181 protein-coding genes, 2 tRNA genes and 1 pseudogene (1 of these 184 cut by a window edge) are annotated in these 230,686 nt (G+C 71.4%); 134 read left to right on the top strand and 50 right to left on the bottom strand.

Translation table 11 applies throughout. The features are described from left to right. Both B1759_RS06420 and B1759_RS06415 read right to left on the bottom strand, forming a co-directional pair. Positions 1-778, bottom strand: partial view of a TonB-dependent receptor gene (locus B1759_RS06420; RefSeq protein WP_095514191.1) — the 5' end (the start) only. It extends 1,649 nt beyond the left edge of the window; 778 of the gene's 2,427 nt are visible here — the first part of the coding sequence; the start codon lies at positions 776-778; the stop codon falls past the left edge of the window. A gap of 55 nt (positions 779-833) precedes the next feature. Further along, on the bottom strand, positions 834-1,322 hold the full coding sequence (locus B1759_RS06415; protein WP_095514190.1) for a GbsR/MarR family transcriptional regulator: 489 nt from the start codon (positions 1,320-1,322) through the stop codon (positions 834-836). 273 nt (positions 1,323-1,595) lie between these two features. Between B1759_RS06415 and B1759_RS06410 the strand changes: the two genes are divergently transcribed. The 7 genes from B1759_RS06410 (at position 1,596) to B1759_RS06380 (ending at position 9,502) form a co-directional block, all read left to right on the top strand. Beyond that, positions 1,596-2,699: an NAD(P)-dependent oxidoreductase gene (locus B1759_RS06410; RefSeq protein ID WP_095514189.1), complete on the top strand. Its 1,104-nt coding sequence runs from the start codon at positions 1,596-1,598 to the stop codon at positions 2,697-2,699. Between the two features lie 56 nt (positions 2,700-2,755). Next, positions 2,756-3,340, top strand: a complete 585-nt coding sequence (locus B1759_RS20170; RefSeq protein ID WP_095514188.1) for a DapH/DapD/GlmU-related protein — start codon at positions 2,756-2,758, stop codon at positions 3,338-3,340. Next, positions 3,337-4,488 (top strand): glycosyltransferase family 2 protein, encoded by a 1,152-nt coding sequence (locus B1759_RS06400; RefSeq protein WP_095514187.1) that lies wholly within the window; start codon positions 3,337-3,339, stop codon positions 4,486-4,488. The genes B1759_RS20170 and B1759_RS06400 overlap by 4 nt, the downstream gene beginning before the upstream one ends. A gap of 109 nt (positions 4,489-4,597) precedes the next feature. Next, positions 4,598-5,842, top strand: coding sequence for a site-2 protease family protein (locus tag B1759_RS06395; RefSeq protein WP_095514186.1), 1,245 nt, complete (start codon positions 4,598-4,600; stop codon positions 5,840-5,842). A gap of 206 nt (positions 5,843-6,048) precedes the next feature. After that, positions 6,049-6,804 carry a hypothetical protein gene (locus B1759_RS06390; protein WP_143537279.1) on the top strand — a complete coding sequence of 252 codons (756 nt, stop codon included), beginning with the start codon at positions 6,049-6,051 and terminating at the stop codon, positions 6,802-6,804. Next, entirely contained in the window at positions 6,801-8,420 is a 1,620-nt protein-coding gene (locus B1759_RS06385) for a FlgD immunoglobulin-like domain containing protein (RefSeq protein ID WP_095514184.1), read from the top strand. The genes B1759_RS06390 and B1759_RS06385 overlap by 4 nt, the downstream gene beginning before the upstream one ends. A 35-nt stretch (positions 8,421-8,455) precedes the next feature. Then, complete coding sequence (locus B1759_RS06380; protein ID WP_095514183.1) at positions 8,456-9,502, top strand: hypothetical protein; 1,047 nt, start codon at positions 8,456-8,458, stop codon at positions 9,500-9,502. 10 nt (positions 9,503-9,512) lie between these two features. Here the strand turns inward: B1759_RS06380 and B1759_RS06375 are convergent, their stop codons facing one another. Together B1759_RS06375 and B1759_RS06370 are read right to left on the bottom strand one after the other, a co-directional pair. Continuing rightward, positions 9,513-9,983 carry a hypothetical protein gene (locus B1759_RS06375; RefSeq protein ID WP_095514182.1) on the bottom strand — a complete coding sequence of 157 codons (471 nt, stop codon included), beginning with the start codon at positions 9,981-9,983 and terminating at the stop codon, positions 9,513-9,515. Positions 9,984-10,034: 51 nt separating this feature from the next. Beyond that, positions 10,035-10,832 (bottom strand): CPBP family intramembrane glutamic endopeptidase, encoded by a 798-nt coding sequence (locus B1759_RS06370; protein ID WP_095514181.1) that lies wholly within the window; start codon positions 10,830-10,832, stop codon positions 10,035-10,037. Positions 10,833-10,915: 83 nt separating this feature from the next. Here B1759_RS06370 and B1759_RS06365 point away from each other — a divergent pair, with 83 nt between their 5' ends. Further along, positions 10,916-12,679, top strand: a complete 1,764-nt coding sequence (locus B1759_RS06365; protein WP_095514180.1) for a glycoside hydrolase family 3 protein — start codon at positions 10,916-10,918, stop codon at positions 12,677-12,679. Positions 12,680-12,685: 6 nt separating this feature from the next. Here B1759_RS06365 and B1759_RS06360 read toward each other — a convergent pair whose 3' ends face one another. Both B1759_RS06360 and B1759_RS06355 read right to left on the bottom strand, forming a co-directional pair. Next, on the bottom strand, positions 12,686-13,822 hold the full coding sequence (locus B1759_RS06360; RefSeq protein WP_198948773.1) for a quinone-dependent dihydroorotate dehydrogenase: 1,137 nt from the start codon (positions 13,820-13,822) through the stop codon (positions 12,686-12,688). A gap of 71 nt (positions 13,823-13,893) precedes the next feature. Further along, positions 13,894-17,157, bottom strand: coding sequence for a BamA/TamA family outer membrane protein (locus B1759_RS06355; RefSeq protein WP_095514179.1), 3,264 nt, complete (start codon positions 17,155-17,157; stop codon positions 13,894-13,896). Between the two features lie 310 nt (positions 17,158-17,467). On the opposite strand from B1759_RS06355, the gene mrdA reads away from it, so the two are divergent. The 9 genes from mrdA (at position 17,468) to B1759_RS06310 (ending at position 29,044) form a co-directional block, all read left to right on the top strand. After that, complete coding sequence (mrdA, locus tag B1759_RS06350) at positions 17,468-19,357, top strand: penicillin-binding protein 2 (protein WP_095514178.1); 1,890 nt, start codon at positions 17,468-17,470, stop codon at positions 19,355-19,357. A 76-nt stretch (positions 19,358-19,433) separates the two neighbouring features. Continuing rightward, on the top strand, positions 19,434-20,711 hold the full coding sequence (locus B1759_RS06345; protein ID WP_095514177.1) for an FtsW/RodA/SpoVE family cell cycle protein: 1,278 nt from the start codon (positions 19,434-19,436) through the stop codon (positions 20,709-20,711). A gap of 202 nt (positions 20,712-20,913) precedes the next feature. Continuing rightward, a complete protein-coding gene (cysD, locus tag B1759_RS06340; protein WP_095514176.1) occupies positions 20,914-21,828 on the top strand; it encodes a sulfate adenylyltransferase subunit CysD in 915 nt (304 codons plus the stop codon). A gap of 156 nt (positions 21,829-21,984) precedes the next feature. Beyond that, entirely contained in the window at positions 21,985-23,913 is a 1,929-nt protein-coding gene (cysN, locus tag B1759_RS06335; RefSeq protein ID WP_095515073.1) for a sulfate adenylyltransferase subunit CysN, read from the top strand. A gap of 33 nt (positions 23,914-23,946) precedes the next feature. After that, the gene (rfbC, locus tag B1759_RS06330; RefSeq protein WP_095514175.1) at positions 23,947-24,510 is read left to right on the top strand and encodes a dTDP-4-dehydrorhamnose 3,5-epimerase; all 564 of its coding nucleotides are present in this window, start codon (positions 23,947-23,949) and stop codon (positions 24,508-24,510) included. Continuing rightward, on the top strand, positions 24,507-25,394 hold the full coding sequence (rfbD, locus tag B1759_RS06325) for a dTDP-4-dehydrorhamnose reductase (RefSeq protein ID WP_158225149.1): 888 nt from the start codon (positions 24,507-24,509) through the stop codon (positions 25,392-25,394). Before rfbC ends, rfbD begins: the two co-directional genes overlap by 4 nt. Positions 25,395-25,523: 129 nt before the next feature. Next, positions 25,524-26,714: an MraY family glycosyltransferase gene (locus tag B1759_RS06320; protein ID WP_095514173.1), complete on the top strand. Its 1,191-nt coding sequence runs from the start codon at positions 25,524-25,526 to the stop codon at positions 26,712-26,714. 196 nt (positions 26,715-26,910) lie between these two features. Beyond that, entirely contained in the window at positions 26,911-28,083 is a 1,173-nt protein-coding gene (locus tag B1759_RS06315; protein WP_095514172.1) for a thiolase family protein, read from the top strand. 109 nt (positions 28,084-28,192) lie between these two features. Continuing rightward, entirely contained in the window at positions 28,193-29,044 is an 852-nt protein-coding gene (locus B1759_RS06310) for a 3-hydroxybutyryl-CoA dehydrogenase (protein ID WP_095514171.1), read from the top strand. 44 nt (positions 29,045-29,088) lie between these two features. Here B1759_RS06310 and B1759_RS06305 read toward each other — a convergent pair whose 3' ends face one another. Both B1759_RS06305 and B1759_RS06300 read right to left on the bottom strand, forming a co-directional pair. After that, positions 29,089-29,685: a hypothetical protein gene (locus B1759_RS06305; protein WP_095514170.1), complete on the bottom strand. Its 597-nt coding sequence runs from the start codon at positions 29,683-29,685 to the stop codon at positions 29,089-29,091. A gap of 275 nt (positions 29,686-29,960) precedes the next feature. Further along, a complete protein-coding gene (locus tag B1759_RS06300) occupies positions 29,961-30,470 on the bottom strand; it encodes a hypothetical protein (protein ID WP_095514169.1) in 510 nt (169 codons plus the stop codon). Positions 30,471-30,790: 320 nt separating this feature from the next. On the opposite strand from B1759_RS06300, the gene B1759_RS06295 reads away from it, so the two are divergent. After that, positions 30,791-31,570: an SDR family NAD(P)-dependent oxidoreductase gene (locus B1759_RS06295; RefSeq protein ID WP_198948771.1), complete on the top strand. Its 780-nt coding sequence runs from the start codon at positions 30,791-30,793 to the stop codon at positions 31,568-31,570. A gap of 109 nt (positions 31,571-31,679) precedes the next feature. Here B1759_RS06295 and B1759_RS06290 read toward each other — a convergent pair whose 3' ends face one another. Continuing rightward, positions 31,680-32,120 (bottom strand): hypothetical protein, encoded by a 441-nt coding sequence (locus B1759_RS06290; protein ID WP_095514167.1) that lies wholly within the window; start codon positions 32,118-32,120, stop codon positions 31,680-31,682. Positions 32,121-32,348: 228 nt separating this feature from the next. Here B1759_RS06290 and B1759_RS06285 point away from each other — a divergent pair, with 228 nt between their 5' ends. Both B1759_RS06285 and B1759_RS06280 read left to right on the top strand, forming a co-directional pair. Continuing rightward, positions 32,349-33,377: a hypothetical protein gene (locus tag B1759_RS06285; protein WP_095514166.1), complete on the top strand. Its 1,029-nt coding sequence runs from the start codon at positions 32,349-32,351 to the stop codon at positions 33,375-33,377. Positions 33,378-33,414: 37 nt separating this feature from the next. Next, entirely contained in the window at positions 33,415-34,047 is a 633-nt protein-coding gene (locus tag B1759_RS06280; protein WP_095514165.1) for a CoA pyrophosphatase, read from the top strand. On the opposite strand, the gene B1759_RS06275 is transcribed toward B1759_RS06280, so the two are convergent. From B1759_RS06275 to B1759_RS06265, 3 genes are all read right to left on the bottom strand, one after another. After that, complete coding sequence (locus tag B1759_RS06275) at positions 34,044-34,490, bottom strand: hypothetical protein (protein ID WP_095514164.1); 447 nt, start codon at positions 34,488-34,490, stop codon at positions 34,044-34,046. The genes B1759_RS06280 and B1759_RS06275 overlap by 4 nt on opposite strands. 65 nt (positions 34,491-34,555) lie before the next feature. Continuing rightward, positions 34,556-35,347: an MBL fold metallo-hydrolase gene (locus B1759_RS06270; protein WP_158225148.1), complete on the bottom strand. Its 792-nt coding sequence runs from the start codon at positions 35,345-35,347 to the stop codon at positions 34,556-34,558. 90 nt (positions 35,348-35,437) lie between these two features. Beyond that, positions 35,438-36,346, bottom strand: coding sequence for a PhoH family protein (locus tag B1759_RS06265; protein ID WP_095515072.1), 909 nt, complete (start codon positions 36,344-36,346; stop codon positions 35,438-35,440). 241 nt (positions 36,347-36,587) lie between these two features. Between B1759_RS06265 and dapF the strand changes: the two genes are divergently transcribed. Further along, positions 36,588-37,451, top strand: coding sequence for a diaminopimelate epimerase (dapF, locus tag B1759_RS06260; protein WP_095514162.1), 864 nt, complete (start codon positions 36,588-36,590; stop codon positions 37,449-37,451). Positions 37,452-37,515: 64 nt separating this feature from the next. Then, complete coding sequence (locus B1759_RS06255; protein WP_095514161.1) at positions 37,516-38,157, top strand: hypothetical protein; 642 nt, start codon at positions 37,516-37,518, stop codon at positions 38,155-38,157. Between the two features lie 21 nt (positions 38,158-38,178). On the opposite strand, the gene ubiE is transcribed toward B1759_RS06255, so the two are convergent. Then, positions 38,179-38,907 (bottom strand): bifunctional demethylmenaquinone methyltransferase/2-methoxy-6-polyprenyl-1,4-benzoquinol methylase UbiE, encoded by a 729-nt coding sequence (ubiE, locus tag B1759_RS06250; protein ID WP_198948769.1) that lies wholly within the window; start codon positions 38,905-38,907, stop codon positions 38,179-38,181. A gap of 149 nt (positions 38,908-39,056) precedes the next feature. Here ubiE and B1759_RS06245 point away from each other — a divergent pair, with 149 nt between their 5' ends. The 5 genes from B1759_RS06245 to B1759_RS06225 all read left to right on the top strand — a co-directional run bounded on the left by B1759_RS06245 (position 39,057) and on the right by B1759_RS06225 (position 45,608). Then, a complete protein-coding gene (locus B1759_RS06245) occupies positions 39,057-40,430 on the top strand; it encodes an isochorismate synthase MenF (protein WP_095514160.1) in 1,374 nt (457 codons plus the stop codon). A gap of 4 nt (positions 40,431-40,434) precedes the next feature. Further along, positions 40,435-41,976 carry an NAD(P)/FAD-dependent oxidoreductase gene (locus B1759_RS06240; protein ID WP_095514159.1) on the top strand — a complete coding sequence of 514 codons (1,542 nt, stop codon included), beginning with the start codon at positions 40,435-40,437 and terminating at the stop codon, positions 41,974-41,976. Next, positions 41,973-42,785: a fatty acid desaturase gene (locus B1759_RS06235; RefSeq protein WP_095514158.1), complete on the top strand. Its 813-nt coding sequence runs from the start codon at positions 41,973-41,975 to the stop codon at positions 42,783-42,785. The genes B1759_RS06240 and B1759_RS06235 overlap by 4 nt, the downstream gene beginning before the upstream one ends. 54 nt (positions 42,786-42,839) lie before the next feature. Then, a complete protein-coding gene (gene menD, locus B1759_RS06230; protein WP_095514157.1) occupies positions 42,840-44,609 on the top strand; it encodes a 2-succinyl-5-enolpyruvyl-6-hydroxy-3-cyclohexene-1-carboxylic-acid synthase in 1,770 nt (589 codons plus the stop codon). Between the two features lie 258 nt (positions 44,610-44,867). Further along, complete coding sequence (locus B1759_RS06225) at positions 44,868-45,608, top strand: alpha/beta fold hydrolase (protein ID WP_158225147.1); 741 nt, start codon at positions 44,868-44,870, stop codon at positions 45,606-45,608. On the opposite strand, the gene B1759_RS06220 is transcribed toward B1759_RS06225, so the two are convergent. Next, entirely contained in the window at positions 45,605-45,907 is a 303-nt protein-coding gene (locus B1759_RS06220; RefSeq protein ID WP_095514155.1) for a helix-turn-helix transcriptional regulator, read from the bottom strand. The two genes, B1759_RS06225 and B1759_RS06220, sit on opposite strands and share 4 nt — an antisense overlap. A gap of 159 nt (positions 45,908-46,066) precedes the next feature. On the opposite strand from B1759_RS06220, the gene B1759_RS06215 reads away from it, so the two are divergent. The 10 genes and pseudogenes from B1759_RS06215 (at position 46,067) to B1759_RS06175 (ending at position 52,624) form a co-directional block, all read left to right on the top strand. Beyond that, positions 46,067-46,639, top strand: a complete 573-nt coding sequence (locus tag B1759_RS06215) for a YeeE/YedE family protein (RefSeq protein ID WP_095514154.1) — start codon at positions 46,067-46,069, stop codon at positions 46,637-46,639. A 3-nt stretch (positions 46,640-46,642) separates the two neighbouring features. Continuing rightward, a complete protein-coding gene (locus B1759_RS06210; RefSeq protein WP_143537278.1) occupies positions 46,643-47,245 on the top strand; it encodes a YeeE/YedE thiosulfate transporter family protein in 603 nt (200 codons plus the stop codon). 113 nt (positions 47,246-47,358) lie between these two features. After that, the gene (locus B1759_RS06205) at positions 47,359-48,822 is read left to right on the top strand and encodes a rhodanese-like domain-containing protein (protein ID WP_095514153.1); all 1,464 of its coding nucleotides are present in this window, start codon (positions 47,359-47,361) and stop codon (positions 48,820-48,822) included. Positions 48,823-48,871: 49 nt separating this feature from the next. After that, a complete protein-coding gene (locus tag B1759_RS06200; RefSeq protein WP_095514152.1) occupies positions 48,872-49,090 on the top strand; it encodes a DUF2892 domain-containing protein in 219 nt (72 codons plus the stop codon). Positions 49,091-49,095: 5 nt separating this feature from the next. Then, positions 49,096-49,860: pseudogene (locus B1759_RS20525) on the top strand (sulfite exporter TauE/SafE family protein); the annotation flags it as partial. 27 nt (positions 49,861-49,887) lie between these two features. Beyond that, positions 49,888-50,277: a rhodanese-like domain-containing protein gene (locus B1759_RS20520; RefSeq protein ID WP_369811368.1), complete on the top strand. Its 390-nt coding sequence runs from the start codon at positions 49,888-49,890 to the stop codon at positions 50,275-50,277. A 207-nt stretch (positions 50,278-50,484) separates the two neighbouring features. Then, on the top strand, positions 50,485-50,835 hold the full coding sequence (locus B1759_RS06190) for a rhodanese-like domain-containing protein (protein WP_198948767.1): 351 nt from the start codon (positions 50,485-50,487) through the stop codon (positions 50,833-50,835). Positions 50,836-50,838: 3 nt separating this feature from the next. Next, positions 50,839-51,651, top strand: a complete 813-nt coding sequence (locus B1759_RS06185) for a sterol desaturase family protein (RefSeq protein WP_095514150.1) — start codon at positions 50,839-50,841, stop codon at positions 51,649-51,651. Then, on the top strand, positions 51,648-52,220 hold the full coding sequence (locus B1759_RS06180; protein ID WP_095514149.1) for a TlpA disulfide reductase family protein: 573 nt from the start codon (positions 51,648-51,650) through the stop codon (positions 52,218-52,220). Before B1759_RS06185 ends, B1759_RS06180 begins: the two co-directional genes overlap by 4 nt. A 200-nt stretch (positions 52,221-52,420) precedes the next feature. Continuing rightward, positions 52,421-52,624: a DUF2892 domain-containing protein gene (locus tag B1759_RS06175; RefSeq protein WP_095514148.1), complete on the top strand. Its 204-nt coding sequence runs from the start codon at positions 52,421-52,423 to the stop codon at positions 52,622-52,624. Here B1759_RS06175 and B1759_RS06170 read toward each other — a convergent pair. The 3 genes from B1759_RS06170 to B1759_RS06160 are packed head-to-tail and all read right to left on the bottom strand — an operon-like array spanning position 52,621 to position 54,915. Continuing rightward, on the bottom strand, positions 52,621-53,229 hold the full coding sequence (locus B1759_RS06170; RefSeq protein WP_095514147.1) for a cyclopropane-fatty-acyl-phospholipid synthase family protein: 609 nt from the start codon (positions 53,227-53,229) through the stop codon (positions 52,621-52,623). The genes B1759_RS06175 and B1759_RS06170 overlap by 4 nt on opposite strands. Next, positions 53,222-54,115: a hypothetical protein gene (locus tag B1759_RS06165; protein WP_095514146.1), complete on the bottom strand. Its 894-nt coding sequence runs from the start codon at positions 54,113-54,115 to the stop codon at positions 53,222-53,224. Before B1759_RS06165 ends, B1759_RS06170 begins: the two co-directional genes overlap by 8 nt. Then, a complete protein-coding gene (locus B1759_RS06160; RefSeq protein WP_198948766.1) occupies positions 54,115-54,915 on the bottom strand; it encodes a GntR family transcriptional regulator in 801 nt (266 codons plus the stop codon). Before B1759_RS06160 ends, B1759_RS06165 begins: the two co-directional genes overlap by 1 nt. 206 nt (positions 54,916-55,121) lie before the next feature. Between B1759_RS06160 and menB the strand changes: the two genes are divergently transcribed. From menB to B1759_RS06135, 5 genes are all read left to right on the top strand, one after another. Next, a complete protein-coding gene (gene menB / locus B1759_RS06155; protein WP_095514145.1) occupies positions 55,122-56,018 on the top strand; it encodes a 1,4-dihydroxy-2-naphthoyl-CoA synthase in 897 nt (298 codons plus the stop codon). Positions 56,019-56,108: 90 nt separating this feature from the next. After that, entirely contained in the window at positions 56,109-56,453 is a 345-nt protein-coding gene (locus B1759_RS06150) for a hypothetical protein (RefSeq protein ID WP_095514144.1), read from the top strand. Further along, a complete protein-coding gene (locus B1759_RS06145; protein ID WP_095514143.1) occupies positions 56,441-57,394 on the top strand; it encodes a 1,4-dihydroxy-2-naphthoate polyprenyltransferase in 954 nt (317 codons plus the stop codon). Before B1759_RS06150 ends, B1759_RS06145 begins: the two co-directional genes overlap by 13 nt. After that, positions 57,391-58,512 carry an o-succinylbenzoate synthase gene (menC, locus tag B1759_RS06140; protein ID WP_158225146.1) on the top strand — a complete coding sequence of 374 codons (1,122 nt, stop codon included), beginning with the start codon at positions 57,391-57,393 and terminating at the stop codon, positions 58,510-58,512. Before B1759_RS06145 ends, menC begins: the two co-directional genes overlap by 4 nt. After that, positions 58,509-59,888, top strand: coding sequence for an AMP-binding protein (locus B1759_RS06135; protein WP_158225145.1), 1,380 nt, complete (start codon positions 58,509-58,511; stop codon positions 59,886-59,888). The genes menC and B1759_RS06135 overlap by 4 nt, the downstream gene beginning before the upstream one ends. 38 nt (positions 59,889-59,926) lie before the next feature. Here B1759_RS06135 and B1759_RS19655 read toward each other — a convergent pair whose 3' ends face one another. Both B1759_RS19655 and B1759_RS06125 read right to left on the bottom strand, forming a co-directional pair. After that, positions 59,927-61,996: a peptidyl-prolyl cis-trans isomerase gene (locus tag B1759_RS19655; RefSeq protein WP_158225144.1), complete on the bottom strand. Its 2,070-nt coding sequence runs from the start codon at positions 61,994-61,996 to the stop codon at positions 59,927-59,929. Positions 61,997-62,240: 244 nt separating this feature from the next. Then, a complete protein-coding gene (locus tag B1759_RS06125; protein ID WP_095514139.1) occupies positions 62,241-62,819 on the bottom strand; it encodes a 5-formyltetrahydrofolate cyclo-ligase in 579 nt (192 codons plus the stop codon). On the opposite strand from B1759_RS06125, the gene B1759_RS06120 reads away from it, so the two are divergent. Next, complete coding sequence (locus B1759_RS06120; RefSeq protein WP_095514138.1) at positions 62,818-63,183, top strand: carboxymuconolactone decarboxylase family protein; 366 nt, start codon at positions 62,818-62,820, stop codon at positions 63,181-63,183. The two genes, B1759_RS06125 and B1759_RS06120, sit on opposite strands and share 2 nt — an antisense overlap. 9 nt (positions 63,184-63,192) lie before the next feature. Here the strand turns inward: B1759_RS06120 and B1759_RS06115 are convergent, their stop codons facing one another. From B1759_RS06115 to B1759_RS06105, 3 genes are read right to left on the bottom strand one after another with little or no spacing between them, the layout of a single operon-like run. Further along, the gene (locus tag B1759_RS06115) at positions 63,193-64,050 is read right to left on the bottom strand and encodes a prolyl oligopeptidase family serine peptidase (protein WP_095514137.1); all 858 of its coding nucleotides are present in this window, start codon (positions 64,048-64,050) and stop codon (positions 63,193-63,195) included. Beyond that, positions 64,050-65,309: a hypothetical protein gene (locus tag B1759_RS06110; RefSeq protein WP_095514136.1), complete on the bottom strand. Its 1,260-nt coding sequence runs from the start codon at positions 65,307-65,309 to the stop codon at positions 64,050-64,052. The genes B1759_RS06115 and B1759_RS06110 overlap by 1 nt, the downstream gene beginning before the upstream one ends. A gap of 46 nt (positions 65,310-65,355) precedes the next feature. Further along, complete coding sequence (locus tag B1759_RS06105) at positions 65,356-65,826, bottom strand: hypothetical protein (RefSeq protein ID WP_095514135.1); 471 nt, start codon at positions 65,824-65,826, stop codon at positions 65,356-65,358. A gap of 265 nt (positions 65,827-66,091) precedes the next feature. Between B1759_RS06105 and ffh the strand changes: the two genes are divergently transcribed. The 9 genes from ffh to B1759_RS06060 all read left to right on the top strand — a co-directional run bounded on the left by ffh (position 66,092) and on the right by B1759_RS06060 (position 75,847). Beyond that, positions 66,092-67,444, top strand: coding sequence for a signal recognition particle protein (ffh, locus tag B1759_RS06100; RefSeq protein ID WP_095514134.1), 1,353 nt, complete (start codon positions 66,092-66,094; stop codon positions 67,442-67,444). 96 nt (positions 67,445-67,540) lie between these two features. Then, complete coding sequence (gene rpsP / locus B1759_RS06095) at positions 67,541-68,647, top strand: 30S ribosomal protein S16 (RefSeq protein WP_095514133.1); 1,107 nt, start codon at positions 67,541-67,543, stop codon at positions 68,645-68,647. 31 nt (positions 68,648-68,678) lie between these two features. After that, on the top strand, positions 68,679-69,278 hold the full coding sequence (gene rimM, locus B1759_RS06090) for a ribosome maturation factor RimM (RefSeq protein ID WP_198948765.1): 600 nt from the start codon (positions 68,679-68,681) through the stop codon (positions 69,276-69,278). Between the two features lie 75 nt (positions 69,279-69,353). Continuing rightward, on the top strand, positions 69,354-70,064 hold the full coding sequence (gene trmD, locus B1759_RS06085; protein WP_198948764.1) for a tRNA (guanosine(37)-N1)-methyltransferase TrmD: 711 nt from the start codon (positions 69,354-69,356) through the stop codon (positions 70,062-70,064). A gap of 97 nt (positions 70,065-70,161) precedes the next feature. Then, positions 70,162-70,515 carry a 50S ribosomal protein L19 gene (gene rplS / locus B1759_RS06080; protein ID WP_095515065.1) on the top strand — a complete coding sequence of 118 codons (354 nt, stop codon included), beginning with the start codon at positions 70,162-70,164 and terminating at the stop codon, positions 70,513-70,515. Between the two features lie 81 nt (positions 70,516-70,596). Then, positions 70,597-71,361, top strand: a complete 765-nt coding sequence (locus B1759_RS06075) for an MqnA/MqnD/SBP family protein (protein WP_095514132.1) — start codon at positions 70,597-70,599, stop codon at positions 71,359-71,361. 108 nt (positions 71,362-71,469) lie between these two features. Further along, positions 71,470-71,925 carry an SsrA-binding protein SmpB gene (smpB, locus tag B1759_RS06070; protein ID WP_095514131.1) on the top strand — a complete coding sequence of 152 codons (456 nt, stop codon included), beginning with the start codon at positions 71,470-71,472 and terminating at the stop codon, positions 71,923-71,925. Positions 71,926-72,044: 119 nt separating this feature from the next. Then, a complete protein-coding gene (locus B1759_RS06065) occupies positions 72,045-74,447 on the top strand; it encodes a GWxTD domain-containing protein (RefSeq protein ID WP_095514130.1) in 2,403 nt (800 codons plus the stop codon). Positions 74,448-74,542: 95 nt separating this feature from the next. Further along, on the top strand, positions 74,543-75,847 hold the full coding sequence (locus B1759_RS06060) for a T9SS type A sorting domain-containing protein (RefSeq protein WP_095514129.1): 1,305 nt from the start codon (positions 74,543-74,545) through the stop codon (positions 75,845-75,847). Here B1759_RS06060 and purE read toward each other — a convergent pair. Continuing rightward, on the bottom strand, positions 75,844-76,359 hold the full coding sequence (gene purE / locus B1759_RS06055) for a 5-(carboxyamino)imidazole ribonucleotide mutase (protein WP_095514128.1): 516 nt from the start codon (positions 76,357-76,359) through the stop codon (positions 75,844-75,846). The genes B1759_RS06060 and purE overlap by 4 nt on opposite strands. A 208-nt stretch (positions 76,360-76,567) precedes the next feature. On the opposite strand from purE, the gene purM reads away from it, so the two are divergent. The 7 genes from purM to B1759_RS06020 all read left to right on the top strand — a co-directional run bounded on the left by purM (position 76,568) and on the right by B1759_RS06020 (position 85,195). After that, positions 76,568-77,569 (top strand): phosphoribosylformylglycinamidine cyclo-ligase, encoded by a 1,002-nt coding sequence (gene purM / locus B1759_RS06050; protein ID WP_095514127.1) that lies wholly within the window; start codon positions 76,568-76,570, stop codon positions 77,567-77,569. A gap of 51 nt (positions 77,570-77,620) precedes the next feature. Then, positions 77,621-78,664, top strand: a complete 1,044-nt coding sequence (locus B1759_RS06045; protein WP_095514126.1) for an NAD(P)H-dependent glycerol-3-phosphate dehydrogenase — start codon at positions 77,621-77,623, stop codon at positions 78,662-78,664. A gap of 63 nt (positions 78,665-78,727) precedes the next feature. Beyond that, positions 78,728-79,396 carry a helix-turn-helix domain-containing protein gene (locus B1759_RS06040; protein WP_095514125.1) on the top strand — a complete coding sequence of 223 codons (669 nt, stop codon included), beginning with the start codon at positions 78,728-78,730 and terminating at the stop codon, positions 79,394-79,396. A gap of 81 nt (positions 79,397-79,477) precedes the next feature. After that, positions 79,478-79,966, top strand: a complete 489-nt coding sequence (locus B1759_RS06035; protein WP_095514124.1) for a hypothetical protein — start codon at positions 79,478-79,480, stop codon at positions 79,964-79,966. A gap of 100 nt (positions 79,967-80,066) precedes the next feature. Then, positions 80,067-82,415 carry a DNA topoisomerase (ATP-hydrolyzing) subunit A gene (locus tag B1759_RS06030; RefSeq protein WP_095514123.1) on the top strand — a complete coding sequence of 783 codons (2,349 nt, stop codon included), beginning with the start codon at positions 80,067-80,069 and terminating at the stop codon, positions 82,413-82,415. 3 nt (positions 82,416-82,418) lie between these two features. Continuing rightward, positions 82,419-83,738 (top strand): M28 family metallopeptidase, encoded by a 1,320-nt coding sequence (locus B1759_RS06025; protein WP_095514122.1) that lies wholly within the window; start codon positions 82,419-82,421, stop codon positions 83,736-83,738. A 128-nt stretch (positions 83,739-83,866) separates the two neighbouring features. Beyond that, positions 83,867-85,195: a sensor histidine kinase gene (locus B1759_RS06020; RefSeq protein WP_095514121.1), complete on the top strand. Its 1,329-nt coding sequence runs from the start codon at positions 83,867-83,869 to the stop codon at positions 85,193-85,195. On the opposite strand, the gene B1759_RS06015 is transcribed toward B1759_RS06020, so the two are convergent. Together B1759_RS06015 and B1759_RS06010 are read right to left on the bottom strand one after the other, a co-directional pair. Beyond that, the gene (locus B1759_RS06015; RefSeq protein ID WP_095515064.1) at positions 85,183-85,614 is read right to left on the bottom strand and encodes an SgcJ/EcaC family oxidoreductase; all 432 of its coding nucleotides are present in this window, start codon (positions 85,612-85,614) and stop codon (positions 85,183-85,185) included. The genes B1759_RS06020 and B1759_RS06015 overlap by 13 nt on opposite strands. A 35-nt stretch (positions 85,615-85,649) precedes the next feature. Next, entirely contained in the window at positions 85,650-87,644 is a 1,995-nt protein-coding gene (locus B1759_RS06010) for a hypothetical protein (RefSeq protein WP_095514120.1), read from the bottom strand. 161 nt (positions 87,645-87,805) lie between these two features. Here B1759_RS06010 and B1759_RS06005 point away from each other — a divergent pair, with 161 nt between their 5' ends. From B1759_RS06005 to B1759_RS05995, 3 genes are all read left to right on the top strand, one after another. Then, entirely contained in the window at positions 87,806-88,597 is a 792-nt protein-coding gene (locus B1759_RS06005) for a hypothetical protein (protein ID WP_095514119.1), read from the top strand. Positions 88,598-88,668: 71 nt separating this feature from the next. Continuing rightward, entirely contained in the window at positions 88,669-90,606 is a 1,938-nt protein-coding gene (locus B1759_RS06000; RefSeq protein WP_095514118.1) for a type IIA DNA topoisomerase subunit B, read from the top strand. A 52-nt stretch (positions 90,607-90,658) separates the two neighbouring features. Then, positions 90,659-90,856, top strand: a complete 198-nt coding sequence (locus tag B1759_RS05995; protein WP_095514117.1) for a hypothetical protein — start codon at positions 90,659-90,661, stop codon at positions 90,854-90,856. Between the two features lie 52 nt (positions 90,857-90,908). Here the strand turns inward: B1759_RS05995 and B1759_RS05990 are convergent, their stop codons facing one another. From B1759_RS05990 to B1759_RS05980, 3 genes are all read right to left on the bottom strand, one after another. Further along, entirely contained in the window at positions 90,909-91,625 is a 717-nt protein-coding gene (locus B1759_RS05990) for a hypothetical protein (RefSeq protein WP_095514116.1), read from the bottom strand. 73 nt (positions 91,626-91,698) lie between these two features. Further along, on the bottom strand, positions 91,699-92,334 hold the full coding sequence (locus tag B1759_RS19650) for a response regulator transcription factor (protein WP_158225143.1): 636 nt from the start codon (positions 92,332-92,334) through the stop codon (positions 91,699-91,701). A 47-nt stretch (positions 92,335-92,381) separates the two neighbouring features. After that, complete coding sequence (locus B1759_RS05980) at positions 92,382-95,351, bottom strand: two-component regulator propeller domain-containing protein (RefSeq protein WP_095514115.1); 2,970 nt, start codon at positions 95,349-95,351, stop codon at positions 92,382-92,384. Between the two features lie 225 nt (positions 95,352-95,576). Here B1759_RS05980 and B1759_RS19645 point away from each other — a divergent pair, with 225 nt between their 5' ends. The 7 genes from B1759_RS19645 (at position 95,577) to B1759_RS05950 (ending at position 101,996) form a co-directional block, all read left to right on the top strand. Then, the gene (locus B1759_RS19645; protein WP_158225142.1) at positions 95,577-95,717 is read left to right on the top strand and encodes a hypothetical protein; all 141 of its coding nucleotides are present in this window, start codon (positions 95,577-95,579) and stop codon (positions 95,715-95,717) included. Positions 95,718-95,758: 41 nt separating this feature from the next. Beyond that, entirely contained in the window at positions 95,759-96,397 is a 639-nt protein-coding gene (locus B1759_RS05975; RefSeq protein WP_095514114.1) for a histidine phosphatase family protein, read from the top strand. 96 nt (positions 96,398-96,493) lie between these two features. After that, positions 96,494-98,323, top strand: coding sequence for a translation elongation factor 4 (gene lepA / locus B1759_RS05970; RefSeq protein WP_255380491.1), 1,830 nt, complete (start codon positions 96,494-96,496; stop codon positions 98,321-98,323). 80 nt (positions 98,324-98,403) lie between these two features. Continuing rightward, positions 98,404-99,210 carry a hypothetical protein gene (locus tag B1759_RS05965; protein ID WP_095514113.1) on the top strand — a complete coding sequence of 269 codons (807 nt, stop codon included), beginning with the start codon at positions 98,404-98,406 and terminating at the stop codon, positions 99,208-99,210. Between the two features lie 121 nt (positions 99,211-99,331). Continuing rightward, positions 99,332-100,426 (top strand): signal peptidase I, encoded by a 1,095-nt coding sequence (gene lepB, locus B1759_RS05960; RefSeq protein ID WP_095514112.1) that lies wholly within the window; start codon positions 99,332-99,334, stop codon positions 100,424-100,426. A 2-nt stretch (positions 100,427-100,428) separates the two neighbouring features. After that, complete coding sequence (lepB, locus tag B1759_RS05955) at positions 100,429-101,520, top strand: signal peptidase I (protein WP_095514111.1); 1,092 nt, start codon at positions 100,429-100,431, stop codon at positions 101,518-101,520. Positions 101,521-101,657: 137 nt separating this feature from the next. Continuing rightward, positions 101,658-101,996, top strand: a complete 339-nt coding sequence (locus B1759_RS05950; RefSeq protein ID WP_095514110.1) for a hypothetical protein — start codon at positions 101,658-101,660, stop codon at positions 101,994-101,996. Positions 101,997-102,035: 39 nt separating this feature from the next. Here the strand turns inward: B1759_RS05950 and B1759_RS05945 are convergent, their stop codons facing one another. Both B1759_RS05945 and B1759_RS05940 read right to left on the bottom strand, forming a co-directional pair. After that, the gene (locus B1759_RS05945; protein WP_095514109.1) at positions 102,036-104,177 is read right to left on the bottom strand and encodes a hypothetical protein; all 2,142 of its coding nucleotides are present in this window, start codon (positions 104,175-104,177) and stop codon (positions 102,036-102,038) included. 175 nt (positions 104,178-104,352) lie between these two features. Further along, positions 104,353-105,120 (bottom strand): cytidine deaminase, encoded by a 768-nt coding sequence (locus B1759_RS05940; protein WP_095514108.1) that lies wholly within the window; start codon positions 105,118-105,120, stop codon positions 104,353-104,355. 59 nt (positions 105,121-105,179) lie between these two features. Here B1759_RS05940 and B1759_RS05935 point away from each other — a divergent pair. Next, positions 105,180-105,262, top strand: a tRNA-Leu gene (locus tag B1759_RS05935). A 12-nt stretch (positions 105,263-105,274) separates the two neighbouring features. Here B1759_RS05935 and B1759_RS05930 read toward each other — a convergent pair. From B1759_RS05930 to ytxJ, 4 genes are all read right to left on the bottom strand, one after another. Further along, positions 105,275-105,730: a hypothetical protein gene (locus B1759_RS05930; protein ID WP_095514107.1), complete on the bottom strand. Its 456-nt coding sequence runs from the start codon at positions 105,728-105,730 to the stop codon at positions 105,275-105,277. A 124-nt stretch (positions 105,731-105,854) separates the two neighbouring features. Next, entirely contained in the window at positions 105,855-106,202 is a 348-nt protein-coding gene (locus B1759_RS05925; protein ID WP_095514106.1) for a DUF2489 domain-containing protein, read from the bottom strand. Positions 106,203-106,223: 21 nt separating this feature from the next. Continuing rightward, positions 106,224-106,985 (bottom strand): redoxin domain-containing protein, encoded by a 762-nt coding sequence (locus B1759_RS05920; protein WP_095514105.1) that lies wholly within the window; start codon positions 106,983-106,985, stop codon positions 106,224-106,226. A 4-nt stretch (positions 106,986-106,989) separates the two neighbouring features. Beyond that, complete coding sequence (gene ytxJ, locus B1759_RS05915; RefSeq protein ID WP_158225141.1) at positions 106,990-107,334, bottom strand: bacillithiol system redox-active protein YtxJ; 345 nt, start codon at positions 107,332-107,334, stop codon at positions 106,990-106,992. Positions 107,335-107,470: 136 nt separating this feature from the next. Here ytxJ and B1759_RS05910 point away from each other — a divergent pair, with 136 nt between their 5' ends. The 4 genes from B1759_RS05910 (at position 107,471) to B1759_RS05895 (ending at position 113,551) form a co-directional block, all read left to right on the top strand. Further along, complete coding sequence (locus B1759_RS05910; protein ID WP_095514103.1) at positions 107,471-109,258, top strand: M3 family oligoendopeptidase; 1,788 nt, start codon at positions 107,471-107,473, stop codon at positions 109,256-109,258. 167 nt (positions 109,259-109,425) lie between these two features. Continuing rightward, positions 109,426-111,609 carry a CYTH domain-containing protein gene (locus tag B1759_RS05905; protein WP_095514102.1) on the top strand — a complete coding sequence of 728 codons (2,184 nt, stop codon included), beginning with the start codon at positions 109,426-109,428 and terminating at the stop codon, positions 111,607-111,609. A gap of 186 nt (positions 111,610-111,795) precedes the next feature. Beyond that, a complete protein-coding gene (gene hemH, locus B1759_RS05900; protein WP_095514101.1) occupies positions 111,796-113,073 on the top strand; it encodes a ferrochelatase in 1,278 nt (425 codons plus the stop codon). A gap of 7 nt (positions 113,074-113,080) precedes the next feature. Further along, positions 113,081-113,551 carry a bifunctional 2-polyprenyl-6-hydroxyphenol methylase/3-demethylubiquinol 3-O-methyltransferase UbiG gene (locus B1759_RS05895; protein ID WP_158225140.1) on the top strand — a complete coding sequence of 157 codons (471 nt, stop codon included), beginning with the start codon at positions 113,081-113,083 and terminating at the stop codon, positions 113,549-113,551. Here the strand turns inward: B1759_RS05895 and B1759_RS05890 are convergent. The 3 genes from B1759_RS05890 to rnr all read right to left on the bottom strand — a co-directional run bounded on the left by B1759_RS05890 (position 113,548) and on the right by rnr (position 117,511). Beyond that, on the bottom strand, positions 113,548-114,423 hold the full coding sequence (locus B1759_RS05890) for a DUF4349 domain-containing protein (protein WP_095514099.1): 876 nt from the start codon (positions 114,421-114,423) through the stop codon (positions 113,548-113,550). The genes B1759_RS05895 and B1759_RS05890 overlap by 4 nt on opposite strands. 83 nt (positions 114,424-114,506) lie before the next feature. Further along, entirely contained in the window at positions 114,507-115,148 is a 642-nt protein-coding gene (locus tag B1759_RS05885; RefSeq protein WP_095514098.1) for a hypothetical protein, read from the bottom strand. Positions 115,149-115,297: 149 nt separating this feature from the next. Continuing rightward, entirely contained in the window at positions 115,298-117,511 is a 2,214-nt protein-coding gene (gene rnr / locus B1759_RS05880) for a ribonuclease R (RefSeq protein WP_158225139.1), read from the bottom strand. Between the two features lie 127 nt (positions 117,512-117,638). Between rnr and B1759_RS05875 the strand changes: the two genes are divergently transcribed. Next, entirely contained in the window at positions 117,639-119,675 is a 2,037-nt protein-coding gene (locus tag B1759_RS05875) for a protein-disulfide reductase DsbD (protein WP_095514096.1), read from the top strand. An 11-nt stretch (positions 119,676-119,686) separates the two neighbouring features. Then, positions 119,687-120,349, top strand: a complete 663-nt coding sequence (locus B1759_RS05870) for a thioredoxin family protein (protein WP_095514095.1) — start codon at positions 119,687-119,689, stop codon at positions 120,347-120,349. 85 nt (positions 120,350-120,434) lie between these two features. Here the strand turns inward: B1759_RS05870 and B1759_RS05865 are convergent, their stop codons facing one another. After that, a complete protein-coding gene (locus B1759_RS05865) occupies positions 120,435-120,788 on the bottom strand; it encodes a hypothetical protein (protein ID WP_095514094.1) in 354 nt (117 codons plus the stop codon). 215 nt (positions 120,789-121,003) lie between these two features. Continuing rightward, complete coding sequence (locus B1759_RS05860) at positions 121,004-122,266, bottom strand: dienelactone hydrolase family protein (protein ID WP_095514093.1); 1,263 nt, start codon at positions 122,264-122,266, stop codon at positions 121,004-121,006. Between the two features lie 167 nt (positions 122,267-122,433). On the opposite strand from B1759_RS05860, the gene B1759_RS05855 reads away from it, so the two are divergent. The 21 genes from B1759_RS05855 (at position 122,434) to B1759_RS05755 (ending at position 153,955) form a co-directional block, all read left to right on the top strand. After that, positions 122,434-123,930 carry a UxaA family hydrolase gene (locus B1759_RS05855; protein ID WP_095514092.1) on the top strand — a complete coding sequence of 499 codons (1,497 nt, stop codon included), beginning with the start codon at positions 122,434-122,436 and terminating at the stop codon, positions 123,928-123,930. Between the two features lie 3 nt (positions 123,931-123,933). Continuing rightward, complete coding sequence (locus B1759_RS05850) at positions 123,934-125,010, top strand: TRAP transporter substrate-binding protein (protein ID WP_095514091.1); 1,077 nt, start codon at positions 123,934-123,936, stop codon at positions 125,008-125,010. Further along, on the top strand, positions 125,003-125,641 hold the full coding sequence (locus B1759_RS05845; protein WP_198948763.1) for a TRAP transporter small permease: 639 nt from the start codon (positions 125,003-125,005) through the stop codon (positions 125,639-125,641). Before B1759_RS05850 ends, B1759_RS05845 begins: the two co-directional genes overlap by 8 nt. After that, positions 125,641-126,936, top strand: coding sequence for a TRAP transporter large permease (locus B1759_RS05840; protein WP_095514090.1), 1,296 nt, complete (start codon positions 125,641-125,643; stop codon positions 126,934-126,936). Before B1759_RS05845 ends, B1759_RS05840 begins: the two co-directional genes overlap by 1 nt. A 132-nt stretch (positions 126,937-127,068) precedes the next feature. Next, positions 127,069-128,088, top strand: coding sequence for a LacI family DNA-binding transcriptional regulator (locus tag B1759_RS05835; RefSeq protein WP_095514089.1), 1,020 nt, complete (start codon positions 127,069-127,071; stop codon positions 128,086-128,088). Positions 128,089-128,218: 130 nt separating this feature from the next. Beyond that, on the top strand, positions 128,219-129,652 hold the full coding sequence (locus B1759_RS05830) for a tagaturonate reductase (protein WP_095514088.1): 1,434 nt from the start codon (positions 128,219-128,221) through the stop codon (positions 129,650-129,652). Between the two features lie 52 nt (positions 129,653-129,704). Next, positions 129,705-130,355, top strand: coding sequence for a bifunctional 4-hydroxy-2-oxoglutarate aldolase/2-dehydro-3-deoxy-phosphogluconate aldolase (locus B1759_RS05825; RefSeq protein WP_095514087.1), 651 nt, complete (start codon positions 129,705-129,707; stop codon positions 130,353-130,355). Between the two features lie 21 nt (positions 130,356-130,376). Then, positions 130,377-131,405, top strand: coding sequence for a sugar kinase (locus B1759_RS05820; RefSeq protein ID WP_095514086.1), 1,029 nt, complete (start codon positions 130,377-130,379; stop codon positions 131,403-131,405). A 50-nt stretch (positions 131,406-131,455) separates the two neighbouring features. After that, the gene (locus B1759_RS05815) at positions 131,456-134,413 is read left to right on the top strand and encodes a pectinesterase family protein (RefSeq protein WP_143537277.1); all 2,958 of its coding nucleotides are present in this window, start codon (positions 131,456-131,458) and stop codon (positions 134,411-134,413) included. 65 nt (positions 134,414-134,478) lie between these two features. After that, positions 134,479-136,536, top strand: coding sequence for a T9SS type A sorting domain-containing protein (locus tag B1759_RS05810; protein ID WP_095514084.1), 2,058 nt, complete (start codon positions 134,479-134,481; stop codon positions 136,534-136,536). Between the two features lie 4 nt (positions 136,537-136,540). Then, positions 136,541-137,992 (top strand): glycoside hydrolase family 28 protein, encoded by a 1,452-nt coding sequence (locus B1759_RS05805; RefSeq protein ID WP_095514083.1) that lies wholly within the window; start codon positions 136,541-136,543, stop codon positions 137,990-137,992. Between the two features lie 18 nt (positions 137,993-138,010). Next, positions 138,011-139,525, top strand: a complete 1,515-nt coding sequence (locus B1759_RS05800; protein ID WP_095514082.1) for a right-handed parallel beta-helix repeat-containing protein — start codon at positions 138,011-138,013, stop codon at positions 139,523-139,525. Continuing rightward, positions 139,522-140,283, top strand: a complete 762-nt coding sequence (gene kduD, locus B1759_RS05795) for a 2-dehydro-3-deoxy-D-gluconate 5-dehydrogenase KduD (RefSeq protein ID WP_095514081.1) — start codon at positions 139,522-139,524, stop codon at positions 140,281-140,283. The genes B1759_RS05800 and kduD overlap by 4 nt, the downstream gene beginning before the upstream one ends. Positions 140,284-140,339: 56 nt before the next feature. After that, the gene (kduI, locus tag B1759_RS05790; protein WP_095514080.1) at positions 140,340-141,170 is read left to right on the top strand and encodes a 5-dehydro-4-deoxy-D-glucuronate isomerase; all 831 of its coding nucleotides are present in this window, start codon (positions 140,340-140,342) and stop codon (positions 141,168-141,170) included. A gap of 129 nt (positions 141,171-141,299) precedes the next feature. Next, positions 141,300-144,323, top strand: coding sequence for a TonB-dependent receptor (locus B1759_RS05785; protein WP_095514079.1), 3,024 nt, complete (start codon positions 141,300-141,302; stop codon positions 144,321-144,323). 60 nt (positions 144,324-144,383) lie between these two features. Then, the gene (locus tag B1759_RS05780) at positions 144,384-146,078 is read left to right on the top strand and encodes a T9SS type A sorting domain-containing protein (protein WP_158225138.1); all 1,695 of its coding nucleotides are present in this window, start codon (positions 144,384-144,386) and stop codon (positions 146,076-146,078) included. 89 nt (positions 146,079-146,167) lie between these two features. Continuing rightward, positions 146,168-147,646: a glucuronate isomerase gene (gene uxaC / locus B1759_RS05775; protein WP_095514077.1), complete on the top strand. Its 1,479-nt coding sequence runs from the start codon at positions 146,168-146,170 to the stop codon at positions 147,644-147,646. Then, positions 147,646-149,697, top strand: coding sequence for a chitobiase/beta-hexosaminidase C-terminal domain-containing protein (locus tag B1759_RS05770; RefSeq protein ID WP_095514076.1), 2,052 nt, complete (start codon positions 147,646-147,648; stop codon positions 149,695-149,697). The genes uxaC and B1759_RS05770 overlap by 1 nt, the downstream gene beginning before the upstream one ends. 7 nt (positions 149,698-149,704) lie before the next feature. Then, entirely contained in the window at positions 149,705-150,919 is a 1,215-nt protein-coding gene (locus tag B1759_RS05765; protein WP_095514075.1) for a glycoside hydrolase family 105 protein, read from the top strand. 4 nt (positions 150,920-150,923) lie between these two features. Further along, on the top strand, positions 150,924-152,084 hold the full coding sequence (locus B1759_RS05760; protein WP_095514074.1) for a DUF4861 family protein: 1,161 nt from the start codon (positions 150,924-150,926) through the stop codon (positions 152,082-152,084). A gap of 47 nt (positions 152,085-152,131) precedes the next feature. Beyond that, positions 152,132-153,955 carry a pectinesterase family protein gene (locus B1759_RS05755; RefSeq protein WP_095514073.1) on the top strand — a complete coding sequence of 608 codons (1,824 nt, stop codon included), beginning with the start codon at positions 152,132-152,134 and terminating at the stop codon, positions 153,953-153,955. Between the two features lie 46 nt (positions 153,956-154,001). Here the strand turns inward: B1759_RS05755 and B1759_RS05750 are convergent, their stop codons facing one another. Genes B1759_RS05750 through B1759_RS05730 form a run of 5 tightly spaced genes read right to left on the bottom strand, consistent with a single transcriptional unit; the run spans position 154,002 to position 163,059 of the window. After that, on the bottom strand, positions 154,002-157,106 hold the full coding sequence (locus B1759_RS05750; RefSeq protein WP_095514072.1) for a sialate O-acetylesterase: 3,105 nt from the start codon (positions 157,104-157,106) through the stop codon (positions 154,002-154,004). Between the two features lie 43 nt (positions 157,107-157,149). Next, positions 157,150-158,151: a glycoside hydrolase family 5 protein gene (locus B1759_RS05745; protein WP_095514071.1), complete on the bottom strand. Its 1,002-nt coding sequence runs from the start codon at positions 158,149-158,151 to the stop codon at positions 157,150-157,152. Positions 158,152-158,186: 35 nt separating this feature from the next. Next, on the bottom strand, positions 158,187-159,080 hold the full coding sequence (locus B1759_RS05740; protein WP_095514070.1) for a DUF1080 domain-containing protein: 894 nt from the start codon (positions 159,078-159,080) through the stop codon (positions 158,187-158,189). Positions 159,081-159,118: 38 nt separating this feature from the next. Continuing rightward, a complete protein-coding gene (locus B1759_RS05735) occupies positions 159,119-161,563 on the bottom strand; it encodes a glycoside hydrolase family 9 protein (protein ID WP_095514069.1) in 2,445 nt (814 codons plus the stop codon). Beyond that, on the bottom strand, positions 161,560-163,059 hold the full coding sequence (locus tag B1759_RS05730; protein ID WP_095514068.1) for a TolB family protein: 1,500 nt from the start codon (positions 163,057-163,059) through the stop codon (positions 161,560-161,562). The genes B1759_RS05735 and B1759_RS05730 overlap by 4 nt, the downstream gene beginning before the upstream one ends. Positions 163,060-163,130: 71 nt before the next feature. Between B1759_RS05730 and B1759_RS05725 the strand changes: the two genes are divergently transcribed. From B1759_RS05725 to B1759_RS05710, 4 genes are read left to right on the top strand one after another with little or no spacing between them, the layout of a single operon-like run. Beyond that, complete coding sequence (locus B1759_RS05725; protein WP_198948762.1) at positions 163,131-164,315, top strand: glycoside hydrolase family 5 protein; 1,185 nt, start codon at positions 163,131-163,133, stop codon at positions 164,313-164,315. Between the two features lie 41 nt (positions 164,316-164,356). Beyond that, positions 164,357-166,066 (top strand): glycosyl hydrolase, encoded by a 1,710-nt coding sequence (locus B1759_RS05720; RefSeq protein WP_095514067.1) that lies wholly within the window; start codon positions 164,357-164,359, stop codon positions 166,064-166,066. 5 nt (positions 166,067-166,071) lie between these two features. Then, positions 166,072-167,409, top strand: coding sequence for an AGE family epimerase/isomerase (locus B1759_RS05715; protein ID WP_158225137.1), 1,338 nt, complete (start codon positions 166,072-166,074; stop codon positions 167,407-167,409). A 19-nt stretch (positions 167,410-167,428) separates the two neighbouring features. Then, positions 167,429-168,544 (top strand): SGNH/GDSL hydrolase family protein, encoded by a 1,116-nt coding sequence (locus B1759_RS05710; protein ID WP_095514065.1) that lies wholly within the window; start codon positions 167,429-167,431, stop codon positions 168,542-168,544. A gap of 6 nt (positions 168,545-168,550) precedes the next feature. Here the strand turns inward: B1759_RS05710 and B1759_RS05705 are convergent, their stop codons facing one another. Beyond that, complete coding sequence (locus B1759_RS05705; RefSeq protein WP_095514064.1) at positions 168,551-169,807, bottom strand: ROK family transcriptional regulator; 1,257 nt, start codon at positions 169,805-169,807, stop codon at positions 168,551-168,553. Between the two features lie 127 nt (positions 169,808-169,934). Between B1759_RS05705 and B1759_RS05700 the strand changes: the two genes are divergently transcribed. The 17 genes from B1759_RS05700 (at position 169,935) to B1759_RS05620 (ending at position 197,918) form a co-directional block, all read left to right on the top strand. Continuing rightward, positions 169,935-171,860 carry a sodium:solute symporter family protein gene (locus B1759_RS05700; protein ID WP_095514063.1) on the top strand — a complete coding sequence of 642 codons (1,926 nt, stop codon included), beginning with the start codon at positions 169,935-169,937 and terminating at the stop codon, positions 171,858-171,860. 2 nt (positions 171,861-171,862) lie between these two features. Further along, positions 171,863-173,317, top strand: a complete 1,455-nt coding sequence (locus tag B1759_RS05695) for a GH1 family beta-glucosidase (protein ID WP_095514062.1) — start codon at positions 171,863-171,865, stop codon at positions 173,315-173,317. 7 nt (positions 173,318-173,324) lie between these two features. Beyond that, entirely contained in the window at positions 173,325-174,563 is a 1,239-nt protein-coding gene (locus B1759_RS05690; protein ID WP_095514061.1) for a glycosidase, read from the top strand. Next, entirely contained in the window at positions 174,563-175,768 is a 1,206-nt protein-coding gene (locus B1759_RS05685) for an AGE family epimerase/isomerase (RefSeq protein WP_095514060.1), read from the top strand. The genes B1759_RS05690 and B1759_RS05685 overlap by 1 nt, the downstream gene beginning before the upstream one ends. Positions 175,769-175,773: 5 nt before the next feature. Beyond that, on the top strand, positions 175,774-177,081 hold the full coding sequence (locus B1759_RS05680) for a cellulase family glycosylhydrolase (protein WP_143537276.1): 1,308 nt from the start codon (positions 175,774-175,776) through the stop codon (positions 177,079-177,081). 21 nt (positions 177,082-177,102) lie between these two features. Next, positions 177,103-178,113: a sugar phosphate isomerase/epimerase gene (locus B1759_RS05675; RefSeq protein ID WP_095514059.1), complete on the top strand. Its 1,011-nt coding sequence runs from the start codon at positions 177,103-177,105 to the stop codon at positions 178,111-178,113. Between the two features lie 250 nt (positions 178,114-178,363). Continuing rightward, positions 178,364-181,369: a TonB-dependent receptor gene (locus B1759_RS05670; RefSeq protein WP_095514058.1), complete on the top strand. Its 3,006-nt coding sequence runs from the start codon at positions 178,364-178,366 to the stop codon at positions 181,367-181,369. Positions 181,370-181,440: 71 nt separating this feature from the next. After that, entirely contained in the window at positions 181,441-184,062 is a 2,622-nt protein-coding gene (locus tag B1759_RS19930; protein WP_095514057.1) for a T9SS type A sorting domain-containing protein, read from the top strand. A gap of 135 nt (positions 184,063-184,197) precedes the next feature. Next, complete coding sequence (locus tag B1759_RS05660) at positions 184,198-185,358, top strand: glycoside hydrolase family 26 protein (protein WP_095514056.1); 1,161 nt, start codon at positions 184,198-184,200, stop codon at positions 185,356-185,358. A gap of 4 nt (positions 185,359-185,362) precedes the next feature. Continuing rightward, complete coding sequence (locus B1759_RS05655) at positions 185,363-186,511, top strand: glycoside hydrolase family 26 protein (RefSeq protein WP_095514055.1); 1,149 nt, start codon at positions 185,363-185,365, stop codon at positions 186,509-186,511. 12 nt (positions 186,512-186,523) lie between these two features. Continuing rightward, positions 186,524-189,301, top strand: a complete 2,778-nt coding sequence (locus tag B1759_RS05650) for a CBM35 domain-containing protein (RefSeq protein ID WP_095514054.1) — start codon at positions 186,524-186,526, stop codon at positions 189,299-189,301. Continuing rightward, on the top strand, positions 189,298-190,659 hold the full coding sequence (locus B1759_RS05645) for a sugar MFS transporter (RefSeq protein ID WP_095514053.1): 1,362 nt from the start codon (positions 189,298-189,300) through the stop codon (positions 190,657-190,659). Before B1759_RS05650 ends, B1759_RS05645 begins: the two co-directional genes overlap by 4 nt. A gap of 2 nt (positions 190,660-190,661) precedes the next feature. Continuing rightward, positions 190,662-192,692: a glycoside hydrolase family 9 protein gene (locus tag B1759_RS05640; protein WP_095514052.1), complete on the top strand. Its 2,031-nt coding sequence runs from the start codon at positions 190,662-190,664 to the stop codon at positions 192,690-192,692. A gap of 5 nt (positions 192,693-192,697) precedes the next feature. Further along, positions 192,698-193,693, top strand: coding sequence for a sugar phosphate nucleotidyltransferase (locus B1759_RS05635; RefSeq protein WP_095514051.1), 996 nt, complete (start codon positions 192,698-192,700; stop codon positions 193,691-193,693). Further along, complete coding sequence (gene galK / locus B1759_RS05630) at positions 193,686-194,843, top strand: galactokinase (RefSeq protein ID WP_095514050.1); 1,158 nt, start codon at positions 193,686-193,688, stop codon at positions 194,841-194,843. Before B1759_RS05635 ends, galK begins: the two co-directional genes overlap by 8 nt. Positions 194,844-194,859: 16 nt before the next feature. Then, positions 194,860-196,086, top strand: coding sequence for a glycoside hydrolase family 27 protein (locus tag B1759_RS05625; protein ID WP_095514049.1), 1,227 nt, complete (start codon positions 194,860-194,862; stop codon positions 196,084-196,086). After that, the gene (locus B1759_RS05620) at positions 196,053-197,918 is read left to right on the top strand and encodes an FG-GAP-like repeat-containing protein (RefSeq protein ID WP_095514048.1); all 1,866 of its coding nucleotides are present in this window, start codon (positions 196,053-196,055) and stop codon (positions 197,916-197,918) included. The genes B1759_RS05625 and B1759_RS05620 overlap by 34 nt, the downstream gene beginning before the upstream one ends. Before the next feature lie 70 nt (positions 197,919-197,988). On the opposite strand, the gene B1759_RS05615 is transcribed toward B1759_RS05620, so the two are convergent. Next, positions 197,989-198,064 (bottom strand) — tRNA-Gly (locus tag B1759_RS05615). 138 nt (positions 198,065-198,202) lie between these two features. Between B1759_RS05615 and B1759_RS05610 the strand changes: the two genes are divergently transcribed. The 16 genes from B1759_RS05610 (at position 198,203) to B1759_RS05535 (ending at position 226,920) form a co-directional block, all read left to right on the top strand. Then, positions 198,203-199,132 carry an NUDIX hydrolase gene (locus tag B1759_RS05610; protein WP_095514047.1) on the top strand — a complete coding sequence of 310 codons (930 nt, stop codon included), beginning with the start codon at positions 198,203-198,205 and terminating at the stop codon, positions 199,130-199,132. A 219-nt stretch (positions 199,133-199,351) separates the two neighbouring features. After that, positions 199,352-200,143 (top strand): rhomboid family intramembrane serine protease, encoded by a 792-nt coding sequence (locus B1759_RS05605; protein ID WP_095514046.1) that lies wholly within the window; start codon positions 199,352-199,354, stop codon positions 200,141-200,143. Between the two features lie 97 nt (positions 200,144-200,240). Beyond that, positions 200,241-200,645 carry a T9SS type A sorting domain-containing protein gene (locus B1759_RS05600; RefSeq protein WP_095514045.1) on the top strand — a complete coding sequence of 135 codons (405 nt, stop codon included), beginning with the start codon at positions 200,241-200,243 and terminating at the stop codon, positions 200,643-200,645. 365 nt (positions 200,646-201,010) lie between these two features. Then, the gene (locus B1759_RS05595) at positions 201,011-202,048 is read left to right on the top strand and encodes a LacI family DNA-binding transcriptional regulator (RefSeq protein ID WP_158225135.1); all 1,038 of its coding nucleotides are present in this window, start codon (positions 201,011-201,013) and stop codon (positions 202,046-202,048) included. 17 nt (positions 202,049-202,065) lie between these two features. Then, positions 202,066-203,754 carry a peptidylprolyl isomerase gene (locus tag B1759_RS05590; RefSeq protein WP_095514043.1) on the top strand — a complete coding sequence of 563 codons (1,689 nt, stop codon included), beginning with the start codon at positions 202,066-202,068 and terminating at the stop codon, positions 203,752-203,754. An 11-nt stretch (positions 203,755-203,765) separates the two neighbouring features. Then, positions 203,766-206,603, top strand: a complete 2,838-nt coding sequence (locus B1759_RS05585; protein ID WP_095514042.1) for a TonB-dependent receptor — start codon at positions 203,766-203,768, stop codon at positions 206,601-206,603. A gap of 96 nt (positions 206,604-206,699) precedes the next feature. Next, on the top strand, positions 206,700-210,650 hold the full coding sequence (locus tag B1759_RS05580; RefSeq protein WP_095514041.1) for a hypothetical protein: 3,951 nt from the start codon (positions 206,700-206,702) through the stop codon (positions 210,648-210,650). A gap of 4 nt (positions 210,651-210,654) precedes the next feature. Further along, positions 210,655-211,689 (top strand): PorV/PorQ family protein, encoded by a 1,035-nt coding sequence (locus B1759_RS05575; RefSeq protein WP_095514040.1) that lies wholly within the window; start codon positions 210,655-210,657, stop codon positions 211,687-211,689. 115 nt (positions 211,690-211,804) lie between these two features. Further along, positions 211,805-213,991 carry a T9SS type A sorting domain-containing protein gene (locus B1759_RS05570; RefSeq protein ID WP_095514039.1) on the top strand — a complete coding sequence of 729 codons (2,187 nt, stop codon included), beginning with the start codon at positions 211,805-211,807 and terminating at the stop codon, positions 213,989-213,991. A gap of 119 nt (positions 213,992-214,110) precedes the next feature. Continuing rightward, complete coding sequence (locus tag B1759_RS05565; RefSeq protein ID WP_095514038.1) at positions 214,111-217,023, top strand: alpha-amylase family glycosyl hydrolase; 2,913 nt, start codon at positions 214,111-214,113, stop codon at positions 217,021-217,023. A 118-nt stretch (positions 217,024-217,141) separates the two neighbouring features. Further along, positions 217,142-219,010, top strand: a complete 1,869-nt coding sequence (locus tag B1759_RS05560) for a glycoside hydrolase family 13 protein (RefSeq protein WP_095514037.1) — start codon at positions 217,142-217,144, stop codon at positions 219,008-219,010. A 53-nt stretch (positions 219,011-219,063) separates the two neighbouring features. Next, entirely contained in the window at positions 219,064-220,386 is a 1,323-nt protein-coding gene (locus B1759_RS05555) for a hypothetical protein (RefSeq protein WP_095514036.1), read from the top strand. 105 nt (positions 220,387-220,491) lie between these two features. Beyond that, a complete protein-coding gene (locus tag B1759_RS05550) occupies positions 220,492-221,736 on the top strand; it encodes an extracellular solute-binding protein (RefSeq protein WP_095514035.1) in 1,245 nt (414 codons plus the stop codon). Positions 221,737-221,801: 65 nt separating this feature from the next. Next, positions 221,802-222,764, top strand: a complete 963-nt coding sequence (locus B1759_RS05545) for a carbohydrate ABC transporter permease (RefSeq protein ID WP_198948761.1) — start codon at positions 221,802-221,804, stop codon at positions 222,762-222,764. A 204-nt stretch (positions 222,765-222,968) separates the two neighbouring features. Continuing rightward, the gene (locus B1759_RS05540) at positions 222,969-226,076 is read left to right on the top strand and encodes an amylo-alpha-1,6-glucosidase (RefSeq protein WP_143537275.1); all 3,108 of its coding nucleotides are present in this window, start codon (positions 222,969-222,971) and stop codon (positions 226,074-226,076) included. 19 nt (positions 226,077-226,095) lie between these two features. Continuing rightward, a complete protein-coding gene (locus B1759_RS05535) occupies positions 226,096-226,920 on the top strand; it encodes a sugar ABC transporter permease (RefSeq protein ID WP_095514032.1) in 825 nt (274 codons plus the stop codon). On the opposite strand, the gene B1759_RS05530 is transcribed toward B1759_RS05535, so the two are convergent. The 4 genes from B1759_RS05530 to B1759_RS05515 all read right to left on the bottom strand — a co-directional run. Next, the gene (locus tag B1759_RS05530; protein WP_198948760.1) at positions 226,910-228,133 is read right to left on the bottom strand and encodes a TIGR03862 family flavoprotein; all 1,224 of its coding nucleotides are present in this window, start codon (positions 228,131-228,133) and stop codon (positions 226,910-226,912) included. The genes B1759_RS05535 and B1759_RS05530 overlap by 11 nt on opposite strands. A 306-nt stretch (positions 228,134-228,439) precedes the next feature. Continuing rightward, the gene (locus tag B1759_RS05525) at positions 228,440-228,919 is read right to left on the bottom strand and encodes a hypothetical protein (RefSeq protein WP_143537274.1); all 480 of its coding nucleotides are present in this window, start codon (positions 228,917-228,919) and stop codon (positions 228,440-228,442) included. 147 nt (positions 228,920-229,066) lie between these two features. Continuing rightward, positions 229,067-229,621: a hypothetical protein gene (locus tag B1759_RS05520; RefSeq protein ID WP_095514029.1), complete on the bottom strand. Its 555-nt coding sequence runs from the start codon at positions 229,619-229,621 to the stop codon at positions 229,067-229,069. A gap of 139 nt (positions 229,622-229,760) precedes the next feature. Continuing rightward, on the bottom strand, positions 229,761-230,686 hold a 926-nt coding region (locus B1759_RS05515), incomplete at its 5' end, for an HNH endonuclease (RefSeq protein WP_198948759.1).

Genomic DNA, 230,686 nt, shown 5'->3' with positions numbered 1-230,686 from the left:
AGTACACCGAGCTCTCGGCGCCGCCGGCCCCGCCCGACGCCACCACCGTCAGGCCCTGGCTGTTGCGTGGGTCGCGCGTGACCACGTTGACGATGCCGTTGTGCGCGTTGGCGCCGTAGAGCGCCGAACTGGGCCCGAGGATGACCTCGACGCGCTCAATGTCCTCCTTGATGACCGGGTTCATGGCCGCGAAGGGCAGGCCCGCGCCGGGCAGCATCTGGCGGCGCCCGTCGGTGAGGAGCAGCATCTTGGTGTTGAACGCGCTGTTGAAGCCGCGCGCGTTGATCCCGATGCCCGTCACGCCGGAGCGGACGAAGTCGACGCCCTTGACGGTCGCGAGCGCCTGCTCGTACGAGACGCCAGGGAAGGCCTGGAGGTCGGCGCCGGAGAGGACCGAGACCGTCGCGGGGCTGTCGGTCAGCCGCTCCGCGGTCCGGCTCGCGCCCGTCACGATGACCTCGCCCGCCTGGGCCGCGGCCTCTGCGAGGACGAAGTCCTCGACGACGGTCTGGCCCCGTGCGGCGGTGACCTCGCGTCGCTCGGCCTGGTACCCGATGAACGACGCCCCCAGGGTGTACGTCCCAGCCGGGGCAGAGAAGGCGTAGCGGCCGTCGGCGTCGGTCGCGTCGCCGTAGACGCTGCCGTCGATGAGGACGGTGGCGCCGACGAGGGGGGCGCCGCCGTCGGTGGTGACGCGGCCTTCGAAGCGGGCGTCCTGGGCAAGCACGCCAGAGGCGAGGCCGATGGCGAGGAGGAGGCTCGCGAACAAACGGTACATGAGGGCGGGGACTGAGCGTCCCCTCACATCGCCAGCGGACTGATCTCCGGCAGGGCTAGGCGCGGCCGTCGAGGCGTGCGGGCTCGGCCTCCCAGCGCTCGGCGAAGTCCTCGTAGAAGGACTCCATGAGCGTGTAGAAGGCCCGCATCTGCTCCAGGTTGCGGACGGCCTCGGCGTGCTGCTCGTCTCCACCCATCTCCTCCAAGAACTGCTCGGCGGTCCGGCGGTTTTTCCGGACGATCGCCATGTTGTGCTTGAAGTTGTTCAGGAAGAGATCCGGGTGGGCGGCGTAGTAGTCGCGTCGGCGGTTGGGTCCGTCCACCTTGCGGAGGAGGCCCGTCGAGGAGAGGTCCCGGACGGCCGTCGAGATGGGGCCTTTGCTGCGGGCGAGCATCTCGGCCATGTCGTCGAGCGAGAGGGGCTCCGGCTGGACCAACAGCAGCCCCACGATGAGGCCCTTGAGGCGCTGGAACCCGTACTGCTCGTAGATCGACCCGAACTCGGTGACGAGGTCGTGCTGGGCGGGGGTGAGGGGGGTGGGCATGGAAGGAACGGGGAGGACGTCTGCTAATCGTTTGAAACGTTGCAAACGTTCGGAGAGATGATAGGAAGCGCTTCCGTGATTGTCAAGGAGTCGTCAAGGTCGCGCCCGGTCGGCCTGCGGCACACGGCGCAAACCCGGACTCGTCGGGACCAGTTGCGGGTTCGTCGAACGAGGGCGGCGCTTCGTCGAAGAGCGAGCCAGAAACGAGGCCTGGGGGCGGATTCTGGAGCATCCGCACAAGGCGCCATGCCCCTTCTTCAGCCCACCGCTTCCATGACCGCTCCCGTTTCCCTCGTCACCGGCGTCGCCGGCTTCATCGGGTCCCACGTCGCCGACGAACTGCTCGCGATGGGCCACACCGTCGTCGGCCTCGACGACCTCTCGGGCGGCTACGCCCACAACGTGCCGGTGGGCGTCGACTTCCATCAGGGCTCCATCGCCGATCCGGTGCTCGTGTCGCGCCTGTTCGAGCAGTACCGGTTCGACTACGTGTATCACCTCGCGGCCTACGCCGCCGAGGGCCTGAGCCCATTCATCCGCCGGTTCAACTACACCAACAACCTGCTCGGCACGGCCACGCTGGTCAACGCGGCCGTCAACGTCGGCACGGTGAAATGCTTCGTGTTCACGTCGTCGATGGCCGTCTACGGGTCCAACCAGGTGCCCATGCGCGAGGACATGACGCCGATGCCCGAGGACCCGTATGGGGTCGCCAAGTTCGCGGCCGAGATGGACGTGAGGCAGGCCAAGGAGATGTTCGGGATGGACTTCGTCATCTTCCGCCCGCACAACGTCTACGGCGAGCGCCAGAACCTGGGCGACCGCTACCGGAACGTGATCGGCATCTTCCTCAACAAGATGCTGGAGGGCGAGCCGATGACCGTCTACGGCGACGGCCTCCAGACGCGCGCGTTCAGCTACATCACCGACGTCGCGCCGATCATCGCGCACAGCGTCGAGCGGCCGGAGGTCTACGGCCAGACGGTCAACGTCGGCGCGGACCAGCCCTACACGATCCTGGAGATGGCCGAGGCGGTGTCGCGGGCCATGGGCAAGACACCCGACATCATCCACCTGGAGGCGCGCAAGGAGGTCAAGCACGCCTGGACCGACCACGCCGTGCTGAACCGCTACTTCGGCGACCTGCGCCAGGGCGTGACGCTGGAGGAGGGCCTGGACAAGATGGTCCGCTGGGCGCGCTCGGCGGGTCCGTTCCAGCGGAGCCTGTTCGAGGGCATCGAGATCAGCCGGGGGCTCTACTCCTTCTGGCAGGACGCCATCCGTACGCCCGAGGCCGACGCGCTGACGGCCGGCGCGCCCGCGCCCGACCGCGCGCCCGTGCCGACGCCCCGTCCGCGACCGATCGTCGCCGCCTAGTCTCCGCTGACCCGGAGGCGGGGCCCCGGCGCCCGGCCTCCACCGCTCGCACCGCCATGGATGTCACCCTCGATCGCACCCTGACCCTGCCCACCTCGGCCCCGAGGCGGAGGGACCTGGGCCGCCTGGTACGGGGCGGACTCCGGTGGCTGAACGCCCAGGTCCGCCTGCGGCGCTGCCGGTTGGGTCGCAGGGTGACCGTGTGGGGCAACCCGCACGTGACGGCGACCGGTGAGATCGCGCTGGGCGACCGCGTGACGGTCCACTCGTTCCTGTCGCGCGTGCAACTCTCGGCCGGTCCCGGCGCCCGGCTGACGGTCGGCGACGACACCTACATCAACAACGGGTCGGTGCTCTCGGCGCGGCGGTCGGTGACGGTCGGCGCGCGGTGCCAGGTCGCGACCGGCGTGATCCTGATGGACGCCGACTTCCACGCCGTCGGCGACCTGGACGCGCCGGGCAAGGCTGCGCCCATCGTGATCGAGGACGACGTATGGCTCGCTACGCGCGCCGTCGTGCTGAAGGGCGTGACGGTCGGCCGCGGCGCGGTCGTGGCGGCCGGCGCCGTGGTGACGAAGGACGTGCCGCCCTACACCCTGGTCGCGGGCGTCCCCGCGCGCCCCATCCGCTCCCTCCGATGACCGAGATCCTGTTCTGGGCCGCCGCGGCCGTCCTGTTCTACACCTACGTCGGCTACGGGCTGCTGGCGGCGCTGCTCGTCCGGCTCCGAGGCGACCGCCCGGCACCCGCGCCGTTCGCCGAGGCCGACCTGCCCGCCATTACGGTCGTCGTGGCCGCCTACAACGAGGCGGCGTGGATCGAGGAGAAGGTGCGGACGACGCTCGCGCTGGACTACCCGGCCGACAAGCTCCGCCTCCTCGTTGTCGCCGACGGGTCGACCGATGACACGGCCGAAATCGCCCGCCAGGCCGGTGCCGAGGTGCTGTTCGAGCCCGCGCGGAACGGCAAGGTGGCCGCCATGAACCGGGCGATGGCGCACGTCACGACCCCGCTCGTCGCCTTCACCGACGCCAACGCCCGGCTCGCGCCCGACGCCCTGCAGCATCTCGTCGCCCCGTTCGCGGAGGCCGAAGTGGGTGCGGTGGCCGGCGAGAAGCGCGTCGACACGTCGGCCTCGGGGACGGCGGGGGAGGGGCTGTACTGGCGCTACGAGTCGGCGCTGAAGCGGCTCGACCACCGGCTGGGCTCGGTCGTCGGCGCCGCCGGCGAGCTGTTCGCGCTGCGCACCGAACTGGTCGAGCCGCTCGAACCGGACACGCTGCTGGACGACTTCGTGCTGTCGCTCCGCGTCGCCCAGGCGGGGTACCGCGTCGCCTACGCGCCCGAGGCCGCGGCCATCGAGGGACCGTCGGCGACGCTGGAGGACGAGTGGACGCGCAAGGTGCGCATCTGCGCGGGCGGCTGGCAGTCGATGGTCCGTCTGCGCGGGTTGCTCAACCCGGTCCGCCACGGCCTGCTGACGTGGCAGTACATCTCGCACCGCGTCCTGCGGTGGACGCTCGCGCCCGTCCTGCTGCCGCTGGCCTTGGTGCTCAACGTCGTGCTCGCGGTCGGCTCGCCGCTCTACGGCGTCCTGCTAGGGCTGCAACTCGCCTTCTACGCGGTCGCCGCGTCCGGGTGGGTCCTGCGCGACGCCGATGTGGCCGTGCCCGGCTTCCGGCTGCCGCTCTACGTCGTGTTCATGCACGCCGCCGTCTTCCCCGGTCTCGTGCGCGTGCTGCGGGGCCGCCAGTCGGTCAACTGGGCGCGGGCGGCGCGGGCGGCGTAGCGCGGTCTCGGCAGAAGCGGGGCGCTCGCCCGGGCGCGGCCTTCCGCCGATCGCCCCGCGCGAACCCCCCCGGAGGCCCCGCGTACGCCGCGGCCCCCGACCCCGACCCGTGGAGACCCGCCCCCCCGATTCGCCCAGCGTCCTCACGGACTACGAGCCGCCGACCCCGGACGGCGACCGCGTCTGGCTCCACGTGCTGCTGTTCGTCGCCACGTTCGCCTCGATGGTGTGGTGTGGCGGGATCCTGGTCGCGCGGATGGCGCTCTGGCCGGAGGTTGCCGAGGGCACCTCGGATACGGTCGCGATGCTGTCGCTGCTCGGCAGCCGGGCCTTCCTCACCGACGGCTTCCTGTATGCGGTCCCATTCCTGGGCTTTCTGACGGTCCACGAGTTCGGCCACTACTTGGCCGCGCGCTGGCGGCGGACGCGCGTGTCGCTGCCGTACTACCTCCCGATCCCGATCCCCGGCACCCTGGGTACGTTCGGCGCGGTGATCCGCATCAAGGAGCCCCTTCGGCGCACCCAGCAGTTGTTCGACATCGGCGCGGCGGGGCCGCTGGCGGGCTTCGTGGTGGCCGTGGGGGTGCTGATCGCGGCCGTGCTCACGCTCCCCGGCCCCGAGTACCTCCGCGGCGTCGGCGGGCACGAGGACCTGATCACCTACCTCAACTCGTTCGGCCACTTCCCGGCCTTCGACCGCTCGCACGTCGCGCCGGGGACGACGGCCCTGGTCCTGGGCGACACGCCGCTGTTCCACCTGATCGGCAGTCTCGGCTGGGCGCGCGTCTCGCCCGACGAGATCATCCACTACCCGGTGCTGGTGGCGGGCTGGTTCGGTCTCTTCTTTACCGCCCTCAACCTGCTGCCGGTCGGCCAGTTGGACGGAGGGCACGTGGTGTATGCGCTATTCGGCCCGGCCGTCCACCGCGTTGTGGCGCGGGTGACGACGCTGCTCCTGCTGCTCTCCGGCGGCATCGGGTTCGTACTGGACCTGGGCGATCCGGTGGGCATGTCGCTTCCCCCGGAGGCGCTCTGGCCGGCTCTCGCGCTGATCTACGCGGCGGCCGTGGCGCGGCTGTTCGGCGACGAGTGGCTGCTCGTCGGGTCGACGGTGGCGTTCCTGACCGCGGCGACGGCCTTCCTGGTGGTCCTCCTGCCCGGCCTCGCGCTGTCGGTCGGGTGGGCGGGGTGGTTGTTCTGGGTGGGGATGATCCTGCTCGTGATCCGGGTGGACCACCCGCCGGTGCTGATCGAGGAGCCCCTGACGCCCACGCGCAAGGCCCTGGGGATCTTGTGCATCGTGATCTTCCTGCTCTGCTTCTCGATCCAGCCGCTCCAGTTCATCACGGGGTGAGGCGCGTCGTGGAAGCGGCCCGGCCGGCCTCTCCCGCCTCGGCGCCGAGGCAGGGCGCGCTGGCGTCCAGTCCCGGGTGGGGGAAATCCGAGGGCCCGGCGCCGTCCTACGCGGTGAGCCTGCCGACTGTCGGTAGCTTTGCCCTCCGCCCGCCCACCAGCCCGCTCGCGACCCGCCGGACCGCTACGCCGTCTTTCTTCCCTTCGATGCCCGTAGCCCTTCGGTCCGTCGTGGCCCTGGTCGCGCTCACCCTCGCCGGGTGTGACGCCGCGCCCGGGTTCGCCGACGAGGTCTCCCGCCCGATTCTCGCGGAGGTCGCCATCACGCCCGCCGCGTTCTCGCTCGACGGGGACGCGCCCACGGCGACGGTCCCGCTGGCCGTCAGCGGCACGCTGGACGCCGAGGGCGCCGTGGAAGTCCGCGTGCTGGTCCGCTACGCCGAGACCGACTCGCTGGTCACCGAGGCGAGCGCCGAGGTGGCCGGGGGCGCGTTCCGCGTCGAGGCCCCGGTCACGATCCCGCGAGGCGCGACCGGCGAGTACAGCGTCCGCGTGACCACCGAGGGGGCCGACGGCCGCGCGGGCGACCAGGCCGCGGCCGTCTTCCGCTTCGACGCCGCCAACCTCGGGCCGCCCGTGGTGACGGCCAACACGCCGTCCGCCGTGACGCGTCCGACCGGGACGCGCACGGTCACCGTCCCGCTCGTCGCCACGGTCACCGACCCCGACGGACGGGCCAACGTGCTCGTCGTCGTCGCCCAGGTGCCCGACGGCGGCGGCGTCATCGGCCGCCTCTTCGACGACGGCGAGAACCAGGACCAGGCGGCCGACGACGGTCGCTACTCGGCGGGCATCGTCGTGGACGCGTCGTTCGAGCCGGGCACGTACGCGCTGGAGATCGTCGCCATCGACCGCGCGGGCGCCGAGAGCGCCCCGGCGCCCTACACCTTCACGGTCCAATGAGGCGCCTTCTCCTCCTCGGCCTCGCGCTGAGCGTCGCCGTCCAGGCCCAGACCGTCGAGACCGGCGCGGGCGTCGCGACGCTCCTGCCACAGGGCGCCCGCAACGGCGTCGCCGTGCTGGACGCCGACGCGACGGGCACGCTCCGCGCCGGACCCATCCTGGTCCAGGTCGGCCCGGACGGCGCGGTCTCGATTCCCGGCACCGCCGCCGCCTTCGACCCGGCCACGGCCATCGACGCCCGCGTGTTCGCCGTCGAGGCCCGCGGCGGGACGGTGGCCGTCGGGCTCGCCTACAACGACGTCACGGCCGACGCCGACCAGCCGCCCGTCACCGCGGCGGGCTTCGCCGTCTCGACCGACGGCGGGCAGAGCTACACGTACCGCTTCCCGTCGCTCGACCAGAGCCGCGACACGACGGTCACCTACGGCGTCTCGACGCTCCCCGCCATCCCGACCGTCCTCGCGCAGGGCTCGGCGCCCCTCGACCTCGCGCTGACGGCGGACGCCGACACGATCTACGCGGCGGCGCTGCTGGCGGGCCTGCGCCGCAGCACCGACGCCGGGGCCACGTGGCAGCGCGTCGTCCTCCCGCCGGACTCGCTCTTCGTGCTCGACCCCCGCGAGCCGTACGACTTCCTCTACAACCCGGACGTCCGCCAGCCGCTCGGCTTCGTCGACGGCGACCCCGAGCGGCCCTTCTTCGCCCAGTTCTCCGAGAACTACATCGCGTTCTCGGTGGTCGTGGACGAGGCCGGGACGGTGTGGGTGGGCACCAACGGCGGCCTCAACCGGTCGGTCCGCCTGCCCGAGGCGGACGACCTCGCGTGGATCCGCTACACCGACGCGCTGCTCGGCGGCGCGCTGCCCGGAAACCAGGTGTTCGCCCTGGAGACGCGCCCCCTGGCGGACGCCCGCGACGAGGTCTGGGCCCTCTGCCGCAACTCCGGCAACCCCTTCTCGACCGAGGAGGAGGAGAACGGCGTCGCCGTGTGGCGGGGAGACGACGAGGGCGGCTTCGCCCGCTTCGAAACGGTCCTCCTCGGGGTCGTCGCCGAGGACATCGCTTTCGACGAGACGCGCATCTACGTCACCAGCGGCGACGGCCTCTACATCTCCGACGACGACGGCGCGAACTGGCGCATCGTCCGCACGTTCCGACAGGCCGACGGGCGCCCGCTGGCCCTCTCCGGCCCGACGACCCGCGCGGTCGCCACGACGCCCGGCACCGTCTGGGTGGGCACGCCGGACGGGCTGTTGAAGAGCACCGACGGCGCCCAGACGTGGAGCCTGTTCCGCGCCGACGTGCGCCCGCAGACCGACGCGGAGGAGGGCCGGGCGGTCGACGTGTACGCCTACCCGAACCCCTTCAACCCGCGCAACGGCGACCTGCGGGTCCGCCTCGACCTGGCTTCGGCGGCCGACGTGACGATCCGCATCTTCGATGTGGCCATGAACCTCGTCCGCACGCTGGAGGCGCCGGGGCGGCCCGCCGGGCCCAACGAGGTCGCCTGGGACGGCCAGTCCGACGACGGCCTGCGCCTCGCCAACGGGGCCTACATCTACACCGTCGACGCCGGGGGCCAGCGGTTCTCGGGACGCATCCTGGTGATCCAATGAGCGGCTCGACGGTACGGACATACGGAGCGCGGGGCATGAGCGGCCGACTCGCCCTGCTGGCTGCGCTGATCGTCGCGGCGGCGGGGACCGTCTCGGCCCAGGGCGCTGGGGCGTTCGCGCGGATGGGCATGGGCGCGCGGTCGCTCGCGATGCCGTCGCAGGTGGCGGACCGCTCGGGCTACGCGAGCCCCTACCTGAACCCGGCCCTGGCGCCGTTCGCCCCCGCGCAGGGGGTCGAGCTGACGGCGGGGCGGCTGGCCTACGACCGGTCATGGAACGCCGTCCAGGTGTCGGCCCCGCTCCGGCCCCGCTCCGGCTTCGCGGGCGGCGTCGTGCATGGCGGCGTCGACAACATCGACGGGCGCGACGCGAGCGGCTACCCGACCGACGGACAGAACGAGGACGGCACGTTGCGCGCCGACGAGTACGCCTTCTTCGCCGCCTTCGGCACCCAGTTCTCCGAGCGCGTCTCGGCGGGCGTCGGCCTGCGGCTCTACCGCAACGAGCTGTTCGAGGGCACGCGGGCGCCGACGGCCATCGGCATCGCGATCGGGACGACCGTCCAGGCCAGCGACCGCCTCGCCATCGGGCTGTCCGTGGACGACCTGTTCGCGCGCTACGAGTGGAGCTCGACCGGCTCCGTGACCGCCTCCGCGACCGACTACTTCCCGACGCGCATCCGCGGCGGCGCGGCCTACACGGTCGGCGACCGCGGCGAGGGGCGTCCGCGCGTCACCGTCGCCGCCGAGGCCGAACTGGTCGTGCAGCCCCTGGAGACGCGCCGCCCCGACGGTGTCGAGGTCATCGGCACGTCCGCCTCGGAGACCTCCACCACGCTCGACGTGACGTTGGCCGACGTGCTCGGCCGGGCCGGGGCGGAAGTCTGGATCACCGACGGGTTCGCGGCTCGGCTCGGCATCGACCGGGTGGGCGCGGGCGAGGCCGGCGAACTGCGGCCGTCGGCCGGGTTCGGCGTCGAGCAACGCGTCGGCGAGCTCGACCTGCGGGTCGATTACACGGCCGTCGTGGAGCCGTTCGGCTCGGCACTGATGCACATGGCGACGGTCCGCCTCGGGCTGTAGGCGAGCGTCGCTAGAACGTGGCCTGCAGCGCGAGCCCCGTCACCCCGCCCGCCTCGGTCGCGAGGCGGACCGGGGCGACCTCCAGGGCGACGAGCCCTCGGCGTCGGTTGGCACGGGTCGCGGCACCCGGTGCGTCGACGATGCCGTAGAGCCAGAGTGCGCCTGCCACGCCGACGCCGATGAGCAGCGGCGTCGGCTCGAACTCCCAGCACGGAGCCGGGCAGCCATACCGGTCATCGTGCTGGCTGGCGGCGTAGCTCGCAGTCGTCCCCGCCGTCAGCGCGGCGCCGACGCCGACGAGGATCAGCCCGCCCTTGACCGTTTCGCCGGCGTAGATCTGGCCACCGCCCGGGACGACGACGGAGAGCACGGTTGCGGTGACCGGACGCACCGGCCGGGCGTCCGGGCTGGGCTGGGCGCGGAGCGTCGGCGCGGCTGCGAGGAGAAGGGTGAGGAGAGACAGGTGAGAGAGCGTCGGCATCGCGAGGAGTGGGGGTTCACCCTCACACGCCCGGTTGCCTCCCGAAAGCGATCACCCGAGTCCGCGGAGGGCCTCCATCAGCGCGTCGAGGCCGATGCCCGTGGCGCCTGTCCGCGCGCGGAGGGTAGCGAACAGGTCCAGCGCCAGCATCTGCGCGGCGTGGATCGGGACCGCGATCCAGAAGCTCCGGCAGCGCCACACGAGCGCGCCGAGCGCGAGCCCTCCGAGCACCGACAGGTAGGCCTCGGCGGCGGGCTTCTGCGCGTGCAGGATGGCGAACGGCACCGTCTGCACCACGATGGCCAGCGGCGCGCCCAGCGCGGGCGCCGTCCCGAACAGCACGAAGCCGCGCCACAGGTACTCCCACCCGATCCAGTAGAACAGGAACAGCGCCTCGTAGGCCAGGAAGATGGTCCAGCTCTCCTTGGCGCCGTAGAAGTGCGGATACTGCATCTGGAAGGCCGCGCCGTCGGACAGCACCCACGTGCCGACGATCACCAGGGGGAGGTAGGCCAGCGCGATCCCGGTCGCCAGCTTCCAGTCGCCAAGGCCGAGACCTGCCTGGCGAGGCGTCCACCGGAAGCCGACCACCAGGATGAGTGCGGGGACGACGAAGCCCAGCACGCCCTGCATCCCGAACCACCACGCCCACGAGCCGAACGCCGGGTCCTCGAAGCCCAGGACGTTGTCGAGCGTGCCCGTGTAGAACCGCCGCCCGCCCACCTGGAGGTGGAACAGGACGAGGACCGTCGCGGCGAGGAGCACGACCGCGGCGCGGCGCGCGTTGGGGGAGAGGCCGGCGACGGCGGCGCGGAATCCTTGCCACTCGCCTCGGAGACGGTCTATCATCGGGCGTCCAGAACGGGAACGGGGCACCGGGCCCGGTCGGCGACGCCGACCTGCCGTCAAGATACCCGGCCTCCCACCACGCCATGCGCCTCGCTCTCGCCCTCCTGCTTGCCCTCGCCGCCGGCCTGGTAGGCGCCGTCGGCTGGACCTCTGGACCCGCCGAGGAGTCGGCCGTGCCGTCCGCTGCGGCCTTCATCGACGACGACTCGCTGCGCGCCGCGCAGGAGCGCGCCCAGGTGGATTCCCTGCTGGCGCCCTACGCGGGTTTCGAGGCGCCGGCCGGCCTGTCCGAAGCCGCCGCCGCTGCCTGGGCCGACGCCACGCTGGCCGGGATGTCGCTGGAGCAACGCGTCGCGCAGCTGTTCATCGTCGAACTCGGTGCCGTGCGCGACCCCGACGGGCTGGCGCGGATGGGCATCGGCGGGTTCCACGTCAACCGGCGGACGCTGCCGCAGGAGGTGCGCGCCGTCGTCGCCCGCCTCGGGCGCCGCGCGGAGGTGCCGCTCTTCGTCACGGCCGACTACGAGTGGGGCGTGGGCACGGCGCGGTCCAACTTCACCGAACTGCCCGGCGCGATGGCCTACGGCGCGGCCGACTCCGAAGCGCTCGCCGAGGTGGGCGGGGCCGTCACGGCGCTGGAGGCGCGGGCGACTGGCGTGAACGTGCTCTTCGCGCCCGTCGCCGACGTCAACAACAACCCGGCGAACCCGATCATCAACACGCGCTCGTTCGGGGAGGACCCGCAGCGCGTCGGCGAACTGGCGGCGGCCTACGTGCGCGGCGCGCAGGCGCACGGCGTCCTGGCGACGCTGAAGCACTTCCCCGGCCACGGCAACACGGACACCGACACGCACGTCGCGTTCGCGGCCGTCCCTGGCACCTGGGCGCAGCTGGCGGCCACCGAACTGGTCCCGTTCCGCGTCGCGCTGGACGCCGAGCCCGGCTTCGTGATGTCGACGCACCTGTGGGCGCAGGCGCTCGACCGGACCGCCACGCCCGCCACCTTCAGCCGCCGTGCGCTGACCGACGTGCTGCGCGACAGCCTCGGCTATGAGGGCCTCATCACGACCGACGCGATGAACATGGGCGCGGTCCGCGACCGCTACACCGCGCGCGACCGGGCCGTGCTGCCGCTGGTGGCCGGGGCCGACATCGTGCTCAACGAGACCTCGCCGCGCCGGGCCATGCAGTACGTGGTGCAGGCCGTCGAGCGGGGCGACCTGCCGCGCGCGCGGGTCGACGCCTCCGCCCGGCGCATCCTGCTCGCGAAGGCGCGGTTGGGCCTTCACACGGCGCCGACGCCCGACCGGAGCCGCCTCGCCCAGATGCTCACCGAGGTGCGCGGAGCTCGCTTCGCAGACGCCCTGACGCGGGCTGCCGTCACGGTCGTCCGCCCCGGTCCGCTGCCGGTTCGCCCCGGCCAGCGCGTCGCCCTCGTTCAACTGGCCAACTTCGACGCGAGCCGCTCGATGACGCGGCTGGAGCGCGACCTCGAGCCCGACGCCCGCGCCCGCGTGTCGACCGGCGGCGGGGGGCGGAATGCCGCCGTCGCCGCCGCCCGCGGGGCCGACGTGGCGGTGGTCGCGATGCACCTCCGTGTGAAGCAGGGGCGTCCGCCCAGCCTGACGCCTGCCCAGCGTCGCGCCATCGACGCCATCGAGGCGACGGGCACACCGGTCGTGCTGGTGGTGCTCGGCAACCCGTATTCGATCGCCCTCGTGCCGGACGCCGCGGGCGTGGTGGTGGCCTACGACGAGACGCTCCGCACGGCGACGGCCGTCGCCGATGTGGTCACCGGCCGTGCCCGCGCCACGGGCCGCCTGCCGGTCTCGGTGCCGGGACTGTAGGGCGCTTCAGCGAGCCGCTGCTCCCACCGCATCCGCGAGCGTGCCGAGGCCGTCGCGGTCGAGGAGGCGCACGAGGCCGCGGTGGATGCGCGAGACCAGCCCCGGCCCCTCGTAGACCAGTCCGGTGTAGACCTGCAGCAGCGTCGCTCCGGCGCGGACGCGCGCATAGGCCGCCTCGGCCGAGTCGATGCCGCCGACGCCGATGATGGGCACTGCGCCGTCGGTCGTCCGGTAGAGGTGGCGCGTGAGAGCGAGGGCGCGGTCGGCGAGCGGGCGTCCGCTCAGCCCGCCCCGCCCGATGGCCTCCAGCCGCCCCGCCTCGGTGGTGAGTCCAGACCGGTCGGATGCCGTGTTGGTCGCGATGAATCCGTCCACGCCGTGCCCGAGGCAGATCTGGACCAGTTCGTTCACCATCCCCGCGTCGATGTCGGTGGTCGCCGGAGGGGAGAGCTTGACGAGCAGGGGAGGCGTTCCCACGGACCCGCTGCCCCCGGCCCGCGGCTCTCTGTCCAGTTCCTCCACGACGGCGGACAGCAGCGCGTCCAGCGCGTCGGGGGTCTCGAACGTCTTGCCCTCGGCCGTGTTGGGGCACGAGACGTTGAGCGCGAGGTAGTCGGCCTGGGGCGCCAGCGCGCGGACCGACTGGCGGAAGTCCTCAATGCCCGCATCGCCCAGGAGGGTCGGGTCGTGCGTCTTGGCCACGTTGACGCCGAGCACGAAGCCGGGCGGACGCGGGGTGCTCGCCAGCCGCGCGGCGACGGCCGCCGCACCCTCGTTGTTGAGGCCCATCCGGTTGACGAGCGCGCGGTCGGCGGGGAGGCGGAAGGCGCGTGGCGTCGGGTTGCCCACGCTCGGCCGGGCGGTCACCGAGCCCACCTCGGCGAAGCCGAGCCCGAGGCTCGCCCAGAAAGGCACCAGCGCCGCGTTCTTGTCGAACCCGGCCGCCAGCCCCACCGGCGAGGCGAACGCCAGGCCCCACGCCGACTGCGCCAGCCGCGCATCGGCCGCGGGAAAGAGAGTGCGGACGACGCCGGGCACGCGCTGGCCCAGCTGGGCAGCCCGCATCCCCGCGCCGTGCGCGGCCTCGGCATCGAGGCGGAAGAGGAGCGGGCGGAGGAGGGAATACAGGGAGGGACGAGGCACGGAGAACGAGGAACGGGCAGAGGCTCAGACTACAGCCTCTGCCCGTTCCCATTTTCCTTTTCCCCGTTCTCCTACCAGCCCGGCGACAGGTTGAACCCGAACACGCCACGGCCCTTGTTGAGGTCGCCGTCGGCGCCCCAGCGCGAGAACGGGAGCGCGTAGTAGGGCTCGATGATGAGTGCGCCCAGCAGGTTGATGCGCGTCGAGACGCCCGCCGAGAACACCGGCTCCTGATTCTCGAACGACCGCCCGTACGTGTAGACGGTGCTCTGCCCCGTCTGCTCGTTGAAGCCGACGAAGTACGGCGACTCGCCCCACGCGAAGCCCGCGTCGGCGAAGAAGACGAGCTCCGTGGGCAGATACGGGAACGTGATCAGGCCGAGCTGGGGCACGCCCAGGAGCGGCAGCCGCGCTTCGACCGAGGCAACCCCGATCTTGGTGCCGAAGAGCGACGACAGGTAGTCGTCGAACTGAGCCGTGGACTGGATGTCGAACGACCGCGAGCCGTAGCCGCGGACCAGCTGCGGGTTGCCGATGAACAGCGGGTTCAGACGTCCCGTCGAGGCGTCGCCGCCGTAGCGGCCGAAGTGGAGCGCGCGGGCGGCGAACGTCACTGGGACGCGGCGCGGGAGGCCGGGCAGGCGCGCGAAGACGTACTTCCGGGCGTCGGCTGTGACGGTAGCGAACGTCAGTGAGCCCGAGACGAGGTCCGCCCCGAGGCGGTACCGCGAGCCGCGGATGGGCGACGTGAAGCCGAACAGCGACGTGTCGCCCACGTAGGCGACGCCACCCTGCCCGAGGTGCAGCGGGTCGGGCGAGAAGCCCTCCACCGGGCGCCGCTCCTGGATCAGGTTGCCACTCTCCGTCTGAACGAAGGCGTCGTACTCCAGGTCATAGCCGAGGCGGCGGTACCCGAGCTCCGCCTCGAAGCGCTGGCTCTGGTTGAGCGGGTACGAGGACAGGCCGGAGACCTGCGTCACGTACGTCCGGTAGTAGTAGCGCGTGATCCCGAAGAGGTCCACCTCATCGGGGTTCGACAGCGGCGGGCGGTCGTAGAAGACCTGCAGGTACGGGATGTGGCCTGCGAGCGCGCCATACGTCAGGCGTCCCCCACGGTTGTAGTAGAGCGCCTGCCCGCCGACGTCCTTGAGCGTGCCCTGCGCCGCGACGGCCACGCCGAGCACGTTGTCGCTCAGCTGGTCCGAGAACAGGAACGAGATGCCGCCCGAGATGCCGAAGCCCGAGTTGTAGTACGGGTCCGTGCCGACCCCCACCTGGGGCTGGCTGACGTAGTCGAGCGACAGCTTTGGGCTGTAGCCGCGTGTCGGGAAGGTGGTCGCCTCGGGGAGGCCGCCGGTGGCGTCGGCGATGTAGTTCTGGACGATGGAGCGGCTGTAGGCGTCCGCCGGGGGCAGCACGTCGGCCGTGGCGAGGGCCTCGCCGGTGACCAGCGTGCCGACGGCGTCGGCCGCGTCGGTGCGGTAGACCGAGTAGCGCTGGCCCTCGAACACCGAGTAGGCGAGGTTTCCCGTCTCGTGGGCCACCGAGAGCGCCGGCGAGAGATCCGCGATGCCGGCGACGCCGGTCGCGAGGTTCGTCACCTGGTAGGCGTCGCCCGTCGCCACGTCGAGGCGGTAGACGTCGTTGAAGCCGCCGCGGTCGGAGAGGAAGTAGAGGCTCGTGCCGTCCGGGCTCCAGGCCGGGTTGATGTGCTTGACGTCGTCGAACACGGCCAGCGTCTCGATGCCGCCCGTCGCCACGTCGTACAGGGCGAGCTGCATCGGCGAGTAGGTCAGGCGGACGAAGTCCGTGCCCGGTCCGCGGTCGGTCGAGAAGGCGATCTGCGTGCCGTCGGGGCTCCAGGCGGGCTGGAGGTCCGCGAAGCGGTCGTTGGTCAGCTGCTGCACCTCGCCGGTGGCGAGCGTGACCACGTACAGGTCGGTGATGCCGCCCCGCACGCCCGCGAACGCGATTCGGGTGCCGTCCGGGCTCCACGCCGGGTCCTTGATGGCGCCGATGCCCTCGACGGTCAGGCGCCGGGTCACGTCGCGGCGGTCTACGTCGAGGATCGCGATCTCGTTGTCGCCGCCCGCGAACACGACGTAGGCGAACTGGCGCCCGTCGGGGCTCCAGGTCCCGGCGCTCTCGATGAAGCGGAGCGCGTCCAGGTGCGGGTCCGTCGTGGCAGACTCCAGCTTGGCGACCACCTCGCCCGTCTCGGCGTCGGCGAGGAAGAGGTCGATGCCGAACAGGTCGAGCTCACTCAGGTAGGCCACGTAGCGACCGTTGGGAGAGAGCTGCGGGGCGATGTTGATGGTCCCCGTCTCGCGCTCGCGGGCAAGCAGGCGAGTCGCGGTGAGGGCCGGGAGCGAGTCGGGGTAGGCGAGGAGGCGCGGGCGGCGCGGGCGCTCGCCCTCGGCGATGCGCTCGGCGCGGTCGCGGCGCTGCTCGGCGATGGCCTCCAGCTCGTCGGCCGAGCGCTCGGGGCCGGGCACCGAGCGGCCGGCGGCCGGGGGGAGGAGCTGCTCCCGAAGGGCGGCCTCCCAGCGCTCCGAGAGGGCCTCCTGCGGCAGGCCGGTCACGGCCACGATGGCCGAGTCGAGCGGCATCTCCAGGGCCGACCGGAAGAGCTGCACGCCCGCCTGGTCGCCGTAGGTGCCCGCGACGAAAGCCCAGAAGGGCTGGCCGTACTGGTACTCGTTGTAGGAGCCGGTCCGCTGCAACTCGCCGATGGTCGGGAAGTCGTCGCGGAGGCAGGCGTCGCGCATCCACATGGACGTGAGAGCGTCCTCGCGGCCGACGGAGTAGTACTCGGCCATGCCCTCGATCACGAACAGCGGCAGGCGCACGAACTGCGCGAAGCGCCCGGCCCGCTGCGAGAGGTCGTACTGGAACTGGTGGACGAGCTCGTGGCCGAGCACGTGGTCGGTCTCGGCGTAGGTCCCGGCCATCGGCAGCACGACGCGCTGGCGGGCGCCCTCCGTGACGCCCTGCGTGCCCTCGCCGATGTTGGCGATGTTGGTCTGCCGGAAGTCCGCGTCGTCGGCGTAGAGGATGATCGACTTGCGCTCGTCGAACTCGTGCTCCAGGATGGTCGAGAGGCGGTCGTACCAGCGCTCGGCCATCCGCGCCACGTCGCGCGAGGCCTGGTCCATGCCCTCGTAGTAGTAAATGTCGAAGTGCTCGGTCTCGAGGATCCGGAAGTCGAAGTCGTCGTAGCGGACCTTGTTGCGGCCGAAGTACTGGGCCTGGGCAGCGGGCGTCAGGGCGGCGAGCAGGGCGGCCACCAGGAGGGCTTGGAGGAACCGGCCGGCGGGTGACAGGAGCGTGCGCATGGGAGAGCGGGGCGGGAAAGGGTGGCCGGGCCAGGACCGGTCGACGTCACGGAGGGCATGGGGGATGGCCCCTCCGACGGGTCGCCCACGTGGACGAGCTTCCGAGAGGGGCATACCCGGTGCAGACGGCTCTGTTCTTCAGGCTAGCCCTGAGCAGGCCCTGGGGCAGGGTGCCAGCTGGCGAACGGTCCCAGGGGGCACGCGAAGAACCCGTCTGCCGACACGAACCGGGAGGAGGCAGCGTTCGTACCCTCCGCCTGCCCAGGGCTCTCCGAATCGCCCCGTCCGGTCTCGCTCCCACTGGTCCCGTATGCCCTCCGTCCTCTCCCAGACCGCCCGCGACGACGCGCGCACTCGCTTCCACGTCTTCACCGGGCTCGTCATCGGGCTCGTCGTGTTCCTGGGGGGGCGGCTCGTGCAGATGCAGATCATCGACAAGGAGCAGTACCAGACCGAGGCGGCGGGCAACGCCATCGAGACCAAGATCGTCCGCCCGGCGCGGGGCTACATCTTCGACCGCAACGGCCTCTTGCTGGTCGACAACGAGACGACGATGAGCGTGACGGTCGCGCCGCGCTACTTCGACACCGCGGACCTGCCGCTGATCGCGGAGCTGGCGGGCCTGCCGCTGGAGGAGGTGCAGGCCAGGTACGACAAGATCGTCGAGCGGTCGGCTTACCAGGAGGACGTGCTCCTCGAGAACGTGCCGTTCTGGACGTTCGCCCGTCTCCAGGAAAACCAGTACCAGCTGCGGGGGGTCAACTTCCGGGAGGACCAGCAGCGCCGCTACCACGGCGACGCGCGACTGACGCATGCGCTCGGCTTCGTCAACGAGATCGGCGAGGAGGAGCTGGACGAGATGCGCGAGCAGGGCTACATGCTCGGCGACCGGATCGGCAAGTCGGGCATCGAGGCCGAGTACGAGCCCGTGCTGCGCGGGCGCGTCGGGCGGGCGTTCGTGTTGCGGAACGTCCACGGCATGGAGGTCGAGCGCTACGAGGGCGGCGAGCAGGACGTGGCGCCGGAGTCCGGCTTCGCGCTCACGCTGGCCGTCGACGCGACGGTACAGGCGCTCGCCGAGAGCCTGTTCGTCAATAAGCGCGGCGGGGCGGTGATGATGGACGCCAAGACGGGCGGCATCATCTCGATGGTGTCGGCGCCCGACTTCGACCTGTCGATCTACCGCGACGGCTTCACGCAGGCCGAGGTGGACTTCCTCTACCGCAACCCGGAGCAGCCGGACTTCAACCGGGCCACCCAGACGGCGCTGCCGCCGGGGTCGACGTGGAAGCCGTTCATGGGCGTCATCGCACTCCAGGAGGGCATGATCGACGAGAACACGACGCTGTTCTGCGGAGGCGGCTACGTGCTCGGGCGGCTCTACCGCTGCCACGGCGGCTCGCACGGCAACATCGCGCTGCGCGACGCCATCCGGGTGTCCTGCAACACGTTCTTCTTCCGGCTGATGAACGACACGTTCGTCAACGAACTCCACCCGAACGGCATTCGGATGGACCTCGACCGCTGGGGCGACTGGGCGCACCGGTTCGGCTTCGGCCAGCTGGCGCCGCTGGACATCCCGAACCAGAACACGGGCCTCATCCCGGACTCGTCCTACTACGACCGCGTCTTCCCGGCGGGCTGGGGGCCGGGCTACACCGTCAACCTCGGCATCGGGCAGGGCAACATGGGCACGAGCCCGCTGCAGCTGGCGCGCTACACGGCGGCCATCGGCAACGGAGGGACGCTGGTGACGCCGCACCTCGTGATGGCGCAGACCGACCCCGAGACCGGCATCACGACCACGCCCTCGCGGCGGCGTCCGCAGCAGATCCCGATCGAGCCCCGCAACTTCCAGGTGGTCCGCGAGGGCATGGAGGCGGTGGTGGCCGCAGGCACCGCGAGGCGGGCGCAGATCCCGGCCTACGGCGACTTCGCCGAGATCCTGGTGGCCGGCAAGACGGGCACGGCCGAGAACCCGCGCGGCAAGGACCACGCGGTGTTCATCGCCTACGCGCCTGTGGACGACCCGCAGGTGGCGGTCGGCGTGATCGTCGAGAACGCGGGCTTCGGCTCGACGACGGCGGCGCCCATCGCCAGCCTGATGATCGAACAGTACTTCCGGGGCCAGATCGCCTCTCCGCAGCGCAACGCCCTCATCCCGTTCGTCCGCGCCCAGCGCTCGGTCGGCCGCATCTAAGCGACGGTTCGAGGTCCAGGGTGCGTCCTCGCGCCTGGCACCTCGCCGCACCTCCCACCTCGTCCTCCCGTCCTCAATGCGTCCCTGGTACAAGAACCTCGACTGGGTGAGCCTGCTGCTGTGGGTGGCACTCGTCAGCATCGGGCTGACGGCCATCTACAGCGCGACCCACGGGCCGGCGCGGGAGTTCTTGCTGGAGTCGGTGCAGCAGAACTTCAACCGGCAGCTCGTGCTGTTCGGCATCTCGGCGGTGGCGCTCGGGATCATCCTGCTGCTGCCGGCGCGGTTCATCGTCAAGCTGGCGCCGCTGGCGTACGTGTTCTGCCTCGGGTTGCTCGTGGCCGCGCTCGCCTTCGGGCGCGAGATCAACGGCGCCAAGAGCTGGCTCTACATCGGCGGGTTCGGGTTGCAGGTGGCCGAGATCGCGAAGGTGGGCACGGTGCTCGCGGCGACGGCCTTCCTGTCGCGCAAGGAGGTGCGGGCGACGCAGTTCGGCTGGAACTGGGCCTTCTTCCGGACGCTGCTGGTCTTCGTCGTCATCGTGGCCATCCCGATGGTGCTCGTGGTGGCGCAGAACGACACGGGCACCGGGCTCGTGTTTGCCGCCCTCGTGCCGGTGATGCTGTTCTGGAGCGGCCTGGTGCCGCTGCCGTGGATGGCGTTGCTGTTCGGCGGCCCGGCGGTGGTGTCCTACCTCGCCATCGTGAACCCGTGGTGGGCGGCGATCTTCGTCGTCGGCGCGACCGTCGGCATGGTGGTCTGGACGCGGACGCGCTGGATGGGCGTGCTGATGTTCGTCGGTGTGGGGCTGATCGGGGTCACGGTGTGGTTCGGGCTCAACAAGGTCCTGGAGCCGCACCAGGTGGACCGCCTCGTGGCCTTCGACGACCCGGAGGCGTTCCGCTACGGGGCGGGCTTTCACGTCATCCAGGCGAAGGCGGCCATCGGCTCGGGCGGCGTCTTCGGGAAGGGCTTCACGAACGGCACCCAGACGCAGGGCGCCTACATCCCCGAGAACTCGACCGACTTCATCTTCTGCGTCATCGGCGAGGAGTTCGGCTTCCTCGGCACAATGACGGTGTTGCTGCTGTTCGCCTTCCTCATTCTGAGGCTGGCGGGGCTCGGCGTGCAGGCGGGCTTCGCGCTGCCGCGGCTGTTCATCGCCGGGGTGACGGGCATCTTCCTGGTCCACATCTTGATCAACGTGGGCATGACCATCGGGCTGATGCCGGTGATCGGCATCCCGCTGCCGTTCATCTCGTACGGCGGCTCGGCGATCCTGGCCAACACGGCCATGCTGGCCATCGCGCTCAACCTGCACGCCCGGCGCGACGAGTTCGCGGTGTACTCGTAGCGGCTGCGCCGCGACGGGCGCGCGGGCGACGGAATCGAGGAGCCGGCACCGCCGTCCGTGCTCCCGACCCTGCCCGCCTCGGCACCGAGGCGGAGCGGGGCGTCAGGGGCGTCCCGTGCCGCCGCGTCAAGTCTCGGGGAAGGTCCGTAGGGTCTCAGGGCGTCCACTAGTTTGACCGTCCCCCGATTCTGGCACCCTGACTATGGCTACGGAACGCGCCTACCGCACGTCCCACCTCCGGACCCTCGAAGCTGAGGCGATCTACGTGATGCGCGAGGTCGCCGCTCAGTTCGAGCGACCCGTGCTTCTGTTCTCCGGCGGCAAGGACTCGATCCTGATGGTCCACCTCGCCCGCAAGGCGTTCCATCCGGGTCCGATCCCGTTCCCGCTGCTCCACGTGGACACCGGGCACAACTTCCCCGAGACGATCGCCTTCCGCGACAAGCTGGTCGCCGAGTTGGGCGTCCGGCTGGAGGTCGCGTCCGTGCAGGACGCCATCGACAGCGGGCGCGTGGTGGAGGAGACCGGTCCGGAGGCGAGCCGCAATGGCCTCCAGATCGTTCCGCTGCTGGACGCCCTCAACGAGCACCGCTACGACGCCGCGTTCGGCGGCGGGCGCCGCGACGAGGAGAAGGCCCGCGCCAAGGAGCGCTTCTTCTCCCACCGCGACCGCTTCGGGCAGTGGGACCCGAAGAACCAGCGCCCCGAGCTCTGGAACCTCTACAACGGCCACAAGAACGTCGGCGAGACGTTCCGGGTGTTCCCGCTCTCCAACTGGACGGAGATGGACGTCTGGCAGTACATCGCGCTGGAGAACGTCGACATCCCAGACCTCTACTTCGCCCACGAGCGCGAGGTGTTCGACCGCCGCGGCACGCTGCTCGCCGTGACCGACTTCGTGATCCCGCAGGCGCACGAGGTGGTCCAGCGCCAGACGATCCGCTTCCGGACCATCGGCGACGCGACCTGCACGGGCGCCGTCGAGAGCGACGCGGCGACGCTCCCCGAGATCATCCAGGAGGTTGCGGCGGCGCGCAACACCGAGCGCGGCGGGCGCCACGACGACAAGCGCTCCGAGGCCGCCATGGAGGACCGCAAGAAGCAGGGCTACTTCTAGGAGGACGTGGGGCGTCGTGCGAGGGCATGGCCCGGCTGCGACGCTCACTTCCGAGACCCACGTTCCACGACCCACGCACGACGACAGATGCAGACCAACGGCACCACGCCTGACGCGACGACCGACGACGCCTTCGGCTCCGACGCCTACCTCGACATGGACCTGCTGCGGTTCACCACCGCGGGCTCCGTCGACGACGGCAAGAGCACCCTCATCGGGCGTCTCCTCTACGACTCGAAGTCCATCTTCGAGGACCAGATGGAGGCCGTCGCCGAGGCGTCCAAGGACCGCGGCATGGACGACGACGGGGTCCCGAACCTCGCGCTCCTGACCGACGGCCTCCGCGCCGAGCGCGAGCAGGGCATCACGATCGATGTGGCCTACCGCTACTTCGCGACGCCCCGGCGCAAGTTCATCATCGCCGACACGCCGGGCCACGTCCAGTACACCCGCAACATGGTCACCGGCGCGAGCACGGCCGACCTCGCGGTGATCCTGGTCGATGCCAAGCGCGGCGTGCAGACGCAGTCCAAGCGCCACGCCTTCATCGCGTCGCTGCTGGGCATCCCGCACGTGGTCGTGGCCGTCAACAAGATGGACCTCGTCGACTACTCCGAGGAGGTGTTCGACGCCATCGTGGACGAGTTCTCGGCCTTCGCGGGCAAGCTCGATCTGCGCGACATCGATTTCATTCCGGTCTCCGCACTCAAGGGCGACAACGTGGTCGACCGGAGCGAGAACATGGACTGGTACGAGGGCTCGACGATGCTCCACCACCTGGAGCACGTCTCGCTGACCGGCGACAAGAACCTGCGCGACTTCCGCTTCCCGGTCCAGACGGTGATCCGGCCCGACCAGACGTTCCGCGGCTTCGCGGGCACGGTCGCCTCGGGCGCCATCCGGCCGGGCGAGGAGATCCTGGCGCTGCCCGCCGGCACGCGCTCAACGGTCGAGTCGATCACCACGCTCAACGGCGACCTCGACGAGGCCCGCGCGGGTGAGGCGGTCGTGCTCACGCTCACCGACGAGATCGACGTGAGCCGCGGCGACATGCTCGTCCGCCCCCAGAACGTGCCCGAGGTGGAGACGGGCATCGAGGCGATGATGTGCTGGATGGCCGAGGAGCCGCTCCAGTCCAACCGCCACTACATCCTGCGCCACACGACGCGCGAGGTCAAGGCCTTCGTGGACGAGATCGTCTACCGCGTCGACGTGAACACGCTGCACCGCGAGGACAGCGACACGCTGCAGCTCAACGAGATCGGCCGCGTCCGCGTGACGACCGCGGCGCCGCTCTTCTTCGACCCCTACCGGCAGGCCAAGGCGACGGGCGCGTTCGTGCTCATCGACCCGTACTCCAACGCGACGGTGGCGGCGGGCATGATCCGCGGCGCGGCGCAGAGCCCGGACGAGATCGCGGGCCGCGCGGCTCGCTTGGAGCGCTCGGCGGACGCCGCGGCGGCCAGCGAGGCCCGCCAGGTGTCGCCGAACGTCGTCTGGGAGGGGCTCAACATCCCGCGCGAGGAGCGCGAGGCCGCGCAGGGCCACCAGGCGGCCGTCCTCTGGTTCACCGGCCTCTCGGGCTCGGGCAAGACGACGGTCGCGCGCGAGGTGGAGCGCCGCCTGTTCGATGCGGGCATCAAGACGATGCTGCTCGACGGGGACCAGGTGCGCCACGGTCTCAACGGCGACCTCGGCTTCTCGGCGGGCGACCGCCGCGAGAACGTCCGTCGGATCGGCGAGGTGGCGCGGCTCTTCTTCGAGAGCGGTGCCGTGACGCTGTGCACGTTCGTGTCGCCGTACCGCACCGACCGCGACCGCGTCCGCGCGCTCGTGCCGGAGGGCCGGTTCATCGAGATCCACGTGGACGTGGACGTGGCGACGGCGCAGGAGCGCGACCCGAAGGGGATCTACGCCAAGGCCCAGGCGGGTGAGATCACCAACCTGACCGGCATCGACGCGCCCTACGAGGCGCCCGAGGCTCCGGAGCTGACGCTCAAGACGGCCGACCAGTCGGTCCAGGACGCCGTCGAGGCGGTGCTGGCCGCGCTCGCCGAGGCGGGGATCGTCGAGCGTGGGGCGTAGAGCGTAGCGTAGGGACTCCCCACATCCCGCGCTGTGACCGTCCGCGAAACCTCCGTCCCCGGCCTGCTCGTGATCGAGCCGCGCGTGTTCGAGGACGCGCGCGGCTTCTTTCTGGAGCGCTACCATGCCGGGCGCTACGCCGAGGCGGGCATCCCGGGGCCGTTCGTGCAGGACAACCACAGCCGGTCGGTCCAGGGCACGCTGCGGGGGCTCCACTTTCAGCGGCGTCACCCACAGGGCAAACTGGTCGAGTGCGTCCGCGGGCGGATCTGGGACGTGGCGGTCGACCTGCGGGCGGGCTCGCCGACGTTCGGCGCGTGGGAGGGCGTGGAACTGGACGAGGCCTCGCACCGGCAGCTGTGGGTGCCGCCGGGCTTCGCGCATGGCTTCGGTGTCCTTTCGGACACCGCCGACGTGCTCTACAAGTGTACGGAGGTCTACCACCCGGGCGATGAGGGCGGGGTAGCCTGGGACGACCCCGACCTCGGCATCCCCTGGCCCGTCGACACGCCCCTGCTCTCCGACAAGGACGCCGCATGGCCCCGGCTCGCGGCGCTCGGCGCCGACGCGCTTCCAGTCGCGTCGTTCTCGTCGTGAGGGTGCTCGTCACCGGCGCGGGCGGGCAGGTCGGGCAGGCCCTGGTCCGCCTCGGGACTGCTGGCGAGGCCGACGTGGTGGGCGTCGACCGCGCCGCGCTCGACATCACGGACGCGGCGGCGGTGCGGCGCGTGATGGCCGAGGTCCGCCCGGACGCGCTGGTCAATGCCGCGGCCTACACGGCCGTTGACCGGGCCGAGTCCGAGCCGGACCTCGCATTCCGCATCAACCGCGACGGGGCACGGACGGTCGCCCAGGAGGCTGCCGCCGCGGGCGTCGCGCTCGTCCACCTCTCGACGGACTACGTGTTCGACGGCACGAAGGGGGCACCATACCTCCCGGACGACCCGGTGTCGCCGCTCAGCGTGTATGGGGCGAGTAAGGCCGCAGGCGAAGCCGAGGTCCTGGCGGCGGGCGGCCGTGCGGTCGTTCTGCGGACCGCCTGGGTGTTCTCCGGGTACGCCCCGAACTTCGTGCGCACGATTCTCCGGCTCGCCGCGGATCGTCCCCGGCTCTCCGTCGTCGCTGACCAGTGGGGCCACCCGACCGCCGCGGTCGACGTCGCGCGGGGGGCACTCGCCGCCGCCCGCTTCGCCCGGACCGGGGGGAGGGGAGTCCTTCACCTCGGCGGGTCGCCTGTGACGACGTGGCATGCACTGGCCGAGGCGGTCGTGGCCCTTGCCAGCGAGACGACGGGAGAGGCGCCCACCCCCGTCGATCCGATCCCGAGTTCCGCCTACCCGACGGCGGCGAGGCGGCCCACGCGGGTCGAGCTCGACCTTGCGTCGTCGCTCCCGTTGCTCGGCCTCGCGGAGGCCCCCGACTGGCACTCCGCTCTGCGCGGCGCTGTGCGGGAGGCGGCCCGAAAAGACAAGGGGATATGATTCCCCAACAAGACCTTTTCCGTAAGGAAGGGTGGGGGGCTTGTGGCTCCACTGCCCCCGCGGTATCTAAGCCCCAGCGTTGACGCCCTTCTCTGATCTGCGCCGGCCCCACCACACGCCTTCTTTTTCATGCCTGTGATTGCCTTGGCTGCCGGGTTCCTCGTGAGCCTGCTCGCTGCGCTGCTGTTCGTACCAGCAGTCCGGCGGATCGCTGAACGTGTGGGGTGGATCGATGCCCCCGATGGAGACCGAAAAGTACACGACCGCGCCGTCCCCAACGTTGGCGGGATCGCCATCGTCGCCGCCGCCTGCGTCGGGATCGCGGTGATGACGCTCGCGCGTCTCGAACTGCCGCGCTCCATCTCGGGCATCCTGACCGTGCCGGACAAACTCGTCGTCCTCGGCGCCCTCGTGATCGCGCTGGTCGGGTTCTGGGACGACCTCAAGGAGATCTCCCACCGGACCAAGTTCGCGGCCCAGCTCATCGTGACCGCGCTGGCCTTCCTGGGCGGCGCCCGCGTGATGGTGTTCGACGGCCCGCTCGGCGACGGGGCCCTCGCGCTGGCCGTCTCGGCCGTGCTGACGGTCGTCTGGATGGTGGGCATGATGAACGCCGTCAACCTGATCGACGGGATGGACGGCCTCGCGGCAGGCGTCGTGACGGTGGCGTTCCTGGGGCTGGCGGGCGTCCACGCGCTCGGCGGCGACCTCGGGGCGCTGGTGCTGGTGGCCGCCGTCTGCGGCGCGCTGATCGGCTTCCTGCGGTACAACTTCGCGCCCGCCTCCATCTTCATGGGCGACAGCGGGAGCCTGTTCCTGGGCTACGTCCTCGCCGCGTACGCGCTCCGGGGGACCTCCCACCCGCACCCGGTGCTGGCGCTCGTGATCCCGGCCGTGGTGATGGGCATCCCGGTGCTCGACACGGGCGTGTCCATCCTGCGCCGGAAGATGACGGGCAAGCCGCTCTTCTTCCCGGACCGCGACCACATCCACCACCGGCTCCAGGCGCAGATGTCGACCCGCCGGGCGGCGGTGACGCTGTACCTCTTCGGCGCCTTCCTGGCCCTGGGCGCGCTGGCGATGACGCAGATGGACTGGAAGGGCGCCTCGCTGACGTTCCTGGGTGGCACCGCGGTGGTGTACGCCTTTCTCTGCTACGTCCACTACCTGCCGACCCCGTCCGGGATCGCGCAGTTTCTGGGGCGCCGTCGGCGGCTGCAGCGCCTCATGGACGACCGCAGCGAGCTTCGCAACGAGGCCCCGCGCGCCGGGCGGATCGCGCACGAGCGCTTCGAGCCTGTAGCGGGTCCCGAGCGGTAGGCCACGACGCGGACGTAGGGGCAGGCGCTCGGCTGTCCCCACCTACCCCGCCTCGGTGCCGAGGCGGGCCGGAGCGCCCCCGTCGCGGTGTGGCCTGCCAACTCCGTGCTCTCCTTTTCACCGCCGGTCAACGCCGTAGCGAGTGGGGTCGGATAGCTTGGTCGGAATCGCTTCCAGACCCTCGCTCCCTCCGCCCATGGCCTCCGTCATCCTCTCCGCCGCCCGCACCCCCGTCGGGTCCTTCGGCGGCGCGCTCTCGACCGTCCCCGCGCCTTCGCTCGGCGCCACTGCCATCACCGGCGCCCTCGACCGCGCAGGCGTGGCGACAGATCAGGTGGACGAGGTGATCCTGGGCAACGTGGTCACGGCGGGGGAGGGACAGGCCCCGGCCCGTCAGGCGGCCCTCGGCGCCGGGCTCCCCCAGAGCGTGGCCTGCATGACCATCAACAAGGTCTGCGGCAGTGGCATGAAGGCGGTGATGCTGGCCGACCAGGCGATCCGCGCGGGCGACGCTGAGGTGGTCGTGGCCGGTGGCATGGAGAACATGTCGATGGCGCCGTTCTACCTCCCGAAGGCGCGCTACGGCTACGGCTACGGCAACGGCGAACTGGTGGACGGCCTCTTCCACGACGGCCTCCGCGACGCCTACGACGGTGTGGCGATGGGCGTCGCGGCGGACCAGTGCGGCGTGACGTGCAACGTCCCGCGCGAGCGGCAGGACGCGTTCTCGATCGAGAGCTACACGCGCGCCCAGGCATCGGTCGAGAACGGGGCCTTCGCCCAGGAGATCGTGCCGGTCACCATCTCGGGCCGCAAGGGCGACACGGTGGTCGACACCGACGAGGAGCCCGCCAAGACCAACTTCGACAAGATCCCCCAGCTCCGGGCCGTCTTCACCAAGGACGGCACGGTGACGGCGGCCAACGCGAGCACGATCAACGACGGCGCCGCCGCGCTGGTGGTGGCCTCGGAGGAGTGGGCGGAGGCGAATGGCAAGACGCCGATGGCGCGCATCGTGGCGTCGGCGCAGCACAGCCAGGCGCCGATGGAGTTCACGACGGCGCCCATCGAGGCGGTCAACAAGGTGCTCGGGAAGGCGAACCTTACCCTCGACGACATCGACCTGTTCGAGGTCAACGAGGCGTTCGCGGTCGTCGCGCTGGCGGCGCAGGACGCGCTCGGCATCCCGTCCGAGAAGCTCAACGTGCGCGGCGGCTCGGTCGCCGTCGGCCACCCCATCGGCGCCTCCGGCGCCCGCATCTTGACGACGCTCCTGCACGCGATGGTGGAGCGCGGCGCCCGCTACGGGCTCGCGGCCATCTGCATCGGCGGCGGCGAGGCGACTGCGATCGTGTTGGAGAGGAACTGAGGGAAGGGGAGGCATGGCGGGAACGGCTGATCCTCTCCGTGCCTTCCGCCCCGTTCGTGAGCCGACTGCTCATCCCTCCAGCCCTCATTCCTCTTTCATCCCTCTCGCAATGAACGTCACCGTCATCGGCGCCGGCACCATGGGCAACGGCATCGCCCACGTGTTCGCCCAGTCCGGCCACGCCGTCACCCTCGTCGACCTCGACCAGTCCCGCCTCGACGCCGCGCTCGGCACCATCGACAAGAACCTCGGCCGGCAGGTCGCCAAGGAGCGGATCACCGCCGACGACCAGGCGGCCACGCTCGGCCGCATCGCCACCCAGACCGATCTCGCCCGAGGCGTCGCCCAAGCGGACTTGGTGGTGGAGGCGGCCACGGAGGACGCCACGCTCAAGGCCAAGATCTTCGAGCAGATCGACGACCACGCGCCGGACAGCGCCATCCTGGCGTCCAACACGTCGTCCATCTCGATCACCCAGATCGCCGGGGCGACCGAGCGCCCGGAGCAGGTCATCGGGATGCACTTCTTCAACCCGGTCCCGGTGATGAAGCTCGTCGAGGTCGTCCGCGGGCTGGCGACGAGCGACGCGACCTACGAGACCGTCCGCGAGCTGTCGGAGGGGTTGGGCAAGGTGCCCGTCGAGGTCAACGACGCGGCCGGGTTCGTCTCGAACCGCGTGCTGATGCCGATGATCAACGAGGCCATCTTCTGCGTCCACGAGGGCGTGGCGACCCCGGAGGCCGTCGACACGGTGATGAAGCTGGGCATGGCGCACCCGATGGGCCCGCTCACCCTCGCCGACTTCATCGGCCTGGACGTGTGCCTCGCCATCATGGAGGTGCTCCACCGCGAGTTGGGCGAGGACAAGTACCGTCCGTGCCCGCTGCTCCGCAAGATGGTCGCCGCCGGTCGCCTGGGTCGGAAGTCCGGCCAGGGGTTCTACGACTACGCGGCGGGCTGACCCGCTTCGCGGTGCGGGCCCACCCTCGGGCCCGCACCGTGAGGTTAGATCTTGAACGAGACCTGCTGCTGACCGGGACGCTCTCCCTCCCACGGATCGGGGTCGGAGCACTCGCAGGTCCACGGGTTGATGATCTCCATGCACATGTTGGTGCAGCCGCCGCCGTCATCGCCGTCGTCGTCGTCGTCACCGCCTCCATCATCCCCGTCGCCGGTGCCAGGGTCTTCCTTGTCGTCGCCGGTGTCCTCGTCGTCGTCGCCGTAGGTGGAGGGCGACTGCCAGACGTGGCTGCCACCGGTGTTGGTGCGCACGCCGAAGGCTCGGATCGCTGCGAAGGGAGGGAGCTGGGCCTCGATCTGGTAAACGCCGTCTCGCGCCGCGCCTGCGCGGAACACTTGCCAGCCGGACTGGCGGCCCGTGTAAAAGGCGATCTGGACGATCTCGCCACGCCACGCCGGCCGCGTGCGTGTCTCGGGCCGGATTCGAACGATGGCGCGGCGGAGGTCTCCACGCCCCTCGGCGTAGGTGATCTCGACGGTGTGGGTGGCGGAGCGCGGGGCGTCCGGGGTGGGCGTTGCAGCGACGAGGCCCGCGAGGGCGACCAGGCTGGCGACCACGAGCGTGGCCGGACGGTACATCATGGGTCAGGGGGGATGTCGTGCCCCTCCCTTCGTGAGGCCCGCGTGCGCAGGGTCACGCAGGCGGGGAGCCGGAGAGGCTGCCGTTCTCTTCGTCCGCCACGACCCTGACTGTCTCCCTCACCGATGTCTCCGGCGTGGCGTTCGCCTACCCAGGCGGCCCGGTGACTCTCAGCGGCCTGCCCCAGGGCAGGCACGAAATGGACGCAGCCTTCCAAACGCACGGCGCCCGGCCGACAACTCGACCGGGCGCTTGTAAGCAGAGGGGGGACTCTGGCCTACGGGTGGTGCCAGGACTGCTGGAAGCTGGCAGAGCTGCTTGCGTAGCGCGCCGGGGAGTACGACACCGCCCCGTTGGGACAGGTCCGCTTCACCCGCAGGTAGCCCCCGTTGGATGGGTACGGAGACCCATACTGCGTGACGGTCTTGACGTAGTAGATCGGGTTGGTGGGGTGGAGCGTGTTGAACTCGCCCCAGAGGGTTGTGTACGACCCCGATCCGTAGGCATCGTGCTGGAGCCGATAGGAGTTGCCGGCGCTCTTGTCGAGGGTGCGGTTGTCGAGGTAGGCGTTGAGCGCCTTGTTGCTGCCGACGTACGACCAGTCGTGGTAGGGGCGCGGCGGCGCCGGACACGAAGCCGGGGGCTCCTCGCAACCGAATGGACCGCAGTCTTCAGCGTTGGCCGTGACAGGGGCGTCCGAGGTGGACGACAGTCCGGGCGAGTCGATGACTGAATCACAGCCGACGAGTCCGAGGATAAGTGCGAGAGAGAAGAGAAGACGTCTCATGAGAGGGGTGGAGAGGAGGTGGTCTGGGGTGATCCCTGAGGGTGTGTAGGGGTGTTTGGTGTCGTTGTAAAGGAGGGGGTGACGGTTAGATGATATCTGCGGGTAAGGGTCTCGATATAGTCCGCGGATACCGATGTCGAGGAAGGCATGCACTGGAGGTCCCGGTCGGAATGGACATGGCTCAGTGCGCCATAGCGCTTCCTGGCAACCGAGGGCAGGTCTCCCGGGGACAGGCGCGTCTCTCCCACTGTCGGGACGGGGCCACGGGATCGAAGAACGCGGGGCGACGGTACATGCGGCCCCTCTCCGGTACTCTGCTCGTGTCTCTGACCGTCTTTATCACCGGCGCCTCGACGGGCATCGGCGCCGCGTGTGCCCGCGCCTTCGCCGCCCAGGGCGACCGCGTGATCCTCGCCGCTCGCTCCGCCGACGCCCTCCGCATCCTCACCGACGACCTGAACGGATCGCTCGGGGCGGGCACGGCCCTCGCCGTCCCACTCGACGTCACCGACGCGCAGGCCCACCTCGCCGCACTCGCCGACCTGCCCGCCGACTGGGCCGAGGTGGACGTGGCCGTCCTCAACGCAGGGCTTTCGAAGGGCCTCGACCCGGTCTGGAAGGCCTCCGTCGAAGACGTGGACCTGCAGGTGGACGTCAACGTGAAGGGCGTCGTGAACGGATTCCGGGCGGTCGTGCCGGGGATGCTGGCGCGAGGGCGCGGGCACGTCATCACGCTCGGCTCCACGGCCGCGCACACCGTCTATCCCGGCGGCGTGGTGTACTGCGCCACGAAGGCCGCCGTGCTGGCACTCACCAACGGCCTCAAGGTCGACCTCCACGGGACGCCCGTCCGCGCCACGACGGTGTCGCCCGGCATCGTCGAGACGGACTTCTCGCTCGTCCGATTCGACGGTGATCAGGAACGGGCCGACGCCGTCTACGCCGACACGAACGCGCTCACGGCCGAGGACGTGGCTGACGCGGTCGTCTACTGCGCCCATGCACCGGAGCATGTCAACGTCCAGGAGCTGCTGCTGACGCCGCGCGTCCAGTCGGGCTACACGATGATCGCGCGCGGGGAGGCGGCGGAGGGGCTCTAGGTCGCGCCGCCTCGGGCGACATCAAGGGCGCGCCGCCCCTCGGGTCTGGACCGAGAGGCGACGCGTCAGGAAAGGCCGAAGGCCGCGTCAGGGACGTGGCCGCCGTGGTTCAGGCGCCACCACCCGGGCCCGACGAGTCGTAGGCGACGTTCGTCTTCGTGCCCACGGGCGAGATGTTGACGTGGCCCTCGCAGATCGAGTAGGCCCCGAACGTCCGGAAGGAGCGGGTCCCGGTGCCGGTCCAGGCCTTGAACGACGTCGTCCAACTCGCCGACGTGCCCGAGACGGACTTGAAGCTCTGGTCGAACAGGGAGCCCGTGCTGGCCCCGTCCGAGAAGACCTGCAGCGACGCGATGCTGGGACCGGTGGCCGTCACGACGATGTAGCCGCTGCCGTTGACGCTGGTGGTGACGGTCGGGGCCGTCGTGCAGCCGCTCGGGTTGGCGGAGGCCATCACGGCGACGTCGGCAGAATCGGGAGCCGAGTCGCAGGCGCCGAGAGAGAGGAAGCACGCCGCAGCGGCCAGAAGGGAGAGAGGGAGACGAGTCATGAGGCGTGGAAGAAGTGAGCCGCCAACATGGCCAGACATCATGCGCGGCGAAAGAGAGTCGTTCATCCTTCGAAGGGATGCTGGGTACTCCGTCGACTGGTTCATTCCTCCCCCCCGAGCCGCCGGCACGACGCAGCACGGAGGGGCCTCCGATGGTGCAGACGCTCGGTGACCCCCGCGCGGCGATCGCTGCGAAGGGAATGACGACCTCCCTTCCCACCGTCCGCCATGCGCTCCCTGCTCCGCCTCGCTCTTCTCACCGTCGTCCTCGTCGCCTCCGCGCCTGAGGCCGACGCGCAACTGGGCGGCCTCGTCGATCGCGCCCGCCGCGCCGTGACCGGACAGGGAGGCGAGTCCGCCCCTCGTCCGTCGGACGGTCCCGCGCCTGCCTTCGACTTCGGTACGCTCCTCGACACCCAGTTTTGGCCTGAGCAGGGGTCCTTCCACTTCGGCTCCCCCGCGGACTACTTCCTGCTTTTCCCGCCTTCGGACTACGACCAGTACGAGACAGATGGGCGCTATGTCGTTCGGAACGAGGCCGGCCGGGTCGTCGGGACCTCAGAGATGCGCGGGGCCGGGCCGACCGGGACGCCCAACATCGTGGAGGTCGACACCCAGAGCCCGCCGTTTTCCTTCGAGGGGGCCGGTGCGTACACGCTGGATGTGGAGTTTGAGGGCCAGACCATCGCCCGGTTGCCCTTCACCGCGACCGTCGACGGCGGCGACGACCCGTTCGACACGCGGACGGCGATGCGGCTCGACGGACCCTGGCGGACCCATGCCTACTTCCAGCATGAGATCGAGCGGCCCGAGTACATCATGACCTTTAACGCCTGGATGCGCCGAGACGAGCCGGGCGGGGACGAGGGCACCGTGGTGTCGATCCGTCGCGATGGTCAGGAGGTCGCCTACGGGACCGGCTACCCGAACGGGTCAGGCCAGAGCTGGGTGCGGGTCGAGTATCGCCTGCGCTCGGCGGAAGGCCGCGATGGCACATTCCGGGGCATCCGGGTCAACACGCCGAACTGGACGGCACAGGATGTCACGCCGGGTGCTTATGAGATCGTCATCCTGACCGAGGGGGACGGGGTGGTCCGCACCTTTACGGCGCAGGGAGCCGAGAACGGGTTCGTGCCCCACGACCGGAGCGACGTCGCCATCGAGTCGCGGCCGCTTTTCCTGACGCCCCGGCGCATGACGGGCCAGAACCTCCGCACGGCCACGCAGCTGTACTGGATCGCGCCCGAGACGCTGTAGCGGGGGAGCCCCGACCGGGCGGGCGCGTTCCGGCGGCATGCCTCACCTCGACGCGCTCGTCGCCACCCTCACCGACCGCCTTCGCCACCCGCTGCCCGGCCACGCGGCGCACGCCGAGATGGCGCCGTTCCCGGCGCGGGCGACCGAGGAGACCCTGTCTATCGAGCGCAACGAGGGGCGCCCGGCGGCCACCCTCATCCTCCTCTATCCCGACACGGACGCCGAGGCCCACTTCGTGCTGACGGTCCGCCATGCCGGCCTCCGCGACCACGCCGGGCAGGTGTCGCTGCCGGGGGGGCGGCTGGAGGCGGAGGAGAGCCCCGAGGAGGCCGCCCGCCGGGAAGCGTTCGAGGAAGTCGGCGTCGCGCCCGAGGCGGTCTCGCTCATCGGAAGACTGACACCGATCTACATCCCCCCGTCGCGGTTCTCGGTCTGGCCCATCGTCGCCAGCACGCCCGAGCGGCCGCCGTTCGTGGCGCAGGAGACGGAAGTGGCGGCGGTCCTCGACGTGCCCGTGGCCGACGTGCTGGACCCCGCCCGGCGCGGGCGCTCCATGCGCGAGGCGCCGCTCGGTCGCTTCGACGTGCCGTACTTCGACCTCGCCGGACGCGAGGTCTGGGGCGCGACTGCTATGATGCTGGCCGAGTTCGCTGCCCTCGCCCGCAGCTAGAGCGGCGCGGGCACCTCCACCGGGGCCACGGTGATCGAAGCGCTCACGGTCGCTTCCTCCCCCGACGAACTGGTGGAGGCCGTCTCCGTGGCCGACCGCACCTCCACGTCGGTGTCCACGCGCGTCGCGGTGATGCTGGCGGTGAGGCTGCCCGCGTTGACGATGCCCGTCCCCGAAAGCGAGAAGGTGCCCGACGTGCCCGGCGGCAGGAGCACCTCCTGGGTGTAGGTCTGCTGGCGGCTGAAGTCGGTCACGTCCGTCACGGTGTCGCCTTCTTCGTCGGTGTAGGTGATGCCGACGCTGAAGGAGCTGCCGACGAGCGTCAGCCGGTAGGTGACCAGCACGCCGACGTACTCGGGGTCCGGGTCGGGCTGACCTCCGGTCGGGGTGGAGTCGCAGCCAGCGACAGCGAGAAGGAGGGCGGCGACGAGGAGCGTGCGCATGGTGAGGCCGAAGGAGAGGCGGAAAGGTAGGGACCCCGTTCGTCGACGGAGAGGCCCTTCGGCGTCTACAACGCGACGGGCTCCACCTCGCGTACCCCGCGCCCGTTGACGGCGACGAACGCGGCGGGCTGGGCAGTCGAGTGGTAGAACAGCAGCAAGTGGCCCGCCTCGGCGGCCTCGGCCACGAGGCGGTCGCGCCAGGCCTGCGACGCCGCGCCGTCGATGTCGTACTTGGCCTGGTAGCGTCGCGTGACCGCACCCGGCGTGCCCAGCACGTCCCCCGCGAAGACGGCCTGGAGGTCGCCCGAGTGGATCCGCAGGAGCTGGTGCGCTCCCGTGTGGCCGCCCGTCACCTCCAGCCCGACCCGCCCCACCTCGGTGTCGCCGTCGACCAGCACCAGCTGGCCCTCGCGGTCCAGCGTCTCGGCCACGAGGTCGCGTGCCCGCGCCGACTCGCCCGCGTAGCCGTCCGCCGTCAGCTCGGCGCGCTGGACGACGTAATCGGCCGCGGGGAAGGTCGGCTGCCAGGCGTCCGGCCCGACGGGCGTGATCGCGCCGCCGGAGTGGTCGAAGTGCAGGTGCGACAGGAGCACCCGGTCGACGCCCTCCGGCGCGACGCCGAGGCGGGCGAGGCCCTCCAGCAGGAACTCCGTCCCGCGCCCCTCCGCCCACGACCCGAGCCCGGTGTCGATCAGGAGCGTCGCCTCGGGCGTGCGTACGAGAAACGGGGTCACGGAGATGAACAGCGTCCCCGGCCGCGCCGGGTCGCCCTCGGCGTGCGGCACGAAACGCTTGTCCAGCCCGACCGTGAAGCGCCCTTCGGGCAGCGCGTGGATGTCGAGGTCGCCGTAGGTCAACGGGTCAGGGGTGAGGAGTGGAGAGTGAAGGACCTGGAGGGGGGCGAAGGTCCCGCGACACCGAGCCCAGCCCCCGTACCCCGTCACTCTTCACTCGTCCCCGGCCCGCTCGTAGGCCGCGATGATGTCCTTGACCAGCTTGTGGCGCACCACGTCTTCCTTGCCGAAGTCGATGAACGAGATGCCGTCGACGCCGTCGAGGATCTCTCGCGCGCGGACGAGGCCGGACTGCGTCCGCGACGGCAGGTCGGTCTGTGACGCGTCGCCGGTGACGATGGCGCGAGAGCCCGCGCCGAGGCGCGTCAGGAACATCTTCATCTGGCCCGTGGTGGCGTTCTGGGCCTCGTCGAGGATGACGAACGACGTGTTGAGCGTCCGCCCGCGCATGTAGGCCAGCGGCACGATCTCGATGATGTTGCGCTCGAGGTAGCTGGGCAGCTTGTCGCGCTCGATCATGTCGTCGAGCGCGTCGTAGAGCGGGCGCAGGTACGGGTCCACCTTGTCGCGGAGGCCGCCGGGCAGGAAGCCGAGGCTCTCGCCCGCCTCGACGGCAGGCCGGGCCAGGACGATCTTCTTGACCTGCCGGCTCTTGAGCGCGCTCACGGCCAGCGCGACGGCCGTGTAAGTCTTGCCCGTGCCCGCCGGGCCGACCGCGAACACGATGTCGGACTGGCGCGCGGCCTCCACGAGGCGGGCTTGGCCGGGCGTCTTGGCCTGGATGGTGCCGCCGAAGGGGGTGAACAGGATCGCGTCCTGCCCGCCCGAGCGCTGGAGGCCCGTCCCCACCCGCGCGAGGTCGAGCACCGTGTCGACGTCGTTCTCGGTCAGGTTGCCATTCCGGTTCAGGATCACGATCAGCTCGCCGATCACGCGCTCGATGCGGGCGATCTGGTCGGCCGGGCCGCGGAGCTTGAGCTGGTCGCCGCGGGCGACGATGCGGGTGTCCGTGAACGCCGACTCGATGCGGCGCAGGTAGACGTCGTTGAAGCCGAACAGCATGAGCGGCTCGGCACCGCTGACGGTCAGGGTGTGGTCGATGGGGGCGGAGATCTCAGCCAAGCGGTCGGAGGGCGTGGAGGAGCGCAAGCTACCCGGCGTCCGGGCAGCGTCATGTCATGGGCGGCTACGCGCTGCCGCGATCCGGGGTCCGACGGGGGAGAGAGCCCGTGTGCGAAGTTCAGGGCGAGGGCTCCATCCTCCGCCTGTGCCCCCATCTTTCAGCGGTCTGACTTCCGACCCCATGCTCGACCGCCCCGCCCTCGTGGTCCCGTTCACCAAGATGAACGGCGCCGGCAACGACTTCCTCGTCCTCGACAACCGCTTCCTCCGGTTCACGGTCGGCGAGCTGGAGACGCTCGCGCGCACCTTCTGCCCCCGCCGCACCGGCATCGGGGCGGACGGACTGCTGGCACTCGACGAGCCCGACGCCGACGGTGCGGCCTTCCGCATGCGCTACCGCAACGCCGACGGTTCGCTCGGCACGATGTGCGGCAACGGCGCCCGCTGCCTCGCCCGCTTCGCCGCCCGGGCCGGCCTCGGCACCGAGGCCGACGGGGTCGTGGACCTCGTGTTCGACACCGACGGCGGACGGTACCGCGCCCGTGTCGAGGGCCGCGCCGGGTCCGGGCCGGTCGAACTGGACGTGCCGCCGCCACGCGACTTCGGCCCCGCCGACACCCGAGGTGGGGAGGCCGTCCTCCGCATCTGGACCGGCACCGAGCACGCCGTCGTGTTCGCCGCCGACGTGGACGCGGCCGACGTGGCGGGCGTCGGACCGCGCCTCCGTCACGACCCGGCGTTCGCCCCCACCGGCACCAACGTCGACTTCGTCGAGGTCGTCGGGCCTGACCGCGTTCGCGTGCGGACGTTCGAGAAGGGCGTCGAGGCGGAGACGCTGGCGTGCGGCACGGGCGCGGTCGCGTCGGCGCTGGTCGCCCACCTCGACGGCCGGCTGGGCGAGGGCAGCGAGCGGTCGGTGGCCGTCGAGATGCCCGGCGGGACGCTGACGGTCGGCTTCCGCGCCGAGGGCGAGGCCGTGGCCGGGCTGACGCTCGCCGGCCCCGCCGAGACGGTCTACGAGGGCACGCTCGAATGGCGGGGGTGACGCGACAGGGGATTGGCGCGGCGGAGTCGTCGTGTTTTCTTCCCCTCACTCGGCCTCCGTCCTCATGCGTCTTCTCGTCCTGCTCCTCGCCGCCGTCGCCCTACCCGCCGCCGCCCAGGTGGTGCCGGACGAGCTCCCGGACCCCACCGAGCCGTTCGCCGACCGCGCGAACCGCGAGTTGATTGAGCGGCACCGGCCCTTCTTGTCGGGTCTGTTCGCGTCCAGCACGGTCGCCGTCGGCCCCGAGGTGGGGGCACCGGAGTTGATCGGCGCGGTCGGCGCCGAGGGCGGCTACCGCTTCGAGAGCGGCCATGCCCTCGCCCTGTCGACGAGCGTCCGCGGACCGCTGGAGCGCAACCCGCTGACCGGCGACCGGGGCGAGGGGCTGACGGCCACGGTGGGGGGGGAGATGATCCTGTCGCTCGGCCGCGGCGCAGCCCGGCGGTCGATCCTGCGCGGCGCCGAGGTGGGCGTCGGGCTCGGCGTGGACCTGTTCGAGGATGCCTCCGGAACGGGCAGCACGGCCGCCATCCCGTCGGTATCGCTGAGCCCCCGCATCGCGATCCCCGTCACCCCGACGCTGGCCGTGCCCGTCGGCCTCCGCGTCACCCAGGAGGTCGGGGCGGACGCGCGGCCCGCGTTCGTCGGCCTCAGCCTGGGCGTCCGGCGGATCTGGGCCGACGCCGCGCGCATGGTGCTGGAGTAGGCGGCGCAGGGAACGCTCGCCCTACGCCAGGCCGCGGTAGAGACTCGCGACGCCGAACGTCTGCGGCTGGTCGATGCAGTCGGTGAAGCCCGCCGCGCGCATCTCGCGCAGGAACGCCTCCCCGTAGGGAAACTCGCGGGCCGACTCCGGGAGGTACTCGTAGGCCTCCGCGTTGCCGCTGATCGCCTTGCCCACTTTCGGCATGATGTGGCGCGCGTAGACCTGGTAGCCCTGCTTGAACGGAAAGGCCGTCGGCTGGCTGGTCTCCAGAATCACGAGCGGCGCGCCCGGCCGGAGGACGCGCCGGATGCCGACCAGCCCCGCCTGGAGATCCTCGAAGTTGCGGACGCCGAACGCCACGAAGGCGCCGTCGAATGCACCGTCCTCGAACGGCAGGTCGGCGGCGTCGCCCTGGACGAGCGTCACGCGGCCGTCCAGTCCCTGTTTGCGGACCTTCACGCGCCCGCCCTCCAGCATCCCGTCCGAGATGTCGACCCCGACCACCTCGTCGGGGGCGAGGGAGAGGGCCTCGATGGCGAGGTCGCCGGTCCCGGTCGCCACGTCGAGCAGGCGCTCCGGGCGACCCGCGATGGCGTCCGACAGGAGCGCCACGGCGCGCTTGCGCCAGCGGATGTCGATGCCGAACGAGAGGACGCGGTTGAGCGCGTCGTAGCGGGGGGCAATGGCGTCGAACATGGCCTCGACGTGCTGGCGCTTGCCGGGAGCCTGGCCGATGGGCGGTTTGGTCACGAGATCGAGAGTCGGGGAGGGCGTACGGTACCCCGCCGGGCCCGCCGGGGTGCCCGGAGTTGGTGAAGGGGCCAAGCTTTCACTATTTTCTGAAACCAACCGGGCGGGGACCCTGTACCGCCTTCCTCTAGCGTCGTCCCCCACCGCTCGTGGCCCTCACTCCGCTCGCCCCGGCCGCCTCGGCCCCCGCCCTCCTCGGCCAGGAGCTCGACCGGGCGGTCCGCCGCTGGCGGGGGGACCGTGTCCTCCGCGTGGCCACGCCCGTCGAGCCGGTGGATCCGCTCCTCTGGGCCGCCGCTCAGACCGCCTCCCCGACCCACTACTGGCGCGGCCGGTCGGAGGCCGAGGCCTGGGCGGGCGTCGGCGTCGCCACGGGGCTGGACGGGCCATCGCTGGACGACCTCGCCCGCCTCGGCGACGTGATGGCGTCGCTCCCCCCGGACGCGCGCCTCGCGACCACGGCCCGCTTCGACAGCGCGGCCGAGGTAGGGGAGGAGTGGACCGCGTTCGGCGCCGTCCGCCTGGTGCTGCCGCGCGTCGAGCTTCGGTCGGACGGGAAGGCCGCGACGCTGGCCGTCCACCTGATGCCCGGCGAGTCGCCGCGCGTGGCGCGCGAGGCGCTGGCGGCCATTCGCCCTGCCCGTGCCGACGTCTCGGGCGCGCTGCCGCTGCCCTACATGCGCCGCGATGACCCCGCTCGCGCCGAGTGGGATCGGATGCTGCGGTGGGCCCTCGGCGCCTTCGCGACCGGCGACCTCGGCAAGGTGGTGCTGGCCCGGCGGGCGCGCTTCCTGTTCGAGGAGCCCGTCGACGCGGTCGCGCTGCTGCGTCGGCTGGAGGCGGCGACGCCGCGCTGCTACCACGCGCTGGTGGCGCCGGGCGCCGGGCCGTCGTTCCTGACCGCGACCCCCGAACGCCTCCTCCGCCTCGACGGACGGACGCTCCAGACCGAGGCTGTCGCGGGCACGCGACCGCGCTCCGAGACCGACGCCGCCGACGACCGCCTCCGCGCCGAACTCCTCGACAGCGAGAAAGACCGCCGCGAGCACGCCTTCGTCCGCGACGCCATCGTGGGGGCGCTCGCGCCGCTCTCCAGCCGCGTCGAGGCCGACGGCGAGGCCGCCGCGCTGACGCTCGCGCGAGGCCGCCACCTCCGTACCGGCATCCAGGCGACGCTCGCCGAGGGCGTCGGCGTGGCCGAGGTGCTGCGCGCGCTCCATCCGACACCCGCCGTCGGGGGGACGCCCACGGCCGCCGCGCTGGACGCCATCGACCGCCAGGAGCCGTTCGACCGCGGCCTCTACGCCGGGCCCATCGGCTGGATCGGCCGCGCCGCCGACGGCACCGAGGCGGCCGACCTCGCCGTCGGCATCCGCTCCGGGCTCGTCGACGGCCGCTCGCTGTCGCTCTACTCCGGCGCGGGCATCGTCGCGGGGTCCGACCCGGCCTCCGAGTGGGCCGAGATCGAACTCAAGATCGGCGACTTCGCGCGCGTCCTCGGCCTGACCCCGGTACCCGACTGATCCGATGACGCCGCGCCTCGCTTCGCCTCCGGCAGGTCGCCCGCCTCGGGCCGCGCGGGGTGGGGCGGCCGATGTGATCGTCGTCGGCGCGGGCATCTCGGGGATGGCGACCGCCGCCCGCCTCCGCGCGCGGGGCGTGGATGTGCTGGTGCTGGAAGCGCATGGCCAGGTTGGAGGATGTGCGGGCTTCTACCGGCGGCGCGGCTTCACCTTCGACGTGGGCGCGACGACGCTCGTCGACTTCGAGCCGGGCGGCGTCGGCGGGCGGTTCTACGACGCCATCGGCATGGCCGCTCCACCGGGCGAACGCCTGCCGGGGTACGTCGCGTGGCTGCCCGACCGCACGGTCACCCTCCACCGCGACCCGGCCCGGTGGCACGCCGAGCGGCTGCGGGCCTTCGGCGACACGTCCGCGCACATCCGGTTCTGGGCGCTCCTGGACCGACTCGCGGACGTGTTCTGGGCGGCGTCCCGGGAGGGCGTCCGGCTTCCTCTGCGGTCCCTCGCCGACGTGCGGCGGGCGCTCGGCGTGCTGGCCGTCCGCGACTGGCCGCTCGCGCGGACGCTGGGGTGGACGATGGCCGACGCGCTCCGCCGGTCCGGCCTCGCCGACGACCGCCCGCTGCGGATGCTGCTCGGCATGCTGTTGCAGGACACCGTCCACGGGACGGTGGAGGAGGCGCCGCTCGTCAACGGCGCGCTCGGCGTCACGATCCGCGGCGCCGGGCTGACGCGAGCGACCGGTGGGATGCGTGGGTTCTGGGACGCGCTCGTGGCCCACTACCGCGCCGCAGGCGGGCGCCTCCGCGTGGGGACCGCCGTCGAGCGCATCGAGCGGACCGCGAGCGGCTACGCCGTCCACACCCGCCGCGGCGTGTTCCGGTCGGCCCAGGTGGTCTGCACGCTGCCCGCGCCCGACGCCGCCCGCATCGCCCCGCCGTCCGTCGGCGACGCGCTGCGGCCGTTCCTCTGGCGCGATGCGTCCGCCTACGGGGGGGCGCTGGTGCTGTGCCTCGGCGTCCCCGAGGACGAGGTCGCCGGGCAGGCGTTCACCCACCATCAGGTGCTGGAGCGCTACGACCGGCCGCTGGGCGACGGCAACAACCTGTTCGTCTCCGTCTCCGCGCCCGGCGACACGGCCAGCGCGCCTGCCGGATCGCGCGCCGTGATGGTCTCGACCCACTGCGACCTGGCCGACTGGGAGCGGCTTTCCGACGCCGAGTACGTCGTCCGCCGGCGGGAGGCGACGGCGCGGCTGCTCGCGGTCGCGCGGCGCGTCTATCCCCGCCTCGGCGAGCGTGCCGAGGTGGCCGAGCTGGGCACGCCGCGGACGTACGAGCGCTTCACGCGGCGGTCTCGGGGCGCCGTCGGCGGCGTCCGCCAGACGCTCGCCAACACGAACCAGCACGCAATCCCCCACGACCTCGGCGTCCCCGGCTTCTGGCTCGCGGGCGACACCACGTGGCCCGGCCTGGGCACCGTCGCCGGGGTCCTCGCCAGCGAGCACGTCGCCGACGACGTGACTCGGTTCGCCCGAGCCCGATGAGCGCCCGCCACTACGTCCCCGACGACCTGCCGACGCTGGAGGCGCTGGGCTACGACCTCCTGACCACCACGACCGCGCAGCGGGTCCGGAGCCTCGTCCGCCCCTTCGCGTGGGCCCTGGCGTACGCCGTGTTCGCCGGTCTGGGGTGGTGGATCCCGGCCGTCCTCTCCATCGCCGGCCTGTTCCTCGGCGTCGTCGCCACGACGCACGACCTCGTCCACCGCACGCTGGGCCTGCCGCGATGGCTGAGCGAGGTCGCGATGGCGCTGGTCGGGATGCTGGTCCTCGAAAGCGCCCACGCCTACCGCGCGACGCACCTCCAGCACCACCGCACGTTCCCCGACGACGACGACCCCGAAGGCGACCCCGCGCACGGCTCATGGTGGCGCGCGCTCCTCGCCGGCCCGACGTTCCTCTACCGGCTCTGGGGCTGGGCGTGGCGGCGCGTCCCCGAGGAGCGGGGCTGGCTGCTCCTCGAAGCGGGCTGGTTCCTCGGCGTCGTGGCGCTGGCGGTGGCGCTCTGGCCCGCCGTCCCCGCGCTGGGCGTCTACGTGGCGCTGGTGATCGTGGGGAGCTGGACGTACCCGCTGACGACCGTCTACCTTCCCCACGACGCGACGGCTGCGGACGCCCTCCGGCAGACGAAGACGCTTCGGGGCCGCTTCGCGCCCCGCCTGCTGCTGGAGCTGTCGTACCACCTGGAGCACCACCTCTACCCGGCCGTGCCGTCCCACCACTACGCCGAGCTGTCGCGGCGGCTGGAGCCGTACCTGGAGGCGCATGGCGTGGAGCCGGTCCGTTTCTGGTAGCGTGGGCTCCGCGCCGCTCCCCCTGCGTACCGTCCCGGACTCCTCCCTCCGCCCGTGCCGCCCCACCTCGACCGCCCCAATCTCAACCACCTCTGGGCCGCGCTGCTCGTCGAGGAGGTGGTCCGCCAGGGGACGACCTTCTTCGCGGTCTGCCCGGGCAGCCGGAGCACGCCGCTGGCCGTCGCGGCGGCGCTGAACCCCCGCGCCGAGGTGCTCGTGCATTGGGACGAACGCGCCGCCGCGTTCGCCGCCCTGGGGTGGGGGAAGGCCACGGGCCGCCCGGCGGCCGTCATCACGACCAGCGGGACGGCCGTCGCCAACCTGCTGCCCGCCGCCGTCGAGGCCCGGCAGGCAGGCGTGCCGCTGCTGCTGCTCACCGCCGACCGGCCGCCGGAGCTGCGAGAGACCGGCGCCAACCAGGCCGTCCGCCAGCCCGGCCTGTTTTCGACCGTCGCCCGCTGGGAGGCCGATCTCGGGACGCCCTCGGCCGACGTGGACCCGGCGTTCGTGCTGACGACCGTCGCCGAGGCCGTGGCGCGGGCACTGGACGGCGGGCCGGTGCACCTCAACGGCCCGTTCCGCGAGCCCCTCGCCCCGACGCCCGACGGCGTCGACACGAGCGCCCTCCTCGCCCGCCTCGGCGACTGGGAGGAGGGCCGCGATCCCTACACACGCCGCCTCCATCCCGCGAGCCGCCCCGAGGTGGGCGACCTCGCGCACCGCCTCGACACGGTCGCGCGCGGTCTCGTCGTCCTCGGGCCGCTCGACGTGACCGACACCGACACGGCGCCCGCCGCCGCCGAGATCGCCGAGCGCCTCGGGTGGCCGCTCGTGGCGGATCTGCTCTCGGGCGCCCGTCTCGGCCGCGACGGCACCGCGGCCGACCTCGCGCTCCTCAGCGACCGCCTGCGCGCCGAGCCGCCCGAGGCCGTCCTTCAGTTCGGCGGGCGGCCGACCTCCAAGCGCCTCGCCCGCTGGATCGCCGACGCCCGGCCCGCGCTGTACGTCCACGTCCACCCGCGCGCCGAGCGGATCGACCCGGACCACCGTGTGACGCACCGCCTCGTGGCGCCCACCGGTCCGGTGGCCCTCGCCCTGGCGGACGCGCTGCACGCGCAGGTCGACCGAGGGCCGTCGCCGGAGGCGTGGCGGGCGCGATGGGCGGCGGCCTGCGGCGCGGCGCGGGCGGCAGCGAACGCGGCCCTCGACGATTCCGGGTTGTCCGAGCCCCAGGTCGCGCGCACGCTGGCGCGGTCGCTGCCCAAGGGTGCCGGGCTCGTGGTCGCGGCGTCCATGCCTGTCCGCGACCTCGACGCGTTCGCCGAGGCGGACGGGCGCGGGGTGACCGTGGCCGCCAACCGCGGCGCGAGCGGCATCGACGGGACGGTCGCCACGGCGGCGGGGTTCGCCCGCGGGCGCGGCCTGCCGACGGCGCTCCTGATCGGTGACCTGGCGCTGCTCCACGACCAGACCAGCCTCGCGCTCCTCCGCGACGGGCCGCCGGTCGTGGTCGTCGCGATCAACAACGACGGGGGCGGCATCTTCCACCAGTTGCCGGTCGCCCGGCCGGGCGCGCTCGATGCCGACACCTTCGAGCGCCTCTTCGGGACGCCCCACGGCCTCGGGTTCGCCGACGCCGCCCGGCAGGTCAGCCTCGCCTACCACCAGCCGACAACGCTCCCGGCCTTCGAGACCGCCCTCGCCGAGGCCGTCGCCTCGGGCCGCTCAGCGCTGATCGAGGTGCGGACGGACCGGGTCGAGCAGGCGACGCTCCGCCGGGACCTTGCCCGCGCGGTCGCCGAGGCGGTCGACGACGCCGTCTGACGCGAGTGCCTGAACGCAGACAGCCTGCACACCTGGCTCGCGCCTGCATCGGCCGCTCGTCGGTGCGGACGTTCGAACCCCGGCCCGGACGATGAAACCAGTGGATCCCAGCTCCGAGGCAGGACGCCCGAGAGGCCCCAGGGCGTAGTATGGAGAGACGGCTGCCGAGAGGTAGAACGGCTACCGGCCGCTCCGGCTCGACTCGCACTCGAACGCGCTGGGGGCTCGATGCCGACATCGCCGCCCCGCCGTTTCTGGATGTCCTCGCCCCTCCTTCTGCTCCACGGGTTCCTCGGACGCGGCGCCGACTGGGATGTCGTCCGGGCGCACCTGCCGCCCCACTGGGCCGTGGACGCGCCCGACCTGCCGGGACACGGAACGGCGGTCGGTCTCGGTGAGGACGCCTACTCGATGGACGGCGCCGCGGCGCGGCTCCGCGCCCGCCTCGGCGAACCCGCGGACGTGGTAGGCTACTCGATGGGGGGGCGGCTGGCGCTGCACCTGGCCGTGACCCACCCCGAGGCAGTCCGACGGCTGGTGCTGGTCTCGGCCTCGCCAGGCCTCCGCACCGAGGCCGAGCGGGAGGCGCGCCGTGCGCTCGACGCGGCTCGCGCCGCCGACCTCGCCGCCGACCCGGCGGGCTTCCTCGATCGCTGGTACCGGATGCCGCTGTTCGACCTGCCCGACTCGCTCCGTCAGCGGCTCACGGCCGACCGGATCGCGCATGTCGATCCTGCCGAGGCCGGTCGCTCGCTGGCCGGGATGGGAACGGGCGCGCAGCCGAGCCACTGGGACGCACTCCACTCCCTGGCCGCGCCGACCTGGGCCGTGGTCGGGGAACGGGATGCCAAGTTCGTCGGGCTCGCGCGCGCGATGGCCGAGGCGGGGGCCGTCCGGGAGGTCGTCCTGCCGGACGTGGCGCACGGGCTCCTCGCCGAGCGACCGGAGGCCCTGGCAGCGGTTCTGCGGCAGGGGCTGGGCGGAGACGGCTCGGGCTAGGAGCGGTCGCGCAGGGCCCCACACACGAGCAGGCACAGCCCCGGGATGCTCGCGTCCGTCACCCGGTAGAAGGCATGCATCCCCTCGCGCCGGCACCCCACGAGGCCGCCGTCGGCCAGCTTGCGGAGGTGCTTCGAGGTGTTCTGGTGGCTCTGGCCGGTCGCGGTGGCGAGGTCCTGAACGGCCGCCTCGCCGCACTCCAGGAGCACGTTGAGCAGGTGCAAGCGGACCGGGTCGCCGAGCAGTCGGAACCGCTCGGCCGCGTCCGCGAGAAGGTCAGGGGGTACAGGGGCGTCCATGCACGCAGTATACCTCGCTGGGGCGTACGCCTGTCCGGTTGTGTGGGGTGGTCCGTCTTGGATGCTTCAGATCTCGATTCACACGCCCTTTGTCGATGTCAGTCGGAACCGGGCAACTGCCGGGTTGTATCGTGGTCATCGAAACACGTCATGACAACCATGCCTCCTGTCCAAGATCCCTGGCCCTGGTACGTGGCCGGCCCGCTCATCGGGCTGCTCGTCCCCGCCCTGCTCGTCTTCGGCGGCAAGGTGTTCGGCCTCTCGGCCAACCTCCGCCACGCCTGCGCTGCGCTCCCGGTGCCGGCCTCGTCGAAGCCGCGCTTCTTTCAGTATGACTGGCGCTCGGCGGGCACCTGGAATCTCGTCTTCGCCGCGGGGATCGCCGTCGGCGGGCTGATCGGGATCCGGGTTCTCTCGGACCCGTCGGCGCCGATGGCGCTCTCCGCCTCGACCGTGGCCGCGCTGGCCGACCTCGGCGTGACGGACGTGTCGGGCTTCGTCCCGACCCAACTCATCTCGTGGGCCGCGCTGGCGACCCCCATCGGCGCGCTGATGGTGATCGGCGGCGGCTTCCTGGTCGGGTTCGGCGCACGCTGGGCGGGCGGCTGCACGTCCGGCCACGCCATCTCCGGTCTCGCCGACTTGCAGGTCCCCTCGCTCGTCGCCGTCGTCGGCTTCTTCGTCGGGGGGCTCCTCGTGACCCACCTCCTCCTCCCGCTCCTCCTCGCCTGACCCATGAGTACGCACGCTCCCCGACCGACCGAGGCGGACCGTTCCGCCGCGCCACCTCCGCTGTCGGACTACGTCATCACCGCGCCGCCGCACGTCGACCTTCCGGACGAGTGCGTCGACGTGGAGCAGGTCCCGGCCGGCCTTCGAGACCGCGCGCTCGCCGAGGGCAACGCGCCGCTCGCGCTTGTGATCTACGGGCTGATGGGCGCCGGCCTCGGGCTCGTGTTCACCAAGAGCCAGGTGATCTCGTGGTTTCGCATCTACGAGATGTTCCGCTTCGAGTCGTTCCACATGTTCGGCATCATCGGCTCGGCGGTGGCCACGGCGGCGCTGTCGCTCTGGGTGATCCGGCGCCTCGGCCTGACGACGGTCCACGGCGAGCCGATCGAACTGTCCCCAAAGCAGTGGGGCACGTCCCGGGTGCCCGGCGCGCGCTACTGGATGGGCGGCATCACCTTCGGGCTCGGCTGGGCCCTCCTGGGTGCGTGCCCGGGGCCGCTCGTGGCGCTGCTCGGCGGCGGGATCTCGGTGATGGCTGCGGCGCTCGTGGCCGCCCTCGGTGGCACGTGGACCTACGCCCTCCTCCGCGACCACCTTCCGCACTGACGCCCCCGCACGCCTGACGGGGATCGCCCTGCAGACGTCGCCGCCCGTCGGAATCAGCTTGTCATAACACTGTATACTCGGTCGTCGTCCGACGGCCTCAGCCTCTCCTCCCCATGCTGTTTCGCCAGTACACCGACCCCAAGCTCGCCCAGTACGCCTACCTCGTCGGCTGCCAGAAGACGGGCGAGGCCCTGATCATCGACCCGCTCCGCGACATCGACCAGTACCTCGCCGCCGCGGCGCGCGAGGGGCTCACCATCACGGCGGTCGCCGAGACGCACATCCACGCTGACTTCCTGTCGGGCGCCCGCGAGTTCGCCGACCGGCACGGCGTGCATCTGTACCTCTCCGCTGAGGGCGACGAGGCCGGCTGGCCGTCCGCCTGGGCCCAGGGGGGAGACTACGACGTGACGTTCCTGCGCGACGGCGACACGTTCGCGGTCGGCAACATCGACGTGACCGCGGTCCACACGCCGGGCCACACGCCCGAGCACCTGAGCTATGTCGTCGTGGACCGCGGATCGGGCGCGATCACGCCCATCGGCGTCGCGACGGGCGACTTCGTGTTCGTCGGCGACCTCGGCCGCCCGGACCTGCTGGAGCAGGCCGCCGGGATGCATGGCGTCCAGGAGGACGCCGCGCGGACGCTCTTCCACTCGCTGCCCACCTTCCGCGCGCTGCCGGACTACGTCCAGGTGTGGCCTGCGCACGGCGCCGGCTCGGCGTGCGGCAAGGCGCTCGGCGCCGTCCCGACGACGACCGTCGGCTACGAGAAGCTCTACAACGCCTCGCTCGCCGCCGCGGATGGAGGAGAGGACGCCTTCGTCGAGGCCATCCTGGACGGCCAGCCGGAGCCCCAGATGTACTTCGCGCGGATGAAGCGCGACAACCGGGACGGCGTCCCGCTCCTCGGCGCTCTGCCGACGCCGCAGGCGCTCACTGCCCGCGGGCTGGCCGAGGCGGCCGAGGACGCGAAGACCCTGATCGTGGACACCCGCCTCGACCGCTCGGCCTTCATGGCGACGCACGTCCCCGGGGCGCTCTACGCGCCGATGAACAAGAGCTTCAGCGCCGTCGTGGGCTCGCTCATGACGGACGAGACGACCCCGATCGTGCTCCTCACGGAGGCGGCCGATGTCGAGACGGCCGTCCGCGACCTCGTCCGCATCGGCTACGACAACGTCGTCGGCTACGCGACCCCGGACACGCTGGAGCGCTACGTCGAAGACGGCGGCCCGACGGCGTCCATCCCCGAGATCACGTTCGAGGACGTGGCGCGACGGAAGGACGAGAGCGGCGTGGTGGTGGTGGACGTGCGCTACGCGAGTGAGGCCGCCTCGGGGCACGTGCCGGGAGCCGTCAACGCGTCGTACACGCGCCTGCCGGCGTACCTGGCCGAGCGGATCCCGGAGGGCAAGACGTTGCTGGTCCACTGCGCCTCGGGCGCGCGGGCGGCCGCCGCGAGTGCCTTCCTCGTCCGCGAAGGCTACGACGTGCGCTACGTCAACGGGGCGTTCGGTGCCTACGCGGAGGCGCACGCCGTCGAGACCGGCACCGCCGTTTCGGCCGCGGCGTGACCGCCTGGGCCTCCGCCTCGCGTAGGCAGGGCACCTCTTCCTGCTCGTCATGATCGATGCCTTCCTCCGCTTCATCGGCTCCGACATGGGCCGCCTCGCCCGGGTCGCCGTCGGGGCGAGCCTCCTCACCTGGGGCCTCATGTCCTTCGGGACCTGGCCGGGCCGCGTGGGTGCGGTGCTCGCGCTGGCCCCTCTCCTGACCGGATTCAGCAACCGCTGCATTCTCCCGCCCCCCTCCGACGCCCGCGCGCCGCGCGAGCCGTCCTGACCTCCATGCTCTACGCCCTCCTCGGCGCCGTCGCCATCGGCCTCGTCCTCGGCCTCCTCGGCTCCGGCGGCTCCATCCTCACCGTTCCGGTGCTCGTGTACCTCGCGGGGCAGCCCGACAAGGTGGCCATCGCCGAGAGCCTCGCCATCGTCGGCGCCATCGCCGCCGTCGGCGCCGTGCCGTATGCGCGCCAGAAGCTGGTCGACTGGCACTCGGTGCTCTACTTCGGCGTGCCCGGCATCGTCGGGACCTACGGCGGGGCCGCGCTCGCGAAGTGGATCCCCGGCGCAGTCCAACTCGCGCTCTTCGCCGTCGTGATGATCCTGGCCGCCGGGCTCATGTTCCGCGGCCGGAAGGAGGTGCCGGAGGGTGAGGAGCGGGAGCGCCAGCCGCTCTGGCTGATCGGCATCGAGGGCCTCCTCGTCGGCGTTCTCACCGGCCTCGTGGGCGTCGGCGGCGGCTTCCTGATCGTGCCTGCGCTCGTGCTCCTGGGCGGGCTGTCGATGCGGCTGGCGGTGGGCACGAGCCTGCTCATCATCGCGGCCAAGAGCGCGGCGGGCTTCTTCAAGTACACCGACGTGCTCGCCGAGACGGGCCAGCACGTGGACTGGCAGCTCATCGGCCTCTTCGCAGCCATCGGCATCGCGGGGTCGTTCGTGGGCAACGCGCTCAGCCAGCGGGTGCCGCAGGGGCAGCTCAAGCGCGGCTTCGCGGTCTTCCTCGTGGTCATGGGCGTGTTCATCCTCGGCAAGGAGGGCCCGGCGGCGCTCGGGATCGAGGACGCGCAGGCGGCCCCCATGTCCGCTGGGGCCGTCGTCGCGGCACCGGGCGCCATCGCGAGCGACACCGTGGAGGTGCGGCGCCTGTCGCCTGCCGAGACGGCCGCCTACCTCGACGCGACGCCCGAGGCGGTGGTGGTGGACGTGCGCACGCCCGCCGAGGTCGCCGCCTCCGGGCGCCTCGCAGGGGCGCTCGTGCTGGACGTGAACGCGCCCGACTTCGAGGCACGGGCACAGGCGGCGCTCGACGTCGACCGGCCGATGGTCCTCTACTGCCGCTCGGGCGCTCGTGCCGGGCAGGCTGCCCAGCGCCTCGCCCGTCTCGGGTTCTCCCGCCTCTTCAACGCCGGTGGCTTCGACGCCCTCGCCGCCGTCGGGCTCGCCACCGAGCCTCCCTCCCACGACTGACCCTCTGGCCCTCACGCCAGAGGACGACGCGCTCCACCCGCCGGTGACGACCTGAGGCCTCGGCCTGGCAGGCGATCTTCGGGTCGCCGACCGGCACCCCGCGCGCGCCCTGCTCGACCTCCTGAAGTCCCCGGCCGAGCCGGTCGCTCTCTCCGCGCGCCCTGTCCGCTCTTCTTCTCCGTCTCTCACTCGCTGTCTGCTGCCCCCATGTCGTTCCTCTCCCGCCTCCTCAATCCGACCCCCGACGGCACCTCGATGTCCGCCGCCGACTTCGTCGCTCAGGGCGACTCCGAAGCCCCAGTGCTCGACGTCCGCACGCCGGGCGAGTTCGCGTCCGGCCACCTCGCAGGCGCCGTCAACGTGGACGTGATGTCGCCGACGTTCCAGAGTCAGGTCGCGGCCCTCGACCTGCCCGCCGACGGACCGGTGTACCTCTACTGTCGGTCCGGCAACCGGTCCGGCCAGGCCACCAAGGCGCTCCGCCAGATGGGACACGCGGGCGCCGTCAACATCGGCGGCATCGGCGGGCTGGTGTCGGCCGGAGCCAAGACGGCATAGCCCATGCCCGCGCTGCTCGATCTGCTTCAGGCCACCCAGGCGAGCGCGGCGCTCGTGGGGCTGGTGGTGTTGCTGCTGCTCGAAGGCGCCCACCCGTTCTTCCGGGAGCGGACGGAGCGGGGGCGTCACCTGCTGCGCAACCTCGTCCTGGGCGCGGTCAACAGCGTGCTCGTGGCCGTCGTGTTCGCAAGTCTGTGGGTGGCCGCGGCGTCCTACGCCGAGGCGCGCGGGCTCGGCCTGCTCCGCCTCGGCGACCTCCAGGGCTGGGCGCATGCCGGGCTGGCGGTGCTCCTGCTGGACGCGTGGACGTACGCGTGGCACCGGATGAACCACCGCGTGCCGTTCCTGTGGCGCTTCCACCGCGTCCATCACTCCGACGCCCAGATGGACGTGACGACGGCGAGCCGCTTCCACACGGGCGAGATCGTGCTGTCGTCGCTCCTCCGGATCCCGCTCATCGTGGTGCTCGGGGTGACGGCGTGGGAACTGGTGCTGTACGAAACGCTGATGTTCGCCGTCGTCCAGTTCCACCATGCCAACATCGCGCTGCCGTCGCGCCTCGAGGCGATCGTCAGCAAGGTCATCGTGACGCCCGCGATGCACAAGGTCCACCACAGCCGGTGGCAGCCGGAGACAGACTCGAACTACTCGGCGATGCTCTCGGTGTGGGACCGCCTGTTCGGCTCGTTCCGGCGCCGCGAGGCGCTGCACGAGGTGGAACTCGGGCTCACCGGATTCGACGGCCCCGCCCATCAGTCGGTCGCGGGGATGCTGCGCACGCCGTTCGAGGCGGGCGTATCCCGGGACAGCCCATGAGCCCCCCTGCCGATCGCTGGCGCACCCGCTGGGCGTCCCCTGGGGGGCAACGCTGGCGCTCCATCGCCTACTGGGTGGCCCTGGCGGCGCTGATCGGCGTGGTCGTGTGGCGCTACACGCCGGACTATCGGCTGCCCGACCTCGGCCCGGCGCCCGCCCTCGTGGCCGACGACCTCGATGGCCGGACCGTCCGCCTCGGTGACTTCGCCGGGCAGGTCGTGGTGGTGAACGTGTGGGCGACCTGGTGCCCGCCGTGCGTGGTCGAGACGCCGGGCTTCGTCGACCTCGCGTCCGAGTTCGCGGGCGACGTCCAGTTCCTCGGCGTCTCCGTGGACGAGGACCCGGGCGCCGTCGCCCCGTTCGCGGCGCGCTACGGCGTGACGTACCCGCTGCTCCTGGCTGCGACCGTCCGCGGGGAACAGATCGACGCGCCCGTGCTGCCGACGACGCTGGTGATCGACCGCGCCGGGCGAGTCCGGATGCGGCACGAGGGGTTGCTGCTGGAGCCGGCATTGCGGCCCGTTCTGAAGCGGCTGGCGCGGGAGCGCGGTGGACTCCCACTCCGGTAGCTCTGCCTCCGGCTGGACGGGAGCGGCCAGGGGGCGGGCAGGCGCGAGCCGACACGGGCGCCTCCCGGCAGCCGAGCGCCCGCCTCGGCGAGACGACCGAGGGGGAGGGTGTAGAGGATTCCCCGTCGGCGCGACGCTCCGATGCCGCCGGGCGCGCGAGAGGCTGCGGCGTATGCTGCCGTCCACCCACCCCGTCTGTCATGGTCAAGAACATGGGCTCCCTGGACCGCGGCCTCCGCGTCGCCGTCGCCGTCCTGATCGCCATCCTCTACGTCACCGGCGTGCTGAGTGGCACCGTCGCCCTCGTCCTCGGCGTGCTCGCGGTCATCTTCATCGCGACGAGCTTCATCGGGACCTGCCCGCTGTACCTGCCGTTCGGGCTCTCGACCCGACGCTCGCGCTAGCTCGCCTCTGGCCGCTTCCAGATCAGCCGGACCACCGCGCCCGGTCCCTGGTGCCCCGACCCCTCGTCGAGGTCCACATCTGCCTCCTCCAGCATCGAGATGCCGGTCTCTGGGAACGCGTCGGCCAGCTCGGCGCGGGTCGGCATCCAGGCGGCGTCGGGCGGGCCGCCGTGCCAGCCGCGGGCGCGCTGCTCGGGACGGTACCACTCGGCGAGGACGAGGCCGCCGGGGCGGACGCTCTGCTGGAGGCAACGGTACAGCGCCGGGCGGTCGGCGGGAGCGAGGTGGAGGAACGTCGTGACGGCGGCGTCCCAGACGCGGCCGGGCGCCCACGTCGTCACGTCGGCCACGACCGTCTCGACGGCGTCGCCGCCGGGCAGGCGGGCGATCTTGGCGAGGCCTTCCGCGGACGCGTCCACCGCCGTCACGGTGTAGCCCCGATGCGACAGGAAGGCTGCGTTCCGCCCCTCGCCCGCGCCCACCTCGACGACGGCCGCGCCAGCCTCGATCCGGTCGGCGTGCGCGGCCACGAACGCGTTCGGGGCCTCCCCGTAGACCCAGCCCGGCGCAGCGTAGCGAGCGTTCCAGAAGTCGGCGTCAGGCATGGTCCGGGGGGAGAAGGGGCGTCCGGGCGTAGATCCAAGCCAGGGCGAGGACGAACGCGGTCGCGCCGACACCCAGCAGCACGCCGGGCAGGGTCGGCGCGACGAGTGCGAGGCGCAGCACGACCGTCGCCAGCGCGAAGCCCGCGTTGCGGAAGACGACCGCGTAGGTGGACGTGTAGCGGAGCGACACGAGCACCAGCAGCACGTCGGCGAAGATGAGGGCCGTGAAGACGGAGTCGAAGAAGGGGTACGGGTCGGAGCCGCCGAGGTAGCGCCAAGCGTCGTCCAGGCCCGCGACGGCGAGGGCGGCGAGGAGCGCCAGCGCGACGGCCTTTTTGGCGGCCACGAAACGCGCCTGCTCGGCCTCGTCGCTCGTGATGCGGCGGTGCCGCTGGAGGCGGTCGTAGAGGACCACGCCCGCGAACACCGCCAGCGCGCCCGCGCCGTCGGTCAGCGCCTTCAGGATCGATTCCTGGGCGGTGGCCCACACCACGGGCTCGCCGAGGTGGCCGAGCGCCTTGAACGCGTCGCGCAGCAGGATCAGCGAGAACAGCTCGAACTGCTTGCCGACGGACCCCGCCACGGAGTCGGCCAGGGCGAGCACGAGGGCGACCGTCTCGACCAGCAGCAGCGCCGTGAACACGGTCCCCAGCGCGGCGAAGTGGCTCGTCGAGACGTGCTCGGCCAGCCCCTCGGGCAGCCACCCGCGCCGCCGCAGCTCGACGGCCACCAGGGCGCCGACGAAGAGCACCACCAGCAGGTCGGCCGTCCGCCGCCGCGTCCAGGCCGATTCCCACGCGTGCTCGACGCGGTCGAACGCGCGCTCCGCCAGCCCCAGCAGCGGGCCGACGAGATGCCCGACACGGGGCCGACGTCCAGGCTCCATCACTCCGTGGTCTTGAAGACGGGCTCGAACTCGCGGAGCGGCATGCCCTCCTCGCCATCGCCGCCGGGCGCGTCGGTCCGCGCCAACTCCAAGTCAAAGGCCACCCGGTCGGCGCGGTAGTAGCGGCGCTGCGTGTAGACGGCCCGCTCGCCCGCCGTGTAGCTCGTCCGCTCGACGACGAGCAGGGGGGCGCCCTCGGGGATGCCCAGCGGCTCGGCCTCGGCCGCCCCGGCCAGGCCCGCCTCGATGCGGTAGTGGCCGCGGAGGACGGGGATCTGGAAGTCGCGCTCCAGAACCCGGTAGATGGTCTCTGCGGTCAGGTCGTGGCCTTCCAGAAACTGGGCGTAAAACGGCGGCAGCCACGTCCGGTCCAGTGCCACAGGCGCGCCGTCGCCGAGGCGGAGGCGGTCGAGGCGGACCGTCGGCGCTCCGACCTCGATGCCGAGTGCCTCGGCGACCGCGGGCGCCGCCGCCTCGGGCGCCTGGTGGAGCACCCGGCTCGACGCCGTCAGCCCGGCCCGCTCCATGTCCTGCGCGAAGTCGGTCAGCCGGACGAGCCCCTGGGGCAGCGGCGGCGGCGCGACGAACGAGCCCAGCCCCTGGCGGCGGTAGATGCGGCCTTCGTTCTCCAGCGTCGCCAGCGCCCGGCGCACCGTGATGCGGCTCACGCCGGAGAGCTCGCCGAGCTCGGCCTCGCTCGGGAGCTGATCGTGTACCGCCATCTGGCCCGCGCGGATGCGGTCGCGGAGCCAGTCCGAGAGTTGCTCGTGGCGGGGAGCGCCGGGGCGGAACGTGAGCACGGAGGAAAACGGCGGGGGGGAGTGAAGGTAGGTCGCCCCGGGCCCCGCATGCCCGCATCGGAGCGGGTCGGTGAGACAGGCCGAGGCGTACCGCAGAGGCCAGGACGTCGCGGATCCGGCGAAGGCCCGCACGGCGCGACCGCCGCCGGGAGCAATGGCCGGGGCGCCGCGTTGGCTCCGCAAGACTCCCCCGCCCTCTGCGCTCCATGCCGACCCGTCCGCATCACACGACCGACCGCCCCACCGTCACCGGCCCCTTCGAGTGGGTGTCCGTCGGCGACTTTGAGGACATCGTCTACGAGAAGGGGGCGCCCGGGACCGAGACGGCCGGGATCGCCCGCGTCACCATCAACCGCCCGGAGGTCCGCAACGCGTTCCGCCCGACGACGGTGACCGAGATGATCGCCGCCATCGACGACGCCCGCGACGACCCGTCGGTGGGCGTGTTCGTGCTCACTGGGGCGGGCGACAAGGCGTTCTGCTCCGGCGGCGACCAGCGCATCCGCGGCGACCACGGCTACCGCGAGATCACCGACGGCAAGGAGACCGGCACGCAGCGCCTCAACGTGCTCGACTTCCAGACGCGGATCCGCAAGATGCCGAAGCCGGTCATCGCGGCCGTCAACGGCTGGGCGGTCGGCGGCGGGCACGTGCTGCACGTCGTCTGCGACCTCACCATCGCCTCCGACAACGCGCAGTTCATGCAGACCGGCCCCAAGGTGGGGTCGTTCGACGCGGGCTACGGCACGAGCCACCTCGCGCGGATGGTCGGCCAGAAGAAGGCGCGCGAGATCTGGTTCCTGTGCCGCCCGTACTCGGCGCAGGAGGCGCTCGACATGGGCCTCGTCAACACGGTCGTCCCGCTGGCGGAGCTGGAGCGCGAGACGGTCCAGTGGAGCCGCGAGATCCTGGCCAACTCCAACATCGCCATCCGCATGATCAAGGCCGCCGCGAACGCGGACGAGGACGGTGGCGCGGGCCTCCAGGAACTGGCGGGGCACGCGACGATGTTGTTCTACATGACCGAGGAGGGTCAGGAGGGCAAGAACGCTTACCTCGACCGCCGTCCCCCGAACTTCGACGCCGACGGCTATCGGCCGTAGCGCCCTCTGGGCGGGTACGAGGCACACGGTGCGCGGTACGGGTGTCGCCCTGCCGGTGTCGGTGTACCCTGTACCACGTACCCCGTACCCATGCTGAGCATCCCGTTCTCGACCGGCGACGTCCACGGCGGCTTTTCCGAAGGCCGCGGCGCGATCCACGTGGACGGTGACGAACTCGTGATCGAGGTCCAGGTCAAGGTGTTCGGCATGTTCGACCGCGGCGCCCAGACGTTCCGGTTCGAGCTGACCGACCTGGAGGAGGTCCGCCACAAGCGCAACCCATTCCGCGACAAGGTGACCATCCGCACGCGGCCGATGGGGCTCATCGCCGACGTGCCCGGGGCCACCGAGGGCGCGCTGCCGCTCCTGTTCAAGCGCCGCCACCGCGCCCAGGTGGACGCCCTCCTCGACCGCCTCGACTTGTGGCTGACCTGACGCCGACGCCAGCGGGCGCCTCCGCCTCGGTGACCTCGCCGCCCGAGCCGCCGAGGCGGGCGGGGCTGTGGCTGTGGCTGGACGCCGCCCGTCCGAAGACGCTGCCCGCCGCCATCGCGCCGGTGCTGGTCGGCGTGGCGCTGGCCGTCGAGCAAGGCGGGTTCCACGCGCTCGCGGCGGCGTGCGCGCTGCTCGGCGCCGTGCTCATCCAGATCGGGACCAACTTCTCCAACGACGCCGAGGACTTCGTCCGCGGGGCGGACACCGAGGCGCGCAAGGGGCCGCTCCGGGCGACGGCGGCGGGCCTCGTCACGCCCGGCCAGATGCGGACGGCGGCGGCGGTCGCCTTCGGGCTGGCGTTCGCGTCGGGCATCTACCTCATCGTCCGCGGCGGGTGGCCGATCCTGGCGCTCGGGCTGGCGGCCATCGCGAGCGGCTACGCGTACACGAAGGGCCGCTACGCGCTCGCCTACACCGGCCTCGCGGATCTCTTCGTGCTCGTCTTCTTCGGCCCGGTCGCGGTGGCGGGCACGTTCTACGTGCAGGCGCTGGCACTCCCGCTGTGGGTCCCCATCGCAGGCCTGGGGCCGGGCTTCCTCGCGACGGCCATTCTGCTCGCCAACAACGTCCGCGACGTGGAGGAGGATCGGGTGGCGGACAAGCGGACGTTGGTCGTGCGCTTCGGGCGGCCAGCCGGCGTCCGGCTCTACAACGCCTGCATCTCGGGCGCGGTCGTGGTCCCGGCGTCGCTCTACCTCGTCGCCCGCGACCACCCCGGCATCCTCGCCGCGTCGGTGCTGGCGGCGCTTCTCGGCCGTCGGCTGACACGGACGCTCGCGACGGCCACCGCCCCGGCCGTCCTCAACCCGCTGCTGGGCAAGACGGCCGGGCTGCTGTTCCTCTACTCGGTCGTGTTCGCGCTCGGATGGGTGCTCACGTGAGCGGCGTCCCCCTCGTCGGGGCGGACGCGTTTCGGTACCGGCTCCCGCTCGTCGCGCCCCTCGTGCTGCCGTCGGGCACCCACACCGAGCGCGAGGGCATCCTGCTGCGGGTGACGGCGGCCGACGGGACAGAGGGCTGGGGCGAGGCCGCGCCGCTTCCCGGCTACTCGGACGACACGCTCGACGATGTCCTGGCTGAGCTCCCGACCGAGCTTCGCATCTTCCGCGAGCGCGATGCCCGCCTGGACGGCCTGACGCTCTCGTACGAGGGGGGTGTACGCCGTCCGGCCGGACGCGGAGCGCTGCCGCGTCCGCCGTCTCTTCTGTGGGCCGTCACGCAGGCGGTCAGGGACCTCTCCGCCCAGCACCTCGGGTGGTCGCTCGCTCGGGTCTACGGGTGGACCATGCGTCCGGCCGCGACGCGGCACATGTCGACGCTGCCGCTGGTTTCCCTGAATGCGCTGCTTTCGGGGGATGACCCTCTCCCGGCCGCCGGGCGGATCGCGGCCGAGGGCTGGCCCGCCGCCAAGCTCAAGGTCGGCCGACGAGCGCCCGAAGCGGACGCGGCCCTCGTGCGCCAGGTGGCAGGCGTGCTCGGCCCCACCCGGCTTCGCCTCGACGCGAACCGGGCGTGGTCGATGGAGGAGGCCGTCGCCTTCGCCCGTGCTCTGGGCGAGGTCCCGGTCGCGTACGTCGAGGAGCCGCTGGCCGACTGGCGCCGCCTGCCCGACCTCGCCCGCCGCACCGGGCTTCCGTTCGCCCTCGACGAGTCGCTCCGAGAGCTGTCCACCCGTCGGTCGCGGCTCCTCACCGAGGCGGCGGCGTTCGTCGTCAAGCCCACCGTGGTGCTCGCCGATCCGGTCTTCCTTCGGTTCCGTGCAGGGCGGGAGACGCCGGCGGTGGTGAGCAGCACGTTCGAGAGCGGCGTCGGGATGCGCCACCTCGTCGCGCTGGCGGCGGCGCTGGGCGACACGCCCGCCGGGCTCGACACGTACCGCTGGCTCGCCGACGACGTGCTGGAGCGCCCGCTGTCCCTCGCCGGGCCGACGGTCAACGTGGCCGACGTGCTCGCTCCGAACCCCGTCCGCCTCGACCGCCTCACCCGCATCGACCTGTGACGCTCCCCGACCCCGTCCGCCAACACGCCGAGACGCGGCCCGACGCGCCCGCGCTCGTGACGGGCGCCGAGACGTGGACGTGGGCCGACCTCGACACCCGCGTGGGCAGAGCCGCCGCCCGATTGGCGGACGGGCCGGGGCGTGTCGCCGTCCGCGCTGAGACCTCGCCCGACCTCGTCGTGCTCGTGCTGGCCGCCCTCCGCGCCGGGCGCCTCCTCGTCCCGCTCTCCACCCGCTGGACCGACACCGCGGTCGCCGACGCGCTCGGCCGCCTCGGCCTCGACACGGTCCGCGCCGATGCCAAGGTGGCGGGCGTCGAGACGCGTCCGCTGGCGGAGGGGCGCGCGGGCTCCCAGGCACGCGCGCCCGGCCTCCCAGCCATCGCCCTCGACCGGTGGCTTACGGTCGTCCACACGTCCGGGTCGACGGGCACGCCGAAGGCCATCGTCCACTCGGTCGGCAACCACGTGTGGAGCGCGCGAGGCGTGATCGAGGCGCTGGAGGTGACGGACCGAAGCCGGTGGCTGCTGGACCTGCCGCTCTACCACGTCGGCGGGCTGGGCGTGGTGATGCGGTGCGCGCTCGCGGGCGCGACGCTGGCCGCGCCGCCGCGGGCGATGCCGCTCGCCGACCGCGTCGCGACGCTCCGCCCGACCCACGCTTCGTTCGTCGCCACCCAGCTTCGTCGCCTGCTGGACGCGGGGGCCGATCTGTCGTCGCTCCAGGCGGTTCTCCTCGGCGGCAGCGCGATCCCGGCCGACCTCCTCGACCGTGCCACCGAGGCCGGCGTGCCCGTCGTCACGTCGTACGGCATGACGGAGATGACCTCCACCATCACGGCCACGACGCCCCGCACCGGCCGCGCGACGCTGTCCACTTCGGGCCGGGTGCTGCCCTACCGCGCCCTCCGCATCACCGACGCGGGCGAGATCGAGGTCTCCGGCCCCACGCGGTTCGTCGGGAGGCTCGACCCGGACGCGTTCCGGCCCGCGCCCGAGTGGCACCCCACCGGCGACCTCGGCCACCTCGACGCCGAGGGGCGGCTGGTGGTCACGGGCCGACGCGATCTCCAGTTCGTCTCCGGCGGCGAGAACGTGCGTCCCGAAGCCATCGAGGCGGCGTTGCTGGCGCTCGACGCCGTCGCCGAGGCGGTCGTGGTGCCGGTGCCCGACGCCGAGTTCGGTGCCCGCCCGGCCGCGTTCGTCCGCACCACCCGAGGGGACGCCCCCGACCCGGCGGAACTGGCCGAGGCGCTTCGGCAGACGCTCCCCGGCTTTATGGTGCCCGTCGCCTTCCATGCGTGGGGCGGGGCGGAGGGGATGAAACCGAATCGCCCGGCCCTCACGCGCGATGCGGAGAGCCGGGCGACGGAGTAGAGGGACCCTGACCGTTCGGGTCGTCAGGGGCCTGAGCCTTAGAGGAGGTCGTTGCGGAAGTCTTCCACGTCGGCGTCCTCGCGGAGGCCTTCGAGCCACGCCTGCAGCACGCGCGAGCGCTTGCGCTGGAGGAGCTGCTCGGCGAGCTGCTCGCGGGCGATGTCGGTGAACTCGGCGTCGGTGCCGCCGACCAGCGCGGTCGTGCGGACGACGAAGGCGGCCTGGTCGCCCTCGATGACGCCGCTCTGCTGGCCCGGCCGGAGGCCGAACACGGCGCCCACGGCGCGCGGCTCGACGCCGTAGCCCGGGATCACGCCTGCCGCCATCGACAGGTTGTCGGCGGAGGTCACCTCCGCGCCCGCCGCCGAGGCGATGGCCGTGAGCGACGACGCGCCTGCGACGGCCTCCCGGAGCGCGGCCATCTGGACGGCCTTCTTCTTCTCCGTGATGACGGCCGCCTCGACTTGGCCCTGGACGTCCTCGAACGGCGCCGGGCCCGCCTCGCGGCGCTCGACGAGGCGCGCAATCACGAAGCTGGTGCCCGCGTCGAACGGCTCCGAGACCTGCCCGATGTCGGCGCGGCGGAGGTAGCGGAAGAAGTCGCGGCCGAGCTCCAGGCCCGGGACCTGCGCCTGGCCCTCCTGGATCTCGACCGGCGTCGGCGCGATGCCGCGCTCCTGGGCCTCCTCGGCGAAGTCGCGGTCCTCAAGCACGAGGAACGCCGCGAAGTCCTCGGCCTCGCCGAGCACGCGGGCGTAGTCCGCCTCGACGGGCCGTGCGATCTGGACGAGCTGGACCTCCTGGCTGGCCCGTGCCTCGACGAGGATCAGGTGGAGGCCGAACGACGTCGTGATGGGACCGGTCACGCGGCCGGTCGGCGCGGCGAAGGCGGCCTGCTCGAACTCGGGCACCATGCGGCCCTCGCCGAACCAGCCGAGGTCGCCGCCCTGGTTCTTGTTGCTCTGGTCGGTCGAGTACTGGCGCGCAGCGTCGGCGAAGGAGATCTCGCCGCTCTCGATGCGGGCCTGCACCTCGCGGGCCTGCGCCTCGGCGCCGGCCGGGAACAGGATGTGGCGGGCGCGGACCGACGTGGCGTCGCCGGGCTGGACGCCCACGATGCGGGCGAGGTAGGCCTGGTCGCCGGCCACCACCGGCCCGACCACGCGGCCCTCGGTGAGGTCGCTGTAGACGGCCGTCGCCAGCTCGGCGGGCAGGTCGCCCGCGCCGATGAACTCGGGCTCGGCGGCAGCGCCGAACGAGTTGCGTCGAGCGAACGCCAGCGGGTCGGCCGCGGTGCGGAAGCCGTCCACCATCGTGTCGAGCTCGTCGGTGGCGCGCGCCGAGTCGGCGGCGGTGGGGTCCTTGGCGAAGCCGACGTACTCGATCGAGTAGGACGCCTCGCGCTCGTAGTCCTCGATGTTGTCGCGGTAGTAGCTCCGGTAGTCGCTGTCGGAGACCTCGATCTGGTCGTCCGGGACGGCGGCGTAGCGGAGGCCGACCAGCTCGGCGGAGGCCTGGCGGTTCTGGCGGATGAACTCGTCGCGCACCTCGCCCGGCGTCACGCGCGTGGAGGCCGTGATGAGGGCCGAGAGCTTGGCCTGGCGCCGGTTCCGGCGGACCTGCTCCTCGATGGCCTGGAGCTGGTCGGTGAACTCGCCGTTCGGGTCTTCCACCACCTGCTGGAGCGCCGCGCGGTCGACGCCGCCGTTGCCGTCAGGGAAGACCTGCGCGATGAGCGGGTCGGGGGTGTCGCCCGTGATGAGGGCGAAGACCTCCTCGTCGGTCACCTGGACGCCGAGGCGGTCCATCTCGCGCTCGACGAGCGCGTTGTCGACGAAGCTGTCGAAGACGCGGTCCTCGATCTGGCGCTGCTGCGAGCCGGTCACCTCGAGGCCCTGGGCCTGGTACGCGTCGAGCTGCTGCTCGACGGCGCGGTTGTAGAGCTCGCCCTCGATGGCGATGCCGTCCACCTCACCGATGGTGCGCCCGTCCGGGCCCATGCCGACGGCGTCGAAGGCGCCCGAGTCCTGGAGCGCCCAGAGGCCGCCGAAGGCGATCACCAGAACGCCGACGAGGAAGCCGCCTGCGCGCTCCCGAATGCTGTTCATCACTCCCATGTCGCTCCGCCTCCGCGGGTGCTGTCTCTGGAATCAGTCGGCGCCGCTCCAAAATCGGAGGCGCCCGAACCACAACGAGCCGACGCAGACGGCCGGCTCGAAGGGGCAGGGAAGATACAGGAGACCGGTCGGGCCCCCGAGGGGAAAAATCGGAGGAGTCCAGAAGGCATGGGTGCCGCGCGGGAACGGGGCGCCAGGACATGACCGACTCGGGCGAGACGTCGCTCCCTGCGCCTCACACCCTCACCACGTCCCCCTCGGTGACGACGGTGTCGAGGCAGGCGTCGTGGGGGAGGGTAGGGACGGTCGCCACCAGCGCCGACTGGAGGCCCACGCCGACGCGGAGGGCCGTCGTCTCCGCGAGGAAGGTGTCGTAGAACCCGCCGCCATAGCCGAGGCGGCTGCCGTCGCGGCCGAAGGCAAGGCCGGGCACGAGGACCACGTCCAGGTCGCGAGGATGGCACGAGCGCGCGTCCGGGGCCGGCTCCTTCAGACCCCATGGTCCATCCGTCAGCCTCTCGTCGCCCTCGAACACGCGCTGGGCGAGGGCACGCGGGCCGACGACGGCGGGCAGCACGACGGTGCGGCCCTCGGCGCGAAGTGACCGGGCCAGCGGGCGGAGGTCGACCTCGCCAGGCAGCGGCCAGAACAGGTGGACTGTCCGCGCGGTCGCCACCTCGGGGAGTGCCCGGAGGCGCGCGACGATCTGCGCGGAGGCGTCGGCCAGGGGGCCGGGCGGGGTCTCCGCGCGAAGCGCACGGAACCGACGCCGCCACGCCGCTTTCTCCGCCGCTACATCGTTCGCTCCGCTCATGGACACCTCAGAAACCCGCCTCGACCGCTTCGACGCCTACCGGTCGCGCATGAACGCGCGCATCCTGGACGAGGGCTCGCACCTCGGCGTCAAGCGCTTCTTCAACCTCGACACGGCCGCCTACCGCGACGGCGCGCTCGACGGCCGTACCAAGGAACTGCTCGGGCTGGTCGCCAGCGCCGTGCTCCGTTGCAACGACTGCATCGACTACCACCTCGAACAGTGCGCCGAGGCGGGGTTCTCCGACGACGAGATGATGGACGCCATGAACGTGGCGCTGGTCGTCGGCGGCAGCATCGTGATCCCGCACCTCCGCCACGCCGTCGAGACGATCGACCTGATCCGCGAGCGCGAGGGGCGGTAGGCGCACGGCTCAGCGCCGGTGCGCGAACAGCCACTCCATCAACTCCGTCCCGGCCAGCAGGCGCGGCGGGACCGCGTGCCAGAGCCCGTCGACCGGCCAGAAGCGGACCTCCGCCTTGGGGCGTCGGCGGAGGAGGCCGACCATCGTGCGGTCCGGCACGATGCGGTTGGCCGTGTCGGCCGTCCCGTGGACGACCCAGACGGGCGTCTGCGCCACGACATCGGCCTGGGCCGGGTTGGGGACGCCCGCGATGGGGACGGCCGCCGCGAACAGGTCTGGCCGGAGGGCGAGCGCGTTCCAGGTCGTCGAACTGCCCATCGAAAAGCCAACGGCGTAGACGCGGGTGGTGTCGACGGGCAGGCGCGCGATCAGGTAATCGAGCAGCTCCAGCGCGGTCGCGAGCGGCGGGCCGGGGCGGGAGAACCGGCCGGGCGTCTCGGCAGGGCCGCTGTAGAGCGCCGACCGCTCGGGCATCTGCGGCGCGACGACGAAGGCTGGAAACCGCTCTCGGATCTCGGGCCGCGCCCAGGTCTTCGGGAAGCGGTCCATCTGCCGGAGGTTGTCGGTCCCGATCTCGCCCGCGCCGTGGAAGACGACCACCAGCGGCACCCGCTCGCCCGACGCCACGGCCGGGGGCGACAGCAGGCGATACGGGAGAGCCGTCCCGTCGCTCCCCGTAAACGTCGCCGCCTCGAAGAGGTCGGCAGGGAGCGCCTCTACCTCGGCGATCGTCGCCGCGGCTTCGGCGCTGTCGGCAGGCGGCAGCATCGGCACGAGCGGGTCGGGCTGGCTCGGCGCCGAGGCGGGGGGCGCCGTGGTGCAGCCCGCCGCAAGGGCGAGCGCGAGGAAGGCGAGCGAGAGGCGCATCACAGTTCGAGATCCTGCCAGGCGGCGAGCGCGGGGAAGAGGGGCAGCAGGTAGCGCTGGCTCGTGACGAGGTACGGCATCCCGCCGCCGCCCGTGCCCGAGTCGTCGGCGACGTGGCGGCGGACGGTGCGGCGGTGGACCGTCAGGAAGGTGCCGTCGGAGGGCGCGTGGAGTGCGTCGTCGGTGGCGACGACGCGGGCGAGGATGTGGGCGAGGGCGCTTTTCGGTGCGCGGGCCTGCAGGTAGTAGGCGCCCTGCCGGGCCGTCGTCATCTCGTCGCGCCGCGCGTTCTCGGCGGACGCCGCGGCGTCCAGGTCGGAGCGGAACGCCTCGACGGCCTGCGCGGCGTGGGCGCGGTCGGGCGCGGTGTCGGCCGCCAGGCCGAGCGTGGCGCGGAAGCGGTCCACGGCGCGGTCCACGTCGTCGGCGTGGATGCGGCGGACCGAGGGCGGCGGCGGCAGGTCGGCGCCGAGGCGGGGGAGGCTGGCGAGCAGCGCGTGCGCGGCGCCGTCCAGACGCGCGGCCTGATGCTCCGGCGACGACGGAGAGGGGGAGGCCGACTCGGCCCCGCCCCGCAGGACCACCGGGTCGGCCAGCGCCACGTGGCCGCACGGCGAGCCCGTGTAGTGGCGGCTGAACGTGTCGCCGGGGAAGACGCGCAGGTCGAGCACAGGCCCCTTGCCCAGCGCCCGCTGAATCAGCCGCAGGTGCGCCGCCTGGAAGCCGGACGACGGGACGAGGTGCTCGCGGAACAGCCCGAACTCGACGCGCGAGAACAGCACGTCGTCGGCCGCGCCGGTGCCCATCAGCTCCATGATGGGGGGCAGGAGGCGGCGGGCCGCGTGGCGGAGGCGGTTCGAGGCCGTGATGGCCGGTCGCCAGAAGGCCGCCGCGTCCGAGTCCTGGTCCACCTCGCCCTCGGCCAGGGCCAGCGCCGTCCGCTCCGCCTCGGGCCGCGCGAGGAGCGCCTCGAACGTCGCCGTGACGACGGCCAGGTCGAACGTCATCTGCTTGAAGACGACCTCGCACAACTGGTGGACGATCACAAACGCCCGCTCGTCGGGCACCGACGACGCCGGGGTGCCCGCGCCGAGCAGCGCGCCGAGGCCGAGGTAGCCGGCGTAGTCGAGGCCCAGACGTCCGTCCGGACCGGGCGGGTTGACGAGCGGCGTGCCGTCGGCGGCGCGGAGGCGGTTCGCGTCCAGGTCGGCGCGGGTGTCGGGGTCGAGGGCGAAGGCCCACCAGGGGTCGCGGTCCATGCCGAAGGGTACGGCGAGCGCCCGGCCCGCGGACGGTATCCGGCGCTCAGTCCACGAAGAACTCGGCGCCCGCGACCCGACAGGCGGGGTCACAGTCCGGGCCGTTGGGCTGGATCGTCTCGTACACCGGCGTGGTCGCGAGGCGCTCGATCACCGCCCCGTCCCGCGAGACGACGATCTCGATCTCGGACGTGATCGTCGGGTAGGTGATGCCGACCGCCTCGGGCGTGGGGAACGTGGGGCCGATGCCGTAGGCGGCGTTGCAGGTCTCGTCGTCGAGCAGGCGCCCGTCCACGACCTCGAACCGGCACCCCTCGGGCGTGTTGTCGCCGTTGATCGCGATCTCGTAGACGCCGTCCGGGAAGCGATCGGCGGCGACGAGTGACACGGTGTAGCCGTCCGAGCAGCCGATCTCGGTGCAGGCCAGGTCGCCCGAGACGTCGCACCCGGTCGAGCCGAGCAGGGGCATGAGGCCGAGCAGGGCGGCGGCGACGCCGAGGCGGGGCAGGAGAGGCATGCGGGACACAGGAGCGAGACCGCAATCTGTCCCGTCATGCCCTTCTCCGAAAGGCCATTTTCATCCACCACCGGATCCACCTGCCCTTCACTGGCTCCGGGGGGCGGGCTCCCTACCTTTGTCGTCGCCTCGTCCCGGACACCCGGGCAGGGCTACGGCCGCACCGGTGGACGCTTCGGCACCCCGCGACCCCGCCCCGCCTGCGCGGCCTGCCAGATTCCCTGGCATTCGCTGTGACCCCTCCCGTCCCACCCGGCACCTCCGAATGTTCGATACGCTGTCCGACAAGCTCGACGCCGCCCTCAAGAACGTGAAGGGCGAGGGGCGCATCAACGACCTCAACATCGCCGAGACGATGCGCGAGGTCCGCCGCGCTCTCCTCGACGCTGACGTCAACTACCAGGTCGCGAAGGACTTCACCAACAAGGTGAAGGCGCACGTGACCGACGAGAAGGTCCTTCAGGCTGTCAACCCCGGCCAGCAGTTCGTCAAGCACGTCTACGACGAGCTGGTGTACCTGCTCGGCGACGTGCAGGTGGACCTCAACCAGGCCAAGAAGCCGCCGACGGTGATTCTGGTGGCGGGCCTCCAGGGCGCGGGCAAGACCACCTTCGTCGGCAAGCTGGCGCACTTCCTGAAGTCGAAGGGCCGCAGCCCGATGGTCGCCGCGGCCGACGTGTACCGCCCGGCGGCCGTCGACCAGCTGGAGACGCTCGCGGCCCAGGTCAAGGTGCCCGTCTTCTCGATCCGCGGCGAGGACGGCGTCCCGCTCAAGGATGCCGTCGACGTGGCCCGCAAGGCCGTCGCCGAGGCGAAGCGGATGGGCCGCGACACCGTCATCATCGACACCGCCGGTCGCCTGCACGTGGACGAGGCGATGATGGACGAGGTGGTCGCGATCAAGGCCGCCACCGAGCCCGACGAGATCCTGTTCGTCGTCGACGCGATGACGGGCCAAGACGCGGTCAACACGGCCAAGGCGTTCAACGACCGCCTCGACATCGACGGCGTCGTGCTGACGAAGCTGGACGGCGACACGCGTGGCGGGGCCGCGCTCTCGATCCGCAGCGTCGTCGAGAAGCCGATCAAGTTCGCCGGCACCGGCGAGAAGCTCGACGCGCTGACGGAGTTCTATCCCGACCGGATGGCGCAGCGCATCCTCGGCATGGGCGACGTGGTGTCGTTCGTCGAGAAGGCGCAGGAGCAGTTCGACGCCGAGGAGGCCGAGAAGCTGCAGCGCAAGTTCCGGACGCAGGACTTCGACCTCCAGGACTTCTACGACCAGCTCCAGAAGATCAAGAACATGGGGTCCCTGAAGGACCTCCTGGGCATGATCCCCGGCGTCGGCAAGCAAATCAAGGCCATCGACGTCGACGACGACGCCTTCCGCCACATCGAGGCGCTCATCCAGTCGATGACGCCCTTCGAGCGGGCGGCGCCGGAGCAGATCAACGGCTCGCGCCGCCGTCGCATCGCCAAGGGCGCCGGCATGGAGGTGCAGGACGTGAACGCGCTCCTGAAGCAGTTCCGCGAGATGAAGAAGATGATGAAGACGATGTCCAAGCTCCAGGGCAAGGGCCGTCCCGTCGACGCAAGCCAACTCCTGGCGGGCCGCTAGCCCGTCGTGTGAAGGTTGAGACGTGGAAGGTTCGAGCGTTCGAACTGACCGCCAACCTTCAACCTTTCAACCTTCAACTTTCAACACCCACCCGCAATGTCCGTCAAGCTCCGATTCCGCCGCATGGGGCGGAAGCAGCATCCCGTCTTCGGCCTCGTCGCTACCGACGCCCGTTCGCCCCGCGATGGTCGCTTCATCGAGGACCTCGGCCGCTACGAGCCCGTCGCTGAGCCCGCGCGCGTCAAGTTCAACGCCGACCGCATCCTGTACTGGCTCGGCCAGGGCGCCCAGCCGTCCGACACGGTCCGCAACCTGCTCCAGAAGGAGGGCATCCTCATGCGCTGGTCGATGACTCGCGCGGGTGCGTCCGCCGAGGAGATCGAGACGGCCGTGGAGGAGTTCAAGGCGCGTCGCGCCGAGAAGGCCGCCTCGACCGGCAAGAAGACGCGCGCCGAGCGCCGCGCCGAGGCGCTGGAGGCCGAGAAGGCCGCCGCCAAGGAGCGCGCCGCCGAGCTCGCCAAGGCCCGCGCCGAGCGCGAGGCCGAACTCCAGGCCCAGCGCGAGGCCGCCGAGGCCGAGGAGCGCGCCGCCGCCGAGGCCGCCCGCGCCGAGGCCGCCGCCGCCGCCGCCGACTCGGAGGCCCTCACGGAGGCTGCCGACGCCACCCCGGCTGCCGAGGAGACCGCGGCCGAGGAGGCACCCGCCGAGGAGCCGGTCGCCGAGGCCGCCCCGGACGAGACGCCCGAAGCCGCCGAGGAGGCCGTCGCAGAGGCGACCCCCGAGGCCGTTGCCGAGGAAGCCCCGGACGCCGCCGAGGAGCAGCCCGCCGTCGAGGCCGAGACCCCGGAGGCCGTGGCCGACGAGACGGGCGGGGAGGTCGCCGACCAGACCGACGCCGCTGCCGCCGAGGACGCCCCGGCCGTCGAGGAGGCTCCCGCTGCCGAGGAGGCCCCCGCTTCCGAGGCCGACAAGCTGACCACCGTCAACGGCATCGGCCCGAAGTACTCGGAGATCCTCGCCAGCGCGGGCATCACGACGTTCGCGGCGCTCGCCGAGACGACCGTGGAGCGCCTCCAGGAGATCATCACCGAGGCCGGGTCCACGACCGCGGGCAACGAGGAGACCTGGCCGACCCAGGCGGGCTTCCTCGCCAAGGACGACACGGAGGGCTTCGACGCCTACGTCGAGTCCCTCAAGGCGTAGCCTCGCACGCTCCCTCCGGGCGGGGTCGGCCATGCGCCGGTCCCGCCCGTTTTTTCTGAGCCTCTCCGACGATCCGATGGCCATCGACCCCGACCGACTGCTCCTGATGGGCCGCGTAGGCAAGACCCACGGGGTCCGCGGCGAGATGAAGGTGGTGCCCGAGACCGACGACCCGCAGCGGTTCGCCGACCTCGAGACCCTCTACCTCGGCGCCTCCGAGGCCGAGGCGCGGCCGGTGGTCGTGGAGGGCGTCCGCTTCCAGTACCCGAAGGGGCGCACGGTCGTGCTGCTGTCGCTGGAGGGGGTCGACTCGCTGGAGGCCGCCGAGGCGCTCCGCAACGAGCAACTCTTCGCTGACCCCGACGACCTGCCCGCGCTCGACGAGGGGCAGGCCTACCTCCACGACCTGATCGGCCTCGACGTGGTCGAGGTGGCCGAGGACGGCACCGAGGCGGACGAGCCCTTCGGCACGGTGAGCGACCTCTACGACGGCTCGCAACTCCTCTTCGCCATCGACCGGCCCGGCAAGAGCCAGGTGCTGCTGCCCGACGTGGAAGAGTTCGTGGTCCGCCTGGATCTCGCCGCGCGTCGCCTCTACGTCCGCCCGCCCGAGGGGCTGTTCGACGAGTAGAGGGATGGAGGGAGCCAAGGTGCGTGGGCCGAGCTCCTCTGCGCGTCGTCTCCCGCCTCCCGTGTCCCTCCCGTCATGATCCGATTCGACCTCGTCACCGCGCTGCCCGACCTCGTCCGGAGTCCGCTGGAGCACTCCATCTTGAAGCGGGCCCAGGACAAGGGGCTCGTCGAGGTGGCGGTCCACGACCTCCGCGACTGGGCGCCGGGCAAGCATCGGCAGATCGACGACATCCCGTACGGCGGGATGGGGGGGATGGTGCTCAAGCCCGAGCCGCTGTTCGCCTGCGTCGAGGCGCTGACCGAAGCGCACGGCCCGTACGACGAGGTCATCTTCCTGACCCCCGACGGCGAGACGCTGGATCAGCCGATGGCCAACCAGCTGTCGCTGACCGGTCGGCTACTGCTGATCGCCGGTCACTACAAGAACATCGACCAGCGGGTCCGCGACGTGCTCGTCACGCGCGAGATCTCCGTCGGCGACTTCGTGCTGTCCGGCGGCGAACTCCCGGCGCTGATCCTGATCGACGCGATCGCGCGGCTGGTGCCGGGCGTGCTCGGCGACGCGGGCTCGGCGCTCAGCGACTCGTTCCAGGACGGCCTGCTGGACGCGCCCAGCTACACGCGCCCGGCGTCGTTCCGCGGCCTCGACGTGCCCGACGTGCTTCGCTCGGGCGACCACGGGGCCATTCTGGCGTGGCGCGAGGAGCAGCGGCTCGACCGCACCCGCACCCGCCGACCCGACCTCCTGCCCGACGCGGACGCGGCGGGCGAAGAATCCCCGTAGACGGCGCCAGGGCCGCGTTTGGCCCGAGCCGCTCCCTACCTTCCCTGTTCGCGCCCGCGACATGTTTGGCGCGCACCCAACCCAGACCGAACCGATCATGGCGACCGACCTCATGGGCCTCGTGGAGGCCACCCAGCTCCGCGACGACATTCCCACTTTCGCCGCCGGCGACACCGTCCGCGTTCACGTGCGCGTGATCGAGGGCGACAAGGAGCGCATCCAGCTCTTCGAGGGCGTCGTGATCGCGATCCAGAACGGCGGCGTGGCCGAGTCGTTCACGGTCCGCAAGATTTCGGGCAACGTGGGCGTGGAGCGCATCTTCCCGTTCGCGAGCCCGCGCATCGCCAAGTTGGAGGTGGTCCGCTACGGCCGCGTCCGCCGGGCGAAGCTCTACTACCTCCGCGGCCTCCGCGGCAAGGCGGCCCGCATCACCGAGCGTCGCCGCAAGTAAAGGGCGCGCGGCAGGGGGCACCGGGCGAGAGGCACCGAGCCTCACGCTCCGTTCCCCTTCACCCAGCCCCTTGCCCACCCCATGCGTCTCGCCATCTGGCCTGTCCCGCCCGCCCGGGCCCTCGCGTCCGCTCTGGCGGACCTCGTGACCGAGGTGGTGGAGATCGAGCCGCACGAGGCGCGCCCGGCGCTCGACAGTGGCGGCGCGGACCTCGCGCTTGTTCCGACGCTGGACGTGCTGCGTGGATACACGGGCCTGGAAGTGGTCCCCGGCATCGTGCTCGCCGGCGAGCGCAGCCCCCGTCGGCGGCTGGTCGTCGGTAGTCAGCTGGATGCCATCGAGACGATCGCCTTCGACCCGCGCGACGCGCAGGAGGCGCTCCTCACCCAGCTCGTGCTGCGCGAGCACTACGGCTCGACGGCCGCGTTCGCCCTGAGCGATCCCGCCACGCCGCTCGCAGACGTGCTGCGGACCTCCTCGGCGGCGCTGGTCGACTACGAGGACGAGGTCCCGTCGAACGCCTTCGTGCTGGACCCCGGCCAGGAGTGGACCGACCTGACGCTCCGCCCGTACCCGTGGGGCCTGCTCGCCGCGCTGGAGGGCACGCTGAGCGCCGTCGACGGGCTTCGGCTCCGCGCCGCGGCGCAGGAGGCACCGGTCAACGAAGCCCTCTTCCACGACGGCGTGGGCGCCTACCAGCTGACGCTCGACGGCTACGCCACCGACGGCCTCGACCAGCTCGCGGACTACCTCTTCGCGACCGGCACCCTCTCCGAGGTCCCGCCGATTCCGTACCTGGAGCTGCCCTCCGACCCGGACGACGACGAGGAGGACGAGGACGCGTAGATCGTGGGACGGCGGCTGGTAGGCGGTCCGTGCACCGATGCCGTGAACCCGGTCCGCCCTTGCTGGCGTTCACGGGGCTCCCCTCCGCGTTTCTCCCTCTGACCCCGCATGGCCGACGGCATCCAGACGATCGTCACCAACCGCCGCGCGCGGTACGACTTCGAGCTCACGGACCACTTCGAGGCCGGCATCGTGCTGACCGGCTCGGAGGTCAAGTCGCTCCGCCAGGGGTCGGCTCAACTCGCCGAGGCGTTCATCAAGCTCGGCCGCACCGGGGTCGACCTGGTCAACTGCACGATCCCGCCCTACGAGATGGGTGGGTACGCGAACCACGAGCCGCGGCGGATGCGGCGCCTGCTGCTCCACAAGGCCGAGATCGAGAAGCTGCGCAAGGGGACCGAGCAGAAGGGCATGACCATCGTCCCGCTGAAGCTCTACTTCAAGGGGGGGAAGGCGAAGGTGTCGTTCGCCCTTGGCCGCGGCAAGAAGACCGTCGACAAGCGGCAGACGATCAACGATCGGGAGTCGAAGCGTCGGCTCGACCGCATCATGAAGGAGCGGTAGAGGGGGCGCCCGTCGTGCCTTGACCGCGCGCCGCCCGAGGCGCACGTTGGGGCACTGCTCGTCCCCGGCACAACTCCGCCCCCCCGTGGGGCGTTGATTCCCGGCCTTCCTTCTGTCTGATGCGCGCCTTCGCTTCTCTCGTCGTCGTCCTGCTCCTCGCCACCGCGATCCCGGTTTCGGCCCAGGACACAGGCGCGCTCGAGCGGGGCGGCGAGGCGTACCGCGAGGCGCGATTCGACGACGCCGTCCGCATCCTGAGCCGCGTCGTCGACCAGGACCCCGACAACGCCGAGGCGCACTACCTGCTCGGCCGTGTCCTGTACGACACGCGCAACCCGGCCCGCGACGAGGCACGCGCGGGGCGCGAGATCGAGGCCGCGGTCGCGCTCGACCCGCAGAACATGGTCTACCTGGTCGCCAACCTGGAGCAGTACCGGGGGGCGGCGTGGAACTTCTTCCAGGAGATGTTCCGCCAGCGTCGGCGTCGCGAGATCGCCGCCCAGTTGCTCGCCATCGACTCCACCAACGCGTACGCCCACGAGGAGCTGGGCGTGCAGGCCATCGTCGACTACTACCAGTACCGGAACGCGATCAAGCTGCCGGGGCTGGCCTACCGCTCCGTCGGAGAGCGGCAGCGGGAGGAGGTGTCGCAACCCAACGTGGAGGCCGCTTCGGCCGCTGAGGGCGGGCGGGTCGTGGAGATCCCCATCGCCTCCGAGGAGTCGGGTCTCGGCGGCTTCGGAGGGGGAATCGAGGGAGCCCTCGAAGGGCAGTTCGGCGAGGACATCCAGGACCGGTTCGACGTGGAGGAGCTGCGGCGCCGCGGCGTGTCGGTGACCGACTACGCGCCCCGCGCGCAGGCGTCGTACGACCGGGCCATCGGCCACCTCCGGCAGGCGCTCGCCTCGGACCCGCGGCGTCGACCGGTGTACGACCACGTCGTCCGCCTCGCGACCCTCTCGGGGCGCTTCGAGGAGGCGCTGCCCGACCTCGCCGAGATGTACGTCCAGTTCCCCGAGGACGCGGGGATGTGGCTCTACGCCGGGCTGGTCAACCATCGTCTCGGACAGTACGACGCCGCGGACATCGCCTTCAGCCGCGCGCTCGACTACATGGACGGCGAGACCCGCGCGGCCTACACCGACCTGACCCTCATCCTGCCGCCCGACGAGTGGGACGCCTTCCGGGCCGACCCGGACGGGTTCTCGGACCGCTACTGGACCAGCCGCGACCCGCGCTACCTCAACACCGTCAACGAGCGGCGCACGGAGCACTACGCCCGCCTCGTCACCGCCGACCTCCTGTACCGGTCCGACGACCTCGACCTGCCTGGCTGGAAGACTGAGCGTGGACGGCTGCACGTCCGCTACGGGCCACCCGAGACCGACGTGGTGATTGAGGGCGGCCTCGGTCTCGTCGTCGAGCAGTTCGCGGGGCGCGACGAGGCCTTCGCCATCGACCCGGACGCGCCCGCGGGCGTGGGCCTCTCCAACCGCTTCAACGTGTGGGACTACGGCGACGGCGTTCGCTTCGTGTTCGAGGACCCGAACCGAACCGGCGAGTTCCGCCTGTACTCGCTGCCCGCGGACGTGTACGGCCTGCAGTCGGTTCGCAACCCGTCGGCGATGGACTTCGCGCTGATCGCCCAGGCCGAGGTGCGCCGTCGGCCCGAGCGCTACGCGTTCCAGACGCCCGGCCGCGCGGTCGAACTGCCGTACCGGGTCGCCGCGTTCAAGGGCGAGGGCGGCCGGACGGACCTCTACGTCAACTACGGGATCCCAGTCTCCGAGAGCGAGACCCCGTCGGAGGGCGTGCAGGAGGACGTGGACGTGACCGTCAAGACGGGAGCGTTCCTGATCGGCCCGGGCCGAGAGATGCTGATCGAACGGCGGCGGACCGTCTATGGGCTCCGCGGCGCCCAGATCGTGCCGTTCGACCAGACGCGGTTGTGGACCAGCACCGAGCCGATGAGCGCCCGCCCGGGCGACGGCTACGAGGTGTCGCTGGAGTTCGAGACCGCCTCGGGCCAGACGGGCGCCGTCCAGCGCCGCGCCGTCGACGTGCCCGACTTCGGTGGCACGGGCCTCCGGCTCTCCGACGTGCTGCTGGCCTACGACGCGCAGGAGGCCGACCGCGCCGTGCCCGGCCGCGTCTTCCGCGACGGCGTCTCGGTGCAGCCTGCCCCGTGGGGCGTCTTTCGCGTCGGGGACCCGGTCTACCTCTACTTCGAGCCCTACGGCCTCGGCATGACCGACGGGCGGACCGACTACGAGGTCGAGGCGAGCCTCCGGCCGAAGGACACGTCCACCGGCATCCGCCGCCTCGCGCGCCGCGTCTTCGGCGGCGACGGCGCGGCCGTCTCGTCGGCCTTCGAGGTCCAGGGCGACCGCGCCGACGACGCGGTGTACCTCTTCCTCGACGCGACCGGTCAGGAGCGGGGGCTGTACACGCTCACCGTGACGGTCCGCGACCGGATCTCTGGTCTGTCGGCGGATCGGGAGACAGATCTGTTGCTGGAATAGCAAACAGGGCGAAATCGCGCCCCTGGTAGGTTTGTACTGCCCGACGGGTGGAGAGGAGGCGCTAGTCTGACCACACACCCCCTTCCCCCTACATCATGCTGCTTCGCCATTCTCTGCTGGCCGGCTTCTTCCTGTCTCTCCTGATCGCGGCGCCGTCGTCCGCCCAGTCCGGGTGTCCGGCGACGTTTCGGTTCGACGCCCTCGAATCCTCGTCCGCCGACAACGTGGCGCAGGGGCTGGTCTTCGTCCAGCAGGACTGGGACGGGACCGCGCTCGTCAACGATACGCGCCGGGAGTACGTCGCCAGCGAAGGCGGCACGGCGGGCACGCTGCTGTTTTCCCGGTGGTCCGACGGCGACGGGTCGGGCTGGCCGACGCCCGTGGACGCCGAGACGTTCGCGTTCGATGACCAGGGACGCATGCTGGAGCACGTTTACATGGCGTCCGGCGGCGGACCGTACCAGCGGGACACGCTGGGCTACGGGGCCTCGCCGTACCCGACCTACGAGGCCCGGGAGGACTGGACCGGTTCCGGCTGGGGCCCCAACCGCCGCTACGCTTACGACTACACCGAGGCGGGCACCCTGGCCGGGTACCTGTTCGAGCGCTACGCCAGCGGCTGGGCGACGGACATCGTCTTCGAGAGCGACCTCGACGCGGCGGGCAACCGCATCCTGTGCCGGTTCCGGACCGAGCCCGGTGCCACGCCGTACCGCCTGACCGCCTCGACCTTCGATGGCGACGGGCGGCGGACGAGCGTCGTCACGCGGAACTACGACGAGACGGCGGGCGCCTACGTCGAGGCGGACAGCACGGCGATGGCCTACGGGCCCTACGGGATCGTCCTGCACGAGGCGTTCGACCGGGACGGCTCGACCTGGAAGCTGGTCGAGCGTCACACGGTGACCTACTCCAACGAAGGGAGCCGGGCGGTCGCCATCCAGGAACTCCCGCGGAGCGTGGGCAGCGGGTTGGTGGCGAGGGTCCGGAAGACCCTGGACCTCGACCCCTTCTCCCGGCCGACCTCCTACCTGCAAGAGGTGTACCCCGATGGAGCGTCTGACTGGCGGCCCTCGGTGCGCTACCTCTACACCTACGCCGCGGACCCCCGGCAGACGGATGTCGCGCTCGACCCGACCACGGACGCCTTTGCGCTGAGCGTGGCGCCCAACCCGTCCGTGGGCGTGTTTTCCGTGACCCTGACCGCCTCGTCGCCGACCACCGTGGAGGTGTTCGACGCGCTTGGCCGCCGGGTGGCCGAGGTCCGGTCGGGCTCCGTGGCCTCGGGCGAGACGCGCATCCCGGTGGACCTTCGGTCGCTCCCGGCAGGCGTCTACGTCCTCCGCGCGACCACCGAGGCCGGTGGGGTCGTGTCGCGGACGGCGACGGTCGTCCGCTAGGCCGGGGCAGTCCCTTCCGCCTTCTCCGCGACCGCCCGGTCCATCGCACCGACGCGGTCGCGGAGTTCGGCCTTGTAGGCCTCGAGCGCGTCCGCCAGCGCGGCGTCGGCCGTGGCGAGGATCTGGACGGCCAGCAGGCCCGCGTTGAGGCCCTGCCCGATGGCGACGGTCGCCACGGGCACGCCGCCGGGCATCTGGACGATGGAAAGGAGCGAGTCCATCCCGTCGAGCGCCCGCGTCTGGACGGGCACCCCGATGACGGGCAGCGTGGTCGAGGCCGCGATCATGCCGGGCAGGTGCGCCGCGCCGCCCGCGCCCGCGACGATCACCTTGAGGCCGCGTGACCGCGCCGTCTGCGCGTAGTCGGCCATGGCGTCCGGCGTGCGGTGGGCCGAGAGGACGCGCGCCTCGAACGGGACGCCGAACCGGCGGAGCACGTCGGCGGCGGCCTCCATGGTGGGCCAGTCGGACTTGGAGCCCATCGCGAGACCGACGAGAGGGGAGGAAGGCATGGCAGGACAATGGGGACGGGTCGGAAGGTCGCACCGCAGCGCCCGGTCTGGGGGACGGTCGGGCCGTGATCGTGTCTGCCTCGGCATCGAGGTCGGCGGGGCGGGGGCCTGCTATCTGCCATCTCCGCACCTGTCCACACTCTCCACGCCGCCTGGCGCCGGGCCTCCCTAGTTTCGGGGCTCACACCGCGCCGCGCGCGCACCCCCGATGGCAACGTACAAGGAAGCGGGCGTCGACATCGACGCGGGCGAGGAGGCGGTTCGCCGCATCAAGGGTCACGTGCGGGGCACGTTCACGCCCGGCGTGCTGACCGACATTGGCGCGTTCGGCGGCTTCTTCGCCCTCGACAAGGACCAGTACCGCGACCCCGTGCTGGTCTCGTCCATGGACGGCGTCGGCACGAAGCTCAAGGTGGCCCAACGTGTCGACCGGCACGACACCGTCGGGCAGGACCTCGTCAACCACTGCGTGAACGACATCGCGGTGTGCGGCGCCCGGCCGCTGTTCTTCCTCGACTACTTCGCCGCCGGGCAGATCCGGCCGAGCGTGGTCGAGGCGGTCGTGAAGGGCTTCGCGACGGCCTGCACCGAGAACGGCTGCGCGCTGATCGGCGGCGAGACGGCCGAGATGCCCGACCTCTACGCGCGTGGCGAGTACGACCTCGCGGGCACCATCGTGGGCGTCGTGGAGCGGGACGAGATCGTGGACGGAAGCGCCATCGAGGCGGGCGACGTACTGCTCGGGCTGCCGTCGACCGGCCTCCACACGAACGGCTACACGCTGGCGCGCAAGGTGCTCTTCGAGCGGTTCGTGGCAGGCGACACGCCCGAGGCGCTCGGCGGGGCGACCGTCGCCGAGGCGCTGTTGCGGGTCCACCGGAGCTACCTCGACGTTATCCAGGCCCTCATCGCCGAGGACCTCGCGCACGGCTTCGCCCACGTCACCGGCGGCGGGCTGGTCGGCAACACGAGCCGCATCGTGCCCGACGGCCTCGCGCTCGACGTGGACTGGGACGCGTGGACCGTGCCGCCGCTGTTCCGTCTGATCCAGGACGTCGGCGAGGTGCCGGAGGAGGACATGCGCCGGACGTTCAACCTGGGCGTTGGCCTGGTGGCGGTCGTGCGGCCGGACGCCGTCGAGCGGGCACTGACGGTGCTCGGCGCGCTCGGCGAACCCGCCTTCGCCATCGGGAGCGTCGTCGCGGCGTAGGGGGTCCGTTCGGACTACGCCGCCCGCGTCGCCCCCCGTTATTCTGAGGCCATGACACCGACCCGCATCGCCGTCCTCGGCGCCGGAAGCTGGGGCACCGCCCTGGCCATCAGCCTCGCCCACGGCGGGCATGCCGTCGCGCTCTGGGCCCGTCGCCCGGAGGCCGCCGCCGAGATGGCCGCCACGCGCGAGAACGCGCCGTACCTGCCCGGCGCCACGATCCCCGCCTCGGTCACCGTCACGGCCGACCTGGACGCTGCACTGGGCGGTGCCACCGTCTGGCTCGTCGCCGTCCCCAGCCAGACCGTCCGCGGCGTGATGGCGCCGCTCGCCGACCGCGTCACACCCAACCTGACTGTGATCTCGGTCGCCAAGGGCATCGAGAACGAGACGCTGCTGACGACCAGCGGCGTGCTCCGCGAGGTGCTGCCCGCCGCCGACCCGGCGCGCGTCGGCGTGCTGTACGGGCCGAGCCACGCCGAGGAGGTCGCGCTGGGCCGCCCGACCAGCGTCGTCGCCTCGTTCCCCGATGCAGACGTGGCGGCGTTCGTGCAGGCGCTGTTCATGCGCCCGGCCCTTCGGGTGTACGCCAACACCGATCTGGTGGGCGTCGAGATCGGCGGCTCGGTCAAGAACGTGATGGCGGTCGCCGCGGGCATGGCCGACGGGCTCGGGTTGGGCGACAACGCCAAGGCGGCGCTCGTCACGCGCGGCCTCGCCGAGATCACCCGCCTCGGGCTGGCGATGGGCGCCGACGCCCACACGTTCGCCGGGCTGGCCGGACTGGGCGACCTCGTGGTGACGTGCTTCAGCGGGCACAGCCGCAACCGCGCCTTCGGCGAGCGCGTCGGGTCGGGCGAGACGACCACCGAGGCGCTCGGTCACTCGACGATGGTCGTCGAGGGCGTCCGCACGACGCAGTCGGTGCGCGAACTGGCCCGGCGCCACGGCGTCGAGATGCCCATCACGGAGGCCGTCCACGCGATCCTGTTCGAGGGGCTCGACCCGATGTCGGCGGTCCTGGCACTGATGGCGCGCGACCCCACGTTGGAGGCCGCCCACCTCGGCCCGGCCTTCGACGGAACGGAGGCCTAGGATCCGAGTCGGGGAGGGCACGGCCCCTTCCTCCGCCCACGCTCACCGCCCCACGCACCCTCGATGACCTCCAACGATGTCAAGCGGCTGGCCGCGATGGGGGAGGGGCGGACGCTGGAGTTCAAGAACCGCGTGCCGCGCCCCGAGCGGATCGCCCGCGAGGTGATCGCGCTCGCCAACACCGATGGCGGCACGGTGCTCGTCGGCGTCGACGACGACGGGACCGTGCTCGGCGTCAAGGACGCTCAGGAGGAGTTCTTCGCGCTCCAGACTGCGCTCGCCGACCGCATCCTGCCGCCCGTCGACCTCCGCTTCGAGCCGGTCCGCATCAGCCGCACGCGCGAGGTGCTCGTGGTCCACGTGCCGGCCTCGATGGACCGCCCGCACGTGCTCAAGCCGGACCGCCGCCCCGACGGGACGCTCCCCAAGCAGCGCGCCTTCGTCCGCGTGGCCGACCAGTCGGTCGAGGCGAGCCGCGAGGCGGTGGCGCTGATGAAGGCGGAGGGGCGCGGCGACGCGGTCACGTTCACCTTCGGCGACGCCGAGCGGCGGCTCCTCGAGTACCTCGACCGCCACGAGCAGATCACCGTCCGCGAGTACGCCCGCATGACCACGATGCCGCCGTGGAAGGCGTCCAAGGCGCTCGTGATGCTGGCCCGCGCGGGCATCGTGGCGCTCCAGCCGCGCCAGGGCGGCGAGGACGTGTTCACGGTCGGGATGAACGGCGCGTGACGGGACCGCAGGGCAGGCGCGCATGACCTTGTCGTCGTCTCGGCGCGGGGCTAGTCTCGTTTCTCTTTCGTCTGTGAACCCATGCGTGCCCTCGTCGCCCTCGCTCTCCTGTCCCTGGCCGGCTGTTCGCTGGTCGGCGACGGCGACCCCTTCGACGACGCCTACCTGAGCGTGCACGCCCTCTCGCTCGACTGGGTCGAGGGGACGCCGCCCGCGACCGGACGGATCGGGCTCACCTACATCGGCTCCGACGTGGTCTACCCGGACGACCCGTGCCCGCTCGGTGGAGGCTTCAGCGGCCGGTGGGAGTTGGATGACCCCTCCGACCGCTTCCCCGAGGGAGGCGGCTCCGTCCGTGGCCGCGTCGACTGCGAAGGCATTCGCCTGTACTTGTTCGATGGCGACATCCGCGGCGACGACCACGACCGCGGGGTCCTCTACATCTTGGAGGGCGAGCGCCTGGACGACCGCCGCATCGTCGGGACGTGGGACCGCGTGGGGGCGTACCCCGAGGGGACGTTCACCGCGCCGCTGGTCCGCGAGGCGACCGCGTTCGTCACGGTGCCGTAGCGCCCGCTCCGGTCTCCCGCCAGAGGGCCCGAGGTGGATGGTATGACGCAAGGTGTCAGCGGCGGACGCTACCTTGCGGCATCCCCCCAGACATCGAAAAATGCCCGTCGTCGACACGATCCCGCTTCACGAGACGGCCCGCGAGCGGTACCTGACCTACGCCCTCTCGGTCATCACGAGCCGCGCGCTGCCCGACGTGCGCGACGGCCTCAAGCCGGTCCAGCGTCGCATCCTCTACGCGATGGCGACCAACCTCCGGCTCCAGCCGGACGCGCGCTTCCGCAAGAGCGCCACCATCGTCGGCGAGGTGATGGGCAAGTACCACCCGCACGGCGACACCGCCATCTACGACGCGATGGTGCGCATGGCCCAGAACTGGTCGCTGCGCGCACCGCTGGTGGACGGCCAGGGCAACTTCGGCTCGCTCGACGGCGACAGCCCCGCGGCGATGCGCTACACCGAGGCACGGCTGAAGGCCCTCGGCGCCGAACTGCTTCGTGAGATCAAGCAAGACACCGTCGCCTTCCGGCCGACCTACGACGGACAGCTCTTCGAGCCCGTCGTCCTGCCCTCGCCGGTCCCGAACTTCCTGATCAACGGTGCGACGGGCATCGCGGTCGGCATGGCCACCAACGTGCCGCCGCACAACCTGGGCGAGGTGGTGGACGCCTGCCTGGCGCTCATCAAGAGCCCCAACGCCCGCCTGGAGACGCTGCTGGCCTCGGTCCAGGGGCCCGACTTCCCCACCGGCGGGCGCATCTTGAACACGCCCGAGGAGCTGGCCAGGATCTACGAGACCGGCGAGGGCGCCGTCGACCTGCGCGGCGAGTACGAGATGGAGGGCAAGGGGACGGTCATCCTGACCTCGATCCCGTACGCCGTCCAGAAGGGCGACCTGATCGAGAAGATCGCCGACCACATCCGCGCGGGGAAGGTGCCCCAGATCGTCGACATCCGCGACGAGTCGACGGAGGACGTCCGGATCGTACTGGAGCTGAAGCGCGGGTCGAGCCCGGAGGCGGCGATGGCCTACCTCTTCAAGCACACACCGCTCCAGACGCGCTTCCACGTCAACATGACGGCGCTCGTGCCGACCGACAACCCGGAGGTCGCCGCGCCCGAGAAGGTGGACCTGCGGACGGCGCTCCGCCACTTCCTCGACTTCCGTCTGGAGGTGGTCACCCGGCGGCTGGAGCACGAACTCCGCGCGCTGGAGAAGCGGATCCACATTCTGAAGGGCTTCGCGATCATCTTCGACGCGCTCGACGAGGCCATCAAGCTCATCCGCGCCTCCAAGAACAAGGCCGACGCGAACGGTCGCCTGCGCCACCGCTTCCGCCTCGACGAGGTCCAGGCCGATGCCGTGCTGGAGATCAAGCTCTACCGGCTGGCCCAGATGGAGATCGACGCCATCCTCAAGGAACTGGCCGAGAAGGAGGCCCGCGCCGCCGAGATCCGCGCCCTCCTCGCCGACGAGGACGGCCGCTGGCGCATCGTCCGCAGCGAACTGCGGGACATGAAGAAGCGCTTCGCCGACGAGCGCCGAACCCACATTGAGGGGCCGGACGCGGTCGTGGAGTACGCCGCCGAGGATTACATCATCAAGGAGGACGTCTACGTCATCGTGACGAAGGACGGCTGGGTGAAGCGTCAGCGCTCCTACACCGACCTCGACGCCATCCGCGTGCGAGAGGGCGACCGGGTGCTGTACGCGCTCGCAGCCTCCACCCGCGACACGATCGGCTTCTTCAGCTCGGCCGGGCGCTGCTACACGATCCGCGTGGACGACCTCCCGCAGACGACCGGCTACGGCGACCCGGTCCAGAAGTACTTCGACTTCGCCGACCGCGAGACGGTCGTCGGGGTCGCCTCCTTCGACGCGCGCGTGATGCCCGTCGGCGTGCCCGAGGTGGGCGGGGTGCCCCAGCCGGAGCTGTTCTCCGGCGACGGCGCGCCCCCGGCCGAGGACGTGACGGTGGGGCCGTACGCGGTCGCGGTGTCGAGCGACGGGCTGGCAGTGCGCCTGGAGGTCGAGTCGTTCCTCGACCCGTCCAACAAGAACGGCCGCGTGATGATGCGGCTCGCGCAGGGCCAGCGGGTCGTCAACGCGGAAGTGGCCTCGGGGTCGGAGAACGTGTGCCTGGCCTCCCGGCAGGGCCGCGCGCTGATCTTCCCGGTGCCCCAGATCCCGGTCTTCAAGAGCGCCGCCAAGGGCGTCATCGCGATGCGCCTGGACGGCAAGGACGACCGCGTCCTCGGCATGGCCCTCTCCGACGCCGCGCGCCGCGGCCTGGAGGTCGAGACCAGCCGCGGGCGGACCGAGATCGTTCGCACGACCAAGTTCGAAGTGACCAACCGAGGCAACAAGGGCACGACCATCATCTCGAAGGGGACGCTCAAGGCGGCCACGCCGGACCCGGTGGAATTGCACCTGCCGGGCCGCGACTAGCTCATGCGAGTCGCCCTCCTGGTCCTGGCGCTGCTGCCGGTCGCCCTCGCCGCCCAGCCCGCGGACCTCGACCTCGACGCCGCCCGCGCGGTCGTCGACACCCTCGCGGCGCCGCGGTACCACGGTCGCGGCTTCGCGTTCGACGGGGCGACCCGCGCGGCGCAGTTCCTGGAAGGCCGGTTCGAGGCGGCGGGTCTCCAGCCTCTCGGGCCGGCGTGGCGCCACCCGTTCCCGTACGAGGCGGACGTCGTGACCGACGTGCCGGTGCTGACGATGGACCGCACTCCGCTCGTCCTGGGCTCCGACCTGCTCCCGTACCCGAGTACGGCGGCGGGCGCTGGCACCGCGGTGGGTGCCCTCGACGTCGGGAGCGGCGTCGTCGTGCCGCCGGCCGGGATCGATGCGTACGCGGGACGCCCGGTCGAGGGGCGCGTCGTGGTACTGTCGGCCGCGGTCCCGGATTCGCTCGTCGGCGACGAGAATGTCCCCCAGGCCTACCTCTCCGAAGTCGCGCGCTACGAGATCGCGTTCCTCCGGGGCGCGAGCGCGGTCGTCCACCTCGTCGACGCGCCGCTGTTCGGGACCTCGTTCTATGATGCCAAGCTGCCCGTCTTCCACGTCCGCCGGGAGGCGTGGACCTCGCCTGCGACCGTCGACTTTCGCATGGACGCGGAGCAGAACCGGCCGGTGACCGGCTACAACGTGCTGGGCGCGGTCCCGGGCACTGTGCGGCCGGACTCGGTCCTGCTCGTCACGGCCCACTACGACGGCCTCGGATCGTTCGGGCCGGAGGTCTACTTCCCCGGCGCCAACGACAACGCCAGCGGCGTCGCGCTGCTGCTGGCGCTGGCCAAGCGGGTGGCGCGCGAGCCGCTCCCGTACACGGTCGTGTTCGCCGCGCTGGGGGCCGAGGAGGTCGGGCTGGTGGGCGCGCAGGCGCTCGCGGCGGCGTTCGGCGACGGTCTCGGGGCCGTTCGGTTCGTGCTCAACTTCGACATGGCGGCGTCGGGGGAGGACGGGCTGGTCGCGTTCGGGGGCCGCGACCACCCGGACCTGTTCGAGCGATTGGTGGCCGTGAACGAGACCCTCGGCCTCGGGCCGCTGGTGGCGCGGTCCAACCGGCCCAACTCGGACCACGCCGTGTTCGCGGCGCAGGGCGTGCCTGCGCTCTACCTGCTCACGAAGGACGGCACCCAGCCCTACCACGCTCTCGACGATGTGCCGGAGACGCTCGACTGGGAAGCCTTCGCCCACCTGTACGCCCTCACTGCAGACTTTCTCGAGACGGTCGGAGCGAACGGGGTGGACCCGGCGCGAGACTGAGGCGGCCCGTGCCCGCCAGTCGGCCCGCCTCGGCGCCAGGGGAGACAGGGCAGCGGCGGCCCGGCCCGTCGAAGAGGTGTGAGGAGCGTGATGAGGTGTGGTAGTCTGCCCCGTTCCTCGTTGCGCCCGTGCTCGCTCGCCTCCGGTCCGCTTTCGCCGTTCATCCCCACGGCCCGACGCTCGTCTCCGACGTGGTGGAGCGAGATCTCGCCGCCCAGGCGCGGCGCCGCGCGCGCGTGCTGGCATGGGCCGGACTGCTGGTCAACCTGCCGCTGTTCTACGTCGACGAGTACATCAGCTATACGGTAGGGGCCTGGGCCGAGGCTCCCGCCTACCACGTCGGACTCCTGGTGTGGCGGGTGGTAGCGGTCCTCTCACTCGGAGGGTATCTCGTGTGGGACCGGCGTGCGCCCTTCGGCCCGCCGCACGATGCCCGCCTGTCGCGGGCGTTGGCGGTCTGGTTCATCCTGCTCGGCGGAGCGTTCGGCATCTGGTTCGAACCGAACGCGGCGGCGCTGCCCCTGTACGCGTTCACCCTGCTGATGGTGGCTGCGTTCGTTCACCCGCCCACGCCCGCGACCGTGTGGGCGGCCCTCGCGACGATCCCCCTGATCGTCGTCGGCGCGCTCCTGTATGGGACCTCGGTGGAGGTCGTGACCGACTGGGTCGAGTTTCCGTTCGTCGTGGTGGCGCTGGCAGTGGTGGTGGACCGGACGCTGTACCGCCAGGCGTACCGAACGCTGGAAAGCGCGCACCTGCTGGGCCGCGCCAACGCCGAGCTGGAGACGACGCTCCGTGAGCTTCGCGCCACTCAGGACCGCCTCGTCGCCGCCGAGCGGCAGGCGGAGCGGACGCGCATCAGCCGCGACCTGCACGACTCGGTCGGCGCGCAACTGTCGTCCCTGCTGGCGGGCATCGAACTGGCCCGGCTCCGCGAGGAGGCGCCGGTGGGCGTGCTCGGCGAGGTGGAGGAGGACGCGCGCGAGGCGATGCGTCAGCTCCGCGAGACCGTCTGGGTGCTCAACGCGAGCGAGGTGACCGTCGAGGCGCTGGCGGCCCAACTCCGTCGGTTCGCCGAGGCGCGGGCGCGGGCGTCGGGCATCCACGCGGCCGTGCAGGCGACGGGCGACCGCTACGCCGTCGTGCCCGCGGCGTCGGCGCTGCACCTGTACCGGGTCGGCCAGGAGGCGGTGCAGAACGCCGTCAAGCACAGCGGCGCGAAGACGATTTCGGTGCGCCTCACGAGCGCCGACGGGCGGCTGACGCTGTCGGTCCGCGACGACGGCGCGTTCCGCCCGCCTGTGACGGTGCTGGGCGACGGCGCGCCGTCGGGCTTCGGGATGGCGTCGATGAGGGAGCGGGCGTCGACGCTGGGCGGGACCTTCGACCTCGCCACCGAGGCGGGCACAGAAGTGCGCGTGGACGTGCCGCTCGACGGCGACCCTCAGGTCCGGTAGTCGGCCGGCCGCAGGTCACCCGCCTCGGTGCGGATGTGGGACTCCGCGCCCGCCACCACGTCCGTGTTGTGAGCCGAGGCGCACCGCCAACCGTCGGCGCCGCACCGCATCACGAACGAGAAGATCGTGTGCCGCGCGCCCGGCTCGGTCACGTCGCCGAGGGCAGACTGACCGGTCAGCCGCATCCGCGCGTGGACGACGGAGACGGTGTCGGACAGCGGCTTGACGGTCGTCCGCCCGACGGTCAGCGTGGAGTCGGGGAAGAGAACCTCCAGGCCGTAGGCGTGGGCGCGGCGGATGGCCTCGCGGTCGTGCCACCACAGGCCGACGACGTTGACGAACGCGGCGTCGGGCTCGAAGAGGGCTGCGAGGGCGTCGGCGTCGCGGGCCATCCAGGCGGCGGCGAAGGCGGCGGGCATGGCGCCCGCCTCGGGCAAGCCGGAGCCGGGGGCGCTCACCGGACCGAGATGCGGAGCGCCTCGCGCTGGCGGTTCAGGAGCGCCTGCACCTCCGCCTGCTCGGCGCGGATGGCCTCGATGCGCGTCTCCTGCTCGTCGAGCGTGGCGAGGAGGCGACGGCCGTAGTCCGTGTCGTTGTCGATGGCCTCCAGATTGCCGCGAATGCGGGTCTGGTCGCGCTCGATGGTGGCCAGCTCGTTCCGCAACTCCACCTCGCGGCGCTCGGTCTCGGCGAGGTCGCGGCGCAGGTCCGCCGCCCGCCGGAGCGCGGCGCGCACGTCGGCCGGGATCTCGCCGTCGGCGCGGGCGAGGGACAGGATGCGCTCGGGCGAGAGCGACGCCAGGCCGATCCGCTCGCTCAGCGTCTGCGCCTCGGTGACCACCAGCGAGTCGGTGGCGCCGGGCGCGAGCGGCACGCGGAAGCGGTAGGCGTCGGGCGTCGACTCCTCGGCGGCGGTCGGCGCGATCAGGCGCGCGCCGGGCTGCCGGGGCGCCTCGACGAGCACCACGCGGCGTCGGGAGCCCCGGTTTTCGAGGCGGTAGCCGCGCGTCGTCCGCCCCTGCCGCTGGATCGTGAGCACGCCGTCGACCAGCCGGGCGGTCTCGATCACTGAGGCGGCGCCGGGCACGGCGTACGGGTCCACGAGCACGTCCTGGTCCACGGCGAACGTCAGCAGCCGCTCGTCGCCCTCGGGCAGGTCGGGGAGGAGCGCGTCGCCCGCGTAGCCGTCGTCCAGAACGGTCATGGGGCCGCCGCGCAGGCTCGCGCCCGTCGTGTTGGTCAGCCGCACGCCCCGCATCGGGTGCCGACCGGCGGCGCCGGTGAAGATGCTCAGCCGCTCCACGCCGACGGCGTCGCTCACGATGGGCAGCATCGCGGAGCCCCGGCGGGGCAGTGTCACGGAGCCGAGGCGGTACGCGAACAGCTCCCCGAAGTCGCCCGCCGTCCCCTGCGCGACGACGCTGCCGGTCGGGTCGAGAGGCATCGCGTCGTTCATGACGACGACCTCGTCCGCCCGTCCACCCCGCGCGCCGAGGACGGCCCCCATCCGCGCGGGCTCCGGCGCAGGGGGCGGGGGGGGAGGGGCGGCGGCCCGCTCCCGGGCGCCCGCGGCGTACGACTCCGGCCGCACGACCGCGTCGTCGGCCAGCGTCACGACCGGCCGGTCGATGAAGCGCGGCGTGTAGAGGTCCGTCACGAACGACACCGGGCGCCCGCTGACGAGGGTCAGGTCGATGTCCGTCCAGTCCGCCTCGGTGGGGTTCTCGACGAGGGCCCAGCCCTGGAGCGTGCCGTCGTCGTCGGCCAGGACGAGGCGGTAGCTCGTCTTCCACACCGGCGACTCGATGACGTAGCCCATCCGCACGTCGCGCGCGCCGCGGCCCCGGAACTGGACGCGGACCGGCTTGCGGTCGCCGCCGCGGTCCTCGGCGAGGGCGGCCAGGGCGCCTGCCAACTCGGCCTGGAGCGCGGGATCTGTGAAGGCGATGCCGCGCGCCGTGTCGAGGCGCACCGACACCAGGCCGCCGGCGGTCAGCAGCGAGAGCACGTCTACCTCGATGGCCGTGTCGCCCGCCTCGCGCGTCTGGCGGTCCACGGCCACGACGGTGCCGCGGACCGTGCCGCTGGGTGTCGAGACCTCGACCTCGGCGCCGCGCACCTGCCGCAGGATGTTGGACAGCCCCGGCCCGTTCGACAGGTCGATGGCGAACGACTGGAGGGTCCGCTCGATGGGCGCCTGCGTCGGGTACACCACGCCCGCCACGCGCCCGCCGCGGTCCTCCACCACGAGCGACTTCAGCACGTCGTTGAGCGCCTCGGTCCCGAAGCGGAGCGTCACGTCGGCGTCGCCGGAGACGCGCCCGCCGTGCTCGAAGTAGCCCACGCCACTCGTGAACAGGATGACGCGCTCGACCGGCACCTCGGCGGCGGGCTGGGCCCACGCGGGGGCGGCGACAAAGAGGGCGACGAGGAGACCGAGGCGGAGCATGGGCGCGAGGAGGAGGCGGGGAAGGGTACGGCCGCTGCGTTCGCCAAGCAGGTCACGGCGGGCGTCGGCAGGGGACGGCCCCACACATCCGGGACCCTCCGGACACGCGAAGGCCCGGACCTTCAAACGTATCTTTCGAGTCTATGCCGAACTCGTTGAACATGCGTGCCTCTCTTTTTGTCGTTGTCGTTCTTTTGCTTGCGGGCTGCGGGTCGGTCCAGACGGTCGGCCAGTTCGACCCACTCGGGGACTTCGAGCCCATTCGCGATCGCTCCCTGCTAATCGTCTCCACGGGCGAGGCGGGCGCGAGTGGGGGAACGCTCTCGGGTCCGTACGAGGAAGACAGGGCCATCTACGGGGAGGACGTGGGGGCCTTCCAGATTGAGGAGGTCGAAGCGTTCGTTCCCCTCGACAGCACTGACGCGGAGTCGTACCCGGACGTGGCGCTGGCTGCGATCCGGGACGTGATCCGCGAGGCGGACGTGTGGGCCTCGGTCGAGACCGGGACGCTGCCCGAAGGTGCGGCCCTGACAGAAGAGTCGTACCGCGTCATGCAGTATGTCGTGGCCCGGTCGCGGAATGCGTACAAGCCGAGCCCCGTCCGCGCGATCGCCGCCGGGACGGTCGAGGCCTTCGGTCCCGAGGTCGACTACGTCCTCTTCGTCCACGACGTGAGGTTCGGGCTCGTCAGGGGCGGGTTCGTTGCCGGGGAGTTCGGCGGGCTCACCAAGGTCGACGACGCGGTGGTGATCGAGGGGGAGCTCGTCCTGTGGGACGATCAGGCCGGTACGGTCGTCACCCGAGGAACGGTGAGGGGAAGCGCGCCGATCCGGCCGAGGATGTTCTCGGCTGCGGAGGACCGGACGCCGAGCGCGCTCCTCGCCACCGCCCGCGCCGATCTGCTCGAGTCCATCGAGGAGGAGATTCCCGTCCTGATCGGGGCTCGGCGGTAGGCGGAGGCTCTGCCGCGCGGCTGTCACCGCGCGTGAGTACCATGCGGGAAAGCGTCCCCCCAGCGTTCCCAATGGCAGAAGTTCAGAGTTACACCGGCGCCGACATCCAGGTCCTGGAGGGCCTGGAGCCCGTCCGCAAGCGCCCCGGCATGTACATCGGAGGCACCGGCAAGGCCGGCCTCCACCACCTCGTGTGGGAGATCGTCGACAACGCCGTCGACGAGGCGACCAACGGCTACGCGACCCAGATCGAGGTCGTCCTCCACAAAGACGGCACCACGGTCACGGTCTCCGACAACGGCCGCGGCATCCCTATCGACAAGCACCCGACCAAGAAGGTGCCCGCGCTGCAGGTGATCCTGACCACGCTGCACGCGGGCGGGAAGTTCGACGGGTCGAGCTACGTCACGTCCGGCGGCCTGCATGGCGTCGGGTCGAGCGTGGTGAACGCGCTCTCGTCGGAGCTGGTGGCGCAGGTCAAGCGCGACGGCAAGCTCTACGAGCAGCGCTACGCGCGCGGCGTGCCGGTGACGAAGCTCAAGACGGTGCGGTCCAACGTCCGCGGGTCCGGGACGGCGATCACGTTCACGCCGGACCCCGAGATCTTCGACAAGACGGACCTGGACGCGCAGACGATCAAGGACAACCTGGAGGTCAAGACGTACCTCAACGGGGCCCTGCGGATCGTCTTCAAGGACGAGGCGACCGGCGAGCGGATCGAGTTTCACCACGAGGGCGGCATCGTGGAGTACCTCGACCACCTCGTCGCCGAGGCGAGCACCCGGCGCGTCCACCCGGACCCGTTCGTGGTGCGCCAGAGCGAACTGGAGGATGGCATCCGGACCGAGCTGTGCATGGTCTGGACGGAGGCCCCGCGCGAGTCGATCACCAGCTTCGTCAATGGCATCCCGACGCGCGACGGCGGCACGCACGAGCAGGGCCTCAAGGACGGCGTCACGAAGGCCATCCGCAACTACATCGAGACGCACGACCTCGCGCCGCGCAAGCTCGACATCACGGCCGACGACATCCGGGAGGGGCTGGTGGCCGTCGTCAACCTGTACCACGTCGACCCGCAGTTCCAGGGGCAGACGAAGGAGAAGCTGAACAACCCGGAGGTCCGCTCGGCGGTGTCGGGCGCGTTCCGGACCGAGTTCGAGCAGTTCCTCAACGGCACGCCCTCCACGGCCGAGTCCATCGTGGCGCGCGTCATCCAGTCGGCCAAGGCGCGGCAGGCGAGCCGGGCGGCGGCCAACACGGTCCGGCGCAAGAGCGCGGTCAGCCACCGCCTTAACCTGCCCGGCAAGCTGAGCGACTGCTCCAGCACGGCGCCCGAGGAGTCCGAGCTGTTCATCGTCGAGGGCGACTCGGCGGGCGGCTCGGCGAAGCAGGGGCGCGACCGCAAGACGCAGGCGATCCTGCCGCTGCGCGGCAAGGTGCTCAACGCCGAGCAGGCGACCCGGTCGAAGGTGCTCGCCAACAAGGAGCTGTCGAACATCGTCGACGCGCTGGGCTGTGGGCTGGGCGAGGACCTCGACGTGACCAAGCTGCGCTACCACAAGGTGATCCTGCTGATGGACGCCGACGCCGACGGCCTCCACATCGCGACGCTCCTGCTGACGTTCCTCTACCGCTACATGCGGCCGCTCATCGACCAGGGCTACGTCTACATCGCGCAGCCGCCGCTCTTCCGCGTCGACGCGCTCAAGGAGACCCACTGGGCGCTCGACGAGGCCGACCGCGACCGGATCGTCCGCCGCATCCAGAAGAAGAACCCCCGCACGCAGATCGAGGTGCAACGCTTCAAGGGCCTCGGCGAGATGATGCCCGCCACGCTTCACGAGACGACCCTCGACCCGGACAAGCGCCGCCTCCTCCAGGTCTCGATCCCGGAGGGCTCGCTGCTGGAGACCGAGCGCGCCATCACCGACCTGATGGGCAAGGACGCCGCGCCGCGCTTCGACTTCATCATGGCCCACGCCGCCGAGGTGGAGGATCTCGACGTGTAGACCGACTGTTGCGGGGGGCCGGTACCTCACGCCATCCCGAAGGAGCCCCGATATGACCCGCATCGACCGACTCGGCCTCGCGCTCCTCGCGGGCGGCCTCGGCCTCGCCGTCGTGAACCTGCTGATGTGGTGGGTCGGGTGGAGCGTGAGCCTCTGGCAGGCGCCGCTCTCGGGCGTGCTGATGGCGGGCGGGCTCGTGCTGCTGGCCGTCAACGTGATGAAGGGCATCCGGGAGGACGCCGAGGAGTAGGGATGTCGTGTCGCTCCCGGAGCCTCCTGCCTTGAGCGCCCGGCGGGCTTGCTCAGAAGGCGAACAGGTAGTCCGGCGACAGCTTGATGCCGATCGACACCGCGTTCGTCCCGAAATCGACCGTCGGCGCGCCGTCCGCCGGGCCGTCGGGGAACGTCCAGCGCTTGAGGTGGACGCCGCCGTAGAGCGCGAACCGGTCACTGAGCGGGTACGTCCCCTGCAGGTCGACCTCGACCAGGCGGTTGCCGAGCCCGTTCTCCGCGTCGCCCAGCGAGACCATCAGCTGGTACGCGGCGTGGCCGACGAGGTGGAGGTTCTCTACCGGGCGCGCCGTGAACAGCACGTTCGGGCCGGCGTAGAGCACCAGGTCCAGGTCGGAGACGCCCGGTCGGGCCGTCATCCCTGCACCGCCGAAGTCGACTCCGAGGCCGACCTCCCCGACGGGCGTGGGTACGAACGTGGCTCCCGTCCAGGCGTCGATGGGCAGCGGCACGAACCGGTCGTTGGTGCGGGTCACTTCGCCCTCGTCGCCGGTGGCGAGGAGGAGGATGCCGTAGAGGAGCGTCGGGAGCGGGCTGTCGAAGTGGACGAGCCGCGCACCGTCCGCGCGGTAGCTGATCGAGGTATACCGGTCGAGGGGAGCGAGCGCGTTCGAGTCGAAGTGAATCCCCCAGTACCGGATGTCCTCCGACTGGCCGGGTGGCGTGAACTGGGCGGCGGCCGACGGAGCGAGCAGGGCGAGGAGGGCGACAGCGAGGAGGGAGCGCATGGCGGAGCGGAGGGTGCACCCCACGCTACCGGGCGCGACCCGCACTTTCCCTCCCCGGATCCGGGGGATCGGGCTAGCGGATGAGCCGCCGCTCGTAGGCGACCCGCACCACCTCGGCGCGGCTGTGGACCTCCAGCTTCCGGTACAGGCTCTTGATGTGACTGCGGACCGTGTGGGGGCTGATGTACAGCCGGTCGGCGATGCCGTCCTCCGTCAGCCCCTCCACGATCAGGCCCAGCACGTCGCGCTCGCGGTCCGTCAGGCCGACCGCCTCGCAGTCGTCGCCTCGAATCCATCCGAGGAGCTTCTTCGCGACCAGCGGGGAGACGGGCGCGCCGCCTCGCGCCACCTCCAGTACCGCTCCCACGATGCGCCCCGCGCTCGCATCCTTGAGCAGGTACCCGCTCGCCCCGGCCTGGACGGCCGCGAAAATCCGGTCCTCGTCCTCGAACACGGTCAGCATCAGCACTTCCGTCTCGGGATGCGACTCCCGAAGGCGGCCGGTCGCCTCGATCCCGTCCATCCCGGGGAGCTCGATGTCCATCAGGACCACTTCCGGGGCGGCCTCGGCGTCCTGGAGCCGCTCGAAGAACGCCTCCGCCGACCCGGACACCGACACCAGCTCCACGTCGTCGAAGAACGCGAGCCGCTCGGTGAGCAACTGGCGGACGTCGGGGCGGTCTTCGACCAGGGCGAGGCGGACGGACACGGGGGCGTCGGAGGGTGCAGACAGAGTCGGGCCGGAGCCGAAGAGGGTCAATCCCCAGCTCGGGTGAGTTCGGGGAGGGCGAGTGGCAGCGCGACGCGGACCGTCGTGCCCGCCTCCGTCTCCAGCCAGAGCCGCGCGCCGACCTCGGCCGCGCGACGGCGCATGCCGCTCATGCCGTACCCCGATAGCGCGCCCGGAGCGCTGGCTTCGAACCGGCCGTCGTCCGCGATCTCCAGCACGAGCGCGGTCGGCGTCACGCGGACGACCACGCCGAGCCGAGTCGCTCCCGAATGCTGGAGCGCGTTGCCGATGGCCTCCTGCGCGATGCGGTAGAGGTGGAGGGTCTGGGCAGGCGTGAGGGTCCGCAGCCGGTCGGCGTCGGTGGCGTCGAGGGCACAGGCGACCGTGGGGGCCTCGGGATGGAGAGCGGCGCGCTCCCGGGCGTGCGTGCAGACGCGGTCCAAGAACGCCTCGGCCGTGACGGTTTCCCGGTGGATCGCCCAGATGGTTTCGCGCAGCCGCGTCATGGTGCGGCGTGCGTGCGCGTCGAGGCGGTCGAGGTTGCTCATGGCCGGGCCGCCGTCGCCCCCGGCCGACAGCCGGACGAGGTCGATGCCCGACACGATGGTCGACAGGTCCGCGCCGACGTGGTCGTGGAGGTCCTGGCTGATCCGCTGTCGCTCCTCGTGCAGCCGCCGCTCGAGTTCGTACTCCCGAAGCCGGCGCCGGTAGCGCTGCGTCGATGTCCACCGGACGATCCCGATGAGCGCCGCGAGCGCCCCCAGCAGTCCGAGCACGCGGATGGCCGGTCGCTCCCAGAGCCGGGGGCGGACCTCGAACGCCAGCGTCGCCGTCTCGTCCGAGCGCGCGCCGCCCGGCGCGACGGCTCGCATCTCGACGTGGTGGAGGCCTGCCCCCAGGTCCGGCAGCACGACCGAGCCATCGGCCGCGGCCGGGCGCCACGTCGCGTCGTCGTACCGGTACTCGACCGACGCCCCCCGGGGGCCGAACGCCGCGGCGCGGACCACGACACGGTGCGGGCCCGGGGGCAGCCGCTCCAGACGAGCCGCGCCGGGCGTCCCGCCGAGCGCGACGGACTGCTCGTTGACCGTCGCCTCGGCCACCGCCACGCGCGGCGTCCGGCGAGCGGCCGAGGCGAGTGCCTCGAACGGTGCGGAGAGCACGCCGTCCGAGGTCGCCAGCACGAGGCGGCCGCTGGGTGCGTGGTAAAGCGCGTCCTCGATGGTCTGATCGGGGGCGATGGCCAGCGGGGCGAAGGCCGTCGCCCGGCCCTCGGCGACGCGGAGCAGGTGTCGGGCCGTGACCGCCCAGACCGCGCCCGGGTGCTCGGGCACCTCGAACAGGGCCACCACCCGTCGGCCGTCGAACAGAGGGTGCGAGATCGCGGTGGCCCGGTGCTCGCCGCGCCCGAGGCGGGCCACCCCGCGGTCGGTCCCGAACCAGACCGCCCCGTCGCTCGCGCCCAGGAGGGAGAACACCGACGACGAGGGCAGGCCCTGGCCCACGCCCACCGCCTCGGCACGTGCGCCGACCAGCCGCGCCGCGCCGAGCCGAGTCAGCACCCAGGACTCCCCGGCCACGCGGCGGAGGTCTTCCACGGTTTGCGTCGGGAGCCCTGCGTCGGTTCCCAGCGTGTCGATCTCTACCGGGCTGCCCTCGCCCAGCCGAAAGCGCCGCACGCCGAACTGGTAGCTCCCCAGCCACAGCGTATCGGCGCTCTCCGTCAGCCCGGAGATCCAGCCGCTGTCTCGGATGCTCGACCGGGCGGCCGAGGGGTTGATGAGCGGGGGGCAGTCGGCCAGCGGCGCCAGTAGGGCGACCCGGCCGCCGACCCGGATCGCGCCGCCGTCGGTCACAGACAGCGCCCGCGTCGGGTTCGGGTAGGCGATCTCGGCCGATCCGCCGTCTGGATCGACCCGCCAGAGTCGTCGCCCGGTCGCCCACACCGCGCCATCGGGCGTCTGCGCGAGCCTCAGGGCCGCCTCATCGGTGAGGCGCACGAACGGGGTTGGGCGGATGCGAATCGCTCCGTCGCCGAAGGTCCCCACCCAGATGCCCCCGTCGCGTGCCGCCGCGGCGCTGGTCGCGAGCGTCTGCACGACCCGCGCGATGCCGTCGGGCCCGTCGAGCCAGCGCAGGCCGCCGCGCCCGATCCCCCAGGTCGCCTCCTCGCTGCAGAGGATCTCGTCGAGCGGGTCTGAGTGGGTCGGGAGCAGGGCCCTCTGCAGTCGCAGCACGAGCGAGGAGCCCTCGCCCACGATCTCGGCCGGCCCCCAGGCGCTTCGGCCCTCCACGCGCGATGCCAGCGTGAGGTACTGGTCGCACCGGCCTACCGCCGCGCCGATCCATCCGGACGTGTCGATGCCGTCGTCGAACGCGACCGAGGCCGCCTCGAACCGGTCGCCGACGGGGGACAGGATGGCTCCGGCGAGCGTGTCCGACCAGAACCCGCTGACCAGAAGCCGGTCTCTGCCGAGGTCTACGACGGCCGTGCGCGCGAGGCGAGTGGGCATGTCCGGGCCGGGCGTCCAAATCCGCCACCGGTCGCCCTCCAGGCGTCCCAGCTGAACCCCGGCCGAGGCGAGCAGCCTCCCCTCGGCGTCCGTTCCGATGTACCCGATGAGTGGGTCCTCGAACGGGGTCGGGACGCGCTCCCAGCCGGGGCCGGTCCATCGGGCGAGGCCGCCTTGGGTCCCGGCGTAGAGTGTGCCGTCGGCAGTCTCGGCGAAGCCGGTGACGTACGGATGGGGAAGGCCGTCGTCGACAGAGAACGTGACGGCCCGCATGCCGTCCCATCGGGCGATGCCGGCGTCGGTTCCGAACCACACGAACCCCCACCGGTCCTCGAACACGGCGAGCACATAGTCTGAGGGGAGCCCATCGGCACGCGTCAGGGCGGTCCGGTCGATGACGACCCCGCCGGTCTGGGCGGCCGTGCCGGTCGTGGCGAGCACCGCGACCACGGTGACAGTGACGAGGAGGCGGGCGGAGAGCACGCCGAAAGCTAGTAGCGGCGGGCGTTAGGCGTGGTCAATGCTGGATTCCCCGACCCCAGGGATGGCGGCCGATCCTGGGGGCGGGTACGAAGGCCACGGCATCCGGACGACGCCCATGCACCGCCTTCTTCTGCTCGCCCTCCTGCTCACGGGCTGCGACCTGTTCGGCCCCGAGGAGATGTTCGCCGGTCCCCCCCGCCGCGTCTGACCTCGGTGACGGCGGGGATGGAGCCGCCCGCGCCGGGCTGCACGATCTACCGCCTCGACCCGCCGGTCTACGAGCCGGGGCGGTACGTGGTGTTCGTCTCCTTCCGGAAGGATCTGGGCAGCCCTCAGGTCGCGGTCGCATCGGTGTTCGAGTGGTAAGGCTCGGGGGACTATCCTGGGGCGTCCTTCCTGGCCCCGCCATGCTCGTCCGCCTCGGTCTTCTCCTCGCCCTCCTCGTCGCCGGGTGTGCGCCGTCTCCGTCCGAGCGGGCCGTAGACGCGCCGCCCCGGCAAGTGGCCGACGCGCTGCCCGCGCCCACCGTCGATGTGCCGGAGGAGCGGATCTTCGACGCGCCGCCGACGCGCATCTACTTCGTCCGCCACGCCGAGAAAGCGACGGCGCCCGCGGACGATCCGCCGCTGACCGAGGCGGGGGAGACCCGCGCGGAGGCGCTCGTAGAGGCGCTGGGGGGCGAACGGCTCCACGCCATCTACAGCTCCCAGTTCGCGCGGACGCGGGCGACGGCGGCGCCCATCGCCGCCGCGCAGGGCCGGGAGGTCACGGTCCTGCCCATCGAGGGGCCGGACACCGAGGCGGCCGTCCGCGCGCAGGCCCGCCAGATCGCTGCGGACAGCTTCCCGTACGCCGTGCTGGTCGTCGGCCACAGCAACACGATCCCGCACATGATCTCGGAGCTGACCGGCGAGCCGATGGCGGACCTCGGCGACTTCGAGTACGACGGCATCTACGTGGTCACGATTTCCGAGCACCCGTCGCAGCGGACGCCCGACGACGTGCGGGTCGAGCGGCGGCGCTACGGGGCGCCCAATCCCGAGTAGGCCCGACTCGGCGCCGAGGCGGGCGGGCTCCGGAGCGGCGCGTCGTCCCCACGGGGATTTCGGCGGGGGACGGCACGTGTGGCGGTACTTTCACCGTTGCCCGAAACCGACGCCTACCGACCCGCCCCCGTGGACCAGAGCCGCATCCGCAACTTCTGCATCATCGCCCACATCGACCACGGCAAGTCGACGTTGGCCGACCGGCTTCTCGAAGCCACCGGCACGCTCACCAGCCGCGAGATGCAGGCCCAGGTCCTCGACTCGATGGACCTCGAACGGGAGCGCGGCATCACGATCAAGAGCCACGCCATTCGGATGCCGTACAAGGCGGCGGACGGGCAGCAGTACGTGCTCGACCTGATCGACACGCCGGGCCACGTGGACTTCACCTACGAGGTCTCCCGCGCGCTCAACGCGTGTGAAGGCGCCATCCTCGTCGTCGACGCGGCGCAGGGCATCGAGGCGCAGACGATCTCGAACCTCTACATGGCCATCGGCCAGGACCTGGAGATCATCCCGGTCCTCAACAAGGTGGACCTGCCGAGCGCCCAGCCGGAACTGGTGGCGCAGTCCATCACCGACCTCATCGGCGGCGACCCGGACGACGTGCTCCATGTGTCCGCCAAGACTGGCATGGGCATCGAGGCGGTCCTGGAGCGCATCGTCGAGCGCGTCCCGGCGCCCGCGGGCGACCCCGAGGCCCCGCTCCAGGCGCTCATCTTCGACTCGACGTTCGACACGTACCGGGGCTCGATCGTCTACATCCGCGTCAAGGAGGGCACGCTCCGCAAGGGCGACGCGATCCAGTTCATGGCGACCGGCGCGAAGTACTTCGCCGAGGAGATCGGGCACCTGAAGCTGACCATGCAGCCGGTCGACGAACTGGGGCCGGGCGAGGTCGGCTACCTGATCGGCAGCGTCAAGGACGTGGCGGACACGCGCGTCGGCGACACGGTGACGCACCAGCGGAATGGGGCCACGGAGCAACTCCCGGGCTACCGCGACGTCAAGCCGATGGTGTTCTCGGGCATCTACCCGACCGACTCGAACGACTTCGAGGACCTCCGCGGTGCGCTCGAGAAGCTCCAGCTCAACGACGCCGCGCTGACCTACGAGGCTGAGACCTCGGCCGCGCTCGGCTTCGGCTTCCGCGTCGGCTTCCTGGGGATGCTGCACATGGAGGTGGTCCAGGAGCGGCTGGACCGCGAGTTCGGGCTCGACATCGTGACCACGATGCCGAACGTCCGCTACTCGGTCGAGCTGTCCGACCGGACCACCATCGAGGTCGAGAACCCGTCCGACATGCCGGACCCGGGCCGGATCCACGAGATCCGCGAGCCCTACGTCAAGGCCGAGATCATCACGCCGACCGAGTACATCGGCGCGCTGATGGGGCTCTGCCAGGACCGCCGCGGCACGTACCTGACCCAGGAGTACCTCACGACGGACCGCGTCAACCTGAAGTACGAGTTGCCGCTGGCCGAGATCGTGTTCGACTTCTACGACAAGCTGAAGTCGGTCTCCCGCGGCTACGCGTCGTTCGACTACGACTTCATCGACGAGCGGACGTCCAAGCTGGTCAAGCTGGACGTGATGCTCAACGGCGACACCGTCGACGCGCTCTCCACCATCGTCCACCGTGACAAGGCCTACGACATGGGCCGCCGCCTGAGCCAGAAGCTGCGCGAGCTGATCCCGCGGCAGATGTTCGACGTGGCCATCCAGGCGGGCATCGGCAACAAGATCATCGCGCGCGAGACCGTCAAGGCGCTCCGCAAGGACGTGACGGCCAAGTGCTACGGCGGCGACATCTCGCGCAAGCGGAAGCTGCTGGAGAAGCAGAAGGAGGGCAAGAAGCGGATGAAGCAGGTCGGCGCGGTGGAGGTCCCCCAGGAGGCGTTCCTGGCCGTCCTGTCGATGGAGTAATGGGGGAACGAGGAATGGGAAACGGGGAATGGGCAGGCCGCTGCCCGAGACGCCGAGCGCTGCGCTGGGCCGTCCTCCTTGTGCTCGTTCCTCTGTCCTCGGCCGTCGTGCCCGCGCCGCAGGCGCAGGACGTGGTGCAACTCCTCCAGCAGCAGCGGACGCAGGCGCGGATGGCGGAGGTGCTCGCCGAGCGCGGGCCGCGTCTGGCGCCCCGCGCGCTCGCCGAGGTGGGGGAGGTCGACCGCTGGACACAGGCCTTTTTCGCCGTCAAGGCCGCCGAGCAGGCCGTCCGCGACAGCCTCGTGCAGGCGGAGGAGGCCAAGGCGGACAGCCTGATCCGCCTCGCCCAGTTGGCGACGCTCCGCTGGCGTAAGGTGGAGCCGGACGGGCAGGGCAGCTTCCTCGAACAGTACGCCGACACCTACTGGCAGGCCGCCCTCCCCGGCCGCGGCCTCTACGTGGACACGACCGGCACGCAGGCGCTGCGGGGCCGTCTCCAGGCCGCCTTCGGCCGCCCGACGCGCAACGGCGACGCCCAGCGGCGCTACGGCTACGGCGGCTCGGAGTACATCCAGTTCGAGTACTGGTTCGTGGTCAACGACTCGATCCCGCTGCTGGCGCTCGACATCGACGGGCCGTTCGGGACGGGGCTGCTGATCGCGAGCGACGAGCAGTACGCCGACCTGCTGCCGCCCATCAAGGCCGAGCTCTCGGCCCGCCTCGACGCGGCCGCGCGCCCGGTGCCGTGGCTGGACTACTACCACTCGTACGAGCGACAGGCGTGGTTCAAGACCGGCTACAACGGCGTCGAGGAGTACACGGTGACCGTCCGCCCGCCGCGGTGGAGTTCGCGGGCACCGTCCGACCGTTGGATCATCCACCGATAGAGGGCCGAGGTCCCGGGCTCGTCTTCTGAGAGAGCCCGAGGCCGCCCCGCCCCGTACCTCTGCCCCGCGTCCCTCGTACCGGGCCCTCGCCCCGTAGCTTCCCGGCCCCTTCCCCGACCCCGTGCCGACGCCCGACCGCTCCCGCCCGTCTCGATCCGCCCGCCGCGGCGAGGCCCCCGTCCGTCCGACGTTCAAGGAGAACGTCTGGTACTGGGTCAAGGCCATCGTCGCCATCCTGATCGTCCGCGCGTTCATCGCCGAGCCGTACCGGATCCCGTCCGAGTCGATGGAGGACACGCTGCTCGTAGGCGACTTCCTGATCGTGTCGAAGCTGCACTGGGGGCCGCGGACGCCCGAGACGGTCGGCATCCCAGTGACGGGCATCTACCTGCCGGGGCTGCGCTTTCCGCAGGTCCGCCTGCCCGGATTCGCCGAGCCCGAGCGCGGCGACGTGGTCGTGTTCAACTACCCCGCCTCGGTGGACGTGGAGCGGGGGGTGATCCCGGCGTCGGTGCCCATCGAGCGGCGGGCGCCCTACATCAAGCGCATCATGGCGCTGCCCGGCGACACGCTGGCGGTGCTCGACAAGATGCTCCACATCAACGGGACGCCGGTGCCGCTGGCGCCGACCATGAAGCAGCGCTGGCTCGTGACGGCCACGGGCCCCGACCGGCCCAGCGTGAGCCAGCTGGAGGAGATGGGGATCGAGCTCTTCGTCGGGGCCGACCGCCAGACGGAGGCGGGCGTCCGCCAGTTCATGGTCTTCGCGACCCCGTCCGAGGTGGACGCCCTCGAAGCGCTCGCGCTCGTCGCCCGCGTCGAGCCGTCGATCCAGCCCGAGGACGCCGTCGACCCGACGTACGGGGCCAACCCGGACCACGTCTCGCCGCGCGTCGTGCCGGGGGCGGGCATGACCATCGCGCTGACGGACTCCATCGACGCGGTCTACCTGGACGCCATCGGCCGACATGAGGGCCACAGCGTCGAGCGCACCGACGGCGGCATCCTGATCGACGGCGCTGTGGCGACGACGTTCACGTTCACGCAGGACTACTACATGGCGATGGGCGATGCGCGCGACAACTCGGTCGACAGCCGCTACTGGGGCTTCGTGCCGCACTCGCACCTCGTCGGCAAGGCGGTGATCACGTTCCTGTCGTTCAAGGGTGAGTTCCCGTTCGTGCGGCCGTCGCGCTTCTTCCGGCCGATCCCGTAGCCGTGACCGCGCCCCTGCCGCCGGACGCCGACGCCCCTGGCGAGACGCCGTCCTCGCTGCCCGGTGACGAGGAGTCGCTGCCCGAGAAGGGGGCCATGCTGGTCGCAGGCGAGGCCGCACCGGCCACGGAAGCCGCGCCCTCGTCCGGGGGCACGTCGGCGGGGGGCTGGCTCGGGGTGATCCTCGCGGCGATGCTGTTCGCGCTCGCGCTGCGGCTGCTCGGCTTCGAGGCGTACCGGATCCCGTCCACCTCGATGGAGGACACGCTGCTCATCGGCGATTTCGTGCTCGTCTCGAAGGTGCACTACGGCGCGCGCGTGCTCGGGCGGCGCCTGCCGGGCGTCGACGACCCCGACCGGGGCGACGTGACGGTGTTCAACTACCCGCCCGACCTGATGGCCGAGATCGGGCGCAAAACTCCTTACATCAAGCGGATCGTGGGGCTGCCGGGCGACACCGTCGCGATTCGCGGCAAGACGGTCTACGCGGGGGCCGAGGCGGTCGCCTCGCCGGTGGACGGCCGCCGCCTCTGGGCGATGCAGGGGCGCCTGCCCGACGCCGACGTGCTCGACTCGCTCGGCCTCGGGGGGCGCGTCCAGCGGGCCGGGCCGGGCGTGTGGGTGGCCTCCGCCACGCGCGCCGAGGCGGACGCGCTCGCGCTGACCGACGGCGTCGAGTCGCTGGCGCCGTACCTGCGCCCGCCGGGCGACGGCAGCGCTGGCTTCCCCGCCGCCTTCCGCTACAGCCTGGACGACTACGGCCCCGTCGTGGTCCCCGCGGCCGGGCAGACGGTGACGCTGGACGACGCCTCGTGGCCGGTCGTCCGCGACGCGATCGAGCGCTTCGAGGGACGCCAGACTGAGCGGACAGCGACCGGCTTCCTGATCGACGGCCGTCCCGCGGAGACGTACACGTTCGGCCAGGACTACTACTTCGTGCTGGGCGACAGCCGCGACGACTCGGCGGACAGCCGGACGTGGGGGTTCGTGCCCTTCGACCACCTCATCGGGAAGGCAGTCGTGGTGTACTTCTCCTGGGACGATGAGGCCGGGCACCCGCGTTGGGGCCGGATCGGACGGGGGATGGGCCGGTAGGGCTCGGGGGGAGGCGGCTGCATCCGGTCCCTCGTCCCGTGTTGTCACGCTCCGTACACCGTCCATCGGGAGGATACAGGCGGGGAGCGCGCGGAGCGATACCGTGGGTTCACTGAGCCCGGTCCGCCTCTCTCCCGATGTCTCGCCTGATCCACGCCATCGAGACGTTCGGGGACTGGTCGGCGGACTTCGCCGAGGACTTCAACGACGGCATCGTGGAGGCGGTCGAGCGCGTGGCGCGCATCCCCGGCAAGCTGTCCGGGTGGAGCCTGGACGGGCTGGTGCGGGCCCTCTTCGCCGTGGGACGCGCCGTCGGCGGCTTCCTGCGCGTGCTGATGTTCTACCTGCCCGCGGGAGTGCTGGCGCTGACGGGTCACCTGGGCGAGCGGCCGTCGTGGATCACCGCCTCGATGCTGTACGCGCTGGTGGTCACCGTGCTGGGCGTGGCCGGCCACTGGCGCGCGTCGCGGCGGTAGGCAAGCGCTCGCTCGGGCTCGGTGCCCAGGCGCGCGAGGTCACACCATCCCGATCCGTTTGCGCCAGACCCACTCGATGGTGAGCAGTCCCAGTGCGACGGCGAGGAGCCAACTGAGGGTGAGCAGCGGCGTCTCCTCCTCGCGGACGAGCGGGCGGTCGGCGAGGGCACCGGACTGACGGAGGCCGTCCACGAACGCGCCGAGCGTGTCGAGGGCGACCACCGAGCCGCCGGAGCGGGTCGCGACCTGCCGCATGAGCGCCGGGTCGGCGCCGGGCTCGCGGAACTCGGCCGCCAGGCGACCGACGCCGAAGGTGCCGCGGTCGTCGCCGAGGCGCTGGCCGCCGCGCGCGGCCTCGGCGGTGAACGTGTAGGCCCCGGGGGGGCGGACGCCGAGGTCGGCCACGTAGCGGCCGTTGCCGAGCGGGCGCATCGTCGCGCGCTCGACGGCCCCGCCGGGGGCGCGGACGGACAGTTCCAGGCGGGCGTCGTCGACGGGGGCGAGCGACTCGCCGTAGACCTGGCCGGTGAACGTGACGCGGTCGCGCTCGCCGAACAGCGCGCGGTCGGGGCGGACGCGCACGGGCCGCCGGTCGCGTGTGGCGGTCGTCCAGCGGACGAGCCGGTCGACGAGCGTGCCGTAGACGCCCCGGAGGTCGTCGAGGTCGTCGGGGAGCGTGCGCCAGCGCCAGGAGCCTGCGCCGAGAAGCGCCGCCGAGCGGACAGCGCCGTTCTGCCGGAGGGCGAGCATCGGCACGTCGAGCGTCGCGGTGCCGCGGCGGACGGTGGCGAGGACGCGCGCGCCGGGCTGGAGCGCCCAGCGGGTCGGGGAGACGGCGAGCGGCGGGAGGGCGCTGAGGCGGGCGGGGGCGACGCCCAGGCCATCGAAGACGGGGTGCGCCTCGCCCGCGGCGGTCGGCGCCAGGGCCGCCTCGACGGCGCCGCCGCGCACCTGCGCCGCGGCCACCGGCAGCACGTCGCCGAAGGCCGCGCTGAGGCGCGACAGGTCGGTGGCCGAGGTCTGCACGAAGACGACCGGGAGGCCGCCCGCGACCGCCTCGGCGAGGCGCTGGGACTGGCCGGGGTCGGCCGCGGCGCCGGGGTAGCCCGCCAGCAGGAGCAGGTCGAACCGGCCCACGGCGTCGGGCAGGGCGCCCTCGTAGAACTGGCCCGGCGACCGTTGGGTGCGGACGGTCAGGTCGATGGAGTCGTCGGCGTCGAGGACCGCGCGGAGGGCGGCCAGGTCGGGGCTGGGCCCGGCGGCGACCAGCAGCACGCGGCGGTCGTCGTCGAGGACGCGGACCGTGACGGTGCGGCTGTTGTTGCGCGTCGTCGCCTCGCCGGGGAGCGGCGCGACGGCGATGGTGTAGCGGCGGACGCCCGGCGCGGTGGGCGTGATGCTGAGATCGACGACCGCCTCGGCGCCGTCGGCGGGCACGGCGACGGTCTGGCGGGCGAGCACGGTGCCGCCCGAGGAGACGGTGACGGCGGTCGTCTGCCCCTCGTACCCCGTCGCCCGGAGGCCTGCCTGGATGGGAAGCGGACTGCCGACACGGGCCACGTCGTTGGTCACGGCGCGCTCCAGCCGCACGTCGCGCGAGGAGATGCTGTCGCCCGCGACGGCGGTGTGGATGGGCACCGGGAAGCGCTCGGCGAGGTAGGCCGGGTTGCGCCCGTCGGTCACACGCCCGTCGGAGACCAGCACCACGCCGCGGAGGTTGCGTCCGGCGAAGTCGGCCTCGACGCGCGAGAGGGCCGCGGCCACGTCGGTCCGCTCGCCCGCGAACGTGAGGCTGTCGCCGGGCAACTCGGCGCCGGACGGGGTGGCGTCGGACGAGAAGCGGTAGAAGCGGAGCGCGGCGTCGGCGGGGAGGCCGTCGAGGGCGGCGCGGACGCGGTCGGCCGGGGTGGCGCCGTCGGGCCCCAGGCGGAGGCTCTCGCTGTCGTCGACGAGGACGGCCAGCAGCGGCGGCTCGCCAGTGCGCGTGATGCGTCGCCAGACCGGGTCCACGAGCAGCAGCAGGACCAGGAAGAGCGCCGCAAACCGTAGCGCGGCCAGCCCGACCCGCCGGGGACCCGAGACGGCGGGCGTGCTCCGGCCGTAGCTCCACCACGCGAGCGCCCCCGCGGCGACGGCGCTGACCGCCAGGACGACGGGGGAGACGGTGAAGGTCAGGTCCACGAGTGAGAGGGGAGAGCGGCGGAACGGGGGGCACGGGGCCGGATTGCATTCCCCTCCGCTCTCGGAGGGTTCCGGGGACAGGGTGCGTGTTCCATATCACGGGACCGATTGCTGGCCGCAGTACGCAACACGCTACTCTGGTCTCCAGCGCGCCACTCAGAGCGTGTCGTTGCCGTCATCGCCCCAGCGCGCGGCCGTCGAAGGCGCCGGGCAGAAGGGCGGCGGGCGTCGTGAGGTCCGGCGTCTCGCCGTCGCGCCAGAGCACGACGCTGCAGTCGGGGGCCAACTCGGCGATCACCTGCCGGCATCCGCCACAGGGCGTCCCGCCGGGCGCCTTGACGCAGGCCACGTAGAGCGTCCGGATCGGACCGAGGCCCGCGGCGACGGCGGCGACGAGGGCGGTCCGCTCGGCGCAGAGCCCGCGCGTCCAATCCGTCGGGACCTCGACGTTGGCCCCGAGCACGACCCGCCCGGCCTCGTCCACGACGGCGGCGCCGACGGGGAAGTCCGAGGCCGGGACGACGGCGGCACGCGAGGCTTCGAGAGCGAGCGCGGCGCCCGCCTCGGCCGTCAGGGCGCCCACCTCGGTGACGGACGCGACCCGGTCGCCCACGGCGGGCAGGTCGGCCTCGTCGCGGACGGCGAGGTCGGGGGCGGCGAGGTGCCACGAGCCGCCCGCTGCTTCCGCGATCACACCGAGGTCGGCAGGGGCGAAGGCCGTGCTGCGGGCCACGGCGACGACCGTCGTGCGCGCCAGGAGGGCCAGCGCGAGGGCGCCCTGGAGCGCCGGGATCGACAGCGGGAACGAGGCGACCTCGATGCGTGCGGCGTCCACCCAGCGGCCGTCGGCCAGCAGCACGGCCGCGCCGACGCCGGGGCCCACGTACGGGACGTGCGAGCGGGCGGCGACGGCGTGGGCGTGGTCGCGGAGACGGTCGGGCATGGGGGCGGTTGTCGGGCGCGTAGCTTACGCCCGGACCGCCGCCGCCGATGCGGCTCCCCGCCGGAGTGGTGAAACTGGTCAAACACAGCGGACTTAAAATCCGCCGGCGAAAGCCCTGCGGGTTCGAGTCCCGCCTCCGGCACCTCGGGTGCGGCTACACCGCCAGCCGGACGATCGGCGTGCCGGGCGCAGCCCGCACCGTCGGGCTGGGAGGCGCGTCGCCGTAGTACGTCCGGTTGATCTCGCGGATGGTGCGGGCGGCCTCGGCGATGGTGGCGTCCCGCTGGTCGAGCTTCTGGCGGACGCGGTCGTTGGCGCGGAGCACGGCGTCCTCGAGGTACCGCTTGTGGTGGGCGACGTAGTCCTCGGGGGAGGCGAACAGCACCAGCCCGCGCCGCGCGTCGGCGGTGCCGGGGACCTTGACCGCGCCGATGCGGGCGTTGCGCTTGCGCGGGTAACTCGTCAGCGCCCACTCGTGGTGGAAGGCCTCGACCCAGGCCTCGTCGGGCGCGGCGGAGAGACGCAGCACGATGGAGGTGATGCTGTCGCCAGCGTGAGAGGTCGAGACGGCGTCTTCGTAGAGGCCGACGATGCGGAGGTCGGAGGTCATGGGCCAGAGCTGTGGTGGGAGGCTCAACATCGACCCGTCCGCAGCCAGACCGGAAGGGGGGATCCTTCGCCAGCGAGCCATCCGGCCGATCCTCAGGAAACCCTCAGCCGACCCGGGGACGCACTCAGCGCGCAACAGGCCCCAGTACCGTCGGTCCGTACCGATCCACGATCCGGCGGCATGCCTCTCGCACGCTCGCGTCCCACCACGCGATGACCTCGGCCAACTCGGCATCGTTCCTGGCGAGTGCGGACGGATGCCAGTGCGACCGCTCAGGGCCGAGTGGGAAACCGTCGGTCTCCGACGCGACGCCACTCATGAACAGGAAGTCCGGGTCGTCCTCCGCCTCCCAGTCGTGTCGAAGACGGCTGAGCCCCCATGCCCCTCGAACCGCGTCGAGGTCTCCGAGGAGGACGGCCTGCGCGACAGCGACCGACTCCGCCCGACGTGCTCGCTCGGTGACGGAGTCCATGGGATGAGGGGACGCGTCCGCCTATCCCCGAACGCCGCCCGTACGAATCGGCCGGTCCGTTGCGGGTCGGATCTCGGGCTCGACCGGCGTCAGGTCGCCCTCGGCGTCGGCGACGAAGACGGCCGCGTAGCCCCACCGGGTGGCGCGCTCGGCCGCCTCGGCCGCGTCGGGGCCGATGAAGGCGAGCGGCGTGCCGAGGTCGGCGGGGAGGTCGCGCGCGGCGAGGGTGTCGGCGGCGATGTGGAGGTCGGCGTCGAGGACCGGGTCGCCTGCCTCGCTCACGTCCACCACCACGCCGCCCGCCTCGGTGAGGCCGTCGAGCGTGTCGGCGCCCTCCCAGGAGACTGTCGAGGCGAGGTCCACCTCGGCGAGCACAGGCCCCGCGAGCGCGAACAGGTCGTCGCCGGAGTGCGGCGTCATGCGGCCACGGACGGTGCCCTCGCCGTCCACCACGACCGCCAGCGCGGTGCCGTCGTAGCCGAACGCGCGTGCGGCCTCGTCCTCGGCGCCGTCGACGGTCACCGCGACGACGGCGGCCCCGGCGGCTTCGAGGTCGCCGAGGGCGTCGGCGAGCGAGGCCCAGGCGTCGGCGTCGTCGGCGGTGGCGAAGTGGAGCACGACCGGTCGGCCGACCAGGGAGGCGAGGTCGACCGGTCCGTCGGCGGTGGGGAGGGTCACCCGCGGGGCGGCCTCGCGCGTGGGACCGTCGGCCTCGGGGGGCGAGGCGGGGCCGCACGCCGGAAAGGCGACGAGGGCGGAGAGCAGGAAGGCGAGACGCGTCACCGGGTTAGGCCGAGAGCGCGGCGGCGGCCTCGCGGAGGGCGCCGAGGCGGATCGAGCCGTGACTCTTCACGTCCACGGCCTCGCCGTTGTGGATCAGGATCGCCTGCGGCGTCTCGTGCTGGACGTGGAGCTGCTCGGCGATGTAGGCCGACACGTCGCGGGCGTACTGGACCACCACGGCGTACATGTCGGGGTCGTCGTCGCCCTCCATCCCGACGAACTCCATCTGGCCGCGGGCGGAGATGGGGCACGCGATGGAATGCTTCAACAGATAGACGGGGGCCTCGTTGGAGGCGGCGAACATCGCGTCCGCGTCGGCGATGGACGTGAGTTCCTGGACCTTGGCCATGGGGGAATTGGCATGTGTGCGGGGCCGTACCTTTGGCATCGCCCTTCGACGCCAGCCGACCCACGCTGGAAGGTACCGTCGCTCGGCTCCCGTGGCCCGTCCGTCCCTGCGGGGAAATTCCCCATCTCGACTCTTCATGTCTGCCGAACCCGCCGTCCTGACCGGTGCCGAGGAGGTCCGCTGGGACCTCTCCGATCTCTACCCCTCCGACGACGCCCTCGCGGCGGACCTCGACCTGGCCGAGGCGGACGCGCTCGCGCTGGCCGGGCGCTATCGCGGGACCCTCGCCACGCTCGACGCGGCGACGCTGGCGGAGGCCTTCGCGGCGCTCGCCGAGGTCCACGACCGCGCAGGCCGGGCCTACACCTATGCCTACCTCGCCTGGAGCACCGACACCGAGTCGGCCGAGGCGGGGGCACGGCTGCAGCGCGTCCGCGAGGCGTACTCGCGGATCGGACAGGAGCTGCTGTTCGTGGACGTGGAGTGGGCGCGGATGGACCCTGAGCACACCCGCGCGCTCATCGAGGAGGACGTGCTCGCGCCGTACCGCCACTACCTGGAGCTCAAGACCGAGGCACGGGACCACGTCCTCTCGGAGCCCGAGGAGCGCATCCTCTCCGAGAAGTCGGTGACCGGCTGGAGCGCCTGGAACCGGTTCTTCGACGAGACGCTCGGCGCGGCGCGCTTCACCGTGCGCGGCGAGGCGCTGCCGCTCCAGCAGGCGACGTCCAAGCTGCACGACGCCGACCGCGGCCTTCGCCGAGACGTGCACGCGGGCGTGACCGAGGGGCTGGCCGACCTCCAGCGCCCCCTGGCCTACGTGTTCAACACCATCCTGGCCGACAAGGCGTCGAGCGACAAGCTGCGCGGGTACGACTCGTGGATCGCGAGTCGCAACGAGGCCAACGAGATCGACGCGGCCTCCGTCGACGCGCTCGTGGAGGCCGTCACGGGGCGCTACGACCTGGTCGCCCGGTTCTACCGCCTCAAGCGGAGCCTCCTCGGGCTGGACGAGCTGTTCGACTACGACCGCTACGCGCCGACGGCGGAGGTGGCTGCGTTCGTCCCCTGGGACGAGGCCCGCGCGACCGTCACCGCGGCCTACACCGACTTCGACGCCGAGATGGGGAGCATCGTGGACCGCTTCTTCGAGGAGCGCTGGATCGACGCGCCACCGGAGGCGGGCAAGCGGGGCGGCGCGTTCAGCCACGGGGCCGTGCCGAGCGCGCACCCGTACATCCTGATGAACTACACCGGCCAGCTCCGCGACGTGCAGACGCTCGCCCACGAGCTGGGCCACGGCGTCCACCAGTACCTCGCGCGCGAGCAGGGCGTCTACCACGCCGACACGCCGCTGACGACCGCCGAGACGGCCTCCGTCTTCGGCGAGATGCTGACGTTCCAGCGCACGCTGGCCGGCCTGGAGGCCCCCGCCGACCGCCTCGCGCTGCTCGTCGAGAAGATCGACGACACCATGGCGACCGTCTTCCGGCAGGTCACCATGAACCGCTTCGAGGCGCGCATCCACGCTCACCGCCGCGACCGTGGCGAGCTGTCCGTGGACGACTTCGCGGACCACTGGATGAGCACCCAGGCGGCCCTCTACGGCGACTCGGTGACGCTGACCGAGGGGTACCGGATGTGGTGGAGCTACATCCCCCACTTCGTCCACACGCCGGGCTACGTCTACGCATACGCCTTCGGCGAGCTGCTGGTGCTGGCGCTGTACGCGCGCTACCAGTCTGAAGGGGAGGGCTTCGCGCGGCAGTACCGCGACCTGCTGGCCGCGGGTGGCTCCGACTGGCCGCACGTGCTGGTCGGCCGCCTCGGCATCGACCTGCGCGACCCCGGCTTCTGGGACCGCGGCCTCGACGCCGTGGAGGTGTTGGTCGCCGAAGCCGAGGCGCTGGCGGGGGCGGCGTGAGCACGGGGTCGTTACCCCGCGCACAGGCGTCTCCGTCGCGGCCGTCCACCCCGCGGGCTCCGTTCACATGCCTTCCGTCGGGTCGCCCGCGCGGCTCCTAGATATTCACAGTGCCCGAAAATGGGCCGTTTGGGCGCTATGTTGACACGGGCGCCCGTCCCCCTTCCATGCCCCCCATCACCTACGTCGCTCGTCGACCGGGGCCGTTCTCGGTCCTCGTCCAGGCCGCCGAGATCGGCGGGCTTCGGCTGGAGCCGCAGCCTCCGGTCCGGGTGCTGGATCGGTACTACGACACCGACGACGGCGAGCTGCTGCGGCGCGGGTTGGGGCTCCGGGTGAGAGAGGAAGGGGGCCGCGTCGGTGCCTCACTGCGGACGCTCGGCGAGAGTGCCGAGGCGTCGGCCGAGGTGGACCTGGAGGAGCCGGTCGGCGATGCCCCGCTCGATCTGCCGCCGAGCGTCGTCGCGGACACGGTGCGTGCCGCCATCGGCGAGGACGCGCTGCGCCCCCTGCTCACCCTCCGGCAGTACCGGACGCCGCGGAGGGTGTTCGACGGCCCCATCCCGGTGGGGCGGCTCTCGTTCGACGTGGTCGTGTACGAGGTGCCCGGCGCCCGTGAGGTGTCCAACGAGGTCGAGATCGTCTCGGCCTCCGGGGCGGACGTGCTGGCGCTAGTCGGGCCGGTGTTCGAGGCTCGCGGGCTGGAGGCGGTCGAGCAGTCGGCCTTCGAGCGAGGCATCCTGCGCATGCGGCGCACACTGGCCGAGCCCGCGCTCCTGCTCCCCGAGGAGAGACGCCAACTCGAGGAGGTCGTGGCGTTCGGCGACGACCCGTCGCTGCGCCGCCGTGCTCACGTCCTTCTGCTCGACGCCCGCGGATTCCGCCCCGACACGATCGCGTCGCAGACGGGCCTGAGCATGGCGCGCGTCCAGTTCTGGCGGGAGCGCTTTCGGGAGGTCCGCCTCGGCGTGCTCGACCCCGATCCGGCCCCGCCCCGCCGGGCGTCCCTCGCGACGTCCACGCCGCCCTCCGTCCCTTCATCCGTGACATCCGGTGCGCCGCTGCCGCCGGTCGAGGCTCCCGCCGAAGCCGCTGCGCCACGCCCGGGTGGGTCCGAGGGCGACGGCCTCGCGGGTCGGGACCTGGAGGACCCGACGCAGGCGCTCGACATGGCGGACCTGCTCGACCTGTTCAGCCCCACGCTCCCGGACACCCCCTTTTTCGATGGCCACACCGGGGCCGACGAAGAGGTCGACCTCGATGCGCCGGAGTCGCCCCGGCCCGTGCCCCTCACGGACCGGCTGTCGGTGCCGTCGCCGCCCCGGAATCCGTACCCCGTGGTGCTGGGGCCGGTGCAAGTCACGCCCGCCCGGTCTCCGCGGACGGCAGAAGAAGACCCGTTCTCGGAGGTCGACCTGAGCCGACTCCGCCGGTCTGCTCGCGCCGAGGCGGCGACTTCGCCGCGTCCGACTCCTGCTGCTGAAGAGGCAGGAGGCCCGGAGGCGGTGCCGGGGCTGGTCCGCCCGAAGCTCGACGGGGACACGCCGCTGCTCGCCGCCGCCGAGGCGATGCTCGCGTACGCCGTCGCCGTGTTCGATGAGCAGGCGGCCCGCTTCCTCGACACCCAGGCGCCGTCTGCCGCGCGTCGGCTGCTCGTCGCCGCGCACGGGCTGCGGATGACCGTGGAGACGTTCGGCGACGCGCTGCCAGCGGCGGCGGGCGACCGGCTGGTCGCGGCCATCCGTCCCCTGGCGGTCGACCTCGATCAGGCGTTGGAGACGGCGCGCGTCGCGCTCGCGGAGGGCGGGCGGTCCGATCTCGTGCGGCAGGCCACGGCGACGCTGGACGCCGCCGCCGAGCGGCTCCGCGGCGGGCGCGAGCCCTGGGGGGGCCGCGCGCACCGCCTCGTCGAGCGCCTCGCTGCCCAGTCGGCCGATGGGGCACGCCGCAGCGACGACGCGCCGCTGGCCGACGACTTCGTCGGGGCGCCGGGAGACGCGCCCTCGCCGACGCGCCTCCGTCACATGCTCGGCTCGGCCGTCTGGAGTCGGTTCGAGGCCATCCGGGCCCTCGAGGACGACCTCAGGACGCCGACCCCGGCTCTCGCCTCACACTTCGCGGTGGCACTGAGCGGGCTGCGGTTCGTGCTTTCGCTCGTGGAGCCGTCCGGAGGCCGCGCGGTCGGCGACCTGTCGGAGGCGCTCGGAGCGGCCGAGGCGGCCGCCGTGGAGGTGCGCCAGCGTCACGCCGGTGGCCACGCCGACGCCCTGAACGACCTCGCTGACCTCTGGGCGGAGGTCACCTCGCCTCCGTTCAAAAAGCGCGTCGCCGGGATCGTGGCGACGGTGTAACGGCGCAGAGCCCTGCCAGTGCGGCGGGCCGGGATGCCGCAGTGCGGCGGTGTGGAGCCGCCGTCAATCCGGTTGGAGGCGATGCAGTCTTCAACGAGATCCGACATGAGGTGTCGTCGTGGGCAGTTAATTGACCTCCGTGCCCTCAGGGGCGCCCTGATCGATCGCCCCTCCGCCCGCTTCTGAATGACACCGCTCGCCTATCTGCGTTCGTATCGTCCGGACCGAGCCGTTCTGACCGGCAAGGCCTACAATCAGGGCACGGTGCGCGTCTCGTCTGGCGACGTGGTGGGGGTGGTGATGATGGAACTCGGCGGGCCGCTCCAGCCGGACGCGGTGGTGCCGTTTCTGGAGAGCCGGCTCCTCGATCCGGTCGAGGTGGACCTCCGCGTGCCGCGTGTGCTGCGGCCCCGCCTCGCCAAGATGCTCGCGCGTCGTCAGGGGCAGGCCCTCCGGCGCTCCTTCGAGATGATCGGCGGTTTTAGCCCGCTTCGGCGCCACGTTTCTGAGCAGGCGGGTGTCCTGGAGCGCCACCTCAACGAGCGCTTCGGTCCCACCACGGGCGCGATCTACCGCACGTACGTCGCGATGCGCCATGGGGACCCGTCCATGGAGACGACGCGCCGTCGGATGGCCGAGGACGGCGTCACGAAAGTGATCCTGCTTCCGCTCCAGCCCCACTTCTCTGCCTCGATGGCCGGGTCGGCGCTGTCGTACTGGGAGGCCCACGGCACGACCTCGGTGCCGACGGCGCTCGTTTCGGAGTACGCCACCCACCCGAAGCTCATCGGCGCCATCAACGAGCGGATCGACGAGGGGCTCCAGCGGTTCCCGCGCGAGGTCCGCGACCGGGTGCAGATCCTGTTCGCCGCGCACGGTGCGCTGAAGCGGCACCTCCAGACGCTCGACGACCCGTACTGCTGCCACGTTCAGGCGACCGTCCGCGCCGTCCTCGACGCGCGCACCGACGACCGGGCCTCGACGGTGGCGTTCCTGCCGCCGGTCGGGTTCGGCCGCTCGATCGGCACCCGCCTCGGCGACGCCGTGGCCGACCTCGGCGACGAAGGCGCGTCGGCGCTGCTGGTGGTCCCGATCTCCTTCCTCTCCGACCGCGTCGACACGGCGTACGTGCTGGACGTGACGGCGCGCGACGTGGCTGCCAAGGAGGGCATCTCGCACTTCGAAGTCACGAGTGGCCTCAACTGCCACCCGCTTCTGATCGACGCGCTGGCCGAATGCGTTGCCACGCACGTCGAGCCCGACGTGCTCGCGGGGGGCGATGGGCTGGCTGGAGGGGACGCTCCGGACCTCGTCTCGACGAGCGTTCGCGCTCGCGTGCCCGCCTGCCCGTCCTGCCACCGCCATGTCGCCACGCGGACCTGGCGCCTCGACGGCCCGGCCTTCCCGCCGGACGGCATTCCTGCTGCCGAGGAGGGCGAGGCAGGCCGCGCTCCGACGGCGTAGCGCTCCCGTGTCGCCCTCGAACGCGCTCCTCCGGACGTTCGCCGCGGTGCCGCCGGGCGCTCGCGTCATCGACCTCGCCTGTGGGGCGGGGCGACACCTGGATCCGCTGGCGCGTCTCGGCTTCGACGTGTGGGGCACCGAGGCCGAAGTCGGCCCGGCCCGCGAGGCCCTCGCGCCGACGCTCGGCGCCGACGAGGCCCGGCGCCGCGTCACCACCGGGGCTCCCGACGCGCTCGGCTACCCGGACGCCTGGGCGGACTGGGCGGTGCTCGCGGCGCGTGCGGATCATGACCTGGGCGGCGCACTCGTGGAGGCGGCCCGCGTCCTCAAGCCCGGCGGGTGGATCTGGGTCGAGACGGCCCGGCCCGACGACCTCTACACGCTCGCCGAGGCGGCTGAGCTCGTGACGGCCGAAGAGCCGACGGAGGAGGACGGCGTCACGCACGCCATCTTCCGCCGACCCGGAGACGTTCGCTAGACCGCGACGCGCGGCGACAGCCGCCGCCACACGGCGTAGCCGACCGTGCCGAGGACCGCGAGGGGCCACAGCGGCAGCAGGCCGAACACGACCGCCAGCACGCCGTGCCAGCCCACCGCGATGGCGTCCGCCGCGCGGGCGAACAGGCCCGGCGCCGGGGGCAGTGGGGCCACGGTCGCCGGACCGACGATGGTGGCGCGGATCGTGGCCAGCGTCACGCCGCCGCGCAACGCGCGCGCCTGCGACTCCATCGACTCGATCTCGGCGCGGACGGCGTCCAGTCGCGCCTGCACCTCCAGCATCTCGGACACCGAACTGGCCTGGGCGACGAAGCCGATGTAGCGCGCCTCGGCGGCGCGCTTGGCCCGGAGGCGGGCCTCCACGTCCACGACCTGCGCGGTCACGTCGTCCACGGTCACGGCGCGGGACTCGACGGTGCCGAGGGCAGCCAGCGCGTCGAGCGCGGCGTCGAAGCGGTCCGACGGGACGCGGAGCGTGAGGGTGGTCATCGCGCTGCCGCCGTCGTGGGCCGAGCCGTCCTCGCCACTGACCATGCCACCGTAGCGGGCGGCGACGGCGCGGGCGGCGCGGAGCGTCTCGTCGTGCGTCTCGGTGGAGACGCGGAGGTCTGCCGAGCGTCGGAGCAGCCGCGAGGCGAAGGCGGCGTCGGAGAGCGGCGGGGCGGACGGTGCGCGAGCAGCGGTTTCGTCTGCCTCGGCAGAGGCCTCGTCAAGGTCGGCCCCGGCGAGGTCCACAGTGGACTCCGGGGCCTCCGCCATAGAGACGGGGTCGTAGGTGGCGTCGGCGAAGGACGCAGGGTCGTCCGCGCAGGCCGCGAGGGCGAGCAGCGAAAGCAGAGTGAGGGTTCGCATGGCAGGGGTGGGTGGGCCCCGGGGGTGAGCCCCGTCAACGATCCCAGCCTCTGCTTCTTGCCTGCTTCACAGGAAGGCGCGCTCTACCGGAGCACGCCGCGGGCCTGGAGCCGCTCCGAGAGTTCCGAGCAGACCGGCGACGAGATCTCCTTCTCCCCGATGGCCCCTCCGGCGGCGTCGGAGCGGAGGAGAGCCTCGGCGAGGGTGCCGGCCACGTACGCCGCGTCGCACGCGTTGACGCTCGCCTCCTGAGAGTCCCCGTGGACCTGCCCGAACGTGTGGGCGCTCTCGTGGACGAGCGTGTTGGCGATCGAGATGGGGTCACGGACGATGCGCGACGTCGGGCGTTCGAGGTACACGACGTTCAACTTGATCTCATCCGAGCCGTACCCCGCGGCTGCCCGAGTCTTGCTCAGCGGCCAGAAGCCCAGATAGGGGACGTAGGGCCGGATGTTTTCGGTCTGTGGTGCGCCTGCCTCTTTGTAGCGGTCGACGAGCCAACGGGTTGGGTCGGCGGGGCGCTCCGTCAGGCCCGACGCGAGCCGACCCTCCCACTCGATCTCGTCGTTCGCTCCCATGTCGAGGAGCACCGCTTCGAACCGAGGATCCTCGACAACACGCGACACGAGCGAGCGCGCATCCTCGACCTGGGCACGCTGGGTCTCAGAGAAGGAGACACATCCAGGCAGGGTCAGAAGAACGAGGGCCGCGACGAACAGGCGCATAACAGCAGGAGGGGATGCGTGGAAAAGGTGGGTGAAGAGAATACAACACAGCACCTTGTGCGCACCAGTTGGCCCCGCTCGACGCGCGAGCGCCGGCCTGCACGTCGCATGAGACGGCCCGCCTCGGCACCGAGGCGGGCCGGGCCGGACTACCGCTTCTTGCGCCGCGCACCACGCGTCTTGCGCTTGTCCGTCCGCTGGCTGGCCTTGCTGCTGCGCTTCGGCGCTCCCTCCTCCGGCCGGCCGGGCATCTCGACGAAGGCGAGGTCCACGCGGCGCGTCGAGGGCTCGGCCGCTGCAATGCGGACGCGGCACGCGTCGCCGACGCGGATCCGCCGCCCGTGGCTCTTCGAGACCAGCGTGTAGCGGCGCTCGTCGTACTCCCAGTAGCCGTCCATCTCGCGGACGTGGCAGAGACCCTCGACCAGTAGCTTCGTCATCTGGACGAACACGCCGAACTTGGTCACGCCGACCACGATGCCGTCGAACTCGTCGCCGAGGTGGGCAGCGGCGTACTCGACCTGCTTCAGCTTGATCGACTCGCGCTCGGCCTCGGTCGCCTCGCGCTCGCGCGCCGAGCAGTGCTCCGACTGCGCGGCCAGGGTCTCCTCGGTCGGGATCTTCCCGTCCTGCTGGTCCTGCATCCGCTTCAGGATGCGGTGCGCGATGAGGTCCGGGTAGCGACGGATGGGGCTCGTGAAGTGCCCGTAGTACTCGAAGCCGAGGCCGTAGTGGCCGATGTTGTCGGGCGAGTAGACCGCCTTCGACATGGACCGGATGGCGGCCTGCTCGATGACCGGCGCCTCGGGCGAGCCCTTGACCGACCGCAGCAGGTCGTTCAGCTTCGACCGCTGCACGTCGCCCTCGGAGTGCGGCAGCTTGTGGCCGAACGTCTTCACGTAGTCGGCGAGGGCCTTGATGCGCTCGCGGTCCGGCTTGTCGTGGATGCGGTACACGAACGGCACCTCGCGGCTGGAGGCCTCCATGGCCACCGACCGGTTGGCGAGCAGCATGAACTCCTCGATGAGCCGGTTGGCCTCCTGGCGCGCTTTCTCGTACACGTCCACCGGCTGGCCGCTCTCGTCGAGTCGGATGCGGACCTCGGGCACGTCGAAGTCGATGGCGCCCTCCGACATTCGCTTCTGGGTGAGTGTGCGGGCCAGCTCGGCCGCGCGCAGGACCTCCTCCTTCATCGGGTGGTCGGCGCCGTCGATGACCGCCTGCGCCTCCTCGTAGGCGAAGCGCTGCTTCGAGTGGATCACCGTCTCGCGGATCTCCCACGAGTGGACGTGGCCGCCGCCGTCGACGGTCATGATGCAGGAGTAGGCCAGCTTGTCCTCGTGCGGACGCAGCGAGCAGACGCCGTTGGAGAGCGCCTCCGGTAGCATCGGGATGACGCGGTCGACGAGGTAGGTGCTCGTGGCTCGGTCGTACGCCTCGCGGTCGATGATGCCGCCCTCGTGGACGTAGTGGCTCACGTCGGCGATGTGGACGCCCACCTCGGTCATGCCGCTGCCGAGGTCTTTGGTGTGGATGGCGTCGTCGAAGTCCTTCGCGTCGGCCGGGTCGATGGTGAACACCAGCTCGTCGCGGAGGTCGAGCCGCCGGGCGACTTCCTTCTTGGTGATGCCCGGCACGATGGCCTGCGCCTCGGCCTCCACCTCGTCGGGGAAGTCGGAGGGGGCGCCGAGCGCCATCGCGAGTGCCAGCACGTCCACGCCGGGCGCATCGGCCTGCCCGAGGACCTGCACGATGGTGCCCTCGGGGGCGGCCTTCGGATCGTCGAAGGCGTCGATGGTGACGACCACCTTGTCGCCGGTCTTGGCGCCGTTCCAGTTGTCGCGCAGCACGAACACGTCATGCGCGATGCGCTGGTCGTCCGGCACCACCCATCCGGAGCGGCCGGTCGTGGAAAACGTGCCGACGGTCTTGCTGCGGCCGCGCTCGATGACCTCGATCACCTCGGCCTCGCGCTTCTGGTCGGACGGCTTGTTGCGCTTCTCGGCCGCCAGCGCCACGCGGACGCGGTCGCCGTGGAGCGCCGTCGACATGCGGCGGGGGCGGACGAAGAACTCGGTGCCGTCGTCCATGGTCACGAAGCCGAAGCCCTGGGTCGTGACGGACAGGCGCCCGACGGCCTCGTTCTGCTTGCCGCGGTGCTGCACGCGTCCGCCCTTCTGGACCGCGACCTGGTTGGTGTCGCGGAGCCGGTCGAACGCCTCCAGAAGCGCCTGGTACCGACCCTGGTTCGTGATCCCGAGCGCACGGGAGATCTCCTTGGCGCGGTAGGCGCGGTCGGGATGCTTCTCCAGGTAAGAGAGGATCGAAGGGGCGAGGGCGTCGACGTCGCGGCGGTCGGCCATGCGGGGAGAGGGGAGACGAGCAAGAATGGAGTCAGTCGTACCCGACGCATCGGGGACGGGTCCGTAAGGCCCTGCGAATCCTGCGCGTCGGGAGACCCCGGGCTGCCTTCCGTCGTTTCTTGCCCCTATGCGCGTCTTCCTTCTCCCGATCCTCGCGCTGGTGGCCGCCGCCGCGGTCGCCCAGCCGGACCCCAGCCCCCATTCGGACGCTCGCCTCGTCGCCGACGCCACGCGGATCGCGCCGGGCGATACGCTCGGCGTGGCACTGGAGATCACGGTCGAGGAGGGCTGGCACATCTACTGGATCAACCCCGGCGACAGCGGCCAGCCGGTCGCGGTCGACTGGACCCTCCCCACGGGTGCCGAGGCGGGCTCGCTCCGCTTTCCGCCCCCGAGCCGGTACGAGGTCGCGGGGCTCGTCTCCTACGCCCACGGCGGCACGCCCGCGTTCCTGACGGAGATCGTCGTCCCGGATGGCGCCTCCGGCGACCTGGCGCTGACGGGCGCCGCCACGTGGCTCATCTGCGCCGACGTCTGCCTGCCCGCTTCCGCGGACGTCGCCCTCATGCTGCCCGTCGGCGTGACCGAGCGGACGGGCGCCCTCGACGCGGCCCGCGCGGCCCTTCCCACCTCGGCGGCCGACTGGACGGCTTCGGCAGCGTGGGTGGACGGCAGCTACGCGCTCACGCTCAACCCGCCCGACGGCGTCTCGCTCGACGGCGCGACGTTCTTCGTCGATCAGTCGGGCGTGCTGGATCACGCCGCCGAGCAGGCGTTCGCGGCCGAGGGCGGCGCCTGGGCGGTTCGGCTGGCAGCGTCCGACTACGCGACCGAGCCGGCCGCTGAGCTCTCCGGCGTCCTGGTGGCCGGTGACACGGCGATCGAACTGGCCGTGCCGGTGAGCGGCGCAGTGGCGGCCGCGACGCCCCCGAGGCCGGGGCAGTCGCTGACGGTGTGGGCGGCGCTGGGCCTCGCGTTCGTGGGCGGCCTCATCCTCAACCTGATGCCGTGCGTCTTCCCGATCCTGAGCATCAAGATCCTCGGGTTCGTGCGAGGCCGCGAGCAGAGCCCGGCGGCGCTCCGGGCGCACGGGCTGGCATTCGGGGCGGGCGTGGTCGTGTCGTTCCTGGCGCTGGCCGGCCTGTTGCTCGCGCTCAAGGCCACCGGCGGTGGGGCGGGCTGGGGCTTCCAGCTTCGCTACCCGCCCGTCGTCGCCGGGCTGGCGGTGCTGATGACGGGGCTGGCGCTCAACCTGCTGGGCGTATTCGAGATGGGACAGCGGCTCGCGTCGGCGGGTGGCAACCTGGACCGGCACGAGGGGCTCGGGGGCGCGTTCCTGTCGGGCGTGCTGGCCGTCGTGGTGGCGTCGCCGTGCACGGCGCCGTTCATGGGGGGCGCGCTCGGATTCGCGGTCGTCCAGCCTGCGGCGGTGGCGCTGGCCGTGTTCGCAGCGCTCGGCGTGGGGATGGCGCTGCCCTACGTGCTGCTGTCGTTCCGCCCCTCCTGGATCGCGCGCCTCCCGAAGCCGGGCCCGTGGATGGAGACGTTGAAGCACGGCCTCGCCTTCCCGCTGCTGGCGACGGCCGTATGGCTCGTGTGGGTGTTCGGCGGGCTGCTCGGCCTCAACGCGGCGGCGCTTCTGCTGCTGGCCCTGGTGACGGTCGGCATGGCCGCCTGGGCGTGGGGGCGGAGCGCGCGCCACGGCGTCTCGGTCCGCGCGAAGGTGCTGGGCCGAACCCTCGGCCTCGGGGCGGTCGGGGGCGCGGTCGCGCTGGTGGCGACCGCCATGGCACCGCCCCAGGAGGCGTGGGTGCCGTTTGACGCCGCCGCCGTCGACGCGATGGTGGCCGACGGCGAGCCCGTCTTCGTCGACGTGACAGCGACGTGGTGCCTCTCGTGCCAGGTCAACAAGCAGACCACGCTCACCGCCGACGCCGTCCGTCAGGCGTTCGCGGACGCGGGCGTAACCACGGTCCGCGCAGACTGGACGGACCAGGACCCGGCCATCACGGCGTTCCTCGATCGGTTCGGGCGCAACGGCGTGCCGCTCTACGTGTTCTTTCCCGGCGGCGACGCCGACCCGGTTCTCCTCCCCGAGGTGCTGACGCCCGGCATCGTCCTCGACGCGATCGCCGCCCACGCGCCCCAGACCGCTTCCCTCTGACCCCGACCGCCATGCGCGCCCTCTCTCTCTTCTCCTTCCTCCTCCTGGCCGCCTGTGCCTCCGAGCCCGCCGACGCCCCGGCGCCCGAGGCGGCCCCCGACGCTCCGGTCGAGACCGCCGAGGCGCCCACGCCCGGCGCGACGGCCCCAGCCTTTACGCTCGTCGACACCGACGGCACGGAGCACTCGCTCGCCGACTTCCGCGGCCAGACGGTCGTGCTGGAGTGGCTCAACTACGACTGCCCGTACGTCGGCAAGCACTACGGCGGCGGCAACATGCAGGCCCTCCAGGCACAGGCCGAGGCGGACGGGGTCGTGTGGCTCTCCATCGTCTCGTCGGCCCCCGGCGAGCAGGGCCACTTCGAACCCGACGTGATGAACGCGCGGACGGAACAGGAGGGCGGGCAGCAGGCCGCGGTACTCCTCGACCCGGACGGCACCGTCGGCCGCGCCTACGAGGCCAAGACGACGCCCCACATGTTCGTGATCGACGCCGTCGGCACCGTGGTCTACAACGGCGCCATCGACGACCGGCCGACCTCGGACCTCGCCGACCTGGAGGGCGCGACGGGCTACGTCACGCCCGCCATCGTCGCGGCCCTGGCGGGCCAGTCCGTCGACCCGGCGACCACGCAGCCCTACGGCTGCTCGGTCAAGTACGCCGACGAAGCGTAGCTGCTGAACCGACCCCGGGGGCCGAGGTACGGTGGGGTGAACCCGTGCCTCGGCCCCCGCGTCGTGGGGAAGGGGAGGGGCGCCGCTAGCGACGCGGGAGCACCTGGTAGTACGAGCCGCCCTGCCGAACGAACGCGTGGCGCGGCGTCCGGACCGTGCGCTGGATCGGGCGCGCGGCGCGGACCGGCATCCGAACGAAGCCGACCTCGGTGGACCGGACCGTGCGGTTGGCGCGCAGGCCGCGGTAGCGACGCGAGAGACGTCCCTGCTGTGCCGGACGCCGGGCGTACGTCGTCACGCGTCGGGCCTCGCCGTTGTGCGCCGGGACGACGAACGTCGACCGCAGGCTGGGCCGGTTGACTTGCTGACGGGTGAGCGTCTGGGCCTGGGTCGGGAGGGCGAAGGCAAGGGCGAGAAGCCCGAGAGCAACGAGGCGCATGATCGAGGGGGAAGGGGACAGTCGGGGCCATCGGCCAGACAAGCACGGTCCCCGTGGAACGGTACGACCTCACAGGGTGCGCGATGGGAACGGCTTCGTTCCCGTCCCCCGATGTGTTTACGCATCCGAGACGCCCCGCGCGGGCAGGGGCGTCAGGACTGGGGCTCGACACCGGACTCCGCCTGCCTCGAAGCCGAGATCAGAGACGCAGGGAGTCAGAGCGTCCGGTCGAGCCAGTCGAAGGCGTCGATCTGGAGGGGCAGCGGGAAGGCATGGTCGCCGTCGTAGACCGCCCCCGTGTAGGCGTCGGCCGCGTCCGCGCGTTCGAACACGTCGCGCAGGATGGCGTCGGCCCGCTCGGTCTCGGCGAACGTGAACAGCCGGTCCTGGCGGTTCATCTGAACGAGCGTGGGCAGGGGCGCGCGCAGGCCCAGGATCTCCGGGTAGTCGAGTTCATTCGGGAGGAGCGGCGCGTAGACCATCCAGGTGTGGGTGTGGCTCTTGTTCAGCACGAAGTCGGTCCACGTCGTCATCATGCTGACGCAGAAGGCCGCCTTCACGCGCGGGTCGACGCCGCCGAGGTAGACCGTCCGGAGGCCGCCACCCGAGAGGCCACCGCAGGCGACACGGCCGGCGTCCACGTCGGGCCGGTTGCACAACACGTCGAGCGCGGTCCGGTCGTCGGCGAGGGTGACGCCGGGCCACGTGGTGCCAGCCGAAAACAGCGACCGGGCGAAGGTGCTCTCGTAGCCGCTCGCCCAGCGGTTGTAGGCGCGGATCTCGTCCTCGGAGACTGGCGGGGCAGTGGGAAGATCGTCCCGGATGCGCTCCGGCACGTCAGCCAGGCGGACCCGGCGGCTGCCGAACGCCAGGCCGTCGGCGGCGAGCACGGCGTATCCGCGCTTCGCGAGGTCGTTGGCCCACGGACGCCCGCTGTAGAGCCAGTCGAGGTGGCGCTGGATCATCGGCGAGCGCGGCGCATCGGTCTCGGCCACCTTCCGCCAGCCGTGGACCTTGTCGCCGCCGTGGTCGTGGAGCGCGAGCACGCCCGGCAGCGGCGCCGTGGCCCCCGCGGGCTTCAGGAAGACGGCCTCCACGGGCGGCCCGACCGGCATCCGCCAGCGCAGTTCTTCGATGTGCAAGCCGTCATGCTCGACGGTGCGGACGACCTCCGGGGTCAGGATGGCGCCGCGTTCGGGCGGGGCGATCCGTGCGAGCAGCCGGTCGCGCGCTTGCGCCCGCCAGTCGTCGAGGCTCGGCCAGCCATCGCGGCGGAGCGAGAACGTCGGCGGGTCGAGGGCCAGCCTGGCCGCCCAGTCGCCGTAGGCGCCGAGCATCGAGCCCCCGTCCGACGCGAGCCCCAGCCTCGGCAGAGCGGCGGGCGGGGTCAGCGCTGCGGCCGGATTGGCGTGGACGGCGACCGCGCCCAGCCCGAGGGCCTGGAGGAACTGGCGGCGGGACGGGATGGCGTCAGACATGCGGGGGGCGAAGGCCTCGACCTGCGACGGCCGAGGCGAGCGGCAGGAGGGCGCGCACACAGCGAGGAGAATGGCGGCCGCCGGGCAGAATCAGCCGGAAGGAGAACCGCTTGCGCGAATCGTGGCGGACGCTATCTTACGAAACGCTTAACCGGTAAAGACGGCGAATGCAGACCCCCCTCGCGCTTCAGGTCCACCCGGACGACAATGTCGCGGTCGCCATCGAGCCGCTGGCGGCGGGGACGACCGTGCCGGTCGGGGAGGGGGAGGTGACGCTCCGCGACGACGTGCCCAAGGGCCACAAGATCGCCCTCCGCGACCTCGACGCCGGGGCCGACATCGTCAAGTACGGCGCCCACCTCGGGCACACCACCGAGGCGGTCGGGGCCGGGGCGTGGGTCCACTCGCACAACCTCGCGACGGGGCTGGGCGAGCTCCACGACTACGCCTACCACCCGGTCGCTCCGCCCGCGCCCATTGAGGGCGAGGTGCCGACGTTCCAGGGCTACCGCCGCGCGAACGGCCGCGTCGGCACGCGCAACGAGATCTGGGTCATCAACACGGTCGCCTGCGTGAACCGCGCCGCCGAGCGCATCGCGCGGATGGCGAACGACCGCTTCGGCGACCGCGTCGACGGCGTCCACTCGTTCTCCCACCCCTACGGGTGCAGCCAACTCGGCGACGACCTGGGCTACACGCAGCGCGTGCTGGCGGGCCTCATCCGCCACCCCAACGCGGGCGGTGTGCTCGTGATCGGGCTGGGCTGCGAGAACAACCGCCTGGAGACGCTCCTGGAGCGGGCCGGCGACGTGGACCGGAGCCGGATCCGCTACTTCACCTCCCAACTCGTCGGCGACGAGATCGAGGAGGGGCTGGAGATGGTCGAGGAACTGGTCGCCATCGCGGAGCACGACGAGCGGACGGCGTGCCCGGTCTCGGACCTGGTGCTGGGCGTCAAGTGCGGCGGCTCGGACGCGTTCTCGGGCATCACCGCCAACCCGCTCGTGGGCCGCGTCTCCGACCGGCTGACGGGGATGGGCGGGACCGTCTTGCAGACCGAGGTGCCCGAGATGTTCGGGGCCGAGCAGCAGATCATGAACCGCGCCGCCACGCCCGAGGTGTTCGAGGCGACTGTCGGCATGATCAACCGCTTCAAGCAGTACTTCATCGACCACGACCAGCCGATCTACGAGAACCCCTCGCCCGGCAACAAGGACGGCGGCCTGACGACGCTCGAGGAGAAGTCGCTCGGGGCCACGCAGAAGGGCGGCACGGCGACGGTCACGGCGGTCCTCGACTACGGCGAGCCCACCACCGAGGCGGGCCTCAACCTCATCTACGCGCCGGGCAACGACGGCGTCTCGGTCACCGCCGAGGTCGTCGCGGGCGCCACCGTCGTCGTGTTCACGACCGGCCGCGGCACGCCGCTCGGCTTCCCGGTGCCGACGCTCAAGATCGCGACCAACTCGGACATCGCCGCCCGCAAGCCTCACTGGATCGACTTCGACGCGGGCGTGCTCCTGAGTGGCTCCACCACGATGGACGGCCTGGCGGACGACTTGTTCGAGACGATCCGCGCGACGGCCAGCGGCGAGCGCCGCGCCCGCAACGAGGACAACGACTATCGTGAGATCGCCATCTGGAAGGACGGCGTCACCCTCTAGCCCATGCCCCACGCCCCCGTCCCTCACGTCCCATTCTGGAAGCGCTTCGCGGTGCTCACCGCCCTGCTGGCGGTCTCCGCGTGTGGTGCCGAGCAGGACGTGACCGTCATCAAGCTGGGCCACGCGCTCGCGACCGACCACCCGGTCCACCGCGCGATGGAGTTCATGGCCGAGCGGCTGGCCGAGGAATCCGGCGGGACGATGCGGATCGACATCTACCCGAGCCAGCAACTCGGGTCGGAACGCGAGATGCTGGAGCTGCTCCAGATCGGCTCGCTGGGGATGACCAAGGTGTCGTCGAGCGTGCTGGAGAACTTCTCGCCCGAGTACCAGGTGCTGAGCCTGCCGTTCGTCTTCCGCGAGGATGCCCACCGGTTCGCCGTCCTGGAAGGGCCGATCGGGGAGGAGCTGCTGGCCGCGCCCGAGCCGTACCGCCTGCGCGGGCTGGCCTTCTACGACGCGGGCAGCCGGAGCTTCTACACCGTCGACCGGCCCGTCCGCACGCCGGGCGACCTCGCGGGCATGAAGATCCGCGTCCAGGAGAGCCAGACGGCGATGGACATGGTCCGCGCCCTGGGCGGCAGCCCGACCCCGATCTCGTTCGGCGAGCTCTACACGGCCCTGCAGCAGGGCGTGGTGGACGGGGCCGAGAACAACCCGCCGAGCTTCTACACGTCGCGCCACTACGAGGTCGCGAAGTACTACGTCCTCGACGAGCACACCGCCGTCCCGGACGTGCTGATCGTCAGCACGACGATCTGGGACCGGCTCACGCCGCAGCAGCGCGAGTGGCTCCAGGCCGCCGCCGCCGCCTCGGCGGTCGTCCAGAAGGAGTACTGGCGGGAGTCGACCGAGGAGGCGCTCGCGGCCATCCGCGCGGCGGGCGTGGAGGTCCTCTCGGCCGACAAGACGCCGTTCGAGGCCGACGTCCGCGAGATGACGGCCGCCTACGCCGCCGACCCCGAGCTGGCGCGCGTGCTGGACGCCATCCGTGCCACCCCCACCCCCTCTGCCTCGGGGACGGCCCCGGCCGACTCGACCGAGGGGGCGTCCCCTGCGACCCCCGACGCCGATGCGTAGCGACCCCTCCGTGCTGCTCCCCGAGATGCAGCGGCATCCGCTGTACCGCATCAAGGCGGCCCTCGACACGGCCCTCGGGTGGGCGCTCGTGGTCATGATGGCGCTCGCCGTGCTGAACGTGCTGTGGCAGGTGTTCACGCGCTTCGTGCTCAGCAGCCCGAGCTCGTTCACCGACGAGTTGGCGCGCTACCTCCTGATCTGGGTCGGCCTCTTCGGCGCGGCCTACGCGACCGGCAAGCGGGCGCACCTCGCCATCGACCTGCTGCGGACGACGCTGACGGGGCGCGCGCTCCACTGGCACGGGATCGTGGTCGGCGTCATCGTGGCGCTGTTCGCGCTGTTCGTGATGGTGATCGGCGGGGCGCGCCTGGTGTCGCTCTCGTTCCTGCTCGGGCAGACCTCGGCCGCGCTGCAGGTCCCGCTCGGCGTGGTGTACCTGGCGTTGCCCGTCAGCGGCGTGCTGATCGTGGTCTACCTGACGCTGTTCATCCTGGAGCGCCTGCGCCTGCTCCGCGGCCTCCCGCCGACGCTCCCCGTGCTGCTGGAGACCACCGCCGAGGCGTTCGCCGAGTCCGCCGACGTGAACCGCGACGCCGACGCCGCTTCCTTCTCCCCGATCCCCGACGCCTGATGGAGTGGCTCGACATCGCCGTCCTCGCCGGCTCGTTTCTCTCGCTCCTCGCCCTGGGGGTGCCCGTCGCCTACAGCATCGGCATCTCGACGGTGCTGGCGATGATGCTCAGCATCCTGCCCGCCCCGGCCGTCACGACGGTCGCCCAGCGCATGGCGACGGGGCTCGACAGCTTCACGCTGCTCGCGATCCCGTTCTTCATCCTGGCCGGTCAGCTGATGAACCGCGGCGGCATCGCGCGACGGCTGATCGACCTGGCGAAGTCCATCCTGGGGACGCTGCCGGGCGGACTGGCCCACGTCAACATCCTGGCGTCGATGCTGTTCGGGGCCATCTCGGGCTCGGCCGTGGCGGCCGCCAGCGCCATCGGCGGCGTGATGGCGCCGGTCATGGAGCGCGAGGGCTACGACCGCGAGTTCGGCGCCGCGGTCAACATCACGGCGTCGACGACGGGGCTGATCATCCCGCCCTCGAACGTGCTGATCATCTACTCGCTCGCCTCGGGCGGCGTGTCGATCGCGTCGCTGTTCCTGGCGGGCTACGTCCCCGGGCTGGTCGTCGGCGGGTTGCTGATGGCGGTCGCGAGCGTGATCGCGCTCCGGCGCGGCTACCCGCGCGAGGCGCGGTCCTCGTTCGGGGAGGTGGCCCACCGGTTCGTCTCGGCCATCCCGAGCCTGTTTCTGCTGGTCGTGGTGATGGGCGGCATCGTGGGGGGCGTGTTCACGGCCACCGAGGCGGCGGCGGTCGCGGTGCTCTACGCGTTCGTGCTCGCGTTCGTCTACCGCGAGATCTCCGTCTCCGACCTGCCCCGCATCCTGCTCGACTCGGCCACGACGACGGCCGTGGTGATGCTGCTGATCGCGACGAGCCTGGCCATGTCGTGGATCATGGCCTACGCCAACATCCCGCAGAACGTGACGGCCTCGCTGCTGGCGCTGACCGACAGCCCGATCGCGATCATGCTGATGATCAACCTGGTGCTGCTGGTGGTCGGCACGTTCATGGACATGACGCCGGCGGTGCTCATCTTCACGCCCATCTTCCTGCCGATCGCGGTCGGCCTGGGCATCGACCCGATCCACTTCGGCATCATCATGGTGCTGAACCTGTGCATCGGGCTGTGCACGCCGCCCGTCGGGGCGGTGCTGTTCGTCGGCGTGGGGGTGGCGAACACGACCATCACGAAGGTCTTGCGCCCGCTGGTGCCGCTCTTCCTGGCGATGGTGGTGGCGCTCCTGGTGGTGACCTTCGTGCCGGCCCTGAGCCTGTGGCTGCCGCGGTTGTTGGGGTATTGAGCGTCGTGTCGGACCTTAGGCGATCGCTGACACGTCCGAACCACGTGACGGTCGGCTCGATCGATTGTCTCTCCGTCCCCTGAGGGGAGGGGGCGGCGACTCGCCTCCGACGCACTGCTCACGCCTCCAGACATGGTCAAAAAAGTCCGCCTCGTCGACATCGCCGACCGCCTCGGGCTGACGAAGGTGAGCGTTTCGAAGGCCCTCCGCGACCACAGCGACATCTCGGAGGACACGCGGGCGCTGGTCAAGAAGACAGCTGCCGAGATGGGCTACACGCCCAACCTGGTGGCGCGCTCGCTCTCCTCGAACCGGTCGCACACGCTCGGGGTGGTGGTGCCGAAGATCGCCCACACGTTCTTCTCGTCCGTGATCGAGGCGGTCCAGGAGGAGGCGACCCGGCGCGGCTACGGCATCCTGCTGGCGGTCTCGAGCGAGTCGGCGGCGCTGGAGCGCACCCACATCGAGCGGCTCCTGTCGATGCGCGTGGACGGCCTGCTGGTGTCGGTGTCGCGCGAGGCGCCCGACCTCGGCATCTACGAGCGCGTCCGCCAGCAGGGGGTCCCGCTGGTGTTCTTCGACCGCCAGATCGACGGCCTCGGCTTCGGCAGCGTCACCGTGGACGACCGCGCGGCGGCCCGTCGCGCCGTCGAGCACACGATCGGGCTGGGCTACGACGACATCTACCACATCGCCGGCACCGGGGAGGTGGGCATCGGCCGGGAGCGCCGGGCGGGCTACGAGGACGCCCTGCGCGCCCACGGCCTGCCCGTCCGCGAGGACCGGATCGTGTCGGGCGGGTTCGACGAGTGGTTCGGGTACCGCGCCATGCGGGACTTGCTCGCGGCAGGTGCCGAGCCGAAGGCCGTCTTCGCGGTCTCGCAGCCGGTCGGCATCGGGGTCCACGGCGCGCTCGCCGAGGTGGGCCTGGCCGACGACGTCTACCTCGTCTCGTTCGGCGACGACGCGATCAGCGTGTTCGCCCCGCTCTCGGACGCCTATCTCCGGCAGCCGACGCGCGAGATGGGGCTGCGGGCGGTCGAACTGCTGCTCCGCGAGATCGAGGGCGAGGGGCGGCCGAAGCGCGGCGAGGAGGCCCATGTCGTTCTGGATGTCGACTTCGTGACGGACCATACCGTGCCTACGCTGTAGGCCTGCAGCGTCCCCGTTCGGACCTCCGGCAGGAGAGGTGTGCCCGGTCTGGAGGGCGGTCGAGATGGAAGCCGGGCCCCTTGCGCCGACGCGCAGCGGGTACTATCATTGACTTAACCGGTAAAGTCGCATGCCCACTGACGTCCATCTGCCCCGCCTGGGGCGTTCCGTTTCACCTCCGTTGGAAGCGCTCCCGGAGCGAGTCCTCCAATTCGGCACGGGAGCGCTGCTTCGCGGCCTCCCGGACGCGTTCATCGACGACGCCAACCGCGCCGGATTCGACGCCGGGCGGGTGGTGATGGTCGGCTCGACCGGCAGCGGCCGGACTCAGGTGCTCGGGGACCAGGATGGCCTCTACACGCTCTGCATCCGAGGCCTCCGCGAGGGGGAGCGGGTCGACGAGACCCGCGTGATCGGGTCGGTCTCCCGTGCGGTCGCCGCGTCCGACGACTGGCCCGCGGTCCTCGACCTGGCGCGCAGCCCCGACCTCGCCCTGATCGTCTCCAACACGACCGAGGTGGGCATCGCCGACGACCCCGAGGATCGACCCGATCTCGATCCGCCACGGTCGTTCCCCGGCAAACTGGCCGCCGTGCTGTCCACCCGGGCCGAGTCGGTCGGCTACCGTGGGGGAGACGTGGTCATCCTTCCGTGCGAGCTGATCGACGGCAACGGAGACCGCCTCCGGGAGATCGTCCTCGCGCACGCCGAGCGCTGGCATCTGGACCGCCGCTTTGCCGAGTGGCTCGACCGCTCGGTCACGTTCTGCAACACGCTCGTCGACCGGATCGTGCCGGGCACCCCCGACGATCTGCCCGCGCTGTACGACCGGGTGGGCTACACCGACGACTTACTTACCGTCGCCGAGCCGTACCGCCTCTGGGCCATCGAGGGCGGCGCCGACCTCGCCACGCGCCTCCCGCTGACCGGCCTCGATGGAATCGTCGTCACGGACGACCTGACGCCGTACCGCGAGCGGAAAGTCCGCATCCTGAACGGAGGGCACACAGCCACCGTCCCGACGGCGCTCCTCTGCGGGTTGTCGACGGTCGGCGCGGCGATGGACGACGAGGTGGTGGGGCCTTTCATCCGGCGTCTGATCCGGGACGAGGTCGTGCCCAGCCTCGACATCGACCTGGCGATGGCTGCGGCGTTCGCCGACGACGTGATCGAGCGGTTCGCCAACCCGTTCGTGGACCACGCCCTGCGCGACATCACCTTCCAGCAGACCGCCAAGCTGGGTGTCCGCGTGGCCCCGTCGGTTCGGCGCTACTGGGAGAAGATGGAGGAGGCCCCTCCGCTGCTCTGCGTGGGCGTGGCCGCATTTCTGTCTGCGACCCGTCCGGGCGAGATCCACGGACTCGCGGCCGACGCTGCGGCCGACGACTGGCGCGCGCGGTGGGAGGGCGTCGACCCGACCGACGAGGCGGCGCTGCGCGCGTTCGCCGCTGCCGCGCTTCGCATGTGGGACCTGGAGGTCGTCGCGGAGCCGGTCGCGGATGCGCTGGTCGCCATCGAGCGCGACGGGTGCCGTGCGGTCGTGGCGAGCTGCTTCGACGCATGAGCCGGATCGCTCTCTTGTCACTCTCTGTTTCCGCCCGTGAGGGCGCCCGTCCATGACCCGTCACCAGATCCTCGATGCCGTGCTCGACAGCGGCGCCGTCGCCGTCGTCCGCATGGCCGATTCGAGCCGCCTGGTGCGGCTGGCCGAGGCCCTCGCCGAGGGCGGTGTGACGGCCATCGAGGTCACCATGACCACGCCCGACGCGCTCGCGGTGATCGGCGCGGTGAGCCGCGAACTGGGTGACGCCGTGACCGTGGGCGTGGGCTCCGTGCTCGACGCCGAGACGACGCGCCGGGCTGTCGACGCCGGCGCGCGCTATGTCGTCAGCCCGGTGTTCAAGACCGAGATCATCGACGAGTCCCACCGCCTCGGCGTCCCGGCCATGACGGGTTGCTTCACGCCGACCGAGATCCTCGCTGCCACCGAGGCGGGCGCCGACACCGTCAAGGTGTTCCCGGCCGACGTGCTCGGGATGGCCTTCTTCAAGGGCGTCCTCGCCCCGATGCCGCATCTGAAGCTGATGCCGACCGGCGGCGTCTCGCTGACGAACGCGGGCGACTGGGTCCGCGCCGGTGCCGTCGCCGTCGGCGTGGGCTCGGCGTTGCTCGACAAGCAGGCCATCGCCGACGGCGACTGGGCCACCCTCACCGCGCACGCGCGCACCCTCCGCCAGTCGGTGGAGGACGGCCGCGCGTCGCTCTAACCCATCGACTCCGTACCTCGAATGAAAGTCGTCACCCTCGGCGAGATCATGCTCCGGCTCTCGACGCCGGGCTTCACGCGCTTCGTCCAGTCCCAGTCCTTCGACGTGACCTACGGCGGCGGCGAGGCCAACGTGGCCGTCGCGCTGGCGGGCTACGGGCTGGAGAGCTACTTCGTCTCCAAGCTGCCGACCCACGAGATCGGCCAGTCGGCCGTCAACCACCTGCGGCGCTACGGCGTCTCGGACCGGTTCATCGTGCGCGGCGGCGACCGCGTGGGCATCTACTTCCTGGAGACGGGCGCCAGCCAGCGGCCGAGCAAGGTCATCTACGACCGCGCCGACGCCGCCGTGACGACGCTGACGCCCGACGAAGTCGACCTCGAGGCCGCGATGGAGGGGGCCCGCTGGTTCCACTTCACCGGCATCACGCCCGCGCTCGGCGCGACGGCCCGCCGGACGGTCACCGAGGCGGCCCGGGCCGCGAAGGCCGCGGGCGCGACCGTCTCGTGCGACCTCAACTTCCGCAAGAAGCTGTGGACGACGGACGAGGCGCAGGCCACCATGCGGCCGCTCATGGAGCACGTCGACGTGTGCATCGCGAACGAGGAGGACGCCGACAAGTGCCTCGGGATGACCGCGGGCGCGACCGACGTGCACGGCGCCGAGCTGGACGAGGCGGGCTACGTCGAGCTAGCCAAGAAGCTGAAGCGCGAGTTCGACTTCGAGGCGGTCGCGATCACGCTTCGGGAGTCGTTCTCGGCCAGCCACAACGGCTGGAGCGCCATCCTCCACGACGATAAGGACTGCGCCACGCCGGTCCGCTCGACCCGCTACGACATCCAGATCGTCGACCGTGTCGGCGGGGGCGACTCGTTCGCCTCGGGCCTGATCGCGGGCTTGCTCCAGAAGGACGACACGCGCGACGCGCTCGAGTTCGCCGTGGCGGCGTCGTGCCTCAAGCAGACCATCCCGGGCGACTTCAACCTGGTCACGCGCGCTGAGGTGGACGCCCTCGCCGCGGGCGACGGCTCGGGCCGCGTCCAGCGCTAGTCCTTCTGCTCGGGCGCTCTCATCTTTCCGTTCTCCAGACTTCTTTACCGGTGAAGCTTCTCTCTGCGATCTTGGTGGCCGCTTTGGTGGTCTCCGCTAGTGCCGCCCAGTCGCCCGCCTCGGTGAGCTGGTCGCTGACCTCTGACCTCGCCGTGACCGCGACCTCCGGGGCGGCGGCCGGCTCGGGCACCCAGCAGTCCAACCTGACCTTCCGCGACTTCACCGGCTCGCTCGGCGACGGCACCGCTGGACTGGCGCGCTGGTACACGGGCGACAACTGGCCCGACGAGGACGCGCCCGATCCGGACCGCTACGTCCAGTTCGCGGCGGCGGGCACCGGGGGCGCGGCGCTGACCGTCACGGCCATCGCGCTCACCGTCAACGGCGGCGGGACGGGCAACCTGCGCGCGACGCTGGCCTACGACACCGACCCGTCCTTCGCGACGGCGACGGTCCTGGAGGACGTCGCGGCCTCGCGCGACGTGATCGGGCCGTTCGACTATCCCGTGGACGTGACGGTGCCGGACGGCGACTCGCTCTACGTCCGCGTGTACCCCTACCTGCCGGGCGGCTCCACGTCGTCGGGCAAGTACCTCTTCCTGCGCGACGTGTCGGTCTCGGGCACGGCCGCCAGTGCGGCGACACCCGCGACGGCGACGTGGCTCCTCGACGGCGCGACGACGACGACGGCCACCACGGCGGGCGCCATCGTCGCTCTGGACGAGACCGTCACCAGCGAGTACGTCATCCGCGACTACGCCGGGTCGGAGGGGAGCCAGCGCGTGTACGCGCCGGGTGGGCCGGGCAATGGGCTCGGCTACTGGCCCGACGAGACCGAGGTCAACCTCGCCCGCTACGCTCAGTTCGTGGTCAAGCCGCAGGAGGGGACGACGCTCACGGCCACCGGTCTCGCGCTCCGCCTGGGCAACAGCGGCGGCTCGAATGACCTCCGCGCCAGCGTCCGCGTTTCGGCGGACGGCTTCGCCACCGAGACCGTCCTGGACGAAGCGGCCATGCTGCCCAGTTCCGCGCTGGCGGACGTGGCATACCCGCTCTCCGAGGCCGTCGCCGACGGCGACTCGCTCACGGTCCGGGTTTACCCCTGGCTCATCGGCGGGCGCGACAGCGGCAAGTACTTCAACATCGCGGGGGTCGTCGTGACGGGTGAGACGACCGGCACCCCCATCGTCACCCTCGCGACGGTCAGCACCGACGCGGTCACGTCGATCTCGACGACCTCGGCAGTGAGCGGCGGCACCGTCGCCTCGGACGGGGGGGGAGCCGTGACGGCGCGCGGCGTCGCCTATGGCACCGCGCCAAACCCGACGGTGGCCGACGGCGCGACGGTCGACGGCGACGGCGTCGGCGCGTTCGTGAGCACGCTCGGCGGGCTGGCGCCGGACGTGACCTACTACGTCCGCACCTACGCCACCAACAGCGCGGGCACGGCCTACGGAGACGAACAGACGTTCACGACGCTCGGCGCGCTCTCCGTCCCGACCGTCACGTCGGCCGAGGCGTCGAACGTGCTGGTCACGACGGCGGTGCTCGGGGGCGCGGTCACGTTCGACGGCGGCCTGCCGGTGACCGCGCGCGGCGTCTGTGTCTCGGCCACCGGCACGCCCACGACGGCCGACCTGTGTGCCGAGGCAGGCGAGGGGCTGGGCTCGTTTTCGGCCGAGATCGCAGGGCTGACGCAGGAGACGGCCTACACCGCCCGCGCCTACGCCACCAACGACCAGGGCACGGCCTACGGTGCCGAGGTCACGTTTACGACCGAGGCGCCCGCGCCGCCCATCGAGATCGTCGTTGCCCAGGACGGGAGTGGGGACTACACGACGGTCCAGGCTGCCTTCGACGCCGTGCCCTCGCTCTACACCGGGCCGGTCACGGTCCGCGTCAAGGCGGGGACTTACGCCGAGAAGGTGATCTTGGAGGCGGGCAAGATCAACGTCCACCTGGTCGGCGACGGCGCCGAGAGCACCGTCATCACCTGGGACGACTACTCGGGCAAGGTGGTCGACGGCGTCACGCTGGGCACCTACACCTCCTACACCGCCGCCATCGACGCGGACGACTTCGTCGCGGAGGACATCACGTTCCAGAACACCTACAACGGCTCGCAGGCCGTGGCCCTCCGCGTGCGCGGCGACCGGATGGCGTTCTACGACGTCCAGATGCTGGGCTTCCAGGACACGTACTACACGCACAGCTACGGCCGCATCTACCACCAGAACTGTACCATCGAAGGCACGGTCGACTTCATTTTCGGCCGCTCCATCGCCGTCTTCGACGACTGCGAGATCCGGAGCAAGCGCGACGGCGCGCCCATCACGGCGGCCAACACGGAGCTGGGTTTTGCCTACGGCTACGTCTTCCGCAACGCCACGCTCACGGCCGACGCGGGCGTCGACGGCGGCACGCTCGGCCGCCCGTGGGGGCCGTACGGCCAGACCGTGTTCGTGGACTCCGAGATTGGCGCCCACATCCGCCCGGCCGGGTGGTTGGAGTGGGCGGGCACGCAGAACCACCTGACGGCGATGTACGCCGAGGGCGGCAACACCGGCCCCGGCGCCGACACGAGCGCACGCGTCCCGTGGGCCTCGGTCCTCACGCCCGCCGAGGTGGACGCGCTGACGCTGGAGGCCATCTTTGCCCGCACCTCCGCCGCGACGCCCTACGCGGCCGACTGGCTGCCCGAGGTGCGTGCCAGCACGCCATCGGAGGCCGGGCCGTCGGCCCCGCTCGCCTCGGCGCTCCACACCGTGTTTCCGAACCCCACGCGTGGCACGGCGACGCTCCGCTACGACCTCGCCGAGTCCGGGCCCGCGTCGGTCCGCGTCTACGATGCCGTCGGCCGCCACGTGCTCACGCTGGCCGATGGGCTGCTCGCAGCCGGTGCCCACGAGGCCTCACTCGACGCGTCGCCGCTTCCGGCAGGGGTCTACCTGGTCCGCCTGACGACCGCGACCGCGGCGCATACCCAGTCGCTCGTCGTCGTCCGCTAGCCGTTCGGGAGGCGTGCCGAACCGCGCTGGCCCCGGACATCCTGTTCCACATTCCCCACAGTCCCATGAGACTCTTGCTCCTCCTCGCCGCCGTGCTGGCGGTTCTCCCCGTCTCCGCTCAGGACGCGTCCAGCGTTACCTGGGCGCTCACCGAGGCCGACGGCCTCGGGGTCTCCGAGCAGACCGGAGCCGCCGTCGGCAGCCCGGTCACGTCGGGCGTGCTCGTCGCCCGCGATTACAACGGCACGCTGCAGGACGGGTCCGGCGGCCCGCTCGGGACCTTCCAGCGGTGGTACCTCGACGGCGCTGAATGGCCGGTCGAGAGCGGCCCGGATGCGACGCGCTACGTCCAGTTCGCGGTCTCCGCCCCGGCGGGCGGCTCGCTCACGCTCACCGACATCGACTTCGTGATGAACGCGGGGGGGACGGGCGAGATGGATGCCAGCGTGTTCATCGACACCGATGCGGCGTTCGGCAGCCCGTCGCCGCTGGAGGTGGACATCCAGATCTCGCGCGAGGCTGTCGGGACGTTCAGCTACGACATCAGCGAGACGCTGATGGACGGCGAGACCCTGTACCTCCGCGTGTACCCGTGGCTCGGCGGCGGCAACCCCAGCTCGGGGCGCTACCTGTTTCTCCAGAACATGGTGATCGCGGGCGACGGGTCGATTCCTGAGCCCGAGCCGGCCCGTGGCGTCAACTGGTCGCTCACGGAGACTGACACGACGGCGGTCTCGTCCACCGCAGACGGCCTGGGCGGCGCCCCGGTGCGCAGCTCGGACGTCGTCGTGCGCGACTACACTGGTGTGCTCCGCGACGCGGACGACGCGCCGGGCCCGCTCGGCCCGTTCCAGCGCTGGTGGCGCGGCGACGGCATCCAGTGGCCTGTCGAGTCGGCCATCGACCCGACCCGCTACGTCGAGTTCGCCGCGGGCGCCGACGCCGGCGAGACGTTCTACGTGGACGGCGTGTCGCTCTACGTCCACGGCGGCAGCACGAGCGCGATGGCCGCGAGTGTGTTCTACGCCACCACGCCCGACTTCTCGGACGCGGTCGCGCTGGAGGAGGACTTCCCGGCGGGCGACGGCGACTTCGGCGGCCCGACGCTCCGGGAGTACCCCCTCGATCTCGCGGTCGCGGCGGGCGACTCGATCTACGTCCGCGTGTATCCGTACCTCAGCAGCGGCGACCCGAGCGTCGGGCGGTACCTCCTGCTCCAGGACGTGACCATCTCGGGCACGACCGAGGCCCCGCTCTCGGTCGAGGGCGTGCTCTGGACCTTGAGCGCGTCCGACACGACGGCGGTGAGCGCGACCGGTCCTGACCTCGGCGGCGCGACGGTCCGCGCCTCGCACCTGGAAGTCCGCGACTACGACGGCGACCTCCGGGATGCCGGCGACGCCGTCGGCCCGTACGGCCCGTTCCAGCGCTGGTGGCTGGGTGAGGGCATCCAGTGGCAGGTCGAGACGGCCATCGACCCGACCCGCTACGTCGAGTTCGCCGCAGGCCCGGACCCCGAGTTCGCGTTCCGCGTCGACTCCGTCTCGGTCTACGTCCACGGCGACGGCACGAGTGAGATGGCCGCGAGCGTGTTCTACTCGCTCAACGCCGACTTCTCCGACGCGGTCGCGCTGGAGGAGGACTTCCCGGCAGGCGACGGCGACTTCGGCGGCCCGACGCTCCGCACGTACCCGATCCAGACCGACGTCCTGGAGGGCGACTCGATCTATGTCCGCGTGTACCCCTACCTGGCCGGCGGCAACGCGAGCGCGACGCGCTACCTGCTGCTCCAGGCGATGACGGTCCACGGCACGGCCATCGACCCGGCGATCGTCGCCCGGGACGAGGCCCCCGCCGCGGGGGGCGTGGTGCTCCACCCGAGCGCCCCGAACCCGACCCGGTCCTCGGCCACGCTGCGCTACGACCTCGCCCAGGCGGGGGATGTCGAGATTGCGCTGTTCAACACGCTGGGACAGCGCGTCGCCGTGCTCGCCACCGGCCCCCGGGGCGTTGGCACCCACGACGTCACGGTCCGCGCCGACGGGCTGGCCGCTGGCGTCTACGTCGTTCGCCTGACGGCGGGCGGCACGTCGCAGACCCGCACCCTCACCGTCGTCCGCTGATCCTGTGACCGACCCGACCCTCTCCCGCCGTCAGTTCGCCCGTACGCTCGCGCTCGGCGCGGGCGCCCTGGCCGTCCTCCCCGGCTGCGCCCGCCTCGGCACGTCGGCGGAGGCCGTGGCCGCAGGCCGGGACGCCGCCGCGTGGGACCGCGTGCCCGGCATCCTGGCCCGCATCCAGGCGCCCCGGTTCCCCGACCGCGACGAGCCGGTGACGGCCCATGGGGCGGTCGAGGGGGGAGAGGTCGTCGCCACCGACGCCTTCCGCGGCGCCGTCGAGGCCGTCCACGCCGCTGGCGGCGGGCGCGTCGTGGTGCCGCCGGGCATCTGGCTTACCGGGCCGATCCACCTGCTCTCGAACGTCGAACTCCACGTCTCGGAGGGCGCGACGCTGCGCTTCGTGACGGACCCGGAGGCGTACCTGCCCGCCGTCTACACGCGGTGGGAGGGGGTCGAACTGATGAACTACTCGCCGCTGATCTACGCCGTCGACCAGGAGAACGTGGCCGTGACCGGCGGCGGGACGCTGGACGGGCAGGCGGAAGGCGAGGCGTGGTGGACCTGGAAGGGACCCTGGAAGGACAACCGCCACGGCTGGACGGAGGGGATGCCCCAGCAGCGCGAGGCCCGCGATCGCCTCTTCGCCCAGGCCGAGGCGGGCGTGCCCGTCGAGGAGCGCGTCTACGGGACCGGCGACTACCTGCGGCCCAGCTTCGTCGAGTTCCTACGCTGCCGGAACGTCCTCATCGAGGGCGTGACGGTCGTCCGCTCGCCGATGTGGCTGCTCCACCCGACGCTGTGCACGAACGTGACGGTGCGCGGGGTGACGGCCAACTCGCACGGCCCCAACAACGACGGATGCAACCCCGAGTCCTGCACCGACGTGCTGATCGAGGGCTGCACCTTCGACACCGGCGACGACTGCATCGCGCTCAAGTCCGGCCGCAACGCCGATGGGCGGCGGCTGGCGGCGCCCATCCAGAACGTGGTCGTCCGCGACTGTACGATGCGCGACGGGCATGGCGGCGTGGTCATCGGGAGCGAGATGTCGGGCGGCGCGCGCGACGTGTTCGCCGAGCGCTGCCAGATGGACTCGCCCAACCTGGAGCGCGTCCTGCGCATCAAGACCAACTCCATCCGGGGCGGCGTCGTCGAGGGCGTCTACATGCGCGACGTGACCGCCGGCCAGGTCGCCGACGCCATCGTCCGGATCAACTTCCTCTACGAGGAGGGCGACGCCGGCGACTTCCCGCCGACCGTCCGCGACATCGACGTGCGGCGCGTGACGAGCCAGCGGAGCGAGTACGCCCTCTACCTGATCGGCTACCCCCACGCCCCCATCCGCGACGTCCACCTCGCCGACTGCCGGTTCGCCGGCGTCGAGCAGGGGAGCGTCATCGAACACGTCGAGGGGCTGACCTTCGACGACGTGACCGTCAACGGCACGCGCGTCTCCTAACCGGCGCGCCCTCCCACCATGACCCGCTTTCTCTCTCTTCTCGCCCTGCTGGTGCTGGGCTCGGTCGGCCTGACCGCCTCCGCCCAGCGCTCCTACTTCGTCGCGCCGAACGGGAGCGTGATCGGCTCCGGCACCATCACGTCGCCGATCACCTTCGCCAACGCGCTCTCGCGGGCCGCGGCGGGCGACACGATCTACGTCCGCGGCGGGACCTACACGTCCACGTCCTCCATCCGCATCGACAAGAGCGGGACGGACGGGGCGTACCTCCACATCTGGGCCTACCCCGAGGACACCGAGCCGGCCGTGTTCGACTTCACCGGTGCCGGGCGCGGGTTCGACCTCCGGGGCGACTACGTCCACCTCAAGGGGCTCGTCGCCGAGCGGTCGAACGACAACGGCGTCTACGTCAAGCAGGCGTCCTACACCATCGTCGAGCAGATGGTGTCGCGCTACAACGGCGACTCGGGCATCCAGATGGAGGACGGGTCGGCGTACAACCTGCTGCTCAACAACGACTCGTACGAGAACTACGACCCGGGCAACAACGGCGAGAACGCGGACGGCTTCGCGATCAAGTTCGGCGTCGGGCCGGGCAACGTGCTCCGCGGCAACCGCGCCTGGGCCAACTCCGACGACGGCTACGACTTCTGGAGCCTCGACGATCCCGCCCAGCAGGGCGTCCGGATCGAGGGCAACTGGGCCTTCCACAACGGCTTCAACATCTGGGGCGACCCGGCCTACCGGGGCGACTCGAACGGCTTCAAGCTGGGCAAGGGGAACGGCGCGCACGTGCTGATCCGGAACGTGGCCTGGGACCACTTGGCGCACGGCTTCGACGTGAACGGCAACGCGAGCGGGGTGACCGTCTACCACAACACGGCCTACCTGAACCGGGGCGTCAACTTCAACTTCGACGACGACCCGGCCATCGACGAGCAGGCGCCGCACGTGCTGCGCAACAACGTCTCGCTGGCGGCGAGCGTCCGCATGGACGGCTCGGTGACCGACGAGGCCGCGAACTCGTGGAACTCGTCGGTGGACCGCGCCTCCGCGGCTGACTTCGTCAGCCTCGACGGCACCGGCGCCGACGGCCCCCGCCAGGCGGACGGGAGCCTGCCGGACCTCAACGGCTTCCTGCACCTCGTCGCAGGCAGCGACTTGGTCGACCTCGGCGAGGACGTGGGGCTCCCCTACGCAGGCGCCGCGCCGGACCTGGGCGCCTACGAGTTCGACGGGGGAGGCACGGCCGGGGAGCCAGGCGCCGAGGCGTCGCAGGCGCTGGCCCTTGCCGGCCCCAACCCGATCCGTACCGGCACGCGGGTGGCCGTCACGCTGGACGCGAGCCGCGTCGCCAGGGTGTCCGTCCACGATGTGCTCGGCCGCGAGGTGGCCGTGCTGGCCGACGGTCCGCTCCCCGGCGGCCGGTCGCTGCTGGCCCTCGACGCCGCCGACCTCGCCGGCGGCCTGTACGTCGTCCGGCTGCGGACGGCCGTCTCGCAGTTCTCCCTTCCGATCACCGTCTCCCGATGAGCGACCTGTTTTCCCTTTCTGGCAAGACCGCCCTGGTCACCGGCGCCAGCCGCGGCATCGGGCAGGCCCTCGCCGTCGCCCTCGCCGAGGCGGGCGCGGACGTCGTCTGTGCGTCCACCCGGCGCCGCGGCACCGACGAGACGGCGACCGCCGTCCGCGGGATCGGGCGTCGGGCGTGGCAGGTCGAGGCCGACCTGTCGGATCTCGACGGCCCGCACGCTCTGGCCGACGCGGCGTTCGAGGCCGCGGGCGAGATCCACATCCTGGTCAACAACGCGGGCACGATCCGCCGCCACCCGGCCGTCGCGTTCCCGCTGGAAGACTGGCAGCACGTCGTCCAGACGAACCTCACGGCCGTCTTCCAGCTCTGCCAGCACATCGGCGCGCCGATGCTGGCGCGCGGCGCGGGCAAGATCGTCAACGTGGCGTCGCTGCTGAGTTTCCAGGGCGGCGTGACGGTCCCGGCGTACACGGCCAGCAAGCACGGCGTGGCCGGGCTCACGAAGGCGCTCGCCAACGAGTGGGCCGGGCAGGGCGTGACGGTCAACGCGATCGCGCCGGGCTACATCCGCACCGACAACACGGCCGCGCTGCAGGAGAATGAGACGCGCAACCGCCAGATCCTGGAGCGCATCCCGGCGGGCCGCTGGGGCGAGGCCTCCGACCTCGGCGGCGCGGCCGTTTTCCTCGCCTCGCGCGCCTCCGACTACGTCACCGGCACCGTCGTCACGGTCGACGGCGGCTGGATGGCGCGGTAGCGAAGCCGCTCCGGGCCGGACGACTCTCCACTTCCTCTTTTCCGAACTCCCTCCCCATGTCTCTCCATACCCTTCCCGACGCCGAACGCACGAAGCGCCTCACGACCGCCGAACTGCGAGACCGCTTCCTCGTCCAGGACCTCTTCCAGGACGGCCAGGTCACGTTCCGCTTCGTCGACCTGGACCGCGTCGTCCTGGGCGGCGCCGTGCCGACCGACGGTCCGCTCGACCTCGGCGTGCCGGAGGAACTGGCAGCGGGGTCGTTCACCGAGCGTCGGGAGGTCGGCATCCTCAACATCGGCGGGGCCGGGACGGTGATGGTGGGGGAGGAGACGTACGCCCTCGGCAACCGCGACCTGCTCTACGTCGGGCGCGGCAGCGAGGCGGTCTCGTTCGCCAGCGACGACGCCGCGACCCCGGCGCGCTACTACCTCGTCAGCTACCCGTGTCACGCCGAGCATCCGACCACGCTCATCCGCAAGGCCGAGGCGGAGCTGGAGGAGCTGGGCAGCCAGGCCAAGGCGAACCGCCGCGACCTGTTCAAGTACGTCCGGCCGGGCGGCGTCGAGAGCGGCCAGCTGGTCATGGGCATCACCGAGATCCGGGACGGCAGCGTCTGGAACACGATGCCCGCCCACACCCACGCGCGACGGACGGAGGTCTACCTCTACTTCGACGTCGACCCCGAGGACGTGGTCTTCCACATGATGGGCGAGCCGCAGGAGGTGCGGACGCTGCTGACCCGCGACGGGGAGGCGGTGCTCTCGCCGGGCTGGTCCATCCACGCCGGGGCCGGAACCGGGGCATACACGTTCTGCTGGGCGATGGGCGGCGAGAACCAGGACTTCGGCGACATGCAGTTCGTCGCGATGACCGACCTCCGGTAGGGGCGTCGGATTTGGCTTCGGGAATCCTTGACAAAGCGCTTCCGCCCCTATAGCTTAACCGGTAACTCCAGCCCCGGGGACCCTCCCGGGGCATTCTGCCGATCCTCGCCGGAAGCGCTTCCCTTGCTCATGTGTCTCGCAACGTCTTCCTCCCTCCGCGCGGTTCTCGCTCTCGCGCTGCTGCTGGGAATGGCCTCCGTGGCGGTGGCTCAAGGCACACTCCGAGGCGTCGTGACGGATGCGGCCGAAGGGACCACGCTGCCGGGCGCGAACGTGTTCATCCAGGGAACGTCCCTGGGGGCCGCGACGGGAGTCGAGGGTGAGTACCAGGTCCGGAGCATTCCGGCCGGCGACTACGTCCTGCGGGCCTCATACGTCGGCTACGAGAACCGAGAGATCCCGATCTCCATCGTCGACGGCCAGACAGTCACGCTGGACATCGAACTGTCGCCGAGCGGAGTCCTCGGCGAAGTGGTGGTGTCGGGTCAGCTGGAAGGGCAGCGGGCCGCGATCAACCAGCAGCTCTCGTCCAACACGATCGTCAACGTGGTGTCGGAGGCGAAAATCCAAGAGCTGCCGGACGCCAACGCGGCCGAGTCCATCGGACGGCTTCCGGGCGTCTCCGTGCAGCGCTCCGGCGGCGAGGCCAGCCAGATCACCCTGCGCGGCCTGAGCGGCGCGTTCACGAACGTGACCGTCGACGGCGTCAAGCTGTCGCCCACCGACGCGGCCAGCCGGAGCGTGGACCTGAGCACGATCTCGCAGGGCTCGCTGGCGGGCATCGAACTCTACAAGGCCCTCACGCCCGACCGCGACGGCGACGCCATCGCGGGCAGCGTCAACCTCGTCACGCGCCGGGCACCCCGCTCGCGCGAGGTGCGGGTCGACGTGCTCGGCAGCTACAACGAACTCGCCGCCGACGCCTCCCAGTACGACGCTGACTTCCGCTACGGCGAGCGGTTCATCGGCGGCCTGCTCGGCGTCCAGCTGTCGGGCAACCTCGAGCGCCGCAATCGGAGCCGCGAGGAGTATGACCCCAGCTACGACTGCAGCTTCAACGACTTCACGGTCTGCCAGATCGACGACCTCCAGCTCGACTACACCGCGGAAACGCGGGAGCGGCAGGGCGCCGGCCTCATTCTGGACCTCAACACCCCGGATGGCGGCTTCCTCAAGCTGAGCGGGCTCTACAACCAGACCTCGCGCAACTTCATCACCTACGGCCGGAACTACCCGACGACCGGGGACCTGCTGCTCTACACGGTCCGCGACCGGGATCAGACAATCCGGGTGTTCACAGGGGCCTTGGCGGGTGAGAACAACCTGCTGGGCCTGAAGGCCAACTGGGGCACCTCGTACTCGCGGTCGGGATCGGACTTCCCGTTCGACTACCAGCTCTCGTTCACCGAGCCCTCCACGACGGACGCCGACGGCAACCCGGAGTCGGGCATCGCGCCGGTGCCCACCGACGTCCGCCGGGGCGAGCTGGAGGGGATCATCCCGTACGCGCTCAACAACCTCGACAAGTCGTACCTGTACTCGGCGTTCGCGAGCGACGAGCAGAGCTCGGACAGCGATCTCGGCGCGTTCCTCGACCTGGAGCGGACGTTCTCCCTCGGCACCGGCGCGAGCTGGGCGCTGAAGGTGGGCGGCAAGTACCGCAGCAAGAGCCGCAGCCGGGACCGCAGTCAGCTGTTCTCGCCCTACTACAACGAGCCCTTCCCGCGCTTCGTCCAGCAGCCCGACGGGACGATCGTGCCGAAGGACTTCTCGGGTTCGTCCTTCGAGGACCTGGAGCTGTTCAACAACCGGCTGATCCTGGCGAGCAACTTCGTCGCGTCGAGCGACCTCAACCGGGACCTGTTCGGGCGGTTCACGCTGGCGCCCGTCTTCGACCGGGACCTGCTCCGGGAGTGGTACGAGTACAACCTGACCGGCTTCACCGATCAGGCCGGGACCAACCCCGAGTACGAGCTCAACCGCGAGCCCGAGGCGGACTTCTACGACATCACCGAGCGGGTCGGCGCGGGCTACCTGATGAGCACCGTCGACCTCGGGCGGCGCGTGACGTGGATCGCCGGTCTGCGCGTCGAGCGCGAGGACAACGACTACGCGAGCAAGTTCGCCCCGACCGGCCTCCAGGGCTTCCCCGTGCCGTCGGGCGCCATCCGCGACACCTCGGCGACCTACGACCAGACGATCTGGCTCCCGAACACCCACCTCAGCCTCCGGCCGACCGACTTCCTGACGGTCCGCCTGGCGGCCTACCGCGCGCTGGCGCGGCCGGACTTCAACAACCGCCTGGCGAACGTGGTGGCCCGGAACAACGGCTTCTTCTTCCCCGGCAACAGCATCACGCTGGGCAACCCGAACCTCCGGAGCGCGACGGCCTGGAACTACGAGATCAACACGTCCTTCTACGGGCCTCGCCTCGGGCTCTTCGGCGTCTCCGCCTTCTACAAGCGGATCGGCGACTACTTCCAGGTGATCAACGGGCTCTCGTACACCGGCAACGCGGTGTTCGACTCGCTGGGCATCGACTACCAGAGCCCCTACGGCAACAGCCGATTCCAGCTCCGGGTGCCGTTCAACTCGGCCCAGCCGACGACGGTGTACGGCGTCGAGGTGGAGCACCAGACGAGCCTCGGGTTCCTGCCCGGCCCGCTGTCCGGGTTCGTGCTGGGGTACAACTTCTCGGTCGTCCGCTCCAGCACGTTCATCCCGCGCGTGCGCATCGAGACCACCTACATCGAGCGCCCCCCGTTCCCGCCGATCGCGCAGGTGGCCTACATCCCGTACGAGGAGGAGCAGAAGCTGCAGGAACAGCCGGACTTCTTCGCCAACGTGTCGCTGGGCTACGACTTCCGCTCGTTCTCGGCGCGGGCCTCGGTGTTCCACCAGGCCGCCTACAACACGTCCTTCGCCGGCTTCACCCGGACCGGGGCGGACAACCTCCGGGGGGGCTACACCCGCGTCGACCTCGCCTTCACGCAGGCCATCGGCGACCGCCTCCGACTCCTCCTCAACGTCAACAACCTGAGCGGCGTCGAGGAGAGCTCGCTCCAGTACCGGCCGTTCCTCGACCGGACGCTGGTCAACAACAGCGAGATCTATGGGACGACGGTCGACTTCGGCCTGCGCCTCGCGCTCTAGACGGTTTCTGCCCGGCCGCCGGGTTCTCTCTCACTGCTTTCCCTCCACCCCATGACCCCGATGCTACGCTCCCTGGCCCTCGCGGCCGCCTTCCTCGTGGCCGGCTCCGCCGCGGCCCAGCAGACCTGTCCGGCCACCCCGGACCTCTGCGTGCTCCAGAACGCCGACCCGATCAACGTCGTCATCAACGGCGACACCACGGCGACCGGCGCCCGGGCCAACCCGGACCGGATCTACCAGCTCCAGCGCGATGTGGTCTACCTGATGGACTCCAACGTCCGCAACACGGGCTACCACCTCCAGATCGTCGGGGCCGACGGCAGCGGCGCGCTGCCGCAGATCTACACCTCGCTCAACGGGACGAGCGGCAACCGCGTCGGCGACGCGTTCTTCCAGGAGGGGGACATCACCTTCCGCAACTTCTCGTTCTCGGGCGTCCTGCCGGAGGACTTCGGGGGTGAACTCCCGAACATGTCGACCACGTTCGTACGCACCGCGGCCTCCGGCTTCGACCTGATCATGGACGGGCTCGTCGTGGTCAACCTGGAGGCGCAGATCGTGCGTGCCCAGTCGGCGCTCCGCAAGATGATCGTGACGAACACGATCTGGGCCAACTCGGGCTGGCTCGGCACCGACGGCACCAACTTCGGCGCCGGCAAGGGCGTCGACCTGCGGGACGGCTCGATCGACTCGCTGATCTTCCGGAACAACACGTTCATCAACTACACCGACCGGATCATCCGGCACCGGTCCAGCACCGGGCCGGTCCAGAACATGGTGTTCGACCACAACACGATCCTGAACGCGGTGTCCTACCACGGCACGCTCGCGCTCGGCCAGGTCGGCAACTCGATCAAGATCACCAACAACCTGTTCTACGACTCGTTCGTGGCCGGGGCCGACACGAGCGACATCGTCCGCCAGTCGGAGTTCGACGAGTCCGGGGAGGTCTACGCCAACGGCAAGGCCAAGATGACCTGGATCCTCTCCGAGCCGAACGAGACCACCGACTGGACGATCTCCAACAACGTCTACGTGGTGTCCCCGGAGGTCCAGGCGTTCTACGACGCCTTCAGCGACGGCGGCGGCGATGACGGCAACCCGGACAACGGCACCGACGGCGACAACGACATCATCGGCGTCGGCCCCCCGCTCACAGACCACATCGCGAGCCGGATCTCGAACCCGACGACGGCCTTCACTCAGATGTCGCTCGACCTGACGAACGCCCCGGACGCCCCCGTCGACATGGTGACGTGGTACCGGACGGAGACGGGCCGCACCAAGGACACGGCCACGTTCGACGTGGCCACGGACGACTACGACCGCCGGACGACGGCCTACTTCCTGACCGACTTCGACCCGTCCTACCCGACCACCTCGCCGGCGTACACGGCGGGCACGAACGGCTGCCCGGTGGGTGACCTGACGTGGTTCCCGGGCGTCGACCAGGCGGCGTGCCTCGCCTCGGCGGACGAGCGCGGCCCGGAGGCCAACCTGCTGGCCATCTCGAACGCGCCGAACCCGTTCCGCACGGGCACGACGCTCCGCTACACGCTCGACCGCGCCGCGGACGTGACGATGACCGTCTATGACGCCCTGGGGCGCCAGGTCGCCACCCTCGTCGACGCCACCGAGGCGGCCGGGGAGCACACCGTCGAGTGGTCCGCCGCGGCCGCCGCGCCGGGCCTCTACGTCGTCCGCCTGCAGGCGGGGGACCAGGTGGGCACCCACCGGATGCTCGTCGTCCGCTAGGTTCGGCGCCAGCCTTCGCTGGCCGTCTGTTTGCGGGCCCCGCTCCACTCGGGGCGGGGCCCGCTTCTTCTTCTGGCCTCACCCGCGCAATGACTTCGGAGCCCCTCGCTCTCCACCCCGACCGGTTCTTCTCGCCCATCCCAGCCGTCCGCGAGATCGCTCGCGAGCTGTACGCCGCCGTCGCCGACCTGCCCCTGGTGTGTCCGCACGGTCACGTACCGCCCGCGCTGCTGGCGGACGACGAGTCGTTCCCGGAGCCCACGGCGCTGCTCATCACGCCGGATCACTACATCTTCCGGATGCTGCGGTCGCAGGGCGTCCGCATGGAGGACATGGGCATCCCGACCCGCGACGGGGCCGCCGTCGAGGCCGACCCCCGCGTGGTCTGGCAGCGGTTCGCGGACCACTACCACCTCTTCCTGGGCACGCCCACCCGGGCGTGGCTGGACCAGACCTTCGCCGAGGTGTTCGGCGTGGACCAGAAGCTCACGGGCGACTCGGCCTCCGAGATCTACGACCACCTCTCCGCGCAACTCGGGCGCCCCGAGTTCCGGCCGCGCGCCCTGTTCGACCGGTTCAACATCGACGTGCTGACGACGACCGACGGGGCGGCGGACTCACTCGACGAGCACCGACGCATCCGGGAGTCGGGCTGGGGCGGGCGGGTGATCCCCTGCTTCCGTCCCGACGCGGTCTTCCGCATCGCGTCTCCCGAGTGGCGAGGCGAGCTCGACCGGCTGGCCGACGCTACTGGGACCGAGATCGGGTCCTACGCGACCCTGATCCGCGTGCTGGAGGAGCGGCGGGCGTTCTTCCAGTCGATGGGCGCGACCTCGACGGACCACGCCGTCGTGGTGCCGTACACGCACCGCCTCCCGGACGTCGAGGCGAACCACCTGCTCCAGCGCGCCCTCGCGGGCACAGCGACCGAGGAGGACCAGGGGGCCTTCGAGGCGCACATGCTGATGGAGATGGCCCGGATGAGCACCGAGGACGGCCTCGTGATGCAACTCCACCCGGGCGCGCTCCGCGACCACAACGCCGAGGTGTTCGAGCGCTTCGGGCGGGACATGGGCGGCGACATCCCGGTGGCGACCGAGTACACGCACAACCTGCGGGAACTGCTCAACGCCTACGGCAGCGACCCCCGGCTGACACTCGTCGTGTTCACGCTCGACGAGACGGCGTACGCCCGCGAACTGGCGCCGCTGGCGGGGCACTACCCCGCGATGCGCCTCGGCCCCGCGTGGTGGTTCCACGACTCCATCGAGGGGATGCGGCGCTACCGCACCCAGACCACCGAGACGGCGGGGATCTACAACACGGTCGGCTTCAACGACGACACGCGGGCCTTCCTGTCGATCCCCGCCCGCCACGACCTCTCGCGCCGCGTCGACGCTGACTTCCTGGCCGGACTGGTCGCGGAGCACCGCGTCGATGAGGCGGACGCGCACCGCATGATCCACGCGCTGGCCGTCGGCCTGGTCCGCGACACCTACAACCTGGGGGACGACGCCTCGGCGGTCGTCGGGGATGGCGTCGCGGTCAACGGACGGGCCGGCGAGTGATGAAGTCCTCCCCCCTCGACTCGCCGCGGACGGTCCTCGAAGGGCTTGGGTGGACAGTGGTTCTGCTGGGCTCGCTCCTGCTCGCCGCGTGGGCGTCGACCGCCGCCGCGCAGCCGATTCCCGCGTTCCCCGGCGCGGAGGGCTACGGGATGTGGACGGTCGGCGGACGCGGGGGGGAGGTGGCGCTCGTCACCACGCTGGCCGACTACGGCGAGGGGGAGGAGCCCATCGCGGGGTCGTTCCGTGCGGCCGTCGAGGCGGAGGGGCCGCGGACGGTCGTCTTCCGGGTCGCGGGCGCCATCGAGCTGGTCCGCTCGCTGGACATCCGGAACGGGTTTCTGACCGTCGCCGGGCAGTCGGCTCCCGGCGACGGCGTCGTGCTCACGGGCCACGGGATCGAGGTGAACGCGCCCGAGGTGATCCTGCGCCACCTCCGCGTGCGGCCGGGCGACACCGCGAACGAGGAGCAGGACGCCATCAACGTGCGGAACGGGCCGGCCATCATCGACCACTGCTCGGTGAGCTGGGCGACGGACGAGACGTTGAGCATCGTCGGCCGCGCGACGGCCGTGACGGTGCAGCACTGCCTGATCGCCGAGAGCCTCAACCGGTCGGTCCACCACAAGGGCGCGCATGGCTACGGCACGCTGATCACGGCGACCGGCGAGGCGACCATCCACCACTCGGTCTACGCCTTCCACGAGAGCCGCAATCCGCGCCCGAAGGACGTCCGCCTCGACTTCCGCCACAACCTCGTCACGGGGTGGGGCGACCAGCCGGGCTACACCTACGCCGACTTCCTTGAGATGAACCACGTCGGCGTGGTGACCCAGCCGCTGGTCTACTCGAACACGCCGACATGCGCCTTCAACGTGGGCGGCACGAATGCGCGGATCTACTCGGCTGACTTCCTCCACCTCGGCGCCGAGGCGGGCCCGGCCGACGGGCTGTGTGGCTCGCGCGGGGTGAACCAGGACGACATCGCGCGCACGGTCCGCGTGGCCGTGCCGTTCCCCGCCCCGGCCGTGACGCCGACGCCCGCCGCCGACCTCAAGGCAGCGCTGATCGCAGACGTCGGCGCGATGCGGCCGGTGCGCGACGCCGTGGACCGGCGCGTGCTCGGGCTGATCGAGAGGGGAGAGGGGGCGCTCATCGACTCCCAGGACGACGTCGGCGGGTACCCCGTCTACGCCCCGGCCGAGCCGCCGGCCGACGCCGACGCGGACGGGATGCCGGACGCCTGGGAGACCGCCCACGGCCTCGACCCGGCCGACGGCTCCGACCACCGCGCCGACCTCGACGGCGACGGCTACACCAACCTGGAGGAGTGGCTCAACGAGACCGATCCGCGCGCGCCGTTCCCCTGGGTCGCCCCGCCGACGGTCTCCGTCGCCCCCGGCACGCCGTTCACCGACTCGCTCGTCGTCTCTCTCGACGGCGGAGGCCACCCGGTCCGCGTCACCACCGACGGGACGGAGCCGACGGCCGCTTCTCCGCTCGCCGACGGCTCGATCACGCTGACGGCCACGACCCACCTCCGCGCCCGCATCGTGGGCGACGGGATCGAGACGACCTCCGCCGTCGCCCTCTACCCGCGTCTCGACTGGCAGCCGGCGGCGTCCGCCTCGAGCGAGCGTCGGGCCGGGCTGGCGGCGACTGTCTACCTCGCCGAGGACTGGGACGAGGGCGTCCAGCCAGAGGACCTCGACCCCGCCGGGCGCGGCATCGAGTCGGACGTGCAGGCCGTGCTGGCCCGGCCGGACGCCGGGCACGCCGTCCTGCTCGACGGCTGGCTGGAGGTCCCTGCCGACGGCCTCTACACGTTCTGGTTTTCCGACCACCCCCGGTCACGCTTGCTCATCGACGGCGTGCCGGTCTCGCCCGGGATGCCGTCCGGCGAGCGCCCGGCGCGGCTCGCGCTCCGGGCGGGTCTCCACCGGATCGGCGTCCGCAGCCTGCACGAGCACCCCGAGCGCGACCCCTCGCTGACCTGGGCCGGCCCCGGCTTCGAGCGCGAGCCCCTGCCCGCACACCGACTCACCCACGACTGACCCCGCCATGCGTCCCCTCCGCTCTCTCGTCCTCGTCCTCGTCCTCGCAGGGTGCTCCGCCGTCCCAGAGGCCCAGGTGCCCCAGGACGGCCCGCCGCCGCAGACCGGCCGGCCGTGGTCGGTCCGCATGGCCGATGCCGTGATGCAGCGCCGCCCCATCGTCCGCGAGCGGTGGGACTACGAGACCGGGACGGTCTTGCGCGGCATCGAGGAGCTGTGGGCGGAGAGCGGCAACGATCGCTACTTCGACTACATCCGGCGCAACCTCAACGAGTACATCCAGCCCGACGGCTCCATCCGGACCTACCCGCTGGAGGACTACAACCTGGACAACATCAACACGGGTAAGTTGCTCTTCCTCGCCGACGCGGAGACGGACGACCCGCGCTACCGCGCCGCCGCCGACCTGCTCTGGAGCCAGCTCCAGGACCAGCCGACGACCAGCGAGGGCGGCTACTGGCACAAGCAGCGCTACCCGTACCAGATGTGGCTGGACGGCCTCTACATGGCCGAGCCTTTCGCGGCGCGCTACGCGATCGAGTGGGGCGACGAGGCGGACCGGGAGGAGGCGCTCGACCACATCGCGCGGCAGTACCTCCTCGCGGCGCGCTACATGCGGGACCCCGCGACGGGCCTGTACTACCACGGCTGGGACGAGGCGAAGGAGCAGGTCTGGGCCGACCCCGTCTCGGGCCTCTCCCAAAACTTCTGGGGCCGCGCGATGGGCTGGTACGCCATGGCGCTCGTGGACGTACTCGACTACTTCCCGGAGGATCACCGAGACCACGAGGCGCTCGTCCGCCTCTTCCAGCAGTACGCCGAGGCGGTCGTCGGCGTGCAGGACCCGGTGACGGGCGTCTGGTACCAGGTCCTCGACCTGCCGACGCGGGAGGGCAACTACCTGGAGTCCTCGGCCTCGGCCATGTTCACCTACGCGCTGCTGAAGGGCGTGCGGAAGGGTTGGCTGCCGCGCTCGACGTTCCTCGCCCCGGGCGTGCGCGCCTACCGCGGCCTCGTCCACGAGTTCGTCCGGATGGGCGACGACGGGCTGCCGAGCGTGACCCAGGTGGTCAGCGTGGCCGGGCTCGGCGGCGACAACGACCGCGACGGAACGGTCGAGTACTACCTCTCCGAGCCCGTCGTCGCGGACGACCCCAAGGTCGTCGGCCCATTCATTCTGGCGAGCATCGAGTTTGAGATGCTCGGCCTCCCGCTCCGCTAGCCCGATGCGCACGCTCCTTCTCGCCCTGCTGGCGCTCGCCGCGCCCGGCGCGCTCGCCCAGTCCGCCGTCACCGTGACGGTCGCCAACCCGCTCGACCTGGCCCGCCCGGACGCCGTCGCCGAGGTGCCGTGGGCCACTCTCGCCGCCGCGCTCCCCGGCCTCGGCCCCGACGCGGTCCGGGTGGTCGATCCGGCCACCGAGGCCGAGGTGGTCAGCCAGCCGCTCGACCTGGACGCCGACGGGACGCCGGAGCACCTGCTCATCCTGACCGGCCTGTGGCCGAACGAGACGCGCGCGTTCCGGGTCGAGGCCGTCGCGCCGGACTCCGCGTACGCGCCCCGCGTCCACGCCATGCACGACGACTACCGCGACGACATGGCCTGGGAGAGCGACCGGATCGCGTGGCGGACCTACGGCAAGGGGCTCTGGGAGGCCGACGAGTTCCAGCCGCTCGTCTCGTCCGGCATCGACGTGTGGCCGAAGCGCACGCGCGACCTGATCACGGAGCGCTGGTACGAAAAGGGCCACGACGCCTACCACGTCGACTCGGGCGAGGGCGCCGACTTCTACTCGGTCGGCACGACGCTGGGCGCGGGCGGCACCGGCGTCTGGGCCGACGGCGACCTCGTCCGCCCGGAGAACTTCGACGATTGGCGCATCCTGGCCGACGGCCCCATCCGCGCCGTCTTCGAGATGGACTACCAGCCGTTCGATGCGGGCGGCCAGCGGGTCGCGGAGCGGAAGCGCATCACCATCGACGCCGGGCGGCACCTCTACCGCCAGGAGAGCACCTACACCGCCGACGGCCCGGTCCCGGCCGTGGTCGGGCTCGTGGACCGCCCCGAGGGCGTCGTCGCCTCCACGCGCGACGGGGCCGACTGGACGTGGCTCGCACTGTGGGGGCCGGTCGAGCGCAAGAACGGCGGCCACGGCGAGCTGGGGACGGCCGTGATGGTCCCCTCAGCCGCGCTCGGCCGCATCGCCCGTGAGGGACGGCATTACCTCGCCACCGTCGACGCCACGCCCGGCGTGCCGGTCGTCTCGTACGTCGGCGCCGGGTGGACCGCCAGCGGCGATGTGGACGCCGTCGGCGACTGGTGGGCGCTCCTCGACGCCGAGGCCGCCCGCCTCGGCGCGCCCATCGTCGTGACCGTCGGCGAGTAGCCCCGTCCGCCTCGCCGCCGAGGCGGGCCCCTCCGATCCGTTCGCCCATGCCCGTGCTCTCCCGTTTCTCCGGCCTCGCGCTGATCGTCCTGCTGGCGGGCTTCGTGCTCGCGCCCCGACCGGTCCACGTCTTCGTCGCGGGCGACTCGACGGCGGCCGAGAAGCGCGCCGATCGCCGACCAGAGACCGGGTGGGCCGAACATCTCCAGTCGTACTTCGACACCGATGACGTGCGCGTCGTCAACCTCGCACGCAACGGGCGCAGCACGCGGACCTTCATCGAGGAGGGGCGCTGGGACGCGCTGCTGGAGGAGGTCCGGCCCGGCGACGTCGTGCTCATCCAGTTCGGCCACAACGACCAGTCGGAGAGCAAGCTGGACCGTTACACGCCGCCCGTCGCGTTTCAGGGCAACCTCCGCCGCTTCGTCGCCGACGTGCGGCACCTCGACGCGACGCCGGTGCTGCTGACGCCCATCGTCCGCCGCCGCTTCGACGAGGCGGGCCAGTTCTACGACGTGCACGGCCCGTATCCGGACCTGACGCGGGCCGTCGCCGACGAGACGGGCGCGCCGCTGGTCGACATGCACCGGGCGAGTGAGGCGACGCTCCGGGCGTGGGGGGCGGAGGGGTCCAAGGATCTCTTTCTCATCCTCGCCCCCGGCGAGTCACCCAACTACCCGGACGGCCTGGACGACAACACGCACGTCTCGCCGCTCGGCGCGTCGGTCATAGCGCGGCTCGCGGCGGAGGGCCTCCGCGACGCCGGGCTCCGCGTCGCCGAGCACCTGCTGCTCCCCGAGCCGCCCGCGTTCGACGCCGTCGTCGACGCCTCCCACTCGGCCGGCGACGGGGCCGAGATCGATGGGGTCCCACGGTTCGCGTCCGTGACCGCCGCCCTGGCCTCGGCCCCCGTCGAGCGCGACGGTCCGTACCGGATCTGGATCCGCGACGGGCGCTACCACGAGAAGCTGGTCGTCACTGCGCCAGACGTCCACCTCGTCGGCGAGAGCCGCGATGGGACGGTGCTGACGTTCGACGACGCTGGCGGTACGCTCGGGGCGGACGGGCAGGCGGTGGGGACATTGAGGAGCGCGACCGTCCGCGTGTCGGCCCCTGGCTTCCGTGCCGAGACGCTCACCATCGAGAACGCCTTCGACTACCCCGCCAACGAGGCCAAGCCTGATGGGGACCCGACCAAGCTCGGCAGCCCCCAGGGCGTCGCGCTCACCCTCGACGCCGGGAGCGACCGGACCGTCCTCTCGGAGGTCGCCCTCATCGGCTACCAGGACACGTTCTTCCCCGACACGGGCCGGACGTACGTGTGGCGCTCACGCATCGCGGGGCACGTCGACTTCATCTTCGGCGGCGGGCAGGTGGTGTTCGACGAGTGCGTGATCGTGTCGCGCGACCGCGCCGACAAGAACCCGACCGGCTACGTCACCGCGCCGAGCACCCGCGCGAGCCTTCCGTTCGGCTTTCTGTTCGTCGACGCCCGCTTCGAGAAGGAGCCCGGCGTCCTCGCCGGGTCGGTCCGCCTCGGTCGTCCGTGGCACCCTGGCAATGACCCGACGGCCAACGGCAGCGCCGTGTTCGTCCGCTCCTTCATGGACGACCACGTCGGGGAGGACGGCTACGCACCGATCTCGGGCCGGAGTCCAGACGGCGAGCGGATCTGGTACGACCTGGAGCCCACCTCGCGCTTCTTCGAGACGGAGACCACCGGTCCCGGCGCGCACGTCGGTCCCCGACGCCCGCAGTTGCTGCCCGAGGCGGCGGCCGCGTACACGCCGGACCGCGTCCTCGGCGGCTGGCGCCCGGCGCGGTCCCTCTACGGCTCGCCGACGAGGGAGGGCTCAGGAGTCGAGGACTGAGTCGGGGAGGGGCGGCAGCCCACATCGCGACGATGCCGCGGCGGGGTCAGCGGCCGACGCTCAGTGAGCGGCTCAGCGACGCCGACCCGGAGGTGAGGTGGACGACGTACACGCCAGCTGCGAGGGTGTCGGCCACGATCGGGACGGTGTGGGTGCCCGCGCTGTGCATCGAGTCGGCCAGGACGGCGATGCGGCGGCCGGACAGGTCCAGCACGTCGAGGCGGGCGTGATCCGGGGCGGGAAGCGAGTAGCGGATCGTCGCTCCGCCGCGCGTCGGGTTGGGGAACGGCGCGTCCAGCCTGAGGGAGCCCGTCTCGATCACGCCCTCGCCGGCCGTCGCTGCCTGGGCGTCCTCGACGGCCAGGAAGTCGACGCTCATGTAGTTCCACGAGCCTTCGAGCGCGATCTGGTTGGCGCCCGCCTGGAGCGGCACCTCCAGCCCGTGCTGCATCCACGTCGCGTTGTCGGGAGCTGTGAACACGATCGGCGTCCGCACCCCATTGACGATCAGGACCTGCGTCTTGGGCGACTCGTACGTCATCACGTACCCGACGCTGACGAGGTAGGACCCGGCGGCCTCGACGGTCACCGGCGGGAGCGTGACCGTCCACTGCTGGCGGAGGTCGAGGTAGGCGCCCCCGCTGGCGGCCGCGCTCGACGTGAGCGGCGTATGGCCGAACTCGTCGCTGCCGCCCTCCAGCGTCGCATCCTCCGCCTCGAACCGCACCAGCGAGCCATCGTCGACGAACACCGTCGCGAGCGGAGAGCGGACCGTCAGGCCCTCGGCGTCGACCACCTCGACGGCGACTTCGACACGGCCCGCGGCGCTCGGGGTCCACGACAGCTCGAACGGCGCTGCGTCGTCCGTCCCGATCTCCGTGCCGTCGGCGAAGAACGTCGCGGTCTGGACGCTCCCCGACACATCCGCGACGAGCGTGGTCGCCTGGCCTGCCGTCACCACGTTCCCCGTCCGAGGCGTCACCGAGGCGGTGGGGGGCACGACGGCCGAGACCTCGCCGTAGACGGCCACGTCGAACAGCGAGTAGCCGAACTGCTGGCCGTCGAAGTCGCGCCGCTCGATGCCCTGCATGCGCAGGTAGCGCGCAGGGGGCGACGTGTCGAGCACGATGTCGTCCACCTCGCCATCGCCCTCGTCCTCAGTGTAGACCGTCGTCCAGTTGACCCCGTCGAACGAGGCCTGGAGGGCGTACTTCGTCGCGTGAGCGGCCTCCCAGGTCAGGATCACGCGGTCCAGGTCGATTACGTTGCCCAGGTCCACGTCCAGCCACTCGTCGTCCGGCGTGCCGTCGTAGTTCGGGTCGTCCGGGCGGCCGTCCTGGCCGTCGCTCCACGCGCTCGCCCAGCGCGTCGTCAGGTCGCCGTCCACGGCGAACGCCGCCACGCGGGTCTCGCCACAGCACGCCTCCGCGGTGGAGGCCGTCGCGGGCTGGTCGCGAGCGCGGTTGATGAGCGTCGGGTCCAGGACCTCGACTGTGACCGTCTCCGTGAGCGTCTCGGCGTCGGCGTTGGTGGCCGTGAGCGTGTAGGTCGCGGTGGCGGTGGGGGAGACGGACTGGGAGCCTTCCAGCGCGACCGGGGCGCCGTCGAGCGTGACCGAGGCGGCCTCGAACACCTGCCACGAGAGGACCGTGCTCTGCCCCGCCTCGATGGTCGCGCGGGCCGACCCGAACGAGGCGATCGAGAAGCCGGGATTGACGACGGCCTCGAAGGGCGCTGCCGGGAAGCCGGCTGTGTTGGTCAGGTCGGCCGTCCCCGGGACGCCGGGGTTGCCCGGGTTGAACTGCCATGCGTAGCGGACCGTCGCGGGCGTGGTCACCGATGGGCTCGACACGAGCACGCGGTCGCCGTCGATCACGGCGTCGGCCCAGACGAAGACGCCGTCGGCCCCGGCGAGCGTGAAGCCGTCGAGGGTGCCGTCGGCGGTCGTCAGCCCGTCCGTGGCCCCGGTGAACGTGACGGCGACGGTCCCCTCCTCCAGCAACGCGTTGGCCGCGTAGCGCGGGCCGCCCGCGACGAGGTCCTCGCTGTAGACGACCTCGCGGACCACGAGCGCCAGCCGCTCGCCGACGGGCTTCTTGTTTCTCGGGTGGATGTCCACGGCCCCGGTCGCGTCGGGCAGGCCGGTGTCGATGGCGACCACCTCGCCCGTGGCGGGCAGGGCCAGCGCCTCGCTCTGCTCGGCCCGGAGGATGGGCCACGCGTCGAACGTCGGCGGGCCGCCCTCGTTCACCGTCTGCGGGTCCCCGAAGTTGGGCAACTGGACCCAGATGAACGGGACCTCGCCCTGGCCGAGCGCGTCGCGCCAGCCCGTGATCATCGTCCGGAAGAGGTCGCCGTAGGCCGCCGCGTCGTCCAGGTTGTCGGCGTTGGACTCGCCCTGGTACCACAGGACGCCCGCGACGGGGATGTCGAGCAACGGGACCATCATCTTGTTCCAGGCGACGGTCGGCTGGCGCTCGGGTTCGCCGCCTGCGAGCACCACGTCCTGCTCGTCGTAGCCGAGCATGGCCTCCGACATCCAGGTCTCGATCCGGCTCCCGCCGTACGACACGTTCAGGATGCCGATCGGGATGCCCAGTTCCGCGCGGAGGTCGCGCCCGGCGTAGTAGGCCACTGCCGAGAATGCGCCTGTCGCCGACGCCGAGGTCGCGCCTGCCCACGCGGCCCCGCTCGGCAGCGTATCGGACGGCTCGTTCGACAGCCCCTTCGGCACCTTGAACTGGCGCAGCATCGGGTCGTCGGCCGCCGCCGCCTCGGCCGCGCCGCCGTCGGTCTGGCTGAGCGGCCACTCCATGTTCGACTGGCCCGACGCCAGGAACACGTCGCCGACGTAGACGCTCCCCAGCGTCCGCGTCTGGGTGCCCGAGACGACGGTCATCACGAACGGTCCGCCTGCGGAGCGAGCGGGCAGGTCCACCCGCCAGCGGCCCGCGGCGTCGGCGGTCGTCGTGGTGGTGGTGCCGAGGAAGGTGACGGCCACCTCGGCGTCGGCCGCGGCCTGGCCCCAGACCGGAATGGGCCGGTCGCGCTGGAGCACCGCCCCGCTGGCGAGCGTGGGGAAGAGCTGGAGCTGTGCCGAGGCGGGCAGGGCGGCCAGCGCGAGGACGGCGAGCAGGAGGAGTCGGGTCATGGAGCAGCGGGGGCGGTCCGCCTCGGGGCCGAGGCGGGAGGGGTCAGTCGGCAGCGTTGAGGCGGCGCATGGCGTCGCGGAAGAGCGCGCCCTGGACCGTCGGCTCGAAGTCCCAGGACTGGATCATCTGGGGCGACCACTGCGGGTCGAAGACCCACGCGGCCCACGAGATGCCGCGGTCCTCGAAGAAGTCCACGATGGCGCGGCCGTAGGTCTCGTCGGAGATGACCGGGATGTGGGCGCCCGGGCCGTCGGCGCTCATGAAGCCGAACTCGGTGGCGAAGACGGGGTAGCGGTCGGCCACATAGCCCCAGGTCTCCTGCCACTGCGGCTCCCACGGCTGGTCGCGCTTCTGCGGGTAGGGGTGGGTCACGTAGGCGATGCCCTCGGCGCGGACGGGGTCATGCCGCACCGCCGACAAGTCGTAGGCCCAGTCCAGGCCGCCGACCAGCGGGATCGTCGCCGGGTCGTTGGCGCGGACGAGCGCGATCAGGTCCTCCATCAGCTCGCGGTGCTCGTGCCATGCCAGCCGCCCCATCGTGCTGCTCCAGCTCGTCGGCTCGTTGAACAGCTCGTAGAAGGCGACGGTCGAGGTGCCGGCGTAGCGCTGGGAGACGGTCCGCCAGAAGCGCGCCGTCTCGCCCTTCGAGGTCTCGTACATCGGGTGCTGGAAGACCTCCGTCCGCAGGTTGCCGATCGAGTGCCAGTCGATCACGACGTAGAGCCCGGCGGCCTCGGCCCACGCGACGGCCTCGTCGAGCAATTCGAGGTAGCCCGCCTCGCCGCGCGACCGCCACGCGCGGGGGTGGACCGGCAGGCGGACCACGTTGGCGCCCCAGTCGGCCAGTTCGTCGAACAGGGCGGGGCTCCACTGGCCCTCGGCCTCCAGCTTGTCGGGGTCGGCGATGGAGACGCCGCGGAAGACGACCGTCTCGCCGGCGTCGTCGACGAAGCGGTTGCCCTCGACGTGGACGGCGGGCAGGGCGTCTTGCGCCACGGTGGGCAGCGCGAGGGCGAGCAAAAGGGTGGGGAGGAGGACGCGCATGGAGATGGGGGCTGTCGGAGCGGTAGGGGGGCGAGTCAGTCGGAGGGAGCGTCGAAGTAGGCCGCGTACTCGCGTGGCATCCGGTCGAGCGGGCGGATCTCGACGTCCTTGAAGAAGACCTCGGCCGCCTCGCTCTGGAGCTGGATCCGGCCACCCGTCATCGGCCGCTCGGCCCCGTCATCGCCCACCTCGCGGAGGGCATCGAGCACCATCACCACGTGTCCGTTCACGATGTGGACGGCGCGGTCGCCGACGGTCACCAGTTCGAGCAGCGTCCACTCGCCGGCCGGGCTCTCGTGGTCGGCGCTCCGGAGGCAGAACCCCCCGAGCGGCGACCCGGCCCCGAACGGCCGGAACGGCTGGCGGACGCTCGCGATGGGGTCGATGTCGCCCTCCGGAGGGAACGCGCGGATGTCGGCGGCTGCGTTCGCGATGTTCCAATAGTCCCCCGTGTGGCCCTCCATGATCTGGAACTCCTGCGCGAGCATCCACGACCGCCACCAGTCGACGCCGGCCTCGCCCGTCGAGTGGTAGAGGACGCCGGAGTCGCGGAGCAGCGTCTCCCGAGGCGGCCAGACGGCCTCGCCCCAGCGTACCTTCAGCCGGAGGTGGTAGTCGGCGAACGCGCGCCGCGTGAACACGGCCCCGTAGACCTCGCCGCTGACGCGGAGGACCGGCTCGCCGTCTTCCATCACGACCGAGAACACGCCGTCCGGGTCGGTGTCGTACCCGACGGGGGAGAGCGGTTCGCCGTCCGGGCCGACGGGGGGCTGGCCGTCGTAGCCGGGTTGGTGACGGAAGCTGAGGTAGGTCCGCCACGCGGAGAGCTCGGCGTCGAGGAGCGATGTCCAACCGGTGTCCTGAGCGGCGACCGGGACGGAGGCGGCCAAGAGCACCGCGAGCGCGAGGGAAACGGGGAGGCGCGACATCACGAGAGGCAGGAGCGTGAGGGGCAGTGGAGGCGGGGTCAGTCGTTGAGGATCTGGTCGGCCGCGAGGGCGAGCAGCATGAAGTGGGTCGCGCCGCCGCCCATCACGTACTCGGCCTGCTGCCAGAGGTAGGGGTAGTCCTTGAGCTCCGGGAAGTCGGGCCGGATGAGCGCCGTGCCGGAGGCGACGCCGCCCGGGATGTAGGCGTAGTCGGCCCGGTTGAGGCCGTACCCGCGCTCCACCGAGGTCGCGCCGACGCCGCTCGCGAACGACGCCGTGTTGATGCCTGGGTGGACGCCCAGGATGAAGTTGAGCGCGTTGAGCGCGTAGTCCGCCGAGACGGCCTCGGGGAAGGCGCGGTGCAGGAACGCCTGCTGGACGCCGAACGCCTGGACGCCCCAGCCCGCGCCCCAGATGTAGGGCTCGTACGGGACGCCGTACGGCGTGCTCTGCTGCTGCTCGATCACGGTCGCCTGGTGCGCGGCGACCGCGGCGCCGACGGCCTGGCCGAAGGCATCCCCGAGGTGGGGGAGGGCGCGGCCGACCGTCCACCCGGTCCGCCCGACCTGGTCGACGATCTCGGCCTGGTGGGCGAGGAGCCAGTCGCGGTACGTGTCGTCGCCGGTCGTCAGCAGCAGCTCGACGGCGGCGGCGGTCTGCTCGGCGAACGCGCGCGCGGCGTCGCGCTCGACGGCCCACAGCGCCACGGCGGCGGCCTCGGCCTCGGCGGCAAGCGCTGGGTTGTGGTCCCGCAGCACGCGCCCGGCGATGGCGAGCGCCGCGATGCCCTTGAACTCGTGCCCGGCGTGCTGCTCCGTGAACACCCAGCGGTCGTCGGCCGGGGTCCCCGCCTCGGCGTCGTAGGGGAGGTTGTCGGTGCTGTTGGCGAAGTCGCCGATCATCCGGTACTGCGGCAGCGTCGGCACGATGACGCCGCGGTAGAAGCGGCCCAGCGAGCGGACGCCCCCCACGATGTTCAGCGTCCCGTGCTCGATCTGCTGGAGCACGTCCGGCACGCCGTCGGGCTGGTGGATCCGGGCGATCCGCTCGTCCTGGCGGATGGTCGTGTTGTCGTAGTCGCGGAGCGCGGCGAAGGCCTCGTAGGACGCCGCGAGCACCCACACCTCGTCGGCCTGCGACTCGATGCGCAAGTCGTCGTCGCCCGCGTCGTGCCAGCCGCCCACGTCGAGGTTCGGGACGCGCTGGCCGGGCTCGAACGGCGCCAGCAGGTCCGGGCCCTGGACGTAGCCGTCGAAGTGGTTGATGTCGGCCGGCGCCATGCGGGCGTCGTCGAGGTGGCAGACGCCGTGCCACACGCGGTAGGGGTCCTCGACGCGCATGTGGCACATCTGGACCGGCAGGAAGGTGTCGACCGTCGGCTGCCACACGTCGCGGCCGTAGACGGTCGCGTCGATCTCGAAGGCGTGCGTCCGCTCGCCGCGGTACTCGACGGCGTAGAGGCCGGGTTCGGTCACGTCCGAGAAGTCGAACAGGCGGTACTGGTAGCGCAAGAAGTCGCCGTCCCACATCGCGGGCTCGGCCTCCGTCACGACCTCGGCCCCGTCGGCCCCGAGGCGGACCAGCCGGGCCGTAGTCGTCTCGGTGTCGCGTGCGTCGTGCTCGATCACGGCCACCTTGCGCTGCGCCGGGTGGTAGCCGACCTGCGAGACCTGCACGACCGGCGCGTACTGCCATCCGTCGATCACGTGCGGGCGGAACGTCCACTCGATCGCGCCCGTGGTGGCGCGGGCGGGGACCAGCTCGCGGACGACGAACCAGCCGTTGTTGTGCTGATTCCGCCCGTCGAGCAACGCCATCGAGCCCGTCTGGCTGGTGATGGTCATGCGGAGCGCGTCGTCCTCGGGGGCGATCGTCAGGGCCGGGCCGGTCGCGAACGGGAGCGCCTGCGCGACGCCCGCCGCGTCGACCTCCATCGGCCCGTTCGGCTGGCGGGGGAACTGGCCCGCGACGTCGCCCATGATCCAGCCGGCGCCGAACAGGTCGACGGGGTACAGCTCCAGGTTGAACCCGACGACACCGACGTAGGCGGCCGGCAGCGGCTCATCCAGATCCACCGTCACCACGACCGCGTCGCCTTGGGCGCGGGCGCGGACGGTGTAGCTCATCTCGAGGTCCGGGTACACGATCGGGTTGAAGCCCGTCCGGTTCTTGCCGGGGTCCGGGTACGAGAGCCGCGTCACGATCTCGCCGCCGACGACCTCACGGCTGTCCTGCTTGGGCACCGGGTCCCACTGGCCGGGCGTCGCGTTCAGGCGGAGGTCGCCGTTGGCCGCGATCCGGATGCCGTGCTGGACGAGCGTGATGCCGCCCTGGTGGCCGTCGGGGTAGAAGTCCTGGAACGCCATCACGCTCACGCCGCCGCGCTCGAAATAGCCGGCGTCGGTGAGCTGGAAGCCCGGCGTCTGCGCGTGGGCGGCGAGCGCGAGCAAGGCGAGGGCCGGGGCGAGGGAGCGGAGGGTCATCGAACGACGGTGTTGCTGACGAAGGCGACGTGCCGGCTGTCGGGCGACCACGACGGCACGTTGATCGTCCCCTGGCCGCCATACAGGGTCGCCAGCACCCGCGGCTCGCCGCCCGAGGCGGGCATGATGCGCAACATCACGCGCTCGTAGAACGGGTGGTCGGACGGGTCCACCTCGGGCGGGAACGACAGGAACACGATCCACTGGCCGTCGGGCGAGACGTGGGGAAACCAGTTGTTGAAGCCGTCGTCGGTGAGCGGCCGCTGATTGGCCCCGTCGGCGTCCATCTGCCAGAGCTGCATGCGCCCGGAGCGGACCGAGTTGAACACGATGGACCGGCCGTCAGGCGTGTACTCCGAGCCGTCGTCCAGGCCGGGGGCCGTCGTCAGCCGCTCCTCGGCGCCACCGGCCGACGGGATGCGGTAGATGTCGTAGTTGCCGTCGCCCCGCTCGGCGGTGTAGGTCAGGGTCTGCCCGTCGGGCGACCAGCCATGGAGGTACGACGGGCCGTTCTCGGTGACGAGCGTCGGCGTGCCGCCTTCGACCGGGACCGTGTAGATCAGCGACTGACCGTCGCGGTCAGCCGCGTGGTGGCTGATGGCGAGCGTGGTCCCGTCGAAGGAGAGGGCGTGGTCGTTGTTGTTGGCCGTCGCGAAGCCGGTGTCGATCGCCTCGGGCGTGTGGCGGGCGAGGTCGTAGCGGTAGAGGCGGCCGTCCTGGTTGTAGATCAGGGCCTCGCCATCGGCGGTCCAGTTGGGCGCCTGGATCGCTTCGGGCGACTGGTAGCGCAGCGTTCGGTGGCCGGTCGCCACGTCGACCGTTTCGAGGCGGCTGCCGATGTAGTCCTGGTACGGGCGGAAGCCGTCCGGTGCCGGGATCGTGACGCGGACGTTGCGGAAGACGGCCGTCTCGCGCACGTCGGGGTTGTGCGAGCACACGAACAGGCCCGCGAGCACGTCGTCGCCGAGGTGGACGCCCTCCAGCGTCTCGCTCACGAACGACTCGCCGCGCCGCGCGACGGACATCGTGTAGACGCCCGCCTTCCGCTCCAGCCGGATCACGTCGGGTGCCGTGAGCGACGAGACCACCTCGGCAGTCGTGTCGGCGACGGCGCGGCGATACTGCATCGAGGTCAGCCCGTCGCCGTGGACCGCGACGTCGACATAGGGCGCGTCGGCTTCGAGCCCGCTGCGGACGATCCAGCCCAGCTTGCGATGCGGGTCGACGCCCTCGCCCTCGAACGCCGCCTCGGCGGTCAGGATGAAGTCGCCCGACAAGCGCGTCCAGGCGAACTGGAACTCGTCGCGGCGGGCCCACATGTTGACGCCGGCGCCGGTGATCGTGTAGGTCTGGGTGGCAGCGTCGTAGGCCGTCGCGCCCGGGAGCGCGGGCTGGCCGATGTCGCCGGCGTGGTCGAAGGCTCCGGTCATCGGGGTCTGGGCGGAGGCCGCCGCAGCCAGCAGGAAACCCAGCGGGAGGGCGAAACGGCGGATCATGGGCGGCGGGGGTTGGAAGCGCTTGCGGTTGAAGGTATTCTATTTCGTCCACTCGATTGACAAAACCCGCCATGGACCGCCGCGCCTTTCTCGGAACCGCCTCCACAGCCGCCGTCGCGGCCTCCCTGACCGGCTGCGCCTCGGGCGCGGCGTCGGCCCGGTCGATGACCGAGGCGGGGGACCTGGCCGCGCGCTCGACCGACGGCGAGGTGATCGTCAGCCGGCCCGGCGCGCTGCCCGGTACGCACACCCAGCCGCGCATTCCACGCTGGCGCGGCTTCAACCTGACCGAGCTGACCGGCGGCGACCGCGAGGCGCGCTTCGTGGAGACCGACTTCGCGTGGATCGCCGAACTGGGCTTCGACTTCGTCCGCATCCCCATGTCCTACTGGGCGTGGTCCTCGCCGGACGACTGGATGACGATCGACGAGGAGGCGCTGACGACGGTCGACCAGGCCGTCGAGTGGGGCGAGAAGTACGGGCTCCACGTCAACCTCAACCTGCACCGCATCCCCGGCTACTGCGTCAACCGGCGCGAGCTGGAGCCGCACCTGCTGTTCGACAGCCCGCGCGCCGAGATGGAACTGGCGATGGACGCCGCGACGCTCCACTGGCAGACGCTCGCCGAGCGCTACGCCCACACCTCGAACCAGCGGGTGAGCTACGACCTGTTCAACGAGCCGCCGTGGAGCTACCAGGACCAGAGCCGCTACGTCGAGGTCGCCACGCGCCTCGTGACGGCCATCCGCGACATCGACCCGGACCGCCTGATCGTGGCCGACGGCGCTGACATCGGGCAGACGCCGGTGCCGGGCATCGTGCCGCTGGGCCTCGTGCAGAGCACACGCGGCTACCTGCCCAAGATGATCTCGCACTACACGGCGACCTGGGTGCCCGAGAACGAGTTCGAGAGCTTTGAGATGCCCGTCTGGCCGATGACCGACGCCGACGGGGTCCGCTGGGACCGTGACCTGCTGCGCGAGAAGCTGGTCGACGTCTGGCGGCCGCTCGTGGCGCAGGGCGTGCCGGTCCACGTCGGTGAGTGGGGCTGCTACAACAAAACGCCCCACGCGGCCTGCCTCGGGTGGATGGAGGACGTGACGAGCGTCTGGCGCGAGATGGGCTGGGGCTGGGCGATGTGGAATTTCCGGGGCTCCTTCGGCATCCTCGACAGCGGTCGCGAGGACGTGGCCTACGAGGACTTCCGCGGACACCAGCTCGACCGCGCCATGGCCGACCTCCTGCTCGCCAGCTGACGCCGCTCCCGTTTCCCGACTGCATCCCGCCACCGTTCGACATGAGAATCCCTCTGCTTCTGCTCGCCGTCCTCCTGTTCGCCGCGCCCGGCCGCGCCCAGTCCGACGTGCCCATCGAGGCGGAGGGGGGCACGCTCACGGGCGCCGCCGCCGTCGCCACGACGCGCGCGGGCTACTCCGGGGCAGGCTACGTCACCGGCCTCGACCAGCCCGGCGACAGCCTCGCGATCTCCTTCGAGGGCACGGGTGACTTCGTCCAGCTTCGCCTCGCCGTCGCCGGGGACAGCCGGTTCGGGGCGTACGAGGCGCGCCTCGACGGTGAGGTCGTCGGAGGCGGCAACGTGACCACGGGCGGCAGCTTCCGCGAGCTGGTGATCGACGAGCGGCGCCTGAGCGCAGGGCCGCACACCCTCACCATCCACGGCACGTTCGACGTGGACTACCTCGTGCTCACGCCGACGGCCTACGAGGGGCCGGCCCTCCCACCGCCGGTGCTCTCGGACCCCGACGCGACGCCCGCCACGGAGGCCCTGTTCGCCTTCCTGCTCGACATCTACGGCGAGCACGTGCTTGCGGGCCAGCAGGACGGCTACCAGAACGGCGGCCCGTCGACGCGCGAGATCGACTACGTTACGGCGCAGACCGGCAAGGAGCCCGCGGTCGGGGCCTTCGACCTGATCAACTACTCGCCCTCGCGGCGCCAGTACGGGGCGAACCCGACCGGCTGGGCCGAGCACTGGATCGACTGGGCCGGGACCGACGGCATCGTCACGCTGATGTGGCACTGGAACGCGCCGACGGACCTGCTCAACACGAGCGACCAGCCGTGGTGGCGCGGCTTCTACACCGAGGCCACCACCTTCGACGTGGAGGCGGCGCTGGCCGAGGGGCCCGGTGGGGAGAACTACGACCTGCTGCTCCGCGACATCGACGCGATCGCGGTCGAACTCCAGAAGTTCGAGGATGCCGATGTGCCGGTGCTCTGGCGCCCGCTCCACGAGGCGTACGGCCGCTGGTTCTGGTGGGGGGCCAAGGGGCCTGCGCCGTACGTCGCGCTGTGGCGGCTGATGTACGAGCGACTGGTGGACCACCACGGGCTCCACAACCTGATCTGGGTCCACACGCACCGTCCCGAGGACGGCGACCAGGCGGCGTGGTACCCCGGCGACGACGTGGTCGACGTGGTCGGCGTGGACAAGTACGAGGATAACCCGGAGGCGGTCTTCCAGAGCACCTGGGCGAAGCTCCAGGAGCAGTTCGGGGCCAACAAGCTGGTCGCCCTGACCGAGTCCGGCACGCTGCCCGACATGTCGCGCTCGGTCGACTTCGGCGTGACGTGGAGCTGGTTCGCGATCTGGGAGGGGGACTTCATCCGTGACCTCGACCCGGACCGGCTGACGGACATCTACACGAGCGAGGCCGTCCTCACGCGCGACGAACTGCCCGACTGGCGCAGCTACGTGCTCGCCACGGCGGCCGACGCCACGCCCACGGCCGACCTCGACCGGTTGACGCTGGCGCCCAACCCGAGCGCGGGCCGCCCGACACTCCGCCTCGACCTCGGCGCGTCCGCCGAGGTGACCGTCGACGTGTTCGACGTGACCGGCCGCTCGGTCCTCCGCCAGTCCCTCGGCACCCAGCCCGCCGGGCCGCTCGCCGTTCCGCTCCACGTCGATTCGAGCGGCACCTACCTCGTCCGCGTGACGGCCGGCGACCGCGTGGTGCGGGGCCGGTTCGTCGTCGTCCGCTGATGCTCATGCGCTCTCTGCTCCTCGCCGTCCTGCTCGTCGGCACCGTCCACGCCCAGCCCGAGGCGGGGCCGCTCACACCCGACGTCCGCGCCGCGCTGGCAGAGGAGGTGGAGGTGGGGCTCCATCAGGTGCTCGCCGCGTGGTACCCGCGCGCCGTCGACCGCGAGGCCGGCGGCTTCCTGAGCCGCTTCGACGCCGAGTGGCAGCCGGTCGGCGACCAGCAGAAGATGGTCGTCACCCAGGCCCGTCACACGTGGACGACGGCCCAGGCGGCGATGTGGACCGGCGACCCGGCCTACGCCGAGATGAGCCTGCACGGCGTCGCCTTCCTGCGCGACGCGATGTGGGACGCCGAGTACGGCGGCTTCTACTGGCTCGTCACGCGCGACGGCACGCCGATCCCGGAGGGCGACGGGCCGATCGTCAAACAGGCCTACGGCAATGCATTCGGCATCTACGGGCTGGCCGCGGCGCATGCGGCGACCGACGACGACGACGCGCTGGCGCTGGCCCAGGAAGCGTTTGGGTGGCTCGATGCGCACGCCTACGACCCGGTGCACGGCGGCTACTTCAACTACCTCACGCGCGAGGGCGAGCCCCTCCGTGCCGGGCTGGGGCGCACACCGCCCAAGGACCAGAACTCGTCGATCCACATCCTGGAGGCGTTCACCGAGCTCTACCACGTCTGGCCCGATCCCACGTTGCGCGACCGGATCGAGGAGATGCTCGTCCTGATCCGCGACCGCATCACCGTCGACCCCGGCACGCTGACGCTGTTCTCGACCGAGGACTGGACACCCGTCTCGTACCGCGACTCGGCCGCAGCCGTCCGCGAGGCGAACTGGTACTACGACCACGTCTCGTTCGGACACGACGTGGAGACGGCCTACCTGATGCTGGAGGCCGCCCACGCCATCGGGCTCGACGCGGCCCCCACCCTCGCGGCCGGGCAGCGGATGCTCGACCACAGCCTCGCCACCGGATGGGACCCGGCGAACGCGGGCTTCGTGGAGGCGGGCTACATCTACGCCGACGGCGACCCGCTGGTGGTGGTCGACGCGACCAAGAACTGGTGGGCGCAGGCCGAGGGCCTCAACACGCTGCTCCTCTTCGGCGACATCGTCCCGGCGGAGCGGGCGCGCTATCACGACCGCTTCGTGCAGATGTGGGGCCTGATCCAGGGCTACCTCGTCGACCACGGGCGCGGCGGCTGGTACGCGGGCACGCTCGACCGCCAGCCCCACCTCCGCGAGGCCGACAAGGGCTCCATCTGGAAAGGCCCGTACCACAACGTCCGCGCTCTGATGAACGTCGCCCGTCGCCTGCGTGGCGAAGGGGAGTAGACTCGCACCCTGTCGCCTCATGCCCCGAGTCCTCGCCCTCCTCGCCGTGTCTTTTCTGACCGCCACCGGGTGCGCCTCGGGGATGAACCGAACCGACTCGCCGGAGACCGTCGCCGCCGCCGACCCGCGCATCCAGATCATGGGCCGCCACGTCGCCGAGGTGGACGGCGCCGTCGCGTTCGCAGCGTCCGGCGTCACGTTCACGGTCCGGTTCGAGGGGACCCGGCTGACGGCCCGGCTGGACGACGAACTCCGCGGGGGGACCGAGCACAACTGGTTTACGGTGGTCGTCGATGGGGGACCGCCGGTCCGCGTTCGAACGCGCGCGGAACAGGACATCTACGTGCTGGCCGAGGGGCTCGCGCCCGGCGAGCACACCGTCGTGCTGAGCAAGGCGACCGAGGGGCAGAATGGCCACAACCGCCTCGTCTCGGTCACCGCCGACGCGATTCTGCCCGCGCCGCCGCTGCCCGAGCGCCGCATCGAGTACATCGGCGACTCCATCACGAGCGGCTACGGCGCCGACCCCGAGCCGGTCGCCTGCGGCGACGGGACGTGGTACGACCCGACGCACGCCTGGGTCGCCTACGGACCCCGCCTCGCCCGTCGCCTGGACGCCCAGTGGATGCTCAGCTCGGTGTCGGGCATGGGGATGCACCGCAACTGGAACACGCTGTCTCCGGTCATGCCGGACGTGTACGACGGCGTGTTCATGGAGACCTCGGCCGACCTCACGCCGTGGGACTTCGACCGCTACCGGCCGGACCTCGTGGTCGTCGCCCTGGGCACCAACGACTTCTCCGACGGCGACGGCGAGATGCCCCGCGAAGCCCTCAACGGCGACGTGTTCGTGGACGCCTACGCCCGGTTCCTCGCCCACGTCCGCGACCGGTACCCCGATGCCCCGATGCTGCTCGTGAACAGCCCCGTCTTCGAGGGCGAGCAGAAGGCCCGTCTGGCGGGCTACCTCGACCGGGTCATGGCCCGGCGAGCGGCCGAGGGCGACACGGCCGTATCCACGTTCACCTACGCGGGCCGCTACGTCTCCGGCTGCGACGGTCACCCCGGCCTCGGCGACCACGCGGCCATGGCCGACGAACTGGAGCCGACGGTCCGCGCGCTGACTGGCTGGTAGCGGCGCTCAGCTCAGCCCGCCCGGACGCTTGAAGGCCGAGCCGGTGCCGTTGTCGTCCATCACGGCCGCGTCGGTCGAGTCGGCGCGACGCAGGGAGGTGCGCTGGAGCGGCGCGAAGGCGTGGTAGAGGGGCAGCGAGGCCACCCCGAGCGCCCCGGCGTCGGCGCCTGCGGTGGCGAGGCGGATCGACGGCGCTTCGAGACCACCGGGCACCACGGCGGCACCGAGGTGGGCGCGGGCCCGCTCCAGCAGGCGCTCCAGCAGCCGGTCCGGCCACCGCCCGCCGACGAACGTGGCCTCCGGGTCGAGGATCGCGCGGACCGTGAACAGGAGCCCGGCGAGTTCGTCGGCCGCCTCGGCGAACCACGCCTCGAAGGCGGGCTCGCTCGCGTCGTGGAGTGCGAGCAGGTCGTCCGGGGTGGCGGCGTCGACGCCGGCCGCTGCCAGTCGCTGGTAGAGCAACCCGATGTTGAACAGCTCGCCTACGTGCGTCGGGCCGTCCTCCACCCGGCCGCGGCGCGGGGAGAGGTAGCCGATCTCGCCCGCGTTGCCCGTGTGGCCGTCGAACGGGGCGCCCTGGACCACGAGGCCCCCGCCGAGGCCGCTGCCGAGGTACACGTAGAAGAACGTCGAGAGGTGGCGCCCGGCGCCGTACCAGTGCTCGCCGAGCGCCGCCGCGGTGGCGTTGTTCTCGATGAACACCGGCAGCCCGATCCGCTCGTGGAGCTGCTCAGCGAGCGGCACGTCGTGCCACTCCGGAAAGGCGATCGGGCTGACCAGGTAGGTCTCGTCCGGTCCCGGCCGCATCGGGCCCGGAATGCCCACCCCGACGCCCCAGATCTGGTCCATCCGCAGCCCCAGCTCGGCGGCGAGCGCGTGCGTCGTCTCGGCGCAGAGGTCGAGCGCGGCGGCGGGGGAGGCCAGCGACACCTCGTGGTGGATGCGCGCCCGCGCCACGCCCGCCAGGTCCACCAGAACCGCCGTGAAGTGGTCCGTGTCGAGGTCGAGGCCGACCGCGAAGGCGGCGTCTGGGTTGACCTCGAGCTGGATCGGCGGCGCGCCGCGGCTGCCGGTGGCGCGGGCCGTCTCGACCACCAGCCCCGCGTCGATGAGCTGGCGGACGAGGTTGGAGATCGTCTGGGCCGTCAGACCGGTCCGCCGCGCCACGTCGGCGCGCGAGATCGGCGCGAACAGCCGGATGGTCTCGTGGACGATCTGGAGGTTGTGCCGCTTGGCGTGGGTGAGGTTCGTTCCGGTCAGCATGAGCAGCAGGGCTCCGCGAACGTACGACGGCCCACCAATCGAGACGAGACGACTCAATAGTCAAAAACTTTGATTTATTGATTCCGACGGGCTAGCTTCGGCGGAAGCGCTTCTCCCCGCCCTGCCGATGGCCCTCCACCCGATCGACCTGTTCATCATCGCCGCCTACGTCGTGGCGACGGTCGGGATCGGCTTCTGGATTTCCCGGAAGGCGTCCAAGAGCATCCAGAGCTATTTCCTCGGCGGCAACGAGATCCCGTGGTACGCGCTCGGCCTGTCGAACGCCTCGGGCATGTTCGACATCTCGGGCACGATGTGGCTCGTCTACCTGCTGTTCGTCTATGGGATGAAGAGCGTCTGGGTGCCGTGGCTGTGGCCGGTCTTCAACCAGATCTTCCTGATGGTCTACCTGTCGGTCTGGCTGAGGCGGTCGGGCGTGATGACGGGCGCCGAGTGGATCCGCTTCCGGTTCGGGGACGGGCAGGGGGCGAAGCTGTCCCACCTGGTGGTGGTGCTGTTCGCGCTGATCAACGTGGTCGGCTTCCTGGCCTACGGCTTCATCGGCATCGGCCAGTTCGCGGCGGCCTTCCTGCCGTTCCAACTCGCCGCCGACGCCACCACGAACGCCAACCTGTGGGGCCTCGCCATCACGGCCATCGCCACGCTCTATGTGGTCAAGGGCGGGATGTTCAGCGTCGTGTTCACGGAGGTGCTCCAGTTCGGCATCATGACGGTCGCGTGCCTCTGGGTGGGCGGCATCGCGATGGCGCAGGTCTCGCCGGAGTTGCTCAACGCGGCCGTGCCCGAGGGCTGGCGCTCGCTCTGGTTCGGCTGGAGCCTGGACCTCGACTGGGCCACGCTGCTGCCCTCGGCCAACGAGAAGATCGCGGCCGACGGCTACACGATGTTCGGGGCCTTCTTCATGATGATGCTGTTCAAGGGCGTGCTCTCCAGCATGGCCGGGCCCGCGCCGAACTACGACATGCAGCGGATCCTGTCCGCGCGGACGCCGAAGGAGGCGGCCAAGATGAGCGGGCTGGTGAGCCTCGTCCTGATGGTGCCCCGCTACATGCTCATCACCGGGCTGACGGTGCTGGCGCTCGTGTTCTTCCGCGACGAACTCGGCGCGATGGGCTCGGACGTCAACTTCGAGCTGATCCTGCCCTTCACGATGCGGGAGTTCATCCCGACGGGCCTGCTGGGTCTGCTGATCGCGGCGCTGCTGGCGGCCTTCATGAGCACCTACGCCGCGACGGTCAACGCCGCGCCGGCCTACATCGTCAACGACGTCTACAAGCGCTACATCAACCCGGACGCGCCCGAGAAGACGTACGTCCGCATGAGCTACCTCGTGTCGATCATCGTCGTCATCATCGGGACGGCGTTCGGCTTCGTGGCCCAGAACCTGAACGAGATCGTCCAGTGGCTCGTCGGCGCGCTGTACGGCGGCTATGCGGCGTCTAACATGCTCAAGTGGCACTGGTGGCGGTTCAACAGCTACGGCTACTTCTGGGGGATGCTCGCGGGCATCATCGCGGCCGGGATCGCGGCGCCCGTGATGGGCCTGCTCGGGCTGGACTTCGGCGCGGCGACGCCGCTCTACGCCTTCCCGTTGATCCTGGCGCTGTCGCTGGCGGGCTGCATCGCGGGCAGCCTGCTGACGGCGCCCGACCCGCCGGAGGTGCTGCGTGACTTCTACCTGAAGGTCCGCCCGTGGGGCTTCTGGGGGCCGGTCCACGCCGCCGTCGTGGCCGACCACCCGGAGATCGAGGCCAACAAGGACTTCCGTCGCGACATGGTGAACGTGCTCATCGGCATCGTGTGGCAGACCGGGCTGGTGGCCATCGGCATCCTGATCGTGCTGGAGGACATCGGCGCGCTGGCCGTCGCGGTCGGCGTGGTGGTCGTGACGAGCGCGCTCCTGAAGGTCAACTGGTACGACAAGCTGGAGGATTACCCCGAGCAGCCCGACCTAGGCGACGCCGCGACCACGGGCACGCCCGGCGCGGCAGGGACGGCCTCGGCGCCCCTCGACACCCCGGTCCCCGCGTGACGATGCGATCCTTTCCGACCGACTTCGCGTGGGGCTCCGCCACGTCTGCCTACCAGATCGAGGGGGCGTGGCAGGAGGGGGGCAAGGGGCCCTCGGTGTGGGATGCGTTCTCGCACACGCCCGGCAAGGTGGCCAATGGCGACACCGGCGACGTGGCGTGCGACCACTACCACCGCGTCCGCCAGGATGTCGCGCTGATGGCCGAGGCGGGCCTCAAGGCGTACCGCTTCTCGATCGCCTGGGCGCGCATCCAGCCGAGCGGGACGGGCGCACCCAACCCGGAGGGGCTCCGGTTCTACTCGGACCTGATCGACGCCCTGCTCGCGCGCGGCATCACGCCCTACGTGACGCTCCACCACTGGGACCTGCCACTGGCGCTGGAGACGGACCTCGGCGGCTGGCTCAGCCCGCGCATGGCCGAGGTCTTCGCCGACTACGCCCGCATCTGCTTCGACGCCTTCGGCGACCGCGTCTGCCACTGGATCACGCTCAACGAGCCGTGGGTGACGGCCATCAACGGGTACGGCAACGGCCTCTTCGCTCCGGGGCGGGTCTCGACCGACGAGCCCTACCGGGCGGCTCACGAGATGCTCCGCGCGCACGGCGCGGCCGCGGAGGTCTACCACCGCGACTTCCAGGCGGCGCAGGGAGGTGTGATCGGGATGGCCAACAACTGCGACTGGCGCGAGCCGGCGACCGACAGCCCGGCCGACCGCGGCGCCGCCCAGCGGGCGCTCGAGTTCTACCTCGGCTGGTTCGCCGACCCGCTCTACCACGGCGACTACCCGATCTCGATGCGGGCTCGCCTCGGAGACCGGCTGCCCACCTTCTCGGACGAGGACCGCTCCCGCATTCGCGGCTCGGCCGACTTCTTCGGCCTCAACCACTACACGACGCACCTCGTCGCCGACGGCGAGGGCGCGTCGGACCCGGCGAGCAATGCGGGCATCGTCGAGGACCAGGGCCTCCGTCTGCTGGTCGACCCCGCGTGGCCGGTCACCGCGATGGGCTGGCCCGTCGTCCCGGACGGGCTGCGGAGTCTGCTGCTGTGGATCGACGCCCGCTACGATCGCCCGCCGGTCGTGATCACCGAGAACGGCTGCGCCTCGCACGACGCCGTCGTCGACGGCGCGGTCGACGACGCCTTCCGCATCGACTACGTCCGCGGCTACCTCGGGGCCTGCCACGAGGCCATCGAGGCGGGCGTCGACCTCCGCGGCTACTTCCTGTGGTCCCTGCTCGACAACTTCGAGTGGGCCTCCGGATACGCCAAGCGGTTCGGCCTCCACCACGTCGACTTCGCCACGCTCGCGCGCACGCCCAAGGCGTCGGCGCGCTGGTACCGCGACGTGATCGCCCGAGGCGGACTGCCCGCAGCCCTGGGCGGTGACGGAGGCTCCGCTCGACCCACCGATGTCCCTTTCCACTGGCGCTCCGGCGTCGGCCTGACTTCCTGATCTCCTGATGGCCCTGGCCACTTCCGGCGACGGCGTTCCCGCCGCGTACCTCTCTACCCACGCCCGCCTCGCGGCGCTCCGCCGCGCCCACGAGGCGCTCATCGATCGCAAGAACGAGCCGGAGACGCTCGGGAACGGGATCTACACCCGGTACCGCCACCCGGTCCTCACGGGCGCGCACGCGCCCATCGAGTGGCGCTACGACCTCGACCCGGCCACCAACCCGTTCATGATGGAGCGGATGGGGGTGAACGCGGCCTTCAACGCCGGGGCGATCCGGCTCGACGGGCGCACCCTCGTGGTCGCCCGCGTCGAGGGGGCCGACCGGAAGTCGTTCTTCGGCATCGCCGAGAGCCCGACGGGCGTGGACCGGTTCCGGTTCTGGGACGAGCCGCTGGTGATGCCCGAGACCGAGGACCCGGACACGAACGTCTACGACATGCGCCTCACCGCGCACCAGGACGGCTGGATCTACGGCCTCTTCTGCACCGAGCGCGCCGACGCCGAGGCGCACGCCACGGGCGACCTCACGGCGGCCGTCGCCCAGTGCGGCATCGCGCGGACGAAGGACCTCGTGAGCTGGGAGCGCCTCCCGGATCTCGTCACGCCGAGCCCTCAGCAGCGCAACGTGGTCCTCCACCCCGAGTTCGTGGACGGCCCCGACGGGAAGCCCGCCTACGGCCTGTACACGCGCCCGCAGGATGGCTTCATCTCGGCAGGCAGCGGCGGCGGCATCGGCTGGGGCACCTCGCCCACGATGGACGGCGCGCGGGTCGAGGCCGAGCAGGTCGTGGACCCTCGCGTGTACCACACCATCAAGGAGGTCAAGAACGGCCAGGGACCGCCGCCGATCAAGACGGCCGAGGGCTGGCTCCATCTCGCGCACGGCGTCCGCAACACCGCGGCCGGGCTGCGCTACGTGACCTACCTGTTCATGACCGCGCTCGACGAGCCGTGGCGGGTGACGCACGCGCCGGGCGGCCACTTCATCGAGCCGCAGGGCGCCGAGCGCGTCGGCGACGTGTCGAACGTCACGTTCGCGAACGGCTGGATCGCCGACGACGACGGGACGGTGTTCATCTACTACGCCTCGTCCGACACGCGCCTCCATGTCGCGACCAGCACCGTCGACCGGCTGGTGGACTACGTGCTCCACACGCCCCCGGACGGGCTCCGCTCGGCGGCGGTCGTCGAGCAGCGACTCGCGCTGATCGAGAAGAACCGTGCCTTCGCTGCCCACTCCTGATGGACACTCTGGACGCCCTCGCCGACGGCGCTCGCACCGAGTTGACCGATCACATCCTCCCGTACTGGGCCAACCGCGCGGTCGACGTCGAGCACGGCGGGTTCGTCGGGCGCATTGACGGGTACGACCGGTTGGTCCGGGGCGCGCCCAAGGGGAGCGTCCTCAACGCACGCATCCTGTGGACCTTCGCGTCCGCGTGCCGGGTGCTGGATACGGACCGGTGGTGCGACGAGGCCGATCGGGCCTACGAGGCGCTCCGCGACGCCTTCCGAGACCCCGTCCACGGCGGGGTGTACTGGAGCGTCGCGCCGGACGGCACGCCGGTGGACCCGAAGAAGCAGGTCTACGCGCAGGCGTTCACCGTCTACGCCCTCGCCGAGCACGTCCGCCAGCAAGGCGACGACGCCGCGGAGGCGCTGGCCTGGGCGGAGAGCCTGTACCGGCGAATCGAGGAGCACGCCGTCGACTCGGTGCACGGCGGCTACATCGAGGCCTTCGCGCGCGACTGGACCCCCCTCGCCGACGTCCGCCTGAGCGAGAAGGACGCCGACGCGCCGAAGTCGATGAACACGCACCTCCACGTGCTGGAGGCCTACACGACGTTGTACCGCGTCTGGCCCGACGCCGGGCTGGCCGCGCGGCTCCGTGCGCTCATCGAGCTGTTCCTCGACCGCGTGATCGACGCCGAGACGGGCCACCTCGGGTGCTTCTTCGGGATGGACTGGGCGCCGGTGTCGACGGTCGTCTCCTACGGCCACGACATCGAGGCGAGCTGGCTGCTCGACGAGGCGGCCGCCGTGCTGGGAGATCCGTCGCTCACCGACCGCGTCCGCGAGGCCTCTCTGCGGATCGCGCGCCTCACGCTCGACGCCCTCGACGCCGACGGGGGCGTGTTCAACGAGCGCGACGGCGGCCACCTCGACACCGACAAGCACTGGTGGCCGCAGGCCGAGGCCGTGGTCGGCTTCCTGAACGCCTTCGAGCGCACCGGCGACGCGGCCTTCGCCGAGGCCGCGACGCAGACGTGGCGCTTCATCCAGTCGACCGTCGTGGACCGGGAGGGCGGGGAGTGGTTCTTCCGCGTCGCCCGCGACGGGACGCCGTACCGCGAGGAGGACAAGGTGGGGCCCTGGAAGTGCCCCTACCACAACGCCCGCGCCTGTCTCGAAATCCTGGAGCGCGCCGACGCCTCCGTCACGGCCTGATGTCCATGCGCTCCATCGCACTCCTCGCCGTCGTGCTGGCGGCCGTCTCCGTCCACGCCCAGCCTGCGGACGACGCGTTCGTGCGCGTCGAGGACGGCCGGTTCGTCCGCGGCGACCAGCCTTACGCCTTCGCCGGGACCAACCTGTGGTTCGGCATGAACCTGGGCTCGGCCGGGGCGGGGGGCGACCGCGCCCGCCTCGGCCGTGAGCTGGACCGGCTCCAGGCGCTCGGCATCACCAACCTCCGCGTGCTCGCCGCCAGCGAGGGCCCGGCTGACCAGCCGTGGCGCGTCCAGCCCGCCCTGCAAACCGCGCCGGGCGTCTACGATGAGGCCCTGCTGGAAGGGCTCGACGTGCTGCTCGCCGAGATGGCCGCGCGTGACATGACGGCCGTGCTCGTGCTGAACAACTTCTTCCAGTGGTCGGGCGGCATGGCCCAGTACGTCAGCTGGGCGACCGGCACGCCGATCCCGTACCCGAACGCGGGCGAGCACACCTGGGACGCCTTCCAGATGTACGCCGCCCAGTTCTACGCGAACGAGGACGCGATGCGGATGGCGGACGACCTGATCCGTCACCTCGTCCTGCGCACCAACACCGTCACCGGCCAGGCCTACCGTGAGGACCCGGCGATCATGGCGTGGCAACTCGGCAACGAGCCGCGCGGCTTCCAGAACGCCGATGCCTACGTCCTCTGGGCCGACCGGACGGCGGGGCTGATCCAGGCGCTCGACCCGAACCACCTCGTCTCGCTCGGCGGCGAGGGCAAGCTCCAGAACGGCTACACGGCGCCGCAGACCCAGTGGGAGCGCGTCAGCCGGTCGCCCAACCTGGACTACCTCACCATCCACATCTGGATCGAGAACTGGCAGTGGTTCCAGCCCGCCGCCGACGACCCGGAGGAGACGTTCTACCCGGCCGTCGCCAACGCCATCGCATACCTCGGGGACCACGTTGCCATCGCCGAGTCGCTGGGCAAGCCGCTCGTGCTGGAGGAGTTCGGTGCCTCGCGCGACGGCGGCACCTACGACCCGACCGCGACGACGGTGTACCGGGACCGCTACTACCGACAGCTCTTCCAGGCCGTCCACTACCTCGCCGAGGCGGGGCGGCCGATCATGGGCACCAACGTCTGGTCGTGGGCGGGCGAGGCGCGACCGCCGCGGCCCGGCGAGGCATGGCGGGTCGGCGACCCGCTCATCGGCGACCCGCCCCACGAGGATCAGGGCTGGTACTCGATCTACGACGCCGACGCCAGCACGCAGGCCGTCCTGGCCTGGCACGCCGCCCAGATGGCTACAATCGGGCGCTGAGCGCGTCCACCTCTCCCTGACATGATGGACCGTCGAGGCTTTCTCGCGACCGCCGCAGCGTTGCCAGCCAGCGTGGCCAGCGTGCTCCCGTTCCGCCCTGCCCGTCCGCCGGTGGCGCCGCGTGCGGGGAGCGCCGAACGGTTCGGGCTCTCGTTGTCCCAGTGGTCCTACCACCGATCCATCTTCGGCGACTCCCGGGCCGACTACGACCGGTACCTCCACCTGCTGGCGACCGACCCCGACGCGGTCCTCCAGGGCGACATGGACCCCCGGGACATCGTCGTGCGGGCTCGCGAGCTGGACCTCGACACCGTGGACCTGGTCAACGTGTTGTTCTACGGCCACGGCGCAGACGGACCGTGGCTCGCCGAGTTCGGGCGGCGCGCGCGCGCCGAGAGGGTGGGGTTCGGGATCCTGATGATCGACGAGGCCGGGAGCATCGGGGCGTCGGACGCCGCCGAGCGCGCGGCGGCCATCGCGCGCCACCGGCTGTGGCTGGACTGCGCCGTGACCCTCGGGTGCACGGCGATCCGAGTCAACGCGTACGGCGACGGCACCTACCTCGCGCAGCTCCGCCAGTGCGCCGAGAGCCTCGCCGTCCTGGGCGACCTCGGCGCCGAGGCGGGCCTGGACGTGCTCGTCGAGAACCACGGCCACCCGTCCAGCAACGGGGCGTGGCTCGCTATGCTGATGGAGGCGACGGCCCACCCGCGCGTCGGCGTCCTGGCCGACTTCGACAACTTCTTTATGGGGGGCTGGAATCACGATCCCCAGCGGCGCTACGACTCGGTGCAGGGCATGCTGGATCTCGCTCCGTACACGCGGGCCGTGAGCGCGAAGTCTTACGACTTCCGTGCGGACGGACGGGAAACGCGCGTCGACTTCCACCAGGCGATGCAGATCGTGCTGGATGCCGGGTTCGATGGCCTCGCCTCGGCCGAGTACGAAGGCGAGCACCTGTCCGAGGCGGACGGCACGCGCGCGACGGTGGCTCTGCTGCGTACCGTCCGCCAGGACCTCCGCACTCATTGAGGGATACCGCCTGGAAGTCCGTGAGGCAAGGCAACCCGGTCCCTCGCGGCCTGGAAGCGCTGCGCGGGCCGCGGCGAACTCGCCCTCATGCAGCCCCGGATGGACGCCCGATGGCTGCATGGACCGGTTTTTTTGCCCTCCTGAACCCGGAAGCGCTTGCGATAATCAAATTGATTGATATACTGCCCGTGAAGCTCGGGCGCGCCCTCTCGGCCTCCCCCTGCCCCTCCTGTTCCGCTCTCCGCCTCACATGACTCCGCGCCTTTCCAGGATTCGCGCCTTCGCACTCGCGGCGCTCGTCGTCGCACTGGCGGCCCCGGCCTCCGCCGCCACCCCCTTCGCCGGGCGCATCGTCGGTACGGTCACGGACGCGGCGACGGGAGAGACCCTCATCGGGGCCAGCGCGCGCATCGCTGGCACCTCGATCGGGGCTTCGGCAGACGTGAACGGGCGGTTCACGATTCCCAACGCGCCCTCGGGCGCGCAGTCGCTGGTCGTGTCGTACGTCGGCTACGTGAGCGATACGCTGGCCGTGGTGGTCCCTGACGGGGGGACGGTCGAGGTGGAGGTGGCCCTCAGCTTCCAGACCCTGGAGGGCGTCACGGTGACGGCGCAGGTCGCGGGCCAACTCTCGGCCATCAACGAGCAGTTCCGGAGCGCCACCGTCGGCAACGTGGTCTCCAGCGACCGCATCCAGGAACTCCCCGACAACAACGCGGCCGAGTCGATCGGCCGCCTGCCGGGCGTCGCCATCCAGCGCTCGGGTGGGGAGGCGAACCGGGTCGCCATCCGTGGCCTGTCGCCGAAGTACAACACCGTCACCGTCAACGGCGTCCGCCTGCCGAGCACGGGCGAGGGGGACCGGTCGGTCGACCTCTCGCTCGTCTCGTCGAACGTGCTCGGCGGCATTGAAGTCCGCAAGGCGATCACGCCCGACATGGACGGCGACGCCGTCGGCGGGTCGGTGGACCTTCGCCTTCGCAACGCGCCCTCGGGCCTCAACCTGGACCTCCTCGGCCAGGGCGGGTACACCGGGCTCCAGGATGCGTACGGCAACTACAAGTTCGTCGGGACGGTCAGCAACCGCTTCTGGGGGGACCGCGTGGGCCTGATCGCGACCCTCAACACCGACTCCTACGACCGGAGTGCGGACAAGGTGAGCGTCGGCTACGGCCAGTCCTCGGACGCCGAGACCGGCGAGAGCATCGCCTACGTCAACAGCGTCAACACGCGCGAGGAGACCGTGACGCGGGGGCGGTCGGGCGGCAGCCTGCTCCTCGACTACACCGTCCCGCTCGGGCGCGTCACCGCGAACGCGTTCTACAACGAGCTCCGCAGTGACGGCTTCTACCGCTTGCAGGGCGCGACGGAGAACAACCTGAACTACTCCGTCCAGGACGTGGGGGGGACGGTGTCTGTGCTGACGAGCGCGCTCGGGATCGAGCAGGACTTCGGGGCCATCCGGTACGACGTGACCGGCTCGCTGACGCGCTCCCGCGCGGACAACCCGGGCAGCACCGGCTTCACCTTCACCGACGACGGGACCGGGTTCACGCTGGGCCAGTCGGGGCTGTTCGGGGTCCCGGCCCTCGAGTTCGGCCCCCTGCTCCGGGTCGACTCCACGATCACCCTGTCGCAGGTCTACGTGGACGACACGCGCCTCGACGACAACCAGACGGCGCTCCAACTCAACGTCCAGGCTCCGTTCCGGCTGACCAGCTGGCTCGGCGGTCACATCAAGACAGGCGGCAAGCTGCGCTGGCTCGACCGGACGTTCGACAACAACCGCCGCGCGCGCGGCAACCTCCAGTACCCCGACGCCGACCTGTTCCAGTGCCTCGAAGAGTCGGTGCCTGGCCTCGCCGAGTCGTTCGCGGATGGGTCGCTCCCGATCACGGACGTGCTCTCCGACTACCAGCGCGAGTCGTTCCTCGACGGCGACTTCGGGTTCGGCCTCGTGCCGGACTTCGACATGCTGATGACGGTGCTCAACGGGCTCGAGAGTGAGCGATGCTCGCCGAACCCGGCCGGGACGCCCGAGGAGTACGCGAACGAGATCTTCCCCGACCAGCTGGACTCGGCCGGCCGCGACTACGACGGCGTCGAGCGCTACGCGGCGGGGTACATCATGGGCCGGTTCGAGATCGGTCGGTATGCGACCCTCATCCCGGGCGTCCGCTACGAGGGCGACTACGCCCGGTACAACGGGCAGGTCTTCCGCGAGGTCACGGGGGCGACGCCGGGCGCCCCGCCGAGCGCCTTCGAGCGCATCACCGAGGAGCGCGAGAACGGCTTCTGGCTCCCGATGGTCCACCTCGACATCCGCCCGACGGACTGGGCGTCGCTCCGGCTGGCCCGCACCGAGACGATCACGCGGCCGGACTTCAGCCAGTACGCCCCGATCGCCTCGATCGACGTGTTCAACTTCCAGATCACGGCGGCCAACACCGACATCCGCCCGGCGCAGGCGGTCAACTACGACGCGTCGCTGCAGGTGGTGGACGGCACGCTCGGGCTGGTCGGCGTGTCCGGCTTCTACAAGGAGGTCGACGACCTGATCTTCGCCGTCCGCTACCCGAGCGTCCTCCCGGACCAACTTCCGCCGGGCCTGCTGGAGGGCACGAACATCCCGGAGGAGTGGTACACCGGCAGCGCCAACCCGCGGCTGCAGACGTTCGCCAACAACCCCGAGCCGGTCACCTTCTACGGGTACGAGCTCGAGTGGCAGACCAACTTCTCGTACCTGCCGGGGGCGCTGCGGGGGCTCGTCCTCAACCTGAACTACACCCGCTCGTTCTCCGAGGCGACCTACGCCTACGTCATCCGCAACGTGGAGCGGACGTGCCAGGGGCGCCTCTGCACCGACGTGGTCACGTTCCGGGACTCCTCGCGGACCGGCCGCATGCCGGACCAGGCGGCGCACATCGCCAACGTCACGCTGGGGTACGACTTCAAGGGGTTCTCGACCCGCGTCTCGTACCTCTTCCAGAGCAACACGGCCGCCTACGTCGATCCCCAGAACCCGCTGTTCGACACGTTCGTCGGCGACTACTCGCGGTTCGACCTCTCGATGCGCCAGCAGCTGCCGCGGGGGCTGGAGCTGTTCGCCAACTTCAACAACCTGAACAACCGGCCGGACCAGACCTACACGAATCAGAACACGGCCGCCCCGGACTACAGCTTCAGCCAGAACTCTCTGAGCTACCGCGAGCTGTACGGGTTCACGATGGACATCGGGGCCCGCATCCGGCTCTGACCGTCCCCCGCACGTGGCGCGGGGGGACTGACCCGCTCACGCACTCCTTTCACTCTCCCACCGAGACTCCCATGAGACTTTCTACCCTCCTTTCCCTGGCCGCCCTCGCGGTGCTGGTGTGGCCGCAGAGCGCGGCGGCCCAGGACCCCACGGCCTGCTCCCCGACCGTGGCCGAGTGCCTCGTCGACTGGGACCTCAACGGTGACTTCGTGCCGGAGAACAATGCTCTTCGCAACACCATCGCCAACGACACGGACCGCCCGGCGGACCGCGTCTACGTGCTGCGCCGCGGTGGCCTCTACTACATCGAGGACCGCATCGCCAACGCGGACTTCGACCTCCGCCTCGTGGGGCAGACCCGCGACGAGGCCGCCATCGAGGACCTCGACTGCCCGCCCGGCGAGACCAACCCCGACAACTGCGACGACTTCGGCCCGGCGGTCATCCAGCGCGTCACGCGCGAGGACGGCTCCATCGACGGCGTCATGATCGAGAGCAACGGCGACGGCAACGGCGGTCAGGTGCTCAAGAACGTCTGGCTCCAGGGCCAGGGTGACGCCGGGGTCACGGCCAACTACGAGCCCATCGTCATCAACTCGACGAACTCGCGCTTCGAGTACGACGGCGTGATCTTCGACCGCAACGACTGGCACCACCTCGGCTTCAAGGCAGGCGGCAACGACATCTTCGTCCGCAACAGCCTCTTCCGGAACCTCTCGGACGCCAACCCGACCCAGCGTTACGCGGGTCGCGCCATCCGCCTGGAGGCGGGCGCCGACACGGTCGTGTTCGAGAACAACTCGTTCTTCAACCTGACCTCGTTCCCGTTCCAGTCCGAGGCGGCCCCGGTCGAGTACTTCGTGTTCAACCACAACACGCTCGTCAACTTCGGCCTCACGTTCGCGGCGGGCAACATCTGGAAGCGGGCCTACATCGCGAACAACGTGATGGTGAACCCCTTCTGGCAGGGCGAGAGCGCCGACCAGTACAACGCGCCCGACCGCGCGGACGGCTTCACGGGAGTGTTCCAGATCGGCGCCCTGCCGGGCCGATTCGGCCTGGAGCAGGACCGCCGCATCGTGTTCTCCAACAACAACCTGTACCGCCAGCCGGCGCTGGAGACGTTCTACGGCTCCCTCGACCCGATCGTCCGCGCGCAGCCCATCATCAGCGACACCACGCAGGGCTTCGTCGATGCGGACCCCGAGCACCGGATCGTGGCCAACAACACCCAGCTGATGCCGGGCCTGACCAACGCGCCGACCGACGCGGCCACGCTCGCTCAGATGACCGCGTTCATCGAGGACGCCGCCACGCCGGGCACGCCGACTCCGTGGGCCGTCGTGTACTGGGATCCGGGCCGGATCGACAACCCGCTCGCCATCAACTGGCCCGTGCCGGAGGACTTCACGTACTCCAACAGCACGCTCCGGACGGCCGGCACCGACGGCCTGCCGCTGGGTGACCTGAACTGGTACCCGGATGCCAAGGCGTCCTATCTCGCCAACCGCGAGGCCAACATCGCCACCATCGAGAACCTCGCGGGCGAGCCGGCGGCGCTTCCGACCAGCCAGGTCGTCGCGCAGGGCGAGGGCGCCACGATCTCCGGCGGCTCCGTCGTCGCGGTGGAGGGCTTCACGAGCTTCTTCATCGAGAGCGGCGGCTTCATCGAGTGGGCCTTCGACGTGCCGGCCGATGGCACCTACGGCCTCGACATCCTCACCGACCTGCGGGGCAGCGACCCGCGCGGCGAGAACGTGCTGATCGACGGGGAGGGGCTTCGCAACTACACCGGCGGCGGCGAATACTTCTTCTGCACGGCGGCCTGGACGGGCGGCACCTGCCCGCAGCCGCTCGACACGGCCGACGGCTGGGACACCCAGGAGGTCCGCAGTGAGTACCTCATCGAGGACACGGTGGGACGCCTCGACCTGACGGCCGGCGCCCACACGCTCCGCATCACGCCGTCCTGGGGCTACCAGGCGTTCTCGACGGTCAACGTCGTCGACGCATCCGGCGCGACGGTCGACGAGTTGACCCCGCCGGAGGCCGTCTCCGAGGGCGTCCGCGAGGAGTGTGAGGCCGAGGGCTTCTGCCCGCAGGGCTTCCAGTACGCCGCGCTCGACGCGGGCGGCAGCATCACCTGGACGGTGACGCTCCAGGACGGCGAGGGCAGCATCCTGCCGCGCTTCCTGTACCAGGCGCCCGCCGGAGCCACGGGCGAGGTGTTCGTCAACGGCGCCAGCGCCGGGATGCTCACCTTCCCGGTCGCCGACGGCGACGCCGCGGTCGAACTCGCGGGCCCGCAGGTCACGACCGGACCGGGCACGCACACCGTCACGCTCACCACGAGCAGCGGCGGTCTCAACATCGACTACGCCATCTTCAACGTCTACGAAGGCGGCGACATCGCGACGGAGGCCCTCCCGGAGGGCTGGACGCTCGGCAACGCGTTCCCGAACCCGACCGCGGGCACGGCGACGATCCGCTTCGGCCTCGCCGAGGCCGCCGACGTTCGCCTGGACGTGTTCGACGTGCTCGGCCGCCGCGTCACGACGCTGGCTGACGGCCCGATGACGGCCGGCACGCACACGGCGCGCCTCGACACGGGCGCGCTCGCCAGCGGCACGTACGTCTACCGGCTCACGACCCCGGTCGGCGCCGAGACCCGCCGCCTGACCGTCATCCGCTAATCCGGACACCGGGCGGTGGGATGTAGCGCCCACCGCCCGGGTTGTGGGAGGGACCCCCATTCGCGAAGGGGGAGCGGCCACCGTCGCTCCCGCCTGCCCCGAATGGGGGTCCCCTTTTTTGTAGCCCGCCTGCCCATGCTTTCCGTTCGCCTCTCGCTCGCCGTTCTGCTGCTGGTCGCCGCCGGGTGTGCCGGGTCCGGCCGCGCCGAGTCCGAGGCCGCGCCTCCCGTCCCTGCGGACGCCGAGGCGCTGCCTCAGACCCGCGCGTTGTACGCCAACCTGCACCGCATCGCGCCCGACCACGTCCTCTTCGGCCACCACGACGACCTCGCTTACGGCACGACGTGGCGCGGCGAGCCCGGCCGCTCGGACGTCAAGGAGACCGCCGGCTCGTACCCCGCCGTCTACGGCTGGGACGTGAGCCGCTTGTTCCGCCGAGGTCGCCTCGACCAGCCCAGCCCCGAGGGGCAGGCGCAGCTCCGCGCCTGGATCCTGGAGGGCGTCGGGCGCGGCGGTGTCGCCGAGCTGTGCTGGCACATGGAGAACCCCGTCACGCGCACCCACTCGTGGGACACCACGCGGGCCGTCTACGCCATGCTGCCGGGCGGCGAGCGCCACGACCTCTACCGCGGCGCGCTGGTCGAACTGGCCGACTTCCTCAAGAGCCTGACGCCCGAGGGCAGCGACGAGCCCGTGCCCGTCCTCTTCCGGCCGTTCCATGAGCACACCGGAAACTGGTTCTGGTGGGGCCGGAATCACGCGACCGTCGACGAGTTCACGGCGCTGTGGCGGTTCACCGTCGAGACGTTGCGCGCCGAGGGCGTCCACAACGTGCTGACGGTGTACTCGACCGATGTGTTCGACAGCCGCGCGGAGTACCTGGAGCGCTACCCCGGCGACGACGTGATCGACGTGCTGGGCTTCGACGACTACCACAGCATCCGGACGGCCGCCTCGCGCGACACGTTCGCGATGCGGCTGCGCACCGTCAGCGAGCTGGCCGTCGAGCGCGGCAAGCTGTCGGCCCTGACCGAGACCGGCGTCGAGACCGTCCCCGACCCGACGTGGTGGACGGGCGTGCTGCTGCCCGCCATCGAGACCGACGAGATGACCCGGCGCATCAGCTACGCGCTCGTCTGGCGCAACGCCAACCCGGACGGCGACCGCGCCGATCACTTCTACGCCCCGCACCCCGGCCACCCCAGCGTGCCCGACTTCGTCCGCTTCTACGAGTCGCCGACGGTGCTCTTCGAGGACGAACTGCCGGACCTCTACACGCTCCCCGACGCCCGCTGACCCGATGCGCCGCTCCCTGCTGCTCCTGTTCGCCCTCGCCCTGTCCGCCTGCTCCGCCTCGGCGAACCTGGCGGGCGGGCCGGACCTCGTCGACGACCGCGCGACGCCCGAGACGCGGGCGCTGTTCGTCAACCTCCAGCGGATCGCGCCGGACCACCTGCTGTTCGGGCACCAGGACGCGCTCGCGTACGGCGTCGACTGGGTGCGCGAGGCGGGCCGGTCGGACGTGCGCGACGTGGCGGGCGACTACCCGGCCGTCTACGGCTGGGAGCTGGGCGATCTGGAACTGGGGGCGGACCAGAACCTCGACGGCGTCGACTTCGACGACATGCAGGGGTGGATCCGTGAGGGCCACGCGCGGGGCGGCGTGATCACGCTCGCGTGGCACATGGCCCACCCGGCGACGGGCGGCAACACCTGGGACCGGACCCCCGGCGGCGTGGCGACGGTGCTCCCGGGCGCCGAGAACCACGCCCAGTTCCTGTCCTGGCTCGACACGTTCGCCCGCTTCGTCGATGGCCTGCGCGACGTCGACGGTCGGCCCATCCCGGTCCTGTTCCGGCCGTACCACGAGCACACCGGGAGCTGGTTCTGGTGGGGCGCCGAGCAGACCACCGTGGCGGACTACCAGGCGCTCTGGCGGATGACCGTCGAGTACCTGCGCGACGAGAAGGGGCTGCACAACCTGCTCTACGTCTATTCGCCTGACGTCTTCGAGACCGAGGCCGAGTACCTGGAGCGCTACCCCGGCGACGCCTACGTGGACGTGCTCGGCTCCGACGACTACCAGGCGCTCAAGACAGACTCGACCGTCTCGGACATGACGCGCCGCCTCGGCATGGTCGTGCGCATGGCCGAGGCGCGCGGCAAGCTGGCCGTCCTCTCGGAGACCGGCCTGGAGGGCGTCCCCGACGACGACTGGTGGACGAACCGTCTGCTCCGCGCCATCGAGGCGGACCCGGACGCGCGCCGCGTCGCCTACGCCCTCGTCTGGCGCAACGCCACCGCCGCCGTCCGCGAGGCGCAGGGGGAGAGCACGACGCACTGGTTCGGACCCCACCCCGGCGGCGCCGACGCCGACGACTTCCGCCGCTTCGCGGAGACCGACTTCGTGCTGCTCGAAGGCGACCTCCCCGACCTCTACACGCGCTAGCCCCTCCGACCTATGACCCGCTCCCTCGCTCTGCTGGCCGCGCTCGTTTTCTCTGCCTCGGTCGCCCCGTCGGCACAGGAGACGATCCGGTTCAACGACCAGGACCTGTGGCTGAGCGGCGGCAACGTCGCCTGGGTCAACTTCGCCCGCGACATCGGGCCAGGGGCGACCAACCTCGCGCGCTTCGAGGAGGCGTTCAGCGACCTGCACGCCAGCGGCGGCAACAGCATGCGCCTGTGGCTCCACACGACGGGCGACGTGACCCCGGCCTACAGCACGGCCGAGGTGGGCGTCATCACTGGGCCAGGGGAGGGGGCGATCGCGGACCTGGAGGCCATCCTCGACCTGGCGTGGGAGAACGAGGTCGGGCTCGTGCTCTGCCTGTGGTCGTTCGACATGCTGCAGAGCGGGCGCTCGGCGACGAAGCTGGCGCAGAACCAGGCGCTGCTGCAGAGCGCGGACCTGACGCAGACCTACATCGACAACGCGCTGACGCCGATGGTGGAGGCACTGGCCGACCACCCGGCCGTGGTCGCCTGGGAGATCTTCAACGAGCCCGAGGGCATGGCCGGGCAGTTCGGGTGGACGCCCACGCGCGTCAACATGACGGACATCCAGCGGTTCGTGAACCAGACGGCCGGTGCCATCCACCGCGCCGCGCCGGGCGCGCTCGTGACCAACGGCTCCTGGAGCTTCCGCGCCTCGTCGGACGTGGTGCCGGGTGCCAACAACAAGAACTACTACTCCGACGCCGAGCTGATCGCGGCCGGCGGTGACGCCGACGGCACGCTCGACTTCTACAGCGTCCACTACTACGAGTGGGGCGGGACGACGCTCTCGCCGTTCCACCACGACGCCGACCACTGGGGCCTCGACAAGCCCATCGTGATGGCCGAGTTCTTCCTCGGCGGCGGCCACAGCGGCTCGGGCGACGGCGACGACGATGCCATCTTCGGCGTGCCGTACGAGGACGCCTACACGACGCTCTACGACCGGGGCTATGCCGGGGCGATGGGCTGGCAGTGGTACAACTTCCCGAACGGCGCCGAGGGCGTCGTCAACTGGCCCCGCATCCTGGAAAACGCGGCGACGATGTTCGCCCTCCACCCGGCCGACGTGGACATCGACCCGGGCTTCCAGCTGACCTCGTTCATGGCCTCGCCTCAGGGCATCGAGGCGGGGCAGGAGAGCGTCCTGAGCTGGTCGGCCAGCCACGCGACCGTCACGCTGGACGGCACGCCCGTCGACCCGGTGGGCACGATGACGGTCGCGCCGACGGAGACGACCACCTACACGCTCGTCGCCACCAACACCGACGACGCGACCGACACGCTCACCGAGGCGGTCACGGTGACGGTGCTCGACCCCGATCAGGTCAACCGCGCTCGGGGCTCGGTGGCGACGGCGTCCACCTACGAGACGTGCTGTGGGACCGGCCGTGGGCCCGAGGCGGCCGTCGACGGCGACCCGGCGACGCGCTGGTCGAGCGCCTGGAACGACGGCTCCGGCGGCGGCACGGCGGACGACCAACTCGACGACGACCCCGACGACGAGTGGCTGGCGGTCGACCTGGGTGGCGCGTTCGACGTGGCGCGCGTCATGCTGGACTGGGAGGCGGCCTACGCTACGCAGTACGCCATCGAGACCTCGTACGACGGGGTGCTCTGGACGCCCGTGTTCACCGAGGCCGCCGGCGACGGCGGCACGGACGAGGTCCTGTTCGACACGCCCGTAAGCGCCCGCTATGTCCGGATGCACGGCATGGAGCGGGTGACGATCGGCGGCACCCAGTACGGCTACTCGCTGTTCGAACTGGAGGTCTACGGCCTGGAGTCGTCGGTGCAGCCGCCGTCGGTTGAGATCACCGCCCCCGGCCTGATGGCGGTCGTCGCGCCGGGCACGAGCGTCGCCGTCGCCGCTGCGGCGACCGATGCCGACGGGACTGTGGCGAGCGTGGTGTTCTACCTCGACGGCACCGAACTGGCGACCGACGACGCGGCCCCGTTCACGGCCACCTGGCCCGACGCGGCCGAGGGCGCGCACGTCCTGACCGCTATCGCCACCGACGACACCGGCATCGCCGTCTCGACGGCCGCCTACCCGGTCACCGTCGCCCCGGCCGACGCGTTCCGCCGCTTCGAGGCCGAGGCCGCGACGCGGACCGGCGACACGGTGATCGGCACCGGCGACGGGGCGAGCGGCGGCGGCTACGTGAGCCTCAACGGCGAGGACGGCGGCACCCTGGCATGGGACGTCGAGATCGGCCGCGCGGGGACGTACCTGCTCTCGGTCGGCTACCGGCTGCCGTTCGACGAGAAGACGCAGTACGTCGTCGTCGACGGCGACTCGACGACGGTGCGCTTCACGGGGGCCACCAACGCATGGCTCCAGCGGAGCGTCGAGGTGGACCTGGCGGCGGGGACGAACGAGATTCGCCTGGAGCGCTTCTGGGGCTACATGGACATCGACTACCTCGGCGTGGAGGAGGCCGCGTTCCTCGGCGTCGCCACCGAGGCGGACGCGGACGCGGCGCTCCGGCTGCTGCCCGCCGTGCCCAACCCGGTCTCGGCGACGACCGTGATCCCGTTCGAGACTGCCGCGCCCGGGTCGGTCCGCCTCGACGTGTTCGACGTGACCGGCCGCCGCATCGCCACCCTCGCCGACGGCCCGCGTGCAGCCGGGCGTCACGAGGTGCGGTTCGACACCTCGGGCCTGTCGAGCGGCATCTACCTCGTCCGCCTCCAGGGCGGCGGCGAGGCCGTCGTCCGGCAGATCGCGGTGGCCCGATGAGCGAGCCCGTCGCCCCCGAGTCGGCGGCCGTCCGCGGCCTGCGCGGCGCGTTCGCCGTCGTCACGACGCTGTTCTTCCTGTGGGGGTTCATCACCGTCATGGTGGACGCGCTCGTGCCGCGGCTGAAGGCCGTGTTCGAGCTGAGCTACTTCGAGGCCGCCCTCGTCCAGTTCGCCTTCTTCGCCGCCTACCTGCTCCTGTCGATCCCGAGCGGCGTGCTGATCGCGCGGGTGGGCTACAAGCGGGGCGCCGTCGTCGGGCTGCTGGCAATGGCGGTCGGCTGCCTGCTGTTCGTGCCTGCGGCGGGGCTCCGCGTGTACGCGCTCTTCCTGCTGGCGATGTTCGTGCTCGCGGGCGGGATCACGGTCCTGCAGGTGGCCGCCAACCCCTACGTCGCCGCCCTCGGCCCGGCGCGGACGGCGTCGAGCCGCCTCAACCTCGCCCAGGCGTTCAACTCGTTGGGGACGACGATCGCGCCGCTCGTCGGCGCCGCGTTCATCCTGGGCAACACGGTCCTCTCGTCCGACCAGATCGGGGCGCTCGGGGAGGCGGAGCAGGCGGCCTACTACGCCGCCGAGGCGGGCACGGTGCAGACGCCGTTCGTCGTGCTGGCCGTCGCGCTCGCCGTGCTGGCGGTCGGCTTCGGGCTGTTTCGGCTGCCGAGGATCCTGGAGACCGACCACGACACGTCGGGCAGCTACCGGGGGGCGCTGGCCTCGCGGCCCCTCGTCTGGGGCGCCGTCGGCATCTTCCTGTACGTCGGCGCCGAGGTGACCATCGGGAGCTACCTCGTCAACTACTTCCTGACGCTCGATGTGGCGACGCTCGTCGCCGAGACGCCGGCGCTGGCGGGCGTGGCCGGGTTCCTGTCCGGCGGCGACTACACGACGTTCAACGTGGAGCGGCTGGCCGGCACGTTCGTGGCGCTCTACTGGGGCGGGGCGATGGTGGGCCGCTTCGTCGGCTCGGCGCTGCTCCAGGTGGTGTCGCCGGGGCGGCTGCTGGCCGTGTTCGCCGGGCTGGCCATCACGCTGCTGGCCGTCACCGTCTCGTCGGGCGGCGTCGTGGCGATGGTTGCGATCCTCGCCATCGGCCTGTGCAACTCGATCCAGTTCGCGACCATCTTTACGCTCGCCATCGACGGGCTGGGCGAGCACACGGCGCAGGGCTCGGGCGTTCTGTGCACGGCCATCGTGGGCGGCGCGGTAATCCCGCCCCTCTACGGTGCCCTGGCCGACGCCGTCGGCGTCCAGCCCGCCTTTCTGGTACTGACTCTCTGCTACGGGACGATCGCGGCGTACGGGCTGAGCCGCGCCCGCGTCACGCCCGCCCCCTCTCTACCGTCCATTCCCGTCTGATCATGCGCACTCTCCTGCTTGTCCTCGCCCTGTCCGCCTCGGTGGCGGCGCAGACCGAGGCGATCCGTCTCAACCAGGTCGGCTTCTACCCGGACGGGCCGAAGGTGGCCGTTGTCGTCGGCGCAGGCGAGGTGGCCGTCTCGATCCGCCCCGAGGGCGGCGGCGACGCCGTGTGGACCGGCACGCTCGGCCCGGCGCGGACGTGGTCCGCCTCCGGCGAGACGGTCCGCCGGGTCGACTTCTCGGACGTGACGGCCCCGGGCACCTACGTCGTCGAAGTGGACGGGGTGGGGGCGTCGTACCCGTTCGAGGTCCGCGAGGCCGTCCACGAGCAGGCGGCGCGGGCGGCGCTGAAGAGCTTCTACTTCCAGCGGGCGTCGACCGACCTGCCCGAGGCGTTCGCGGGGCCGTGGGCGCGAGTGGGCGGACACCCCGACACCCAGGTGCTCGTCCACGCCTCCGCAGCCACGGCCGAGCGCCCGACCGGGACGGTGCTCTCGGCACCGAAGGGCTGGTACGACGCGGGCGACTACAACAAATACATCGTCAACTCCGGCATCTCCGTCGGCACGCTGCTGTCGCTCTACGAGTGGGAGCCGGGCTACGTCACCGCCTTCGAGGTCGGCATCCCGGAGAGCGGCGACGCGGTGCCCGACCTGATCGACGAGGCGCTGTGGAACGTCCGCTGGATGCTGGCGATGCAGGACACCGACGGCGGCGTCTACCACAAGCTGACGACCGCCAACTTCGAGGGCGAGGTGGCGCCTGATCAGGCGACCGCGACGCGCTACGTCGTCCAGAAGGGCACCGCGGCGACGCTCGACTTCGCGGCCACGATGGCGCAGGCCTCCCGCATCGCGACCGACTTCCCGGACGCGCTGCCCGGCCTGGCCGACTCGCTCCGCACGGCCGCGCTCGACGCCTGGACATGGGCCCGCGCGAACCCCAGCGTCCGCTACGACCAGGGCGCCCTCAACGCGGCCTTCGACCCCAACATCAACACGGGCGAGTACGGCGACGGCTCGTTCGCCGACGAGTTCGACTGGGCCGCGATGGAGCTCTACCTCACAACGGGCGCCGACAGCTTCCGCACGGCCGTGGGCGGCTTTCCGACGGGCGGCGTGGGCCTGCCGTACTGGGGCGGCGTCCGCGAGTTGGGCGTCCACTCGCTGCTGGCACACCGCGCCGACCTCGGGCCCGAGGTGAACGGGGCCGCGCTGGAGCAGAGCCTGCTCGCCATGGCCGACCGGTTCGTCGGGGCGCTCTCCAGCACCCCGTACGGCGTCCCGATGGGGATCGACAGCTGGAACTTCGGCTGGGGCAGCAACTCGGTGGCCGCCAACCAGGGCGTCGCGCTGCTGATCGCGCACCGGCTCACCGGCGACCGCGACTACCTCGACGCGGCCATCGCCTCGCTGGACTACCTCCTGGGGCGCAACGCGACGGGCTACTCGTTCGTGACGGGCGTGGGCGACAAGACGCCCCAGAACCCGCACCACCGGCCGTCCCGCGCGCTCACGCGCAACCCGCGCTTCTACGACGGCCCGATCCCCGGCCTGATCGCGGGCGGCCCCAACCCGGGCCAGCAGGACGGCTGCGCCGGGTACCCGTCGAGCCTGCCCGCGCGCTCCTACACGGACGTGTGGTGCAGCTACGCCTCCAACGAGGTGGCGATCAACTGGAACGCGCCGCTCGTCCACCTCGCCGTCGGCATCGAGGCCGCGCTCTCGGCCACGGGCGGCCCCGTGGACGCCGAGCCGGGCGCCGAGGCCGTCGACCTCGGCCTGTCGGTCTCGCCCAACCCGGCCGCCGGTCCGGCGACCGTCCGGTTCCGCCTGGACGAGGCCGGGGACGTGACGGTCCGCTTGGTGGACCTGCTCGGCCGCGAGGTGCGGCGCGCCCACAACGGACCGTTGGCGGCAGGACCGCACACCGTCGCCCTCGCCGCAGCCGGGTTGCCCGCCGGTGTCTACGTCGTCCACCTCGGCACGCCGACGGGCGCCGCCAGCCGGGCGCTGACCCTCGTCCGCTGACTCCGATGCGCCTGATCCTCCCGATGGGGGGGCGGGGGACGCGCCTGCGGCCCTTCAGCCACACGACCCCCAAGCCGCTGCTCCCGCTCGTGGGCAGCCCCGCGATCGCGCGCCTGCTCGACGCCTTCGCGGGCGCGCTCGGCCGGGTCGTCGAGGAGGTCGTGTTCGTGCTCGGGCCGACGGCGGACGCCAACCTGCGCCGTCGCCTCACCGAGGCGTGCGCGGCCGAGGGACTGGGGGCCTCGTTTGCCCTCCAGCCCGAGCCGCTGGGGACGGCCCACGCCATCGCGTGCGCGGGCGACGCGCTCGACGGGGAGGTCCTGACCTGTTGGGGCGATACCCTGTTCACCCCCTCCGCCGACGTGCCGCTCGACGGGGTCGACCTCCTCGCGTGGACCGTCGAGGTGGAGGACCCGCGGCGCTTCGGGGTCGTCGTGCGCGACGACGGCGGGCGCATCACGGGCCTGATCGAGAAGCCGCCGGACGCCACGCACCGCGAGACCCTGATCGGAGCCTACTACGTTCGCGACGGCCGCGACCTGCGGGCCGTGGTGGACGAGATGATCACGACCGGGGCGACGGGCGCGGGCGGCGAGTTCCAACTGACCGACGCCTACGACCGCCTCGTCCAGCGGGGCGCGCGGATGGCGACGGCCCCGGCCGCGCGGTGGCTCGACACGGGCACGCTGGCCTCGTATCGCGAGACCGTCCGCGCGCTACTGGAGACGGGCGAGCACGAACCGACGGCGGCCGAGGTGGCCGTTGCTGCCCCGTCGTTCGTCCATCCCGACGCGACGGTTCGCCGTTCGGTGGTGGGGCCGCACGCGGTCGTGGAGGCGGGGGCCGTCGTCGAGGATTCCGTCCTCCGCGCCACCGTGGTCATGGCCGGGGCGACGGTCCGCGATGCCGAGCTGACCGATTCGCTCGTGGGCGAGCGAGCGACCGTCGAGGGACTCACGGGCACGTTCACCCTGGGTGACGACGCGATCGCTCATGGCTGACCTCCGCGTCTCCGTCACCGAGGCGTTCCGCCACCGATTCGGCGCCCCGCCCGTGCACGTCGTCCGGGCGCCCGGACGCGTCAACCTGATCGGCGAGCACACCGACTACAACGACGGCTTCGTGATGCCACTGGCGATCGAGCAGGCCGTCTGGCTCGCCGTCCGCCCCCGCGACGACGACCGGGTGGTCCTGCACAGCACGCGGGCGACCGAGCCAGCCGACTTCCGCCTCGGGGCGATGGAAAGGGGAGACGGGTGGGGCGAGTACGCGAAGGGCGTGGCCTGGGCGCTCCAGGCGCAGGGGCACGAGTTGCGTGGGCTGGAGGGCGTGCTGGCGTCGGACGTGCCCGAGGGGGCGGGCCTCTCGTCGTCGGCGGCGCTGGAACTGGCCGTGGCGCGGGCGCTCTCCGAAGGCGCCGGGCTCGACTGGGACCCCGCCGACATGGCTCGGACCGCGCAGCGCGCTGAGAACGAGTGGGTGGGCGTCCGCTGCGGCGTGATGGACCAGATGGCGAGCGCCTGCGGCGTGGCCGGGCATGCTGTCCTGCTCGACTGCCGCTCGCTCGCCGTCACCCCGACCCCGCTGCCCGCCTGGACGACCGTTCTCGTGCTCGACACCGGCACGCGGCGGGGGCTGGTGGACAGCGCCTACAACGCCCGTCGTGAGACGTGCGAGCGCGTCGCCCGCGTTCTCGGCGTCCCCGCGCTTCGCGACGCCACGCTCGACGGCCTCCAGGCGGCCGAGGACGTGCTGATGCCCACCCAGGTGCGCCGTGCCCGCCACGTGGTCACGGAGAACGCCCGCGTCCTGGCTGCCGCCGACGCCATGCGACAGGGCGACGCCGCCCGCGTCGGGGCGCTGATGGCCGCCAGCCACGCCAGCCTCCGCGACGACTACGAGGTGTCGAGCCCCGCCCTCGACGCCTTCGTCGAGGCCGCCCAGGCACAGCCCGGGTGCTACGGCGCCCGGATGACCGGCGCCGGGTTCGGCGGCTGCGTCGTTGCGCTCGTCGCCTCCGACCGGGCCGAGGCGGTCGCCGAGGCGGCCGCCCTCGCCTACCGCCAGTGGACGGGCCACGCGCCGACCGCCTACCGTGTCCGCGCCGTCGGCGGGGCCTCGCTCGAACCCGTTCCTGCCCTCTTTCTCTGACCGTCTTCCCTCCGCCATGCGTCTCCTCGTTCTCCTCCTCGCTCTGACTGCCTCGGTGCCCACGTGGGCACAGCAGAACGCGCCCAAGGCTGCCGACCTGGCCGCGACCCCGCCGATGGGCTGGAACTCGTGGAACACCTTCGCCTGCGACATCGACGAGTCGCTCATCCGCGAGACCGCCGACGCCATCGTGGCGAGCGGCATGCGCGACGCGGGCTACACGTACGTCAACATCGACGACTGCTGGCACGGCGAGCGCGACGCCGACGGCTTCATCCAGCCCGACCCCGAGCGCTTCCCGTCCGGCATGCGGGCCCTCGCCGATTACGTCCACTCGCTCGACCTCAAACTGGGCATCTACTCTGACGCCGGGACGCAGACGTGCGCCGGGCGGCCCGGCAGCCAGGGCTATGAGTACCAGGACGCGCTCCAGTACGCCCGCTGGGGCATCGATTACCTCAAGTACGACTGGTGCAACACCGAGGGCCGAAATGCACCGGAGGCGTATCGGACGATGCGGAACGCACTCGCGGCGTCGGGCCGGGACATCTTCTTCTCGATCTGCGAGTGGGGCGACAACCAGCCCTGGACCTGGGCCAAGGACATCGGCCACATGTGGCGGACGAGCGGCGACATCATCAACTGCTGGGACTGCGTCGTCAGCCACGGCAACTGGAACTCGTGGGGCGTCATGCGCATCCTCGACATGCAGGTCGAGCGCGGGCTGCGCGTCCACGCCGCGCCGGGCCATTGGAACGACCCCGACATGATGGAAGTGGGCAACATGCCAGCCCCGAACGAGGACCGGGCGCACTTCGCGATGTGGGCCATGCTCCACGCGCCGCTGATCGCCGGCAACGATGTCCGCTCGATGACCGAGGCTACGCGCGAGATCCTGACCAACCAGGAGGTGATCGCGGTCGACCAGGACCCGCTCGGCGTCGAGGGCTTCCCGCACAAGCGGGCGGGGGGCGTCGAGGTCTGGTTCAAGCCGCTGGCCGACGGCGACTGGGCGATGGCGATCCTCAACCGCAACGACGACCCGCGTGCGGTCACCTTCGACTGGCCCGAGGAGCACGTCGAGGACGCCTTCTCGCAGAACCGACCCCACTTCGACCAGCACACCTACGCCATCCGCGACCTCTTCCGTCACGCCGACGCGGGGACGACGGCGTCGCCGCTCGCGGTCACGGTCCCCGGTCGCGACGTGTGGATGGTCCGCCTCACGCGGGCGGGCGGGTGAGGCGGCTCGCGCTCCTGCTGGCGGTGCTCGCCGGCTCCCCGGCCGGCGCCGCGCAGGGGTTCGAGTACCGCACCTTCACCGCCGGGCTGGGGGCCGTCGCAGGCGCCAACGGCGTCGCCGTGGCGGACTACGACCGCGACGGCGACCTCGACGTGTACGTCGTCGTCCGCGAGGCCTACGACCCGGCGCGGCCGGTCACCTGGAGCCGGCTCTTCCGCAACGACGGCACCGGCACCTTCGACGACCGGACGCTGACCGCCGGCGTCGCGGGGTCGGCGGGGCTCGGCCTGCCCAACACGGCGGGCAACGGCGCCAAGCTGGGCGCCGCCTGGGGCGACTACGACGGCGACGGCTGGCCCGACCTCTACCTCACGCATGCCGGTCCCAACCAGCTCTTCCGCAACAACGGCGACGGCACGTTCAGCGACGTGACGGCCGCGGCAGGGGTCGCGGGCGGCGCGACCCAGTTGTCCACGAGCGCCCTCTGGGCCGACCTCGACTCCGACGGCGACCTCGACCTGCACGTCGGCGTGTGGGAGGACTACGTCGGGGCGGGGGAGGCGCGCGACCTCGCGAACCTCTACTTCGAGAACGACGGCGACGGCACGTTCACCGAGGTGGGCACGGCTCGGGGCCTCGGCGACACCGGCAAGACCTACACCACCCTCCCGGTCGACGTGGACGGGGATGGGGACCTCGACCTCTACGACGCCAACGACTTCGGCGCCAACCGGCTCTACCTCAACGACGGCACGGGCACGTTCGCTGAGGCGACTGCTGCGCTGGGCCTGGAGGACAGCGGTGAAGGAATGGGGCTCGCCCTCGGAGATCTGGACGGCGATGGCCGCGACGACCTCTTCCTCACCAACCGGGCCGACTCGCCCTCGCAGACCAACGCGCTCTTCGTCGCGCACGAGGCGGGGGGATACACGGACCAGGCTGGGGTCGCCGGTGTGGACCGGACGGGCTGGGGCTGGGGCGCCGAGATCTTCGACCTGGAGAACGACGGCGATCAGGACCTCTTCGTCGTGAATGGGTACTTCGCGCTCGATACCCGGAATGCCCTCTTCGAGAACGCAGGCGCGTTTCCGCTCGCCGACGTCGCCTCGGCCCTGGGCGTGGACGACCTCGACCCTGCCCGCGGCCTCGTCGTGTTCGATGCCGACGCGGACGGCCGCCTCGACGTGCTCGTCGCCAACGTCGCGCGCGCTCCTCACTTCTACGCCAACCGGGCCGACGGCGGCGCGTGGTTGTCCGTCTCCCTGGAAGGAGGCGCCCTGAACACGGCCGGTCTGGGCGCTGTCGTGGAGGTGGAGGCGGGCGGGCAGCGATGGGTACGCGCGCATCACGGCGCGCAGTTTCTCGGGCAGAGCCTGGCACCGGTCCACGTCGGCTTGGGCGAGGCGGAGAGGGTCGACCGGGTCGTCGTTCGGTGGCCGGGCGGCGGCACGGACATGGTGACGGGGCTCTCCACCGATCAGCACATCCGCATCCGTCAGGGAGGCGGGCTCGTCGACGGGCAGCCGGTCACGTCAGAGGAGGCTCTCGAGGGGACCTCGCCGCTTCGGGTGTCTGCCATCACACCGAATCCCAGCCTGGGGCCGGTGACGGTCCACGTCACGTCTCCGCCGGGCGCGATGGTGGATCTCGCGGTCGTGGACGTGCTCGGGCGCCGGATCTGCTCCCTCGCGACGGTTCCGGGCGGTGAGCAAACCGTGTGGTGGGAGGGGCGTGACGCTCGGGGTCGGATCGTGCCGCCCGGGGTGTACCTCGTCGTCGCCACCTCGCCGGGCAGGCCTCCAGCCGTCGCCCGTCTGATTCGAGCCCACTGACTCAGGGGGGCGCTCGCGGTGTCGCGAACACGAAAAACGCCCCCGGAGGCGTCTCCGGGGGCGTTTCGTATGGAGCGGAACACGGGACTCGAACCCGCGACCTCCACCTTGGCAAGGTGGCGCTCTACCAGCTGAGCTAGTTCCGCAAGCCCGCTCTCTGTCGAGCGGAGGGCCAAACTACGGGCCGCCCTCGGCACAAGTCAACGCGCCAGGCCTCTGCGCGACTTCTCTTCACGTCGTCTCTGTGTCCGGCGCCCAGTAGCTTGCCACGCCCGCCAACCGCTATGGACACGCCCGGCCGCTGGACCCGGCTCGCCAGCCGCATTCTCGTCGACCGTTGGTGGATGACGCTGCGGGAGGACCGCGTCCGCCTCCCGAACGGCGAAGTCCTGGACGAGTACCACGTGGCCGAGTACCCGGACTGGGCGTGCGTGCTCGCGCTCACCGTCGACGGGCAGGTGGTGCTGGTCGAGCAGTACCGCTACGGCATCGACCGGGTGACGCTGGAGCTTCCCGCGGGTGCCATCGACCCCGGCGAGACGCCCGAGGCCGCTGCTCGCCGCGAACTGAGGGAGGAGACCGGCTACGAGGCCGATGCGTGGGTCCGCCTCGGGGCGCTGGCCGTCGAGCCCGGCCGCCACACCAACTCCGGACACCTCTACGTCGCGCACGGCTGCCGCGTCGTCGGGGCGCCGACGCTGGACGCGACCGAGGATCTCCAGGTGCGCCTCGTCCCTGTGGAGCACCTGGCGAGGCTGGTAGAGGACGAGCGGATCGTCCACGGCATCCACGCGGCGGCCATCTTCTGGGCGCAGGCGCGTGGCCTCCTCGTTGAACCCGGAGGACCCAGCCGCGTTGAGGGGGTCCTGTCTTCATCGCCCATCCCGCCTTCCATGCAGAAAGAACAGCAGACCCTCCTCGTCAGCGTCAACGTCGAAGAGAACGACGGCGTCGACGCCCACATGAACCAGATCGGCCAGAAGGTCGGGCAGGGGTGGACCGTCATCCAGGCCATCCCGCTCTCGGGCGAGGAAGCCGGCCCCGGCGGCGCCTCCGAGGACTTTATGCGCTACCAGGTGACGGTCGAGCGCGAGATCGATTCCGACAACGTGATCGTCGACGCCGACCGCGGCGGCGCAGCCGACCTCAAGGATGTCGGCCAGGTGTCCGGTGCCTTCGACGACGGCCTGCCCGAGGCCGAGGAGGAGGAGTAGACGGGCCGCAGTCCGCTGCAGGACCTGATCGAAACGCCCCTCACGGTACCCCCCGGCGGCGCGTCCGCCGGGCTGCGCGACCACGTCGCGGTCGCGCTCCTCGCTCCGCGGACCGTCGCTCCGGCTCCGCCCCGACGGTCTGGATCGGTCCTCGGGGACACGGTCCGCCCCGGCGCCGAGGCGAGTGATCTCGCCCCCGCCTCTTCGCTCTGTTGCCCCATGCTCTTCCCGATCAGCGACGACGACTCGCAGTTGCCTGGCCCGGCCTGGGCCACGGTTCTGTTGCTCGTCGCCAACGTGCTCGTGTTCGGCCTCCAACTGGTCGACCCGGCGTTCACCTATGGGTGGAGCGTCGTCCCGCAGGAGATCACGACGGGGCAGGACCTCGTCAACGCCGCCCCGATCCCTGAGGTGGACCCCGCCGCCGAGGTGCGGACGCCCCTCGACATCCCCCAGCGCCCCGGTCCAGGCCCCGCGCCGTTCGTGTACCTGACCATCCTCTCAGCGATGTTCATGCACGGCGGCTTCGGGCACATCGCGGGCAACATGCTCTACCTCTGGATCTTCGGCGACAACGTGGAGCACCGGTTCGGGACGCTGAAGTTCGTCGCGTTCTACCTCGTCAGCGGGCTCGTGGCGACGCTGGTGCAGGTCGCGATGCACCCTTCTGGGCTGGTGCCCAACCTCGGCGCGAGCGGGGCCATCGCGGGCGTGCTGGGGGCGTACCTGGTCCTCTTTCCGCGCAATCGAGTGAACGCGGTGTTCATTTTTCGAGTCGTGTCGGTCCCAGCCATTCTGGTGCTCGGGCTCTGGATCGGGCTCCAGTTCGTCAACCAGTGGGGAGCACTGGCCGCGACCGAGGAGACGGGCGGGGTAGCCTACGGTGCCCACATCGGCGGTTTTCTGGCGGGTATGGCCCTCGCGGTGGTGTTCCGGATGACCGGCACGAAGGAGCGCCCGAGCGTCCTCAGCCGCGCCATGGAGGCGCCGGGCAATCGGCGCCTCTGGTAGGCACGGGCCTTGCTGGAGAGGGAGTGCTTCTCACCCGTAGGATCTGTTTGGATCTTCGGCCCGTACACCCGATCTTGAACGAGGACTCCCTCCGCCGATGACGCCTTTCTACTCCCTTCGTCGCCTCGCCGCGCTCGCCCTGCTGGGGCTGGCGCTCGGCCTCGCTCCCGCCCAGGCGGCCGTCGCGGCGGTGTCCGGTGCGGAGCTGTCGCTCGTCCACATGGACGACACGCCGCAGCCGTTCCGGCTTTCGGCCCCGAGCCCCAACCCGTTCAGCGGCTCCACCCGGCTGACGCTCACCGTCGAGCAGACCACCTCGCTGTCGGTCGCTGTCCACGACGCGCTCGGCCGTCGCGTGGCGCTCCTCCACGATGGCACCGTCCAGGCCGGCACCTACTCGCTTCGTGTGGATGCCAACGACCTCCCGCCGGGCCTCTACCTGATCCGCGCCACCGACGGCCGCGGTCAGACGTCCACTCGCTCGGTCTCGCTCGTCCGCTAGGACGCAGACCGCCTCGGCTCCGACGCCGGCTCCCAGGTCTGGGGGTCGGCGTTTTTTTCGGTCGGCCCAGATGTTCGCACAAGTGGATAGGTGGTTCCTCCATTTCGCTGTGCCGGGGTGTTGGCGCCGTCCCGTCGTCGAGGCTGTGTAGCCTCCGAAGAGCGATGAGGGAGGAGGTCTTCCATCACGAGGTGCGTGCGCTCCGGAACGAGGCGAGCGGCCTTCCTGCGGGCGCGTCGCCTCGTAGGGCCTGGGAAATCAACGATCTGGAAGCGCTTCCATTTTTGGTGGCCTCACTGAGGGTTGGCCTTGACGCCCCGGTGGATTGGTGCTATTGTGGAAGCGCTTACGCTACTCTCCTCCGCATGCCCGTCACGATTTACGACATCGCCGAAGGCGCCCAGGTCTCGATCGCGACCGTGTCTCGTGCCTTCAACGGGCACCCGCGCGTGTCCGACGCGACCCGGGAGCGGGTGTTCGAGGTCGCGCGCGAACTCGGCTACCAGCCCCATGCGACGGCGCAGAGCCTCGCCCGCAAGAACACGCGCCTGATCGCGGCCGTCGTGCCCATCATGACGTCGGCGTTCTTCATGGAGGTGCTCCGCGGCATCCAGGACCGGCTCGACGCGAGCCACTACGACCTCGTGGTGTACGCCAGCCGGACGCTGGACGGCATCGGCGGGCAGCTCGACCGCGCCGTCCAGCGGGGGCGTGCCGATGGGCTGCTGCTCGTCTCGACCCCCCTCGACGCGGTCCGCGTCCGGCGCATCGCGGCCTCCCGGCAGCCCGCGGTCCTCATCGACGCCTACCAGCCGGAGATCGACTCGGTGACTGTCGACAACCGCCAGGGCGGGGCCGTGGCGACGCGGCACCTCATCGAGCGCGGGCACGAGCGGATCGGGCTGGTGCTGCCCGTGGAAGGCTCGGTCCCGTCGGACCGGCGCCGGGCAGGCTATGAGGATGCCTTGCGGGATGCAGGGCTGCCGGTGGACAGCGACCTGATCGTGCACACGGACATGGACCTGGACCACGACGGCTACACGCTGTTTGCGGGCTACAGCGCCATGCGCACGCTCCTCCAGCGCTTCGAGGGGCGCCCCGACGGCCCGACGGCCATCTTCGTCGCGGCCGACGTGATGGCCTACGGAGCGCTTCGGGCCGTCCGCGAGGCGGGGCTCGAGGCCCCCAGTGACCTGGAGGTGATCGGGTTCGACGACATTGAGTCGAGCGCGTACGTCGGCCTGTCGACCGTGCGCCAGCCCATGTACGAGATGGGCAAGCTGGCCACCGAGCACCTCGTCCGTCGCCTGGAAGCCCCCGGCGCCGACCCCGTGCACACCGTGTTTTCGCCGGACCTCGTCCTCCGAGAGACCACCGGCGAAGCCATCCGCGAACTGGCGTGACGGTCCGAGCCTCCTCCATGCTGCCTCTGGGCGCCCTCCTGCTCGGCCTCGGTCTGTGGGCGGGGTGCGCCGCCGACGCGGAGACCCGTGTCGGCGAGACGGTGGTCGCGCGCGTGGGGGAGGGCGTCATCACCCTGGACGACGTGGCCGAGGCGTACGCCGAGGTGGTCGTCCGCGCTGGAGCGCCGGGCGGGGCCGGCGCGCTGAACGAGGTGGTCGAAGGCCTCGTGAGTCGCCAACTGCTCATCGAGGAGGCCCGCGCGGACGGCATCGAGCAGACCGCCGAGTACCGCGCGGCGCGCGACCTCGCCGAGACGAAGGCGCTCGTGGACCTCTACACCGCGACCACCCTCGGCGACGAACTCGCCGTCACCGACGCGGACCTGCGGGAGACGTTCGCGCAGATGAACACGACGTACGACGCGCGGCACCTCTACGCCCGCGACCACGCCACGGCCGAGGCGCTCCGCGTCCGGCTCCTCGCCGGGGAGACGTTCGAGGCGCTCGCCCGCGAGACGTTCGCCGACTCGGCCCTGGCCGCCTCGGGCGGCCACCTGGGCGCGTTCGGCCACGATGAGATGGACCCGTCGTTCGAGGCCGTGGCCTTCCGCCTGCCCATCGGCGAAGTCTCCGAGCCGGTCCGCACCGCGACCGGCTACTCCGTGATCCGGGTCGACGCGCGGACGACGAACCCGCTGCTCACCGAGGACGCCTTCGCCACCAAGATCGACCAGGTGCGCCGCTACGTCCGCAAGCGGAAGCGCAACGACGCCCGGTTCCGGCTGAGCCGCACCGTCCGCGACGACCTCGCGCCCCGCTTCGACGAGGCCGCCTTCGACCGGCTCGTCGCCTTCGCGACCGGCGTGGCCCCGGGCCTCGACGCCGAGGCGCTGGCCCAGTGGCGCCGCACCCCGCTGGTGCGCTTCGACTCCGACGCCCTCGCCGCCGACGCGTGGACCGTGGGCGACGTGGAGGACCGCGCTGCGACCATGACCGAGCGCCAGCGCGCGGCGGTCCAGGACGGTGCGAGCCTCCGCGCGTTCATCGAGGGCCTGCTCGTCCGCGAGGAGTTGACGGCGCGGGCCCGTGGCGCCGGGCTGGACCGCGACCCGCGCCTCGCGCGCATCGTGTCCGACCAGATGGCCGAGTGGACGTTCGAGGTCGCCAAGCGCCGCCTCCGGCTGGCGGACGACATCCCCGCCGACTCGCTCCGGGCAACCATCGCGGCGCACCCGGACCTGTACCGGATGCCGGAGCGCGTCCGCGCCCGCGAGATCCTGGTCCGCACCCGCGCCGACGCCGACGGGCTGCTCGCGCGGCTCCTCGCCGGGGAGTCGTTCGACGCGCTCGCCCGCGCCCACTCGCTCCGCCTCGGCGCCGCGACCGCCGGGGGCGACCTCGGACCGGTCACCCGCGCCCAACTCGGCCGCATGGCCGAGGCCGTGTTCGCCGCGGCGCCCGGCACGGTCGTCGGGCCGACCGAAGTGGAGGGGCGCTACGCCCTCATCGAGCGCGGCGAGACCCTGCCGTCCCGCCCCATGACCGTCGCCGAGGCCGAGCCCTTCGCCCGCGAGGCCCTCGACATCCCCTTCGCCCAGCGCCGCCTCGTGGCCGCCGTGGCCCGCCTCCGCGAGCGCTTCTCGATCCGTGTGGACCGCGACGCGCTCGCACCCCTGCTCGACGCGGTCTCCGCCGCCCGCTCCTGACCCCGCGCCCCATGCGCCTTCGCTTCGTCCTCCCCCTGTTGGGACTCCTGCTCGGGCTCGCCGTCCCCGCGACTGCCCAGACGACCGGTCAGCTGTCCGGTACCATCCGCGACGCCCAGACCGGCGACCCGATCATCGGCGCGAGCGTGCTCGTGGAGGGCACCACGCAGGGCGCCTCGACCAACCTCGACGGCGAGTACCGCATCATCGGCGTCCGGCCGGGGACCTACGCGCTCGTCGCCTCCTACATCGGCTACGCCCAGACGCGCGTCGAGGGCGTGCGGGTGAACGTGGACCTGACGACCACCACCGACTTCTCGCTCACCTCGGAGACGCTCCAGACCGAAGAGGTGGTGGTGACGGCCAACGCCGACCTCGTGCGCCGCGACCTGACCTCGTCCGAGTTCCGCGTCACGAGCGAGTCGATCGAAAACCTCCCGGTCCAGGAGGTGGGCGACATCCTGCGCTCGCAGGCAGGCATCACCGGCGAGGGCGGATCGATTAACATCCGCGGTGGGCGGGCCAAGGAAGTCGCCTACTTCGTCGACGGCGTCCGCGTGACCGACGCCTACGACGGGTCGGTGTCGGTCCAGATCGAGAACGAGGGCATCGAGGAGCTCCAGATCATCGCGGGGACCTATAACGCCGAGTATGGGCAGGCCAACTCGGGCATCATCAACGTGGTCACGAAGGACCCGGGCAGCACCTTCGAGGGCAACGTGGAGGTGTTCTCCGGCTCGTACCTCGTCGGCGGGGAGGGCGGCGCGGACGCGCTGCGGGGCCGCAACACGGACGCCTACCCGCTGCTGGCCGGCCTGCCGTACCTCGACGTCGACCCGTACTCGTACCTCGACACGAACCCGGCGCAGTACGTCAACGCGCAGGCGTCGCTGTCGGGGCCGATCGTCGCCAACCGCTTCGGGTTCTTCGCCCTGGGCCGCTACTTCCGCAACGACGGCTGGCTCTACGGCGCCACCCTCTACAACCCGGACGGCACGCCGGGCGACTCGTCGCTCGTGCCGATGAACGCCTTCGAGAAGGTGTCGGGGCAGGCCACGCTCAAGCTGCGCGTCAACGACACCATGAACCTGTCGCTGACCACGCTCGCCTCGGTCGCGATGGGGGACGGCGGCAGCGACTACTTCTCGTTCCGTCGCAACCCGGGTGGCATCCGGAGCTACCGCGACGAGGGGCTGACGGCCAACCTCCAGTTCACCCACACGCTCTCGAACCGCGCCTTCTACACGCTCAACGCGAGCACCTTCTACAAGCGCAACACGACGGCCGCCTTCGACACCATCGAGGAGTACGACAACAACACGTTCCTGCTCCAGACCCCCGAGTTCGTGCCGACGGCCTTCGACGCGATGGGCGTCCCGACCGACTCGACGGCCGTGCTCACCGGGCCGGGCCGCTTCCTGCGCGGCGGTGTGGACCTGGGGCGCTTTCAGCGTGAGACCCGCAACGCGTCGTTCAAGGGCGACTTCACGTGGCAGGCGCTCTCCCAGCACCTCGTCAAGACCGGTCTGGAGGTCCGCCTGGACGACATCTTCCTGGAGAACTACGCCCTCATCCTCGGCGACGACGGGACGCTTCAGATCCCCGGGCCGAACACGAACCAGTACCAGATCATCGACGGCGTCCGCCCGCTGACGATCAGCGCCTACGTGCAGGACAAGGCCGAGTACGACTCGTTCGTGATCAACGCCGGGCTCCGGTTCGACTACTTCGACTCCAACGGCCAGGTCCCGGTGGACCCCGAGGAGCCCAACGTCTTCAACCCGCAGAAGCGCATCAACCGCTTCAACGACCTCGACGGCGACGGCGTGATCTCGGACGCCGAGGCGGTCGACACCAACGCCACGACGCTGGAGCAGCGGCAGGCCTACTTCTTCGAGGACGCCACGCCCAAGGTCCAGATCTCGCCCCGGCTGGGCGTCGCCTACCCGATCACGTCGCAGGGCGTGATCCACTTCTCGTACGGCTACTTCTTCCAGATCCCGACCTACGAGTTCCTTTTCCAGAACCCGGGCTACCGCATCGGCACGACCTCGGGGAACTACGGGCCGTACGGCAACGCGGACCTGGACCCGCAGCGGACGATCATGTACGAGATCGGGCTGCAGCAGGGCGTCGGGGAGGACTTCCTGCTCGACGTGACGGGCTTCTACCGCGACATCGAGGACTGGGTCTCGGTCAGCTTCCCCATCCGCGCCACCGCGCCGGGCGTCAACTACCTCGTCTACACCAACCTGGACTTCTCGAACGTCCGCGGCATCACGGTCGCGCTGGGCAAGCGTTTCAACGGGCGCTTCTCGTTCGACGTGGACTACACGTTCCAGGTCGCGGAGGGCTCCAACTCGGACCCCAATGACGCCATCGCGGCGCGCTCCGACGCCGACTCGCCGACGCTGCGCCTGATCCCGCTCAACTGGGACCAGAAGCACACCTTCAACACGAACGTGTTCGTCGGCGGCCAGGGCTGGGGCGTCTCCGGGCTCGTCCGCCTCGGCTCGGGCTACCCGTACACGCCCGCCGCCAACGCCGACGGCGACCCCATCGGCTCGCTCCCGGCCGTGCCCGCCAACTCGCTCCGCCGCCCGACGACCGCCTCGGTCGACGTGTACGCCTTTCGCGAGTTCGCCCTCGGCGGCGTCCGCCCCCGGGTGTCGCTCCAGGTCTACAACCTGCTCGACGCGCGCAACGCGGGCGCGGTCTACTCCGACACCGGCCTCCCAGACGTGACGTTCCGCGACGTCGCCCCGACCGACGACGCTGGCTACTACGTCCGCCCCGACTTCTACCAGGAGCCTCGGCGTATCCAACTCGGCCTCTCGGTGGGCTTCTAGACGATGCGTCGTTCCCCTTCCCGTTCCCTGTCGTGTGTGGCGTGTCGCGTTTCGGACGCGGCGCGGCGACGCACCACGCACCACGCACCCCGCGCTGTGCTTCTCTCCCGCTTCGCCCTGCTCCCGCTCGTCCTCGGGGCAGTCCTCGTCGGCGGCCCTGCCTTCGCCCAGGGCACGATCGACCGCAACCACGTGCCGTCCGACGAGCGCGTGGACCTGTTCGAGCGTCGCCAGACCGACCTCGACGGCAACGTCATCCGGACGACGGTCTTCAACTTCGGCCAGACCGGCCGCACCTCGGAGACGCCGGGCGACGGCATCCCGTACGAGTGGCCGCGCAACACGCGCCGCAATTACATCGCCCTGACGGGCCTCTTCGCGGGCGCGGAGGTGACCGGCGACGACGGCGAGCGGGTCTACGTCACCGACGTGCCGAACTACCGGACCAACGAAGCCAACCCGAACCGGGCCTGGACGTGGGCCCCCATCTCGGGCTACGTCAACTCGGCCGATGAGGACCTCGGCGTGGCGCGGAGCGACCGCCCGGAGACGTGGCCCTCCTTCTGGCCCGACAAGCTGGACGACCCCACCGACCCCGGCTGGGCGGGCTCGTGGAGCGGCCTCTTCGGCAAGGACATCTTCAACGCCGACGTGGAGGTGTTCTACAAGATGGGCGACGACCAGTACGACCGGAACAACTACTACCCGGACGAGACGGACCGAACGCGCCGCGGCCTCGGCCTCATCGCCGACACGCGCGTGCTCGCCTGGAGCCAGGTCCTGATCGACGACGTGGCCTTCATCCTCCACAAGATCAAGAACGACGGTACGAAGGACCTCCCGGCCGTCGGCGTGACGCTCTGGCTGGCCGACTTCGTGGGGGGGCAGCAGGACGCCGGCGACGACCAGCCGTTCTTCGACCTCCTCCTCGACACGGCCTTCCTCGTCGACTCCGACGGCCAGTCCTCCGATCCGGCCTTCGCGGGCGTCGAGGTGGGCGGGGCCATCGCGTTCTTCCTGGAGAGCCCCGGCAACGCCACCGACCGCATCGACAACGACGGAGACGGCACGACGGCGCCCGACATCGGCGAACTCAACCAGTATGGCGTCTCGCGCGGCGAGCCCGGCGGGCCCATCATCACGGCCGAGTTGCTCGCAGGGGAGGGCGACGGCGCCCCGCGCCTCCGCTACGACGGCATCGACAACAACCGCAACGGGCTCGTCGACGAGGACTCGTCGCGCGCGGCCTTCGGCACCCAGGTCGGCGTGGGGTTCGCGGACTACATCGACAACGACGGCGATGGCGAGGAAGGCGGACCCTTGGTCACGCAGGCCATGATCGACCTCGCCGCGACCGACATCTACGGCCGCTGGCCCGCCAACCCCGGCCCGAACGAGCCCATCCACCTCGTCGGCGTGGGGATCCTCTACGGCGCCACCGACACCGACGACCTGGGCAAGACCTTCCGCGACGGCATCGACAACGACGGCGACGCGCTGGGCTCGGCACCGCCGGACCTGCTCTGGGAACCCGGTAGCCCGCTCGTGACGCAGGCGATGGTCGCCGCCGCCGCGTCCGACGCGCCCTACTACCGCTACCCGGTGCCCGGCACGTCGATCATCCTGTACGACGTCAAGGCCGAGGACATCGGCAGCCCCTACGCCGACGGCATCGACAACGACGGCGACGGGGCGGTGGACGAGGGCATCGACGAGAACATCGACGAGATGATCGACGAGCGCCGCGACGACGGCATCGACAACGACGGCGACTGGCGCGGTGCGCTGGACGACGTCGGGCTGGACGGCTCACTCGGCACGGGGGATGCGGGCGAGGGCGACGGCCTGCCCACGACCGGCGCGGGCCTCGACCTGCCCGGCGAGCCCAACATCGACGTGACCGATGTCTCGGAGTCCGACCAGATCGGCATCACGAACGTCCAGTTCCGGGCCGCGGGCGCGATCTCGTTCCAGACCGCGACCGACAAGTTCTTCTTCGACGCCTTCCTGATCCCGGGCCAGTTCTCGCTGCTCCAGCCCGGCACGACGCCTGGCAACCGCGACACCGACCTGTTCGTGTCGTCGGGCCTGTTCCCGCTCCGCGCGGGCCAGACCGAGTCCGTCTCGTTCGCCGTCATCCTGGGCGACGTGGACTACACGCGCGCGCCGACCGACGTGACGGGCCGCTACCGCGACCTGCTCACGAAGCGCCAGGACGCGCTCGAAGCCTACGAGGCCGACTACCGCTTCGCCCAGGCGCCCATCTGCCCGACCGTCCGCGCGGTGCCGCGCGACGGCGCGGTGACGCTCTACTGGGACGACGCCGCCGAGAACTCCTTCGACACCTTCATCGCCGACCTCGCGCAGCCGGGCCTCGACCCGCGCGACTTCGAGGGCTACCGCGTCTACCGCGCCACCGACCCGGGCTTCCTCGACGCGCGGACGGTGACCGACGGCTTCGGCAACCTGAGCTTCCTGCGGCCCATCGCGCAGTTCGACAAGATCGACAGCTACGTCGGCTTCCACCCGACGCCGGTCAACGGGACCCAGTTCTACCTCGGCACCAACACGCGCGACCCGGGCGAGGCGGCCAATGGGCTCGCCAACACGTTCGTCGACTCGACGGCCGTCAACGGCGTGACCTACTTCTACGCCGTCACGAGCTACGACTTCGGCGCAGCGAGCATCGACATCTCGCCGTCGGAGTGCCCGATCTCGATCACCATCGGGCCGGACGGCGAAGTGGACCGCCTCGGACGCAACGTGGTCCAGGTGACGCCCTCGCAGGCGGCGGCGGGCTACAGCCAGGAGGCCGTCGAGATCGAGCACACGCGCGGCACCGCGTCTGGGCCGGTCGGTTACAGCATCATCGACCCGACCGCGCTCCAGGACGGGCACCGCTACCGCGTCACGTTCCGCGACACGCTCGTGCTCGGCCAGCTGGGCTCCACGGGCTCGCAGATCACCGAGGACATCGTCACCACGCGCGACGTGTCGCTGGTGGACCTGACCGACGGCGAGGTGCTGTTCGAGAACATCGAGGCGTGGCGCGCCGATGTGCTCTCGCCCATCACGGAGGGCTTCCGGCTGTCCTTCGACCCGGTGCCGTTCGCGACCGTCGTGCCCGAGGCGACCCGCTGGGAGGACGCCGCCGTCCGGCCGCTCCTCGCCGACCGCTTCCGGTACGACCGCAATTTCCCCGGCACGCGCTTCCCGTCGGACTACCGCGTCGTCGTCGGGGCGCCGGGGTCCGGCCGGGGCGAGGAGTTTCAGATCCGCTTCGGCCTGACCCGCACGATTCCGGAGAAGCCGACCAACGTCCGCATCTTCCGCGACGCCGTCGGGCCGGACGGCGAGGTGTCCGAGGTGGAGGTGAAGTATGCCTTCCTCGACGTCGTGGGCGAGGGCGCGGATCGCTACGGCGTCGGCACGGCGGAGACCAACCTCTTCGACGCCGACCCGACCGCGACCGGCGGCCAGGGCGACACCGACGTGCTCATCCTGCTCGAAGACATCGAGGGCGACCGGGTCGACGGCCTCACGCCGACCTGGATCCTGACGCTCAACTTCGGCCCCAACGCCGGGCGCAACCCGCAGCCGGGCGACGTCGGGCGGCTGGTCACGCGCAAGCCCTACACCGCTGCCGACGTGTACGAGTTCACCGTCGTCGGCCCGACGTTCGACGCCGAGGCAGCCCGCGCGGCGCTCGACGACGTGCGCGTGGTGCCGAACCCGTATCGCGGCACCAGCCAGTTCGAGCGCGCCAACCCGTTCCCGACGGGCCGCGGCGACCGGCAGATCCGGTTCGTAGGCCTGCCGCCCCGCGCGACGGTCCGCATCTTCACCCCGAGCGGCCGGCTCGTCCGCACCCTGACGCTGGACGAGGGCTCGAACGAGTCGCTCCCGGCGGGCGCGCTGCTCAACGGCTCGCTGCCGTGGGACCTGCTCAACGAGGACCGCCTGGAGGTCTCGTACGGCGTCTACCTGTACCACGTCGACGCGCCCGGGGTGGGCGAGACGACGGGGACCCTCGCCCTCATCAAGTAGCCCGATGCTCTCTCTCTCTCTCCTGCCTCGGGCGGCGCGCCGGACCGCGCTCGTGCTGGCCCTCGGGCTCAGCGCCGGAGCCGCCTCGGCGCAGTCGGGGACGGCGGCCTCCGAGTTTCTCAACATCCCCGTCGGCGCGCGGGCGACGGCCATGGGCGGGGCCTTCGGGGCGACCGCCTCCGACGGCTCGGCGCTGTACTGGAACCCCGCCGGCCTGGCGGGCCTGAGCGACGCCACGGCGACGTTCGAGTATGCCCAGTGGTATGTCGGCGCGGACGTCAACTTCGTGTCGGTCTCCAGCCCGACGCCGCTCGGCACCGTCGCCCTCGGCGTGACGGCGCTCACCTACGACGACATGGACGTGATCCGGGAAACCGGCAACGCCCAGCAGCCGACCGGCGAGACGTTCTCGGCGGGCTCGTACGCGGTCTCGCTGGCCTACGCGCGCCAGCTTACCGACCGGTTCGCGATGGGCGGCACCGTGAAGGTGGTCCGCGAGCAGATCGCGCAGTCCGGAGCGACGGGCGTGGCCTTCGACATCGGGACGCTGTTCGTGACGCCGTTCCAGGGCGTCCGCCTCGGGGCGAGCATCGCCAACTTCGGCACCAAGATGCAGATCGACGGCGCCGAGCTGAACATCCCCTTCGACCCGCTGCCCGGCCAGAGCGGCAACAACAACACCATCCCGGGCCGCATCGTGACCGACGAGTTCGACCTCCCGATCACGATGCGCGTCGGGCTCGCCACCGAGGTCTACCAGCAGGCCGGGACGCGCGTCACGCTCGCCGTCGACGCGCTCTCGCCGTCGGCCGCCGCGCAGCACGTCAACGCGGGCGCCGAGGTGGGCCTGCTCGGCGACCTCGTCCAGCTCCGCGGCGGCGTCCAGGAGCTGTTCATGGAGGAAAGCACCCGGTCGTTCACGGCCGGGGCGGGCCTCCGCTACGGCTTCGGCCGCCTCGACCTCTCGGCCGACTACGCCTACGAGGCGGCCGAGTACTTCGACGGGGTCCACCGCCTGTCGGTGGGCCTCCGTTTCTGATCCGGGCCCCGGCGGGCCCCTCGACTTCGTTCGATCCGTCCGGGAGCGACGGCGCCTTGCGCCCGACCCCGGCTTCTGGCCTCCGGGCCGTCTTTCTAACCCCCTCAGGACGCACATGCGACCCTTCTCTACTCCCCTCGGGCGCTGGCTCGGCGTGCTCGCCCTCGCGGCGCTGTTCGCCACCCCCGCGCTCGCCCAGCGGACCGTCACGCTCCGCATGAACTCCGCCACCCTGGCGGACACCATCAAGGCCGACACCGACCTCGCCGGCGCGGAGATCCGTGGCCAGGTCACGAGCGGAACCGCGCTCCCCGATGGCAACACCATCGACTGGGGCAGCAACACGACGCTCAACCCGACCAACGACGGCGGCGACTACTGGTCGATCGAGTTCCAGATCCCCGACAACGAGCAGCTGGACTTCAAGTTTTACTTCCAGCAGTCCGAGGACGCGGGCCTCGGTGGCTACGAGGACGGGGGCAACCACGTCATCGCGGCCGGCACCGGTGACGTCGCACTCGACCTCCACTACTTCGAGAAGGGCGACGACAAGGCCTACGACTGGCGCCCGTTCGCCGAGGCGACCAGCGACGAGATCAACGTCTGGTTCCGCGTCTACATGCTCACCGCCGACGCGTTCGCTGAGGGCCGGAGCTACGACCGCGACAACGCGGCCCTGGTCGTCGGCGCGCGTGGCAACTTCGGCACCCTCGGTGGGGTCGACGCCGACGGCCCGATCACGGACTGGGGCAACGGCAGCGACGACGATCAGATCGTCGCGCTGACCCGCGAGAGCGGCGACTCCAACCGCCCGGGCTACGACCTCTACTCGGGCCTCGTGACCTACCCGGCCTCGTCGGCGGGCATGGATGCGCAGTACAAGTTCTACTTCCGCGACGGCGACACGACCGGTGACATCGGCTACGAGCCGGCCGACAACCGCACCTTCACGCTCCCGGCCGCAGGCACCGACACGACCCTCCACTGGGTCTACTACGGCGACTCGCCGGCCGTCGACCCGCCGAACCTCGTCACGCGCGAGATCGCCTTTGGCGTCAACGTCGAGCCCGTCAACGACGTCGGCCTGTTCGCGACCTCCGACGACAAGATCCTGATCCGCGGTACGGTCGTCCCGATGACCGGCTGGAACGACTGCACCGGCGGCGACAACCCGACCGACAACTGCGTCCTCACGCGCGACCCGGGCACGCTCGACTACTTCTCGGCGCAGAATGTCACCGGCGCCCCCGACGACGTCTTCGAGTACAAGTACTTCGTCGACTTCAACGACCCCGACGACAGCCCGCAGTTCGAGGACGAACTGGGCAACGAGATCGTCCTCGGCTGGGAGGAGCCGCTCGACTTCGGCGGCGGCAACCGGCGTTTCCTGTTCACCGGCAACGACGAGGAGGTTGGCCCCGAGTTCTTCAACTCGATCCGCCCCGGCAACGTCATCCCCGAGGGCACCTCGGTGGACGTGACGTTCTCCGTGTTCATGGGCCGCGCGATGAACGCGGACCTGTTCTCGCGCCCGTTCAACCCGGAGACCGACTCGGTCACGGTCCAGTTCGAGGACCCGCTCTGGCTCATCACGCAGGGCTACGAGGCCGTCGACGACCGGATCGCGGTGGTCGACAACAACCGCCTCATCAAGGGCTTCAAGCTGACCGACCCGGACGGTGACATGGTCTACACCGGCACGCTGACCGTCACCGGCCCGACGTACAACGCGATCGCGTACCGCTACGTCTTCGGCGACGACACGAGCCTGTACTCCGAGGGCAGCGGCGGCGAAGGCGCCGAGGGCCGCCGTCGGTACCGCTACGTCACGGACACGTCGACGGGCTCGTTCGACTTCGCGCTCGACGCGTTCCGCCGCAACGGGACCGAGGGCACCGGCGCCGAGGACACGCCGTGGGAGTACAACCCGACGGGCTCGTTCTCGGCCGAGAACAACCCGTTCGAGTTTGCCAACGCCATCCCGGTCGGCGCCGACGACCCGCTGGGCCTCGCCGTCGCCAACGAGGGCTCGGTCGAGACCTCCACGCTGGCCATCGGCCGCGTGCGCCCGAACCCGACCGCGGGCCAGGCGCGCGTGCAGGTGGACGCGCCCGTGGGCTCGTTCGTCACCGTCCGCGTGTTCGACGTGACCGGCCGCATGGTGCGGACGGTGGTCGAGGACGCGCCGGTCGCTGGCCGCATGCTCGACATCGACACGCAGGGCCTCGCGTCGGGCCTCTACCTCGTCCGCGCCGAGGCGGGCGGAGAGTTCGCGACGACGCGCTTCACGGTGGTCCGCTAGACCGACGTGGCGTCCGGGGCACCCTGAGAGGGGCCGCCTCGGGCGTCGGCTCGGGCCTCCCGAGCCTGCGCCGGTCGCCGTAGCAGGCGGCCGGCGTTTTTTCTCCCCGACCGATGCCCATGCCTCGCCTTCTCCCCGTCCTGCTCGCCGTCCTGCTGGCGCCGCTCGCCGTCGCCCAGTCGGTCGACGTGACGTTCCGCTTCGTGCCGGACCTCACCGGCCCGGCCGCCGAGCCCGTCGTCCGCGCCTTCGTGCCGGGCTCGTTCAACGACTGGGGCCCCAACGCCAGCGGCGTCATCGCCGACGGCGCGCCGAGCCAGGCGGCGTACCTGCCGCAGTTCAACGAGTACCGCTATACGACCGCGCTGCAGGCGGGCGGGGGGCCGGTCGCGCCCACCGAGGCGGGCGAGGGCAACGGCTACGCCTACAAGGTGCACTACCACCGCAACAGCACCGGCTCGGAGTACACCTGGCTGACCGACCCGCTCGGCACCGAGACCACCGGCCCCAACTCCGACTCGGTGGTCCGCGTCGAGGACCCGTTCGTGTTCCAGATCGCCCGCGAGCAGGAGGGGGGCGCGATGGTCCAGGCCGTCTCGGCGGGCATCTTCGGCTCCGCCGATGTGACCTCGGTCACGGTCACCGTCAACGAGACGGTCTACACGGAGGGCATCGCGGACACCGGCGACGGCATCTACCGGCTCTCGCTGCCGACGCCCGTGGCGCCCGGCGCGTTCGTCCGCTTCGAGGCGTCCGACGCCGACGGCCGGACCGCCTCGGCGGAGGTGGGCACGCTGCCGCCCGACGTGATCGACGCACCCGTCCCGGAGGGCCTCGCCGATGGCATCACGTACGACCCCGCCGACCCGACGCGCGCCTGGCTCGTGCTCCGCGCGCCCGGCAAGCAGTACGTCTACGCGCTCGGCAGCTTCAATGGCTGGACAGCCGACGAGGGCTCGCTGATGTTCCGCGACGACACCGACCCGCTCGGCACGCGCTGGTGGATCGAGGTCACCGGCCTCGTGCCGGGCACGGAGGCCTCGTTCCAGTACTGGGTGGACGGCTCGATCCGCGTCGCCGACCCGTACACGACGAAGGTGTACTACCCCGGCGAGAGCGGCTACCCGAGCGGCGCCGTCGCCCACGCCGTCGGCGTGCTGACGCCGGGCGCGGTGGCCTTCCCGTGGACCGACGACGCCTGGGAGACGCCTGCCCCGGAGGACCTCGTGGTCTACGAACTGCTGCTGCGCGACTTCCTCGCGACCGACCGCTTCACGGCGCTCACCGACACGCTCGACTACCTGGAGCGACTCGGCGTGACGGCCATCGAGCTGATGCCGGTCTCGGAGTACGACGGCGATGAGTCCTGGGGCTACAACCCGGCCTTCCACCTCGCACTCGACAAGCACTACGGCACGCCCGAGCAGTTCAAGGCCTTCGTCAACGAGGCGCACGCGCGTGGCATCGCGGTCATCCTGGACGTGGTCTACAACCACGCGACCGGCCAGAGCCCGCTGGTCCGCCTCGACAACGTGGGCGACTTCGGGGCGCCGACGGCGACCAACCCGTGGGCCAACACATCCGCGCGGCATCCCTTCAACGTCTTCAACGACCTCAACCACGAGAGCCCGCTGACGCAGCTCTGGCTGGACAAGGCGAATCGCTTCTGGGTGGACGAGTACCACGTCGACGGCTACCGCTTCGACCTCTCGAAGGGCTTCACCCAGACCTGCGGCGGCGGGCCGTGCACGGACTCGAACTTCTCCACGCGCAACCCGGCCCGCATCGCGATCCTGACGCGCATGGCGGACGCGCTCTGGGCCGAGCATCCGGACACGATCGTGATCCTGGAGCACTTCGCCGATGCCAACGAGGAGCGCGAGTTGGCCGCCCACGGCCGCGCGGACGGCTTCCCCGGCATGACGCTCTGGGGCAACATGACCGAGGCGTACGCGGAGGCGGCGATGGGCTATCTCGGCTCCAACTCGGCCTTCACCCGCGCCACCCCGCCTGCGAGCGGGTACCCCATCTGGGGCCAGATCGCGTACATGGAGAGCCACGACGAGCAGTGGCTGATGTACAAGAACCGGACGTTCGGCAACCAGGTCGGCGACTACGACACACGCGACCTCGCGACCGCGCTCGACCGGAAGCGGCTCGCGACGGTCTTCTTCCTGAGCGCGCCGGGCCCGAAGATGCTCTGGCAGTTCGGGGAGGTCGGCTACGGCGGCGGGCCGGGCGAGTGCCTGGAGCCCAACAACGTCTGCCCGACCAACACGCCTGGGCGCGTCGCCAACAAGCCCGTCCGATGGGACTACTGGGCCGACGTGGCGCCGTTCGCCAACGGCACCGTGCTCGCGGTCCCGAAGGCGAGCGCGTACGACCGCGAGCGCCGCCAGCAGCTCTACCGCCTCACGGCCGCGATGCTCGACCTCCGCCAGACCTTCGCCGTCTTCGGGCCCGAGGCGACCTACGCCGCGCGCGTCGGCGGCGTGGCCGACCGCTGGATCAAACTCTCGCTCCCGTCCGCCCCGGCCGACCAGCCGACCGAGGTGGTGGTGGTGGGCAACTTCGGGATGACGGAGACGACCGTCACGCCCACCTTCCCCGCCTCGGGGACGTGGTACGAGCTGTTCACCGACACGGAGCTGAACGTGACCGATCCCGAGATGGGCCTCACGCTCCGGCGTGGCGAGTACCGCATCTACACCGATGTCGACGTGCCGTCGCCCGCAGGCGACCTCGGCGCCGTCGCGGAGGAGGGCAACCCGAGCGACCGGGCCAGGGAGGGGCTCGTCGCGGTCTTCCCGAACCCGTCGGCGGGCCGGGCGACGGTCACGCTGGAGGTGGCCGAGGCGCAGCCGGTCCGCATGGAGCTGCTGGACGCCCTCGGTCGCCGCGTCGCGGTGCTGTCGGACGCGACGCTCGCACCGGGCTCCCACGCCATCGAGGTGGACACGGCCGGGCTGCCCGCGGGCGTCTACGTGGTCCGCTTCGGCGGGCAGGCGCTGCCGCTGACGGTGGTGCGATAGCGCGGCCTCACCTGTCGGTGCGTCTCGCGAGACGCACCGGCTCAGCGCCGAGTCGGTCTCGTACACCACGCGGACGTCCACCTCCACAGGAAATCGGTCCCGAGCGAGTTCTCTCCGCATGACTCCACATCGCCTCGTCCCGGTCGCCGTGCTGGTGGCGCTCCTCGCCGTCGCCACGGCCGCCCAGCCCGCGCCCCCGGCCTGGGCGCAGGACGCGGTCTGGTACCAGATCTTCCCCGAGCGCTTCGCCAACGGCGACCCGGCCAACGACCCGACGCGTGCCTCGCTCGAGAATCCCGACGCCGTCGGTGAGGACTGGGCCGTGACGCCGTGGACGGCCGACTGGTACGCTCGCGCGCCCTGGGAGACCGCTCGCGGTCCGGACTTCTACGACGACGGCGTCTTCGACCGTCGCCTCGGCGGGGACCTGCAGGGGGTGATCGACCGGATTCCGTACCTCGACTCGCTCGGCGTCACGGCGGTCTACTTCAACCCGGTGTTCTGGGCGGCGTCGCTCCACAAGTACGACGCGACGAGCTACCACCACATCGACCCGTTCTTCGGCCCCGATCCCGCCGGAGATGTGGCGATGGTCGCCGACGAGACCGCCGACCCGAACACATGGGTCTGGACGAGTGCCGACCGCCTCTTCCTCGACATGGTCGACGCGTTCCACCAGCGAGGCATCCGGGTGGTCATCGACGGCGTCTTCAACCACACCGGCACGCGCTTCTGGGCGTTCGAGGACGTCCGCGAGCGCCAGCAGGCGAGCCCGGTCGCGGACTGGTACGAGGTCACCGCCTGGGACGACCCGGCCACCGAGGCCGACGAGTTCGACTGGAACGGGTGGTGGGGCTACAAGCCGCTCGCCGTGCTCGCCAACACCGAGGACGGCACCGACCTGCACCCGGGCGTCAAGGCACACGTGGTCGACATCACGCGTCGCTGGATGGACCCGAACGGCGACGGCGACCCGTCGGATGGCGTCGACGGCTGGCGGCTCGACGTGGCGGGCGAGGTGCCGGACGGCTTCTGGCGCGACTGGAACGCCCTCGTCGCCGGCCTCAACCCGGACGCGATCACGGTCGCCGAGGAGTGGGGCGACGCGCGCGACTACCTGGACCGGACCGGCTTCCACTCGACGATGAACTACCACGCGCTCGCGATCCCGCTCGACGCGTTCGCCTTCGACGGCCGCATCGACGCGGCGACCTTCGCCGACGAGGTCACGAGCCGCTTCGACGCCTTCCCGGAGGCCACGCGTCCGGCGCTGATGAACATCCTCGCCGGGCACGACACCGACCGGCTGGCGTCGATGATCGTCAACGGCCGCCTCGGTGGGCACTTCGACCGCCTCGCCGGTCCGCGCGACACGATGGCTTACCTCGTCCGCGCGCCGAGGCGGGAGGAGCGGGACCTCCAGCGGGCCGTCGTCCTGTTACAGATGGCCCTGCCCGGCGCGCCACTCGTCTACTACGGCGACGAGGCGGGCATGTGGGGCGCCGACGACCCCGACGACCGCAAGCCGATGGTCTGGCCCGACCTCGTCTACGCCGACGAGTCGCTCGCGCCGCGTGGCCTGACGCGTGACCCGGACCCGGTCGCCTTCGACCGCGACCTGTTCGCGTTCTACCGCCGTGCCATCGCGCTTCGCCAGTCGGACGCCGTGCTGCGCCGCGGGACCCTGCAGACGCTGGCCGTCGAGGGCCGCGCGGTCGCCTTCGGCCGGACGCTCGACGGCGACCGCCGCGTCGTCGCCTTCAACGCGGGCGACGCGTCGGTCTTCCTGCCCATGCCGGGCGAGGGCGTGCCGGAGCCGCTGGTGCCAGTCTCGGTATCGCGCGACGACGCTGCGCGCGTCGCCATGCTGGTCGCCCAGTTCGACGACGAGGGCGCGACCTACGGCCTCCGCATTCCACCGCGCACGACGGTCGTCTTTCGCCCGGCCGACCCGGCTGACATCCGCCCGCGGGGGCTCGACGAATGAGAGCAGAGACGCCCCCTCGGCGCGGCGGTCGGGACCTCCTGCAGGGGTTCGCGGTGTGGACCCTGCTCCTCACCCTGGTCCCCTCTGCGTCCGCCCAGCCGGTCATCGAGGTGACCGAGGTGCCGACCGCCTCGGTCGCCCCAACTCTCGCGGGCCTGGACCCGGCGTCGGCCGCAGGCGCCGCCTTCGCGGCAGGGTGGGAGGGCTACACCGACCTCCGGCTGACGGACGCGATCGCATACTGGCAGGAGGCCGTCGCTCAGGCGGACGACCCCCAGGCCTCGCGGGACCTCCGGGCGTGGTTGGCCGAGGCCACGCGCCGCGTCGCCCAGCAGAACCGGGACTCGGTGTTGCAGGCCGTCGCCGTCGCTCACGCGCGGAGAGTGCTCGCGGAGGACGCCTGCCACAGCCACGCCCACCTCGCGCTCGCCGACGCCCTCAACCCCCAGTTTTTCATCTCCTCGCTCGCCTCGGCCGACTCGGCGTGGCACCACATCCAGCGCGCCGTGGGCTGCGACCCCGACGACGGCAACGCCTGGGTGTCGACCTGGGTCGAGGCCGTCCGGCGAGGGGACACCGCACGAGCAGACCGCGCGCTCGACGAACTGGCCCGAGTCGGCTTCTGGACGCCGCCCGCCATGGCGTTCGCGCGGTGGACACTCCTGAACGTCCCCGAGGGCGCCGTCCTCCTCACCAACGGCGACGCCGACACGGTGCCGATGCGGATCGCGCAGGCGGTCGAGGGGCTTCGGCCTGACGTGGCGGTGGTCAACGTGCCGCTGCTGGACGTGCCCGAGGTCGCCCGCCACGTCGCCGCGACGGAGGGCCTGCCGCTGCCGGACACTGTAGAGGCGTTCCTGGCACGGTACGACGCGCGCGGAAGCAGCGACTCGCCCGACGGGCGGCTCTACACGCTCCGCGACGCCGTGCTCGACCGCTGGCTCGCGGCCTCTGCCGACGGCTCGCTCGGGCGTCCCCTGGTCGCGGCGCTGACGCTCGACCCCGGCCTGCTCGGCTTCAAGACCGGACTCGTGGACGCCGGCGCCGTCCTCGTTCCGTCGTCGGAGCCGGGCTTCGATGCCGACGCCGCCCGGGCAGCGTTCGTCGGACTCGATGGCGTGGCGTTCCAGGGGGCGCTCGTTCACCCGAGCGACCGGAGCCCAGTGCGCCGCGCGTTCCCCTTCGACCCCGGCTCGATCGTGCTCTTCCAGATGCTCCAGACGGCCGTGACCTTCGCCCAGGCCCTCCAGCCCGCCGATGCCGAGGCGGTCCTCGCCGACGCGATCGTCTTTGCCGCCGCCGCCGGCCGACCCGACGACCCGCTCATCGCCACCGCCCGCGAGTGGCTCGACGCGGATTGGGGAGGGGAGCCGTGAGGGGGCAGGGTGAGGGCCGCACCATCTGCCGTTCGTGTCGCCGTACCCTTCGGGCCTGAGCATCTTCGCCTCACGCCACACCGTCCACCGTCTCGTCTTCCCCCCATGCGTGCTCTCCTGTTCGCCCTCGTCCTGACGCTCGGTGTCGGCGGCTGCACCGCGCCGACGGGCCCGCCGCCCGAGGGCGAGCCGGTGGTCGTGCGGATCTGGCACCAGAAGGACGCTGCCGAGCGGACGTTCCTGGAGGAGTGGGCCGCGGCATACAACGCGCGCCAGGACAGCGTCCAGCTGGACGTGCTCTACAAGGAGACCGAGGAACTGCGCAACCACTACGTGTTCGCCGCCATCGGCGGGAAGGGGCCGGACCTCATCTTCGGACCCGCCGACAACATGGGCACGCTCGGCATCACCGACACCATCCGCCCGCTGGACGACCTCGTGGACCCGGCCTTCCTGGCGGGCTTCACCGACGACGGACGGGTGATGTACGACGGCAAGATCTACGGCCTGGCCGACCAGATCGGCAACCACCTCACGCTCGTCTCCAACCCGGAGTTGCTGCCCGAGCCGCCCGAGACGCTCGCCGACCTCGCCCGCCTCGGCAGCACGCTCACCCGGGACACCGACGGCGACGGCGAGCCTGACCAGTACGCGCTCGTCTGGAACTACACCGAGCCCTTCTTCTTCATCCCCTTCCTGACATCCTTCGGCGGCTGGGTGATGGACGACGCGGGCAACCCGACGCTCGACACGCCGGAGACGGTCGCGGCCATCCAGTACGTCCTCGACCTCCGCGACGAGTACGGCGTCATCCCGCGCGAGGCCGACTACGAGACCTCGAAGGCGCTCTTCCGCGACGACTACGCCGCGGCCACCATCGACGGCCCGTGGTCGTGGGGCGGCTACCAGGAGGCGGGCGTCGACGTGCGCCTGTCGCTGCTGCCGATCAACGAGGAGACGGGCCTCTACGCCCAGCCCATGGCCGCCGCCAAGGCCTACTCGCTCAACCCGGCCGTGCCGGACTGGAAGCTGCCCACCGTCCTCGGCATCCTGCGCCTGCTCACCGACGACGCCATCCAGGCCGACATGGCCCGCGAACTGGCCACCATTCCGGTCCGCACCGCCGTCCGCGCCTCCGACGTAATGACCTCCAGCGCGACGCTCCTCGGCAGCCTCGCCCAGATCGAGCACTCCCGCCCCATGCCGACGGCCCCGCAGATGCGCCAGATCTGGGACGCCATGCGCGGCCCCTACCAGCTCGTGATGAACGGCCAGGTCTCCGCCGCCGAGGGGGCCCGCCTCATGCAACAGCAGGCCGAAAAGCGCATCGCCGACACGTTCCTGAACTGAGAGGGATGGAGGGACGGGCTTTCTCCCGCATCCCTCTTCCCTCCTGCATCTCCCATCCCTCCCCCATGCTGAACGCCCCGACTGACGCGATGGCCGTGGAGGCCTCGACGCTGGCGACTCCGTCCACGCCGCCGCCGAGGCGGTCCGAGGCGTGGAGCCGCCGGTGGTTCCTGGCCGCGCTCCTCGGCCCGACGGGCCTCGTGGTGCTGGCCGTGGTCGCCTTCCCGTTCGTGTACAACGTGGCGATCTCGTTCAGCAACATGAACATCTACACGCTGCGCGACTGGGAGCTGATCGGGCTCGACCAGTACGTGGCCGTGTTCGCCGAGCCCGCGTTCTGGGGCGTCTTCCTGAAGACGATCATCTGGACGCTCGTGAACGTCGTGTTCCACGTCGGCCTGGGCGTCTTCCTGGCGGTCATCCTGCACCAGTCGTTCATCAAGGGCAAGAGCGCGTGGCGAGTGCTCCTGATCCTGCCGTGGGCCGTGCCCCAGTACATCACGGCGCTGACGTGGCGGGGGATGTTTAACTACGAGTTCGGCGCGGTCAACCTGCTCGTCGAGTCGTTCGGCGGCGGCGCGGTGTCGTGGCTGAGCGACCCGCTGACGGCGTTCATCGCGGCCATCCTGACCAACATCTGGCTGGGCTTCCCCTTCATGATGGTGATCGCGCTCGGCGGCCTCCAGTCGATCCCCGGCGAGCTCTACGAGGCGGCCGAGGTGGACGGGGCGAGCGCGTGGCGCCAGTTCTGGTCCATCACGGCCCCGCTGCTGAAGCCGGTCATGCTGCCGGCCATCACGCTGGGCACCATCTGGACCTTCAACAACATCAACGTCGTCTGGCTGGTGTCGAACGGCGGCGAGCCGAACGACCAGACCCACATCCTGGTGAGCTACGTCTACGAGGCGGCGTTCTCGATGTACCGCTTCGGCTGGGCGGCGGCGCTGTCGATGGTCATCTTCGCGGTCTTGTTCGTGTTCACGCAGGTCTTCCTGAACCGCACGCAGGCCACGGAGTCGATGTACTAGCCCCGCCCGCCTCGGTCTGTCCGCGACGGCACCGAGGCCGGGAGTCTCTACCGCGTCTGCGGTCTCCCGAGCCGACCCTCCGACCACCCGTCATTCCCGCGAACGCGGGAATCCATACGCGCCCGTTCTGTGCCTCGTCCCGGCTACGTCTCCTTCCTCGCCTGTCGATCCGACAGCCCGCTCCGCCTCGGCGCGCTGGTGGCCATGCTCGCGATCCTCCTCAGCGCGTGCGGGCCCGAGGCGGGCGAGAGCATCCTGGCGGGCGAGGGCCCCGAGTCGATGGTCGCCCTCGCCGTCGAGGCCGAGGCCCAGCCCGACGACTCCCTGGGCGCCGTCCGCTCCACGTTCCAGACCGACGCCGCGGGGGCCGTCTGGTACGACGCCCTCGCCGCGCCCGGCCGCGACCCGGCGATGGGCCTCACCGCGGGCGGGCGGACCCCCCTCCACAGCTGGCGCTGGTGGTCCGACGCCGACTCGGTCGCCCTTGGCCCCGCCGACCGCATCAAGGGCATCGCCCGGCCCGATGTCGCCATCCGGTCGTACCTGGAGCGCGACACGACGGGCTTCATAGGGCGCGTGATCGCGCAACTCCAGGGCGACCGCCCGGCCCGCCTCAGCGAGCGCGTGACACTCCTCGACGGCACCGGCGACGGCCAGGCCGCCCTCCTAATTGAAGTCGCCGACTCGGTCGGCGTGGTCGGCTTCCGGCCGGTCCGCAGCGAGCGCGGCGCGGCGGGCGACTACCGCATCCGCGACGTGGGCGGCACGCTCGTGTTCGCCGCCGCCGCGGACCTCCCCACCGACAGCACCGTCGTCCCGGCCGGCCCGCTCTGGACGGCCGTGGCCACCGACGGCGGGAGCGTCCGCTCCACGAGCGCCGCCGCCGACGCGCCTGAAGGCGGGCGCAAGCAGGCGTTCCGGCTGGGCGAGGTGACGCTCCAGACGCCCGGCGCGCTGGCCGTCGGCACCGGCGCCACGGCCGAGGCCGCCGTGGCAGCCGCGCGGGCCGCCCTCGCCAACGGCACCGCCCGCCGCGAGGCCCGCAGCGAACGCCTCGCCGCCATCGTGGACGACATCGGGTTCGACACCCAGGACGAGACCACCGACATGGCGGTCCGTTGGGCCGTGCTCACCCTCGACGCGCTGACCGTCCGCGACTCGTCGCGCGTGTCCATCCTGCCCGGCCTGCCCGGCGCCGAGCCCGCCTCGTTCCCCTCCGCCGCGTGGACGCTCGGCGCCTTCCTCGACACCGGCCGCTGGGAGACCGCCCGCGCGCTGCTCACCACGATGGGCCAGGCGCAGCGCTTCGACCGCCGCCAGGACCTGCTCGGCCGCGCCCCCGACCTCGTCCGCCTCGGGCCCGACCAGGACGACGTGTTCGCCACGGCCGACGGCACGCCCCTCTTCCTCGCCGCCGCGGGCGACTACGTCCGCACGACGGGCGACCGCGGCCTCGTGACCGGCGGGCCGGACTTCTGGTTCAAGACCGTCTTCGCCCTGCGCGGCATCTACGAGCCCGACTCGCGCAACGGCAACGCCACCGACTCCACCTCGGGCTTCCTGCTCGCCCGCGACCGACGCGGCACGTGGCTCGAAGGCGACCCCGAGGCGGGCGCGCTCCGGCGCCGCGGCGCCATCGCCGAGGGCCAGGGGGCGCTCTACCGCGCCCTCGGCACTGCCACCCAGTTCGCGCGCATCATGGGCGTCTCGCAGCGCTCCTCGGCCACATGGTACGCCGACACAGCGGCCGTCCTCCTGCGCGACATCCCGGCCCGGTTCGTCCGCGACGGCGTCTTCGCCGACCGCGTCGACGCCTCGGGCCCGGCCAGCGACATTCGCCCGGACGGGCTGCTGGCGCTCGCCCAACTCGACGGCGTGCCCGACCGCGCGGCGCTGGCCCGCGCCCTGGCCGAGCGCCTCGTGTTCCCCTACGGCGTCGCGTCGCTGGCGCAGACCGACTCCCTGTTCCACCCGTACCTGGAGGCGCCGGGCCTCTACACGCCCTCGTCCGCCCGCACCAACGGCGCCGTGTGGACGTGGCTCGCCGGGCCGGTCGCGACGATGATGGCGGAGACGGGCGGCGCCACGTTCGCCGCGCAGCTGATCCGGTCGCAGGCCGAGCTGCTGCTCGACGCCGGCACGGTCGGCGCGATCCCTGAACTCGTCGCCGGGCACCCCCGCTCGGCCGAGGCCGCGCCCGAGGTCGGCGGGGCGCCCGTGCAGCCGTGGAGCCTCGCCACCTTCCTGGAGGCGACCCTGGAGGGCCTCGTCGGCGTCTCCTACCCGAGCGCCGACACGCTCGTGATCGCGCCGCGCCTGCCGGAGACCTGGGGCGAGACCGCCGTCCGCTTCCGCCTCGGCGGCGGGACGGTCGGCCTGCGCCTGACCCAGGACGCCGACGGCGTGCAGGCGGCCGTCGAGCCGGGCGGCGCGCTCCCCGAGGGCGCCACGCTCGTCCTCGACGGCGGCGGACGCCGCGTGGCGGTCGCGCTCGCCGAAGCCCGCGGCGACACCGCCGTGGTCGCCCGCGACGCGTTCGAGGTGGAAGTGTCCGGCAGCGGCGCGACCGTCGATGGCGAGGAGGTCGTGTCGGCGCCGTCCGCCCCGCCGGGCAACGCCTGGGACGGGTTCGCCTTCGCCGAGCCGGTTCTCCGCGACGAGTACCCCGTCATGCGCGCCGTCGCCAACCAGCGCTCCCTCGGCGACGCCCAGATCCTGCGCGACAACCCGTCGGCCTCGGTCAGCCTCACCCAGACCGACCCCCAGGGCGACGACCGCGGCGGGACCACCACGTTCACCTACCCGCAGGGCGTCACGCCGGGCGCGCTCGATGGCACCTACCTGGAGATCGCCTACGACGACTCCACGACCTACGTCCGCGCCGAGTTCGCCGACCTCGGGCCCGGCGGGCAGACCATCGTCGCGTTCGCCATCGACTCCGAGGACGGCGGCGCCCAAACCGTCGGCCGCGGGGCGGACTACGACTTCCCCGACGACGGCGGCTACGAGGTCGTCGTGTTCGTCGGCGACGGGCTCGTGGTCGAGGACGCGTCCGGCCGCGAGATCGGCCGGCTGTCCGGGCAGACCGTGTTCGACCCCTCGACGGGCTCGCTCCAGTTCGCCCTGCCCACCTTCATCGTGCCGTCGCTCGGGCGCTCCCGCGTGACCATGCTCGTCGGTGCCCTCGCGCCCGACGGCGGCGTCGGCACGTTCCGGCGCGTCGAGCGCGACGCCACCGAGGAGGTCGGCGGCGGGCGCGTCGACCGGCGCTCGCCCAACGTCTACGACGTCATCGTGGGGACGACGCGATGACTGCCGCCCGCTGACCGCCATGAAGCTCCTCTCCCGCCTCGGCGCGTACGGCGTGCTCGCGCTGTTCGTCTTCATCGCGGTCTACCCGATCTCGCGCATCCTGACGATCTCGCTGCGACCGGGCGACCAGCTGCTGTCGCGCTCGCTGGCGCTCATCCCCGACGGCGCGACGCTCGACAACTACCGCATGCTCCTCACCGAGACGCCGTTCCTGCGGTGGCTCGGCAACAGCCTGCTCGTCGCCCTCGTCGTCACCATCACCGGCGTCGCGCTGGCGAGCACGGCGGGCTACGCGCTGTCGCGGCACCGCTTCAAAGGGCGAAAGGCTGCGCTGAGCGGCATCCTGGTCACCCAGATGTTCCCCGCCACGATGCTGCTGCTGCCGCTCTACATCGTGCTGATCAACCTGGGCCTGATCAACTCCTACATCGGCATCGTCATCATCTACTCGGCGACGGCGCTGCCCTTCTGCGTCTGGCAGATGAAGGGCTACTACGACACCATCCCGGCGAGCCTGGAGGAGGCCGCGCGCATCGACGGCGCGACCCCGTGGCAGGCCTTCTACAAGGTGATCCTGCCGCTGGCCGCGCCCGCGCTCGTCATCACGGCCCTGTTCTCGTTCATGAGTGCCTGGAACGAGTACGTCGTCGCGGCGGTGGTCCTGCAGGACACCGAGCTGTTCACGCTGCCGGTCGGGCTGAAAGGCTTCCAGGCCTCCATGTCGACCCAGTGGGGCCTCTACGCCGCGGGCAGCCTGCTCGTCTCGATTCCCGTGATCGCGCTCTTCCTGGTCCTGAGCCGGTACCTCATCTCCGGCCTCACCCTCGGCGCCGTCAAGGGCTGACCCCGCCCGCCTCGGCCCCGAGGCGGGGAGGGGAGGCCTCCGACAGCGCCTGCCGCGCCGCCGCCCGCCCGGTCGCGAGGCAGCCGGTGATGAGCCAGCCGCCCGTCGGCGCCTCCCAGTCGAGCATCTCGCCCGCGGCGTAGACCCCGGCGTGCCCCGCCAGCCGGAACCCGTCCAGCGCGTCGAACCGGAGGCCGCCCGCCGTCGAGATCGCCTCGTCCATCGGCAGCACGCCCGCGTGGCGCACCGGGAGCGCCTTGATCGTGCGCGCCAGGTCCGCGCCTAACGGACGGCCGAACTCGTGAAACAACGCCGCCCGCGCGCCGTCGAGGCGGAGCGCCTTCCGCAGACGGGTCGCGAGGCTCGCCTTCGCACTCTGCTGCGCCAGCCGCTCGGCGACGACGGCGTGCGACAGGTCCGGGAGCAGGTCCACCGTCAGCGCCGCCCCGTCGCGGACGGCCGCGCTGACGCTGTAGACGCCCCCGCCTTCCAGCCCGCGGGTCGTGACCACCGCCTCGCCCCGGCTCGTCACGTCGCCCGCGTGGAACGCGACCCCCTTGAGCGGCTCGCCGTGCCACCGCGCCATGTGCGCCGACCAGTCCACCCGCAGCCCGACGTTGGCCGCCCGGAACGGCGCCACCGACCCCGGCATCTGCGCCGCCCACGCGCCGTCACTCCCCAGCCGACGCCAGCTCGCCCCGCCCATCGCCAGCACGGTGATCTCCGCGTCGACCTCCTGCGGACCCTCGGGCGTGTCGAACACCGCCCGCCCGTCGCGCCAGCCCGCCCACCGCCACCGCGTCCGCAACGCCACCCCGCGCCCGTCCAGCCGCCCCAGCCACGCGCGCAGCAGCGGCGACGCCTTCATCGCGACCGGGAACACCCGACCCGTCGAGCCGACGAACACCTCCTGGCCCAGCCCCTCGGCCCACCGCATCACCTCCTGCGGACCGAACGCCGCGACCGCCCGCGCGAAGGCCGACGACACCTCCCCGTACGCCCCCTCGAAGCCGTCGTCCACCTTCGTCAGGTTCAGGCCCGACTTGCCCGCCATCAGGAATTTGCGAGCGGGCGTCGGCATCTGGTCCGCCACGACGACCGACACGCCTGCCCCCGACAGCACCTCGGCCGCCATCAGCCCCGCAGGCCCCGCCCCGATGACGAGCGCCCGGACGGTCTCCGCGCGTCCCCCTCGACCGGTTGGCTCAGACACGCTCACGCCTCGACCAGCCTGCGAGCTGGCTCCGGGACCCCGTATGACGGGAGCCCGACGCCGGGCGCCGTGATAGCAGTCCCGGCGGGGACGGACAGAAGGCGGATTGGGAGCGGCATCGGGAGGAATGGAGGCCCGACAGGGTACGGCTTCGCCGCGCTCAGGACGCCGGGCCGGTCAGTCGGACAGGGCACGCACCGCCCACGGCCCCTGACGCTGCCTGCCTCGGGGCCGAGGCGGGGAGAACCGCGCGTCTCCTCGACACCTGGGCGGACGCGCCGACCGTGTCACCCATCGTCCCGGCTCCTATATGGCAGCGAGGTGGGCCCTGTAGTCATTGATCGCTCGGCACACTCGTTCGAGATTCGCGCTCACCTGCGTATGCGGCACTCGGACACGATCCGTCGCTGTGCGAACGACCAGGTACTGGACGCGCTCGTCCCACTCCACCTCCACGGTGTCAATGTCCTGCCAGGGTATGAGATCGATCGGATCACGGCTTGGCGATACGGCGAGACCCCCAGGCGATAGCTCGATCGCTGGAGGTTGGGTCCGCACTCTCCGGTATGAGAGCCGGACCATGTAAGCCGTGAGGCCGAGTACCATGAACCCGAGTACGAACGCCACCTCCCGGGTATGGATGCCACGGCCGACGCCCGAAGGCTCGCTCACGAACGCCGACGGGCTCAACACCATCGCGAGCCCGAGCCCGAGCCCGATTGCACTCAGTAGCACCAGGGCAACGATGCTCGCGCGCGAGTCGCGGAAGGAGACCGTCTCTTGCACGGCTAGGAAGAGGGAGCGGAAGCCAGCGAACAGTTTGCGGCTCAGCCGCGCGGGGCTGACGCCGTGAGGTTCATACAAGGCAATGTAGACGCCGACGCCCGCACGAATCGAGAACGCTGGAGCCCCGCGTCGGTCTGCAGTCGCGGGCTATGTGGATCTGACTGGCGGTGTGGGGACGAAAAGCTGGCGGTGCGCTTCGATCCGATCTGCAAGTTCCTCAATCAGCTTCCCAATCATCGAAATGAGCCTCCTGAGTTCTTGCTCATCGAAATCCCGAATCGGAGGACCCGTGACTACGGTTGCGCGCCCCGCGAAAATGTCAACCTCAGCTTCCCAGACGTCCGCATCTGAGTGCGCGACGGCTCGCTTCCTACGTGCCAGCAACTCGTAATGGAGAGCCAGGTCGTCGGAGTCATAGAGCGGTTTCCAGATCCTCTCGGGGAGGACTGGCTTGGCGGCCTTGGCCCCCTTGCTGCTCAGGAAGGGGCGAGAGTATGCGACGATAGCGCTTTGAGACAGACCACGGAGGATGATATGGTCTTCCCCATTGAGGAAACCATCGTCGTTCCAGTCAACCAGCGGATCGCACAGCTGCCTCGACAATAGCAGGTCAGCGAAACTCAGAGCTTCGTACAGATCCTCGTCAGAGATCACCAGGCGCCGGAAGAGCCTCTGCGCGTCCTCTCTTCGGGCTTGGCTCATCGGTGGGGATCCATATAACAGATGGCGGCTCAGCCGCCCAGGGCAACGACCGCAAGCGTCGAACGAAGCGAAGGTAGCGCTGGCGCTAGAACGAGCCGAGGACACTGGAGCCCTGGGTCGGCCTGCAGCCGCGGGTTAGCTAGCCGCTGGCACCGACTCCGGCAATAATCTCTCTGAGTCGTTCAAGCGGCATAGCTGGGCGAGTACGGTGAACCATCCTGTGACAATTGGAGCAGAGCACAGTCACTTCGTCCAGCGAGGTACTGGAAGACTTGCCCTCATCCTCCCGCTCAGAGAGAGGATTCAAATGGTGACACTCGATGTAGTTGCCTCCTAGCTCGCCATACTTATCACGGAACCGGAAATTGCAGGCTTGGCATACGTACTTGTAACGCTCCTTGGCGGCTTGGACAAGTTGAGGGTTCCGCTTGAAGTAGCTCCTCTCGCGCACGAGCCGCTGCCCCTCTTCGAACTCTATGTTGGGTGTGACCTCTGCGACTGAACCTGAGGCCGCTCCAGTTGGGTATTTGAGCGTGTTGCCAGCAAGTCTCTCGACGTAGGATTCCGCACCACCGTGTTTGCGGAGACGGTCCTGCCGGACCCGGTAGACGTTCCCGCTCGGCCGAAAGTTGGGAGCGTAGTCCACGTCTTTCTTGAACTGCGTCCAAGTCAACTCGATCGGTTCTGTCTTGCAGAAGAACACGTATGGGAAGCGGTCGCTACCCCAAAGTGCAGTAGATAAGCTGGGCATCGGTTCCTTCCAGAACGCTTGGACCGGACACATTGCTGGCATATCGCCGTCGCCGCCAGTCGTGCGAATCAGCACCATAACGTCTCCGACTTGGAGGTGCTCGATTGCGCTCTTCGCTCCGGCTGGCACTCCCCAGCAGTTGAACGTCCCTGAGGGAAACAAGGACAGGAGAGTGTCTACCATCTCTGCCCTCAAGTGAGATGGGGCAGAGCGCTCTACTAGCTCTACCGCCACGTCTCCGAAGACAGTCTTTGGGAAGTCTCGCTCTGCACCTTTCAGTCCAACATCATGAAAAAATAGTTGCATACTGTTAC

Origin of the sequence: Rubrivirga sp. SAORIC476, from assembly GCF_002283555.1 — a bacterium.
Taxonomy (GTDB): domain Bacteria; phylum Bacteroidota; class Rhodothermia; order Rhodothermales; family Rubricoccaceae; genus Rubrivirga.
The sequence above is the reverse complement of the archived record's forward strand: the minus strand, read 5'-3'. Positions and strand labels throughout refer to the sequence as shown.

What these genes read in the sequence shown, in the direction of transcription:
- B1759_RS06415 (WP_095514190.1), bottom strand. Translation starts at nt 1,322, where the DNA reads ATGCCCACCCCCCTCACCCCCGCCCAGCACGACCTCGTCACCGAGTTC.
- B1759_RS06410 (WP_095514189.1), top strand. Translation starts at nt 1,596, where the DNA reads ATGACCGCTCCCGTTTCCCTCGTCACCGGCGTCGCCGGCTTCATCGGG.
- B1759_RS20170 (WP_095514188.1), top strand. Translation starts at nt 2,756, where the DNA reads ATGGATGTCACCCTCGATCGCACCCTGACCCTGCCCACCTCGGCCCCG.
- B1759_RS06400 (WP_095514187.1), top strand. Translation starts at nt 3,337, where the DNA reads ATGACCGAGATCCTGTTCTGGGCCGCCGCGGCCGTCCTGTTCTACACC.
- B1759_RS06390 (WP_143537279.1), top strand. Translation starts at nt 6,049, where the DNA reads ATGCCCGTAGCCCTTCGGTCCGTCGTGGCCCTGGTCGCGCTCACCCTC.
- B1759_RS06385 (WP_095514184.1), top strand. Translation starts at nt 6,801, where the DNA reads ATGAGGCGCCTTCTCCTCCTCGGCCTCGCGCTGAGCGTCGCCGTCCAG.
- B1759_RS06380 (WP_095514183.1), top strand. Translation starts at nt 8,456, where the DNA reads ATGAGCGGCCGACTCGCCCTGCTGGCTGCGCTGATCGTCGCGGCGGCG.
- B1759_RS06375 (WP_095514182.1), bottom strand. Translation starts at nt 9,983, where the DNA reads ATGCCGACGCTCTCTCACCTGTCTCTCCTCACCCTTCTCCTCGCAGCC.
- B1759_RS06370 (WP_095514181.1), bottom strand. Translation starts at nt 10,832, where the DNA reads ATGATAGACCGTCTCCGAGGCGAGTGGCAAGGATTCCGCGCCGCCGTC.
- B1759_RS06365 (WP_095514180.1), top strand. Translation starts at nt 10,916, where the DNA reads ATGCGCCTCGCTCTCGCCCTCCTGCTTGCCCTCGCCGCCGGCCTGGTA.
- B1759_RS06355 (WP_095514179.1), bottom strand. Translation starts at nt 17,157, where the DNA reads ATGCGCACGCTCCTGTCACCCGCCGGCCGGTTCCTCCAAGCCCTCCTG.
- mrdA (WP_095514178.1), top strand. Translation starts at nt 17,468, where the DNA reads ATGCCCTCCGTCCTCTCCCAGACCGCCCGCGACGACGCGCGCACTCGC.
- B1759_RS06345 (WP_095514177.1), top strand. Translation starts at nt 19,434, where the DNA reads ATGCGTCCCTGGTACAAGAACCTCGACTGGGTGAGCCTGCTGCTGTGG.
- cysD (WP_095514176.1), top strand. Translation starts at nt 20,914, where the DNA reads ATGGCTACGGAACGCGCCTACCGCACGTCCCACCTCCGGACCCTCGAA.
- cysN (WP_095515073.1), top strand. Translation starts at nt 21,985, where the DNA reads ATGGACCTGCTGCGGTTCACCACCGCGGGCTCCGTCGACGACGGCAAG.
- B1759_RS06320 (WP_095514173.1), top strand. Translation starts at nt 25,524, where the DNA reads ATGCCTGTGATTGCCTTGGCTGCCGGGTTCCTCGTGAGCCTGCTCGCT.
- B1759_RS06315 (WP_095514172.1), top strand. Translation starts at nt 26,911, where the DNA reads ATGGCCTCCGTCATCCTCTCCGCCGCCCGCACCCCCGTCGGGTCCTTC.
- B1759_RS06310 (WP_095514171.1), top strand. Translation starts at nt 28,193, where the DNA reads ATGAACGTCACCGTCATCGGCGCCGGCACCATGGGCAACGGCATCGCC.
- B1759_RS06305 (WP_095514170.1), bottom strand. Translation starts at nt 29,685, where the DNA reads ATGATGTACCGTCCGGCCACGCTCGTGGTCGCCAGCCTGGTCGCCCTC.
- B1759_RS06300 (WP_095514169.1), bottom strand. Translation starts at nt 30,470, where the DNA reads ATGAGACGTCTTCTCTTCTCTCTCGCACTTATCCTCGGACTCGTCGGC.
- B1759_RS06290 (WP_095514167.1), bottom strand. Translation starts at nt 32,120, where the DNA reads ATGACTCGTCTCCCTCTCTCCCTTCTGGCCGCTGCGGCGTGCTTCCTC.
- B1759_RS06285 (WP_095514166.1), top strand. Translation starts at nt 32,349, where the DNA reads ATGCGCTCCCTGCTCCGCCTCGCTCTTCTCACCGTCGTCCTCGTCGCC.
- B1759_RS06280 (WP_095514165.1), top strand. Translation starts at nt 33,415, where the DNA reads ATGCCTCACCTCGACGCGCTCGTCGCCACCCTCACCGACCGCCTTCGC.
- B1759_RS06275 (WP_095514164.1), bottom strand. Translation starts at nt 34,490, where the DNA reads ATGCGCACGCTCCTCGTCGCCGCCCTCCTTCTCGCTGTCGCTGGCTGC.
- B1759_RS06265 (WP_095515072.1), bottom strand. Translation starts at nt 36,346, where the DNA reads ATGCTGTTCGGCTTCAACGACGTCTACCTGCGCCGCATCGAGTCGGCG.
- dapF (WP_095514162.1), top strand. Translation starts at nt 36,588, where the DNA reads ATGCTCGACCGCCCCGCCCTCGTGGTCCCGTTCACCAAGATGAACGGC.
- B1759_RS06255 (WP_095514161.1), top strand. Translation starts at nt 37,516, where the DNA reads ATGCGTCTTCTCGTCCTGCTCCTCGCCGCCGTCGCCCTACCCGCCGCC.
- B1759_RS06240 (WP_095514159.1), top strand. Translation starts at nt 40,435, where the DNA reads ATGACGCCGCGCCTCGCTTCGCCTCCGGCAGGTCGCCCGCCTCGGGCC.
- B1759_RS06235 (WP_095514158.1), top strand. Translation starts at nt 41,973, where the DNA reads ATGAGCGCCCGCCACTACGTCCCCGACGACCTGCCGACGCTGGAGGCG.
- B1759_RS06225 (WP_158225147.1), top strand. Translation starts at nt 44,868, where the DNA reads ATGTCCTCGCCCCTCCTTCTGCTCCACGGGTTCCTCGGACGCGGCGCC.
- B1759_RS06220 (WP_095514155.1), bottom strand. Translation starts at nt 45,907, where the DNA reads ATGGACGCCCCTGTACCCCCTGACCTTCTCGCGGACGCGGCCGAGCGG.
- B1759_RS06215 (WP_095514154.1), top strand. Translation starts at nt 46,067, where the DNA reads ATGCCTCCTGTCCAAGATCCCTGGCCCTGGTACGTGGCCGGCCCGCTC.
- B1759_RS06210 (WP_143537278.1), top strand. Translation starts at nt 46,643, where the DNA reads ATGAGTACGCACGCTCCCCGACCGACCGAGGCGGACCGTTCCGCCGCG.
- B1759_RS06205 (WP_095514153.1), top strand. Translation starts at nt 47,359, where the DNA reads ATGCTGTTTCGCCAGTACACCGACCCCAAGCTCGCCCAGTACGCCTAC.
- B1759_RS06200 (WP_095514152.1), top strand. Translation starts at nt 48,872, where the DNA reads ATGATCGATGCCTTCCTCCGCTTCATCGGCTCCGACATGGGCCGCCTC.
- B1759_RS20520 (WP_369811368.1), top strand. Translation starts at nt 49,888, where the DNA reads ATGTCCGCTGGGGCCGTCGTCGCGGCACCGGGCGCCATCGCGAGCGAC.
- B1759_RS06190 (WP_198948767.1), top strand. Translation starts at nt 50,485, where the DNA reads ATGTCGTTCCTCTCCCGCCTCCTCAATCCGACCCCCGACGGCACCTCG.
- B1759_RS06185 (WP_095514150.1), top strand. Translation starts at nt 50,839, where the DNA reads ATGCCCGCGCTGCTCGATCTGCTTCAGGCCACCCAGGCGAGCGCGGCG.
- B1759_RS06180 (WP_095514149.1), top strand. Translation starts at nt 51,648, where the DNA reads ATGAGCCCCCCTGCCGATCGCTGGCGCACCCGCTGGGCGTCCCCTGGG.
- B1759_RS06175 (WP_095514148.1), top strand. Translation starts at nt 52,421, where the DNA reads ATGGTCAAGAACATGGGCTCCCTGGACCGCGGCCTCCGCGTCGCCGTC.
- B1759_RS06170 (WP_095514147.1), bottom strand. Translation starts at nt 53,229, where the DNA reads ATGCCTGACGCCGACTTCTGGAACGCTCGCTACGCTGCGCCGGGCTGG.
- B1759_RS06165 (WP_095514146.1), bottom strand. Translation starts at nt 54,115, where the DNA reads ATGGAGCCTGGACGTCGGCCCCGTGTCGGGCATCTCGTCGGCCCGCTG.
- menB (WP_095514145.1), top strand. Translation starts at nt 55,122, where the DNA reads ATGCCGACCCGTCCGCATCACACGACCGACCGCCCCACCGTCACCGGC.
- B1759_RS06150 (WP_095514144.1), top strand. Translation starts at nt 56,109, where the DNA reads ATGCTGAGCATCCCGTTCTCGACCGGCGACGTCCACGGCGGCTTTTCC.
- B1759_RS19655 (WP_158225144.1), bottom strand. Translation starts at nt 61,996, where the DNA reads ATGAACAGCATTCGGGAGCGCGCAGGCGGCTTCCTCGTCGGCGTTCTG.
- B1759_RS06120 (WP_095514138.1), top strand. Translation starts at nt 62,818, where the DNA reads ATGGACACCTCAGAAACCCGCCTCGACCGCTTCGACGCCTACCGGTCG.
- B1759_RS06125 (WP_095514139.1), bottom strand. Translation starts at nt 62,819, where the DNA reads ATGAGCGGAGCGAACGATGTAGCGGCGGAGAAAGCGGCGTGGCGGCGT.
- B1759_RS06115 (WP_095514137.1), bottom strand. Translation starts at nt 64,050, where the DNA reads ATGCGCCTCTCGCTCGCCTTCCTCGCGCTCGCCCTTGCGGCGGGCTGC.
- B1759_RS06110 (WP_095514136.1), bottom strand. Translation starts at nt 65,309, where the DNA reads ATGGACCGCGACCCCTGGTGGGCCTTCGCCCTCGACCCCGACACCCGC.
- B1759_RS06105 (WP_095514135.1), bottom strand. Translation starts at nt 65,826, where the DNA reads ATGCCTCTCCTGCCCCGCCTCGGCGTCGCCGCCGCCCTGCTCGGCCTC.
- ffh (WP_095514134.1), top strand. Translation starts at nt 66,092, where the DNA reads ATGTTCGATACGCTGTCCGACAAGCTCGACGCCGCCCTCAAGAACGTG.
- rpsP (WP_095514133.1), top strand. Translation starts at nt 67,541, where the DNA reads ATGTCCGTCAAGCTCCGATTCCGCCGCATGGGGCGGAAGCAGCATCCC.
- rimM (WP_198948765.1), top strand. Translation starts at nt 68,679, where the DNA reads ATGCGCCGGTCCCGCCCGTTTTTTCTGAGCCTCTCCGACGATCCGATG.
- trmD (WP_198948764.1), top strand. Translation starts at nt 69,354, where the DNA reads ATGATCCGATTCGACCTCGTCACCGCGCTGCCCGACCTCGTCCGGAGT.
- rplS (WP_095515065.1), top strand. Translation starts at nt 70,162, where the DNA reads ATGGCGACCGACCTCATGGGCCTCGTGGAGGCCACCCAGCTCCGCGAC.
- B1759_RS06075 (WP_095514132.1), top strand. Translation starts at nt 70,597, where the DNA reads ATGCGTCTCGCCATCTGGCCTGTCCCGCCCGCCCGGGCCCTCGCGTCC.
- smpB (WP_095514131.1), top strand. Translation starts at nt 71,470, where the DNA reads ATGGCCGACGGCATCCAGACGATCGTCACCAACCGCCGCGCGCGGTAC.
- B1759_RS06065 (WP_095514130.1), top strand. Translation starts at nt 72,045, where the DNA reads ATGCGCGCCTTCGCTTCTCTCGTCGTCGTCCTGCTCCTCGCCACCGCG.
- B1759_RS06060 (WP_095514129.1), top strand. Translation starts at nt 74,543, where the DNA reads ATGCTGCTTCGCCATTCTCTGCTGGCCGGCTTCTTCCTGTCTCTCCTG.
- purE (WP_095514128.1), bottom strand. Translation starts at nt 76,359, where the DNA reads ATGCCTTCCTCCCCTCTCGTCGGTCTCGCGATGGGCTCCAAGTCCGAC.
- purM (WP_095514127.1), top strand. Translation starts at nt 76,568, where the DNA reads ATGGCAACGTACAAGGAAGCGGGCGTCGACATCGACGCGGGCGAGGAG.
- B1759_RS06045 (WP_095514126.1), top strand. Translation starts at nt 77,621, where the DNA reads ATGACACCGACCCGCATCGCCGTCCTCGGCGCCGGAAGCTGGGGCACC.
- B1759_RS06040 (WP_095514125.1), top strand. Translation starts at nt 78,728, where the DNA reads ATGACCTCCAACGATGTCAAGCGGCTGGCCGCGATGGGGGAGGGGCGG.
- B1759_RS06035 (WP_095514124.1), top strand. Translation starts at nt 79,478, where the DNA reads ATGCGTGCCCTCGTCGCCCTCGCTCTCCTGTCCCTGGCCGGCTGTTCG.
- B1759_RS06030 (WP_095514123.1), top strand. Translation starts at nt 80,067, where the DNA reads ATGCCCGTCGTCGACACGATCCCGCTTCACGAGACGGCCCGCGAGCGG.
- B1759_RS06025 (WP_095514122.1), top strand. Translation starts at nt 82,419, where the DNA reads ATGCGAGTCGCCCTCCTGGTCCTGGCGCTGCTGCCGGTCGCCCTCGCC.
- B1759_RS06015 (WP_095515064.1), bottom strand. Translation starts at nt 85,614, where the DNA reads ATGCCCGCCGCCTTCGCCGCCGCCTGGATGGCCCGCGACGCCGACGCC.
- B1759_RS06010 (WP_095514120.1), bottom strand. Translation starts at nt 87,644, where the DNA reads ATGCTCCGCCTCGGTCTCCTCGTCGCCCTCTTTGTCGCCGCCCCCGCG.
- B1759_RS06005 (WP_095514119.1), top strand. Translation starts at nt 87,806, where the DNA reads ATGCGTGCCTCTCTTTTTGTCGTTGTCGTTCTTTTGCTTGCGGGCTGC.
- B1759_RS06000 (WP_095514118.1), top strand. Translation starts at nt 88,669, where the DNA reads ATGGCAGAAGTTCAGAGTTACACCGGCGCCGACATCCAGGTCCTGGAG.
- B1759_RS05995 (WP_095514117.1), top strand. Translation starts at nt 90,659, where the DNA reads ATGACCCGCATCGACCGACTCGGCCTCGCGCTCCTCGCGGGCGGCCTC.
- B1759_RS05990 (WP_095514116.1), bottom strand. Translation starts at nt 91,625, where the DNA reads ATGCGCTCCCTCCTCGCTGTCGCCCTCCTCGCCCTGCTCGCTCCGTCG.
- B1759_RS19645 (WP_158225142.1), top strand. Translation starts at nt 95,577, where the DNA reads ATGGAGCCGCCCGCGCCGGGCTGCACGATCTACCGCCTCGACCCGCCG.
- B1759_RS05975 (WP_095514114.1), top strand. Translation starts at nt 95,759, where the DNA reads ATGCTCGTCCGCCTCGGTCTTCTCCTCGCCCTCCTCGTCGCCGGGTGT.
- B1759_RS05950 (WP_095514110.1), top strand. Translation starts at nt 101,658, where the DNA reads ATGTCTCGCCTGATCCACGCCATCGAGACGTTCGGGGACTGGTCGGCG.
- B1759_RS05940 (WP_095514108.1), bottom strand. Translation starts at nt 105,120, where the DNA reads ATGCCCGACCGTCTCCGCGACCACGCCCACGCCGTCGCCGCCCGCTCG.
- B1759_RS05930 (WP_095514107.1), bottom strand. Translation starts at nt 105,730, where the DNA reads ATGACCTCCGACCTCCGCATCGTCGGCCTCTACGAAGACGCCGTCTCG.
- B1759_RS05925 (WP_095514106.1), bottom strand. Translation starts at nt 106,202, where the DNA reads ATGGACTCCGTCACCGAGCGAGCACGTCGGGCGGAGTCGGTCGCTGTC.
- ytxJ (WP_158225141.1), bottom strand. Translation starts at nt 107,334, where the DNA reads ATGGCCAAGGTCCAGGAACTCACGTCCATCGCCGACGCGGACGCGATG.
- B1759_RS05910 (WP_095514103.1), top strand. Translation starts at nt 107,471, where the DNA reads ATGTCTGCCGAACCCGCCGTCCTGACCGGTGCCGAGGAGGTCCGCTGG.
- B1759_RS05905 (WP_095514102.1), top strand. Translation starts at nt 109,426, where the DNA reads ATGCCCCCCATCACCTACGTCGCTCGTCGACCGGGGCCGTTCTCGGTC.
- hemH (WP_095514101.1), top strand. Translation starts at nt 111,796, where the DNA reads ATGACACCGCTCGCCTATCTGCGTTCGTATCGTCCGGACCGAGCCGTT.
- B1759_RS05890 (WP_095514099.1), bottom strand. Translation starts at nt 114,423, where the DNA reads ATGCGAACCCTCACTCTGCTTTCGCTGCTCGCCCTCGCGGCCTGCGCG.
- B1759_RS05885 (WP_095514098.1), bottom strand. Translation starts at nt 115,148, where the DNA reads ATGCGCCTGTTCGTCGCGGCCCTCGTTCTTCTGACCCTGCCTGGATGT.
- rnr (WP_158225139.1), bottom strand. Translation starts at nt 117,511, where the DNA reads ATGGCCGACCGCCGCGACGTCGACGCCCTCGCCCCTTCGATCCTCTCT.
- B1759_RS05875 (WP_095514096.1), top strand. Translation starts at nt 117,639, where the DNA reads ATGCGCGTCTTCCTTCTCCCGATCCTCGCGCTGGTGGCCGCCGCCGCG.
- B1759_RS05870 (WP_095514095.1), top strand. Translation starts at nt 119,687, where the DNA reads ATGCGCGCCCTCTCTCTCTTCTCCTTCCTCCTCCTGGCCGCCTGTGCC.
- B1759_RS05865 (WP_095514094.1), bottom strand. Translation starts at nt 120,788, where the DNA reads ATGCGCCTCGTTGCTCTCGGGCTTCTCGCCCTTGCCTTCGCCCTCCCG.
- B1759_RS05860 (WP_095514093.1), bottom strand. Translation starts at nt 122,266, where the DNA reads ATGTCTGACGCCATCCCGTCCCGCCGCCAGTTCCTCCAGGCCCTCGGG.
- B1759_RS05855 (WP_095514092.1), top strand. Translation starts at nt 122,434, where the DNA reads ATGCAGACCCCCCTCGCGCTTCAGGTCCACCCGGACGACAATGTCGCG.
- B1759_RS05850 (WP_095514091.1), top strand. Translation starts at nt 123,934, where the DNA reads ATGCCCCACGCCCCCGTCCCTCACGTCCCATTCTGGAAGCGCTTCGCG.
- B1759_RS05845 (WP_198948763.1), top strand. Translation starts at nt 125,003, where the DNA reads ATGCGTAGCGACCCCTCCGTGCTGCTCCCCGAGATGCAGCGGCATCCG.
- B1759_RS05840 (WP_095514090.1), top strand. Translation starts at nt 125,641, where the DNA reads ATGGAGTGGCTCGACATCGCCGTCCTCGCCGGCTCGTTTCTCTCGCTC.
- B1759_RS05835 (WP_095514089.1), top strand. Translation starts at nt 127,069, where the DNA reads ATGGTCAAAAAAGTCCGCCTCGTCGACATCGCCGACCGCCTCGGGCTG.
- B1759_RS05830 (WP_095514088.1), top strand. Translation starts at nt 128,219, where the DNA reads ATGCCCACTGACGTCCATCTGCCCCGCCTGGGGCGTTCCGTTTCACCT.
- B1759_RS05825 (WP_095514087.1), top strand. Translation starts at nt 129,705, where the DNA reads ATGACCCGTCACCAGATCCTCGATGCCGTGCTCGACAGCGGCGCCGTC.
- B1759_RS05820 (WP_095514086.1), top strand. Translation starts at nt 130,377, where the DNA reads ATGAAAGTCGTCACCCTCGGCGAGATCATGCTCCGGCTCTCGACGCCG.
- B1759_RS05810 (WP_095514084.1), top strand. Translation starts at nt 134,479, where the DNA reads ATGAGACTCTTGCTCCTCCTCGCCGCCGTGCTGGCGGTTCTCCCCGTC.
- B1759_RS05800 (WP_095514082.1), top strand. Translation starts at nt 138,011, where the DNA reads ATGACCCGCTTTCTCTCTCTTCTCGCCCTGCTGGTGCTGGGCTCGGTC.
- kduD (WP_095514081.1), top strand. Translation starts at nt 139,522, where the DNA reads ATGAGCGACCTGTTTTCCCTTTCTGGCAAGACCGCCCTGGTCACCGGC.
- kduI (WP_095514080.1), top strand. Translation starts at nt 140,340, where the DNA reads ATGTCTCTCCATACCCTTCCCGACGCCGAACGCACGAAGCGCCTCACG.
- B1759_RS05785 (WP_095514079.1), top strand. Translation starts at nt 141,300, where the DNA reads ATGTGTCTCGCAACGTCTTCCTCCCTCCGCGCGGTTCTCGCTCTCGCG.
- B1759_RS05780 (WP_158225138.1), top strand. Translation starts at nt 144,384, where the DNA reads ATGCTACGCTCCCTGGCCCTCGCGGCCGCCTTCCTCGTGGCCGGCTCC.
- uxaC (WP_095514077.1), top strand. Translation starts at nt 146,168, where the DNA reads ATGACTTCGGAGCCCCTCGCTCTCCACCCCGACCGGTTCTTCTCGCCC.
- B1759_RS05770 (WP_095514076.1), top strand. Translation starts at nt 147,646, where the DNA reads ATGAAGTCCTCCCCCCTCGACTCGCCGCGGACGGTCCTCGAAGGGCTT.
- B1759_RS05765 (WP_095514075.1), top strand. Translation starts at nt 149,705, where the DNA reads ATGCGTCCCCTCCGCTCTCTCGTCCTCGTCCTCGTCCTCGCAGGGTGC.
- B1759_RS05760 (WP_095514074.1), top strand. Translation starts at nt 150,924, where the DNA reads ATGCGCACGCTCCTTCTCGCCCTGCTGGCGCTCGCCGCGCCCGGCGCG.
- B1759_RS05755 (WP_095514073.1), top strand. Translation starts at nt 152,132, where the DNA reads ATGCCCGTGCTCTCCCGTTTCTCCGGCCTCGCGCTGATCGTCCTGCTG.
- B1759_RS05750 (WP_095514072.1), bottom strand. Translation starts at nt 157,106, where the DNA reads ATGACCCGACTCCTCCTGCTCGCCGTCCTCGCGCTGGCCGCCCTGCCC.
- B1759_RS05745 (WP_095514071.1), bottom strand. Translation starts at nt 158,151, where the DNA reads ATGCGCGTCCTCCTCCCCACCCTTTTGCTCGCCCTCGCGCTGCCCACC.
- B1759_RS05740 (WP_095514070.1), bottom strand. Translation starts at nt 159,080, where the DNA reads ATGTCGCGCCTCCCCGTTTCCCTCGCGCTCGCGGTGCTCTTGGCCGCC.
- B1759_RS05735 (WP_095514069.1), bottom strand. Translation starts at nt 161,563, where the DNA reads ATGACCCTCCGCTCCCTCGCCCCGGCCCTCGCCTTGCTCGCGCTCGCC.
- B1759_RS05730 (WP_095514068.1), bottom strand. Translation starts at nt 163,059, where the DNA reads ATGATCCGCCGTTTCGCCCTCCCGCTGGGTTTCCTGCTGGCTGCGGCG.
- B1759_RS05725 (WP_198948762.1), top strand. Translation starts at nt 163,131, where the DNA reads ATGGACCGCCGCGCCTTTCTCGGAACCGCCTCCACAGCCGCCGTCGCG.
- B1759_RS05720 (WP_095514067.1), top strand. Translation starts at nt 164,357, where the DNA reads ATGAGAATCCCTCTGCTTCTGCTCGCCGTCCTCCTGTTCGCCGCGCCC.
- B1759_RS05715 (WP_158225137.1), top strand. Translation starts at nt 166,072, where the DNA reads ATGCGCTCTCTGCTCCTCGCCGTCCTGCTCGTCGGCACCGTCCACGCC.
- B1759_RS05710 (WP_095514065.1), top strand. Translation starts at nt 167,429, where the DNA reads ATGCCCCGAGTCCTCGCCCTCCTCGCCGTGTCTTTTCTGACCGCCACC.
- B1759_RS05705 (WP_095514064.1), bottom strand. Translation starts at nt 169,807, where the DNA reads ATGCTGACCGGAACGAACCTCACCCACGCCAAGCGGCACAACCTCCAG.
- B1759_RS05700 (WP_095514063.1), top strand. Translation starts at nt 169,935, where the DNA reads ATGGCCCTCCACCCGATCGACCTGTTCATCATCGCCGCCTACGTCGTG.
- B1759_RS05695 (WP_095514062.1), top strand. Translation starts at nt 171,863, where the DNA reads ATGCGATCCTTTCCGACCGACTTCGCGTGGGGCTCCGCCACGTCTGCC.
- B1759_RS05690 (WP_095514061.1), top strand. Translation starts at nt 173,325, where the DNA reads ATGGCCCTGGCCACTTCCGGCGACGGCGTTCCCGCCGCGTACCTCTCT.
- B1759_RS05685 (WP_095514060.1), top strand. Translation starts at nt 174,563, where the DNA reads ATGGACACTCTGGACGCCCTCGCCGACGGCGCTCGCACCGAGTTGACC.
- B1759_RS05680 (WP_143537276.1), top strand. Translation starts at nt 175,774, where the DNA reads ATGCGCTCCATCGCACTCCTCGCCGTCGTGCTGGCGGCCGTCTCCGTC.
- B1759_RS05675 (WP_095514059.1), top strand. Translation starts at nt 177,103, where the DNA reads ATGATGGACCGTCGAGGCTTTCTCGCGACCGCCGCAGCGTTGCCAGCC.
- B1759_RS05670 (WP_095514058.1), top strand. Translation starts at nt 178,364, where the DNA reads ATGACTCCGCGCCTTTCCAGGATTCGCGCCTTCGCACTCGCGGCGCTC.
- B1759_RS19930 (WP_095514057.1), top strand. Translation starts at nt 181,441, where the DNA reads ATGAGACTTTCTACCCTCCTTTCCCTGGCCGCCCTCGCGGTGCTGGTG.
- B1759_RS05660 (WP_095514056.1), top strand. Translation starts at nt 184,198, where the DNA reads ATGCTTTCCGTTCGCCTCTCGCTCGCCGTTCTGCTGCTGGTCGCCGCC.
- B1759_RS05655 (WP_095514055.1), top strand. Translation starts at nt 185,363, where the DNA reads ATGCGCCGCTCCCTGCTGCTCCTGTTCGCCCTCGCCCTGTCCGCCTGC.
- B1759_RS05650 (WP_095514054.1), top strand. Translation starts at nt 186,524, where the DNA reads ATGACCCGCTCCCTCGCTCTGCTGGCCGCGCTCGTTTTCTCTGCCTCG.
- B1759_RS05645 (WP_095514053.1), top strand. Translation starts at nt 189,298, where the DNA reads ATGAGCGAGCCCGTCGCCCCCGAGTCGGCGGCCGTCCGCGGCCTGCGC.
- B1759_RS05640 (WP_095514052.1), top strand. Translation starts at nt 190,662, where the DNA reads ATGCGCACTCTCCTGCTTGTCCTCGCCCTGTCCGCCTCGGTGGCGGCG.
- B1759_RS05635 (WP_095514051.1), top strand. Translation starts at nt 192,698, where the DNA reads ATGCGCCTGATCCTCCCGATGGGGGGGCGGGGGACGCGCCTGCGGCCC.
- galK (WP_095514050.1), top strand. Translation starts at nt 193,686, where the DNA reads ATGGCTGACCTCCGCGTCTCCGTCACCGAGGCGTTCCGCCACCGATTC.
- B1759_RS05625 (WP_095514049.1), top strand. Translation starts at nt 194,860, where the DNA reads ATGCGTCTCCTCGTTCTCCTCCTCGCTCTGACTGCCTCGGTGCCCACG.
- B1759_RS05610 (WP_095514047.1), top strand. Translation starts at nt 198,203, where the DNA reads ATGGACACGCCCGGCCGCTGGACCCGGCTCGCCAGCCGCATTCTCGTC.
- B1759_RS05605 (WP_095514046.1), top strand. Translation starts at nt 199,352, where the DNA reads ATGCTCTTCCCGATCAGCGACGACGACTCGCAGTTGCCTGGCCCGGCC.
- B1759_RS05600 (WP_095514045.1), top strand. Translation starts at nt 200,241, where the DNA reads ATGACGCCTTTCTACTCCCTTCGTCGCCTCGCCGCGCTCGCCCTGCTG.
- B1759_RS05595 (WP_158225135.1), top strand. Translation starts at nt 201,011, where the DNA reads ATGCCCGTCACGATTTACGACATCGCCGAAGGCGCCCAGGTCTCGATC.
- B1759_RS05590 (WP_095514043.1), top strand. Translation starts at nt 202,066, where the DNA reads ATGCTGCCTCTGGGCGCCCTCCTGCTCGGCCTCGGTCTGTGGGCGGGG.
- B1759_RS05585 (WP_095514042.1), top strand. Translation starts at nt 203,766, where the DNA reads ATGCGCCTTCGCTTCGTCCTCCCCCTGTTGGGACTCCTGCTCGGGCTC.
- B1759_RS05575 (WP_095514040.1), top strand. Translation starts at nt 210,655, where the DNA reads ATGCTCTCTCTCTCTCTCCTGCCTCGGGCGGCGCGCCGGACCGCGCTC.
- B1759_RS05570 (WP_095514039.1), top strand. Translation starts at nt 211,805, where the DNA reads ATGCGACCCTTCTCTACTCCCCTCGGGCGCTGGCTCGGCGTGCTCGCC.
- B1759_RS05565 (WP_095514038.1), top strand. Translation starts at nt 214,111, where the DNA reads ATGCCTCGCCTTCTCCCCGTCCTGCTCGCCGTCCTGCTGGCGCCGCTC.
- B1759_RS05560 (WP_095514037.1), top strand. Translation starts at nt 217,142, where the DNA reads ATGACTCCACATCGCCTCGTCCCGGTCGCCGTGCTGGTGGCGCTCCTC.
- B1759_RS05550 (WP_095514035.1), top strand. Translation starts at nt 220,492, where the DNA reads ATGCGTGCTCTCCTGTTCGCCCTCGTCCTGACGCTCGGTGTCGGCGGC.
- B1759_RS05545 (WP_198948761.1), top strand. Translation starts at nt 221,802, where the DNA reads ATGCTGAACGCCCCGACTGACGCGATGGCCGTGGAGGCCTCGACGCTG.
- B1759_RS05540 (WP_143537275.1), top strand. Translation starts at nt 222,969, where the DNA reads ATGCTCGCGATCCTCCTCAGCGCGTGCGGGCCCGAGGCGGGCGAGAGC.
- B1759_RS05535 (WP_095514032.1), top strand. Translation starts at nt 226,096, where the DNA reads ATGAAGCTCCTCTCCCGCCTCGGCGCGTACGGCGTGCTCGCGCTGTTC.
- B1759_RS05520 (WP_095514029.1), bottom strand. Translation starts at nt 229,621, where the DNA reads ATGAGCCAAGCCCGAAGAGAGGACGCGCAGAGGCTCTTCCGGCGCCTG.